The 225,348-nt window shown below is 73.2% G+C and carries 203 protein-coding genes, 4 tRNA genes, 1 other RNA gene and 6 pseudogenes (1 of these 214 only partly in view); 84 read left to right on the top strand and 130 right to left on the bottom strand.

What is annotated here, in order from left to right; translation table 11 throughout:
• Positions 1-118: 118 nt before the first annotated feature.
• The 5 genes and pseudogenes from pyrE to IF27_RS03625 all read right to left on the bottom strand — a co-directional run bounded on the left by pyrE (position 119) and on the right by IF27_RS03625 (position 4,093).
• Entirely contained in the window at positions 119-655 is a 537-nt protein-coding gene (gene pyrE / locus IF27_RS03645; RefSeq protein ID WP_052847770.1) for an orotate phosphoribosyltransferase, read from the bottom strand.
• Between the two features lie 44 nt (positions 656-699).
• Positions 700-1,557 (bottom strand): aldose epimerase family protein, encoded by an 858-nt coding sequence (locus tag IF27_RS03640; protein ID WP_052847768.1) that lies wholly within the window; start codon positions 1,555-1,557, stop codon positions 700-702.
• A gap of 64 nt (positions 1,558-1,621) precedes the next feature.
• Positions 1,622-2,677 (bottom strand): SRPBCC family protein, encoded by a 1,056-nt coding sequence (locus tag IF27_RS03635; protein WP_052847766.1) that lies wholly within the window; start codon positions 2,675-2,677, stop codon positions 1,622-1,624.
• 94 nt (positions 2,678-2,771) lie between these two features.
• Positions 2,772-3,524 (bottom strand): annotated as a pseudogene (locus IF27_RS03630) (spermidine synthase); the annotation flags it as partial.
• Positions 3,521-4,093, bottom strand: a complete 573-nt coding sequence (locus IF27_RS03625; protein ID WP_052847763.1) for a DUF2617 family protein — start codon at positions 4,091-4,093, stop codon at positions 3,521-3,523. The gene IF27_RS03625 and the pseudogene IF27_RS03630, both read right to left, overlap by 4 nt.
• Positions 4,094-4,492: 399 nt before the next feature.
• On the opposite strand from IF27_RS03625, the gene IF27_RS03620 reads away from it, so the two are divergent.
• The 5 genes from IF27_RS03620 to IF27_RS03600 all read left to right on the top strand — a co-directional run bounded on the left by IF27_RS03620 (position 4,493) and on the right by IF27_RS03600 (position 11,164).
• Positions 4,493-6,256 (top strand): ABC transporter family substrate-binding protein, encoded by a 1,764-nt coding sequence (locus tag IF27_RS03620; RefSeq protein WP_052847762.1) that lies wholly within the window; start codon positions 4,493-4,495, stop codon positions 6,254-6,256.
• A 220-nt stretch (positions 6,257-6,476) separates the two neighbouring features.
• Entirely contained in the window at positions 6,477-7,988 is a 1,512-nt protein-coding gene (locus IF27_RS03615) for an ABC transporter permease (protein WP_052847757.1), read from the top strand.
• A gap of 13 nt (positions 7,989-8,001) precedes the next feature.
• Positions 8,002-9,006: an ABC transporter permease gene (locus IF27_RS03610; protein ID WP_052847755.1), complete on the top strand. Its 1,005-nt coding sequence runs from the start codon at positions 8,002-8,004 to the stop codon at positions 9,004-9,006.
• 41 nt (positions 9,007-9,047) lie between these two features.
• Complete coding sequence (locus IF27_RS03605) at positions 9,048-10,148, top strand: ABC transporter ATP-binding protein (RefSeq protein ID WP_223290897.1); 1,101 nt, start codon at positions 9,048-9,050, stop codon at positions 10,146-10,148.
• The gene (locus tag IF27_RS03600) at positions 10,145-11,164 is read left to right on the top strand and encodes an ABC transporter ATP-binding protein (protein ID WP_052847751.1); all 1,020 of its coding nucleotides are present in this window, start codon (positions 10,145-10,147) and stop codon (positions 11,162-11,164) included. Before IF27_RS03605 ends, IF27_RS03600 begins: the two co-directional genes overlap by 4 nt.
• A gap of 76 nt (positions 11,165-11,240) precedes the next feature.
• On the opposite strand, the gene IF27_RS03595 is transcribed toward IF27_RS03600, so the two are convergent.
• The 5 genes from IF27_RS03595 to IF27_RS03575 form a co-directional block, all read right to left on the bottom strand.
• Positions 11,241-12,173, bottom strand: coding sequence for an aminoglycoside phosphotransferase family protein (locus tag IF27_RS03595; protein ID WP_052847748.1), 933 nt, complete (start codon positions 12,171-12,173; stop codon positions 11,241-11,243).
• A gap of 62 nt (positions 12,174-12,235) precedes the next feature.
• A complete protein-coding gene (locus IF27_RS03590) occupies positions 12,236-12,664 on the bottom strand; it encodes a VOC family protein (protein WP_052847745.1) in 429 nt (142 codons plus the stop codon).
• 89 nt (positions 12,665-12,753) lie between these two features.
• Entirely contained in the window at positions 12,754-13,167 is a 414-nt protein-coding gene (locus tag IF27_RS03585) for a nuclear transport factor 2 family protein (protein WP_052847743.1), read from the bottom strand.
• Between the two features lie 85 nt (positions 13,168-13,252).
• A complete protein-coding gene (locus IF27_RS03580) occupies positions 13,253-13,720 on the bottom strand; it encodes a MarR family winged helix-turn-helix transcriptional regulator (RefSeq protein ID WP_052847741.1) in 468 nt (155 codons plus the stop codon).
• Positions 13,721-13,781: 61 nt separating this feature from the next.
• Positions 13,782-14,600: a class I SAM-dependent methyltransferase gene (locus tag IF27_RS03575; RefSeq protein WP_052847738.1), complete on the bottom strand. Its 819-nt coding sequence runs from the start codon at positions 14,598-14,600 to the stop codon at positions 13,782-13,784.
• A gap of 50 nt (positions 14,601-14,650) precedes the next feature.
• On the opposite strand from IF27_RS03575, the gene IF27_RS03570 reads away from it, so the two are divergent.
• Together IF27_RS03570 and IF27_RS29905 are read left to right on the top strand one after the other, a co-directional pair.
• Positions 14,651-15,250: a TetR/AcrR family transcriptional regulator gene (locus IF27_RS03570; protein WP_052847735.1), complete on the top strand. Its 600-nt coding sequence runs from the start codon at positions 14,651-14,653 to the stop codon at positions 15,248-15,250.
• Between the two features lie 105 nt (positions 15,251-15,355).
• Entirely contained in the window at positions 15,356-16,111 is a 756-nt protein-coding gene (locus tag IF27_RS29905) for a globin domain-containing protein (RefSeq protein ID WP_110945524.1), read from the top strand.
• Between the two features lie 7 nt (positions 16,112-16,118).
• On the opposite strand, the gene IF27_RS03560 is transcribed toward IF27_RS29905, so the two are convergent.
• Positions 16,119-16,544 carry an SgcJ/EcaC family oxidoreductase gene (locus IF27_RS03560; RefSeq protein ID WP_052847733.1) on the bottom strand — a complete coding sequence of 142 codons (426 nt, stop codon included), beginning with the start codon at positions 16,542-16,544 and terminating at the stop codon, positions 16,119-16,121.
• Between the two features lie 81 nt (positions 16,545-16,625).
• Between IF27_RS03560 and IF27_RS03555 the strand changes: the two genes are divergently transcribed.
• Entirely contained in the window at positions 16,626-17,066 is a 441-nt protein-coding gene (locus IF27_RS03555) for a MarR family winged helix-turn-helix transcriptional regulator (protein ID WP_052847731.1), read from the top strand.
• 22 nt (positions 17,067-17,088) lie between these two features.
• Here the strand turns inward: IF27_RS03555 and IF27_RS03550 are convergent, their stop codons facing one another.
• Positions 17,089-17,511 (bottom strand): MerR family transcriptional regulator, encoded by a 423-nt coding sequence (locus tag IF27_RS03550; RefSeq protein WP_052847729.1) that lies wholly within the window; start codon positions 17,509-17,511, stop codon positions 17,089-17,091.
• Between the two features lie 55 nt (positions 17,512-17,566).
• On the opposite strand from IF27_RS03550, the gene IF27_RS03545 reads away from it, so the two are divergent.
• The gene (locus tag IF27_RS03545; protein WP_052847727.1) at positions 17,567-18,538 is read left to right on the top strand and encodes an SDR family NAD(P)-dependent oxidoreductase; all 972 of its coding nucleotides are present in this window, start codon (positions 17,567-17,569) and stop codon (positions 18,536-18,538) included.
• Positions 18,539-18,681: 143 nt separating this feature from the next.
• Here the strand turns inward: IF27_RS03545 and IF27_RS29900 are convergent.
• A pseudogene (locus IF27_RS29900) lies at positions 18,682-18,939 on the bottom strand (serine hydrolase); the annotation flags it as partial.
• A 92-nt stretch (positions 18,940-19,031) separates the two neighbouring features.
• Here IF27_RS29900 and IF27_RS31395 point away from each other — a divergent pair.
• From IF27_RS31395 to IF27_RS03530, 5 genes are all read left to right on the top strand, one after another.
• A complete protein-coding gene (locus tag IF27_RS31395; RefSeq protein WP_223290896.1) occupies positions 19,032-19,202 on the top strand; it encodes a hypothetical protein in 171 nt (56 codons plus the stop codon).
• A gap of 365 nt (positions 19,203-19,567) precedes the next feature.
• On the top strand, positions 19,568-20,386 hold the full coding sequence (locus IF27_RS30815) for a hypothetical protein (protein ID WP_190232780.1): 819 nt from the start codon (positions 19,568-19,570) through the stop codon (positions 20,384-20,386).
• Positions 20,387-20,596: 210 nt separating this feature from the next.
• A complete protein-coding gene (locus tag IF27_RS03540; RefSeq protein WP_190232779.1) occupies positions 20,597-20,977 on the top strand; it encodes a hypothetical protein in 381 nt (126 codons plus the stop codon).
• 323 nt (positions 20,978-21,300) lie between these two features.
• Positions 21,301-21,648: a hypothetical protein gene (locus tag IF27_RS03535; protein WP_190232778.1), complete on the top strand. Its 348-nt coding sequence runs from the start codon at positions 21,301-21,303 to the stop codon at positions 21,646-21,648.
• Positions 21,632-22,120 carry a CDI toxin immunity protein gene (locus tag IF27_RS03530; RefSeq protein ID WP_052847717.1) on the top strand — a complete coding sequence of 163 codons (489 nt, stop codon included), beginning with the start codon at positions 21,632-21,634 and terminating at the stop codon, positions 22,118-22,120. Before IF27_RS03535 ends, IF27_RS03530 begins: the two co-directional genes overlap by 17 nt.
• Before the next feature lie 74 nt (positions 22,121-22,194).
• Here IF27_RS03530 and IF27_RS03525 read toward each other — a convergent pair whose 3' ends face one another.
• From IF27_RS03525 to IF27_RS03510, 4 genes are all read right to left on the bottom strand, one after another.
• Positions 22,195-22,485, bottom strand: coding sequence for an MTH1187 family thiamine-binding protein (locus tag IF27_RS03525; protein WP_052847716.1), 291 nt, complete (start codon positions 22,483-22,485; stop codon positions 22,195-22,197).
• The gene (locus tag IF27_RS03520; RefSeq protein ID WP_052847715.1) at positions 22,482-23,069 is read right to left on the bottom strand and encodes a YbjN domain-containing protein; all 588 of its coding nucleotides are present in this window, start codon (positions 23,067-23,069) and stop codon (positions 22,482-22,484) included. The genes IF27_RS03525 and IF27_RS03520 overlap by 4 nt, the downstream gene beginning before the upstream one ends.
• Positions 23,070-23,115: 46 nt before the next feature.
• A complete protein-coding gene (clpB, locus tag IF27_RS03515; RefSeq protein WP_052847714.1) occupies positions 23,116-25,716 on the bottom strand; it encodes an ATP-dependent chaperone ClpB in 2,601 nt (866 codons plus the stop codon).
• A 340-nt stretch (positions 25,717-26,056) separates the two neighbouring features.
• Positions 26,057-26,974 carry a DUF6891 domain-containing protein gene (locus tag IF27_RS03510; protein ID WP_052847713.1) on the bottom strand — a complete coding sequence of 306 codons (918 nt, stop codon included), beginning with the start codon at positions 26,972-26,974 and terminating at the stop codon, positions 26,057-26,059.
• 101 nt (positions 26,975-27,075) lie between these two features.
• On the opposite strand from IF27_RS03510, the gene IF27_RS03505 reads away from it, so the two are divergent.
• Entirely contained in the window at positions 27,076-27,882 is an 807-nt protein-coding gene (locus tag IF27_RS03505) for a nucleotidyltransferase domain-containing protein (protein ID WP_052847712.1), read from the top strand.
• Here IF27_RS03505 and IF27_RS03500 read toward each other — a convergent pair.
• Positions 27,852-28,571, bottom strand: coding sequence for a TetR/AcrR family transcriptional regulator (locus IF27_RS03500; protein WP_052847711.1), 720 nt, complete (start codon positions 28,569-28,571; stop codon positions 27,852-27,854). The two genes, IF27_RS03505 and IF27_RS03500, sit on opposite strands and share 31 nt — an antisense overlap.
• A 103-nt stretch (positions 28,572-28,674) precedes the next feature.
• On the opposite strand from IF27_RS03500, the gene IF27_RS03495 reads away from it, so the two are divergent.
• The gene (locus IF27_RS03495) at positions 28,675-29,637 is read left to right on the top strand and encodes an SDR family oxidoreductase (RefSeq protein WP_052847710.1); all 963 of its coding nucleotides are present in this window, start codon (positions 28,675-28,677) and stop codon (positions 29,635-29,637) included.
• A gap of 10 nt (positions 29,638-29,647) precedes the next feature.
• Here IF27_RS03495 and IF27_RS03490 read toward each other — a convergent pair whose 3' ends face one another.
• A complete protein-coding gene (locus tag IF27_RS03490) occupies positions 29,648-30,442 on the bottom strand; it encodes a trypsin-like serine peptidase (protein WP_052847709.1) in 795 nt (264 codons plus the stop codon).
• A 316-nt stretch (positions 30,443-30,758) separates the two neighbouring features.
• Between IF27_RS03490 and IF27_RS03485 the strand changes: the two genes are divergently transcribed.
• The 5 genes from IF27_RS03485 to IF27_RS03465 all read left to right on the top strand — a co-directional run bounded on the left by IF27_RS03485 (position 30,759) and on the right by IF27_RS03465 (position 36,173).
• Entirely contained in the window at positions 30,759-32,735 is a 1,977-nt protein-coding gene (locus IF27_RS03485; protein WP_223290895.1) for an N-acetylmuramoyl-L-alanine amidase, read from the top strand.
• A 77-nt stretch (positions 32,736-32,812) separates the two neighbouring features.
• Positions 32,813-33,244, top strand: coding sequence for a VOC family protein (locus tag IF27_RS03480; protein ID WP_052847708.1), 432 nt, complete (start codon positions 32,813-32,815; stop codon positions 33,242-33,244).
• Positions 33,241-34,014 (top strand): SDR family NAD(P)-dependent oxidoreductase, encoded by a 774-nt coding sequence (locus IF27_RS03475; protein WP_052847707.1) that lies wholly within the window; start codon positions 33,241-33,243, stop codon positions 34,012-34,014. The genes IF27_RS03480 and IF27_RS03475 overlap by 4 nt, the downstream gene beginning before the upstream one ends.
• A 76-nt stretch (positions 34,015-34,090) precedes the next feature.
• A complete protein-coding gene (locus IF27_RS03470) occupies positions 34,091-34,753 on the top strand; it encodes a phosphatase PAP2 family protein (RefSeq protein ID WP_052847706.1) in 663 nt (220 codons plus the stop codon).
• Positions 34,754-34,964: 211 nt separating this feature from the next.
• Positions 34,965-36,173: a hypothetical protein gene (locus IF27_RS03465; protein WP_052847705.1), complete on the top strand. Its 1,209-nt coding sequence runs from the start codon at positions 34,965-34,967 to the stop codon at positions 36,171-36,173.
• Between the two features lie 44 nt (positions 36,174-36,217).
• On the opposite strand, the gene IF27_RS03460 is transcribed toward IF27_RS03465, so the two are convergent.
• From IF27_RS03460 to IF27_RS03425, 8 genes are all read right to left on the bottom strand, one after another.
• Positions 36,218-36,670, bottom strand: a complete 453-nt coding sequence (locus tag IF27_RS03460) for a heat shock protein transcriptional repressor HspR (RefSeq protein ID WP_052847704.1) — start codon at positions 36,668-36,670, stop codon at positions 36,218-36,220.
• Positions 36,671-36,674: 4 nt separating this feature from the next.
• On the bottom strand, positions 36,675-37,868 hold the full coding sequence (gene dnaJ, locus IF27_RS03455) for a molecular chaperone DnaJ (RefSeq protein WP_052847703.1): 1,194 nt from the start codon (positions 37,866-37,868) through the stop codon (positions 36,675-36,677).
• 42 nt (positions 37,869-37,910) lie between these two features.
• Complete coding sequence (grpE, locus tag IF27_RS03450) at positions 37,911-38,618, bottom strand: nucleotide exchange factor GrpE (RefSeq protein WP_052847702.1); 708 nt, start codon at positions 38,616-38,618, stop codon at positions 37,911-37,913.
• Positions 38,615-40,480, bottom strand: a complete 1,866-nt coding sequence (dnaK, locus tag IF27_RS03445; RefSeq protein ID WP_052847701.1) for a molecular chaperone DnaK — start codon at positions 40,478-40,480, stop codon at positions 38,615-38,617. Before dnaK ends, grpE begins: the two co-directional genes overlap by 4 nt.
• A gap of 114 nt (positions 40,481-40,594) precedes the next feature.
• Entirely contained in the window at positions 40,595-41,758 is a 1,164-nt protein-coding gene (locus tag IF27_RS03440) for a PP2C family protein-serine/threonine phosphatase (protein WP_223290894.1), read from the bottom strand.
• Entirely contained in the window at positions 41,755-42,516 is a 762-nt protein-coding gene (locus IF27_RS03435; RefSeq protein ID WP_052847700.1) for a peptidoglycan recognition protein family protein, read from the bottom strand. Before IF27_RS03435 ends, IF27_RS03440 begins: the two co-directional genes overlap by 4 nt.
• A gap of 24 nt (positions 42,517-42,540) precedes the next feature.
• Positions 42,541-43,185: an NADPH-dependent F420 reductase gene (locus IF27_RS03430; RefSeq protein WP_052847699.1), complete on the bottom strand. Its 645-nt coding sequence runs from the start codon at positions 43,183-43,185 to the stop codon at positions 42,541-42,543.
• A 49-nt stretch (positions 43,186-43,234) separates the two neighbouring features.
• The gene (locus IF27_RS03425; RefSeq protein ID WP_190232777.1) at positions 43,235-44,215 is read right to left on the bottom strand and encodes an LCP family protein; all 981 of its coding nucleotides are present in this window, start codon (positions 44,213-44,215) and stop codon (positions 43,235-43,237) included.
• A 171-nt stretch (positions 44,216-44,386) separates the two neighbouring features.
• Here IF27_RS03425 and IF27_RS03420 point away from each other — a divergent pair, with 171 nt between their 5' ends.
• Genes IF27_RS03420 through dcd form a run of 3 tightly spaced genes read left to right on the top strand, consistent with a single transcriptional unit; the run spans position 44,387 to position 47,864 of the window.
• The gene (locus tag IF27_RS03420; RefSeq protein ID WP_052847697.1) at positions 44,387-46,582 is read left to right on the top strand and encodes a (Fe-S)-binding protein; all 2,196 of its coding nucleotides are present in this window, start codon (positions 44,387-44,389) and stop codon (positions 46,580-46,582) included.
• A 2-nt stretch (positions 46,583-46,584) separates the two neighbouring features.
• The gene (locus IF27_RS03415) at positions 46,585-47,256 is read left to right on the top strand and encodes a Yip1 family protein (protein WP_052847696.1); all 672 of its coding nucleotides are present in this window, start codon (positions 46,585-46,587) and stop codon (positions 47,254-47,256) included.
• A gap of 32 nt (positions 47,257-47,288) precedes the next feature.
• Positions 47,289-47,864, top strand: a complete 576-nt coding sequence (gene dcd, locus IF27_RS03410; protein ID WP_052847695.1) for a dCTP deaminase — start codon at positions 47,289-47,291, stop codon at positions 47,862-47,864.
• On the opposite strand, the gene IF27_RS31390 is transcribed toward dcd, so the two are convergent.
• Entirely contained in the window at positions 47,818-48,015 is a 198-nt protein-coding gene (locus IF27_RS31390) for a hypothetical protein (RefSeq protein ID WP_110945476.1), read from the bottom strand. The genes dcd and IF27_RS31390 overlap by 47 nt on opposite strands.
• Positions 48,016-48,155: 140 nt before the next feature.
• Between IF27_RS31390 and IF27_RS03405 the strand changes: the two genes are divergently transcribed.
• Positions 48,156-48,229, top strand: a tRNA-Gly gene (locus IF27_RS03405).
• An 85-nt stretch (positions 48,230-48,314) separates the two neighbouring features.
• On the opposite strand, the gene IF27_RS03400 is transcribed toward IF27_RS03405, so the two are convergent.
• Both IF27_RS03400 and IF27_RS03395 read right to left on the bottom strand, forming a co-directional pair.
• On the bottom strand, positions 48,315-48,554 hold the full coding sequence (locus IF27_RS03400) for an XRE family transcriptional regulator (RefSeq protein WP_420821972.1): 240 nt from the start codon (positions 48,552-48,554) through the stop codon (positions 48,315-48,317).
• Between the two features lie 95 nt (positions 48,555-48,649).
• Positions 48,650-49,036 (bottom strand): type II toxin-antitoxin system RelE/ParE family toxin, encoded by a 387-nt coding sequence (locus IF27_RS03395; RefSeq protein ID WP_052847693.1) that lies wholly within the window; start codon positions 49,034-49,036, stop codon positions 48,650-48,652.
• A 449-nt stretch (positions 49,037-49,485) separates the two neighbouring features.
• On the opposite strand from IF27_RS03395, the gene IF27_RS03390 reads away from it, so the two are divergent.
• Together IF27_RS03390 and IF27_RS03385 are read left to right on the top strand one after the other, a co-directional pair.
• Positions 49,486-53,898, top strand: coding sequence for a DUF6531 domain-containing protein (locus IF27_RS03390; protein ID WP_223290910.1), 4,413 nt, complete (start codon positions 49,486-49,488; stop codon positions 53,896-53,898).
• On the top strand, positions 53,895-54,266 hold the full coding sequence (locus tag IF27_RS03385; RefSeq protein ID WP_052847691.1) for a hypothetical protein: 372 nt from the start codon (positions 53,895-53,897) through the stop codon (positions 54,264-54,266). The genes IF27_RS03390 and IF27_RS03385 overlap by 4 nt, the downstream gene beginning before the upstream one ends.
• A 569-nt stretch (positions 54,267-54,835) precedes the next feature.
• On the opposite strand, the gene IF27_RS03380 is transcribed toward IF27_RS03385, so the two are convergent.
• Genes IF27_RS03380 through IF27_RS03370 form a run of 3 tightly spaced genes read right to left on the bottom strand, consistent with a single transcriptional unit; the run spans position 54,836 to position 66,702 of the window.
• The gene (locus tag IF27_RS03380; RefSeq protein WP_052847690.1) at positions 54,836-55,741 is read right to left on the bottom strand and encodes an RICIN domain-containing protein; all 906 of its coding nucleotides are present in this window, start codon (positions 55,739-55,741) and stop codon (positions 54,836-54,838) included.
• Between the two features lie 30 nt (positions 55,742-55,771).
• Entirely contained in the window at positions 55,772-57,973 is a 2,202-nt protein-coding gene (locus tag IF27_RS03375; RefSeq protein ID WP_052847689.1) for a right-handed parallel beta-helix repeat-containing protein, read from the bottom strand.
• A complete protein-coding gene (locus IF27_RS03370; protein WP_190232776.1) occupies positions 57,970-66,702 on the bottom strand; it encodes a hypothetical protein in 8,733 nt (2,910 codons plus the stop codon). The genes IF27_RS03375 and IF27_RS03370 overlap by 4 nt, the downstream gene beginning before the upstream one ends.
• A 151-nt stretch (positions 66,703-66,853) precedes the next feature.
• On the opposite strand from IF27_RS03370, the gene IF27_RS03365 reads away from it, so the two are divergent.
• Genes IF27_RS03365 through IF27_RS03355 form a run of 3 tightly spaced genes read left to right on the top strand, consistent with a single transcriptional unit; the run spans position 66,854 to position 68,528 of the window.
• Positions 66,854-67,771 carry a hypothetical protein gene (locus IF27_RS03365; RefSeq protein WP_052847687.1) on the top strand — a complete coding sequence of 306 codons (918 nt, stop codon included), beginning with the start codon at positions 66,854-66,856 and terminating at the stop codon, positions 67,769-67,771.
• Positions 67,772-67,805: 34 nt separating this feature from the next.
• Entirely contained in the window at positions 67,806-68,114 is a 309-nt protein-coding gene (locus IF27_RS03360; RefSeq protein ID WP_052847686.1) for a hypothetical protein, read from the top strand.
• 48 nt (positions 68,115-68,162) lie between these two features.
• A complete protein-coding gene (locus tag IF27_RS03355; protein WP_052847685.1) occupies positions 68,163-68,528 on the top strand; it encodes a hypothetical protein in 366 nt (121 codons plus the stop codon).
• 85 nt (positions 68,529-68,613) lie between these two features.
• On the opposite strand, the gene IF27_RS03350 is transcribed toward IF27_RS03355, so the two are convergent.
• The 3 genes from IF27_RS03350 to IF27_RS03340 are packed head-to-tail and all read right to left on the bottom strand — an operon-like array spanning position 68,614 to position 74,959.
• Complete coding sequence (locus tag IF27_RS03350; protein WP_052847684.1) at positions 68,614-73,227, bottom strand: FtsK/SpoIIIE domain-containing protein; 4,614 nt, start codon at positions 73,225-73,227, stop codon at positions 68,614-68,616.
• Positions 73,224-74,447, bottom strand: coding sequence for a hypothetical protein (locus IF27_RS03345; RefSeq protein ID WP_052847683.1), 1,224 nt, complete (start codon positions 74,445-74,447; stop codon positions 73,224-73,226). The genes IF27_RS03350 and IF27_RS03345 overlap by 4 nt, the downstream gene beginning before the upstream one ends.
• The gene (locus tag IF27_RS03340; RefSeq protein WP_052847682.1) at positions 74,444-74,959 is read right to left on the bottom strand and encodes a sigma-70 family RNA polymerase sigma factor; all 516 of its coding nucleotides are present in this window, start codon (positions 74,957-74,959) and stop codon (positions 74,444-74,446) included. Before IF27_RS03340 ends, IF27_RS03345 begins: the two co-directional genes overlap by 4 nt.
• Positions 74,960-76,045: 1,086 nt before the next feature.
• On the opposite strand from IF27_RS03340, the gene IF27_RS03335 reads away from it, so the two are divergent.
• Both IF27_RS03335 and IF27_RS03330 read left to right on the top strand, forming a co-directional pair.
• Positions 76,046-76,480: a sigma factor-like helix-turn-helix DNA-binding protein gene (locus IF27_RS03335; protein WP_052847681.1), complete on the top strand. Its 435-nt coding sequence runs from the start codon at positions 76,046-76,048 to the stop codon at positions 76,478-76,480.
• Positions 76,481-76,571: 91 nt separating this feature from the next.
• Positions 76,572-77,438, top strand: coding sequence for an SAM-dependent methyltransferase (locus IF27_RS03330; protein ID WP_420821971.1), 867 nt, complete (start codon positions 76,572-76,574; stop codon positions 77,436-77,438).
• Positions 77,439-77,451: 13 nt separating this feature from the next.
• On the opposite strand, the gene IF27_RS03325 is transcribed toward IF27_RS03330, so the two are convergent.
• The 4 genes from IF27_RS03325 to IF27_RS03310 form a co-directional block, all read right to left on the bottom strand.
• A complete protein-coding gene (locus IF27_RS03325; protein ID WP_052847680.1) occupies positions 77,452-78,333 on the bottom strand; it encodes a helix-turn-helix domain-containing protein in 882 nt (293 codons plus the stop codon).
• Positions 78,334-78,477: 144 nt separating this feature from the next.
• Complete coding sequence (locus IF27_RS03320) at positions 78,478-78,708, bottom strand: DUF397 domain-containing protein (protein ID WP_052847679.1); 231 nt, start codon at positions 78,706-78,708, stop codon at positions 78,478-78,480.
• A gap of 264 nt (positions 78,709-78,972) precedes the next feature.
• Positions 78,973-80,016, bottom strand: coding sequence for an aldo/keto reductase (locus tag IF27_RS03315; protein WP_052847678.1), 1,044 nt, complete (start codon positions 80,014-80,016; stop codon positions 78,973-78,975).
• 164 nt (positions 80,017-80,180) lie between these two features.
• A complete protein-coding gene (locus tag IF27_RS03310) occupies positions 80,181-80,627 on the bottom strand; it encodes a pyridoxamine 5'-phosphate oxidase family protein (protein WP_052847677.1) in 447 nt (148 codons plus the stop codon).
• 202 nt (positions 80,628-80,829) lie between these two features.
• Here IF27_RS03310 and pdxR (IF27_RS03305) point away from each other — a divergent pair, with 202 nt between their 5' ends.
• Complete coding sequence (gene pdxR / locus IF27_RS03305) at positions 80,830-82,371, top strand: MocR-like pyridoxine biosynthesis transcription factor PdxR (RefSeq protein WP_052847676.1); 1,542 nt, start codon at positions 80,830-80,832, stop codon at positions 82,369-82,371.
• Here the strand turns inward: pdxR (IF27_RS03305) and IF27_RS03300 are convergent.
• The 13 genes from IF27_RS03300 to IF27_RS03240 all read right to left on the bottom strand — a co-directional run bounded on the left by IF27_RS03300 (position 82,358) and on the right by IF27_RS03240 (position 95,763).
• Positions 82,358-83,782: a UbiD family decarboxylase gene (locus IF27_RS03300; protein ID WP_223290893.1), complete on the bottom strand. Its 1,425-nt coding sequence runs from the start codon at positions 83,780-83,782 to the stop codon at positions 82,358-82,360. The two genes, pdxR (IF27_RS03305) and IF27_RS03300, sit on opposite strands and share 14 nt — an antisense overlap.
• Positions 83,779-84,096: a chorismate mutase gene (locus IF27_RS03295; RefSeq protein ID WP_052847675.1), complete on the bottom strand. Its 318-nt coding sequence runs from the start codon at positions 84,094-84,096 to the stop codon at positions 83,779-83,781. The genes IF27_RS03300 and IF27_RS03295 overlap by 4 nt, the downstream gene beginning before the upstream one ends.
• The gene (locus tag IF27_RS03290; RefSeq protein ID WP_052847674.1) at positions 84,093-84,464 is read right to left on the bottom strand and encodes a cupin domain-containing protein; all 372 of its coding nucleotides are present in this window, start codon (positions 84,462-84,464) and stop codon (positions 84,093-84,095) included. Before IF27_RS03290 ends, IF27_RS03295 begins: the two co-directional genes overlap by 4 nt.
• Before the next feature lie 99 nt (positions 84,465-84,563).
• Positions 84,564-85,235, bottom strand: a complete 672-nt coding sequence (locus IF27_RS03285; RefSeq protein WP_052847673.1) for a flavodoxin family protein — start codon at positions 85,233-85,235, stop codon at positions 84,564-84,566.
• Positions 85,236-85,298: 63 nt separating this feature from the next.
• Positions 85,299-86,603 carry a TrpB-like pyridoxal phosphate-dependent enzyme gene (locus tag IF27_RS03280; protein WP_052847672.1) on the bottom strand — a complete coding sequence of 435 codons (1,305 nt, stop codon included), beginning with the start codon at positions 86,601-86,603 and terminating at the stop codon, positions 85,299-85,301.
• Positions 86,604-86,661: 58 nt separating this feature from the next.
• A complete protein-coding gene (locus IF27_RS03275; RefSeq protein WP_052847671.1) occupies positions 86,662-87,915 on the bottom strand; it encodes an MFS transporter in 1,254 nt (417 codons plus the stop codon).
• Positions 87,916-87,917: 2 nt separating this feature from the next.
• Complete coding sequence (locus IF27_RS03270) at positions 87,918-89,135, bottom strand: ATP-grasp domain-containing protein (protein WP_052847670.1); 1,218 nt, start codon at positions 89,133-89,135, stop codon at positions 87,918-87,920.
• A 41-nt stretch (positions 89,136-89,176) separates the two neighbouring features.
• Positions 89,177-89,935 carry a B3/B4 domain-containing protein gene (locus tag IF27_RS03265; protein WP_052847669.1) on the bottom strand — a complete coding sequence of 253 codons (759 nt, stop codon included), beginning with the start codon at positions 89,933-89,935 and terminating at the stop codon, positions 89,177-89,179.
• A 222-nt stretch (positions 89,936-90,157) separates the two neighbouring features.
• A complete protein-coding gene (locus IF27_RS03260; protein WP_223290892.1) occupies positions 90,158-91,447 on the bottom strand; it encodes an amidohydrolase family protein in 1,290 nt (429 codons plus the stop codon).
• Between the two features lie 99 nt (positions 91,448-91,546).
• Positions 91,547-92,191, bottom strand: coding sequence for a type 2 periplasmic-binding domain-containing protein (locus tag IF27_RS03255; RefSeq protein ID WP_223290891.1), 645 nt, complete (start codon positions 92,189-92,191; stop codon positions 91,547-91,549).
• Positions 92,175-93,599: a phenylacetate--CoA ligase family protein gene (locus tag IF27_RS03250; protein WP_052847667.1), complete on the bottom strand. Its 1,425-nt coding sequence runs from the start codon at positions 93,597-93,599 to the stop codon at positions 92,175-92,177. The genes IF27_RS03255 and IF27_RS03250 overlap by 17 nt, the downstream gene beginning before the upstream one ends.
• 92 nt (positions 93,600-93,691) lie before the next feature.
• A complete protein-coding gene (locus tag IF27_RS03245; protein ID WP_052847666.1) occupies positions 93,692-94,273 on the bottom strand; it encodes an anthranilate synthase component II in 582 nt (193 codons plus the stop codon).
• The gene (locus tag IF27_RS03240) at positions 94,270-95,763 is read right to left on the bottom strand and encodes an anthranilate synthase component I family protein (protein ID WP_223290890.1); all 1,494 of its coding nucleotides are present in this window, start codon (positions 95,761-95,763) and stop codon (positions 94,270-94,272) included. The genes IF27_RS03245 and IF27_RS03240 overlap by 4 nt, the downstream gene beginning before the upstream one ends.
• Before the next feature lie 314 nt (positions 95,764-96,077).
• Between IF27_RS03240 and pdxR (IF27_RS03235) the strand changes: the two genes are divergently transcribed.
• Positions 96,078-97,478: a MocR-like pyridoxine biosynthesis transcription factor PdxR gene (gene pdxR, locus IF27_RS03235; protein WP_052847664.1), complete on the top strand. Its 1,401-nt coding sequence runs from the start codon at positions 96,078-96,080 to the stop codon at positions 97,476-97,478.
• Positions 97,479-97,481: 3 nt separating this feature from the next.
• Here the strand turns inward: pdxR (IF27_RS03235) and IF27_RS03230 are convergent, their stop codons facing one another.
• Positions 97,482-98,093 (bottom strand): uracil-DNA glycosylase, encoded by a 612-nt coding sequence (locus IF27_RS03230; RefSeq protein WP_223290889.1) that lies wholly within the window; start codon positions 98,091-98,093, stop codon positions 97,482-97,484.
• Between the two features lie 237 nt (positions 98,094-98,330).
• On the opposite strand from IF27_RS03230, the pseudogene IF27_RS32000 reads away from it, so the two are divergent.
• Positions 98,331-98,858: pseudogene (locus tag IF27_RS32000) on the top strand (putative T7SS-secreted protein); the annotation flags it as partial.
• 76 nt (positions 98,859-98,934) lie between these two features.
• Positions 98,935-99,492: a HEAT repeat domain-containing protein gene (locus IF27_RS03225; RefSeq protein ID WP_052847662.1), complete on the top strand. Its 558-nt coding sequence runs from the start codon at positions 98,935-98,937 to the stop codon at positions 99,490-99,492.
• Positions 99,493-99,558: 66 nt separating this feature from the next.
• Here the strand turns inward: IF27_RS03225 and IF27_RS03220 are convergent, their stop codons facing one another.
• Complete coding sequence (locus tag IF27_RS03220) at positions 99,559-99,936, bottom strand: DoxX family protein (protein WP_052847661.1); 378 nt, start codon at positions 99,934-99,936, stop codon at positions 99,559-99,561.
• 96 nt (positions 99,937-100,032) lie between these two features.
• Between IF27_RS03220 and IF27_RS03215 the strand changes: the two genes are divergently transcribed.
• Both IF27_RS03215 and IF27_RS03210 read left to right on the top strand, forming a co-directional pair.
• Positions 100,033-100,839, top strand: a complete 807-nt coding sequence (locus IF27_RS03215; RefSeq protein WP_052847660.1) for a GntR family transcriptional regulator — start codon at positions 100,033-100,035, stop codon at positions 100,837-100,839.
• Positions 100,840-101,107: 268 nt separating this feature from the next.
• A complete protein-coding gene (locus IF27_RS03210; protein WP_052847659.1) occupies positions 101,108-102,646 on the top strand; it encodes an alkaline phosphatase family protein in 1,539 nt (512 codons plus the stop codon).
• A 57-nt stretch (positions 102,647-102,703) separates the two neighbouring features.
• Here IF27_RS03210 and IF27_RS03205 read toward each other — a convergent pair.
• From IF27_RS03205 to IF27_RS03155, 11 genes are all read right to left on the bottom strand, one after another.
• Positions 102,704-102,777: transfer RNA gene (locus IF27_RS03205), tRNA-Thr, on the bottom strand.
• Between the two features lie 41 nt (positions 102,778-102,818).
• Complete coding sequence (locus IF27_RS03200) at positions 102,819-103,025, bottom strand: zf-HC2 domain-containing protein (RefSeq protein ID WP_052847658.1); 207 nt, start codon at positions 103,023-103,025, stop codon at positions 102,819-102,821.
• Positions 103,026-103,042: 17 nt separating this feature from the next.
• A complete protein-coding gene (locus IF27_RS03195) occupies positions 103,043-104,659 on the bottom strand; it encodes an alpha/beta hydrolase (protein WP_052847657.1) in 1,617 nt (538 codons plus the stop codon).
• Positions 104,660-104,771: 112 nt separating this feature from the next.
• Positions 104,772-105,974 (bottom strand): DNA polymerase III subunit delta', encoded by a 1,203-nt coding sequence (locus IF27_RS03190; protein WP_052847656.1) that lies wholly within the window; start codon positions 105,972-105,974, stop codon positions 104,772-104,774.
• Positions 105,975-106,224: 250 nt separating this feature from the next.
• Positions 106,225-109,245, bottom strand: a complete 3,021-nt coding sequence (gene tmk / locus IF27_RS03185; protein ID WP_052847655.1) for a dTMP kinase — start codon at positions 109,243-109,245, stop codon at positions 106,225-106,227.
• Between the two features lie 101 nt (positions 109,246-109,346).
• Positions 109,347-112,280, bottom strand: coding sequence for a type I DNA topoisomerase (topA, locus tag IF27_RS03180; RefSeq protein ID WP_052847654.1), 2,934 nt, complete (start codon positions 112,278-112,280; stop codon positions 109,347-109,349).
• Between the two features lie 218 nt (positions 112,281-112,498).
• A complete protein-coding gene (locus IF27_RS03175; RefSeq protein ID WP_052847653.1) occupies positions 112,499-114,025 on the bottom strand; it encodes a DUF7059 domain-containing protein in 1,527 nt (508 codons plus the stop codon).
• Positions 114,026-114,092: 67 nt separating this feature from the next.
• Complete coding sequence (locus IF27_RS03170) at positions 114,093-114,755, bottom strand: small secreted protein (RefSeq protein ID WP_110945470.1); 663 nt, start codon at positions 114,753-114,755, stop codon at positions 114,093-114,095.
• Between the two features lie 281 nt (positions 114,756-115,036).
• A complete protein-coding gene (locus IF27_RS03165; RefSeq protein WP_052847652.1) occupies positions 115,037-116,002 on the bottom strand; it encodes a phosphorothioated DNA-binding restriction endonuclease in 966 nt (321 codons plus the stop codon).
• A gap of 47 nt (positions 116,003-116,049) precedes the next feature.
• Positions 116,050-116,469, bottom strand: coding sequence for an ATP-binding protein (locus IF27_RS03160; protein ID WP_052847651.1), 420 nt, complete (start codon positions 116,467-116,469; stop codon positions 116,050-116,052).
• Positions 116,470-116,550: 81 nt separating this feature from the next.
• The gene (locus IF27_RS03155) at positions 116,551-116,892 is read right to left on the bottom strand and encodes an STAS domain-containing protein (protein ID WP_052847650.1); all 342 of its coding nucleotides are present in this window, start codon (positions 116,890-116,892) and stop codon (positions 116,551-116,553) included.
• A gap of 139 nt (positions 116,893-117,031) precedes the next feature.
• Between IF27_RS03155 and IF27_RS03150 the strand changes: the two genes are divergently transcribed.
• Positions 117,032-119,401 (top strand): DEAD/DEAH box helicase, encoded by a 2,370-nt coding sequence (locus IF27_RS03150; protein ID WP_110945469.1) that lies wholly within the window; start codon positions 117,032-117,034, stop codon positions 119,399-119,401.
• A gap of 39 nt (positions 119,402-119,440) precedes the next feature.
• Here IF27_RS03150 and IF27_RS29880 read toward each other — a convergent pair.
• The 7 genes and pseudogenes from IF27_RS29880 to ssd form a co-directional block, all read right to left on the bottom strand.
• Positions 119,441-119,773, bottom strand: a pseudogene (locus IF27_RS29880) (Rv3654c family TadE-like protein); the annotation flags it as partial.
• Positions 119,757-120,035: a TadE family type IV pilus minor pilin gene (locus tag IF27_RS03145; protein WP_420821970.1), complete on the bottom strand. Its 279-nt coding sequence runs from the start codon at positions 120,033-120,035 to the stop codon at positions 119,757-119,759. The gene IF27_RS03145 and the pseudogene IF27_RS29880, both read right to left, overlap by 17 nt.
• 70 nt (positions 120,036-120,105) lie before the next feature.
• The gene (locus tag IF27_RS31995) at positions 120,106-120,243 is read right to left on the bottom strand and encodes a DUF4244 domain-containing protein (protein WP_420821969.1); all 138 of its coding nucleotides are present in this window, start codon (positions 120,241-120,243) and stop codon (positions 120,106-120,108) included.
• 164 nt (positions 120,244-120,407) lie between these two features.
• Positions 120,408-121,031: a type II secretion system F family protein gene (locus IF27_RS03140; protein WP_052847649.1), complete on the bottom strand. Its 624-nt coding sequence runs from the start codon at positions 121,029-121,031 to the stop codon at positions 120,408-120,410.
• Positions 121,028-121,873 (bottom strand): type II secretion system F family protein, encoded by an 846-nt coding sequence (locus tag IF27_RS03135; protein ID WP_052847648.1) that lies wholly within the window; start codon positions 121,871-121,873, stop codon positions 121,028-121,030. Before IF27_RS03135 ends, IF27_RS03140 begins: the two co-directional genes overlap by 4 nt.
• A complete protein-coding gene (locus IF27_RS03130; RefSeq protein WP_052847647.1) occupies positions 121,870-123,075 on the bottom strand; it encodes a TadA family conjugal transfer-associated ATPase in 1,206 nt (401 codons plus the stop codon). The genes IF27_RS03135 and IF27_RS03130 overlap by 4 nt, the downstream gene beginning before the upstream one ends.
• Positions 123,072-124,142 (bottom strand): septum site-determining protein Ssd, encoded by a 1,071-nt coding sequence (gene ssd / locus IF27_RS03125; protein WP_052847646.1) that lies wholly within the window; start codon positions 124,140-124,142, stop codon positions 123,072-123,074. Before ssd ends, IF27_RS03130 begins: the two co-directional genes overlap by 4 nt.
• A 559-nt stretch (positions 124,143-124,701) precedes the next feature.
• Between ssd and IF27_RS03120 the strand changes: the two genes are divergently transcribed.
• Positions 124,702-125,532 (top strand): HAD family hydrolase, encoded by an 831-nt coding sequence (locus IF27_RS03120; RefSeq protein WP_223290888.1) that lies wholly within the window; start codon positions 124,702-124,704, stop codon positions 125,530-125,532.
• A gap of 63 nt (positions 125,533-125,595) precedes the next feature.
• Here IF27_RS03120 and IF27_RS03115 read toward each other — a convergent pair whose 3' ends face one another.
• Entirely contained in the window at positions 125,596-126,450 is an 855-nt protein-coding gene (locus IF27_RS03115) for a Fic family protein (protein WP_052847644.1), read from the bottom strand.
• Positions 126,451-126,553: 103 nt separating this feature from the next.
• On the opposite strand from IF27_RS03115, the gene IF27_RS03110 reads away from it, so the two are divergent.
• Complete coding sequence (locus IF27_RS03110; RefSeq protein ID WP_052847923.1) at positions 126,554-127,555, top strand: ATP-binding protein; 1,002 nt, start codon at positions 126,554-126,556, stop codon at positions 127,553-127,555.
• Positions 127,556-127,561: 6 nt separating this feature from the next.
• Here the strand turns inward: IF27_RS03110 and IF27_RS03105 are convergent, their stop codons facing one another.
• Entirely contained in the window at positions 127,562-128,803 is a 1,242-nt protein-coding gene (locus IF27_RS03105) for a polysaccharide deacetylase family protein (protein ID WP_052847643.1), read from the bottom strand.
• A 227-nt stretch (positions 128,804-129,030) separates the two neighbouring features.
• Here IF27_RS03105 and IF27_RS03100 point away from each other — a divergent pair, with 227 nt between their 5' ends.
• The 4 genes from IF27_RS03100 to IF27_RS03085 all read left to right on the top strand — a co-directional run bounded on the left by IF27_RS03100 (position 129,031) and on the right by IF27_RS03085 (position 135,085).
• Positions 129,031-131,403: a bifunctional SulP family inorganic anion transporter/carbonic anhydrase gene (locus IF27_RS03100; RefSeq protein ID WP_110945467.1), complete on the top strand. Its 2,373-nt coding sequence runs from the start codon at positions 129,031-129,033 to the stop codon at positions 131,401-131,403.
• A 143-nt stretch (positions 131,404-131,546) separates the two neighbouring features.
• Positions 131,547-133,517 (top strand): acetate--CoA ligase, encoded by a 1,971-nt coding sequence (gene acs, locus IF27_RS03095; RefSeq protein WP_052847641.1) that lies wholly within the window; start codon positions 131,547-131,549, stop codon positions 133,515-133,517.
• 198 nt (positions 133,518-133,715) lie between these two features.
• A complete protein-coding gene (locus tag IF27_RS03090) occupies positions 133,716-134,153 on the top strand; it encodes a phage holin family protein (protein WP_052847640.1) in 438 nt (145 codons plus the stop codon).
• Positions 134,150-135,085, top strand: coding sequence for an alpha/beta fold hydrolase (locus tag IF27_RS03085; protein WP_052847639.1), 936 nt, complete (start codon positions 134,150-134,152; stop codon positions 135,083-135,085). Before IF27_RS03090 ends, IF27_RS03085 begins: the two co-directional genes overlap by 4 nt.
• Positions 135,086-135,565: 480 nt before the next feature.
• Here IF27_RS03085 and IF27_RS03075 read toward each other — a convergent pair whose 3' ends face one another.
• Genes IF27_RS03075 through nth form a run of 3 tightly spaced genes read right to left on the bottom strand, consistent with a single transcriptional unit; the run spans position 135,566 to position 138,315 of the window.
• On the bottom strand, positions 135,566-136,765 hold the full coding sequence (locus IF27_RS03075; RefSeq protein WP_052847637.1) for a MarP family serine protease: 1,200 nt from the start codon (positions 136,763-136,765) through the stop codon (positions 135,566-135,568).
• Positions 136,766-136,778: 13 nt separating this feature from the next.
• Positions 136,779-137,465, bottom strand: coding sequence for an NUDIX hydrolase (locus IF27_RS03070; protein WP_052847636.1), 687 nt, complete (start codon positions 137,463-137,465; stop codon positions 136,779-136,781).
• A gap of 31 nt (positions 137,466-137,496) precedes the next feature.
• Positions 137,497-138,315, bottom strand: a complete 819-nt coding sequence (gene nth, locus IF27_RS03065; RefSeq protein ID WP_052847635.1) for an endonuclease III — start codon at positions 138,313-138,315, stop codon at positions 137,497-137,499.
• A gap of 244 nt (positions 138,316-138,559) precedes the next feature.
• Here nth and IF27_RS03060 point away from each other — a divergent pair, with 244 nt between their 5' ends.
• Positions 138,560-139,234: a Crp/Fnr family transcriptional regulator gene (locus tag IF27_RS03060; protein WP_052847634.1), complete on the top strand. Its 675-nt coding sequence runs from the start codon at positions 138,560-138,562 to the stop codon at positions 139,232-139,234.
• A 15-nt stretch (positions 139,235-139,249) separates the two neighbouring features.
• On the opposite strand, the gene IF27_RS03055 is transcribed toward IF27_RS03060, so the two are convergent.
• Complete coding sequence (locus IF27_RS03055; protein WP_052847633.1) at positions 139,250-140,080, bottom strand: MBL fold metallo-hydrolase; 831 nt, start codon at positions 140,078-140,080, stop codon at positions 139,250-139,252.
• 4 nt (positions 140,081-140,084) lie between these two features.
• Positions 140,085-140,867 (bottom strand): NUDIX hydrolase, encoded by a 783-nt coding sequence (locus IF27_RS03050; RefSeq protein ID WP_052847632.1) that lies wholly within the window; start codon positions 140,865-140,867, stop codon positions 140,085-140,087.
• A 109-nt stretch (positions 140,868-140,976) separates the two neighbouring features.
• Here IF27_RS03050 and IF27_RS03045 point away from each other — a divergent pair, with 109 nt between their 5' ends.
• The 5 genes from IF27_RS03045 (at position 140,977) to IF27_RS03025 (ending at position 145,414) form a co-directional block, all read left to right on the top strand.
• On the top strand, positions 140,977-141,528 hold the full coding sequence (locus IF27_RS03045; protein ID WP_052847631.1) for a hypothetical protein: 552 nt from the start codon (positions 140,977-140,979) through the stop codon (positions 141,526-141,528).
• The gene (locus tag IF27_RS03040; protein ID WP_110945465.1) at positions 141,525-142,100 is read left to right on the top strand and encodes a SigE family RNA polymerase sigma factor; all 576 of its coding nucleotides are present in this window, start codon (positions 141,525-141,527) and stop codon (positions 142,098-142,100) included. Before IF27_RS03045 ends, IF27_RS03040 begins: the two co-directional genes overlap by 4 nt.
• Positions 142,060-142,737, top strand: coding sequence for a hypothetical protein (locus IF27_RS03035; protein ID WP_052847630.1), 678 nt, complete (start codon positions 142,060-142,062; stop codon positions 142,735-142,737). Before IF27_RS03040 ends, IF27_RS03035 begins: the two co-directional genes overlap by 41 nt.
• A 68-nt stretch (positions 142,738-142,805) precedes the next feature.
• Complete coding sequence (locus IF27_RS03030; RefSeq protein ID WP_052847629.1) at positions 142,806-143,243, top strand: nitroreductase family deazaflavin-dependent oxidoreductase; 438 nt, start codon at positions 142,806-142,808, stop codon at positions 143,241-143,243.
• 53 nt (positions 143,244-143,296) lie between these two features.
• Positions 143,297-145,414 (top strand): nuclease-related domain-containing DEAD/DEAH box helicase, encoded by a 2,118-nt coding sequence (locus tag IF27_RS03025; protein WP_110945464.1) that lies wholly within the window; start codon positions 143,297-143,299, stop codon positions 145,412-145,414.
• 147 nt (positions 145,415-145,561) lie between these two features.
• Here IF27_RS03025 and IF27_RS03020 read toward each other — a convergent pair whose 3' ends face one another.
• The 5 genes from IF27_RS03020 to IF27_RS03000 all read right to left on the bottom strand — a co-directional run bounded on the left by IF27_RS03020 (position 145,562) and on the right by IF27_RS03000 (position 149,228).
• Positions 145,562-146,668: a hypothetical protein gene (locus tag IF27_RS03020; protein WP_052847628.1), complete on the bottom strand. Its 1,107-nt coding sequence runs from the start codon at positions 146,666-146,668 to the stop codon at positions 145,562-145,564.
• A gap of 96 nt (positions 146,669-146,764) precedes the next feature.
• The gene (locus tag IF27_RS03015) at positions 146,765-146,959 is read right to left on the bottom strand and encodes a hypothetical protein (RefSeq protein WP_052847627.1); all 195 of its coding nucleotides are present in this window, start codon (positions 146,957-146,959) and stop codon (positions 146,765-146,767) included.
• Positions 146,960-147,270: 311 nt separating this feature from the next.
• Positions 147,271-147,879, bottom strand: coding sequence for a hypothetical protein (locus tag IF27_RS03010; protein WP_110945521.1), 609 nt, complete (start codon positions 147,877-147,879; stop codon positions 147,271-147,273).
• Between the two features lie 290 nt (positions 147,880-148,169).
• Positions 148,170-148,243, bottom strand: a tRNA-Pro gene (locus tag IF27_RS03005).
• Between the two features lie 43 nt (positions 148,244-148,286).
• Positions 148,287-149,228 (bottom strand): metallophosphoesterase, encoded by a 942-nt coding sequence (locus tag IF27_RS03000; RefSeq protein WP_052847626.1) that lies wholly within the window; start codon positions 149,226-149,228, stop codon positions 148,287-148,289.
• Between the two features lie 35 nt (positions 149,229-149,263).
• Between IF27_RS03000 and IF27_RS02995 the strand changes: the two genes are divergently transcribed.
• A complete protein-coding gene (locus tag IF27_RS02995; protein WP_052847921.1) occupies positions 149,264-149,728 on the top strand; it encodes a GatB/YqeY domain-containing protein in 465 nt (154 codons plus the stop codon).
• Between the two features lie 4 nt (positions 149,729-149,732).
• Here the strand turns inward: IF27_RS02995 and IF27_RS02990 are convergent, their stop codons facing one another.
• Positions 149,733-152,006 carry a transglycosylase domain-containing protein gene (locus IF27_RS02990; protein ID WP_110945463.1) on the bottom strand — a complete coding sequence of 758 codons (2,274 nt, stop codon included), beginning with the start codon at positions 152,004-152,006 and terminating at the stop codon, positions 149,733-149,735.
• Between the two features lie 341 nt (positions 152,007-152,347).
• On the opposite strand from IF27_RS02990, the gene IF27_RS02985 reads away from it, so the two are divergent.
• Entirely contained in the window at positions 152,348-152,701 is a 354-nt protein-coding gene (locus IF27_RS02985) for a WhiB family transcriptional regulator (RefSeq protein WP_052847625.1), read from the top strand.
• 27 nt (positions 152,702-152,728) lie between these two features.
• Here IF27_RS02985 and bagB read toward each other — a convergent pair whose 3' ends face one another.
• A complete protein-coding gene (gene bagB, locus IF27_RS02980) occupies positions 152,729-153,961 on the bottom strand; it encodes an ATPase BagB (RefSeq protein ID WP_476713050.1) in 1,233 nt (410 codons plus the stop codon).
• A complete protein-coding gene (gene bagA, locus IF27_RS02975; RefSeq protein ID WP_052847623.1) occupies positions 153,958-154,920 on the bottom strand; it encodes an ATPase BagA in 963 nt (320 codons plus the stop codon). Before bagA ends, bagB begins: the two co-directional genes overlap by 4 nt.
• 165 nt (positions 154,921-155,085) lie before the next feature.
• On the opposite strand from bagA, the gene IF27_RS30810 reads away from it, so the two are divergent.
• The 4 genes from IF27_RS30810 (at position 155,086) to IF27_RS02960 (ending at position 158,988) form a co-directional block, all read left to right on the top strand.
• Positions 155,086-155,250 (top strand): Sp36 family protein, encoded by a 165-nt coding sequence (locus tag IF27_RS30810; RefSeq protein WP_190232774.1) that lies wholly within the window; start codon positions 155,086-155,088, stop codon positions 155,248-155,250.
• Positions 155,247-155,738, top strand: a complete 492-nt coding sequence (locus tag IF27_RS02970) for a RidA family protein (RefSeq protein ID WP_052847622.1) — start codon at positions 155,247-155,249, stop codon at positions 155,736-155,738. The genes IF27_RS30810 and IF27_RS02970 overlap by 4 nt, the downstream gene beginning before the upstream one ends.
• A 213-nt stretch (positions 155,739-155,951) precedes the next feature.
• Positions 155,952-157,106 carry a hypothetical protein gene (locus IF27_RS02965; protein ID WP_052847621.1) on the top strand — a complete coding sequence of 385 codons (1,155 nt, stop codon included), beginning with the start codon at positions 155,952-155,954 and terminating at the stop codon, positions 157,104-157,106.
• Between the two features lie 64 nt (positions 157,107-157,170).
• Complete coding sequence (locus IF27_RS02960; protein WP_052847620.1) at positions 157,171-158,988, top strand: S9 family peptidase; 1,818 nt, start codon at positions 157,171-157,173, stop codon at positions 158,986-158,988.
• Here IF27_RS02960 and IF27_RS02955 read toward each other — a convergent pair.
• The 4 genes from IF27_RS02955 to IF27_RS02940 form a co-directional block, all read right to left on the bottom strand.
• Positions 158,921-159,736 (bottom strand): SURF1 family protein, encoded by an 816-nt coding sequence (locus IF27_RS02955; RefSeq protein WP_052847619.1) that lies wholly within the window; start codon positions 159,734-159,736, stop codon positions 158,921-158,923. The two genes, IF27_RS02960 and IF27_RS02955, sit on opposite strands and share 68 nt — an antisense overlap.
• 29 nt (positions 159,737-159,765) lie before the next feature.
• The gene (locus IF27_RS02950) at positions 159,766-161,103 is read right to left on the bottom strand and encodes a hypothetical protein (protein ID WP_052847618.1); all 1,338 of its coding nucleotides are present in this window, start codon (positions 161,101-161,103) and stop codon (positions 159,766-159,768) included.
• The gene (locus IF27_RS02945) at positions 161,100-161,756 is read right to left on the bottom strand and encodes a SigE family RNA polymerase sigma factor (RefSeq protein ID WP_420821968.1); all 657 of its coding nucleotides are present in this window, start codon (positions 161,754-161,756) and stop codon (positions 161,100-161,102) included. The genes IF27_RS02950 and IF27_RS02945 overlap by 4 nt, the downstream gene beginning before the upstream one ends.
• A 269-nt stretch (positions 161,757-162,025) precedes the next feature.
• Positions 162,026-163,297 carry an aspartate kinase gene (locus IF27_RS02940; protein ID WP_052847616.1) on the bottom strand — a complete coding sequence of 424 codons (1,272 nt, stop codon included), beginning with the start codon at positions 163,295-163,297 and terminating at the stop codon, positions 162,026-162,028.
• A gap of 237 nt (positions 163,298-163,534) precedes the next feature.
• Between IF27_RS02940 and IF27_RS02935 the strand changes: the two genes are divergently transcribed.
• Positions 163,535-165,667, top strand: coding sequence for a SpoIIE family protein phosphatase (locus IF27_RS02935; RefSeq protein ID WP_052847615.1), 2,133 nt, complete (start codon positions 163,535-163,537; stop codon positions 165,665-165,667).
• Here IF27_RS02935 and IF27_RS02930 read toward each other — a convergent pair.
• Positions 165,640-166,047: a winged helix-turn-helix transcriptional regulator gene (locus IF27_RS02930; RefSeq protein ID WP_052847614.1), complete on the bottom strand. Its 408-nt coding sequence runs from the start codon at positions 166,045-166,047 to the stop codon at positions 165,640-165,642. The genes IF27_RS02935 and IF27_RS02930 overlap by 28 nt on opposite strands.
• A gap of 135 nt (positions 166,048-166,182) precedes the next feature.
• On the opposite strand from IF27_RS02930, the gene IF27_RS02925 reads away from it, so the two are divergent.
• Positions 166,183-167,124: an alcohol dehydrogenase catalytic domain-containing protein gene (locus IF27_RS02925; protein ID WP_052847613.1), complete on the top strand. Its 942-nt coding sequence runs from the start codon at positions 166,183-166,185 to the stop codon at positions 167,122-167,124.
• A 42-nt stretch (positions 167,125-167,166) separates the two neighbouring features.
• On the opposite strand, the gene IF27_RS02920 is transcribed toward IF27_RS02925, so the two are convergent.
• The 5 genes from IF27_RS02920 to ffs form a co-directional block, all read right to left on the bottom strand.
• Positions 167,167-167,844: a DUF5063 domain-containing protein gene (locus IF27_RS02920; RefSeq protein ID WP_052847612.1), complete on the bottom strand. Its 678-nt coding sequence runs from the start codon at positions 167,842-167,844 to the stop codon at positions 167,167-167,169.
• Positions 167,845-167,889: 45 nt separating this feature from the next.
• Positions 167,890-168,489 carry a recombination mediator RecR gene (recR, locus tag IF27_RS02915; protein ID WP_052847611.1) on the bottom strand — a complete coding sequence of 200 codons (600 nt, stop codon included), beginning with the start codon at positions 168,487-168,489 and terminating at the stop codon, positions 167,890-167,892.
• A gap of 131 nt (positions 168,490-168,620) precedes the next feature.
• Positions 168,621-168,938: a YbaB/EbfC family nucleoid-associated protein gene (locus IF27_RS02910; RefSeq protein WP_052847919.1), complete on the bottom strand. Its 318-nt coding sequence runs from the start codon at positions 168,936-168,938 to the stop codon at positions 168,621-168,623.
• 102 nt (positions 168,939-169,040) lie between these two features.
• Entirely contained in the window at positions 169,041-171,092 is a 2,052-nt protein-coding gene (locus IF27_RS02905) for a DNA polymerase III subunit gamma and tau (RefSeq protein ID WP_052847918.1), read from the bottom strand.
• A gap of 29 nt (positions 171,093-171,121) precedes the next feature.
• Positions 171,122-171,218, bottom strand: an RNA gene (gene ffs, locus IF27_RS29870) — signal recognition particle sRNA small type.
• Between the two features lie 84 nt (positions 171,219-171,302).
• Between ffs and IF27_RS02900 the strand changes: the two genes are divergently transcribed.
• A tRNA-Ser gene (locus IF27_RS02900) sits at positions 171,303-171,390 on the top strand.
• Between the two features lie 133 nt (positions 171,391-171,523).
• On the opposite strand, the pseudogene IF27_RS02895 reads toward IF27_RS02900, so the two are convergent.
• The 8 genes and pseudogenes from IF27_RS02895 to IF27_RS02865 all read right to left on the bottom strand — a co-directional run bounded on the left by IF27_RS02895 (position 171,524) and on the right by IF27_RS02865 (position 177,862).
• Positions 171,524-173,295 (bottom strand): annotated as a pseudogene (locus IF27_RS02895) (gamma-glutamyltransferase family protein).
• Positions 173,285-174,136 carry an LLM class flavin-dependent oxidoreductase gene (locus IF27_RS02890; protein WP_052847610.1) on the bottom strand — a complete coding sequence of 284 codons (852 nt, stop codon included), beginning with the start codon at positions 174,134-174,136 and terminating at the stop codon, positions 173,285-173,287. Before IF27_RS02890 ends, IF27_RS02895 begins: the two are co-directional and overlap by 11 nt.
• A complete protein-coding gene (locus IF27_RS02885) occupies positions 174,133-175,005 on the bottom strand; it encodes a hypothetical protein (protein WP_052847609.1) in 873 nt (290 codons plus the stop codon). The genes IF27_RS02890 and IF27_RS02885 overlap by 4 nt, the downstream gene beginning before the upstream one ends.
• The gene (locus tag IF27_RS02880) at positions 175,005-175,463 is read right to left on the bottom strand and encodes a VOC family protein (protein WP_052847608.1); all 459 of its coding nucleotides are present in this window, start codon (positions 175,461-175,463) and stop codon (positions 175,005-175,007) included. The genes IF27_RS02885 and IF27_RS02880 overlap by 1 nt, the downstream gene beginning before the upstream one ends.
• Positions 175,464-175,510: 47 nt before the next feature.
• The gene (locus IF27_RS02875) at positions 175,511-176,503 is read right to left on the bottom strand and encodes a phosphotransferase family protein (RefSeq protein ID WP_052847607.1); all 993 of its coding nucleotides are present in this window, start codon (positions 176,501-176,503) and stop codon (positions 175,511-175,513) included.
• Positions 176,504-176,515: 12 nt separating this feature from the next.
• Complete coding sequence (locus tag IF27_RS02870) at positions 176,516-176,959, bottom strand: cytochrome P450 (RefSeq protein ID WP_420821976.1); 444 nt, start codon at positions 176,957-176,959, stop codon at positions 176,516-176,518.
• A gap of 42 nt (positions 176,960-177,001) precedes the next feature.
• Positions 177,002-177,205, bottom strand: a pseudogene (locus IF27_RS31990) (tyrosine-type recombinase/integrase); the annotation flags it as partial.
• Positions 177,206-177,256: 51 nt separating this feature from the next.
• Positions 177,257-177,862: a TetR/AcrR family transcriptional regulator gene (locus tag IF27_RS02865; RefSeq protein ID WP_052847606.1), complete on the bottom strand. Its 606-nt coding sequence runs from the start codon at positions 177,860-177,862 to the stop codon at positions 177,257-177,259.
• Between the two features lie 92 nt (positions 177,863-177,954).
• Here IF27_RS02865 and IF27_RS02860 point away from each other — a divergent pair, with 92 nt between their 5' ends.
• Positions 177,955-179,157: an MFS transporter gene (locus tag IF27_RS02860; RefSeq protein ID WP_052847605.1), complete on the top strand. Its 1,203-nt coding sequence runs from the start codon at positions 177,955-177,957 to the stop codon at positions 179,155-179,157.
• Positions 179,158-179,729: 572 nt separating this feature from the next.
• Here IF27_RS02860 and IF27_RS02855 read toward each other — a convergent pair.
• Positions 179,730-180,554 carry a tyrosine-type recombinase/integrase gene (locus tag IF27_RS02855; RefSeq protein WP_223290887.1) on the bottom strand — a complete coding sequence of 275 codons (825 nt, stop codon included), beginning with the start codon at positions 180,552-180,554 and terminating at the stop codon, positions 179,730-179,732.
• 123 nt (positions 180,555-180,677) lie between these two features.
• Here IF27_RS02855 and IF27_RS02850 point away from each other — a divergent pair, with 123 nt between their 5' ends.
• Positions 180,678-180,962 (top strand): hypothetical protein, encoded by a 285-nt coding sequence (locus tag IF27_RS02850; RefSeq protein ID WP_052847604.1) that lies wholly within the window; start codon positions 180,678-180,680, stop codon positions 180,960-180,962.
• A gap of 294 nt (positions 180,963-181,256) precedes the next feature.
• Here the strand turns inward: IF27_RS02850 and IF27_RS02845 are convergent, their stop codons facing one another.
• Positions 181,257-182,168, bottom strand: a complete 912-nt coding sequence (locus IF27_RS02845) for a helix-turn-helix transcriptional regulator (protein ID WP_052847603.1) — start codon at positions 182,166-182,168, stop codon at positions 181,257-181,259.
• Positions 182,169-182,408: 240 nt separating this feature from the next.
• Here IF27_RS02845 and IF27_RS02840 point away from each other — a divergent pair, with 240 nt between their 5' ends.
• Genes IF27_RS02840 through IF27_RS02830 form a run of 3 tightly spaced genes read left to right on the top strand, consistent with a single transcriptional unit; the run spans position 182,409 to position 185,945 of the window.
• Positions 182,409-183,836, top strand: coding sequence for an MFS transporter (locus tag IF27_RS02840; protein WP_052847602.1), 1,428 nt, complete (start codon positions 182,409-182,411; stop codon positions 183,834-183,836).
• Between the two features lie 57 nt (positions 183,837-183,893).
• Positions 183,894-184,787: an RNA polymerase sigma-70 factor gene (locus IF27_RS02835; protein ID WP_052847601.1), complete on the top strand. Its 894-nt coding sequence runs from the start codon at positions 183,894-183,896 to the stop codon at positions 184,785-184,787.
• Positions 184,788-184,841: 54 nt separating this feature from the next.
• The gene (locus tag IF27_RS02830; protein WP_052847600.1) at positions 184,842-185,945 is read left to right on the top strand and encodes an NAD(P)/FAD-dependent oxidoreductase; all 1,104 of its coding nucleotides are present in this window, start codon (positions 184,842-184,844) and stop codon (positions 185,943-185,945) included.
• Here IF27_RS02830 and IF27_RS02825 read toward each other — a convergent pair.
• The 3 genes from IF27_RS02825 to IF27_RS02815 are packed head-to-tail and all read right to left on the bottom strand — an operon-like array spanning position 185,911 to position 188,575.
• Positions 185,911-186,252, bottom strand: a complete 342-nt coding sequence (locus IF27_RS02825) for a hypothetical protein (RefSeq protein WP_052847599.1) — start codon at positions 186,250-186,252, stop codon at positions 185,911-185,913. The two genes, IF27_RS02830 and IF27_RS02825, sit on opposite strands and share 35 nt — an antisense overlap.
• Before the next feature lie 16 nt (positions 186,253-186,268).
• On the bottom strand, positions 186,269-187,444 hold the full coding sequence (locus tag IF27_RS02820) for a serine hydrolase domain-containing protein (protein WP_052847598.1): 1,176 nt from the start codon (positions 187,442-187,444) through the stop codon (positions 186,269-186,271).
• Positions 187,445-187,462: 18 nt separating this feature from the next.
• Positions 187,463-188,575: a serine hydrolase domain-containing protein gene (locus IF27_RS02815; RefSeq protein ID WP_052847597.1), complete on the bottom strand. Its 1,113-nt coding sequence runs from the start codon at positions 188,573-188,575 to the stop codon at positions 187,463-187,465.
• 86 nt (positions 188,576-188,661) lie between these two features.
• On the opposite strand from IF27_RS02815, the gene IF27_RS02810 reads away from it, so the two are divergent.
• From IF27_RS02810 to IF27_RS02780, 8 genes are all read left to right on the top strand, one after another.
• Complete coding sequence (locus IF27_RS02810) at positions 188,662-189,315, top strand: response regulator transcription factor (protein ID WP_052847596.1); 654 nt, start codon at positions 188,662-188,664, stop codon at positions 189,313-189,315.
• Positions 189,312-190,499 carry a sensor histidine kinase gene (locus tag IF27_RS02805; RefSeq protein ID WP_223290886.1) on the top strand — a complete coding sequence of 396 codons (1,188 nt, stop codon included), beginning with the start codon at positions 189,312-189,314 and terminating at the stop codon, positions 190,497-190,499. Before IF27_RS02810 ends, IF27_RS02805 begins: the two co-directional genes overlap by 4 nt.
• A 547-nt stretch (positions 190,500-191,046) precedes the next feature.
• A complete protein-coding gene (locus IF27_RS02800; protein ID WP_052847595.1) occupies positions 191,047-192,762 on the top strand; it encodes an ABC-ATPase domain-containing protein in 1,716 nt (571 codons plus the stop codon).
• A 124-nt stretch (positions 192,763-192,886) separates the two neighbouring features.
• Positions 192,887-193,030 (top strand): hypothetical protein, encoded by a 144-nt coding sequence (locus IF27_RS30805; RefSeq protein ID WP_190232773.1) that lies wholly within the window; start codon positions 192,887-192,889, stop codon positions 193,028-193,030.
• 63 nt (positions 193,031-193,093) lie between these two features.
• Positions 193,094-193,453: a hypothetical protein gene (locus IF27_RS02795; protein WP_052847594.1), complete on the top strand. Its 360-nt coding sequence runs from the start codon at positions 193,094-193,096 to the stop codon at positions 193,451-193,453.
• A gap of 74 nt (positions 193,454-193,527) precedes the next feature.
• Positions 193,528-194,283 carry an ATP-grasp domain-containing protein gene (locus IF27_RS02790; RefSeq protein ID WP_110945518.1) on the top strand — a complete coding sequence of 252 codons (756 nt, stop codon included), beginning with the start codon at positions 193,528-193,530 and terminating at the stop codon, positions 194,281-194,283.
• 132 nt (positions 194,284-194,415) lie between these two features.
• Positions 194,416-195,597: a sensor histidine kinase gene (locus IF27_RS02785; protein WP_052847592.1), complete on the top strand. Its 1,182-nt coding sequence runs from the start codon at positions 194,416-194,418 to the stop codon at positions 195,595-195,597.
• A 1-nt stretch (position 195,598) separates the two neighbouring features.
• Complete coding sequence (locus IF27_RS02780) at positions 195,599-196,255, top strand: response regulator (RefSeq protein ID WP_052847591.1); 657 nt, start codon at positions 195,599-195,601, stop codon at positions 196,253-196,255.
• Between the two features lie 36 nt (positions 196,256-196,291).
• Here IF27_RS02780 and IF27_RS30800 read toward each other — a convergent pair whose 3' ends face one another.
• Positions 196,292-196,525, bottom strand: a complete 234-nt coding sequence (locus tag IF27_RS30800) for a hypothetical protein (RefSeq protein ID WP_052847590.1) — start codon at positions 196,523-196,525, stop codon at positions 196,292-196,294.
• Positions 196,526-196,647: 122 nt separating this feature from the next.
• On the opposite strand from IF27_RS30800, the gene IF27_RS02770 reads away from it, so the two are divergent.
• Complete coding sequence (locus IF27_RS02770; RefSeq protein WP_052847589.1) at positions 196,648-200,199, top strand: NACHT domain-containing protein; 3,552 nt, start codon at positions 196,648-196,650, stop codon at positions 200,197-200,199.
• A gap of 93 nt (positions 200,200-200,292) precedes the next feature.
• Here the strand turns inward: IF27_RS02770 and IF27_RS02765 are convergent, their stop codons facing one another.
• The 8 genes from IF27_RS02765 to pdhA all read right to left on the bottom strand — a co-directional run bounded on the left by IF27_RS02765 (position 200,293) and on the right by pdhA (position 208,035).
• Positions 200,293-200,610 (bottom strand): TFIIB-type zinc ribbon-containing protein, encoded by a 318-nt coding sequence (locus tag IF27_RS02765; protein ID WP_052847916.1) that lies wholly within the window; start codon positions 200,608-200,610, stop codon positions 200,293-200,295.
• Positions 200,611-200,641: 31 nt separating this feature from the next.
• Positions 200,642-201,457: a phosphotransferase gene (locus IF27_RS02760; protein ID WP_052847588.1), complete on the bottom strand. Its 816-nt coding sequence runs from the start codon at positions 201,455-201,457 to the stop codon at positions 200,642-200,644.
• Positions 201,436-202,593, bottom strand: a complete 1,158-nt coding sequence (locus IF27_RS02755; protein ID WP_052847587.1) for a potassium channel family protein — start codon at positions 202,591-202,593, stop codon at positions 201,436-201,438. Before IF27_RS02755 ends, IF27_RS02760 begins: the two co-directional genes overlap by 22 nt.
• Positions 202,590-203,885, bottom strand: a complete 1,296-nt coding sequence (locus IF27_RS02750) for a molybdopterin molybdotransferase MoeA (protein WP_052847586.1) — start codon at positions 203,883-203,885, stop codon at positions 202,590-202,592. Before IF27_RS02750 ends, IF27_RS02755 begins: the two co-directional genes overlap by 4 nt.
• Positions 203,882-204,745, bottom strand: coding sequence for an NTP transferase domain-containing protein (locus IF27_RS31375; protein ID WP_052847585.1), 864 nt, complete (start codon positions 204,743-204,745; stop codon positions 203,882-203,884). The genes IF27_RS02750 and IF27_RS31375 overlap by 4 nt, the downstream gene beginning before the upstream one ends.
• A gap of 100 nt (positions 204,746-204,845) precedes the next feature.
• Positions 204,846-206,009 (bottom strand): dihydrolipoamide acetyltransferase family protein, encoded by a 1,164-nt coding sequence (locus IF27_RS02740; protein ID WP_052847584.1) that lies wholly within the window; start codon positions 206,007-206,009, stop codon positions 204,846-204,848.
• The gene (locus IF27_RS02735; protein WP_052847915.1) at positions 206,006-206,977 is read right to left on the bottom strand and encodes an alpha-ketoacid dehydrogenase subunit beta; all 972 of its coding nucleotides are present in this window, start codon (positions 206,975-206,977) and stop codon (positions 206,006-206,008) included. The genes IF27_RS02740 and IF27_RS02735 overlap by 4 nt, the downstream gene beginning before the upstream one ends.
• Before the next feature lie 8 nt (positions 206,978-206,985).
• Positions 206,986-208,035 (bottom strand): pyruvate dehydrogenase (acetyl-transferring) E1 component subunit alpha, encoded by a 1,050-nt coding sequence (pdhA, locus tag IF27_RS02730; RefSeq protein WP_052847583.1) that lies wholly within the window; start codon positions 208,033-208,035, stop codon positions 206,986-206,988.
• A 137-nt stretch (positions 208,036-208,172) separates the two neighbouring features.
• Here pdhA and IF27_RS02725 point away from each other — a divergent pair, with 137 nt between their 5' ends.
• Positions 208,173-208,649 (top strand): Lrp/AsnC family transcriptional regulator, encoded by a 477-nt coding sequence (locus IF27_RS02725; RefSeq protein WP_052847582.1) that lies wholly within the window; start codon positions 208,173-208,175, stop codon positions 208,647-208,649.
• A gap of 89 nt (positions 208,650-208,738) precedes the next feature.
• The gene (locus IF27_RS02720) at positions 208,739-209,362 is read left to right on the top strand and encodes a dihydrofolate reductase family protein (RefSeq protein ID WP_052847581.1); all 624 of its coding nucleotides are present in this window, start codon (positions 208,739-208,741) and stop codon (positions 209,360-209,362) included.
• Positions 209,363-209,398: 36 nt separating this feature from the next.
• Here the strand turns inward: IF27_RS02720 and IF27_RS02715 are convergent, their stop codons facing one another.
• Positions 209,399-210,472 (bottom strand): nitric oxide synthase oxygenase, encoded by a 1,074-nt coding sequence (locus IF27_RS02715; RefSeq protein WP_420821975.1) that lies wholly within the window; start codon positions 210,470-210,472, stop codon positions 209,399-209,401.
• 311 nt (positions 210,473-210,783) lie between these two features.
• Between IF27_RS02715 and paaN the strand changes: the two genes are divergently transcribed.
• Positions 210,784-212,412 (top strand): phenylacetic acid degradation protein PaaN, encoded by a 1,629-nt coding sequence (gene paaN / locus IF27_RS02710; protein ID WP_052847579.1) that lies wholly within the window; start codon positions 210,784-210,786, stop codon positions 212,410-212,412.
• Here the strand turns inward: paaN and IF27_RS02705 are convergent.
• Positions 212,369-212,617, bottom strand: coding sequence for a hypothetical protein (locus tag IF27_RS02705; RefSeq protein ID WP_052847578.1), 249 nt, complete (start codon positions 212,615-212,617; stop codon positions 212,369-212,371). The two genes, paaN and IF27_RS02705, sit on opposite strands and share 44 nt — an antisense overlap.
• A 300-nt stretch (positions 212,618-212,917) precedes the next feature.
• Between IF27_RS02705 and IF27_RS02700 the strand changes: the two genes are divergently transcribed.
• A complete protein-coding gene (locus IF27_RS02700) occupies positions 212,918-213,637 on the top strand; it encodes an HAD family hydrolase (protein ID WP_052847577.1) in 720 nt (239 codons plus the stop codon).
• A 22-nt stretch (positions 213,638-213,659) separates the two neighbouring features.
• Here the strand turns inward: IF27_RS02700 and IF27_RS02695 are convergent, their stop codons facing one another.
• The 3 genes from IF27_RS02695 to IF27_RS02685 are packed head-to-tail and all read right to left on the bottom strand — an operon-like array spanning position 213,660 to position 216,453.
• The gene (locus IF27_RS02695; protein ID WP_052847576.1) at positions 213,660-214,388 is read right to left on the bottom strand and encodes a TrmH family RNA methyltransferase; all 729 of its coding nucleotides are present in this window, start codon (positions 214,386-214,388) and stop codon (positions 213,660-213,662) included.
• A complete protein-coding gene (locus IF27_RS02690; RefSeq protein WP_052847575.1) occupies positions 214,385-215,662 on the bottom strand; it encodes an HTTM domain-containing protein in 1,278 nt (425 codons plus the stop codon). The genes IF27_RS02695 and IF27_RS02690 overlap by 4 nt, the downstream gene beginning before the upstream one ends.
• Entirely contained in the window at positions 215,659-216,453 is a 795-nt protein-coding gene (locus IF27_RS02685; RefSeq protein ID WP_110945457.1) for a DUF5819 family protein, read from the bottom strand. The genes IF27_RS02690 and IF27_RS02685 overlap by 4 nt, the downstream gene beginning before the upstream one ends.
• Before the next feature lie 137 nt (positions 216,454-216,590).
• On the opposite strand from IF27_RS02685, the gene paaA reads away from it, so the two are divergent.
• The 6 genes from paaA (at position 216,591) to IF27_RS02655 (ending at position 221,433) form a co-directional block, all read left to right on the top strand.
• Positions 216,591-217,568: a 1,2-phenylacetyl-CoA epoxidase subunit PaaA gene (paaA, locus tag IF27_RS02680; RefSeq protein ID WP_052847574.1), complete on the top strand. Its 978-nt coding sequence runs from the start codon at positions 216,591-216,593 to the stop codon at positions 217,566-217,568.
• 20 nt (positions 217,569-217,588) lie between these two features.
• Positions 217,589-217,909, top strand: coding sequence for a 1,2-phenylacetyl-CoA epoxidase subunit PaaB (gene paaB, locus IF27_RS02675; protein WP_052847913.1), 321 nt, complete (start codon positions 217,589-217,591; stop codon positions 217,907-217,909).
• Positions 217,906-218,607 carry a 1,2-phenylacetyl-CoA epoxidase subunit PaaC gene (gene paaC / locus IF27_RS02670; protein WP_052847573.1) on the top strand — a complete coding sequence of 234 codons (702 nt, stop codon included), beginning with the start codon at positions 217,906-217,908 and terminating at the stop codon, positions 218,605-218,607. The genes paaB and paaC overlap by 4 nt, the downstream gene beginning before the upstream one ends.
• Positions 218,601-219,134, top strand: a complete 534-nt coding sequence (gene paaD / locus IF27_RS02665) for a 1,2-phenylacetyl-CoA epoxidase subunit PaaD (RefSeq protein ID WP_052847572.1) — start codon at positions 218,601-218,603, stop codon at positions 219,132-219,134. The genes paaC and paaD overlap by 7 nt, the downstream gene beginning before the upstream one ends.
• 3 nt (positions 219,135-219,137) lie before the next feature.
• Entirely contained in the window at positions 219,138-220,205 is a 1,068-nt protein-coding gene (locus IF27_RS02660) for a 2Fe-2S iron-sulfur cluster-binding protein (protein WP_052847571.1), read from the top strand.
• Between the two features lie 61 nt (positions 220,206-220,266).
• Entirely contained in the window at positions 220,267-221,433 is a 1,167-nt protein-coding gene (locus tag IF27_RS02655; protein ID WP_052847570.1) for a pyridoxal phosphate-dependent aminotransferase, read from the top strand.
• Between the two features lie 80 nt (positions 221,434-221,513).
• Here IF27_RS02655 and IF27_RS02650 read toward each other — a convergent pair whose 3' ends face one another.
• The 5 genes from IF27_RS02650 to IF27_RS02630 form a co-directional block, all read right to left on the bottom strand.
• The gene (locus IF27_RS02650; RefSeq protein ID WP_052847569.1) at positions 221,514-221,864 is read right to left on the bottom strand and encodes a hypothetical protein; all 351 of its coding nucleotides are present in this window, start codon (positions 221,862-221,864) and stop codon (positions 221,514-221,516) included.
• Positions 221,861-222,337, bottom strand: coding sequence for a prevent-host-death family protein (locus IF27_RS02645; RefSeq protein WP_223290885.1), 477 nt, complete (start codon positions 222,335-222,337; stop codon positions 221,861-221,863). Before IF27_RS02645 ends, IF27_RS02650 begins: the two co-directional genes overlap by 4 nt.
• A gap of 241 nt (positions 222,338-222,578) precedes the next feature.
• Positions 222,579-223,289, bottom strand: coding sequence for an IMP cyclohydrolase (locus tag IF27_RS02640; protein ID WP_223290884.1), 711 nt, complete (start codon positions 223,287-223,289; stop codon positions 222,579-222,581).
• Positions 223,290-223,396: 107 nt separating this feature from the next.
• A complete protein-coding gene (locus IF27_RS02635) occupies positions 223,397-223,936 on the bottom strand; it encodes a hypothetical protein (RefSeq protein ID WP_052847567.1) in 540 nt (179 codons plus the stop codon).
• Positions 223,933-225,348, bottom strand: the 3' portion of a protein-coding gene (locus IF27_RS02630) for a hypothetical protein (protein ID WP_052847566.1). It continues 225 nt past the right edge of the window; 1,416 of the gene's 1,641 nt are visible here — the last part of the coding sequence; its start codon lies off the right edge, out of view — the gene reads right to left on this strand; its stop codon occupies positions 223,933-223,935. The genes IF27_RS02635 and IF27_RS02630 overlap by 4 nt, the downstream gene beginning before the upstream one ends.

The following is a 225,348-nucleotide window of genomic DNA, read 5'->3' as shown; positions in this document are numbered from 1 at the left end:
CGACCCGGGCGCCCCACAGGACGTTTCACGTGAAACAACTACGGTGCGTGATCGCCGCAGGTCGGGCCGGGCGGGGCACGGTCCGGACTGCGCCGGTCGGGCGAAGGGCCCGGCGGGGTCACTCCCGCCCGAGGTCGGCGAGGTCGAAGGCCCGGTGGTAGGACAGCCCGGCGCGCTCGACGGCCGGGGCCGCGCCACGCTCCACGATCACCGCGACGCCGACGACCTCGGCGCCCGCCTCGCGCAGCGCGGTGACGGCGGTGAGCACCGAGCCGCCGGTGGTGGAGGTGTCCTCCACGGCCAGCACCCGGCGGCCCGCGACGTCCGGGCCCTCGACCCGGCGCTGGAGGCCATGGGTCTTCTCCGTCTTGCGCACGACGAACGAGTCGAGCCGCCGCCCCCGGGCCGCCGCCGCGTGCAGCATGGCCGCGGCGACCGGATCGGCGCCCAGGGTCAGCCCGCCGACCGCCGAGTAGTCCAGGTCGGCGGTGAGGTCGAGCATCACCTGACCGACCAGCGGCGCGGCCTCGCCGTCCAGCGTGATCCGGCGCAGATCCACGTACCAGTCGGCCTCCCGGCCCGAGGAGAGCACGACCTTGCCCTCGACGACGGCCTTCTCCTTGATCTGCCGCAGCAGCTCGTCACGCACACTCATGGCACGAGACCCTACGTCAGCCGTTCCGCGCGGCCCGCGCCTGGTCAGGGGGCCAGGGTGCGCCAGGACCAGGACGTCGCGATCTCCAGCGGCTCCAGCTCGGTGACCAGGCGCGGCGCGCTGTTCAGCCCGTCCGGCGGTCCTGACTGCGGCTCGACGCAGACGGCCTCGGCCATCTCGTCGTAGACCACGGCCCAGGGCGCGCGGCTGGTGACCGTCAGCTCCAGCCGCTCCGGCCAGGTCAGGGTGACCGCCACGCCGTCCGGCATCCCGAAGCAGTCGTCCCACGGCCCGGGGCGCGGGGGGAGGCGGCGGCCGGTCGGCAGATGGTCCTCGCCGCGCTCCTCCTGCCAGGCGGGGGTGAACGCCAGCTCGACGTCCCGGCCGCCGTCGCCGAGGTTCCGCAGGAACCAGGGGTGCCAGCCCGCCTGTGCGGGGAACGAGTCGCCCAGCGTCTCCACGCCGAGGGTGAGCGTCAGCCCGCCGCCGTCGGGGGCCAGCTCCACGAGCTGGGTGACGCGGCCGGGCCAGGGCCAGGGGTCGGTCAGCTCGGTCACGAAGGCGGCCGAGGTGGCGTCGGCGGCGACGGTGCGCCAGGCGCGCTTGCGGACCGTGCCGTGGATGGCGTGCGGGCCCGCGTCCTGCGGCAGCTGGTGGACGGTGCCGCCGTTGCTGAACCGGCCGTCCCGCGTCCGGCCGCACCAGGGGGCCATCACGAAGGAGCCGAACCGCTCGCCCTGGCGCAGCACCTCGGTCCCGGCGATCCGCAGGGACGACAACCTGGCCCCCTGGTCGGGACGGACGGTCAGCTCGGTGTCCCCGGCGCGCAGCAGGACGCCGGGCTCCCCGGCGGCGGGGTCCCGGTCGGCGGCGCCGTGGCGCTGGGTCTCATGGGTGGTCACGCCATGACGATAACGAGCGGCAGGCGCCGTTACCCAGACCGGCCGGGGGACGGCCTGATCCCGGTCACTGTCCGGCGAGATAGCGGCGGCGCAGGACCCCGACGAGGACCGCACCCGCCACCGCGACGGCGGCGGCGGGCGCCGCCCAGCGCAGCACGGCCGAGGGTCCCGGCACACGGCCCGGCGCGGGCTCGGGGGCGTACCGGCCGCGCGGCGGCGCGTGGTCCACCTCCTCGGCGCTGCGGCCGATCATCGTGCGGCGCGCGAAGTCCGCCTCGGGCTCGGGGAGGTCGGCGCCGACCGCGGCCAGCTCGTCGTCGTCCTCCAGGGCCAGTTCCTCCGGCGTCAGCTCGTCGTCGGCCAGTTCGCCGCCCAGCTCGTCGTCCAGCGCCCCGCCCAGCAGCTCGCGCTCCAGCGCGTCGCCGCCCAGCACCGCGTCGGTCGGCACGCCGGTCTCGCCGCCGATGCCGCCCGGCGCGTGCAGGTCCTCCTCGGCGGCCTCCTGCGGGGCTGCGGCGCCCGGTTCGACGGCGGAGGGCGGTCCCGGCGCCGGATCGGGCTCCGGCTCGCTCGCGGCCGGGATGCCGGGGATCGCCCGCTCGTTGTCGCCCGGCTCGCCGATGCCCCCGGCGGGCGGGGCCGTGGCCTCGTGCACCAGCTCGTCGGTCAGCGTCTCGGCGAAACGGTCCAGCACGCGGCGGCCGACCGCCTCGACACGCTCCGGCTCCACCTCGGCCAGCCGCCCGGCGGCCTCCACGGTGGCGCCGAACGCCAGGGTCGTCCCCGAGCCGTCCGGCACCGGGCGCGGCACGACGGTCAGCACCAGATGGACGGCGCCGTCGCCCCTGGCCTCCTCGCCCTTGCCCTCGACGGCGATCCCCTCGCCACGCTCCGTGACGCTGAGGGAGCCCCGGTAGGTGATCGTGGAGGACCCGACGCGCAGCCGCAGCCTGCCGCGCAGCACGGCGGGTGTGTCGGGGCCCGGCGCGTCCGGTGGCGCCCCCTCACCCGCCGCCAACTGGAGGCCCGGGACACAGCGGGCGACCCGCACCGGGTCGGCGAACGCGCGGCGCACGACGGTGGCGGACAGGGGGACGTAGACCTCGTGCTCCATGGCCATGGCGCGGAGCCTACCCACACACGGTGATCGGATCACTTATCCGCCGCTCGCACGCCGCGCCCTCGACCACGCCGCCCGTCCCCTGCCGCTCGTCGAGCGCGCGCTCGGCGGCCCGCTCCAGCGGGGCGACGAGGGTGACACCGGCGAGCAGCGCGACGACGACGCCCGCGTTCAGCGCGAGCAGGGTGCGCCGGGCGCGGCGGGACAGGTCGTCCCGGAAGAGCCACAGCACCAGCAGCGCGCCCGCCAGCGCGTTGATCACACCGGTGAACAGGGCGGCGGTCAGGCGGCCGAGAAGAGGGAGGAGAAGAAAGGGGAAGGCCAGCCCGCCCAGCAGCGCCCCGACGTAGTCCGCCGCCGACAGGTCGGCCACCGCGCGCCCCGGGTCCTGGCGGCGGATGCGCTGGATCAGCGTCATCAGCAGCGGCATCTCCGCGCCGATGAGCACGCCCATCGCCAGGCAGAGGCAGAAGAGGACAGGACGCGCCTCGCCGAAGAGCAGGAAGCACAGATAGAGGGTGATCGCGGAGGAGCCGCCGATCAGCGCGAGCCCCACCTCGATCAGGCCGAAACCGGCCGACGCCCGCCTGCGCAGCCGCTTCGCGCCGAGGGAGCCCATCCCCATCGCGAAGACCATCAGGGAGAGCACGACCGAGGTGTGCGTCACCGTGTCGCCGACGAAGTAGTCGGCGAGCGCGATCAGCTCCAGTTCGTAGATCAGGCCGCACGCGGCGCAGACGAAGACGGCCGCCAGGACCACACAGCGCCCCGCCCCCGCCGACACGGGCAGCACGGCCGCTCGGGAGCGGTCCGCGGCGGACCGCTCGGTGTCGTACGTGTCGATCATGAACCGAACGTTACGTCACACCTCGGGTTCGCCTTGTCACCCACAGGAGTGGAATCGGGCTCATCTGTCGCGCCGGTCACGCGAGTTCGGGTCGCGACGAGGCACAGCTCCTGCGGGTACGCGTGCCAGGTCCGCCAGTGCACCTGCGCCCCGCGCCGCTGGGCGAGCAGGGCGGTGAACGCGTTGGGGTCGCCGGGGAACATCGCCGCGAGCCCGTGCGGATGCTCCGCGACGAGCGCGAGCAGCTCCTGCGCCCGCCCGGCGAACGAGCCGGGGCTCAGGCTCTCGACGCGCGCCGCGAACTCGTACTCGAAGTTCCCGAGGCGCCGGGAGACACCGAGCGGCAGCGGGGTGTTGCTGCCCGGCATGCAGGCGACGGTCTCCGAGCAGGTGCCCTCGCCGCTCTCCAGCAGCACCTGGTGGGACGCCCCCAGCACCCGCAGTTCCACGCGGGCGCCCGCGAGCCGCAGGTCGAGGGTCGCCAGCGAAGGGAGCGGCTCCCGCCCGAGCGCCCAGGCCAGGTCGTCGGCCCGTGTGTCGGTGAAGGTCGTGGTGATCGTGGTGAGCATGGGTCGGCCCCCGCATGCGCGCAGTCGAGGGTGTGCGGCGGCGAGGACCGCCCCCCGGAGACATCGACTCCACCGAACCACGGATGCGAGGGGGCCCACAGCGTTTTTGCCCAACTTCACCAGGTTTCCATCCCCTCGGGGGGAGGGTGGCTCACCTGTTCACCCGCTGCCCGCACGCATAGCGAACAGATATGCAAAGTCAACGCGCGGAGACTCTGAGGAGCGGATGCCGAATGTCCGTTTTTTTATCGATATCCGCCATTTTGCAGATAACAGGTCAGCGTGCTTCACATCTCGGCTGCACAACGGTCACCCGGGCGCACTTGTTCGCGCCCACTTCTGTGAGGAAGCTCAGCCCAACTTCACACCAGAAGTCATGACACCGTGGAAGGCCCGAAGATGACCCGATTCGGCAGAACGTCGAAGCTCGTCGCGGCTGCGCTGGGAGGAGTGCTCGTCCTCTCCGCCTGCAGCAGCAGCGACGACGACAGCGGAGACGACGGCGGCGAGAGCCCCGGCGCGTCCGGCCCCAGTGGCACCGTGACCTACGCCATGGCGCAGCCGTGGCAGAGCTGGAACGTCGCGACCGCCGGCGCGAACAGTGCCGCCAACGGCCAGGTCATGGAGCAGGTGATCTCCGGCTTCTGGACGTACGGCAACGAAGACGGTCAGCCGATCCCCAACGAGGACTTCGGCACCTTCGAGAAGGTCTCCGACGACCCGCTGACCGTGAACTACACGATCAACGACGCCGCCGTGTGGTCGGACGGCACCCCGATCGACTGTGACGACATCCTCCTGTGGTGGACCGTCCAGTCCGGCACGTTCGACAGCGTCTTCTCCGCGGTCGGCACGCAGGGCGTCGAGGACACCGCGCGTCCCGAGTGCGCGGCCGGCGACAAGGCGTTCACGCTGGCGTACGACCAGCCGTTCGCCGACTGGGTGACCGCTGGTCCCGGCCACGGCAACAACGCCATGCTGCCCGCGCACGTCGTGTCGCAGCAGGGTGGCTTCGGTTCCGAGGAGGAGTTCATCGCCGCCCTCCAGGGTGACGACCCGGCCCCCCTCGAAGCCGCCGGTGAGTTCTACAACAACGGCTGGCTGATCTCCGGCGCGCTGCCGGACCCGGCCCTCATACCGTCCTCCGGCCCGTACATCGTCTCGGAGTACGTCGCGGACCAGTCGATCACGCTGACCGCGAACCCCGAGTGGTGGGGCGAGCCGCCGGCGTCCGAGACGGTCGTGTTCCGCACGATCGCCGAGGAGGAGCAGGTCCAGGCGCTCCAGAACGGCGAGGTGGACATCATCGAGCCGCAGCCGACGGTGGACATCGCCCAGCAGATCCAGGCGGCCTCCGGCATCGCCAACGAGGTCGGTGACGAGTACACCTACGAGCACCTCGACTTCAACTTCAACCAGGGTGTCTTCGCGGACAACCTCGCGCTGCGCCAGGCGTTCTCGCTCTGCGTGCCGCGTGAGCAGCTGGTGGACAACCTGATCCGTCCGGTCGTCCCGGACAGCACGGTCAAGGAAGTCCGGAACGTCGCCCCCTGGGACTCCGGTTACGAGGAGGCCGTCGCCGCCTCCCAGCCGGTGATCGACGAGTTCGGTGTCCAGGACATCGAGCGCGCCCGCCAGATCCTTGAGGAAGAGGACGCGGTCGGCACGCCGGTCGTGCTCGGCACCCTGGAGAACCAGCGTCGCGTGGACGCCGGTCAGCTGATCCAGGCCGCCTGCAACGAGGCCGGCTTCGAGGTGGACTTCCAGCCCGCCGCCGACTTCTTCGACACCAACGGCGCGCTGGCGCAGAACCGCTTCGACGTCGCCATGTACGCCTGGGCCGGCGCCGCCGACCGCTCCGGCTGGAACTCGACCTACCGCACGGTGACCGAGTGCTCCGCCGAGGGCAAGGGCAACAACAACGGCTGCTACTCCAGCCCCGAGATGGACGAGCTGCTCGACCAGGTCCTGCGCACCTCCGTCGAGGAGGAGGCCATCGAGCTGACCTCCCAGATCGAGCTGCTGCTGTGGGAGGACATGGTCACGATCCCGCTGTACCAGCACCCGGGCATCACCGCCTGGGGCCAGGGCGTCGAGAACGTCATCCCGAACCCGTCCCAGAACGGCATCGCCTGGAACGCGGACCAGTGGAGCAAGTCCTGACCTGCGCCTAGCGCACCGTCCGGTGCGGCCGGCCCGCCGGCCCGCCGCACCGGACACCGCGTGACGCGTACGTCACCAGCACCCGGCACGTGCAGCACCATCCACACGCCGGGCGGGGCCGGGGGGCCTATGTCCTCCGGCCCCGCTCCGCGTCCGGCGGCTCCCTCCACCGCCACGTCCGCCCCCCCGCCTCCCCTGAAACACCTGGAGTCAGCGCACCATGCTCGTCTTCATTGCGCGGCGGCTCTTCGTCTCGATCTGGGTCTTCCTCGCCGCCTCGGTGTTGGTCTTCATCCTTTCGACCAACGTCAGGGACCCTCTAGCCGAAGCACGCCAGCTGCCAGAGACCGCCCGCGAGAGCGCGATCCGCGTCATCACCGAACGGATGCATCTCGAAGATCCTGTCCTCGTGCGGTACTTCCGCTGGCTCAGTGACGCGGTGACCGGGAACCTGGGCGTGAACCGCCAGGGTCTCGACGTCAACGCGAGGCTGGAGACCGCGTTCTCCGCGACGCTCCAGCTGATCACCGGCGCCACCGTCCTCGCGATCATCATCGGCATCACGATCGGTGTCATCTCCGCGCTGCGGCAGTACTCGGCGCTGGACCAGACCGTGACGTTCATCGCGTTCGTCTGCTTCTCGCTGCCCCTGTTCTGGGTCGGCACGCTGCTGAAGCAGTTCCTCGCCCTCGACTTCAACGACTGGCTGGCCGATCCCGTCATATCGCCGCTGTTCATCGGCGGTATCGCGCTGATCACCGGCCTGTTCTGCGGCGGGGTCGTCGTCGGCGACCGCCGCTCCCGCATCACCGCGTTCGTGAGCTCCACCGCCGCGATGGCGATCCTGCTGTCCGTGCTGTCGGCCACCGAGTGGTTCTCCGACCCCAGCCTCGGCCCGATCGTCGTCGCGCTGACCGCCATCGGCGGCGCCATCGGCTTCACGACGCTGGTCAGCGGTCTCGAGTGGAAGCCGCCGCTCCAGGCAGCCCTGATCGCCGCCGCCGTCGGCATCGTCGCGTACTTCGCGCTCGACCCGGTGCTGGACGACCCGCAGCTGCTCACGATCGTGCTGCTGCTCCTGGTCACGGTCGGCATCTGCTTCGCCATCGGCTGGTTCCTCGGTGGCGACCTCTACCGGCGCAACGCCATCCCGGCCGCCGTCCTGACCGGTGTGTTCACCGGCGCCGTGATCTTCGTGGACCGGATGCTCTCGTCGTTCCAGAGCTACAGCGCCTCGGTCAACAACCGGCCGATCTCGACCGTGGGCGCCGAGACGCCGAACTACGAGGGCACGTTCTGGGAGAGCGGCCTCGACTCGTTCGGCCACCTCGCGCTGCCGACCCTGGCCCTGGTCCTCATCTCGCTCGCCACCTACACGCGCTACACGCGGGCGAGCATGCTGGAGGTCATGAACCAGGACTACGTGCGCACCGGCCGGGCCAAGGGCCTGAGCGAGCGCGCCGTGGTCACCCGGCACGTGCTGCGCAACGGCCTGATCCCCATCACCACCCTGATCGCCTACGACATCGGCACGATCGTCGGCGGCGCCGTCGTCACCGAGCAGGTCTTCGGCTGGTCGGCGATGGGCAGCATGCTGTTCGACGGCATCAGGGAGGGCGACCCGATGCCGATCATGGCGTTCTACGTGGTCAGCGGTGGCGCGATCGTCCTGTTCAACATGGTCGCCGACATCGCCTACGCCTTCCTCGACCCCCGTATCCGCCTGTCGTAAAGGAGACTGGCCCATGACGCGTAACGCGCAGCCGGCCGGGGCGGAAACGGCCCCGGCGGCGCCGGGTGCGGCGAATGCCACCGCACACGGACTCACCATCGTCGCCCGATCCCAGGGTCAGCTGATCAGGCGCCGGTTCTTCCGGCACCGCGGCGCCCTGTTCGGGATGTTCCTCTTCCTCGTGGTCGTCGTGCTGTCCATCAGCTCGATCGGCCTGGGACCGATCCCCGGCTGGTGGGACAAGTCGCCCACCGAGACCGGCACCGTCACCGGCGGCGGTCCCACCCTGTCCGTCCTGCCGAGCTTCCTCGGCGGCGGCGGCGTGCACCTCGGCGAGCACCCGTTCGGCCAGGACAACATCGGCCGTGACTACTTCGCGCTCACCATGCGCGGCACGCAGGTGTCGCTGATGATCGCGATCGTCGTCGGCCTGGTCTCCACCCTGGTCGGCACGATCATCGGTGCCGCCGCGGGCTACTTCCGCGGCTGGATCGAGTCGGTCCTGATGCGGGTCACCGACGTCATGATCGCCATCCCGACGCTGCTGATCGCCGGTCTGATCGGCTCCATCGTGGCGGACCGCGGCGTGGTGCTCTTCGCGCTCTTCCTCGGCCTGTGCCTGTGGACGCAGATCGCCCGCCTGGTGCGCGGCGAGGTGCTGTCGCTGCGGGAGAAGGAGTACGTGGAGGCGGCCCGTTCGGTCGGCACCTCGGCCGGTCGGATCATCTTCAAGCACATCCTGCCCAACGCCATGGGCATCATCATCGTGTCGGCCACGCTGGCGATCGCGAGCGCCGTGCTGACCGAGTCGGCGCTGTCGTTCCTCGACCTCGGCGTCCAGCCGCCCGACACCTCGCTCGGCCGCCAGATCAACGACTACCGCACGGCGCTGACCGTCCGCCCCTGGCTGTTCTACTGGCCGGGCGTGTTCATCATCGCCATCGCGCTGTCGGTCAACTTCATCGGCGACGGCCTGCGTGACGCCTTCGATCCGCGACAGACCCGGGTGCGTGACTGATGCCTTCCCAGATCCCCCCTGTGAAAATCCCGGCCCCCGCGGTGAGCGGCGACGCCTCCGTGACCGAGGCCGCGGAAGAGGTGCACAACGCCCTCACGCTGGCGCAGGCCAAGCCGCCGTCGGACGAGGTGATCCTCTCCGTCGAGAACCTGACGGTGGAGTTCCCCACGGACGACGGCCTCGTCCGGGCCGTGCGCGGCATCGACTACACGCTGCACGCCCGTGAGGTGCTGGGCATCGTCGGCGAGTCGGGCTCGGGCAAGTCGGTGTCGTCGATGGCCGTCATGGGCCTGCTGCCGAAGAGCGCCCGCGTGCGCGGCAACATCCGCTACCGCGGCCAGGACCTCCTGGCGCTGCGCCCGAACGAGCAGCGCGCGCTGCGCGGCCGGAAGATCGCCATGATCTTCCAGGACCCGATGACGTCGCTGAACCCGGTGCGGTCCATCGGCGACCAGCTCGCCGAGGCCGTGCTCGCGCACCACCTGGTGCCGCGCAAGCAGGCGCTCGCCCGCGCCAAGGAGATGCTCGACCTCGTCGGCATCCCGCAGGCGGACAAGCGGCTGAAGGCGTACCCGCACGAGTTCTCCGGCGGTATGCGGCAGCGCGTGATGATCGCGATGGCGATCATCAACGACCCGGACGTGATCATCGCCGACGAGCCGACCACGGCCCTCGACGTGACCGTCCAGGCGCAGATCCTGGAGAAGCTCCTTGAGGTCAAGGACGAGGTCAACGCCGCGATCCTCATGATCACGCACGACCTCGGCGTGATCGCGGGCATGGCCCACCGCACGCTGGTCATGTACGCGGGCAAGCCGGTCGAGGTCGGCTCGACGGACCAGGTGTTCTACGAGCCGCGGATGCCGTACACCGCCGGTCTGCTGGGCTCCATCCCGTCGCTGGACGGCGAGCGCGACGGGCGGCTGCGGCCCATCGGCGGCACCCCGCCGTCGCTGATCAGCCTGCCGGTGGGCTGCCCGTTCTCGCCGCGCTGCCCGCTGGCGACCGACGTGTGCCGCGAGCGTGAGCCCGAGCTGACCACCACGGAGGACGGCCACCTGGCCGCCTGCCACCACAGCGACCGTCTGGCCGCCGCGGAGGACGCGACGGCGTTCTTCCGCTCACCCGAGGAGGGCCGATGACCACCATGACGAAGACGAAGGAACTGCTGAACGTCACCGATCTGGTGGTGAACTTCCCCGTGCGCGGCGGCGGCCTGATCCGCCGGGTCGTGGGGCAGGTCCAGGCGGTCAGCGGCGTGTCCTTCGCGGTGAACGAGGGCGAGACGCTGGGCGTCGTCGGCGAGTCGGGCTGCGGCAAGTCCACGACGGGCCGGGCGCTGCTCCAGCTGATCAAGCCGACGTCGGGTTCTGTCACGTTCGACGGCGAGGAGATCACCGGGCTCTCGGCGAGCCAGCTGCGTCCGGTGCAGCGCAAGGCGGGCATGGTCTTCCAGGACCCGTACGCCTCGCTGAACCCGCGGCTGCCGGTGAACGACATCATCGCCGAGCCGCTGAAGGTGCAGGGCCAGTACCGCGACGGCGGCAAGCAGCGGGTGGCCGAGCTGCTGTCGCTCGTCGGCCTGAGCCCCGAGCACGGCAACCGGTACCCGCACGAGTTCTCCGGCGGCCAGCGCCAGCGCATCGGCATCGCCCGCGCGCTCGCGCTGAACCCGAAGCTGCTGGTGCTGGACGAGCCGGTCTCCGCGCTCGACGTGTCGGTGCAGGCGGGTGTGGTGAACCTCCTGGAGGACCTCCAGGACCGCCTGGGCGTGGCGTACGTGTTCATCGCGCACGACCTGTCCGTGGTGCGCCACATCTCGGACCGCGTCGCGGTGATGTACCTCGGCCGGATCGTGGAGACGGGCACGCGGCAGGACGTGTACGAGCGCCCGTCGCACCCGTACACGCAGGCGCTGCTGTCGGCCGCGCCGCTGGCCGACCCGCGCAAGGAGCGGCAGCGCCGCCGTACGGTGCTGACCGGCGACGTGCCCAGCCCGCTCGACCCGCCGAGCGGCTGCCGTTTCCGGACGCGCTGCTGGAAGGCGCGGGACATCTGCGCGACGGAGACGCCTGAGCTGAAGGACCGGGGCCAGGGCCACCCGGTCGCGTGCCACTTCGCGGAGGAGGCGGCGCCGGTCACGGTCGCCGCCGTCTGAGCCCTTCCACGGGGACAGGGCGCCCCCGTACCGGCCACGAGCTGGTACGGGGGCGTTCTGCGTCGGGGCGCGGCGCTCAGCGGTCCGTCAGCGCCTCGGCGAGGGCGACGGCGGGCGGGGCGAGGGCGGTCTCGCCGTCCTCGACGTCCCACAGCGCGTTCTGGAGCAGGCGCCCGAGCGTCCAGCCGGTCGCGCGGTCGCGGTCCAGGCCGAGGGCCTCGGTGAGCTGGTCGAAGCGGCGGCGCACCACGCGGTGGACGCCGCCCGGCACGACGACGTCGTCCCAGCGGCTGTCGAGGGCGGGCCACAGGTCGAAGCCGGGGTCTCCGGCGAGGGGTTCCGGGTCGATGGCGAGCCAGGGCTCGCGGTCCGCGGCGAGGACGTTGCCGTGGTGCAGGTCCCAGTGCAGGAGCCGGTCGCCCGAGGTGCCGTGCAGTTCGGCGACGGCCGCGGCCCAGTCGTGCAGGAGGCGCCGTTCGGCCGGGTCGGCGAGGGCCGTGGCGGCGCGTGGTGTCGCGTCGAGCATCGCGGCGGCGATGTCGTGGAGGGTGCGCAGCCCCGGCGGCGCGGGGAGGGCGACCAGCCGGGCCTGGAGCGCGGCGAGGATGCCCGTCGCGGTGTCGTCGTCCGCGACGGAGGCGAGGGTGCGGGTGTCGTCCAGCCGTTCCAGGAGCATGGTGCTGCTCGCCGGGTCGTGGTCCAGGAGCCGCACGATGCCGTTGCCCCGCCAGGTGCGCAGGCCGAGGAGCGCGGCGGTGGTCTCCTCGCGCGGCGGCTGGGCCTTGAGGACGGCGCGGGTGCCGTCGCGGCGGAGCACGGGCAGGACGAAGGAGGCTTCGCCCGTGGCGGGCGTCCCGTCGGGGCGAAGGTCCCAGCGGTCGATGAGGTCGCCGAGGAGGGCGGGCAGCGTGGCGGCGTGGGCCGTCCCGTCGTCGCCGAGGTGCCGTGTCCAGGAGGCGGCGAGGGCGGGCGGGACCTCGATCGGCCAGGGGTGGCTCGTGCCGGTCATCGGCGTTTCCTCCGGCGGGAGTTCGGGTCGTGTGCCGCAGCCTACCGACCGGGGGGTGGGGGTCAGGCGGGGGCGCCCTCGTCGTCCAGCTCGGTGAACAGGGTCAGTTGGAGGGCGCCGGGCGCCTCCAGCCGGGAGTTGAGCGAGTTCCAGGGCGTGCGCGTCGGTGGGGCGACGACCTCGGCCCCGGCGTCGGCCAGCTTCGCCGTGGTGGCGGTGGAGTCGTCCACCTGGAGGGCGACGCGGATGTGCCCGGCGACGCGGCGTCCGACCTCGACGTCGTCGATGAACGCGGCGTGGTTCGGATCGGTCAGCTCCAGGGTGGCGCGGCCCGCGTCGAGGATGGTGACGCGTCCGTCGGCGGAGGCGAACGCGCCGCGCTCCGGCAGGCCGAGGACGTCCCGGTAGAAGTGCAGCGCCGCGTCGTAGTCGGCGGCGGTGACCACCAGGCGGAGTTCGCGGACCGGGGACTCGTCGGGCTGCTCGGGCATGTCGGCTCCTCGGGAAGGTCGGTTGCTGACGTGTCAACCGGACGGGGCCCAGGACCATTCCCGGTCCTGGGCCCCGCCTGCGCGCCCCGTCAACCCGCCCGCGTCCAGGCGAGGGTGATGCGCCATTCGCTGATCCGCCAGCCCGCCGGTGTCCTCGTGAGGGCGGAGTCGAGCCGCAGGCCGCTCGTCAGGTGGGGCGCCTGCCCGTCACGGTGGAAGAAGACGAGCGAGTTGGCGGCGGCGGAGGCGTGGTCGCCCTGGACCTCCACGAGGAGGTCGGTGGTGACGTGCTGGGTGTGCTCGCCCGCGACCTCGGCCCGCTTCATGAAGGCGACGACCTCGTCCAGGCCGCGGAGTTCGCCCCCGCGCGGCGAGTGGACGGCGATGTCGTCGGCGTAGACGGTGCCCGCGTCGTCCCACCGCTTCTCGTCGATCAGCCGGGCGAGGCGGGTGAGCAGGTCGGCGATCTCGGCGCGGTCGGCGGGCAGGGTGTCCGTGGACATGACGTCCCCCTCATTGGGCGATCCAATATTGGCCTCGCCAACTATACGCCGATTCCATTGGTCACGCCAACGATGAGGAGGGGGCTCAGTCCTGGGCGCCTCCGGTGTTGCGGATCATCCGCTGGAGGACCTTCACGGTCGTCACGTAGTCGGCGTCGTCGATGCCCTCGTGGATGGCGTCGCGGATGCCGGGGGCCTCCTTCTTCAGCCGCAGCCGCGCCTCCTCGCCCGCCTCGGTGATCCACAGCCGCCCGTCGCCGTCCCTCGTGAGCCAGCCGCGCGCCACCAGGACGGCCGACTCGGCCACGAGGTCGTCCTCGGGGCGCAGGTACGACCGCATGGCGGCGCGGAGTTCGGGGACGGTCATCCCCTCGCCGTCGGGCGAGATGTCGTGCCGCGACAGGTTGCGCAGCAGCCAGAACTGGGGCTGCGTGAAGCCGTGCAGTGCCTGCTGGGCGCGGATGAACGCGATGACGGCCTCGTAGGCCACCCCCGTCCAGTAGGCGGCCGGCTGTGCGGCCAGCGCGGCGTCGGCGGCGTCGTGCTGCGTCATCGCTCTTCCTTCCTCACGGTGTGTCGATGGGGCAACCGTAGGAGTTCAAGCGTCCTTGAGGTCAAGCGTCGGTCCTGGTCGCGGCGACGGCCACCGTCTCGTACCGCACGGTGAACACGCCGCCCCGCGCGTCGATCGCGGCCCCGACGCCGTCCAGGACCGCCGCGAGGGCGTCGGGCGGCAGGCGCGTGAACGCGCCCTGGGTCGGCATCTGGTCGAGCCACGCGTCGCGGGTGTACGTCAGCTCCCACGCGTACCGCCAGTGCCGCGGCTCGGCGAACGCGCCGCTCGCGCGTATCCCCTCGACGGCCGCGGCGGTCAGCGCGTCGTGACCGCCGAGGTCGCCCCTGGCCATGGCCGCGACGTCGAACGGCGCGCCTGGCAGGGCGCGTTCGAGGACGGCGGCCACATCGTCCGCCAGCTCGGGCGGGAAGGCGAACGCGTTCCAGAACGGCGCGAGCAGCCCGCCGGGCCGCAGGACGCCCGCCGCCTTGACCGCCCCGGCGGCCGGGGCGATCCAGTGCCACGCCTGACCCGCGACCACCGCGTCGAACACGCGCCCCTCCGGCCGCCAGTCCTCGAACGCCGCCACCTCCACGGCGTCGCCGAGGCGCCGCGCCACCTCGGCCATCCGCGCGTCCGTCTCGACGCCGAGCACCCGGCAGCCCGCCGCCCGCAGCTGCCGGGAGGCGATGCCGGTGCCGCAGCCGACGTCGAGCACGGCGCGGCCGGGCGCCGCGGCCTCCGCGATCCGCTCGATCAGGGCGCGGGGGTAGCGGGGGCGGGCGCGGTCGTAGCGGGCGGCGTCGATGCCGAACGACTCGGCGACGGCGCGCAGTTCGTGCGACCGGCGCGGCCGGTCGGGCGGTAGGGTGGGCATACGCCCACTATGAATGGGCGCTTGCCCACTCGTCAACCGGGAGGACCCGCGTGCCGACAGGAGTCGCCCTGCGCGACGCACGCCAGCAGCTCTTCGACGCGGCGGAGCGCGTCCTGCTCCGCGACGGCCCGCACGCGCTGACCAGCAGGGCCGTCACCGCCGAGGCGGGCTGCGCCAAGGGCGTCCTGCACCGGCACTTCGCCGACTTCGACGCGTTCCTCGCCGCCCTCGTCGCCGACCGCGCCGCCGCCCGCGTCGAGGCCGCGGCCACCGCCCTGCGCGACCGCGCGGGCACCGGCACCGTCGAGGACAACCTCGCCGACGCGCTCGTCGGCTTCTTCGGCCCCGTGACGGTCGCGCTGGTCGCCCTGATCACCTTCCGCGACGACCTGCGCGCCCGGCTACGCGCCGACACGCCCCGGGGCATCCCCGTCCTCACCGAGGCGACGACCGCCCTGGCCGCCTACCTGGCCGCCGAGCGCGCCGGGGGCCGCGTCGTGCCGGGCGCCGCCGTGGACGTCCTCGCCCCGACCCTGATCGGCGCCGCCCACCTCCTCTACGCCGACCGCACCGGCGCCCCGCCGACCCCGGCCGACGTCCACCGCACGGTGACCACCGTCGTGACCGGCGCGCTCCCCGCCGCGCCCTGAGATCCGGAGCCGCCCCCTCCGCTTGGTGAGCCGCGAGGGGAACGCCTCGATTCACGGGCGGGAAGGGTGAAGCATGGGGCGGAAGTGAACGCCGGGAGGATCACCGTGATCGTCGAGTACATCCGCTACCGCATACCGGAACAGGACCGCAGGACCGCGTTCGAGCAGGCGTACGCGACCGCCGCCGCTCAGCTGGACCTGGCGCCGCAGTGCCTGGCGTACGAGCTGTCCCACGGCGTCGAGGAGCCCGAGCGCTACGTCCTGCGCATCGAGTGGACCTCGGTCGCCGACCACGAGCAGGGGTTCCGGGGCGGCCCGTACTTCCCGCCGTTCCTGGCCGCCGTCCGCGGCTGGATCGGGGACATCGAGGAGATGAAGCACTACGCGCACACCGCCGTCGTCTCCCCGGCTCCGCGCCGCGCAACGCTGCACGAGGCGGTGGGCGGCACGGACGCCCTCCGCCGCCTGAGCAACACCTTCTACGACGGCGTGCTCGCCGACCCGCTCCTCGCCCCCGTCTTCGCCGACTTCACGCGCACGCACATCGAGCACGTCGCCGTCTGGCTCGCCGAAGTCTTCGGCGGCCCCGAGGACTTCACCGCCGACCACGGCGGCCACCAGGCCCTCCTGCGCGCCCACCTCGGCCGCTCGATCACCGAGGAACAGCGCGTCAGGTGGATGGAGTTGATGGCCGACGCAGTGGCCGATGAGCTGCCGGACGACGCGGAGCTGCGGCGCCGCGTCCTGGAGTACTTCGACTGGGGCACGCGCATCGCCCGCGACGTCTCGGCCGATCCGGTCGGCACGGACCTCGGCGAGCCGGGGCCCACGCCCCGGTGGGGCTGGAACGGCCTGGCCTGACCGACGTTCAGCGCCGCTCGAACAGCCCGGTGAGGCGCAGCAACAGCCGGTTCTTCCTGGTGTTCTGGAACGCGGCGCAGCGCCAACGCCCGTCCGCGCCCCGCACCATCGCGTACGTCTGCACCTTGTCCAGCCGGACGCGGCCCGGCCGCCCGACGCCGCCCTCGGTCAGGACGACGGCGGCGTCCCGGCCCACCGGCCGTACGTCCACGACGCGGTAGCCCATGCGGCTGCCCTTCTGCCACTTCGCGAAGACGGGCACGTGCGCCCGTTCGATCTCCGCCCGCCCCCGGTACGCCTGGCCGATGTAGATCACATAGCTGGCGTCCTCGGTGAACTCCCGCGCGTACGCGACCGCGTCGCCGGTGCCCCAGGCGGCGGCGATACGGTCCAGCGCGTCCTCGACCGTGTCCTCCCGAGCGACGGAACCCATGACACACCTCTTCTTTCGAGTTACCATATCCGCATTGATGCAATAGTTGCATCGGTGCAGGTATCAGTCAAGGAGCCGGTCATGCCCGCGTCCTCCGACCTGTCGGCGGACTACCGCCGCTACGTCGCGTCGATCGTCCTGTTCCACCTGTCCGCGGCCGACGCGGTGGGCGTCGGCGCCACCGACTACCAGGCGTGGAACGTCCTCGCCCTCGACGGGCCGCTCACCAGCGGCGAGCTGGCCCGGCGCCTCGGCCTGACCACCGGCGCCACCACCCGGCTCGTGGACCGACTGGAGGCCACGGGCGCCGCCCGCCGCGTCCCCGACCCGGCGGACCGGCGCCGGGTCCTGGTCGAGAGCACGGGGGCCGTCCCCGACCGCCTGGCGGAGATCCTGGCGGCGGTCAGGGAGCCGATCGGCCGGGCGCTCGGCGGCCTGGACGCGGCGCAACGCGAGGGCGCGGCGGCCTACTTCCGCGCGGCGGCCGAGACGTACCGTGACGCCTCCAGGTCGCTGCGCTGACCGGAGCGTGCGGTCCCCGCGCTCAGGCCGTCGGGTCCCAGAGCCCGTCCGCCTCGCCGCGGGCGAGGTGCTCGGCGTAGACGCCGACCTTCCAGGCGATGACGGAGCGGCACTCCTCCAGCGCCCGGATCTGCGCCTCGACGCGCCGCCGGTGGGCGTCGAGGAGCCGCAGACGCTCCGCCTCGTTGCCCGGCCCCTGCCGCACCAGCTCGGCGAACCGCTTGAGGTCGGCCAGCGGCATCCCCGACTCCCGCAGCTTGACGCAGATCAGGAGCCACTCGACGTCGGCCGCGGTGTACCGCCGACGACCGCCCGAGGTGCGGCCGACCGGCCCGACCAGCAGGCCCTCGCGCTCGTACAGGCGCAGGGCGTGCACGCTGAGGCCGGTCCGCGCGGCCACCTCGCCGATGGCCAGCGGCTCGGCGGGAGAGCCGGTCGTCGTCATGTGCCGCTCCCCGGGACTTGAGCTAGACCTTGGTCGAGATCGTAGCGTCGGCGGCATGAACAGCATCGACCAGCGCCCGCTCGGCTCGCCCTTCTCCGCCACCAGCACGGCCCGGGACGTCGTCGCAGGGCTCGACCTCTCCGGCGCCTGCGCCGTCGTGACCGGCGGCTACGCGGGGCTCGGCCTGGAGACCACCCGCGCCCTGACGGCGGCGGGGGCCCGCGTCGTCGTCCCGGCACGCCGCCCCGACGTCGCGCGCGCCGCGCTCGCGGACGTGCGGGGCGCCGAGGTCGTCCCGCTGGACCTCGCCGACCTCGGCAGCGTGCGCGCCGCCGCCGCGCGGATCAGCGGCACGCTGCCCCGGCTCGACCTGCTCCTGGCCGTCGCCGGTGTCATGGCCACCCCGGAACGGCGCGTCGGGCCCGGCTGGGAGAGCCAGCTCACCGCCAACCACTTCGGCCACTTCGCCCTCGCCTGCGAGCTGTACCCGCTCCTGGCCGCCGCCGGTGGCGCGCGCGTCGTGGTCAACAGCTCGGCGGGCCACGCGCTGACCGACATCCGCTGGCACGACCCGCACTTCCGCACCGGCTACGACAAGTGGCTCGCCTACGGCCAGGCCAAGACCGCCAACGCCCTCTTCGCCGTGCACCTCGACACCCTCGGACGGGCGGACGGCGTCCGGGCCTTCGCGCTCCACCCGGGCCGGATCATCACCGGCCTCCAGCGCGACATGGCGCTCCAGGAACAGATCGACCGCGGCTGGGTGGACGAGCACGGCACGGTCGTGGGCGAAGGCTTCAAGTCCCCGTCCCAGGGCGCCGCCACCGGCCTGTGGGCCGCGACCTCCCCCCTCCTCGCCGACCGCGGCGGCCTCTACCTGGAGGACTGCGACGTCGCGCCCGTCGCCGACCCCGACGCGCCCATGGACGACGGCGGCGTCCGCGCGTACGCGATCGACCGGGAATCGGCCGCGCGGCTGTGGGACCTGTCCCTGGCCGCCACCGGCGCCACCCCGCTCACCCGCTGACGCCCCCGGCGCCGTCGCCGTCGCCCGGCGGTCCTAGGAGTCGGCCCCGCACAGGTGCTGCTCCACGAGGTCGCGCATGGCCTGCTGCGTGTCGGGCCGCCGTCGCTGGTGGCGTACACCGTGGCGGTCCTGGTGCCGTCCAGGGTGGTGCCGACCCAGGTGCGGAAGCCGAGCAGTTCGCCGGGGTGGCCGAAGTAGCCGCCGCCGCACGGCAGGGGCAGCTCGCCGACGCCGAGGCCGTAGCGCAGGCCCAGTGCGGGCGCCTCGACGGTGGCCGTCATCTCGTCCAGCTGCGCCGGGGGCAGCAGTTCGCCGCCGAACAGCGCGGCGTAGAAGACGTTCAGGTCGTGCGGGGTGCTGATGAGCGAGCCGGCGCCGACCGCCATGCTCGGGTTCAGCACCGTGACGTCGGTGGCGGTGGCCGCGTCTCCTCCCCGGCAGCCTCGTCGCGCGGCTCGCCGCACTCGGCGACGGAGGACCGGAACTGCGCGCCGTGAGCGACCGCCTGTTCCCCGCACTGGCGCGCGCGGCCGACGACCGGGTACCGGTCACCGAACGGGCCGCCTGCCGCACCGAGGCCGATGCCGCCGTGGACGCCCTGTGGGCACTCGTCCGCCGGGCAGACCCGACCGGGCCCGGGGAATCCTCTCCGCTCATGCCGTAATGAACGACCTGTTGTCATCTCTCTACGGACAACGCGCCGTTGCATGACGGCCGAGTCGCCCGACGCACAAGGAGTTCCATGTTCCTCACCCGCCTTCTCGCGACACTGGGCTGCGCCCTGGTCATCGGCGCCCCGCTGGTCGCCGTGGCGAGTTGTGCCGTGTCCCGGTGACCGAAGCACATGGTGGCTCCCGGTACCCGGATCTACCGCTTCAATTACCGCAACCAGAGAACAGGCGTGGGCTTCATCGACCCCACGACCAATCTGATGGTCACGCTCCGCGCCGACGGCAGGTTCTGGTCCGGCTGGCGGCTGGGCGAGAATCAGTTCCGTGGCATCGTCGAGAGGATTCCTCACCTGACACCATGGCCAGTGAATCGACCACTCCCCAACACGTCGAGCAGCCCCCGCTGGAACTCCGCCCCTCCGGGGCGGTCCTGTTCTCCCCGGACTGGGTGGCGCAGTACGGCGCCGCGGTTGCCCCCTTCCTGACGACACGGACGATCCCGACCGATCTGCTCGGACGCCTGATCCGGGGTGCCGGTGCGCTTCGGGCCGACCGCCTGCTCCTCACGAGAACGGACGACCCGGCAAACTGGCCGACACCGTCCTCTGTCGCGCCAACCGGGACGGCACTCGACATCGCCGGAGACAGTGGTCCGTGGCTGTTCGCATCGACACCGGACCGTTCGGGCTGCCTCCTGGCCACGCCGTTCGGCTACGCACTGCTCGGAGGAACGCCGGAGTTCGCGGCTGCCGCCTTTCCGGAGAACGACCGGCTCAGAGCAGCGTTCTGGCACCACGCCAGTTCACGTGTGAACAATGCGGTGATCCTCGCCGACGTGAGTCGGTCCCTACCGCCGGTGCACCGTTCCTGGGCGGCAGCAGACTCGGTCCCACCGCACGCCGCCACGGCCCAGCAGCTGCGGCTGATCCGAGGACTGCTCGCTCAGCAGACAACTCCCGCCGACTTCACCCATGAGTGGCTCGCAGCCCGGCGTGCCGCCCTTGCCGCCGGTGAACGTGTGCGAGGCCCTCTGAACGCGGCACTGGATGAAGTCTTCTACGTGCTGGAGGACTTCGAACCGGACCCGGCACTGCGGGAACCCGAGGAGATCGGCGAGGAGCAGTTCGGGGAACGGGTGAGGCAGGCGGCGGCGCGCCTGTGGCCGGAAGGCGGATAGAGGACCCAGACAGCTTCCCGCACGGCACCCCTGGCACCGCGGCGAGCTGTGCCGTCGCGGTGATCGTCCGCCTCCTCCTCCCCCCCCCCGGGGGGGGCAGCGTCGTCCGAGGTCCGGAACAGGCCGGAATCATGGTCACAGGAGACAGGAACGTGCGGGTGGACGTCACCGCGACCCGAGGCGGTGCTCCGGCGGGAAGGGGTACAGGACGTGCGGCCCACCATCGTGTTGCTGAGCCCGCCGGAAAGCCATCGTGTGCTCGCGGAGCGGCTGCGGGCCGCGGGAAATCGGCAGAACGGGCCGTTCTTCGAGTACGTCGATCGTGGCGGCTGCCGCTTCGGGATCGATGTCTCGGACGATGTGCTCACCGAGTACGACGCCGAGGAGATCGAGCAGGTGAAGGGCATCGTCGGCGAGGTCAAAGCGATCACTGTGGAGTACGCGGGCGTGGCCTGTGTGCGGGCACTGCTGTTCGCCGTGCTCCCGGGGCTCGACGGCGTGCTGGACACGAACGCCGAGGAGTTCGTGCCGTTCCAGGACGTCATCGACAGGTTCTCCCTCGACCCGGAATGGAACTGGCTGGAGGCGTGAACGGCGGAACCGCCACGCCGGGCGACGGCGGGCGGAACGGGCCACGCTCATACAACTTCGGCGGTCAGCACAACAGGTCCCCGACGCAGTACCGCCTGAAGTTCACGCGGGCCGACCTCCGGAACGGCGCCCCCGGCTCGAATCGCGCATCAGACGAAAGCCGGTGAAGTCAGTTCGGACGGAAGTGCGAAGACTGGGCGGAAAACCTCTGCCCTCCGGCCGTCCGCAGAACGCCGAGGACCCCTACGATCCGACTGCGGCACGACACGCCCATCCCCCGGCTGTGCGGATTCGTCGGGCTGTGCCGCCCCGGAGGTGAACGAGTGGCTGTGGGAAGCCCGGCACTGTTGGCACTGGTCCGAGGTCTGACCTCGTCATCGCCCGCCGAACGAAACGAAGCCTGCGAAACCGTGACCGACTGGGTGACGGCCTTCGGTACAGGCGAGTTGCTGACAGTGGCGGGAGTACTGGCCGCAGCGGCGGCGACCGAAAGCGACGACGTATGCAGGGAGAGCGAGCTGCATGCCCTCGGCGAGCTCGATTCGACCGGTGGTTTGCAGGGCGTCATGTTGGAAGCGCTCGCCGCTCTGGACGAAGGGAAGCTGAACGGTTCGCAGGTCGAGTACCTGAGATATCTCAAGCAGGAATACGGGCTTGACACGGCGACATGAAGAAAAGGCCGTCCCGTACGTCTTCCCCGAGGCCCTCGACGACCTCCTGGGGAGCCTGTCCGAGAGGGAGCGGGCGGACTCGTTCGTCCCCACCTGGCCGGAGAGTCAGGCGTTCTACGGGGTGAGCCTGCGCCGGTTTCCCGCCACACGCTGGGGCGCTCTCGACTGGGACAGCTGTCCGAACATCCGACAGGACTTCACGGACGACTGGGACCAAGCCGCGCGAGGCCTCGCCGCGTTCGTCAGGACATACGTCGAGGCGGACTCGCTCGTGGTGATCACGTGGGGCAACCTCGGCGTACCGTCCCTCGCGCTCCCCGCCGAAAGCGTGGCCGCGCACGCCGAGCAGGTGCTCGCCACGAGTGACGACATCTGGCTGTTCGCGCCGGACGACAACGTCCTCATCGAGTACCAGCACGACGGCCGCCTCACCGCCGCGCGCGTCGCGGACGCGACGCCCGCACAGGGCTGACACGCTGCGGCACGCTACGAACCGGCCCGCGTCCCTGTCCGGGGCGCGGGCCGTTCTCACAGGGCGGGCGGGTGTCAGCGCAGCAGGGTCTCGACGCGCTCCACCTTGGCCGTCAGGCCGTCCGTGACGCCCGCGCGGATGTCGGCCTTCAGGACCAGGCTGACGCGCCCGGCACGTGCCTCGACGGCCTCGACGGCGCGCTTCACCACGTCCATCACCTCGTCCCAGTCGCCCTCAAGCGAGGTGAACATCGCGTCCGTACGGTTCGGCAGCCCCGAGGCGCGGACCACCCGGACGGCCTCGGCGACCGCCTCCCCCACGTCCTCGCCGGAGCCGATCGGGGTCACCGAGAAGGCGACGATCACGCCGGGTCCCCCGCGCCGTCCCCGTCACCGTCACCGGTCCCGTCGCCGCCACCGTCGCCGCCGTCCGACTCGATGTCCTTCTCCAGGCCGAGCCGCTCGACGAGCCACTTGTCGAACTCGATCCCGGCCCGGACCCAACTGGCCACGCTGGCGACGAAGTGGTCGAAGCCGACCCCCGCGCCGATGAGCATCGGCACCTCGCCGACCAGCCGGACGGTCCCGTCGTCGTTGGTGTGCGTGGAGACCTTCGGCCACAGCGTCGTGTGGTTCCACTCGTCCACGCTCTCCAGCAGCAGCGGCTTGTCGTCGATGCCGTGTCTGCGGTCGTAGAAGGTCCGCACCGACAGGATCCGCTGCGCCTTCTCGCCGCGGAACATGAAGTAGGTGCGGAAGTCCTTCCACGGCGCGACGACGTCGCCCTGCTTGTCCACGACGTACTTCAGCTTCATGCGCTCCAGGACCTGCTTGACCAGGTCAGGGTTCGGCAGGATCGGCGCGGACGGCTTCCGCTGCTGCGGCTGGTCACCCGGCTTCCGCTCCGGTGGGCCACCGAAATTCGGGATCGCGGACGGATCGACTGACACGGAGGAGGTCCCTTCGTACGGTGGCGCGGGCGTTTTCCATACTCCCTCACGCCTCCCCGGTCGCCGCAAGCAGGACCAGGCCGCCGTCCGGGCTCGCGTCCACCCGTACGGTGTCCCCGTCGCGCGCCTCACCGGCGAGGATCATGCGGGCCAGCGGGTCGCCGATGGCCGTCTGCACCAGGCGGCGCAGCGGCCGGGCGCCGTACGCCGGGTCGAGGCCCTCGTCGGCCAGCCAGCGCAGGGCCAGCTCGGTGACGTCGAGGGTGAGGCGGCGGTCGGCCAGGCGGCGCTGGAGCAGGCCCACCTGGAGGCGGGCGATGCGGCTCAGCTCCTCGCCGGACAGCGGGTCGAAGATGACCAGCTCGTCCAGCCGGTTCAGGAACTCGGGACGGAACGCCGCGCGCACCGCCGCGAGGACCTCCTCGCGCCGCTCCTGCGGCTTGGCCAGCGGGTCGATCAGGTGCTGGGAGCCGAGGTTCGACGTGAGGATCAGCAGCGTGTTGCGGAAGTCCACCGTCCGGCCCTGGCCGTCCGTGAGCCGCCCGTCGTCCAGGACCTGGAGCAGCACGTCGAACACCTCGTGGTGCGCCTTCTCCACCTCGTCCAGCAGGACGACGGAGTACGGGCGCCGCCGCACGGCCTCCGTGAGCTGGCCGCCCTCCTCGTACCCCACGTAGCCGGGGGGCGCGCCGACGAGCCGCGCGACCGAGTGCTTCTCGCCGTACTCGCTCATGTCGATGCGGACGATCGCCCGCTCGTCGTCGAAGAGGAAGTCGGCGAGCGCCTTGGCCAGCTCGGTCTTGCCGACGCCGGTCGGGCCGAGGAAGAGGAACGAGCCGGTGGGCCGGTCGGGGTCGGCGACCCCGGCGCGGCTGCGGCGCACGGCGTCCGACACGGCGCGCACGGCCTCGGGCTGGCCGATCAGGCGGCGGCCCAGCTCGTCCTCCATGCGGAGCAGCTTCTCGGTCTCCCCGGCGAGCAGCCGACCGGCGGGGATGCCGGTCCAGGAGGAGACGACGTCGGCGATGTCGTCGGGGCCGACCTCCTCCTTGACCATGCTGGCGGTGGCGGCCTCCGCCTCGGCCTCGGTGGACGCGGCGGCCAGCTCGCGTTCCAGGGCGGGGATCTCGCCGTAGAGCAGCTTGGAGGCGGCCTCGAAGTCGCCGTCGCGCTGGGCGCGTTCGGCGAGGCCACGCGTCTCGTCCAGGCGCTCCTTCAGCTCGCCGACGCGGTTCAGGCCCTCCTTCTCCTTCTCCCACCGGGCGGTGAGGCCGCGCAACTCCTCCTCGCGGTCGGCCAGTTCGCGGCGCAGCCGCTCCAGGCGCTCGCGGGAGGAGGCGTCCGACTCGCTGGTGAGGGCGAGTTCCTCCATGCGCAACCGGTCCACGGCGCGCTGGAGTTCGTCGATCTCGACGGGCGAGGAGTCGATCTCCATCCGCAGCCGGGACGCGGCCTCGTCCACCAGGTCGATGGCCTTGTCGGGCAGGAAGCGGGAGGTGATGTAGCGGTCGGAGAGGGTCGCGGCGGCGACGAGGGCGGAGTCGGCGATCTGCACCTTGTGGTGCGCCTCGTAGCGTCCCTTGAGGCCGCGGAGGATGGCGATGCTGTCCTCGACGGTCGGCTCGGCCACCAGCACCTGCTGGAAGCGGCGTTCCAGCGCGGCGTCCTTCTCGACGCGTTCGCGGTACTCGTCCAGCGTCGTGGCGCCGACGAGGCGCAGCTCGCCGCGCGCGAGCATCGGCTTCAGCATGTTGCCCGCGTCCATGGCGGAGTCGCCCCCGGCGCCCGCGCCGACGACGGTGTGCAGCTCGTCGATGAACGTGATGACGTGGCCGTCGCTGTCCCTGATCTCGTTGAGGACGGACTTCAGCCGCTCCTCGAACTCGCCCCGGTACTTCGCGCCCGCCAGCATCGCGCCGAGGTCGAGGGAGACGAGGCGCTTGTTCTTCAGCGACTCGGGGACGTCGCCCTTCACGATGCGCTGGGCCAGCCCCTCGACGACGGCGGTCTTGCCGACGCCCGGCTCGCCGATGAGGACCGGGTTGTTCTTGGTGCGCCGGGACAGGACCTGCACGACGCGCCGGATCTCGTGGTCGCGGCCGATGACCGGGTCGAGCCTGCCGTCGCGGGCGGCCTGCGTGAAGTCGGTGCCGAACTTCTCCAGCGCCTTGTACGTGCCCTCCGGGTCGGGGCTGGTGACGCGCTGCCCGCCGCGCCCGGCCTGGAAGGTGTCGAGCAGCTTCCTGCCGGTGGCGCCCTGCTCCGTCATCAGCTCGCCGGTCCTGCCGCCCTTGGCGGCGAGGCCCATGAGCAGGTGCTCGGTGGAGATGTACGCGTCGCCCAGCTCCTGGGCGCGCTGCGCGGCGTCGGCCAGGACGGCGAGCAGTTCGCGGTTCGGCTGCGGCTTGGCGACGGAGGCGCCCTGCACGCTGGGCAGGGCGCCGAGGAGCCGTTCGGCTCCGGAGCGCAGCGCGGCCTGGTCGGCCTCGACACCGGCCAGGAGGTCCTGGATGTTCTCGTTGTCGCGGCCGGTGAGCAGGGCGAGCAGCAGATGGGCCGGGGTGATGTCGGGGTGTCCCTCGGTCAGCGCGCGGTCATTGGCCGCGCTGATCGCTTCCCGGCTCCTGTTGGTCAGCTCGGCGTTCACGAGGCGGTACTCCTCCGTGGAGAGAATCCGTGGGCGGATACGGGGCGGGCCGGACGGCCGGTCCTGGCCTGCCAGATCCAACGTGCGATAAGTTGAGTCTATTCCACTCAACAAGCCGGAGGCCACTTCCCGGCACGCACGACACGCGGGACGGCCGCGCCGCCGGGCGTGACGCTCCGCAGGACGTACGGGCACGCGGGCATGCCGCCGGGCCCGTGGGCGGGTTCAGCGCACGGGAGGTCACCGGTCGGGTACGGACGCGGCGGGCCGCCGTCCCCAGGGCAGGCAGGAACGCCGGGCCGGCCGCGTGGCGGACGCCGGTGAGGCGGGGCGGGGTGGCCTAGCCGATCAGGCGGCGGCGCCAGTCCAGGGGCGTGACGGTGATGGCCTGGTCCGGGTCCCCGCTCCACTCGGCGCACAGCCCGGCCGCCGCGAGCGCGGCCACGACCTCACGGCCGACGGCGGTGGTCGTCGCCGACGAGCCGTCGAAGCCACCGTAGTAGAGCGCCAGCCCGTGCCCGGCCGCGGCCGACTCGGCGGCCTGGGAGGGGAAGTAGACGAAGCCGCGGGCGTCGGGCCTGCCCGCGTCGGCTATCTCCGACCGGCCGCAGGAACGGCAGCAGGTGAAGCTCTCACGGGCCGTGAGACCCGCCGCCTCCAGGGCGGTGAACGCGCGGGTCAGCCGCTCCGGGTCGGTCTCGCCCCGCCACGCCACCTGTTCGCCGACACGCGCAAGCCACATCCGGTCGGCCAGCGCCCACGCCTGCGCCCGCGACACCGGCCGGTGGTCCTCGATGACGAGGTACTCCTCGGCGGTCTCGGCCAGCTCGGCGCGGGTGGCGTACCCGGCGGCCAGCACCTCGCCGAGGTGTTCCTCCAGCGCCGCGCGGTCGGACGGGTCGAGGGCGAGCGGCGGCACCTCGACGGCGGGCCCCGTGTCCACGGGCGACCACGCGTGGCCCGCGTCCCACCCGTCCTCCCGGCGCGCCCAGCCGGTCATCGCCGCGAGCACGTCCTCGGGCCCGGCGGGCGCCGTGCCGAAGTGCCGACCGTGGCCGCCGTCGCGGTGCTCAAGCGTCCAGGCGCCCCCCGCCTCGTGCCAGACCTGGAGGAAGACGTCGGGCAGGTCGGGTATCAGCTGGACGATCAGGAACCGGTCACCGGCGCCGCCGATCCGCCGTATCAGCCCGGCGAGTTCACCGGCGGTCGGACGGACGTGCCGTTCCGCGTTCTCCGTCTCCACCACGATCTCCAGCATGCCCGGACTCTCGCACACGGGTCTGACAACGGCTCCGACGACGCCCGCCGGGCCGGGAATCAGGTGGCGGCGCCGCCGCGCCGCGCAGCAGGGTGGATTCCATGGACGAGCGAGGTCTGCGGCCCGACGGCACGATCGCCCGCGAAGGCTCCCTGCGACAGGTCCCGGCGGCGTTCGCCCAGGTCGTGCGGGCGGCACGCGAGCAGCTCACCAGCACGTTCGGCGCGCGCCTGCACAGCGCGTACCTCTACGGCAGCGTCCCGCGCGGCACGGCCGTCCCCGGCGTCTCCGACCTCGACCTGCTGGCCGTCCTGCGCGAACCGCCGACCGACGCCGACCGCGCCGCCGCCTCGGCGGTCGAGGCCGCCCTCGACGGCGCGCACCCCGAGATCAACGGCGCGGGCCTGCTCACGGTGGACGTGGCCACGGCCCTCAGCGAGCTGGAGCGCCACGACCTCGGCTTCTTCGTCGCCTGCCTGTGCACGCCGCTGCTCGGCCCCGACCTGGCCCGCGACCTGCCCCGCTACCGCCCCACGCCCCTGCTCGCCCGCGAGACGAACGGCGACCTCGCCCTCGCCCTGCCGCGCTGGCGCGCACGCGCCGCCGAGGCCGTGACGGACGCCGACCGGCGTGCCCTGAGCCGGGGCGTCGGGCGCCGCGTCGTCCGCACCGGCTTCACGCTGGTCATGCCCCGCTGGGGCGGCTGGACGAGCGACCTCGCGCTCTCCGCCGAACTCTTCGCCCGCCACCACCCCGACCGCGCCGCGCAGATGCGGGAGGCCGCCGCCGTCGGCCGTACGCCGTCCGCCGACCCGGCGGTCCTGCGCATGCTCATCGACGACCTCGGGCCCTGGCTGGCCGCCGAGTACACCGCCACCTACGGCGAGAAGGCGCCGCGCGAGCCTTGACCGCCGGGCGGGGGCGCCGCCCGCGCCGTGAGCCCGACGAGCTGGTTGACCAGCCCCTCGGCGAGCCCGGCCACGAACGCGTCCCACGCAGGCGGGGCGCCCATCTCGGCGGAGACCCGGGCGATCGCCTCGGTCGGCCTGGCGTAGGGCCACAGCCCCGCGACCACCACGAACACCGCGCCCGCGAAGTGCGCCGCGCCCGCGTCGTCCAGCACGGGCACCTCGCGGCGGACCAGCCGCGCCAGCCGCTCCGTGTGCGCGGCGGCCCGCTGCTTGAAGTGGCGCGCGAAGTCCACGGAGATGTTGCGCTCCAGCACCCCGGCCATGCCGCTGATCAGCTCGCACAGCTCGGGCCGCGCCACGAGCGAGGCGGCGACGCGCCCAGCCGTGCGCGTCTCGGCGGCGAAGCGCCCGTCACGCCCGGCGGCCGGGGCGGCGGCCGTCTCCAGCTCGTCCAGCCACGCGCCCCAGGAGCGGTCGAGCACTTCGAGGAACACGGCCTCGCGGCTGTCGAAGTACCGCAGCACGTTGGACTTGGCGAGCCCCACGCGGGCGCTCAGCTCGTTGAGGCTGATGTCGGCGAGCGGGCGGTCCGCGAGCATGTCGCGCGCCGTGCGGACGATCGCCTCCCGCCGCGCGCGCACCTGCTCCGGGCGCCTGGCGCGCTGGAAGCCGCTGTCCCCTGCCACGTCGCGACACGCTAGCAGACCGGTGGTCCGTTGATAAAAGACCACTGGCCCGTTACCTTGGCCGGGCCGGCTCCCCCGCCCCCGACCACCCCGAGGACCCGCCATGGCACGCACCGCGCTCGACGTCACCGTCCCCGACCTCACCGGAAAGCTCGCCGTCGTCACCGGCGCCAACAGCGGCCTGGGCTACGGCCTGACCGGCCGCCTCCTCGGCGCGGGTGCCGAGGTGATCCTCGCCGTGCGCGACGAGCGCAAGGGCGCCGACGCCATGGCCAGGCTCGCCGCCGAGCACCCGGGCGCCACGCTGTCGCAGCGCCGCCTCGACCTGTCCTCGCTCACGTCCGTCGCCGCGCTGGGCGAGCGGCTGCGCGACGAGGGGCGGCCCGTGCACGTCCTGCTCAACAACGCGGGCGTCATGACGCCGCCCGAGCACCGGACCACCGAGGACGGCTTCGAGCTCCAGTTCGGCAGCAACTACCTGGGCCACTTCGCCCTCACCGCCCACCTGCTGCCGCTGCTGCGGGCCGCGGGCGGCGCCCACGTGACGACCATGTCCAGCCTCACCAGCCGCTGGGGCAGGATCGACTTCGCCAACCTCCAGAGCGAGCGCCGCTACCGCAGCCAGCGGGCGTACGGCACGTCCAAGCTGGCCAACCTGATGTTCGCGCGGGAGCTGGACCACCGCGCCGCCGAGGGCGGCTGGGGCATCCGCAGCAACAGCGCGCACCCGGGCGGCACCGTCACGAATCTCCAGGTCAGCGGCCCGAGCATGGGCGGTGGATGGCGGGCCGGGCTGTCCACCCGGCTCTCCCGGCTGAGCTACCGCGTCCCGTTCATGTGGCAGCAGGTGCCCGCGGGCGTCCTGCCCGCGCTGTACGCCGCGACCAGCCCGGACGCCAAGGGCGGCGCCTACTACGGCCCGTCGGGCTTCGGCGAGCTGACCGGCGGCGCGGCCGAGGTCAGGGCGCCGCGCCGCGCGCTGGACGAGGAGACGCGCGCCCGCCTGTGGGCCGTCTCCGAGGAGCTGACGAACGTCCGCTTCCCGTCCGGGCGGCCCGTGGCCTGACGCGGCGGCGTCACTCCGACGCCGCCGCCAGCAGGTCCGCCGCCTCTGCCGGGAACGGGCGGCCCACCACCTGGCCCTCGCCGCTGCCCACCGACATCACCGCGACGAGCGCGCCGCCGCCCGTCTCCGCGTCGAAGTCCTGGAGCCACGGGCCGCCGCTCGACCCGGCCGTGAGGTCGCAGTCCTCCAGCAGGAGCCCGCCGACGTTGGCCTCGTCCGCCTCCGCCGCGTCGAGCACGTCGGTCGGCCCGGCGCAGTAGTGCAGCGACTCGCCGTCGTACGGCTCGATCGCCGGGTAGCCGAGGACGGCGACGTCGCGGTCCTGCGGCACCGGTTCGACCACGAGGCGGTTGGCGCCGTGCGCCTCCTGCACGGTCACGCCGTCCCGCTCCGCGAGGGTGAGGAAGGCGTAGTCGTGGTGCAGGATCTCGGTCGTGTCCCGGGAGATGTCCCAGCCCTCGGGGGTGTGGAAGCCGGTGACGCGCCAACCGTCCTCGCGGTAGCTGTCCTTCCCGTGGTCGTAGCCCGGCACGAACCACACCTCGGCGGGCGGGTCGGGGGTCTCGCGGGTGCGGACGCAGTGCGCGGCCGTCGCGACGACGCTGCCGTTCGGCGCGTCCACGACCGAGCCGGAGCACATGCCGAGCCGCCCGCCGCCCGCGTCCCAGACGAGCTTGCCGACCGTCCCGACCGGGCCGTCCGCCCAGGGCGCGGCACCGGCGAGCGCGGGCGGCGACGTCAGGCCGAGGACGGCCGAGGTCACTATCAGCAGGAGCGTGGACTTCACCGCGACACCGTGGTTCATACCGACACCCTGTGATCACCCTGCGTCCCTGTCCAGCGACGGTCCGCTGAACGAGTGGTGGGGCCGCACGCGTTGACGGCCGGTCATCCCGGTGCCGCGGGTAAAGATCGGGCAAAGCGCGGCGGGGGGCCACCGGTCCATACCTGTGCCGGGCCGCAGGCGGCGGACACGGCCGCGGGAAACCGTGACGCACCACCCGTGACGTGCAACGCCGGTGTATCACGGGTCCATTGACGTCCCGTCCGTTCACGATCAGCATGCTCATGCCGTCCCGTCGTACCGCACGTATCCGGCGAACCGACCCACGGAGGCCGCCTTGCGAGGACCCGTCCGCCCCTACCGCGTCCTGGGCGCCGCCACCGCGGCGGCCCTGGCCGTCCCCCTGCTGGCCGCGGGACCACCCGCAGGAGCCGCGTCGGACGACACCGCGCTCCAGGCCGCGTTCAGCGCCGCCGCGCACCGCTGGGACGTGCCCGAGAGCGTGCTGCTCGGCGTCTCCTACCTCCAGTCACGCTGGGACGCCCACGGCGGCGCGGCCAGCGTCTCCGGGGGCTACGGGCCCATGCACCTGACCGACGTGCCGACCGCGCTCGCCGAATCCGCCGCCCACACCGGGCACGCCGGGCACCACGCGGACGGCACCGAGGACCCGCGCGGCGACACGTCCAGGCCGCTCACCCCGGCCGCGACCGCCGACGCGGCGCCCACCACCACCGCCGCGCACACCACAGGCGACGGCACCCTGGAGCGCGCCGCCGAACTGACCGGCCTGTCCCCCGACGAGCTGCGCACCAGCGCCGCCGCCAACATCGAGGGCGGCGCCGCCCTCCTCGCCGCCGCGCAGCGCGACCTCGGCGCCGCGCCCGGCGACGACCCCGCCGCCTGGTACGGCGCGGTGGCCGCCTACGCGGGCGCCGACACGCAGGACGCCGCCGAGGTCTTCGCCGACGACGTGTACGACGTCATCGCGACGGGCGAGGAGCGCGTCACGGACAGCGGCCAGCGCGTCGTCCTCACCCCCCAGGACGTCGCCCCCGACACCGCCACCGCCGACGCCCTCGGCCTGCCGCACGCGCCCCGCGACCCGAACGTCGAGTGCCCCCGCACCGTCTCCTGCGCATGGCTGCCCGCGCCCTACGAGGACCTGGGCGGCGGCGACTACGGCAACCACGACCTCGCCGACCGCGAGACGTCCCAGGAGATCGAGTACATCGTCATCCACGACACCGAGGCCACCTGGGAGACGACGCTCGACCTCGTACAGGACCCGACGTACGTCTCCTGGCACTACAGCCTGCGCTCCTCCGACGGCCACATCGCCCAGCACCTCGCCACGAAGGACGTCGGCTGGCACGCGGGCAACTGGTTCGTGAACGCCAAGTCGATCGGCCTGGAGCACGAGGGCTTCCTCACCGACCCCGACGCCTGGTACACGGAGGCGATGTACCGCACGTCCGCCCGCCTCGTGCGGTACCTGGCCCGCACGTACGACATCCCGCTCGACCGGCAGCACATCCTCGGCCACGACAACGTGCAGGGCACCACCACGACCGGCATCCCCGGCATGCACACCGACCCCGGCCCGTACTGGGACTGGTCGCACTACTTCGCGCTGCTCGGCGCCCCCTTCCACCCGACGGCGGGCCCGCGCGGCGGCATCGTCACGATCGCGCCCGACTACGACGAGCACAGCCCCGAGTTCACCGGCTGCACGGGCACCGGCAGCACGTGCGCGCCGCACGGCTCGGCCGCCGTACGGCTGCACACCGAGCCGCGCGCGGACGCCCCGCTCGTCGCCGACCCCGGCACGCACCCGGGCGGCGGCGCGTCGTCCACCGGCGTCAACGACATCGGCGCGCGGGCGACGGCCGGGCAGCAGTTCGCCGTGGCCGAGCGCCGGGGCGACTGGACGGCGATCTGGTACCTCGGCGCCAAGGCGTGGTTCCACGACCCGGCGCGCGAGCGGACGTCGTACGACGCGCAGGGCTGGGTCGTCACCGGCAAGGACGGCGCGACGACGATCCCGGTGTACGGCCGCGCCTACCCGGAGGCCGCCGCCTACCCGCCGGGCGTGCCGGTGCAGGCGGTGAGCCCGCTGTCGTACAGCGTCCCCGCCGACCAGGCGTACGTCGTCGGGCTGCGGACGCCGGGCGAGTACTACCGGGCCGTGACGTTCGACCCGGCCGGGCACCAGGTGGTGCGTGGCGAGGACTACTACCAGATCCAGCTCGGGCACCGGGTCGCGTACGTGCGGGCGGCCGACGTGGAGCTGCGCTGGTCGTCGCGCCGCTGAGGGCGCGTGCCGTCCCCCCGGGCGTGGTGATAGGAACGCCCGGGGGGGCAACGGCACGACCGACGAGAGGCATACGTATGACAAGCGGCACCAGGCCCGGCTTCCATCTCGCGATCCCCGTGGACGACCTCGCGCGGGCGCGGGAGTTCTACGGCGGGGTGCTGGGGCTGCCCGAGGGACGCTCCACCGGCACCTGGGTGGACTGGGACCTGCGCGGCCACCAGGTCGTGACGCACGTGGTGCCGGGCCCGCCGCGCGGCCCGGCGGGGCACGGATCGGTCGGCGAACACCGCGTGCCCGTACCGCACTTCGGGCTGCTGCTCGACGTCGCCGACTTCCACGCGTTCTCGGCGCGGCTGCGCGACGCGGGCACGGCGTTCGTCATCGAGCCGGTGCTGCGCTTCGCCGGGGAACCGGCCGAGCAGTGGACGATGTTCTTCCTCGACCCGGCGGGCAACGCGCTGGAGTTCAAGGCGTTCACGGACGAGGCGCAGGTGTTCGCCCGATGAGCGGCACGGCGGACGGCGGGGGCAGGGGCGTGCTGGTCACCGGCGCCTCCCGGGGCATCGGCCGTGCGATCGCGGCGGCCTTCGCGGCGGACGGCGACCGCGTCGCCGTGCACTGCGGGACGCGCCGCGCCGACGCCGAGGAGACCGCCGCGTCGCTCCCGGGCGCGGGCCACACCGTGCTGGCCGCCGACCTGACGGACCCCGAGGCCGTACGCCGCCTCGTCGCGGACGCGGCCGGGGCGCTCGGCGGCATCGACGTGCTGGTCAACAACGCCGCCGCCATGATCGCGCACCCGCTGCCCGACACCGGCTGGGACGACTGGGTCGCGGCCTGGCGGCGGACGGTGGACGTCAACCTGCTCGGCGCCGCGCACGCCTCCTACTGCGCCGCGCGCGACATGATCGACCGCGGCGTGGGCGGGCGGATCGTGAACGTCGGCTCGCGCGGCGCCTTCCGCGGCGAGCCGGACCACCCGGCGTACGGCGCGAGCAAGGCCGCGCTGCACGCGCTGGGGCAGTCGCTCGCCGTCTCGCTGGCGCCGCACGGGATCGGCGTCGCCTCGGTGGCGCCCGGATTCGTGCGCACGGAACGGGTCGCCGGGCGGCTGAGCGGCGCGGAGGGCGAGGCGATCCGGGCGCAGAGCCCGTTCGGGCGGGTGGCGGCGGCCGAGGAGGTCGCGGCGGCGGTCCGCTACCTGGCGTCGCCGGGGGCGGTCTGGTCGTCCGGCGCGGTGCTTGACGTGAACGGTGCCTCCTACCTGCGGACCTGACCGTTCCTTTACCTTTTTCGACCGGCGTCCTTCCGGCTCTTCCCGCACCCCGATCGCTCGCCTAGGCTTGCCGAGCATGACCCGATCACACCGCGTCACCATCGCCGCCGTGGCCGCCGCGCTGCTGGCCGCCCTGATGTTCGCGGTCGCGCTGCGGGACGGGGCGCCGTTCCCCGTGGACGACACGCTGCACGACGAGGCGCTTGAGCGGCGCACCGGCGGCTGGAACGACGCCTTCCGCTTCATCACCAGCACGGGAAGCGGCGTGCCCCCGCTGGTGATCGCGGCCGTCGTGGGCGCGCTGTACGTGCCGCGCACGTGGTGGCTCGGCGCGGTGGCGGGCGTGGGGGCGCTCGCGGTGGGCCAGCTCGTACGGCTGCTGATCGTCACGACGTTCGACCGCCCGCGCCCGCCGGTCGCCGACTGGCTGATCCATGTCAACAACCCGTCGATGCCCTCGGGGCACGCGGCGACGTCCGGCATGGTCGCCATCGGCGTCGCGGTGCTGCTGGCGCGCCACCTGCCGCGCGCGGTGGCGTACGGCGTCCCGGCGGTGTGGGCGGTGGCGGTCGGCGTCAGCCGCGTCTACCTCGGTGTGCACTGGCCGAGCGACATCCTGGCGGGGTGGCTGTACGCGACGGTCGCCGCGTGCGTCCTGCTCCCGCCGCTCGGCGCGGCGTTGGCGCGGGCCGGGCGGCGGAGCGCCGTACCACCGGTGGACCACGCCGACCGTTTCTGAAGTGTGCTGTGTTCCCGTCCGCGAATCGGCGAACGCGCGACGGGGCGGAGGACGGGCGAGGGCGGCGAGAACAACCCGCCGTCGTCACGCCTGTGGACGCACCGGGCGGTCCGGCACGGGCACCGGGCATGACCGTTCCCGCACGGGAACGCCCGTGGACGCCATGTCATTCTTGTCGCGGTACCGCACCTGCGTTCGTACGATGACCACCATGGACGTGCCCCCGGCAGACGCCACTCCGCCCGACCACGCCGAACGGGAACGGCTGCTCCTCGGAGGGCCGTTGGGACGGCACCTGCTCCTCACCTTCCTGGACAGTCCCGACGAGGACTGGGCCGGTGAGGACTCCGCGGCGGAGACCCTGTTCGCCGCGCTGGGGCTGAGCAGGGCGCCGGGCACCGGGCGGCTGGCGTACGACATGCTCGACAACACGTTCCGGGAGATCATGCCCCTGGAGGGGCGGCGCGCCCGGGACGTACCGGCGGAAGAGGTGCGCGCCGTGCTCCGCGAACGTGTCGCCCGCGGCGCCTGGCACCGGCTGAGTGAACTGGACGAAGAAAACGGTCTGTTGAAACTGGCCGACGTCTCCTTCCTGTTCGGCTTCCGGAGCGGCGATCCCGAGCTGTGGAGCCTGAGCGCGCTGGCCGCCGAGGAGTTGCGGCCCCTCGCCGCCGCGCTGGCCGCGTCGCCCGCCGCCGAGACCTGGTGGTCCCCGGTGGCACGCGGCGACCAGCGGCGCCTCGTCGCCACCGGGTCGGGGCCCGGGTCCGCGCCGCGGGGCGGGATCGGGGCGGCCGTACGGCGTTCCATGGCCGAGGCCCGCGCGCAGCACCTGGCGCGCCTGCCCCACCGCCCGCCCCCCGGCCACCGCATCGGCGCCTTCTGGTGGTCGGCGCCGGATTTCGCGCACGGGACCTGGACGACCGGGGGCCGCGCGGACGTGCCGAGCATCGAGTTCGTCCGCTACGTGGACAGCGGCGTCCCGGCCGCCGGGACGAAGGTGCGGGTGGACCGCCTGGAGATCGACCCCGCCGCGCGGGTCGCCGAGATCCGGGGCCCCGCCGACTGGCAGGCGCTCGTCGCCCGCTTCCCGCGCGACGTCACCGGCACGCACGACGGCGAGTGGCGCGCCTGGACCGGCCGCGAAGGCCCCTGGTACCTGCCGGACTGGGAAGCGCTCGCCGCGCACTACGACGGCGTGCACGTCACCGTCGGCGCGTGCCTCGCCGCCTTCGGCCTGGCGCTGCCCGTCGAGGACGGCTGGACCGTCCTGGCGGGCTGGCTGCCGGACGCGACGGCCTGGGTCCGCGACACGGCCACCGCCGCCCGTACGCTCGGCCACTGGCGCGGCGACCCGGACAGTGTCGAGGACTGGGCCGACGTGCGCGCGCACTGGACGCCGGACGCCTCCGCCCGCTGACGCGCGCGGGCGGACCCGACGCGGTCAGCGGGCGTCGGCGCCGGTCAACGCCCCCTGTCGGGGCGCCAGACGACGATCGCGGCGGACTGGCGCACGTCCTGGTACGGCACGAGGTCGCGCCGGTACGAGGCGTGCACCTGGGCCTCGGCCTGCCGCATGGCGAGCGCCGCGCCCTCCACCGCCTGCTGGAGCTCCACCACCTTCGCCTGGAGCGCGGCGACCTGGTTCTCCAGCTCGATGATCCGTTTGATCCCGGCCAGGTTGATGCCCTCGTCCTGGGACAGCCGCTGCACCTGGCGCAGCAGCTGGATGTCCCGGGCCGAGTAGCGCCGCCCGCGCCCGGCCGCCCGGTCGGGCGAGACCAGGCCGAGCCGGTCGTACTGCCGCAGCGTCTGCGGGTGGAGTCCCGAGAGCTGTGCGGCGACGGAGATGACGTACACCGGGGTGTCTTCGGTCAGTTCGTAGGGATTGCCGCTCTGTCCGTGCCGGCCGTCCATCTCGTCACTCTCCCTTCGCGGCCTCGAACAGCCCTGCCCGAGGGTCCTCCCCCGCCATGGCGGTGCGGTACTCGTCCAGCGCCTTCCTGGCGTCGTCCCCCACCTCGCGCGGCACGGCCACCTCGACGGTGACCAGCAGGTCGCCCCGGGTGCCGTCCTTGCGCACGGCCCCCTTGCCGCGCGCGCGCATCGTGCGGCCCGGGGGTGTGCCGGGCGGCAGCTTCAAGGTGACCGGGGGGCCGCCGAGCGTCGGCACCTTGATCTCACCACCGAGCGCGGCCTCCGGAAAGGTCACCGGCACCGTGATGGTCAGATTGTCGCCACGGCGGCCGAAGACCGGATGCTCGTCCACGTGGACGATCACGTAGAGATCGCCGCCCGGCCCGCCGTGCTCGCCGGGAGCGCCCTTGCCGCGCAGCCGGATGCGCTGCCCGTCGTCCACACCCGGCGGGATGCGCACCTGCATGGTCCGCTGGCTGGTCGCCCGGCCACTGCCCCGGCAGACGGCGCAGGGGTCCTGCGCGATCAGGCCGCGGCCCTTGCAGTCCACGCAGGGGTCGGTGAGCGAGAACCCGCCCCCGCCGCCCCGGCTGACCTGGCCGGTGCCGACACAGGTGGGGCACACCCGTGGCGTGCCGTTGCGGTCTCCGGTGCCCTGGCACGCCTTGCAGGCCGCGCTGGACGACATCCGCAGCGGCACCGTCGCGCCGGAGACGGCCTCGGTGAAGCTGAGCGTCACCTCGGACTCGATGTCCTGACCGCGCCGGGGCGCCGTACGCGTGCCGGTGCCCCGGTTGAACAGGCCGCCGAAGACGTCCCCGATGCCGCCGCCGAAGCCGCCGGCCCCGCCCGTGGTGCCGCCCCCGGGCGGCGGCTGCGCGCCGCCGAACAGGTCGCTCAGGTCGAAGTTGAACTGCCCGCCGGGGCCGCCCCCGGCCCCGCCGGGCCGGAAGCCGCCGCTGCCGAACAGCGCCCGCGCCTCGTCGTACTCCTTGCGGCGCTTGGCGTCCCCGAGGACGTCGTACGCCTCGGAGACGTCCTTGAACCGGTCCTCGGAGGCGGTGTCCCCCCGGTTGGCGTCCGGGTGGTTCTCCCGCGCGAGCTTGCGGTACGCCTTCTTGATCTCCGCCTCGGTCGCGTCCCGGGGGACGCCGAGGACCTTGTAGTAGTCCTTCTCGATGAAGTCCTTGGTGCTCATCCCCGGCGCCCCTCCTTCCGTGCCCGTCCGGGGCCGGTGGCGTCAGCCCTCGTCCGGGGCACCGCCACCGTCCTTCTCCACCGTGCTCTCGTCCTGCGCCTCGGCGGGCTTCCCCGGCTGCGGCTCGGCCACGCCCACGCGGGCCGGCCTGATGGTGCGTTCGCCGATGCGATACCCAGGCTGGAGGACCTGCACGCAGGTCGTCTCCGTGACGTCCGGCGAGTAGCTGTGCATCAGCGCCTCGTGGATCATCGGGTCGAAGGGCTCGCCCTCCTTGCCGAACTGCGCGAGGCCCATTTTGGCCGCGACGACCTCAAGCGACTCGGCGACCTGCTTGAAGCCGCCGACCAGCTCGCCGTGGTCCCGGGCGCGGCCGATGTCGTCGAGCACCGGCAGCAGCTCCGTCAGGAGATTGGCGACCGCCACCTCCTTGACGGCGACCCGGTCCCGCTCGACCCGGCGGCGGTAGTTCTGGAACTCCGCCTGGAGCCGCTGCAGGTCCTGGGTGCGCTCGGCGAGCGCCGTCCGCGCCTGGTCGAGCTGCGCGGTCAGCGCCGCCTCCGCCAGGCCGGGCACGTCCTTCAGCTCCTGGACGCCCGGCTCGGGGGTGGTGGCCTCCGGCTCCCCGGCCGGGGCGGCGGCGTCGCCGCCCTCGGTCCCGGTGGGGTCGGCGGGCAGCCCTTCGGCGCCCGCCTCCGCCTCCTGGACCTCTTCGGGCTCCTTGTCGAAGCCCTGGGGGTCCTGCGTCACGCGCCGGCACCGCCCTTCGGCTTGTCGTCGTCCACGATCTCCGCGTCCACGACGTCGTCGTCGGCCTGGCCGGTCGCGGTGCCGCCCGGCGCGCTCTCGGTGCCGGTGCCACCGGCGGCCTGCGCCGCCTGCGCGTCGGCGTAGAGGGCCTGGCCGAGCTTCTGGCTGGTCGCCGCGACCTTCTCCGACGCCTCGCGGATGGCCGCGGTGTCCTCGCCCTTGAGCTTCTCCTTCAGCTCGCCGACGGCCGCCTCGACCTCTTCCCTGACGTCGGCCGGGACCTTCTCCGAGTTCTCCTTGATGAAGTTCTCGGTGGTGTAGACGAGCTGCTCCGCCTGGTTGCGGGTCTCGGCGGCCTCACGGCGGCGCGAGTCCTCGTCGGCGTACTGCTCGGCGTCGCGCATCATGCGCTCGATGTCGTCCTTCGGCAGCGCGGAGCCGCCGGTGACGGTCATCCGCTGCTCCTTGCCGGTGCCCAGGTCCTTCGCCGAGACGTGCATGATGCCGTTCGCGTCGATGTCGAAGGTGACCTCGATCTGCGGCACGCCGCGCGGCGCCGGGGGCAGGCCGGTCAGCTCGAACATGCCGAGCTTCTTGTTGTAGGCGGCGATCTCGCGCTCGCCCTGGTAGACCTGGATCTGGACCGACGGCTGGTTGTCCTCGGCCGTGGTGAAGATCTCGGAGCGCTTGGTCGGGATCGTGGTGTTGCGCTCGATCAGCTTCGTCATGATGCCGCCCTTGGTCTCGATGCCGAGGGACAGCGGGGTGACGTCGAGGAGCAGGACGTCCTTGACCTCACCCTTCAGGACACCGGCCTGGAGGGTGGCGCCGATGGCGACGACCTCGTCCGGGTTCACGCCCTTGTTGGCGTCCTTGCCGCCGGTCAGCTCACGCACCAGCTCGGCCACGGCGGGCATACGCGTCGAGCCGCCGACGAGGACCACGTGGTCGATCTCGGACAGCTGGATGCGCGCGTCCTTGATGACGTTGTTGAACGGGACCTTGCAGCGTTCGAGCAGGTCGGCGGTCAGCTGCTGGAACTGCGCCCTGGTGAGCTTCTCGTCCATGTGCAGCGGGCCCTCGGCCGACGCCGTGATGTAGGGCAGGTTGATCGTCGTCTCGGTGGACGAGGACAGCTCGATCTTCGCCTTCTCGGCGGACTCGCGGAGCCGCTGGAGGGCCATCTTGTCCTTGGACAGGTCCACGCCGTGGGCGTTCGCGAACTGGCGGACCAGGTGGTCCACGATGCGCTGGTCCCAGTCGTCACCACCGAGGTGGTTGTCGCCGTTGGTCGCCTTGACCTCGACCACGCCGTCGCCGATCTCCAGCAGCGACACGTCGAACGTGCCACCGCCGAGGTCGAAGACCAGGATGGTCTGGTCGTCCTTCTCCAGCCCGTAGGCGAGGGCGGCGGCCGTCGGCTCGTTGACGATGCGCAGGACGTTCAGACCGGCGATCTCACCGGCCTCCTTGGTGGCCTGGCGCTCGTGGTCGTTGAAGTACGCCGGGACGGTGATCACCGCGTCGGTGACCTTCTCGCCCAGGTAGGCCTCCGCGTCGCGCTTCAGCTTCTGGAGGATGAAGGCGCTGATCTGCTGCGGGTTGAAGTCCTTGCCGTCGAGCCCGATCTTCCAGTCGGTGCCGATGTGGCGCTTCACCGAGCGGATGGTCCGGTCCACGTTCGTGACCGCCTGGCGCTTGGCGACCTCGCCGACCAGTACCTCGCCGTTCTTCGCGAAGGCGACGACGGACGGCGTGGTCCTGGCGCCCTCGGCGTTGGTGATGACGGTGGACTCACCGCCTTCGAGCACACTGACGACAGAGTTCGTCGTGCCCAGGTCGATGCCGACCGCACGTGCCATTTCGGTTTCCTCCAGCTGTTAGCTTGAGCGGATCTGACTCAAGACTGCCTCAGCCGGCACCGTCAGTCAAATGACCTGAGCCGCGTCGGCTCAACTCTTATCCGCTTCTTATGCTCAGGTCCGGACGGGCCCCGTCTCGGCGGGCCGCCAGGGGGCCGAGAAACCCAGCGCGAGCATCGCCACGTCGTCCTGGAGCGCGTCCGCGAATCCGGTGAGATCACGCCACACGAGGTCGATCACCCCGCCGGGCGGCGAGGCCCGCCCGCCCAGCAGCCTGCGCAGCCTGTCCTCCAGCGGGTAGAACGTGCCCGCGCCGTTCCGCGCCTCGGTCACGCCGTCCGTGTAGCCGAACAGGACGTCGCCCGCCCGCAAGGATACGGACGCCACCGCGGGACCGGTGGGAACCTCGGAGCCGAGTCCCAGGGGCGGCGCCGACTCGACGTCCACCTCGCACACCTCCCCGTCCCTGACCAGCAGCGGCGGCGGATGCCCGCACTGCACGATCCGCACCTCCCCGCCCTGCGGCGCGTACTCGATCAACAGCGCCGTGGCGAACAGCTCCGTCCCCGCCTCCACCTCGCTCTCCTCGCGCCCCAGGCCGCTCTCCGCGTCCACGCGCAGCCGCCGGTCCAGCCGCGCCGCGACGCCCTGCAGCTCCGGCTCGTCGAGCACCGCCTCACGGAACGCCCCCAGGATGGCCGCCACCGTGCCCACCGCCGCGAGCCCGTGCCCCCGCACGTCCCCCACCAGCGCGCGCACCCCGTACGGCCCCTCCCGTACGTCGAACAGGTCGCCGCCCACCAGCGTCCCCACCTGCGCCGGGCGATACAGGCCACGGCACGTCACGGGCCCCACGTGCTCGGGCAGCGGCGGGAGCACCGCGCGCTGCGCCGCCTCCGCCACGTCACGCACCAGCACCAGGTCCCGTGTGTAGCGCGACCTGATCCACGACACCAGCACGCTGAACAGCACGATCGCCCCCACCGCCACCACGTCACCGTCGCTGATGTGCGGCGGCCTCGTCACGGGCAATGTGATCAGCACGAGCGCCGCCACACCCAGCGCGGCGGTCTGCCACGGGGAGTACACCAGGCCGCTCAGCGGCGGCAGCGCGGCGAAGAGGAAGACCAGCTGCACCCAGTTGGGCGCCAGCGCCTGCCCCACAGCGCCCGCCGCCAGCAGGACGATCGGCAGGTAGCGCAGCCACCGGGGCAGCGGGAGACCGGGCAGCGGGCCGGAAGGGGCGCTGCCCAGGCGGTCGCGGCCCGGGATGTTCACCGTCTCCTGGCGGACGCGACCCGGAGCCCGGCCGCCTCCTCCCGGATCCGGGGCAGCTCCGCGTACAGGGCGTCGCCCGGGCAGTGCGTCTCCACGATGTCGCGGTGTCCCGAGACCACCGCCAGATCGGCCTCCTCCCCCTCGGGCACACGGCTCGCGTCGTTGGTGGACACCATCCGCACATGCCCGCGCGGGTCGGATCCCGGGCGCAGCTTCCACGCGGCCACCTGGGCGATACCGGTGATCAGCGCGTCGGGCACCGTCCCCACGAAGTCGCCGAGCGCGGCGACGCCCACGCTGTCCCCGTTGAAGCCCGTCGTGTGCGCGCCCATCACATAGCGCTGGTAACCCCCGCCGCGCCCCTCGTAGATGGTGCCGCACTTGTCCACCACGAAGTTGTAGCCGACGTCGTCCCACCCCATCCGGGTGACGTGGTCCGCCTGCATGGACTTCAGCATCTCCGGGGCGTCGTCGCAGTCGTAGTCGTCCGGGTGGTTCGTGTGGTGCACGAAGACGGCGCGCGCTGCGCCGGTGTACGTGACCGCCTCCGTGCGCAGCTCCTCGTCCGCGCCCCAGTTGTGCCGCGTGATCACCGCGGGCGCGGGCGCCTGCTGCTGCACGGCGGGCAGCACGCGCTCGGCGGCGCGCGGACGTGACGGTTCCGTGTCGCCCACCGGACGCGGGGCGTCCCACGTCACCAGCAGGGCGAGGGGTATGACGGCTGCCCAGACGAGCGCCCGGCGCGACCACGACCACATGCGAAGCCCTCCCGACCCGGCCCGTCAGGGCAGGATCTTGACGGCGCTCGACCAGTTCAGGCCGAGGCGTTCCTGCGCCGCCATGTGCAGGAACTGGAATGCCTCCAGCTCACGTGCACGCCGCAGCGGACCGACGTCCAGCGGTCGCAGGCCACCCGTGGCGGCCAGCTCCGCGACGGACCGCTTGGCGTCCTCGTCGTCGCCCGCGATCAGCACGTCGAGCGGCTGACCGGCCACCCGGCCCGACCGCAACGTGCTCGCGAAAGTGGTGTTGAACGCCTTCACGACCGGCACGCCCGGCGCCGCCTCCGCGGCGATCTCCTCGGCGGCCGAGGTCCCCGGCGGCACGGCCAGGGCGTCGAAGGTGGCGAAGTCCACCGGATTGCAGATGTCCACCACGACCGAGCCCGCCAGGGCGGTGCCGTACTCGGCGACCACCTCGCGCCCGGCCGGCCAGGGAAGGGCAAGGACGACGATGTCCGCGTCCTCGACCGCTATGGCGTCCGACGGCTGCACCTCGCCCCCGGAGACCTCCTCGCGCAGATCCCCGGCCAGCGCGGCGGCCTTCGCGTGCGAATGGTCCACGAGCCGGACGCCGTGCCCCCCGATGAGCGCCCGGGTGGCTATGCCTCGGGCCATGGAGCCCGCACCGACAATCGTCACGATCATGTCCTCATGCCAGCACGGCCCCGCGTGACCTGCATCTCGGCCGGACGGCTCAGTCCAGCGGCGTGTCCCCGCGCAGCGCCGTGAAGAGGCCGCTCGCGGCGGGCCCGTCGAGCGCCAGCCGGTTCGGCCGGGTGGGGTGCGGCACGGTCGGCACGGTGTGGAACGTGAGCCCGCCGTCCGGCACCGCGCGCACGTCCGTCAGCAGGCCGCGCAGCTCGTTCAGCGAGTCGAGGCCGGGATCGGCGGTGATCGCCGACGTCACGGCCGACAGCACGGGGTAGAGCTTCGCCGGGTTGGTGAGTGTGCCCTGATCCGTGAGCCGGTCGTAGACCAGGCCGAGGAACTCCTGCTGCCGCGCCATCCGGTTCAGGTCGCTGCCGTCGCCCACGTAGACGCGGGCCCTGACGTACGCGAGGGCCTGCTCGCCGTCGAGCAGGTGCCGTCCGGCGGGCAGGTCGTGGCCGACGTTCGGGTCACGTTCGGCCTCCTCAAGCTCGACCTCGACGCCGCCCAGGGTGTCCACGAGGCGGGCGAAGCCGTCGAAGCCGATCACCAGGTGGTGATCGATGCGGATGTCGGTCAGCCGCTCGAACGTGCGGATCGTGCAGGCCGCGCCGCCGAACTGGTACGCCCAGTTGAACTGCGCGCGCTGCGCCCGCGTGGTGCCGCCGTCCTCGTCCTGGCAGGCCGGGATGTCCACGACGATGTCGCGCGGCACCCCGACCAGCTCGGCGCGGCGGCCGTCGCCCGACAGGTGCAGGAGCAGCACGGTGTCCGAGCGCGCGTTGCCGGTGCCCGAGCCCCAGTCGTCGCCGATGACCATGATGTTCCTGGCCTCGCCCTCGGCGGGCCTGGGCCGCTCGGCGGCGTCCTGGTCCAGCGCCTCGGCGGCGGCGTGATCGGTGCGGATGTTGCCTTCCAGGCTCTGGTAGGCCCACAGCGCCAGGCCCGCGCCCGCCGCGAGCAGCACGCCGAACGCCAGCAGGGACCACCAGAGGACTTTCTGACCCCGCGTCATATGGAACGCCATGGGCCCATCGTGCGCGTCCCGCCGGAAGCCTTGTGACATTGGGAATGATCTGTCGATACCTTCGCCCGAAAGGACGTAGACCAAAGTGAGCAGCATGGACGGCGCGCCATGGGATAAGTTACTCCCTGGTACAACCCGCCGGGCCACGCACCCGTCCCGAGGAGCCGTCTCATGCAACTCGCCGCGATCGTCGTCTCACTGGTGCTCACCGCGGTCGCCGTCGCGTTGATCAGCCGGGCCGTCGTGCAACTGGTGCGCGTGATGCGCCTGGGCGCCCCCGTCCCGGCGGGCACCCGGACGGACGCGCCGGGGCGGCGCACGCTGACCCTGGCCAAGGAGTTCCTGGGCCATACGCGGATGAACCGGTGGGGCGTCGTCGGCGTGGCGCACTGGTTCGTCGCCGTCGGCTTCCTGACGCTCGGCCTCACCATCGTCCAGGCGTTCGGCCAGCTGTTCGAGGCGGACTGGACGCTGCCGGTGCTCGGCGGCTTCGTGCCCTACGAGATGTACGTCGAGTTCATCGCGGCCGGTACGACGCTCGGCATCCTCACGCTGATCGTGATCCGCCTGCTCAGCCTCCCGTCCCGGCCCGGCCGGAAGTCCCGCTTCGCGGGCTCCACGGCCTGGCAGGCGTACTTCGTCGAGTACGTCATCCTCGTCATCGGCCTGTGCATCCTGCTGCTGCGCGGCCTGGAGGGGGCGCTGCACCACATCGGCGGGTACGAGGCGTCGTACTTCGTCAGCTACCCGCTCGTCGCCGCCTTCGACGGCCTGTCCACCGGCACGCTCCAGACGCTGGTCTACCTCGTCGCGATGATCAAGCTGGCCACCACCATGACGTGGGCGATCACCGTCGGCCTGCGGATCGACATGAGCGTCGCGTGGCACCGCTTCCTCGCCTTCCCCAACATCTGGTTCAAGCGCAACGCCTCCGGCGCCCCGGCCCTCGGCCCGCTCCAGCCCATGACGTCGGGCGGCAGGCCGATCGACTTCGAGACGGTCTTCGAGGAGGAGGGCGGCGAGGACACCCGGTTCGGGGTCTCGCAGATCGAGCACTTCTCCTGGAAGGGCCTGCTCGACTTCTCCACGTGCACCGAGTGCGGGCGCTGCCAGTCGCAGTGCCCCGCGTGGAACACCGGGAAGCCCCTGTCCCCCAAGCTCCTCGTCATGTCGCTGCGCGACCAGGCGCACGCCAGGGCCCCGTACCTGCTGGCCGCGAACTCCGGCGCCCCCGCCCCCGAGACCGCCGCCGCCACCGCCAGCGCCACGGACCTGCCGCTCGTCGGCACCGCGGAGGCGCAGGGCGTCATCGACCCCGACGTCCTGTGGTCCTGCACCACCTGCGGCGCCTGCGTCGAGCAGTGCCCCGTGGACATCGAGCACATCGACCACATCGTGGACATGCGCCGCTACCAGGTCATGATCGAGTCGGCCTTCCCCAGCGAGGCGGGCACGATGCTGAAGAACCTGGAGCGCAAGGGCAATCCCTGGGGCCTCGCCAAGAAGAAGCGCCTGGAGTGGACCGAGGAGGTCGAGTTCGAGGTCCCCGTCGTCGGCCAGGACGTCGAGTCGCTCGCCGACGTCGAGTACCTCTACTGGGTCGGCTGCGCGGGCGCGCTGGAGGACCGCGCGAAGAAGACGACCAAGGCGTTCGCCGAGCTGCTGCACATCGCGGGCGTGAAGTTCGCCATCATGGGCGGCGACGAGGCGTGCACCGGCGACTCCGCCCGCCGCCTGGGCAACGAGTTCCTGTTCCAGCAGCTCGGCCAGCAGAACGTCGCCGCCCTCGACGAGGCGGGCGCCACCCGGATCGTCACCACCTGCCCGCACTGCTTCAACACCATCGCCAACGAGTACCCGCAGCTCGGCGGCGCGTACGAGGTCATCCACCACACCCAGCTGCTCCAGCACCTGATCGACGCGGGGAAGCTCGTCCCCGTCACGCCGGTCGAGGGCCTGATCACGTACCACGACCCCTGCTACCTCGGCCGTCACAACAAGGTCTACACGCCGCCCCGCGAGATCATCGGCAAGGTCCCCGGGCTGCGGAACGAGGAGATGCACCGGCACAAGGAGCGCGGCTTCTGCTGCGGCGCGGGCGGCGCCCGCATGTGGATGGAGGAGCGCATCGGCAAGCGCATCAACGACGAACGCGTGGACGAGGCGCTGTCCCTCGACCCGGACATCATCTCCACCGCCTGCCCCTTCTGCCTGGTCATGCTCAGCGACTCGGTCAACGGGAAGAAGAGCGCCGAGACCGCCAAGGAGTCCCTGCGCGTGGTGGACGTCGCGCAGCTTCTCCTCGAATCCGTGCGCACCGAGGCACTCCCCGGCGACCAGACCACCGCGGAGGCGGTACGTTCATAGGCGTGGCCGGATACACAGGACAGCCCGACGACCAGTACTCGCCGTACGGCCAGCAGCCGTACCCGACCGCGCCGGACCATGGCTACGCCTATCCGCCGTCGGGGCCGGACCCCGCACCGCAACCGCCGCCGCAGCCGCCCCTGCCGTGGCGGCGGCTGCTGACGGGCATCGTCCTGCGTCCGCAGGAGACGTACATGCGGATGCGCGACTACCCGATGTGGGCGCCCGCGCTGATCGTCACGTTCCTCTACGGCATGCTCGCCGTCCTCGGCCTGGAGGACGCCCGCGACACCGCCCTCGACAGCACGGCCTCCACCGTCGCCCCGGCGCTGATCGGCACCGGCGTGGCCATGGTCGTCGGCGCCCTGGTCCTGAGCACGGTCACCCACAATCTGGCGCGCCAGTTCGGCGGCAACGGGATCTGGGCGCCCACCGCAGGTCTGGCGATGCTGATCATGTGCCTCACCGACATACCGCGTCTGGCCCTGGCCCTGTTCCTCGGGGGCGGCGCGGCCGTGGTCCAGATCGTCGGCTGGGCGACCTGGCTCGGCGCCGGTGTCCTGTTCACGCTGATGGTGAGCGCGTCCCACGAGATCAGCCGCCCCCGGGCGCTCGGCGCCTCGGCCGTCCAGCTGCTCGCCCTGCTGATGCTCGTCAAGCTGGGCACCATCTGACCCGAGGGCGACGCTCCGGTAACCTCGGGTCCGTGCTTCTGTCAGACAAGGACATCCGGACCGAAATCGACCTCGGCCGCGTGCGCATCGACCCCTTCGACGTGTCGATGGTCCAGCCGAGCAGTATCGACGTCCGCCTCGACCGTTACTTCCGGGTGTTCGAGAACCACCGGTATCCGCACATCGACCCCTCGGTCGAACAGCCGGACCTGACACGGAGCATCGAGCCCCCGGGCGAGGAGCCGTTCATCCTGCACCCGGGCGAGTTCGTGCTCGCCTCCACCTACGAGGTGATCACGCTGCCGGAGGACCTCGCGTCCCGCCTGGAGGGGAAGAGTTCCCTGGGGCGCCTCGGCCTGCTCACCCACTCGACGGCCGGGTTCATCGACCCGGGGTTCTCCGGGCACGTCACCCTGGAGCTGTCCAACGTGGCGACGCTGCCGATCAAGCTGTGGCCCGGCATGAAGATCGGCCAGCTCTGCCTCTTCCGGCTGACCTCCCCGGCCGAACGCCCTTACGGCACGGCCGGGGTCGGCTCCCGCTACCAGGGCCAGCGCGGCCCTACACCGTCACGTTCGTACCTGAACTTCCACCGGACACCGATCTGACGGGCACGGCACTCCGCAGCCGCGCACACCGGGGGCACCTCAACAGCCGCCCCGGACCGATCCGTTCACTCCCCAGCTGCTGCATGGGAAACCGAGTGGTACTGAACTCGTGCCCCTCGGCACAGCGCACAACGGTGACAGCGGTCTCCAACGCTTCCCTCTCCCCAGCTCGACGACGACCGCCACCCTAGGGGACCCACGGGACACACCCGCGCCGCCACTCCGCGATACCCCCGCGACCTCCCGATGAGGTAAGGTGAAGCACCGGAACGATGCAGAGCACCGTTCTACGCGGGCGTAGTTTAATGGTAGAACATGAGCTTCCCAAGCTCAGAGCGCGAGTTCGATTCTCGTCGCCCGCTCCAAAGGTAAAGGCCCAGGTCAGGGATGGTTTCCTCAACCTGGGCCGTTGTGTTGTCCAGAGCCTTTGCCGCCCACGTGCCGGAGTGGTCAGGCGACCGTGAACTCGGCGTCCCCGAAGTCCGCGACCACGCGCAGACGCCCGCCGAGGGCCTCGACGTACGACCGGAGCGTCGCCAACTCCGCGCGGTCGATGTCGCCGTGCTCGATGGCCGATACCCGCGGAGCGGAGACGCCCATGGCCTCGGCGACGGCACGCTGGGTCAGCGCCTGCTCCTGTCGGATCTCGGCGAGGCGGTGAGCACGTACCTCGGCGACAAGCCGGTCCATGGCCTCCCGCTTTTCAGCCGACGTCCGCACGGGCAGGCCGGCGGCTTCACGACGCTCCCGAGCCCTGCGCCTTGTCTCCTCCCAGCTGACTGCACTCACTGGTACTCCCTGTCCTCGAGATCTGCTACGTGTTCCCGGTAGCGCTTTTCGGCTTTCGGGACATTGGCTTCGTACCAGCCCCGCCAGTTGCCAGCCTTGTCACCCGCCACCAACAGAACCGCACGGCGCACAGGGTCGAAGGCAAACAGAATGCGGATCTCACTGTCTCCCGACGACCCCGGTCTCAGCTCCTTCAGGTGGTGGTTCTCGGCACCCTTGATCCGGTCCACCAGTGGCCGACCCAACGTCGGACCGGCCTCGGCCAGAAGATCAATGGCATCTTCTACCTGCTCGGCGCTTTTCCAGTCATCGACAGCCAGCGTCTCGAACCACGCCGCGACCTCCGCGACCAGCACCACTTCCCATTGAGCCACGGGCAGCATGTTAACGCAAGCGTTAAGCGCGCCGGGCCCGAGCCGTCACACTGACGGCAGTCACGGTGACGCACTGCAGTGGGTCACGGTCGCCGCCCACCTGTGCCGTGCCAGACGCGTGCCAGAACGGACAGGGAACCAAGGTCAACAGCGGGCCACAACAGAGGGCACCAGACCCCAACAGAGCAGCGTTCACACAGGTCAGAACCCATGCCCGGCCCGTTCCGCACAGTGATTCCCAAGCTCAGAGCGCGAGTTCGATTCTCGTCGCCCGCTCCACGACAAAGCTCCAGGTCAGCGACCTGGAGCTTGTTTGCTGTCCGGGGTCGTCGCCTGGGCCTCTCATGCTGGCGACCCCGTTGCCAGCACGTGTTCCCCCTCGGTAGGGTTTGGTCGTTTTTGAGTCGCGGCCTTGGGGGGGGATCGTGGGACGACCGAGTGACTGGTCACCCGTGGACATGGACTCCGATCCGACGCCGGGGGAGCCGGAGGAGGTCCGGAGTCTTGCGGAGGACCTGCAGGAGTTCGCCGACGATGTGGGCGAGGCGCTGGGAAAGATCCGCGGCATGGCCGGGGACCGCGCCATGCAGGACTGGTCCGGGCTCTCGGCGGACGCGTTCCGCAGCGAGTTCGACGGCGTCCCCGAGAATCTGACCAAGCTCCGGGACTCCTACGACATGGCCGCGGACGCGTTGGCCCGTTACTGGCCGGAGTTGGAACGCGCCCAGGCGCAGGCCGACCGGGCGCTGGACCGTGCCATCAGCGCGCAGGCGGATCTCCAGGCAGCGTGGGCGGAGTTGGGCAGCGCCGAGGACTGGGTCGGGCGGGCCGGGGAGGAAGCCGAGCGCCTTCAGGAGGAGGGCGAGGACCCGGAACCGCCCTCGGAGGCCGATATCCGTGCGGCGATGCGGGACCACGACGCGGCCGAGGCCGCTGCGTCTGCGGCGCAGGGCCGGGTGGATGCCGCACAGGCCAATCTGAATGCCGCGCGTGAACTCGCACAGCAGGCCGAGGAGATGCGCGAGGAGGCCGCCCGCATCTGCGCCCGCGAGATCGAGGCCGCCTCCGACGCGGGTATCCAGAACCGCAGTTGGTGGCAAGACGCCGTCGACTGGGTCGTGGACAACTGGGACACCATCGTCGACATCGCCAAACTCGTCGTCGCCGTCCTCGGCGTCGTCGTCCTGATCATCGGCGGGCCGCTGGCCTGGGTCGTCCTGGCCGCCGCGTTGATCGTCCTCGCGGACACCCTCATCAAATACGCCAGAGGCCAAGCCTCCCTCTTCGACGTCGCCATGGCAGCGTTGGACTGCATCCCCGGCATGAAGGGCCTCACCACCCTCGGTGGACTCGCCGCCGGAGTCAGGGGCCTGGCGCGAACCGGACTGCGCGGCATGGGGCGGGGCGCGTTGGGCCTCGGACGCCGCACCCGGGGCGACGCCATCCCCATGAACGGCCGCAACGCCTGCGGCGACCCCGTGGACGTCGCCACCGGGGAGTTGCTGATGTCGGCTACCGACATCGAGCTGCCTGGCGTGCTCCCCCTCGTCATCGAACGCCACCACATCTCCAGCTACCGCGACGGCCAGTCCTTCGGCCGGTCCTGGGCCTCCACCCTCGACCAGCGCCTCGTGCTGGACGAGTACGGCGCACGCCTCTTCAGCGCCGACGGCATGACCCTGCTCTATCCCCGCCCTCTGCCCGACGAGCCCGTCCTCCCCATCGAAGGCCCCCGCTGGACCCTGGTATGGGACGGTCGGCCCGGGGCGCCCCTGCGCGTTCAGCAGCGGGAGACCGGACGCACCCTCCACTTCGCCGTGACACCGGGCCGCCCCGGCAGCGAGCTCCCCCTCATCGCGATCACCGACAGTAACGACAACCACATCCACATCGCCTACGACGCCAACGGCACCCCCACCGACATCCACCACTCCGGCGGCTACCACATCGGCGTCATCACCGAGAGCGGCCGCGTCACGGAGCTGCGCCTGCTCAACGCCCCCGGCCGGCCCACCCTCCTGACCTACGGCTACGACACGGCCGGGCTGCTGTCCGAGGTCACCAACTCCTCCGGCCGTCCACTGACATTCTGCTACGACGACCACGCCCGGATGACCCGCTGGGAGGACCGCAACGGCTACTGGTACACCTACGACTACGACGAACACGGCCGCTGCGTCTTCACCACCGGCACCGACCGGGCGCTGGAGTACCGCTACGCCTACGCCCCGGAGCACCACCGCACGGTCGTCACCGACTCCCTGGGCCAGGACGCCGTCCACCAGTTCAACGACAGCTTCCAGATGATCGCCCGGACCGACCCCCTCGGTCACACCATCACGCGCACCTGGGACCGTTACGACCGGCCTCTCACCACCACCGACCCGCTGGGCCACACCACGACCCACACCTGGGACGAACACGGCGATCTGATCGAAATCACCTCCCCTGACGGCTCCCGGCAAGCGGCCGAGTACGACGCCGACGGCAGGACGGTGACACTGCGCCAGGCAGACGGCGGACTGTGGCGCCAGACGTATGACGCCAGGGGTAATCGAGAGACGCTTGTCGATCCGGCGGGCAACGTCACACGGTTCGGCGTCAACAGCCATGGCGCCGTGATCAGCATGACGGACGCGCTGGGGCGGTCGAAACGGTTCGTGTGCAACGCCGCTGGGCTTCCCATGTCGATGACGGGCCCCGCGGGGCAGCGAACAGAAGTGGTCCGGGACGGCTTCGGCCGCATCACCGAGCTCGTCGATCCGTTGGGGGCGACAACGCGCTTCACGTACACGGTGGAAGGCCGCCCTCTCGCCGAGATCAGCCCGAGCGGCACGACGCGCGGCTGGGAGTGGGATGCCGAGGGCAACTGCCTGAGCCACCGGGACGAGAACGGGGCGACCACTCGTTACACCTATGGCGTCTTCGATCAGCTCACCGAACAGGTCACCGCGGATGGGGCCCGCCACACGTTCGTCCGGGACACCGAGCTGCGGCTCGTCGCCGTGGTCGCCCCGGACGAGCGCCGTTGGGACTATGCGTGGGACCCGGCGGGCCACCTCATCCGCGAGTCGGATTTCGACGACCGTGAGATCGCCTATCGCTTCGACGCCGCGGGGCGGCTCATCGAGCGGGTCAACGCTCTGGGCCAGAGCGTCGCGTACGTGCGCGACTCGCTCGGACATGTCGTCGCCAAGCAAAGCCAGGAGGGCGTCACCACCTTCCATTACGACCTGCTCGGCCAGTTGCTCCAAGCGGTCAGCCCGGACGCCAGACTGGAGATCCAACGAGACCCACTTGGCCGTCCGCTGACGCAAACGGTCAATGGCCGAGTGCTGGCGTTCACCTACAACGACGTCGGTCAGCCGCTGGCACGAACCACTCCGGCAGGACGCACAAGTCGCTGGATCTACGACGACGACGGGCAGACCGCTCAGATGATCTCCGCGGGGCGCTCTCTTGAATTCGAGCGTGACGCCCTGGGGCGTGAGACGGAACGCCGCTTCGCGGATGTCTTCCAGCTGAGCCAGAGGTGGGACGTCCGCGGTCGGCTGGCGCGGCAGTCGCTGCGTGGACTCGGCCAGGAGCTCGGCGCTCGCGCCTACTCCTACCGTGCCGACCATGCCCTCACCGTGCTGGAGCACTCGCCCGGCGGCGCCACCCACTGGGATCTCGATGTGATCGGACGTCCGCTGACCGCGCGTGGCCCGGCCGGGATGATCCAGGAAGAGTACGCCTATGACCTTCTCGGCAATCAGACCACCGCTATCTGGCCGGGAAACTCCTCCCACCACGGCAGCCGCCAGTACAGCGGAACCAGGCTCACCTCGGCCGGACGCACCCGGTACGCGTACGACGCGGCCGGGCGCGTCGTCACGCGCCGGACGACACGGCTTTCGAAGAAGCCGGACATCTGGCACTACCGTTGGGACGCCGAGGACCGCCTGGTCGAAACGGTCACTCCGCACGGGGACCGGTGGCGATATCAGTACGACCCGATCGGCCGCCGCATGGCCAAGCTCCGGTTAAGGGGCACTGATCTCGTTGAGGAGACCACCTTCACCTGGTCCGACTACACACTCGTCGAGCAGAGCACCGCGGCGGACGGCGCCGCCGGGACAGACACGTTCGCCATCAGTTGGGATTACGACGGGCTGCATCCTCTGACCCAGGTGGACGGATACACACAACGGGAGATCGACACCCGCTTCTTCGGCATCGTCACCGATCTGGTCGGCACTCCCACGGAACTTGTCGACGAGCGCGGAGAAATCGCGTGGCGTGGGCACACCTCGCTCTGGGGTGCGCAGATGAATTCCCAGGGCGACACCCTGGTTGACACACCACTGCGTTTCCCGGGGCAGTACTCCGATCCCGAGACCGGCTGGCACTACAACGTGCACCGGCATTACGACCCCGGCACCGGGCGCTACACGTCGCCCGATCCCCTCGGCCTGCTTCCGGGACCGAACCACTACGGCTATGTGCCCGATCCGAGGATCTGGGCAGACCCGCTGGGACTTTCGGCTCACCCCGCTCGGCCCGATTTCGTGGCGGACCAGCACGGCACGGTCGTCCCGACGGACAGGGCGCGGTTGGAGCAGGGGTTGCAGGACGCGGTCAACTCCGGGGAGCCGGGGTTCAGTACGTTCCCGACGCGTTCCGCGGGACAGGGTTATACGCTGCCGAGCGGCGAGACCGTCCGTATCATGGAGCCTTCGGGCGGTGCGACCCTGCGCGCCAGTTTCGAGAGCGCCAACGGCCAGCCGGTAAGCCCGTTCACCGGGCGGCAGCCCCAGGCGCCCCGGGGCACCCGGGGCGCGGCGGCCCGCCAGTACATCCGTGAGCGCACCCATGTGGAGCTGTCGTGACGAGCATCATCGAGGAGATCACCGGTCGGCTGCCACTCGTGGTGGACAGCGCACGGCAGGAGTCGGAGATCCTCTATCTGAGCGGTCCGGGGTGGCGTCTGCGGGTATCGGGCGCCTGGCGTCTCGTGCGCGGCTCGCATATCGTCACGTCCCGCGACGCCGAGGTCTCCGACCGGACGGCGGGAGTGATCGGGTCACTCGTCGGGGCGCGTGTCATGGACTGCCGACCGCAGTCGGCCGCTCATGACATCGACATCGCCCTCGTCTTGGACGACGGGCAGGTGCTGGAGACGTTCAGCGACTACCTGTACGACACCTGGTTGCTCACCTTGGGCGACCTGGCCATCGAGGGACCCCTGCAAGGGTGACGGGGAACGCGGCGCGTGCGGGGGTCGGGGTCGGGTGGGTCAGGCCCGATTCGTAGACGGCGACCACGAGTTGGGTCCTGTCGCGGGCCGGGAGTTGGCCCATGATGCGGCTCACATGAGTTGTGGCCGTCAGGGGGTGAGAGGCCCCGGTGTGTCGGCTGTCTCGGCGTTGTTCAGGCCGCGGGCGACGAGGCCCGGCCGGACCATCGTGTCCTTCAGCGTGGCTCCGCTCCGCGTGGAAAGGGTATGTCCGGTGTGCCGCAGGTCGCAAAACCCGAATGCGTCGGGCATCCCGACCTTGCCGGATTGAGGGGGACCTGACCTCGCGGGCGGGAGCGGTGGTGGGTATCAGGTTTTTGTTGCGCCGTCGGGCAGGGTGGTGAGGATCGTGTGGCGGGGGGGCCGGGACCAAGAGTTGAGGGGGAGGGTGGCTGCCGCAGGTGATGCGGGGGTGATGGCTTCGTGGCGCAGGCGGTGGTGCCGGGGAGGCAGGGGCGCCGGTGCACGTGGTGTGCTCCGGCGCCCCATGGCGCATTTCCCCTCGGGCCGAGTTCGCCCGCGCTAATGTCTCAGCGGCGTTCGAAGGCCCACATCTGGGCGGCCAGGCCGTTGCAGCGCCACTGGCGTACGTCGGTGCCGAGGTCGGCACGGCCGTTCGCGATGTCCATGCACATCCCGCTGCGCATCTGCTGCAACTGGTAGTAGCCTGCCGCGACTTCGCTGACGCGCCACATCTGCGCGGCCGAGTCGTTGCAGGGCCACATGCGGATGTCGGCGCCCTCGTCCAGCGAGCTGTTCGCCAGATCGACGCACTGGCCGAGCCCGTGCAGCGTGTAGACGCCCTGGCCGCGCGACTGGAGGGTGAACTGCTCGGACGCCTCCTCGTGGCAGTACCAGGTCTGCACGTTGGTGCCGGGCGACGTGCCGAAGCCGTTGATGTCGAGGCACTGCGTCGTGGCGGCCCGCAGGCGGTACGTGGCGCCGTCCTCGATGCCGGGGATGTCGCCCGAGTCGTCGGCGCGCGGGGCGGATTCCTCCTCGGGCTCCTCCTCCGGCTCCGGTTCCTCCTCGGGCTCCTCCTCGGGCTCGGGCTCCTCGGCGGCCGGGGGCGGCGCGACGACGGGCGGCGGCGCGGGCGGCTCGGGCTCCGGCTCCTCCTCCGGCTCCTCGGGCTCCGGCTCCTCGGTCGGCTCCGGTTCCGGCTCGGGCTCGGGCGCCCGGGGCGGGGCGACGACCGGCGGCTCGGTCACGGCCGCCCGTACCTCCTCGGCGTCGCCGACCCCGAGCACCCGCGCGCTGACCCCGGTCGTCAGCGCGAGCAGGGCGACGACGCCCACGCCCCAGACCAGCGACGTGAACACCCGCCGCCCGGGCAGCACCCCGCGCCGTGCCACGGCGGGCCGCCGCGCGAAGGCGTCCTTGAAACGCGCGGACTCCGGGGAACGCCTCGGGTCCGTCGAGCGTTTCCTCACCATCGGTCACTCCTCGTCATGACATGCGCCGTTTCACGCGGCGGGCAGGGGAAGGTCCGTCTCGTCGAGGACCATCAGCTCCCTGGCCGCCGGTTCGGTCAGTTCGGCGATGCGCAGCGCCTGGCGCTCCGTCATCTGCTGGAAGAGCTGGCGCGCCGTGCGGCCGTTGCCGAACCGCTCGCCGCGCGGGACGGCCGCGAGGTGCGTGCCGAGCGCCTTGCGGGCCGCGTCGCTCAGCTCGTACCGGTGGCGCCGCGCGTGGTGTTCGACGATACGGACGAGTTCGTCGTCCGTGTAGTCCGCGAAGCGCAGGCTGCGGGTGAAGCGGGACGCGAGGCCGGGGTTGGAGCCGACGAACCGGTCCATCTCGCCCGGGTACCCGGCCGCGATGACGACGACCTCGTCGCGGTGGTCCTCCATCAGCTTCACGAGCGTCGCGATGGCCTCGCCGCCGAAGTCCTGGGCGACGCCCGGCGGCGTCAGCGCGTACGCCTCGTCGATGAACAGCACGCCGCCGAGGGCCCGTCCGAACGCCTCGGTGGTCTTCGGCCCGGTGTGGCCGATGTACTCGCCGACGAGCGCGCTGCGGTCCACCTCCACGAGGTGGCCGCCGGAGAGCAGCCCGAGGGCGCGCAGCAGCCGCCCGTACAGGCGGGCGACCGTCGTCTTGCCCGTGCCGGGGTTGCCCGCGAAGACGAGGTGGCGGCTGAGCGGCGGGGCGGGGAGCCCGGCCTCCTGCCGCATGCGGACGGTCTGCATGAGCTTGACCATGCCGCCGACGTCCCGCTTGACCCCGTCGAGGCCGACGAGCTGGTCCAGCTCGGCCAGCAGGTCGGGCAGCGGCTCGGGCTCGGGCGCGGGGTCGTCGCGCGACGGGACGACGGCCGGGGCGGGGGCCGCCGGGCCGCGCGACCGGTCGGCGGAGGCCGTACGCCCCGGCGCCGCCGGGCCGCGCGGCGGCTGGGGCGCGCTGCCGGTGAGGCGGGGCGTGGCGACGTTGACGGCGACGCAGTCCTCGACGACCGGCCGCCCGCCCTCGGCGACCACGAGGTCGCGGGACGAGTCGAAGACGCGGCAGCCGCGGAAGCGCGGCGCGGCGTCGCGGCCGACGTGCAGCGCGGGGAAGGCGCTGGCGACGACGTCGCAGTGGTCGAACGTGCCGCGCGCGCCCTCGCCGACGACGACGCCGTGCTTGCCTGGCCCGACGATCCGCACGCCGCGCACGCGCGGGTCGGCGCCGTCCGACAGCTCGACGCCGTTCCCCGTCTGCTTGCTGAAGTCGCAGTGCAGCAGGGTGGATTCCTCGGTGGACCGCAGCCGTGCGCCCGTCTCGCCGCCCGTCACGCGGGTGCCCCGCAGCGTGACGCGGGCCTCGTCGCGCACCTCGACGCCGCACAGCCGCGAGTCGGTGAGCGTGCTCTCGTCGATGTGGGCGCGGGCCGTGTGATCGAGGCGGACGCCGGAGCGTTCGGCGTGCTCCACGCGGCAGTCGGTGAGCAGCACCTCGGCCGCGTCCTGCGCCAGGACGCCGTTGCGCCCGGGGCCGAAGATGCCCGCGGCACGCAGCAGGACGCGGGACGTGTCGCGGGCGCGCAGCGCGGAGCCTGAACCGCCGTGCACGCGCAGCCGGTCGGCGCGCAGGACGGCGGAGCCCGAGACGGCGACGCCGATGCCCTCGACGTCCTCGATGACGGTGTCGTCGAGGCGGGCGAGGGAGTCGCCGGTCAGGTGCAGCGCGGTGTGGCGGGCGGCGTGGAGCCGGGAGCGGCGGATGCGCAGGACGCCGCCGCCTGTCGGGTCGGTGACCTCGGCCGACAGGTCGTTGTCGGGCGGGAGGGCGGTGACGGGGCGTGGCGGGCCGGGGTGGTGGCCGCGGGAGCCGAGGACTTCGGCGCGGCCCTGGCCGAGGACGCAGTCGAGGAGGGTGAGCCCGGCGGCGTCCTCGACGCGCAGGACGGCCTCGGCCGGGTCGGCGCCGCGGATGACGAGGCCCGCGATGACGCAGCCGGGCGCGGCGACGGTGAGCGCGCCGGTGGCGGCGGGGACGGTGACGACGACGGAGCCGTTGCCGTGCTCCGGCCGCAGGGTGACGCGGCGCGTCAGCCGGAACGTCTCGGCGTACGTGCCGGGCGCGACGGTGACGACGGCGCCCGCCGGGGCCGCGGCGAGGGCGTCCGTGATCGTCCGGTGGGCGCCTCGGGTCCTGGGGGCGACGCGGAGGGGTTCCTCGGTCATGGGCGCGTCCCTTCTGACGGCGGGGGCGGGGGCGGCGGGGTGGGCGCGGGCGGGGTGATGTTCAGCCAGTCGCGGACCATGGGCCCGATCCAGAAGGCGGCGGCGGACTTGTCGATCAGCTTGCCGATGCTCGGCATCAGGAGGAAGTCGATCATGCCCTGCCGGTGGTAGAAGCGCCCGGCCGCCGTGTTCTGGAGCATGCCGCGCAGCGCGCCGATGCTCGCGTTGCCGAGGGCGCCGCCCACCGCGCCCGCGAGGCCGTAGAGGGCGGCCTGCCCGCCGGTGACGTCGTGCCGGTTGCCCTCGGAGTCCTTGACGCCGAAGGCGGCGGCGGCCGTGGCCTGCCCGGCGAAGCCGCCGAGCGCGCCGACCACGCCGTCCTTGAAGAAGTCGTACGTGCCGCCGCGCCAGCGCAGGACCTTCTCGTTGCCCGCCCACTCGGAGGCCCAGGAGTCGTCGTTCTGGCGGAAGTTGTAGGCGTAGCCCATGTCGGTGTTGCTGAGGCCGACGCGGAACGCGGTGCGGTGCGCTGCCCACGCGTGGCCGAACGAGGAGACGCTCTTCACGCCGCTGGAGATCGCCGCGCCGACCGCCGCCTGCGCGACGTCTGTGGGCGTGAACGGCGTGCCGGTGGCGGCGGCGACGATGCCGTAGACGGCCATGCTGAGGAGGAAGTCGAGCGTGAACTCCTGGAGGCCCTCGACCGCGACCTGGCCGAGCGCGTTCCCGACGAACGGCGTGTAGGTGGACTCGCCGCCGACCGCGGGGCCCCAGCTCCAGCGCAGCGGTTCGCGCAACTCCCGCGTGTAGCCGCGCAGGTCGTTGCTGATGCTGCTGAAGTGCGTCTCGCGGCCGGTGAGATGGAAGTCGGGCCGGAAGCCGAGGAACGTGTTCTCCCGGCCGGTGAGCGTGAGTTGGCCGAAGGTGCCGCGCTCCCAGACGAAGCCGGGGATGCTGCGTTCGGCGATGACGGTGGGCGCGCCGTCGCCGTCGCCGTACGCGTAGCGCCGCCACTGCTGCTGCCATGTCTCGCGTTCGAGGTACGTGCCGTCGGGCAGGCGGTCCATGCCGCGCACCTTGACGCCCGCGTCGTACTCGGCCCAGGTCCTGTAGAGGTCGGCGCGCACCTGGATGTCGCCGGGCGTCGCGGCGTACTCGCGCACGCGCCACGGGTTCTCGCTCAGCAGGTCGCGCACGGGGCCGCTCTGCGGGCGCGCCGGGATCTCCTGGACGCGGACGGGCTGCGGCCCTGTGTTGTCCAGCTCGTCGGCGAAGCGGGCCCCGGCGCGCCAGTCGTTCTGCAGGGCGCCGGTGGAGGGGTCGTACCAGCGGCGTACGCGGTCGGCCTGCTGGCCGAACTCCCGTATCTCGCCGTCGCGTTCCATCTTGTTCCAGTTCCAGCGCACGCCGCCGCCGTCCGGCAGTTCGGTGCGCCAGGCGGTGACGGTCGTGCCGTCGCCGAGGAGCCGGGAGTCGCGGACGGGGATGCCGCCGGGGCCGATGTCCTGGTAGGAGTGGCGGTCCCAGCCGCGGTGGTGGAGTTCGTTGCGCTCGGCGGTCAGCCGTGTGCCGCGCAGGTCGGTGCCGGGCACGGACCACTCGTTGCCGCGGCCGAGGACGCGGGTGCCGTCCGGCCAGGTGTCCATGCGGGCGAGGACCTTGCCGTGGTAGTCGAAGAGGGTCCAGTCGGCGCCGTCGCCCGCGTGCGGGACGCGGCGGAAGTCGAGCCCGCCGTCCGGGAGCGGGCCGGGGCGGGCGCCGGGCGGCTGGCGGAACTCCAGGACGGAGCCGTCGTCGAGGCCGACGCGTGTGGTGTGCCAGGGCTTGCCCGGCTGCGGCGTGTACCAGTCGCCGTCGGCGAGGTCGGTGGTGTAGCGGTCCTGCCAGACGACGCGGTCCTGCGTGTAGCCGGTGCCGGGCGGCAGGTCGTCGAACTCGCGTGGCCTGAAGGTGCGGTGGCCCTTCAGCCCGTCGGTGCCCTCGCTGAACGGCAGGTGGCGCGGCCCGAGGTCGCGCGTGCCCGGCGGGAGGGCGACGGTGTTGCCGACGGCGAGGTCCTGGCCGCCGTGGAGCTTGCGGGTCGCGCCGACCATGGCGCCGTTGGTGGCGAAGTCGGTGGTGGCCATGGTGTGTTGACTGACGACGCGGATGCCGGACGTGCCGTTGCCCCGGTGCCACTCGAAGAGCTGCATGTCGTTGTGCCGCACCCAGGACGGCCTGGCGACGTCCGCCAGGCCGCCGAGCGCGCCGTCGCCCTGCCGTCCGCCGAACAGCCCCCGCAGACCGCCGCCTTGGCCGAGGTCGGTGTGCCGGTACTCGGCGCTGAGCGCGGAGCGCATGAAGCTGGGCGGACGCTGTTCCGCGACGCGCTCGACCGTGAGCGTGTCGCCGTCCGGCAGGGCGCGGGAGCTGCCGACCTCCTTGCCGGTGGGCGCGATGCCGGTCCACGCGTCGGTCCACGTGCCGTCGGGCGCGAGGCCGTGCGCGCGGTAGTGCCGCAGGTTGTCAAGGTCGGACAGCGTGAACGGGGGGAACTTGCGGTGCACGGTCTGCGTCTGGCCGGTGCGCGGGTCGGGCATGGTGTCGGTCCAGCTGCTGCCGGGGCCCCAGGTGCGCGTGCCGTCCGCGACGTGCCGGAAGTCGCCGTCGTAGCGGTGCCAGACGGACGCGCGGCTGTCCACCGTGCCGACGACGTAGCCGCCGTCCGGGTTCTCGCGGACGTGGCGCACCTCGTTGCTCCAGCGCAGCGGCGTGCCCTCGCGGATGTTGCGGGCCGCGTCGCCGAGGAACGTGTGGTCGCGCACGTCGAACCAGCCGCGCCCGCTGACGTTCCACTGGCGGTAACCGTGCCCGGCGGCGGCGCCGAGGGCGTCGGTCTCGGACCAGAAGTCCTTCTCGCGCAGCCCGTTGGGCATGCCGAAGGTGCGGTTCACGACGTCTCCGGCGTTGCCCGGCGCGTGGTAGTCCACGGTGTGGCCGTCGGGCAGGAGGCGGCGGTCGAGGACCTGGCCGCCGGTGTGCGTGACGAGCGAGACGCGGCCCTGGCCAGCGCCCTTGAGATCGACCGTGCCCGACTCGTGCCAGCCGCGGATGCCCGCGCCGCCCGCCGCCTCCCACGTGCCGCTGCCGTCGGGACCGTAGCGGACGACGAAGTGGCGGCCGTCCAGGGCGACGCCCTTGTACAGGACGTCGATGCGCTGCTCCACGAGGCGGCCCTCGGGCGTGTAGCGGCTGTACTCGCCCGCGCGCAGGCCCTGGCCGCCGATCTCGTGGCCGGGCAGCCCGTCGCCGCGCACGCGGATCGGGCCGTGCGACGCGACGACGTCGAGGTTGCCGTCGAGGAGGCGCAGTTGGTTCGGCGCGGTGGTGTCGAGGTAGCGGGCGCCGAGGCCGTCCGACAGTTCGACGAGCGTGAGGTGCTGACCGTTCCTGACGGCGGGCCGCGCGCCGGTGACGGGGTCGGCGGCGCCGATGCTGCCGGTCAGGGCGCCGTCCGGGCCGTGGAGCCAGACGCGGCCCTCGGGCCCCGTGACGGCGAGCCCGGTGTCGCCCGCGCCGGGCCGTGGCCGGACGACGGTGTCGGGGACGGGCCGCAGGTCGGCGTCCAGCAGGTCGTGGGCGCGGAGGGTGCGGCCGTCCTGGGTGAGGGTGTGGGTGCGCAGGAACTCGTCGCCGTCGAGGCCGCGGCCGGGGAAGCGGGGCGCGTCGAAGAGGAAGGCGCCGCCCGCGTCGTAGGCCGTGACGCTGCCGGGGGCGCGCACGACGAGCCGGTTGTCGTCCAGCCTGGCGAGCGAACCGCCGGGCAGCGGCGTGCCGTCGGCGGCGCGGGGCAGCGGGTCGGGGCGGAAGTGGCTGACGAACGCGTACCCGTCCGTGCCGCCGCCGCGTGTGAGCGGCACGACGTCGTGCCGGTACACGCCGCCCGCGTCGATGACGACGTGGGAGCCCTGGCCGTCCACGCGGAACCCGCCGCCCGCCTGCGGCGTGACGTCCGCGGTGCGCGGCGCGCCCGTGCCGCTGGTGACGTGCGGCGCGCCGCCGCCGTACGGGGTGACGACGCGGCTGCCGTCGAGGGGGCCGCCGGTGAGGGCGAGCCGGGTCTCGGCGAGGGCGCCGTCCGGGGCGTGGACGCGGGTGACGGGGCCCTGCGTGAACGTGAGGCGGGTGCCCTCCGTGCCCCATCCGGCGGCGGCGGGGGCGCCGGTGCCGGTGCGGAAGTCGGTGTGGGCGGGGTTGGCGACGGGGCGCACGGCGTACGTGTCGAGGCCCTGCGCGCCCTCGCGCAGCGGGACGGCGGTGGCCGTCCAGCGGCCCGCGTCGTCCACGAGGGCGTGCGTCGTGCCGGTCGCGACGCGGAAGCCGCCGCCGGTCTGCGGGACGACGTGGCCGTCAGGCAGCCGTGCGCCGCCGGGGGCGAGGGCGAAGGCGGCGGTGGGGTCGTCGGGGACGACGAGCCGGTGGCCGGTGAGCGGGCCCGCGCCGAACGTGAACTCTTCCCGCAGCAGCGCGCCTTGGGCGTCGTAGACGTGCGTGGTGCCGCCGCGTACGACGTGGATCTCGGCGCCCGCGCGCTGTGCCACGGCTGGGGCGCCGAGCGCGTCACGGAACTCCGGGCCTGGCATCCCCGGACGCGCGGCGAAGACGCCGGTGTCGGCGCCCGCGCGCGTGCGCAGCGGCACGACCTCGCCCAACTGCCGCCCTGCGTCGTCCAGTACGGCGTGCGCGCCGTCCACCGCGACGCGGAACGAGCCGTCCGTCTGCGCCACGACGCGGACGGCCAGCGGGTCGCCGCCCGCGCCCGCGAGGTGCGGGGCCGCGCCGTCGTTCGGCACGACGAGCCGCTGCCCGTCGAACGCGCCGCCGCGCACGAGGTGCGCCTCGCGCAGGAGCGCGCCGTCCACGCCGTAGACGTGCGTGGTGTCGCCGCGTACGACGACGATCTCGCCGCCCGCGCGCTGCGCCACCGCTGGCGCGCCGAGCGCGTCGCGGAGTTCCGGCCCCGGCATCCCTGGGCGGCCCAGGAAGACGCCCACCTCGTCGCCGCCACGCGTGCGCAGCGGCACGACCTCGCCCAACTGCCGCCCCGCGTCGTCCAGTACGACATGGGCGCCGTCCACCGCGACGCGGAACGAGCCGTCCGTCTGCGCCACGACGCGGACGCCGCCCGGCGTGTGGTCCGGGTTCAGGAGGCGCGGCTCGGCGCCTGGCACGGCGGTGGTGTTGGGGACCTCAAGGTGGTGCCCGCCCAGGGGGCCGGTGCGTATGTGGTGCGTCTGCGTGAGGAGTTCGCCGGTCGGCCGGTACGCCGAGACGGTGTCGCCGCGCGTGACGGAGAGCGTCCCCGCGTCGAACGTGAGGACGCCGGGGGCCGGTTGGCCGTCAACGCCGCGCAGCGAGACGCCAGTTGCGCCCTCGACAGGCGTGAACGCCCAGTCGCCGCCCGGCCTTCCGTCCATGCCGCGCAGGGGCACGCCGGTGTGCGTCAGCGTCCCGGCGCCGTCCGTCAGGGCGCGGGTGTCGCCGAGGGCGACGTGGAAGCCGCCGCCCGCCGGGGTGACGGCGTCCGGCACGGCGGCGCCGTCGCGCACGAGGCGCGGGCCGTCCTCGGGCAGCGTCTCGTCGAAGCGCAGGCGGGCGCCGCCCCACGCGTCGCCCGGCAGCGTCACCCAGCGCTGGGTGAAGACGAGATGCAGGTCGTTGACGGCCGCCTGGTAGGTGAAGCTGCGGGTGACGCCGCCGCCGAGGTCCTGGTCGATCCTGACCAGGTCGCCGGTGCGCTCGACGGTGAACGCGCCGTTCGCCGGCGGCGCGGCGAAGTCCACCTCGACGAGTTGTCCTGAACCGCCGTCGAACGTGCCGCGCAGCGCCGGGGCGCCGTCCGCCGGGATACCGAACTCGGCCGTGCGAGGCGGCAGTTGAGGCGCGACGGCGGGTGCCGGGGTGTTCGCGGCGGTGGACGCCGTGGGCACGGGCGGCGTCCCGGTGTACTCGACCTGCCGCACCATGAAGACGGTCAACTCCTGCGGCGGCACCGGCGGCAGACCCCCGAGGCCGTCCGTCAGCCACTTCGGCAGCGGCCCGCCGATGTCCGCGGGGCTGACCGAAGCGGACGACGGCACGTGCGGCACCTTCGGCTGCGGCACGGCCTGGGCCACCGACTCCGGCGGGACGGCGAGACCGCGCGACGCCTGGGACGCCGCGGCCGGGGTGACCGTCTGCGGCGGGACGGCCAGGGCCGCCACGTCGATGGGCTGGACGCCCTGCGACGTCACCGCCGCGCCGCCGCTGCCCGCGCCCGAACCGCCCGTCACCGGCGCCACCTCGACGCGCGCCGGGGGCACGGCGACGGCGGGCGGCGGCGCCTGGCCGAGCCCGTTCGCCTGGAGCGCGGCCCCCGGCGGCGGCACGGCGACGGGCGCGGGCGCGTCGAGACCGCCCGTCAGCGTCACGTCCGGATGCCGCGCGCCCGCCGACGGCACGGCCGCGGACGACAGCACGTCCCCCGCGCCGTTCTCGGCGAGCCCGACGCGCAGCGGCGGGATGCCGCCGACCTCGATGGTCAGCGCCTCACGGCTGAGCGTGACCGTGCCGAGGTCGCCGGGCAGCGCGGCGGTGGTCACGGCGGGCGGCGGCAGGACGGCGGCGGGGCTCTCCAGTTGCGGCAGGTCGAGGGCGCTGCCCTGCGGGGCGCCGAGGCCGCCGTTCGGCGTGACCGTGCCGGGGGCGACGCCGCCCGTGCGCGCGAAGTCCACGTGCACGGACGGCATGTCGCCGACGCGCACGTCGAGGCCGTTCGGGAACAGCGACCCGAGGCTGACGTTGCCCGGCACGGTGGCGCCCCCCGGCACGACCCCCGGCATGACGCCCGTGCCCGGTGTGAGGCGCCCGCCCGCCGGGGGCAGCGCGGCCAGGTCGGGCAGCAGCGCGCCGGGCGACGGCGCGGTGACGCCCTGGACGGCGCCGGTGAGGCCGCGCTCGCCGAAGCTGACGCCGATGGGCGGCAGCGAACCGAGCGACACCTCGAAGCCGTTCGCCCCTGCCCCCACCGGCGGCACGGAGACGACCGCGCCGAACTGCGGGATGCCGACGCCCGTCCAGTCCGCGCCCCGCGCGCCGAGGCCGACGCTCAGCGGCGGCAGGTCGGCGAGCTGGAACGCGCCCCGGCCGCCCGGCGGCACGGTCAGGATCTCCCCGCCGCCGAACGACACGGGCGGCGGCAGCGACGACAGCCCGCCGCCCGGCACGACGGGCGCGGCCAGGTTCGGCGTGCTCAGGTCGGGCCGCAGCACGCCGGAGGAGAACGTGGGGATGTCGGGCAGCCCCGACAGGCCCTGCTCGCCGAGGCGTACGCCGATCGGCGGCAGCGTGCTCATGCCGAGGCCCGTCACGGAGGCGGGCGGCAGGGACGCCAGGGCGGGCGGCGGCAGCGGGGGCACCAGCGCGTTGACCGCGCCCGTGAAGCGCGGCACGCCGATGCCGCCGTCGCCGATGCCGGAGCCGAGCCGTATCGCGTCCGCGACACCGCCGAACGTCTGCCCGGCGGCGCCGATCCCACGCCCGCCGACGTTCGCGCCGTACCGGTACAGGCCGAACACGCCGCGGTCGATCAGGCCGATGCGCAGCGCCGTGCCGATCCCGGCGCCCATCTCGGTCGCGGCGACCGGCAGGACCAGCGACAACGGCCCCCAGCCGCGCAGGTTCATGACGACGAAGCCGCCGAAGCCGCGCATCGCGTTCCCGAAGCCGCGCACGGCGCCCACCGCGCCCTGGAGCAGGACGAACGTCCGCGCGCCGATGATGTTGACGGCCCCGAGCGTCGTGACGTTGCGCAGCATGGACGGGTTGACGACGACGGGCGCCATGCGGAACAGGCCGTTGCCCGAGCGCACCCACTGGTAGCCGAAGGTCAGCAGGAAGCGGGAGTTGCCCCCGGCCCTGAAGAGGTCGTCCAGGATGGAGATGCCGCCGCTGCCGAACGTCCTGATGCCGCTGAAGGCGTTCCGCGCGCCGCCCCACAGGGAGGAGCCGAGGCGGCCGACGTTCAGGCCCTTGGTGGTCGGCATGATCACGCCGAGGACGCCGAGGACGAGTTCGGTGACGCCCGCGTCGCCGTTCGCGAAGTCGATGGCGGTCTTGATGAGCAGCGCGACGTTCAGGCCGAGCGCCAGCAGCGCCAGCGGGCCGCCGACGATGATCGCGGGCACGATGAGGATGATCGCGAGGATGGTGAGGAACTTCCAGAACTCCTCGCAGGGGTCGATGGGCGAGGCGATGGACCCGGCGGCGTCGGAGAGGGCGTCGCCCGCCGTCGAGGCGGCGGAGGCCAGCTCACCGCGCGCCGTCTCGGCGGTGCTGCGGTGGGTCTCGCGCTGCGGGTCGTCCTCCTCAAGGCCCTCGGCCGCGCTGAGCGCGCCGTCGGCGACGCGCTGCTGCTCGACCATGACGGACGCGTACGCGCGCAGCGCCGTGTGGGCCTTCTCGTGGGCGTCGCGGAAGGTGCCGATGTAGTTGCGCAGCCGCTTGTCGATCATGTCGCGCAGCGCGTCGGCGGTCTCGCCGATGAACACGCCGTCCGTGGTGCGCTGGAGGGCGGTCAGGCCCTCGTCGATCTCGCGGGCCAGCTCGACCAGGAGCCACTGGTCGTCGAGCATCCGGTCGAGTTGTTCGGGGTCCCCCGGGGTGGGGTCCGCGTCCATCCCGAGGGCGCTCCAGTCCGGCGGTCGGGGCACGGTGGTACTCCCTTCGCTCGACGCTGCCGCGGTGGCGGCTGCCGTACACACCACGCACGGGGGCGCGCGGAGGTTCAGGTGAACCTCCGCGCGCCCCCGTGCGTGGTCCGGGTGACGGCATCGTCAGGAGCGACCGGAGCCGGAGGCGCGCGTGCCCGACCTTTCCATGGACTACTCGCAGTTGTACGCCGTGCAGCAACGGCTGCACGACCTGGCGGAGCGCGCGGGCACCGGCGGCGCGACCGGCCTGTTCGCCGAGATGGGCGCCGCCGGGCAGGCCGACAACCGGGCGATCCTCGGCAACTCGACGCTGGCCGCCCGCTTCGACTACTTCTACCGGGTCTCCAAGCGCCGCACCGACCAGGCGAAGGACGGTCTGGAGTCGCTCGGCGACACGTTCGAGGGCGTGGCGAACCTCTTCTTCCAGAGCGACGCGCAGATCGCCGCGGGGTCCGGCGTGATGGGCGGCTCGATCGGGCTGAACGAGTGGCGGGAGCAACGCGCCGCGTACGACCGGTGGGTGGAGGACTCGGCGGCCTGGGACGCGTACCTGGACGAGATCGGCGCCGCCGACTACTTCGACGCCAACCCGGACGCGCAGATCGGCGAGGTGTGCAGCGCGGCGGACGCGCCCGGCTGGTGCGAGACGTGGTTCGCCGACGAGGAGGCGCCGCCGGAGCCCGGCCCCGCGCCGCCGAAGCCGTCCGACGACCCGCCCACGTCGCTGCACTACGAGGACGGCGGGGGCAGCGTCGATGTGGAGCTGACGCTCGACGAGAACAACGAGGTGCTGAAGGAGACCTCGACCATCACGACGCCGGAGGGCCAGACGTTCACGACGGTCCGCGAGTACAGCGGCCCGCCGGAGATGGTCGATCCGCCGGGCGACGCGGATCCCTACGACGTGCGCGACTGGACGGTCACCACCACGGCGCCCGACGGCAGCACGACGGTCGAGCGCGTCGTCATCGAGCAGGACGGCTCCGGCACGATGACCATCACCTCGGACGACGAGGTCACCGAGTACACCCGCCCGGGACCGGGCGCGGAGTGGGACGAGAAGAAGTGAACCGCCCCGGCGGTACCGCAGCGGAAGGAATCCCATGCCCAACGTCAGCCTGACCTACGCGGACATCGAGGCCGCCGTCACGACGATGAAGACCAGCCTGGAGACGATCATCAGGCCCCGTATCCAGGAGGCGAAGGCCGACGCCGACGACATCCTCCTCAACAGCCTGATCTTCCCCGAGTCCAGCCCGGTGATGATCGACAAGTACGCCGACTTCACGGCCAAGTTGGACGAGGCCGCGGGCGGCATCGAGGGCTTCGCCGAGCAGTTCAGGGCGATCAAGGAGGGCATGGAGGGCATGGACCACGACATCGCCCAGAAGATCCAGAGCAACGGCGAGTGACCACCGCCGCCGTCACCCCGACGACCACCGCCCGACCAGGAGGCACCGATGGCCGATCTGTCCGCTGACTACGCAGGCATCGAGGAGGGCGCCGGGCGGATGAACACCCGCCTCACGCAGCTCGCCGCCGAGCTCACCACCCTCCAGACGCAGGTCAACTCCCTGCTGGGCAACGGCCTCCAGCTCGACCAGGCCAGCCCCGTGCTGCGCGACACGTACGAGGAGTTCAACTCCAACCTGGAGCGGTCGGCGGCCAACATCCTGGAGTACGCCAAGATGTTCCTGGAGATCCGCGACGCCCTCCAGAACAACGACGCCGACATCGTCGCCGCGATCATCTCCGGGCAGGACGGCGAGGGCGGCGTCGAGGTGACGGGCGAGCACGTCGAGACGCCGGTGCCCGGCGCGCGCTGACGCCCCGCCCCCTCGCCCCGCTCACGCCGCGCGGGCACGGTACGGGCGGCCCGTACCGTGCCCGCGTGGCGGACGTCCGCCCGGCTCAGCCGTCCAGGACGGTGAACGGCACCTGCACCGCGACCGGACGGCCCGACGCCCCGGCGGCCCACGCGCGTCCGGGCGCCGCCGGTGCCCGCAGGTGCTCGCCCGACAGCCGCGCCCCGATCAGGTCGCCCTCGCCGAGGTTGCGCGGCCCGAGGAGCAGCCCGCGCCGCGCCCGGCGCGCCACGCCGATCCAGCCCAGGATGCCCAGCGCCTCGGCCGGTCCCGCCAGCAGCAGGCCCTGCCCGTGGTCGCGGCCCTCGCTGGCGATCCGCCGCAGGACGGGGTCGGCCTTGCTCGTCTGCAACAGGTCGGCGTCATCGACCACCACGACGACCGGGCGGCCCTCGACGGCGGCCAGCGCCTCGTTCAGCAGGTCGGGCGTCGGGTCGGGGTGCGCGATGACCTGCGCCAGGCCGTGCGCCGCGAGCCGCCGCAGCTGCGAGTCGCGCGGCGTGAGGACGACGAGGGCCGTGCCGCCCATCAGCAGCGACACGGACATCGACGCGAGCGCCGTCGTCCGGCCGCTGCGCGGCGGGCCCGCGACGACGAACGCGCCCGCGTCGGCGTGGAAGTCGAAGCCGTGGGGCTCCGCGTCGCCGCCGACGCCGTACAGCGCCCACAGGGGCCGCCGCAGCGCGTCGGGCATGCGCTGCGCCGCCTCCTGGAAGCCGACGGCGGTGGGCAGTTCGCCGACGCGGAACGGGCGCGCGGCGGCGGGCACGTCCGCGTCCCGCGCGGTCGTGCGGCGGCCGATGCCGCGCAGCGCGTCGGACTGGTCGCCGCGCCCCGCGCCCTCCTCTGGCAGCAGCGCGATCTGCGCCTCGACGGCGCCCGGCGTGAGGAAGCCGCGCCCGGCGGGCATGTGCGGCGGCACGAGCTTGCGGCTGACGCCCGCGATCGCGTAGTCCGCCGGGTCGGCCTGCCGCAGCATGAGGCGCCGGTCGTTGTGCGCGGCGGTGCGGCTGCCGAGCAGGGCGCGCTCCGAGGTGGCGATCAGGTGGATGCCCACGGCGGCGCCCTCGCGGAGCAGCCGCATCAGCTCCTCGTTGACGCGGGCGCCGTCGTACTTGTCGAGCGCCTCGGTCAGCGCGTCCCAGCCGTCGATCAACAGCAGGATGTGCGCCGGACGTTCCGCGGCGGGCAGCTTGGCGCGCAGCCCGGCGAGGCCGGTGGTGTCGTGCCGCGCGATGAGCTGCTGACGGTGCGTCAGCTCGGTGAGGAGCCGGGCGACGAGCCGGTCGAGCCGTTCCGTGTCGTGCCGGGAGACGATCGAGCCGGTGTGCGGCAGGGCGTCGAGGACGGACAGACCGGCCCCGGCGGCGTCGATGCCGTGGACGTGGAGCTGGTCGGTGGTGAGGTGCAGCGCGGCGGAACCGGCGAGGGTGCGCAGCACCTGCGTGCGGCCGGTGCGCGGCGCGCCGATGACGTAGAGGTGGCCGAACGTCGCGAGGTCGAGCACGCCGACGCGCTGCTCCTGGCTGTGCGGCAGGTCGAGGACGGCGTACGGCACGACCGGCAGGTGTCCCGGCTCCGGTTCGGGGCTCGGCGGCAGGTCGTCGAGCCGCAGCCCGGTGTCCAGCGCGGGCAGCCAGGGGCGGGGCTGGGGCGTGAAGTCGGGCAGCAGCGCGGCGGCCTCGCGGATCGCGTCCACGAGGACCCGCAGGTCGGTGGGGCGTTCCTCGGCCTCGGCGGCGTCCTTCTCGACGGGCGAGGACTCCTCCTCGGCCCGCTCCTGCTCGTCGGGCGCAGGCAGGGGCCTGCCGAGCCGCTGCCACGTCAGCTCGGTGCCGCGGACGACGCGCGCGGCTCCCTCGGTGTCGCGCGCGGCGCCCGGCCGTTCGGCGCCCGCCCAGGCGGACTGGAAGGGGGTGGGCGGCCCGTCGCCGCGCCTGATGAGGGCGCGGCCGGGCGTGCTGGGCGAGATGCCGGTCGCCTCCGAGGAGTTCAGGATGTCCTGGCTCTCGGTGCGGTCGGTGACGCGCAGCGCGACGCGGAGGTTGGTGTTGGCGCGGATCTCGTTGCTGACGGCACCGGCCGGGCGCTGCGTGGCCAGGATCAGGTGCAGGCCGAGTGAACGGCCGCGCTGGGCAAGGCTGATGAGCCCGGGCACGAACTCCGGCAGCTCGCGCACCAGCGTCGCGAACTCGTCGATGACGAGCAGCAGGCGCGGCAGCGGCGGCAGTTCGGGCTCGCGCGCCCGCCTGGCGCGGTACTCGCGGTGGTCCTTCACCTCGACGTCGGCCAACACCTGCTCGCGACGGCGCAGTTCGGCCGCGAGCGACGCGAGGGCGCGCTCCACGAGGTGGCCGTCCAGGTCGGTGATCATCCCGAGCGTGTGCGGGAGGTCGGCGCACTCGCGGAACGCGCTGCCGCCCTTGTAGTCCACGAGGACGAACGTCAGCTCGTCGGGCCGGTTCACGGCGGCGAGCGAGGCGATCATCGTCTGGAGCAGCTCCGACTTGCCGGAGCCCGTCGTGCCGCCGATCAGCCCGTGCGGCCCGTCGCGCACCAGGTCGAGCCGCAGCGGGCCCTCGTAACCGGCGCCCACGGTGAACGTGGTGGACGCGGGGCGGCGCGCCCAGGCCCGTACCAGCGCCTCGGGGTCGGGCGGCTCCTGCCCGAGCAGCGGCAGCAGCCGCACCTCGGCGGGCAGGCCCGACTCGGCGTCCACCGACACGTCGCGCAGCGGCGCGAGGGCGCGGGCGAGCGTGTCGCACCAGGCGGGGTCCACCTGGTCGGCGCGCACACCGGTCACGGCGGGGACGCCGGAGGAGCGGATCGTCAGCGTGTTGCCCACGGCCGTGATGACCGCCGCGCACTCCTCGGGAAGCAGCCGCTCGCGTTCGTCCAGGCAGAGGCTGAAGATCCGCACGGCGGGCCCCTCGGTGAGGACCTGCACGATGCCGGGCACGTCGCGCAGCCTGCGCGCGCCGTCGAGGACGAGGAGGACGTCCGGCTCGGTGTTCAGCGTCCTGCCGAGTGCGGAACCGGTCGCGGCGCCACGGGTGTTGATCTCGGCCAGCAGCTCGCTGACGCGGTGCGCCGTGGACTCGGGGTCGTTGCCCAGCGAGATGACGGGCGCGCCCGCCGCGGCCGAGCGGCCGGGCCGCAGGTGCGGCAGCCAGCGCGTCCAGGACCAGTCGTCGGCGTGCTCCGCGTCCGTCAGGACGACGATCCGCAGGTCACGCGGGCTGTGCAAAACGGCGGCCTGCGCGACGGCCCAGCGGGCGACGGCGCGCGGCACGGGCCCCTGCCCCGTGATGCCGACGACGCCGAGCTCCGGCAGTTCCGCGCCGATCGGCACGTCGGCGAGGCGCCAGTGGACGCTGCGGTGGTTCGCCTCGCGGGCGGCGTCGGTGATCTCCTTCAGCGAGGCGCGGGTGACGGTGCCGAGGCGCAGCGTCAGGTAGTCGGGGTGGTGGCGGCGGCGCTCCCACAGCTGGTGGCCTGGCCCCGTGGCGGTGAGGAGGGCGGCGGCCGGGTCGGGGAACGTCGCGCCGCGCAGGGTGCGTTCCTCGACGCTCGCGCGCCGCATCTCCGCTTCGAGCGCGGAGCGGCGCAGGCGGTAGAGCCTGACCAGTTCCTCCTGCCGCTTGCGGCCGGTGCGGCGGCCGGTGAGCCAGTTGCCCAGCGCCATCAGCGGCGTGAAGAAGATGAAGATCACGAAGTAGAAGGTGCGGAACAGCGACATCATGACGAAGCCCATGATCAGCGGCGCCACCATGAGCAGGAAGGGGAACGGCCGCGCGCCCGCCGGGCTGGGCGGGCCAGGCAGCTGGAGGTCCTCGGCGTCGAGGTGCGGGGTGATGCGCGGGGGCCTGTTGTACTCGATCGCCGGGCCTTCCGCGGCCGGGTTGACGGCGGCGTCCGGCTCGAACGGCGGTGTCACGCGCAGGAGATGGTCGCCGAGGGCGAGGTCGGCCCAGGGCGGCCAGGGCAGCGAGCCGTCGTCGGGCGGCGGCGTCACGCCGGGGGCGGGCAGCGGCGGGCGGGCGGGCAGCCCGTCGGGTCCTGGCGGGGGCGGGTCCGTGCTGTGGCCGCCGGGGCCGCCGTCCTGCCGCCCGGCGGGCTCCTCGTCGGTCAGCGGCGTACCCGTCTCGGGATCGACGGGCGGGGGCGGGGTGAGGGAGCGCAGGCCGCAGCGCGCGGGGTCGGCGTCCTCGGGCAGCCGGAACGTGACGGTGCCGTCCGTGCCGACCGTGACCCAGGTGCCGTGCGGGGGCGTGCCGCCTTCGCCCTCGGGCGCGAGGCGGACGACGCAGCCGCGGTCGGTCCCGACCTCGTGCCGCCCGGGGCCGAGGCGCCAGACGCTGCCCGCGCCAGGACCCGACACGTGCCGTATCTCGACCAGTTCGGGATCGGACGCCGGGGGCCGCCAGGCGCGGTCGGGCGCGGCGCGCGGCGGGGCGGGGGCGCCGAGGCCGAGGAGCGCGCCGTCGCGTACGCCGCCCGCGCCGAGGGGCGCGTCGGAGTCGAGGAGGTCGCCGTCCAGGTAGAGCCGGGGGGTGGTGAGGGCCGTGGACAGGTCGGCGACGGTCGCGTCGTGCGGCAGGTCGAGCAGGTGGTCCCGCAGCCGCCCCTGGGCGTCCGCGGTGGTGACGGTCAGCTTCATCGGCGGTCCAGCGGGGTCAGGCGGGCGTGGCCCTCGGGGGTGGGGCGTGCGGCGGGGGCGGGCTCGGGGGCGTCGTCGGTCTCGGCGACGGGCGGACGGGGGACGGCGGCGGCCGGGGCGTCGAGGCGCGCGTCGAGACCGGCGTCGGCCGTGTCGGCGGCGGCGTCCGCCTCGTCGTCCACCTCGGCGAAGACGCGCGCGGCGCCCGCGCCGGACGGCGGGGCGGGCGGCAGCACGGGCGGCAGCGCGGGGAGGACCCGGGCGACGGCGCGGCTGAGCGCGTTGCCCTCGGTGAGGAGCGGCGTGCCGCTGACGACGACGCGCCCCTGACGGTCCGTCAGCAGGGTGCGGACGTGGCCGCGCCCCGGGCCGCGTACGACGAGGCGCGGGCCGGTGGACTCGCCAGGGGGCGCCACGAGTTCGGGCGGCAGCGGGTCGGGCAGCTCGCTCGTGACGAGCACGGGCGCGATCCCCATGCGCGGCGGGAGGTCGCGGACGGCGCGGTGCGCGGCGCGTACGGGCTGGCCGGGGAACGCCGGGTGCACGCCCTCGGCGACCACGACGAGGCCGTCGGGCAGCCGCGCGTCGAGCTGTGCGGCGACGGCCTGGTGGAGCGCGAGGGCGGAGCGCCGTTCGCCCTCGACCGTGAGCATCGCGGGCCCCGTGGCGGTGTCGAGGAGGACGCACCGGCCGCCGGTCTCGCCGATGGCGACGAGCACGGGCTCCGTGCGGTCGGGGACGGGCACGACGGGCGGCAGGTCGGCGCGTGCGGCGGACCAGTGCCCCGCGGGGTCGTCCTCGTCCTGCCACCAGGGGGCGCGGTCGGGCGGCGATACGTTTCTGCCCGCGAGGAGCACGGTCACCGTCGTCGCGTCAACGAGCACGGCCCAGGGCCGCCCGCGTTCGGGCGCGGCGGCGTCGCGGGCGGCGGCGAGGGCACGTTCTGCGTCCCGCCAGGTCGCGGTGTCGCGCAGGCCGCGCGTCAGCGTGCGCAGCGAGCGGCGGTGGCGCAGCCAGGCGCGCGCGGGGGCGGCGAACGCGTGCGCGGTGACGGCGGTCTCGCGCCGCAGCCTGGCCCGGCCCGCGCGCCAGCCGCCCTGGCGCATGGCGAGGTGGCGCAGCAGGAGGAAGACGATCAGCAGGATGCCGAGGAACCCGAGCCACCGGAAGATGGTGTCCGAGTGCCGGTCGAGGAATTCGAAGGGGTCAACGTTCCTCATGCCGCGGGTATCTCCCGTCGGAGGGCGGAAAGGGCGTAGTGGGTACGGGACTTGACGGTCCCCTTGGGTATCCCGAGGGCCCGCGCGGTGTCGGCGCGCGAGCGGTCGTACAGGTGGACCCGCACCAGGACCTCGCGGTGCTCCGGCGTCAGCCGGGCGAGCGCGCCGGTCAGGACGAGGCGGTCCAGGACGGCGTCCGCCGCGTCCGCGCCACCGTCGGCGGGGCGGGTGAGCAGGGCGGCGGGGACCGCGCCCATGGGCACGGCGCGGTCGCGACGGCGGGCGTCGATCGCGAGGTTGCGGGCGACGGTGTGGAGCCAGGCGGCGAGATGGTCGTCGTCGCGCGGGCGGCGTGGGTGGCCTTCCGCGAGCCAGGCCCGCAGCATCGTCTCCTGGACGATGTCCTCGGCGCGGTGCGGATCCCCGGCGGTGAGCCTGTTCACGTACCGCAGCAAACGGTCTCGGTACCGTTCGGCGGCCGGTGAGCGGGGAGACACGTGAGCGTGCTGCATGGATTCTGCTCCAACGGCGCTCTTCTGGGGGACTGGCCAAGGCTAGAACCGTTTGCGGTGGCTGAGCGTTTCACGTTTGTTGCGCCCGAAAGTATCCCAGTCGCACAGCGGCTTAACCATGGCGGGTGACCAGCCGGTAAGGCGGTGCGGGACGGGTCCGGGGGTACGGCTCCCGGCCGCCGCGAGGAGTGGACCGCGCCCGCGCATCCGCCGTACGCGCCCTACGTCATCCGGGGGAGACGGCGCCGCCCCCGCCGCCGTCCGGACGGCATCCGCCGCACGCCGCGCGGCCCTTGACCGTCCGTGGACGGCCGGGGCGGGCGGACGGACCGACGTACCCCGCATGTTGCATATGCACGTGCACAAGCGGACCGCCGCGTCAGCGCGAAACCGGCCAACTCACTCGATCGGGTGATGTTGCGGAGGGGAAGTCCCGCGCCCGCGCATATGCGCGCCGCCCGTGCCAGGGCGGGATGATGCCGGAATTCCGCCAACAACTCTCCGATTGCTGACGGATTTCGCATGAACGGGTGTGTAAGTCCGCCCATCTGTCAGCCATTCACGCCCAGTTGGGCGCGGACCAGGCATGTTCCGGGCGCACACCGGAGAGCATGGCTGACGAAGCCCTCTTTTGCACGGAATCGATGAACGGCCTGACGCCCGGGGAACGCCCCGAGTAGCTTTTAGGCTGTACGTACATCCGGGCTGCGAGGATTCTGGTGCCGCCGCCCACGCAAAAGGCCCCGGGGGGCCGGCACACAGGCCCGGGGCCTTCGATCGAACCCAGGGGAGAGCGAGTATGTCCGACCGGCGCGGCCGATGGCGCGTTCCCCCGCGCCCGGCATGCCACGTCCTCGTGCCCGGCTCCCCTTTCCCGGGAAACCCTCCGACGCCGCCCGCCACCGCGCCCTGTCCCGGGCGCACGGCGGGCGCGCGCGTGACGGGCCGAGCCGGATGACGGTGCCGCGCACCCCCGTCCCCACGGCGCGGGCCGCTCCCACCGGCCCCCCGCCCCCGCCCTCGCGTCCGCCCGGTGCCCCCGTCCTCGCCCGCCCCGCAGTGATTCTCCCCCACACAGGAGCGATCATGGTCTTCCGACGACGCTCAGGCGGCCCGTTCCCCCAGGTCGGCCCGGCTCGTACCCGCCTGGACTACCAGGCGTTCCGGGAGTTGAGGCACGCCGCGTACCTCCGGTTCGCCCAGGCGCGCACCGGCGACCCGCACGCCGCCTCCTCCCTGGTGGACGCCGCCTTCATCGACCTGGCCGCGATATGGCCGGACGTCCTGCGCAGCGCGCGGCCCGCGGCGATCGCCTGGTCCGTCCTCGGGCGGCACCTCGCCGCGCTGGACGGGGAGAGCCAGGCGCCCGCCGCCGCCTCGTTCGGCGACCCGTTCACCGGCCCGGGGCCGCGCAGGTCGGACGCGATGCTGCTGCACCAGCAGTTGGGCATGTCGGTCAAGGAGGCGGCCGAGGTGATGGGCATCGACGAGACGTCGCTGCGCCTGCTGCTCCGCCCCTGAGCCGGGACGCCCGTGCCGCGCGTGCTCCCGGTACCCCTCCGTGCGCCCCCGCGCGGCCGACCGCGACGGCCGCCCCCTGCCGTACAGTGCGGTGGGCCCCAGGGTGGCCGTACGCGGGGCGGGGCAGGCGCCGGGGGGACACGAGGCAAGGGGGACACCCATTTCGCAGATCGACGTCAACGCGCCCAGCGTCGCCCGGATGTCGGACCACCTGCTCGGCGGCATCGAGAACTACGCCTCCGACCGCGCCGCCTGCGCCCGGCTGCTCGCCCTCGCCCCCGGCACGGCCGCCGTCGTCCGCGACGGCCGGAGCTTCCTGCACCGCGCGGTCCGTGTCCTCGCGCAGGAGCACGGCGTCGAGCAGTTCCTCGACGTCGGCTTCGGGGTGCCGACGCGCGAGAACGTGCACCAGATCGCCCGCCGCGCGCGGCCCGCGGCCCGCGTCGTCTACCTCGACACCGACCCGCTGGCGCTCACCCACGGCCGGACCATCCTGGCGGACGACGACCGCACCGCCGTCCTCGACCGCGACGTGCGGGACACCGACGCGCTGTTCGCGGACGCCGAGTTCACCCGGCTGATCCGCCCCGACCGGCCGACCGCCGCGCTGTTCGCCGCCGTCCTGCACTGCCTGCCCGACACGAGCGACCCCGGCGGCGTCGTGGCGCGCGTCGCGCGGCGGCTGGCGCCCGGCAGCTTCGTCGTCATCTCCCATCTCGTCAGCGAGGACGCCGACTTCCGGGGGCGCGTGACCGGCCTCATGCGCGAGATCACCGGGGGGAACTGGGGTCGCGTGCGCGAACCGGCCGAGATCCGCGCCTACTTCGCCGGGATGCGCCCGCTGCCGCCGGGGCTCGGCGAGATCAGGCACTGGCGTCCCGGCCCGGACGCCAGGCCGGTCGGGGGCGGCGGGCGCGGCGGCGGGTGGACGAGCTGGGGCGGCGTCGCCCGCGTCTGACGGCGGGCCCGCGTCAGCCCGCCCCGCCGCCGCGCGCCCGGTAGCCGTCGATCGCCTCGTCCACCAGCTCACGCGTCCGCCGCCGGTCCGCCGCGACCTGGTTGATCTTGTCCAGCACGACCCGGTACTGCTCCACCTCCGACGCGCGCGTCACGTAGTGCGCGCTCTCGATGTGCTCCACGTAGACGAGCTGCGACGGCCCCCCGTCGCCGAAGTGCAGCCGGGTGATCGGGTAACTGGGCGCGCAGCAGGCCCCCTTGTCGAACTCCACTATCCGGACATGGACGTTCTCCAGCAGCGCGACCTCCCGCAGGTGCTCCAGCTGCGCGCACATCACGGCGGCGCCGCCCACCGGCCGCCGCAGGATGCCCTCGTCCAGCAGCGCGACGACCCGGGGGCGTTGCGGGCTGTGGATCAGCCGCTGCCTGGTCATCCGCAGGGTGACGCGCCGCTCCACGTCCTCGTCCTGCGCGTTGGGCAGCGCCGCGCGGATGACGGCACGGGCGTACTCCGGCGTCTGGAGCAGGCCGGGGACCACATGGTTCTCGTACGTGTAGATCCCGACCGCCGCGCCTTCCAGCCCTATCAGGCGGCGCAGGTACTCGGGCGTGACATCGCTGAACTGCTTCCACCACGGGCTCTCCTGCGCCTGCCGCAGCAGCGCGCGGATCTCCCTGGCGCGCTCGTCGGAGACGCGGAAGAAGCGGATCAGGTCCTCGATGTCCCGCTCCTTGGGCGGGGAGACCCCGCGCTCAAGACGGCTCACCTTGGCGATCGAACCACGGATCGGCCCGGCGACGTCCTTCAGCGCGAAGCCCTGCTCCTTGCGGAGGAGACGCAGGTACTCGCCGAGGACGCGCGCCGCGACCTCGGGTCTGGCCTGCTGCCTGGACATGGGAACCACCGGGTCCGTGAGGGACGGGCGGCCTGGCCCGCTGGCGGACATGTGGACTCCCCCACGGCGACACGGGAACGGGGCCCCAGTATCACCCGGCGGGAAGCACCGCGTCCGCCGGAACGGGCGGCAGGACAGCGGGCGTCAGTCGGTCAGGAAATCGAATTCTCCCGACTTCGCGCCGGTGAGGAAAGCGGCCAGTTCCGCACGCGTGTAGACCAGGGCGGGACCTGCGGGAAAACGGGAGTTGCGCACGGCGATCCCGCCGTCGGGAAGCGCGGCGAGTTCCACGCAGTTCCCCTCACCGACACTCGCGGCGCTCCTGATCCACGCGGCCTCGGCAATACCGTCCGCGGGGGTTCCGTTCTCGTACATCCCGAACTCACGTCCTTTCCCACTCGTGGCGCGGCTCCTCCGGAACACCGCGCGTTTCGGCGCGCGCCGGTCCCGGCGCCGCCCCGCGACCCGAATGCAAGAACATCTGCAATTTCATGGGTCGTTCACCGGAAAACATGTCCCGCTCGGCCCGGTCCAATGTCCCCCGGACGGGTGTCATCCGAGGCACGGAGTTAACGCCGTGCACCACAGCGCGCACCCCGTGCGCCCCGCGCATGCCCTCCCGGTGGGCGCCCCGGGCCGTCAGGACCGCGGCGCAAAGCCCGGCAACTGCGCCTTGATCCGCTCAAGCTCCGCGTCGTCCGAGACGCCCTGGAAGTCGCTGCGCGGCGTGTACGGCCGCTGGAGGCGGGCGATCTCCTCGGCGGTGAGGTCGATGTCGAGCGAGGCCACGGCGTCGTCGATCTGCCCGGTGGTGCTCGCGCCGACGAGCGGGGCGACGACGACCGGGTTCGTCCGCAGCCAGGCCAGCGCGATCTGCGCGCGCGACACCCCGCGCTCCTCGGCGATCCCGCCGACCGCCTCGATGATCTCCCGGTCGCTGTCGGCCGTCGCGGCGGTGTAGAGCATGTCGGCGAAGCTGTCGCTCCCCGACCGCGCGGTGGCCGCGTCCCACGGCCTGGCGAGGCGGCCACGGGCCAGCGGGCTCCAGACGACGGTGCCCACGCCCTCGTCCGCGCACAGCGGCAGCATCTCGCGCTCCTCCTCGCGGGCGAGGAGGTTGTAGTGGTCCTGCATGGACACAAAACGCGCCCAGCCGTGCGCCTTCTGGAGGTGCAGTGCCTTGGCGAACTGCCAGGCGTGCATGGACGACGCCCCGAGGTAGCGGACCTTCCCCGCCTTCACGACGTCGTGCAGCGCCTCAAGGGTCTCCTCAAGCGGTGTCCCGGGGTCGAGGCGGTGGATCTGGTAGAGGTCGATGTGGTCGGTGCCGAGCCGCCGAAGGCTGTGCTCGACCTCGGTCATGACGGCCTTGCGCGACAGCCCGCCGCCGTTCGGTCCTGGCCGCATGGGGTGGCGCAGCTTCGTCGCGACGACGACGTCGTCGCGGTCGGCGTGGTCCCGCAGCGCGCGGCCGAGGATCTCCTCGCTGGAACCGAGCGAGTACATGTTCGCGGTGTCGAAGAAGTTGATCCCGGCCTCCAGGGCGTGCCGGATGAGCGGCCGGCTCTCCTCCTCGCCGAGCGACCACACGGGGTGACCGCGGTCCGGCTCCCCGTAGGTCATGGCGCCGATGGCGACGGGGGACACGTCCAGGCCGGTGCGGCCGAGTTTGACGTAACGCACGGTGTTCTCCCGAATCGAAGGGGTGCAGCGAAACGGAGAGGTCTCCGCATCCCTTCCGACCATACCGGAGATCTCTCCGTTTCATGGAACGGCCCCGCCGGAATCGCCGACCGCTGCCGGAGCGGGCACCGACCGGGGCCCGACCGCCCGGATCGCGGTCCGCGTCACTCGTCCTCGCCCACGGCCGCGTAGCTCAGGTCGTGCGCCGTCAGGGACGAAGGCACCAGCCGCAGCCAGACCGTGCCCCGCTCCTTCGGATCGTCGCGCAGGTAGTGGACGAAGCGCGCGTCCCACCTGGACTCGTCAGGCCCCAGATACCGGACCAGCTTGCGGCGGCCACGGGCGACGTCGAAGGGGACGAGTTCGGCTCGCCCCCGGGCGATGACCTGCCGGACCAGGCCGGTGGCGACGTCGCACACGTCCACCACCAGGGCGATCCGCGGGTCCGCGCCCACCCGGTGGAAGAGCCTGGCCCAGGGCCCGGTCAGTATCCAGAAGGCGCCCTCCTCCCACACGAACCACACGGGCCGCACGGTCGGCCCGTCGGTCGCCACGCGGGCGGTGAGCGGCTGGCCGAGGAACGCGTCGATGTCGAAGGGCGAAGAGGTCACGCCCTCATGGTCGTTCCCCTGGCGGCGGCCTGACACCCCGACCTTCGGCCTACGTCGCCCGGGCCAGGCGGCGCCCGCCCGCCCACCCACCGGAATCCGCGCGCCCCGCGCCCCCCGCGGTCACGCCCCCCACGCCCCTGGCACGCGTCCGACGCCGTGTCAGACTCGACGGGGACGGTGGACAGGGGACCGGGAGCGGGCCATGGGGTCGGTGGAATTGCTCATCGTGCTGGACCGCGACGGCGGCGCACCGCTCCAGCAGCAGGTCTGCGACCAGGTCGTGGCGCTCGTCCGCTCGGGACAGCTGCGACCGGGCGACCCCCTGCCGCCCTCCCGCGAGCTGGCGCATCAGCTCGACGTGTCACGCACCGTCGTCACCCGCGCCTACGAACTCCTGCGCGCCCGCGGCGTTTTGACCGCCAGGCGCGGCTCAGGCACCAGCGTCGCGGGACCGGCCCGGGGCGCGCTCCCCGCGCCCCGCCCCTCGCCCGCCGCCCTCGCCCCCCAGCCGCCCCGGCCCACGGACGGCGCGGGCGGCCTGTGGCAGCCCTGGGAACCCCCGCCCACCCACCGGCCGGGCCCCGGCATCGACTTCCGGCACGGCACCCCTGCCCTCGCCGACTTCCCCGTCGCCCGCTGGCGGCAGTCCCTCCACGCCGCCTACGCCCGCGCCGACGCCGCCGCCCTCGGCTACGGCCCCGCAGAGGGCTCGGCCGCGCTGCGCGCCGAGATCGCCGCCCTCGTCCGCCAGAGCCGCGCCCTCGACGCCTCCCCCGACCGCGTCATGGTGACCGGCGGCGCCACCCAGGCGCTCGACATCCTGACGCGCATCCTCGTGCGGCAGGGCGACGTCGTCGTCATCGAGGACCCCAGCCACACCGTGCTGCGGCAGGTCTTCGGCTGCTCCGAGGGCGCCGTCGTGCCGGTGCCGGTGGACGAGGAGGGGCTGCGCGTCGCCGACATCGACGCCCGCGTCCTGGCGCACGGCCACGACCCGGCCCGCGTACGGCTGGTGTACGTGACGCCCTCGCACCAGTTCCCGACCGGCCTCATCATGTCCGAGGCCAGGCGCCGCCAGCTCCTCACCTGGGCCCACGCACGCGGCGCGACGGTCCTGGAGGACGACTACCACAACGAGTTCACGTTCACCGCCGAACGGCTCCCCGCGCTGGCCGCCGAGCGGCACCACGACACCGTCGTCTACGTCGGCAGCTTCAGCAAGACGCTCTTCCCCGCCCTGCGCATCGGCTACGCGGTGATGCCCCGCCGCCTCGTGCAGCCCTTCCTCGGCATCAAGTGGATCACCGACCGGCTGACGCCGACCGTCGCCCAGGAGGCGCTGGCCGACTTCATCCGCACCGGCGCGTACGCCCGGCACATCAGCCGCATGACGCGCCTGTACCGGCAGCGCAGGAGCCGTCTTCTCGGGGCGCTCTACGAGCACTTCGGCGCCGGGGTGCGCGTCTCGGGCGAGGCGGCGGGCCTGCACGTGCTGGTCACGCTGACCGGCGCCGACGCGCGCCTGGAGGACACGATCGTCCGCCTGGCGGCCGGGCGCGGGGTGCGTGTCTACCCCGCGTCCGGCTACTTCGTCCAGGACCCGCCGGACCACCCGACGTACCTCATGGGCTACGCCGCGCTGCCCGCCCCCCGTATCACCGAGGGCGTCGCCCTGCTGGCCGACGCGGTGCGGGAGGCGACGGGACGGCCCCGCCGCCTCCCGCCCGCCCCTAAGGCGCCGTGAACCGGGGCCGGTGGAAGCGGGCGCGCTGGGCGAAGGGCACCGTGCAGTCGAAGTGCGCCTTCGCCGTGCGGCCGTCGGCCGAGACGGTGTCCGAGTAGGCCGTGGACTGCGTCGGGTCGAGCGGGAAGCCCTCCCGGTCGGGGAGGACCGCGATGTCACGGTCCGCCTGGAGCCGGGTGACGACCGCCCACCACAGGTCGGCGTCCGACTCGACGTCCACGTCCTCGTCCACCGAGACGACCAGCTTGACCATCCTGAACCGCTCCAGGACGGCCTCGCCCGCGGCGCGGACCACGGCGTCCTCCTCGGCGGACCGCTTGGCCCGCCACTGGAGCACGAGCATCAACTGCCCGCCGCCCGCCGTGTGGCAGTGCACCCCGGCCACCGGCACGTCACGCTCGCGCAGCATCCCGAGGACCGCCGCCTCCATGCCGAAGCCGAGCAGCACCGACTGCTCGTGCCCGGGGCCCGAGACGGTCTGGAACATCGCCCCCTCGCGGGCCGTCACGCCCGTGACCCGCACGGTCGGCAGCCCCGGGTGGGCCCGGCCCTGGTACCCCAGGAACTCGGGCGTCGCGGCCGGTCCGCGCGGGTTCTCCGGCACGGGCCCCGGCAGCAGCTCGCCCTCCAGGACGTACTCGGCGTGCGCGACGTACTCGGCGTCCACGGTCCGGCAGGCCGACAGCTCCACCGGCGCGCCGCCCAGCGCGCCCGCGACGGCCAGTTCGTCCACCTTCTCCGGCACGAGCGAGGTCGGGCAGCACGACGACAGCAGTATCGCCGGGGCCAGCCCGATGTGGACGGCGACCGGCAGCGGGCGGCCGAGGCGCTGCGCCGCGAGGTGCGCGGCCTCCAGGTCCCGGCCCGGCACCATCCAGATGGACAGCAGGTCGGGCCCCTGCACGCACATCCGGTGCACGGACAGGTTCCGCACGCCGGTCTCCGGGTTGGTCGCGAGGACCGCCCCGAGCGTCAGGTAAGGGCCCGCGTCCTCCTCGGTCAGCACCGGCACGGGCAGCGCCGTCAGGTCGGGCGGCAACTCCACGCGCTCCGGCAGCCGTTCGTCCCGTATCCGCACCGGCGGCACGGGCGCGGCGACCGCGTCGAGCAGACGGCCGGGCAGCTCGTCCGGCGTCATGCCCAGCAGGGCCGCGGCCCGGCGGCGGGTGCCGTACAGGCCGATGAGGACGGCCCGCGCCTCCGCGTCCGCCGGGCCGGGCGCGACCCGCTCGAACAGCACGGCGGGTCCTGGCCCGGTGGGCGGCGGCGCCGGGGTCCCGGCCCAGCGGGCGTACCGGTGCGAGACGCCGAAACGGGCCGGGACCTCGTCGCGCACCCGCACCAGCTCGCCCGGCATCGGGTCGAGCCCGGCGAGCGCCGTGCGCAGGTCGGCGAGGCGGGGCGGCGTCACGTCGCCCCGTCCCCGACGCCCGCCGCCGCGCGCCGCTCGTGCAGCCGGTCCATCTGGAGCGCGGTCAGCTCGGCGATGAGCGCCCGGTAGGTCGCCTCGGCGATGCCGGGCGGCATGCCGTGCTCCTCGGCCAGCGCCCGCACCCGGGAGACGACCTCCTCGACGCGCGCGGGCGAGCGCACCGTCTGCTCGTCCCGCTTGTGCTCGGTCAACTCCCGCACGACCGCCGTCCGTTCGGCGAGCAGTGCGACGATCCTGCGGTCCAGCGCATCGATGGAGACGCGCAGTTCCGCGATGCGTTCCGTACCGCTCACGGGGCGGGCACCTCGTCGATCACGTACACGACGGTGGGCTCGGCGTCGGAGCCCTGGGAGCGGTGCCGCTCGTCGCCCGGGATGATGAAGCCCATGCCGGGGCGGCAGGGCACCGAGCGGTCGTCGAAGTGGATCGTGAACTCGCCCTGGAGGACGTACCCCTGGTGGCCGCGCTCGCACCACTCCTCCTCGTTGAACCCGGCGGGCAGCTCCATCAGCCGGATGCGCTTGCCGCCCGTGTAGGCGAGCTTCACGCGGCCGTCGGCGCCCTTCTTCGTCCACTTCTCCCAGGGGATGGAGTCGAAGTCGATGCCGACGAGGGTCGGCGCCGGGGCGGGGGTGGTCTCGGACGTGGGGGTGGTGGTCATGGACGAACTCTCCTCGGTGAGGGGGGTGGTGCGTGCGCGCGGCCATGACCGGCCGCGCGCACGCCTGGTGCGGGAGGGGATGGGTGGTGGGTGGTGGGGTCAGGACGCCGAACGCTGGCGCTGGACGCGCTCGTTGCGGTCGTCCAGGGGCAACAGGTCGCCGCCGCCCTCCGCGGAGACGCTGCGCAGCAGCAGCGTCATGTCGATCATGCGGTTGACCATGCGGTCCAGCGCGTCGAGGCCCTCCGTGTCGTACAGGCCAGGCTTGCCCGTCGCGTTCCGCAGGAGGGCCGGGAAGCCGCTGCCCACCAGGATCATCCGGTTGAGCAGGAGGTTGTCCACGAGCTGGTGGTGCACCGAACCGTCGCTGTAGCGGCGTCCGGTGACGATGATGCCGCCGACCTTGTTGGCGAGCGGCCGGTCGAAGCGCAGGAACCCGACGCCCGCCCGCTCGATGAAGATCTGCATCAGATGCGCGAGCCCGAACCCGTGCACCGGCACGGCGTAGACGATCCCGTCCGCCTGCTTCATCTGTTCGACGATGGCGGGCATGTCGTCCTGGACGGCGCAGGGGCTGGTGCGGCTGTTGCAGTCGCCGCACGGGCTGCACGGCGAGATGCGGTGGTCACGCAGGTTGATCCGGCGGAAGACGCCGCCACGCCCCTCGACGAGCGTGGCGGTGTGGTCGAGTGCGAGGTCGGTGTTCCCGCCGGGACGTTCCGACCCCGAGATGCCGAGGATGACTGGCTGTGCTCCGTGTACGACGCGCATGAGGGTCCCCCAAGAGTCATGGGCCGAAAAGCAGCCGAGCGGCTTCGTCGTGCGCTCCCCTGGTCAGTCGGTGAGCTTCCCGGCGAAGTAGTCGATGTACGCCTGCATGTCGAAGTGGCCGTGCCCCGAGAGCGAGAAGAGGATGGTCCGCTCCTCGCCCGACTCCCGGGCGGCCAGCGCCTCGTCGATGGCGACGCGCACGGCGTGGGTGGACTCGGGCGCCGGGATGATGCCCTCGCTCCTCGCGAAGGTGACGCCCGCCTCGAAGCAGGCCGTCTGCGGCACGGCGCGGGCCTCCAGGTAGTCGAGGTCCTTGAGCGCGCTGATGATCGGCGCCATGCCGTGGTAGCGCAGGCCGCCCGCGTGGATGCTCGGCGGCACGAACTCGTGGCCGAGGGTGTGCATCTTGGTCAGCGGCGTCATGCCCGCCGTGTCGCCGAAGTCGTAGGCGTAGGTGCCCTCGGTCAGGGTGGGGCACGACGCGGGCTCGACGGCGACGGCGCGCACCTGGCGTCCGCCGCGCAGCTGCTCGCCGAGGAACGGCAGGGCGAGGCCGCCGAAGTTGGAGCCGCCGCCCGCCGCGCCGATCACGACGTCCGGGTAGTCCTCGGCCATCTCCAGCTGGAGCAGCGCCTCCTGGCCGATGATCGTCTGGTGCATCAGCACGTGGTTCAGGACCGAGCCGAGCGCGTACTTGGCGGTGCCGCCGCTGGCCAGCGCCGCCTCCACGGCCTCGGAGATGGCGAGGCCCAGGCTGCCGGGCGAGTCGGGGTCGGCGGCGAGCGCGGCCCGGCCGGCCTCCGTCAGCTCGCTCGGGCTCGCCGTGACGCTGGCGCCGAACGCCTCCATCAGCCCGCGCCGGTACGGCTTCTGCTGGTAGCTGACCTTCACCATGTAGACCTCGCAGACGAGGCCGAAGTACTGGCAGGCGAGGGACAGGGAGCTGCCCCACTGCCCGGCGCCCGTCTCGGTGGTCAGCCGCTCCACACCGGCCTGCTTGTTGTAGTACGCCTGCGGGATGGCCGTGTTGGGCTTGTGGCTGCCCGCCGGGCTGACGCCCTCGTTCTTGAAGTAGATGCGGGCCGGGGTGTCGAGTGCCTGCTCCAGACGCCGCGCGCGCACCAGCGGGCTGGGCCGCCACTGCCGGTACACGTCGAGCACGGCGCCGGGGATGTCCACCGTGGGCGCGGTGGTGAACTCCTGCTCGATCAGCGCCTCGGGGAAGAGCGGCGCCAGGTCGGCGGCTGTGATCGGCTCCCGGGTGCCCGGGTGGAGCATGGGGTCGAGGGGCTTGGGCAGATCCGCCACCACGTTGTACCAGGTGGTGGGCATACGGTCCTCGGGCAGCAGGAACTTCGTCTGGGACATGGCAACTTCCTGTGGGTCGGTGGAACCGGTGCGGTGGGCGGAGCTGTCCGGGGACGGATCAGCCGCCCGGTCCCCGCGCGTCCGCCTGCCTGGTGCGGCCGGTGGGCGGCGCGGGGGTGTCTTCTGGGGGCGGCGCGGCGGCCGGGGACGGCCTGGTGCGCAAGGCGGCGAACGCCGCCATGCCGACCAGCGGCGCCGCGAGGAGGATGAGGAAGACGGGCCGGTGGCCCTGCGCCGTCCAGACGACGCCGAGGCCGACCGGCACGACGAGCCGGGCGAGCCCGAGCACGAAGCCGTTGAGCGCCATGAAGCTGCCGACGCGGCGCTGATCGACGTGGTCGGCGATGTAGGTCGGCACGACGACGGAGACGATGATCTCGCCGAGCGTCCACACGACCGTGGACAGCAGGATCGCCCACAGGGAGAAGCCGAACGCGATCACGGCCAGGCCCATGCTCCACAGCAGGCCCGCGACCAGCAGCAACGCCTTCGTGCCGTAGCCGCGGATGTGCTTCTCCATGGCGAGGCCGAGGCTCACGACGACGACGCTGTTGATCGTGTAGACCGCGCCGACGAACCCGGCGGACTCGTCGAGCTCCGTCGTGATGGCCAGCGGCAGCGCGTACTCCAGGCCGATCAGCGGCACGACGTAGAAGAACGACACGAGGACGAGCAGCAGCACGTGGTGGTGGCCGAGCGGCCCGGTGCGCCGCCGCTCGCGCGGCCCCTCGCCCCGGGGCGGGCGGTCCCGCGGCACCCAGACGGCGATCATCGCGGCGCACACGAGACCGGCGAGGATGTTCCCCGCGAACATGACCTCGTACGAGTACGCCGCCGCCACGCCGCCCAGCAGCGGGCCGACGCCCATCCCCAGGTTGTTGCCGACGTAGCTGAGCGTGTAGGCGAACGGGCGCTGCTCGGGGGTGGTCAGGTCGGCGACCAGCGTGTTCGACGCCGGGCTGAACGCGCCCATGCCGACCAGCGCGACGAACAGCAGCGCGCCGTACGTCCAGGGCGGGCCGTCCAGCACGGCGAGGCCCAGGTAGCCGCCCGCGTTCAGCAGCAGCGCGGCCAGCAGCGCCGTCCGTCTGCCGCGCAGGTCGCACAGCGGGCCGCTGAGGAGGCTGCCGACGAGCAGGCCCGTGCTGCCGACCGAGATCAGCAGCCCCGCCTCGCCCGCGCTCAGCCCCTCGCCGCGCACCAGGTACACGGCCAGCAGCGGGAAGACGAACATGCCCGCGCGGTTGACGAAGGAGGCGAGGAAGAGCACCCGCAGGGCGAGCGGCAGCGCCTGGAACCGGCTCCACCACATGGTCACACCCGCTCGGTGCGCACGTGGAAGGCGTCGCGGACGGTCTTGAAGCGGGCGCGGACGTCCTCGAAGTCGTCGCCCTCGCAGACGTACCAGCCCAGGACGTCGTTGGAGCGCGTCGGCGGGGCGAGGACGTCGCCGACGCCCTTCCACACGTCGGCGGCCAGGACGGCCTCCAGCGCGGTGAGTTCGTCCGCGCCGGTGATGGCCGTGATGCGGCCGACGGCGGACGAGCCCAGGTACTCGGTGCCGATCTCCGGGCCGAGGCGCGCGGCGGGCCGGTGCGCCGGGTCGAGTTCGAGGCGGCACCACTCCCCGGCGAGGTTGATGCCGCGGCCCGCCTCGATGGCCGGGACGATCGAGCCGCCCCCGGCGCGCGCGCCCGCCTCGCCGAAGACGACGGCACCGTCGTCCTGGAGGAAGAACTCGGCGTGCACGACGCCGGTCCGCAGCCCGAAGCCGCGCAGCACCACGGTGTTCAGCTCCAGGATGCGCCGCTCGCCCGCGGTGAGGCCGTACTTGCGCGAGATCGTGCCGCCCGGCTCGTCGCGGTACTCCAGGACGGAGTAGGTGTACTGCGAGAGCTGTTCGAAGACGGGCCGCCCGTCCTGGAAGAGCGAGTCCACGTGGTACTCGGCGCCGCGCACGAACTCCTCGACGCGGTAGACGTGCCGGTCGTCGCCCATCAGGCCCCAGACGCGGTCGAGTTCGGCGCGGTCGTCCACCCGGTAGGTGTCGCCGCAGGCCCAGCCCGCGTACGGCTTGACGACGACCGGGTAGCCGACCGTCTCCGCGAACTCCGCGACGGCGCCCAGCGTGTCGGGGCGGCAGGAGCGGGCGACACGTACGCCCAGCTCCTCGGCCCTGCGGTGCATCACGTTCTTGTCGCGGAAGTTGAGCGCCTGGTCGGGCACGAGCCCGGGGATGCCGTGGTCGCGGCGGCTGTACGCGACGGGCAGCACGTCGCCCTCGAAGAGCGGGAAGATCCGCTCCACGGCGTGCTCGGCGACGATCCGGTCCACCACCGCGCGGACGGCCGCGGTGTCCTCCAGGTCGGCGTGGTAGCGGGACAGCCCCTCGGTCTCCGGGGCCTCCTCGCCCTCGGGCAGCAGCGCGACCGTGCGGACGCCGAGCGCGGCGGCGGCCTCGACGACGCTGCGGAACTGGGCGGCGTAGCGCCCGGCCGCGGGCCGGTAGACGACCAGGATCGAACGGTCCATGGGGTAACTCCTCGGTGGGGTCGTGGGGGACGGACGGCTGGTCAGCGGCCCGGCGTCGCCGGTACGGCGCCGAACACCTCCCCGGCGGGCACCGACCGGTCGAGCACCAGCGGCGCCCCCGTCCCCACGCCGAGCGCGGCGAGCGCGTCGGTCAGCGCGGCGAGCGCCGCGGTGACGTCGGCACGGCCGCCCTCGTGCGCCGACTCGACGGTGAGCAGCAGCCGGTGGCGCCCCACGTCGGTCCGCACCACGTCGCCCTGCCGCCAGTTCCAGCGCCGCGAGTGGGCGCGGCCCCGGTCGTCGGCGTAGACGACCTCGCCCGGTTCGGGGCTCTCCGGGGCGTCCGGCGCGCCGAGGGGCAGGAAGGTCTCCGTCCCGTCGGCGAGCCGGACGGCCAGTTCGCCGTCGATGTCCCCCACGTCGCAGGAGGCCACCGGGAGGCGGTGGTCGAGCGACGTGGCGTTGCACAGGTCCACCAGCGCGTTGATCCGCGGCAGCCGGTCCCCCTTGGCCACCCGGCGCAGCACCGACTCGGCGGCGCACGGGAAGCGGGACGGGTTGACGCCGACCGTCCGGTACGCCTCGCGCCAGGCGGCGACGGCGGGCAGCGCCGAGACGTCCGCCTTGCCGAGGTGCTCGGCGTGCAGGCGGTCCTCCGCGGCCGTGAGCAGCGCGTCCACCGCAGGGGCGTCCTTCGCGACGTCGGCGGCGGGCACGGGGATCAGCCCGAGCACGTAGCCGGGCACGCGGTCCGTCAGCCGGGCGTCGAGGGTGACGGTCAGGTGGCGGGTGCTGTCCATGGGCGCGGTGGTCCTTCGGTGAGTCGGTACGGGGGCGGGCGTTCCTGAGCGGACGGGGGAACGGGGCGGCGGTGCGGCGTTGACGGGCGCCGGGCCGCGTCACCTGACGACGGTGACGTGACCGACCGTAACGAACCGATGGCACCCGGGGTGTGGCCAATTCCCAGGAATTCCATCAGGCCACTTGTGCGACCCGGCGGAGCGCCGCGACCGCCGCGGCCGTCACACAGCGCCCGTGGCGACCGCCGGGCGGAACGCGGCGGCGTCCCCCGCGACGGGCTCCCCGCCCAGCAGCACCAGTTCGATCGCCCCCGGCCTGCCGAGCACCGCGATGTCCTGCGCCGGGTCGCCGTCCGTCACGACCAGGTCGGCGAGCCGCCCCGCCTCGACGGTCCCCGCGTCGTCGCCGCGCCCCGCGAGGCGGGCGCCGTTGGCCGTGGCCCAGGTGAGGACGGTCGGCGCCGGGATGCCCGCCATCGTCACGTACAGCTCCAGCTCCTTCGCGTACGTGCCGTGCGGCGTCCAGGCGAAGCCGAAGTCGTCGCCCGCCACGACCGGGATGCCCAGCTCGACCATCAGCGGCAGGATGCGCAGCGAGTTGGCGACCTCCGCCTCGAACTCCAGCGTCTCCAGGTACTCGGTGGTCTTGCCGTGCTCGGTGCCCGTCGTCAGCAGCATGTGCGGCTGGTAGAGGCTCGGCACGACGAAGATGCCCTGCTCGGCGATCGCGTCGAGCGCCGCGTCGTCCGCGTACGTCGCGTGGTCGATGACGTCCACCCCGGCGGCGATGGCGTTGCGTATGCCCTGGAGGCCGCGTGAGTGCGCCCTGATGCGGGCGCCGTGCTCGTGCGCCGTGCGCGCCGCGACGACCAGTTCCTCTGCGGTGAACAACAGTTCGTGCGAACGGCCGTTGGGGAATGTGTCGTCGCCCGAGGAGAACACCTTCACGATCTCCGCGCCCTGCGCGATCTCGCCCGCGACGTACTCGGCCATCTCCTCGGGCGTGTCGGCCAGGCGCATCAGGTCGGTCGGGATGCGCTTCTTCACCTCGGGGTTCCGCCGCTCGGGCGGCCCCGACACCATCAGGTCACGGCTGCACGGCGTGATCCGCGGGCCGCGCAGCCGCCCTGAGTCCACGGCGCGGCGCAGCGCCATGTCGATCCCGGAGACGGAACCCGCCCCGACGAACGCCGTGTAGCCGAGGCCGAGCAGCGCGGTCGTGTTCTCGGCGGCCCGCAGGGTCACCTCGGGGACGGAGTACTTGAACAGCATCTCCCGGCCGTCGAGGATGTTGAGGTAGGCGATGTGGGTGTGGCCCAGCGTCATGCCGGGCATGACGGTACGCCCGTCGAGGTCGAGCACGTCGATGCCCGGCGTCTCCAGCGGCGCGAGCGCGTCGGGCAGCACGGCCTCGATGCGGTCGCCGTCGAGCAGCACGCTGTGGTGCGGGAGCGAGGCGCGGCCCAGGCCCTCCTGGACGGTGGCGCGGTGGAGCAGGGTCTTGCGTGGCACGTCGGACATCTCCCCTGTTGGATCGCGGGCCGGTGGGCCCTCAACTGCTCGTCGTGGTGCGTGTGTCGTACGTGGCCGTGTGCCGGGCGCCGGACGCGGTCAGCCGTCCTCCGCTCGGCCGAACAGCGTCCAGATGATGTCGGCGCCAGGACGCCGCGCCAGCCAGCGCAGCCCGTGCGCCCGTACCCCGGGGGCGTTGGTGACGGCCAGCTCGGCGCCGCCCTCGGCGACCACCTGCGCGGCCCGCTGCGTCGAGGCGGCGTCCACCCACTCGACCGGACGGCCCCGCAGCGCCGCGGGCACCACCTCGTCGTAGATGTGGCGGACCTCCCACATCGCGGCGACCACCAGCGGCCCGTCCCCCGCCATGGGCGCGGCGTCGCCCACCGCTATCCCGTACTCGGGCGTGACCTGCGAGAAGAACGCCTGTAACCGCAGCCCGCCGTGCCAGTGGAAGCGCGTGAGGCCCCGGTAGGCGCTCGGCACGAGGGCGAACTCGACCGTGCCGTCCACCAGATGGTCGAGCACGTCGTCGAAGCTCCCGTACAGCTCGACCGCCAGGCCGTGCCCGTCGGCGAGGCGCCGCGCCACGAGGGCGCTCGACGTCCCGGCCGGGCCCAGCGTCGCCAGGGTGTGGCCGGGGCGCGCGGCCCAGCGGCCGACCAGGTCGTCCCACCGCGCGGTGTACTCGGCGGCGAGCGCGCCGGGCGGCGGCAGCTCCGCCGGATCAGTTCTCGTAGCCACGGCGCTCCGCCATCCGCCGTGCCACCCGGGTCTCGTGGTCGGGCTCGGTGCGCCGGTCCACGATGCGTGCCGCCTTCCAGCTGACGAAGGCGCCTGTGCTGACGATCGGGTCGAGCCCGTCCTCGCTCAGCTCCACGGTGACCGGCACGCCCAACGCCTCGGCGGCGCGGGCCCGTACCCCGTCGGCCAGCGCCGCCGGGTCGTCCACCAGACCTGCGAGCAGTTCGAGGCGCACGGTGAGGGCGTCGCGCCCGGCGTCGTCCCGGTCGATCACCACCTGGTATCCGGCCGAGCCGGTGACGCCCGTCATGACCGCCGTCTCGATCTGGCCCGCGGTGAACTGCCGTCCGCCGAGGTCCAGCCGGTCCAGCGTGCGCCCGACGAGGCGGACGACGTCGCCCGGCATCTCGCAGTCGCAGCCCGACTCCTCGACGACCACGACGTCCCCGGTGCGGTAGCGGACGAGCGGCTTCACGCCGTCCATCAGCATCGTCACCGTCAACTCGCCCCCGCCGCGCGGCCCCTTCGACTCCTCCGTCTCCGGATCGACCACCTCCACGAGGTAGTTGGTCTGCGACAGGTGCATCCGCTTGTTGCGGCAGGCCGTCGCGACGACGAACGCCTCCTGCGAGCCGTAGAGGATGTTGTAGACGTCGGCGCCCCAGACCGTCTCCAGGTTGTGGGCGAGCGCCGGGGTGCACATCTCGCCCGTGACGAACAGCAGCTTCACGGAGAAGTCACGCCGCAGGTCGTGGCCGAAGTGCTCGGCGGCCTTGGCCAGCGTCAGCGCCACGCCCGGCGTGCAGCAGATCACCTCAAGCTCCAGGTCCTTCATGAGCTGGAGCGCCTTCTCGAAGCCGATCACCGGCGAGTACGGCCATATCTTGGCGTTGAGCGAGCCGACGTTGCGCGCCACGTCGCCCAGCGTGTCGCCGAACGAGTGGACCTCCGTCGGGCCCATCAGCCCGATGCGCGGGGCGTGTTCGCCGAAGTGGTGCCGGAAGATCGACGCCCACGACTCGGTGACGTGCGCGTTGCTCGCGACGATCTCCCGGGCGTCACGCGGGCAGGGCGTGGCGCGGCCCGTGGTGCCGGTCGTCTCGTAGAAGAACAGGGCGTCGGCGAGCGGGCGGCTCAGCACGTCGAGCATCTGCTCGCGCAGCTGCGCCTTGGTGGTGTACGGCAGCGCCGTCAGGTCGTCCGGCGTGACCGCGTCGAGGTCGATGCCCTTCAGGTGCCGGGCGTAGAACGGCGACCCGGTGCTGACCTGGTCGAGTACGGCGCGCAGTTGGCCCGTCCGCCACGCGGCGAGCGCGTCGTCGGTCAAGCTGCGGTCGTAGAAGGCCCGATGGAGTGCGAGGTACCGCGCGGCGAAGTCGGCCGCGGGGCCGTGCGTGGGCAGCCACATGGATGAGAGGTCCTCTCGTGCACGCGTGTGGAATCCGAGTCCGTGGGGGTGATCGATGGACGGACGCGCCGTCGTCGTGGGGCCGCGCCCGGTCAGCGGGCGGCGGGCGTCCCGGCGTTCGTGAGGAAGTTGGCGAACAGCCGCGCGCCGTCCTCCGTCATGACGCTCTCCGGGTGGAACTGCACGCCCTCGACGGCGAGCGTGCGGTGCCGCAGGCCCATCACGTAGCCGTCGTCCAGGGACGTCGCGGTGACGGCCAGCTCGTCGGGCGCGTCGGTGACGATCAGCGAGTGGTAGCGCGTCACGGTCAACGGCCGCGCGGCGCCCGCGAACACGCCCCGGCCGTCGTGCTCGACCGGGCTCGTCTTGCCGTGCATCAGGTTCCTGGCCACGGCGACGCGCGCCCCGAAGGCCAGCCCGATCGCCTGGTGCCCCAGGCAGACCCCCAGCAGCGGCACGCGCCCGGCGAACGCGTGGACCAGCTCGACATGCCCCGAGTCGGCCGGATGCCCGGGCCCTGGCCCGAGCACCACGGCGTCGGGCGCCGAGTCCACCAGCTCCCGCACCGTACGGGTCCGCGAGCGGACGACCTCCGTCTCGGCGCCGAGCGTGAGCAGGTACTGGTCGATGATGTGGCTGAAGCTGTCGTACGCATCGACGAGCAGGACCCTCACGGCAGCAGCTCCTCACCCGTCAACGCCCAGTAAGTGGCGCCCAGTTTGGCCAACGTCTCCCGCCACTCCGCGGCGGGCTCTGAGTCGGCCACCATCCCTGCCGACGCCTGCGTGCTGTAGCGGACCCCGTCGTGGACGACGGTGCGGATGCAGAGGGCCAGCACGGCGTAGCCGCGCGCGTCGATCAGGCCGAGCGCCCCCGCGTAAAGACCACGTGGCTGGTCCTCGATGTCGTTGATGATCTCCATCGCGCGCAGCTTCGGCGCGCCGGTCATCGTGCCCGCGGGGAACGTCGCGCGGATCGCCGTCCAGACGTCCGTGCCCTCCCTGAGCCGCCCCGAGACCGTCGAGACCAGGTGGTGGACGTACGCGAACGGCTCCACCTCCATCATCGAGTCAACGGAGAGCGTCCCCGGCACGCAGACCCGGCCGATGTCGTTGCGGCACAGATCGACCAGCATCACGTGCTCGGCCCGCTCCTTCGCGCTCGCCCGCAACTGCGCGACGCGGCGCCCGTCCTCGGCCGGGTCGGCGGAGCGCCGCGCGGTACCGGCGATGGGGCGCATGGACAGGGTGTCGCCCTCGACGCGCACGAACAGCTCAGGGCTCGCGCCGATCACCGTCCGCCCGGCCCAGGGGACGACGTACATGTACGGGGACGGGTTGCGGTGCCGCAGCCTCCGGTACACCTCGTTCGGCGTCAGGTCGCTCTCGACGTCGATGCGGTGCCCGATCTGGATCTGGTAGCTGTCGCCGACCCCGATGTGGCCCAGGCACCGCTTGGCGCGGGCGACGAACGTCTCCTCGTCCACGGTGTCGCGGACGGAACGCGGCGCGGGGGCCGCGGGGACGGCCGGGTGGCGTACGACGGCCCCGTCGGCCGCCAGCCGTTCGAGCGTCGCGCGCAGCGTCCCGGCGCCGGGGTCGCCGTCGAACAGCGGCCCGCTCGCCCGCAGATGGAGGACGCCGCCGCGGCGCAGGTCGTACCAGACGGTGTCGCGGAAGAGCGTCAGCGTGCAGCGCGGCGTCTCGGGTCCCGGCGGCGGGGGCGGCAGCTCCTCGGTCGCCCAGGAAGCCTCGTACGACAGCGTCGTCAGGAAGCCGAACGCGAAGGAGTCGGCGGGCAGTTCCGTACGGACGTCGAACACGCCCTGGACGGCGCGGACCACGCGCCACACGTCCTCCGCGCCCGCGAGGGGCCACCGCCCGGCGTGGCCCGGCGCGTCGTCCGGCTCCCCGGTGGCGGCGGACAGGACAGCCTCCAGCGCCCTGCCCAGCGGGCCGTCGGCGCTCAGCTCGACACGGTCGGCGTAGACGCGGAGTTCGGCCAGCCGCCCGTGGCCCACGGCGGTCCAGTGCCGGTCCTGGTCGGGGCCGTCCAGGCTCTCGAAGAGGAAGGCGTCGCCGTGCTCACCCGTGGCCGTCAGGGCTTCGTACAGACACAGCGCGTCGATGTGCGGCACGGGCTCGGCGACCACATGGACGGTCACCGGGGCGGGTCGCGGGGCGGTCGGGGATCGGAGGGCGGAACCACTCGGGGGGTGCGACATCGACTGCAACGACATGACGAAGGGCCTTTCTGATCCTCCGGACCGTCAGGGCTCCGGAGAATGCGACGGCACACCGCGACGCGCGTAGAAACCGCTCGCCACGTGTCCCGCATACCGGAACTGCACCGTCCCGGCTCCCCCGTCCACCCCGACCGCCGGCGTCATCTCCCAGCGGCGTACGTGCGTGCCAGGTGATTTCATCAAATGTGACACTGTACGGGCCATACCACTTCGCTGCTTCTGGAGAAGACCACTTGACGTGGCATCTGGTGCTCACCGTGGACCGCAAGGCACCCCTCCCGCTGACCGTCCAGGTACGCAACTCCCTCCGCGCACTGATCGAGGACAGGACCCTGTGGCCCGGCACACGCCTCCCGTCCACCCGTCAACTCGCCGCGGACTTAGAGGTGTCACGCAGCGTCGTCGTGGACGCGTACGAACAGCTCTCCGCCGAGGGCTACCTGGAGACGCGCCCGGGCTCGGGCACCACCGTCTCCTCCCGCGCCCACGCGGAGGCCGGGGCGTCCACCCTCGTCGCGCGTGACCCGGAGCCCGTGCCCGAGACGATGTGGGACCTGCGCACCGGCACGTCCAACGTCGTTGACTTCCCCCGCCAGGAGTGGGTGCGCTGCGTCGCCGCCGTCATGAACAGCGCGGGCCGCCAAGAGCTGGGCTACTCCGCACCGGCCGGTGTGCCGCTGACCCGGCGCGTGCTGACCGGCTACCTCGGCCGCGTACGCGGCGTGCGCGGGCGGCCGGAAGACCTCATGATCACCGCCGGGTTCGCGCAGGGCCTCGCCCTCATCTGCGCCGTCCTCCTCGGCCGCGGCCACACCGAACTCGGCGTCGAGGACCCGGGCCACCCCGGCGAACGCGAGTTCATCACCAGCGCGGGCCTGCGCCCGGTCGGCATCCCCGTGGACGACGACGGCCTGCGCGTTGACCTCCTGGAGCGCAGCGGCGTACGGGCCGTCCTCGTCACCCCGGGAAACCAGTTCCCCACCGGCGTACGCCTCGCCCAGGCGCGCCGCGAGCGGCTGATCGCGTGGGCCCGCGAGGTCGGCGGCTACGTCATCGAGGACGACTTCGACAGCACGTTCCTGCACCGCGCCGACCGCCTCCCGTCCTTACAGAGCATGGCGCCCGACCACGTGGTGTACGCGGGGAGCGCGAGCAAGGCGCTGGCGCCCGCGCTCCGCCTCGGCTGGCTCGCCGCGCCGTCCGAGCTGATGGCGTCGATCGAAGGGGTGCGCGCGGGCTGGGACATAGGGTGCTCGGGGCTCGAACAGCTCGCCTTCACACGCTTCGTGGACACCGGCGGCTTCGACCGCCACCAGCGCGCGCTGCGCTCCGAGTTCCACCGGCGGCGCCAGGTCCTGCGCCAGCACGCCGAGACGTGCCTGCCGGGCAGCCGCCTCCTGGGGCGCGACAGCGGGCTCCAGGGCTACCTGGAGCTGCCCGCCCACACGGACGAGCACGCCCTCGTACGCGCCGCGCGCCGCCGCCATGTCCTCGTGCGCGGCGGCCACTTCTACACCCTCGGGCCCACCCCACGGCCGCCCGCCCTGGTCATCAGCTACGCGACGGCCAACGCCACCGCCCTCGCCCGCGGCCTCCTCGCGCTCGGCCACGCGTACCAGGAGACGTCGGGCTGACCTTCACGGACGCCCGGCCAGCTCCACGGCCCGCCGGAACACGGCGTCGAGCATGGGCTCGGTGAGCAGACCGGTCGCCGTGTTCTGGCGGCTGGGGTGGTAACAGCCCAGCTGCACGCGCCCGTCAGGCCGTACGGCCTCGGCACCGTGCCCGAAGGCGGGCCGGGGGCGCAGCCCGGCCTGGCGGCTCGCGGCGTCCCACGCGAACGCGCCCAGCGTCACCAGGACCGCCACGTCCGCCAGCGCGTCCAACTCCTCCGTGAGATAGGGGAGGCAGTGGTCACGCTCCTGCGGCGTCGGCCGGTTGCCCGGCGGCGGGCAGCGCACGGCCGACGCGGTCCAGGCGCCGGTCAGCCGCAGCCCGTCGTCGCGCGCGACCGAGGTGGCCTGGTTCGCGAGGCCCGCGCGGTGGAGGGCGGCGGTGAGCCAGTCGGCCGTGGAATTGCCGGTCAGCGCGCGCCCGGTCCTGTTGCCGCCGTGCGCGGCGGTCGCCAGGCCCAGCACGTACACGCGGGCCGCCGGATCGCCGAAGCCCGGCACGGGCCGTGCCCAGTAGCGCTCACCGGCGAACCGCGGCGGCGGCTCCTGCGCGACCTCACGCCGCCACGCGACCAACCGCGGACACCGCGTACACACCACGACACGCCCCCCGACCCGCCCCAACGCTTCCTCACGCGCCCCCACGGACGCACCTCCTCGCACGAATCACCGCTGCCAGCAGGCTGAACACCCGGTCCGACCAGGTCAAGCACATCAGGACCTCCAGGGTCGCCGAGCAACCGTTCGATCGCCCTCCGGTCACCCGTGGGGAGGCAGCTATAGTCACAGATCTCGACACGGGGGGTGATCACGATGTCACGATCTGCTGACTGGAGTCCGGGGGGCATGGACTCCGACCCGACCCCGGGAGATCCCGAGGCGATCAGGGAACTGGCCGACGAGCTGCAAGAGTTCGCGGACGGTGTCGGCGAGGCGCTGGGCAGGGTCCGGGGGATGGCGGGCGACCGTGCGGTGCTCGACTGGGCCGGTCTCTCGGCGGACGCGTTCCGCTCGGAGTTCGACGGAGTGCCGGACAACCTCGCCAGGCTGCGGACGTCCTACGACATGGCCGCGCAGGCACTGGCCGCCTACTGGCCGGAACTCCGCCACGCGCAGGGCATGGCCGACCGCGCCCTTGACCGCGCCACAGCTGCCCAGGCCGATCTGACCGCGGCTCACGCTCAGTTGACGCAGGCACAGGACTGGTTCTCCCGTGTCGGCGACGAGGCACGGCGTCTGGACGAGGACGGTCGGCGCGATGACGTCCTGCCCCCGGACGAGGCGGAGGTCAGAGCAGCGGCCCGCGACCGCACGGCGGCACGGAGCGCAGTCTCCTCGGCCCAGGGCCGGGTGGTCCGCCGATGTCTTCAACTCCCGGATCATCAACCATCGCCTGATCGCGGAAGGACAGGGACGCGTGGACGAGGAAGAGCTGCTGCAGGTCGATCGGGCGCGCGGGCTGCTGGCTCCCGGCTGGATCGGGCCGGACCAGGCAGCGGCGGTCGCCGCCGCCCTCCCGGAACTGCCCGAACGCGTCGTCCCCTGGCTGCGTGAACTGGCGGCGGCCGGGGACTGGTCCCGCTTCGGGCCGTTGGTACTGACGGCCCAGTGGCTGCGTCCGCCCGGTCTCGCCCCCGTCCTGCGCGGTGTCCTCGAACAGGGCGGCCCCCATGGGGGCGTTGCGACCCGTGAGGACCTGGTGTCCGCGCTCGGTGAACTCGGCGATCCCGAGGCCGTGCCGACGCTGGTGCGATTCTTCGAGGAGACCTGGCCGGGCGAACAGCCCTACCACTCGACGTCCGCGAAGGCCCTCGAAGCACTCGGGTTCATCGGCACACCGAAGGCGCTGGCGGCCCTGCGGGAGATCGCGACCGACGCGAGCCGACCGGACCCACTGCGGTGGGAGGCAGCCGTACAGGCCGGGATCGAGGAGGAACTGGGCTTCGACGAGGACGAGATGCTCGGCGTGCCCTGACTTGCCCGTGATCCCCGTTCGGTCGCCGACCGACTGGCCGTCCACCGCGCCCCGACGACAGTTGACTCAGCGCTCGCCCGTGGGCGCGTCCCTGGCGACCTTCAAGGCCCACACGACCAGCGGCACCTGGCCCGGCAGACGGCCGTACGCCACGGCCCTCGGCAGCGGACGGCGGTGCCGCCAGTCGTAGGCCATCTTGACGTTCGCCGGGAAGACCGCCACGAAGAACCCGGCGGTGAGCAGCGCCCCGGTCCGCCGGGTCGCGGGGATCACGAGGGCCGTGGCGAGGGCGAGTTCGACCGCGCCACTGGCCTTCGTCCACGTCCGGGGCCTGCCGGGAAGGCTCTTCGGGACGATCGCGTCGTACGGCTCCGGCGCGGCGAAGTGCGTGACACCGGCGCCCGCGAGCAGCCCGGCGAGCAGATGAGCGGAACGAACGGACACCGCGGGCCTCCATGTGCGACAGATCGGCTACCAGTCGGTAATACCACAGCCGGGCCCGCCGCCCGCTCGGCGGCGACGTCTGGAAACATCCCGTCCGTGGACCACCCGTTCAAGGATCCGACGCCGCCCGACTTCGACCCCGGCGCACCGGTGCGCTCCGGCGTCCCGGAACACGGACGCGTGCCCAAGTACTACGCGGTGAAGGCCCGCGTCGAGGCGCTGGTCGATGACCTGGCGGAGGGCGATCTCCTGCCGACCGAACGGGACCTCGCGCTGCGGTACGCGGTCTCGCGCGAGACCGTGCGCCAGGCGCTGCGTGAGCTGCTGCTGGAGGGACGGCTGCGCCGGAAGGGGCGCGGGACCGTCGTCTCGGGCCCGAAGCTCGAACAGCCGCTCGCGCTGGTGAGCTACACGGAGGGCGTACGCCGCCAGGACCGCAGGCCGGGCCGTAGCCTCATCGGGCTCGACCGCCTCCCCTGCCCCGCGGCACTGACCGCCGATCTGGGGCTGCGGGCCGGTGAACCGGTCTGGCACATGGAGCGTGTGCTCCTCGCCGACGACGAGCGCGTCGGGCTGGAGAGCACGTATGTCGCCGTGTCCCGAGTCCCGCGCCTGGCGGCGGACTTCGAGCCGGACTCGTCCTTCTACACCTACCTGGGCGAGGTCGTCGGCCTGCCGCTCGGCGACGCCGACGAGCGGATCGAGACGGTCCTGGCGACGCCTCGCGAGGCGCTGCTCATCGGCACTCCCCCGGCGCTGCCGATGCTGCTGATCCACCGGCTCTCGCGCGACACCGGGGGGCGCCCCCTGGAACGGGTGCGGACGCTGTACCGCGGGGACCGCTTCAGCTTCACCGCCCACCTGACCCCCGCCACGCACCCCCGCCCCACGCCGGGCGCGTAGCCGCGCAACCCCCCGCCCCCTCCGCGATCACGACAAGATAACGGGTCTGGTCCATAATTGAGTGCCCGTTCACTGCCACGTCGCCGACCCGATCCCGGGGTGCCACGCGCCGCCCGCACCGTGATCACTGTGACGGGCCACGGCCGCCGGATCGTCCGCGCGACCTCGGCCAGGTGAAACCAGCCCGGCGACCGACGCGTCGCGGCGGGTCCCCGCCCCCGCGACCGGAAGCCGAACGACGCCCACCAGCAGCCCACTTGGAGATCAGATGCCCAGCGGAATCCCCAGACGATCCGTGCTCGCCGGTACCGCCGCCCTCACCGCCACCACCGCGCCGCTGCTCACCGCACCGGCGGCACGCGCCGCAGCCCCCGTCCTGCCCGAGGGCACCAGCCTCGACAAGGTGCTCGTGATCGGCATGGACGGCCTGCGCCACGACAGGATCGCCGCCGCGCAGGCGCCGCACCTCAAGTCGCTGATGGCGAACGGCACCTTCGGCACCTCCCTGCTGTACGCCAACCCGATGGCCGCCACCTCGTCAGGCCCCGGCTGGTCCACCGTCTCCACCGGGGTCTGGCCCGACAAGCACGGCGTGAAGGACAACAGCTTCACCGGCAAGAACTACGGCGCCTACCCGGGCTTCCTGGCCCGCCTGGCCCAGGTGCGGCCCCAGCTCTCCACCTACGCCGCCGTCGATTGGAGGCCCCTGCACACCCAGGGCACGGTCACCGCCGGGGCCGACGCGACCCTCGTCCTCGACGGCGACGCCGACGGCTACACCGGCCACGACGCCACGATCGCCACCGAGACCGAGTCGATCCTGCGGCACCAGAACCCCGACGTGCTGTTCGTCTACTTCGGCAACACCGACATCGTCGGCCACAACTCCGGCGCTGCCAGCACGAGTTACCTGAACGCCATCGACGTCCAGGACGGATACGTCGGCCGCCTGCTCGCCGCCGTGCGCGCCCGTCCGACGTACGCCTCCGAGCGCTGGACCGTCCTCGTCACCACCGACCACGGCCACACCGACCCGGGCGGCCACGGCGGCAGCGCCATCGAGGAACGGCGGGCGTTCATCCTGGCCCAGGGGCCCGGCATCGCCGCGGGCGCGCGCCCGATCGACACCCGGCTGGTGGATGTCGCCGCCACCGTGTTCCGGCAGCTCGGCATCGTCCCCGATCCCTCCTGGGGACTCGACGGCAAGCCCGTCCAGGAACGGTCCACCGACCCCTTCGACGCCCTGCACTCCTCCCTCTCAGGGCGCGTGGACGAGACCGGCATCCCGGCCGGTGTCCTCGGCTTCACCCACACCGCGCCCAGCGGCTGGTCCGTCATCAACTCGGCGATGGGCACCGGCGGGATGACCGAATGGCGCGGCTGGTCCTTCGCCACTGACGAGTTCTGGAGCCGCTCCCAGCGCGACCAGTCCAGGGAACTCAACGTCCGCTCCCGCGGCGTCTTCGCCGTGGCCGACTCCGACGAGTGGGCGGACAAGGCTTCCTCCGGCACGTACGACTCCACCCTGGTCACCCCCGCGTACGCGGTCGGCGGACGTTCGTCCGTCCGGCTCGACTTCACCACGTTCTACCGGCAGGAGGGCGGCCAGACCGCACAGATCCTCGCCTCGTGGAACGGCGGTACCCCCGTCGCCGTCAGGTCGTACACGGCGGACGTCATCTCACAGCCCCAGTCCCTGACGCTCCCCGTCCCGTCCGGCGCGAGCAACGTCAGCTTCCGCTTCCGCTACACGGGCGCCAACAACTGGTACTGGGTGATCGACGCCGTACGCGTCACAGCAAGCTGACCGCCTCGGGAAACACGAAGACCCAGGTCAGAGTCTCTCTGTCCTGGGCCTTTCCTGAGCCGCCTAAGGGAATCGAACCCTTGACCTACGCATTACGAGTGCGTCGCTCTGGCCGACTGAGCTAAGGCGGCGGGCGCTGGCTCACCCTGGTGGGTGTGCAGCGCGAGTCAGTCTACACGGGCTTGGAGGGTGCACCTGAACGGCGGCGGCGGAGCAGGTCGTCGGTCGCCTGGCGCAGCGCGCGGACGCGCTTCGACCAGCGGCGGCAGTCCTCACAGGTGGCCAGGTGCAGGTCCAGCTCCTGGTCAGTGACATCGCGGGGGGAGAGGTCACCCTCGGTGCGCGCCGATATGGCGGTGCGGTAGCGGATGCACGGCATGACCCCATCATTCCAGGTCAAGAACAGGTGGTGTTCTCCTCCGGAACGGTGCCTTCCACCAGGTACGTGTTGACGGCCGCGTCCACGCAGCTGCTGTTGCCGCCGTAGGCGCCGTGGCCGTCCCCGTCGTAGGTCAGGAGCGTGGCGGAGTCGAGCTGTTCGGCCAGTCCCTCGGCCCATCCGTACGGGGTGGCGGGGTCGCGCAGGGTGCCGACGACCAGGATGTCGGCGGCTCCCGCGGCGGCGATGCTGACCGGGTGGCCGGACGGCTCCACCGGCCAGGCGGCGCACACCAGGGTCGCCCAGGCGAAGTCGCGCCCGAAGGTCGGGGACGCCTCCTCGTAGGACGTGAGGACGGCGCGCACGTCGTCCTCCGTCGCGTTCCCCGCCGGGCTGTCGAGGCAGCTGATGGCCGGGAAGGCGTAGGAGCTGGTGGCGTACGAGCCGTCAGGGCCGCGCTCGTTGTAGCTGTCGGCGAGGGCGAGGAGGCCGGAGCCGTCGCCGTCCTCCATGGCCGAGCTGAGCGCGCTGCGCAGGTCGCCCCACATGAAGACGGCGTAGAGCGCGCTCGCGACGCCGGTCGTGGCCAGCGATTCGGTGAGGGGCCGCTCGGGGTCGCCGCTGGGCAGGGGCTCGGCGTCCACCGCGGCGAAGAAGTCGAGCAGGGCCTCGGAGGCGGCGTCCGCGTTCTCGTCGCCCAGCGGGCAGTCGTCGTACGTCAGGCAGTCCTCGGCGAACGACCGGAACGCCGTCTCGAATCCGCCCGCCTGTTCGCGGTCGGTGTCCAGGGTGGACAGGCGCGGGTCCACCGCCGCGTCGAGGACGAGGTGCCCGGCGCGCTGCGGGAAGAGACCGGCGTAGACGGCGCCCAGCTTGGTGCCGTACGAGAAGCCGAGGTAGTGCAGTTGCTCGTCACCGAGCGCGCCGCGCAGCACGTCCATGTCGCGCGCCGTCTCGATGGTGGAGATGTGCTCCAGGAGGTCACCCGACCGCTCGGCGCACGCCGCCGTGAACTCCTCCATGGCCGCGACGAGTTGGTCGGCCTCCTCGTCCGAGTCGGGCGTGCGGTCCACGAGGGTGTACGCGTCCATCGCTTCGCCGGTCAGGCACTCCACGGGTTCGCTGCCACCCGTGCCACGCGGGTCGATGGCGCCGAGGTCGTAGCGGTCGAGCGTGTCGGCGGGGAAGGCCGCGTCGCCCCAGGACTGGACGAACTCGACGGCGGAGGCACCGGGGCCGCCCGGGTTCATCAGGAGGGTGCCGATCCGGCCGTCCGGCTCGGACGTCCGCAGGCGCGTCACGCGCAGCTCGATGTCCTGCGCCGGGTCGATGGCCTCGTAGTCGAGCGGGACGGTGAGCATGGCGCACTCGAAGTCGGACCCGCCGCAGGGGCTCCAGGACAGCTCCTGGTCGTAGTACGGCCGCAGGTCGTCCGGGATCGCCTCGGGGAGCGGTTCGAGGGGCGGCGCGTCCGCCGCGGCGTCCTCCCCGCCAGGCTCCTCCGACCCGCCGTCGCTCCCGGCAGGGGTGCGGTCGGGCGCACGCTCGTCCGGACGGTCGTCCGACGAACAACCGGCCGCGAGGAGCGCCGTCGCGGCACCCAGGGCGATCAGGGCCTGGCGGGTTTTGCGCATGAATCCCCCGTAAAGCTGTGTGTGTGCCTGAAGGGGAGCGTAGCCCGTACGCCCTCGCCGGGCACATACCGCCGGGCCCGCGGTGGATCAGGACGGGAGCGGCGGCGGTCGTCTAGCGCAGGGCCATGGTCATCGCCTCCACGGCCAAGAGGGGGGCGACGTTGCGGTCCAGGGCCTCGCGGCAGTCGAGGATGGCCTCCATACGGCGCAGGGTGTGTTCCGGGCTCCCGGCGGCGGCGATCCGTTCGACGGACGCCGCGCTCTCGCCGCCCGCAAGCCCGGCGGCCGAGCCGAACTGGCGCGCCAGCACGTCCCGGTAGAAGGCCGTGAGGTCGGTGAGGGCGAGGTCGAGCGCGTCGCGCTGGGCGCGGGTGGCGCGGCGCTTCTGCCGTTCCTCCAGGTCCTTCATGACTCCGGCCGTGCCGCGCGGCAGCCGCTTGCCGTCGGTGGCGCCGAGGGCGGCGCGCAGCTCCCCGGTCTCCTTCTCGTCCAGTTCCTCCGCGAGCTGCTTGGCGTCCTCGGACGCGGCGTCCACCAGTTCCTGCGCAGCGCGCAGGCAGCCGCCGACGTCGGTGAGGCGCTCGGGGAGCCGCAGGACGGCGAGCCGCCGGTCACGGGCCCGCTGGTCCGTGGCGAGCCGCCTGGCGCGGGCGAGGTGCCCCTGCGTGGCCTGGGCGGCGGCACGGGCGACGTCGGGCTCGATGCCGTCGCGCCGTATCAGCGCGTCGGCGACGGCGGCGATCGGCGGCGTGCGCAGCGACAGCTGGCGGCAGCGGGAGCGGATGGTCGGCAGCACGTCCTCGATGGACGGGGCGCACAGGAGCCAGACGGTGCGGGGCGCGGGCTCCTCGACGGCCTTCAGCAGGACGTTGCCAGCGCCCTCGGTGAGACGGTCGGCGTCCTCCAGGACGATGACCTGCCACCGGCCGCCAGCCGGGGACAGCTGGGCACGGCGGACGAGGTCACGGGTCTCCTTGACGCCGATGGTCAGGAGGTCGGTGCGGATGACCTCGACGTCGGCGTGGGTGCCGATGAGCGCGGTGTGGCAGCCGTCGCAGAAGCCGCAGCCGGGCTGTCCGCCGAGGGCGCGGTCGGGGCTGACGCACTGGAGCGCGGCGGCGAACGCCCGCGCCGCCTCGGCACGGCCCGAGCCCGGCGGGCCGGTGAACAGCCAGGCGTGCGTCATGGCGGAGCCGGACAGCTCGGGCTGCTCGCCACGCTCCGCCGCGGTGACATAGGCGTCGGCGTCCCGGGCGGCGGCGCCCAGTTGTGCCGTCGCCCGGTCCTGGCCGACCAGGTCGTCCCAGACCGTCATCGTTCGCTCCGTCCCGGTGTGCCGACGGGTGTCGGCGGGCGTTGCCCATTGTGCGCCACGGCACTGACAGCGGCGCAGGACACCCGCACGTCCCGGCCGCGGACGGCGCACGGAAGACCGTCACCGGATGCACGTTCGAAGGAGTATCGGGGGCACGCGCGAGGGACGCGGTGCGTGGCCGGACGCGAAAGACCGGCGGCCGGGACGGATGTCGCACCGTCCCGGCCGCCGGTCTCCCGTTCGCAGCGGCTCAGCGCCGCCCGGGTCCGCCCTTGCCGTTCGCCCCGTCGTCCCGGTCGGCGTCCTCCTCGCCGTCGCCGTACCCCCCGTGCGGGCCGAGGAGTTCGTCGGCCAGCGTGGGGACGTCGTCCAGCGGCGTCTCCTCGGCCCACTGCGGACGGCGGCGCGCCACGGCGGCGCCGTCCTCGTCCACCCGCGGCAGCGGCCGGGTCTCCCCCGCCCCGCCGGGCGCGGCGGCGCCGTCGGCACGCGGGAGGATCGCCGTCCCGTCGTCGTCCCGGCGGGCGGGCTCGACGGGGTGGGGGATCTTCTGCGTGTCCGAGGTCGAGCGCGGGATCTGCTGCGTCTCGGCCGACGAGCGCGGGATCTGCTGCGTCTCGGAGGTCGAACGCGGGATCTGCTGCGTCTCGGCGTCGTCCGCCGCAGCCGCTGCCGCGAGCCTGGCCTGCTCGGCACGCAGCAGCGCCTCCTCGGCCTTGCGCTGCTTCTCGCGGCGCCGTTCCTCGGCCTGGGCGCGCAGCCTGGCCTCCTCCTCGGCCTGCGCGCGCAGCCTCGCCTGCTCCTCCTGACGCAGCCGCTCCTCCGCCTCACGGCGGCGGCGCTCCTCCTCGGCCTTGCGGCGGGCCTCCTCGGCCCGCAGCCGTGCCTCCTCGGCGAGCCGCGCCTCCTCCGCGAGGCGGCGCTCCTCCGCCTCGCGGCGCAGGCGCTCCTCCTCGGCGGCGCGCAGGCGGGCCAGTTCCTCCTGGCGCTCGCGCTCCCTGCGTGCCTCCTCCTCGGCCCGCTGACGCTCCTCCTCGGCGCGGCGGCGCGCCTCCTCCTCGGCCTTGCGGCGGGCTTCCTCGCGCGCCCTGATCTCGGCCTCGGACAGCGGCAGCACCTGGTCGAGGCGGTGCCGGGCCGCGGTGGTGACGGACTCGGGGTCCTGCCCCGCGTCCACGACGAGGTAGCGGGCCGGGTCGGAGGCGGCGAGCGCCAGGAATCCGGCACGCACCCGCTGGTGGAACTCGCTGGACTCCGACTCCAGCCGGTCGGGCGCCTCCGTGAACCGCTCGCGCGCCGTCTCGGGCGAGACGTCGAGCAGCACGGTCAGGTGCGGCACCAGACCGCCGGTGGCCCAGCGGGAGATGCGGGCGACCTCGGTCGGCGACAGGTCGCGTCCTGCGCCCTGGTAGGCGACGGACGAGTCCACGTACCGGTCGCTGATGACGACGGCGCCGCGCTCCAGGGCCGGGCGGATGACGGAATCGACGTGCTCGGCGCGGTCGGCGGCGTACAGCAGTGCCTCGGCGCGGTGCGACAGGCCGCTGGAGGAGACGTCGAGCAGGATGGTCCGCAGCCGCTGGCCGATCGGCGTGGCGCCGGGCTCCCGGGTGACGACGACCTCGTGGCCCTTGGCGCGGATCCAGTCCGCCAGCGCCTCGGTCTGCGTGGACTTGCCCGCGCCGTCGCCGCCCTCGACGGCGATGAAGAAGCCGGTGGGCGTCGGGGCGCCGATCGGGTCGGTGCCGCCGGTGGGCGTGCGGACGGCCTCGGCCAGTTCGCGGCGCAGCGACCGGCCGCGCCGGTCGTCGATGCGGCCGAGCACCACGGCGGCGACGGGGAGCAGCAGGACGCCGACGATCATCAGGGTGAACGCGGCGCCGCCGTGCTGGAGCGTGAACCGGCCCTGCTCGACCCGGTGCGGGCCGATCAGCGCGGCGGCCAGCGGCGCGAGGACGGCGCACAGGGCGACGACGACGCGGACGACGGCGTGCAGGTGCTGCGTGAGGCGCGGCCTGCGGAACTCCTCGGTCTCCTGGTCGAGCAGCACGTGCCCGGTGTTCGCCGCGACCCCCGCGGCGAGGCCGGTCACGGTGGCGGTGAACAGGACGGTGGCCGGGTCGGAGATCAGGCCGACGCCGAACACGCCGAGGCCGGTGAGCGCGAGCGCGAGGGCGAACAGCCGCCGCCGCGAGAGCGCCGGGAGCGTCAGCGGCGCGAGCCGGACCCCGGCGGCCACGCCGCCGGTGAGCCCGAGGACGAGCAGGCCGAACGCGACCGGGCCGCCGCCGAGGTCGGCGATGCGCAGGACGCCCACGCCGACGGCCGCGGCGATCGCGCCCGCCACCGCCGCGCAGCCGAGGACGAGGAGGCCGATCGCGCCCGTGCGGCCCTTGTCGGGCAGCGTTCCGGCGGCGGGCCTGCGGAGCCCTTCGAGCGGGGAGACGGGGCGGCGCGGCGCCGTGCCGGGCAGCCGCAGCCCGTACAGGACGGAGATCGACGCGGCGAAGAGCCCGGCCGCGACGTACGAGGCGAGCGCGGCCTGGTGCGTGTCGAACCAGTCGAGCCCGGTGGCCAGCAGGTTGCTGACCAGCGCGGCGCCCACCAGGGCGAGCGCCGCCAGCGGCAGGGCGAGAAATCCGCCCCGCAGCCACAGGCGGCGCAGCGCGTCGTGGTGGTCGGGCAGCGGACGGACGGCGGCGCCCTCGGGCGGCGGCGGGGGCAGGAGGGCCGGGGCTGCGCTGTCGCGCGCGGCGGTCCACACCCGTTCGGCCACGCCGATCACAAAGACGGTGACCAGGAGGTAGATGTACGCGCTGGTGGGGGTCCAGTCGATCCACAGCGGGGCGACGATGAGCAGCGCGGCCCGTACGCCGTCCGCGCCGATCATGGTCCAGCGGCGGTCGAGGGGCCCGTCGGGCGCGAGCAGCTTGGCCACCGGGCCGAGCAGCAGGACGCCCGCCAGCAGCGTGGCCACCAGACGGACGGCGAGGGTGACGGTGACCGCCAGGGCGACGCCGCGGTACTCGCCGCCGAAGAGCGGGTCACCGCCGTCCTCCGGCAGGTACAGCGCGGCCTGCACGGTGAGCAGGAGCAGCACCAGCACCGACAGGGCGTCGCCGATACCGCCGGTGAACTGCGCCTCCCACAGCCGCCGCAGGGCGGGCACCTGCAGGAGGGCCCGCCGCGCGCGCTCACGGGAATCCGCGACGAGCGCCTCGTCCGTGGCGCGCCAGGTGGGGTCAACCTCTGGTTGCTCTGCTCGCGTCATTCGGCCAGCGTAACGTTCGCCACGGACAACGAGCCCACCCGCCCGAACAAGCGCACGGCCCCCGGCGTTCGCGGTGGAGCGGCGGGGCCGTGCGCCGCGCGTCAGGCGGAACCGTTCCGCGGCCCGTCCTCCCGGCTTCCCGAACCGGCCCGCGCGGCCGTCCTCTTGGCGGGCGCCTTCTTCCCCGCGGCCGACGCGTCGGCGGTACCCGCCCCGTCCTGGGCCGCCTTGTCGCCGGTGGCGGTGGTCGTGGCCTTGGCCTTGGCCGCGGTCTTCTTCGCCGCCGCCTTCTTCGCGGGTGCCTTCTTGACCGCCGTCTTCTTCGCGGCGGTCTTCTTCGCGGGTGCCTTCTTGGCCGCCGTCTTCTTCACGGGGCCCTTGGCGCGCTTCTCGGCGAGGAGTTCGTAGCCGCGTTCCGGCGTGAGCGTCTCGACCTCGTCGTCGCGGCGCAGGGTCGCGTTCGTCTCCCCATCGGTCACATACGGTCCGAACCGACCGTCCTTGACCACGACAGGTCGCCCGGTGACCGGATCGTCGCCCAGTTCCTTCAGCGGCGGCTTCGCGGCGGCGCGGCCACGCTGCTTGGGCTGCGCGTAGATCGCCCGCGCCTCCTCCAGCGTGATGGTGAAGAGCTGGTCCTCGGTCTGGAGGGACCGCGAGTCCGTGCCCTTCTTGAGGTACGGGCCGTACCGGCCGTTCTGCGCCGTGATCTCCTGCTCGGACTCGGGATCGACGCCCACCACACGCGGCAGCGACAGCAGCCGCAGCGCGTCGGCGAGGGTCACCGTGTCCAGCGCCATCGACTGGAACAGCGAGGCGGTGCGCGGCTTCACGGCGTTCTTGCCGGTCTTGGGCGTGCCCTCGGGCAGCACCTCGGTGACGTAAGGACCGTAGCGCCCGTCGCGTGCCACGATCGGGTGACCCGTGTCCGGGTCGGTGCCCAGCTCGAAGTCGCCGCTCGGCCTCGCCAGCAGCTCCTTGGCGAGATCGACGCTCAGCTCGTCGGGCGGCAGGTCCTCCGGGACGTCGGCGCGCTTGCCCGGCTCGCCACTGCCCGGCTCCTCCGGCGGCGCCTCGACGTAGGGGCCGTACCGTCCGACGCGCAGCACGATGCCGTCGCCGACCGGGAAGGACGAGATCTCCCGCGCGTCGATCGCGCCGAGGTCCTCGACCAGTTCCTTGAGGCCGCCGAGGTGGTCGCCGTCCCCGTTCCCGGCGTCGGCCGCGACGCCCACACCGGCGCCGTCGCCCTCACCGAAGTAGAAGCGGCGCAGCCACGGCACGGCCTCGGCGTCGCCGGTGGCGATGCGGTCGAGGTCGTCCTCCATCTTCGCCGTGAAGTCGTAGTCCACGAGCCGGCCGAAGTGCCGCTCCAGCAGGTTGACGACCGCGAAGGAGAGGAAGGAGGGGACGAGCGCCGTCCCCTTCTTGAAGACGTAGTGCCGGTCCAGGATGGTGCCGAGGATGGTGGCGTAGGTGGAGGGGCGGCCGATCTCCCGCTCCTCCAGTTCCTTGACCAGCGTCGCCTCGGTGTAGCGGGCCGGGGGCTTGGTGGCGTGGCCGTCGGCCGCGATGCCGTGGGTCGTGAGCGCGTCGCCCTCGGTGACCTGCGGGAGGCGGCGCTCGCGGTCGTCGGAGTCGGCGCCCGGGTCGTCCACGCTCTCGACGTACGCCTTCAGGAAGCCGTGGAAGGTGATGACCTTGCCGGTCGCGCTGAACTCGCAGTCCCGCCCGTCCGCGCTGGTCCCGGCGACGCGGACCGCGACCGACTGGCCGACCGCGTCCTTCATCTGGGAGGCCACGGTGCGCTTCCAGATCAGCTCGTAGAGCCGGTACTGATCGCCCGTCAGGCCGGTCTCGGCCGGGGTGCGGAAGCGGTCGCCCGAGGGGCGGATCGCCTCGTGGGCCTCCTGCGCGTTCTTGACCTTGCTCGCGTAGACGCGCGGCCGGTCCGGCAGGTAGTCCGCGCCGTAGAGCTGCTCGACCTGGGCGCGGGCGGCGGAGACGGCGGTGTCGGACAGCGTCGTCGAGTCCGTCCGCATATAGGTGATGAAGCCGTTCTCGTACAGCCGCTGCGCGACCTGCATGGTGGCCTTCGCCCCCATGCCCAGCTTGCGCGAGCCCTCCTGCTGGAGGGTGGTGGTACGGAACGGCGCGTACGGGGAGCGGCGGTACGGCTTGGACTCGACGGCACGGACGCGGAACGCCGTGTCGGCGAGCGCGACGGCGAGGGCGCGCGCGTTCTCCTCGCTCAGCGCCTCGACCTGGCCCGGGTTGCGCAGCTGCCCGTCGGGGCCGAAGTCACGGCCCTGCGCGACGCGCCGTCCGGCGACCGAGCTGAGACGGGCCTCGAACGTACCCTCGCCGGGGACGGTGGCGAACGTCCCGGTGAGATCCCAGTACTCCGCCGAGCGGAACGCGATCCGCTCCCGCTCCCGCTCGACCACGAGCCGGGTCGCGACGGACTGCACGCGACCGGCCGACAGCCGGGGCATGACCTTCTTCCACAGGACGGGCGAGACCTCGTAGCCGTAGAGGCGGTCGAGGATGCGCCGGGTCTCCTGGGCATCGACGAGGAGCTGGTTGAGCTCGCGCGGGTTGTTCACCGCCTGGCGGATCGCGTCCCGGGTGATCTCGTGGAAGACCATCCTGCGGACCGGCACCTTGGGCTTCAGGACCTCCTTGAGGTGCCAGGCGATCGCCTCGCCCTCGCGGTCCTCGTCCGTCGCGAGGTAGAGCTCGTCGGAGTCGGCCAGCAGCTCCTTCAGCTTCCTGACCTGGTCCCGCTTGTCGCTGTTGACGACGTAGAGGGGCTCGAAGTCGTCGTCCACGTTGACGCCGAGGCGGGCCCAGGGCTCGCCCTTGTACTTGGCCGGCACCTCGGCGGCGCCGCTCGGCAGGTCGCGGATGTGCCCGACGCTGGCCTCGACCACATAGCCGGGGCCGAGGTAGCCCTTGATCGTCTTCGCCTTGGCGGGCGACTCGACGATGACAAGTCGGCGTCCGCCGTTCGCGGTCTCGCTGGTCGGGGACAACTTCTGCTCTTCTCTCCAGCCTCGGGGGCGCTTAGGGACATGCGGAGTGTGACGGTACATCCCCGCTGCGGATCACACGGAAAAACTCCGCAACGCATCTCGAACGGTAACCCGAGATCCGCCGTTCCCGCCGCCCGGCCGCTCCCGGCACCTTGTCCGTGCACTGTCACACCGGGTGCGGGGACGGGGCGGCGGCGGGCCGGGCGCGGGGCCCGCGCTCAGCCGCGCGGCAGGAGAAAGCCCTGCTCGACGAGGGGACGCAGCCACCGCGGGGCCTGGTCGCGCAGCGTGTCGGGCTGCTCGCCGAGCAGGTGTGCGATCGCGTCCAGGATCGCGTCGGCGCGGAGTGTCCCGTCGCACCCACCGGCGAATCCGGCGCCGACGGTGTCCATGGCGGAGGCCCGCAGCATCCCGTGCCGCTGCCGCAGGACGACGTGCTCGGGGTCCTCGGCGCCGGGCTGCCCGAGCTGCTCCTGGACCACGCCGTCCGCCAGCTCGTAGCGGGTGCGCAGCAGGGCGGCGTCGTCGGCGTGCCGGAGGAAGTCCTGGCGCGCGAAGTGGGCGCGGATCGTTTCGCCGAGCGGTTGTTCGACCGTGTGCGGCCAGTCCTCGACGGTGAGGGAGGGGTGGTCGGTGCCGGTCCTGTGCAGCGTGATCCAGCCGAATCCGACGGCACGGGTGCGGCGCGCGGCGAACTCGTCCAGCCACGCCCCGTACGCCGCCTCGTAGGTGGCCGGATCCTGCTGGTGCGTCCCGGCGTCGCGGAGCCACAGCTCGGCGTACGCGGTGACGTCCTGCTCCTCGCGCTGCACGATCCACGCGTCGCAGCCCGCCGGTACCCAGGCGGCGACGCGTTCGCGCCAGTCCTCTCCCTCGACGTGCTGCCAGTTGGCGAGGAGCTGGCACCAGCCGTCGTCCGCGAGGTGGTCGGCCGACCGCTGGACGAGCGTGCGGCACAGCTCGTCGCCGCCGAGGCCGCCCTCGCGGTAGGTCAGGGCCGCGCCTGGCGCGGGGGGCGCGATGACGAACGGGGGGTTCGAGACGATCAGGTCGTACCCGTCCTCGCCGGTGACCGGCTCGAAGAGGGACCCCTCGCGCAGGTCCGCGGCGGGCGCGCCGGAGAGGGCGAGCGTGAGGGCGGCGATGCCGAGGGCGCGGGGGTTCACGTCCGTCGCCGTGACGCTCTCCGCGTGCCCCGAGGCGTGGAGGGCCTGGACGCCGCAGCCGGTGCCGAGGTCGAGGACGCGGCGGGCCGGCCGCCGTACGGTGAGCTGCGCGAGCGTGGTGGACGCCCCGCCGACGCCGAGGACCACGTCCCGCGACCTGCCTCCGGCGCCCGCCGCACGGCCCACGGCGCAGCCCGCGTCGGACACGATCCACCAGTCCTGCCCGCCGTCGCCCGCGTAGGGGCGGACGTCCACGGTCGCCAGGACCTCGCCGCCGTCACCCCCGGTCAGCCAGCCGTCGGCCAGCGCCTCCGCCAAGGGCAGCGCGGCCTTGGCGGCGGCCTCGGGGACCGGCCGCTGGAGGAGGAAGAGACGCGCGAGGGTGGCCGCCGGGTCGGCGACGCCCTCGGTGGCGCGCACGGCGGGGACGGTCTCGCCGCGCGCGAGGGCGGCGTACGCGGGCGCGCCGAGGAGGTCCAGGAGGCCGTCCGGGGTGAACCGGGCGCTCAGCAGGGCGTCGCGCAGCCGGGCGGTCGCGGGGCCGGGTACGGGGAGGCCGGGGGTGACGGGGATACTCACGCCTCCATTGTGGTGACCGCGACGGCCGCCGTGCGCGCGGCGGCCGTCGTGGCGGGCGGCGTACCGGTCACTCGTCGGCGCCGCCGCTGCCGTCCTCGGCCTCCTGCTCTCCGGCGTCCTGCTGCTCCGCGTCCTGCTGTTCTGCGCCGTCGTCCGCCGACGCGCCGTCACCCGCGTCGTCGCCGGTCGGCGTGCGGCGGCAGCCCTCCTGACGGGCCATCGCCTCGCCGAGGTCGCCCGTCTGGAGTTCCTGGAGCGCCTGGTCGCCGCTCTGGCCCAGCAGCTCAAGCTGGTCGGCGAGGTCGCGCAGCCCTTGGGAGAACTCGCCCTGGTCCTCGACGTCGAGGCCGTCCACCGTCTCCTTGAGGTCCGCGTACGAGCCGGACAGGTCGCGCAGCTCGGACACGGCGTCGTCGCGGAGCCGCGTGCCGTCGTCCACCGGCGGGTCGCCCGCGCCGTCCACCGCCTCGGCGAGCGCGGCGTAGGCGTCGGAGATGTCCTGGAAGGCGGCGGAGTCCGCCTCCTGCACCTCGGCGGGCGACCTGTCCCCCTCGGTGGCCTCGGCGATGGCCCCGCTGGCGTCCTGGATCTTCTCGACCTGGGGCCTGATCTGGCCACAGACGTCCTGGGCCCAGGCGTCCAGCTCCTCCCGGTTGTCGTCACCGCCGCAGCCTGACAGCGTGACGACCAGCGCGGCGCATGTCAGTGCTGTCGCGAGCCTCTTGTGCACGGTTCCTCGTCCCTTTCCTGCCGCCGGGGCCCATCTGGCGGAGGCCCGTCCGACGAGCGGCGGTCTGTCTCGGACCGGCCCCAGGGCGGGAACTTACACGCCGGGCATCCCTCGTCCGAGTGACGGTCGGTGCCGTCGTCGCGTGTCGCAGCCATTTGAACCAGCGTGTCCCGGCGGCGTGAACCTGCCGGACGCGCCGGTGACATGCCGTTCCCGCCGAGCCGTACGGGCCGACGCGCCGTCAGCCGTGACCGTGCGCGGGCGCGCCGAGGTGGCGTACGTCACGCCCCGTCACCCGGCGCGGCCGGTCCCGGCACACGGCGTCGGGCCGCGCCCTCCTTGAACACCTGCGCGCCGTGCCAGGCGATGTGCGTGTCCGCGGGCGGCGCGCTCCCGGGGCGCGGCACGGCCAGCGGACGGCCCGCCAGCGCGTCCACGGCACGCCCGGCCGTGCTCCCCGCGACGTAGAGCGCGGACACCCGGACGCGCCGGTCGGGCGTGAGCCCGAGTGCCCCGAGGTCGAACAGCGCGTGGTGGAGCGCGCACAGGGCCAGGGCGTTCGGCAGGTCGTCAGGACCGTCCTGGCTGTGCCAGCGGATGTGCGCGGCCTCCAGGCCCACGGGATGACGCCCGAGGCGGCCGTCGTAGCCGCACATCGCGCAGGTGTAGGCGTACGCGCGCAGGACCTCCTCGGCGAAGTCCGCCCTGCGCTGCCGCCGCCGGACGGCGCGGTCGGCCAGCTGCCGGTGGACGGTCAGCTCCAGCGTGGTCAGGTCGAGACCGGCCGCCTCGCAGAGCGGGCCTTCGAGGGCGGGCGTGAAGTGCTGGTCGAGGAGGAGCCGGGAGGCGGCGACAAGGGTGCCGCGCTCGGCCAGGAGCCGTTCCACCTGTGGGCGCAGCCGACCGTGGGCGCCGTGCTCACGCAGCCAGGCGCCGCGCTCGGGCGTGTCGGGGCCCATCTCCCTGCCGTCGGCGTCCCTGAGGTCCCACAGGTCGCGCTCCAGATGGACGAACGGCATCGCCGCCCGCTGCCGGGCCGCGCCGGGGCTGCGTACCGGCGGCCCGAAGTCGTTGATCAGGCGGCTGACCGGCTCCTCGGCGTCGTCGTAGCCGACGGCCGTGGTCGCGTACGCCTCGAACCGGCCGAGCAGCCAGAGCAGCAGCAGCGGCTTGTGCGGGGCGCGCCGCCCTCGCACCTGTGCCTGGCGCAGCGCGGCCAGCCGCGCCAGCAGTTCCTCGCGTGTCACCCGCCCAGCCTGCCGGACGGCCGTGACGGGGCCGGGACCGGCCCGTGTCAGACGACGGAGGCGGTGGCGATCGGCCAGCTCATCCTGATCCGGCCGCCGTGGGCGTCCGAGACGACCTCGACGTCATCGACCAGTCCGCTGATCACGGCGAGCCCCAGCTCGTCGGTGTCCTCGGCGGCCTCGGCCGCCGACTGGTCGCGGGGCGCGGGCACGGAGCTGGGCGCGTCGTCGCCGACCTCGATGGAGAACGACTTCTCCGCCTCGGTCAGCTCGACGCGGACGGGTGTGGTGAGCCCGTGGACGGCGTGGAGCCCCACCGCCCGGCTGCACGCCTCGCCGACGGCGAGCCGCAGCTCGTCGAGCACCGACTCGTCAACCCCGGCGCGGCGTGCGACGGCCGCGGCGACGAGCCGGGCGGTGCGCACGTGCTCCGGGGACGCGCTGAATCGGAGTTCGACGGTGGCCATGCCATCCCCCTAGATCGTGCGGACACGCCGCCCCGGCATCGGTGCCCGGGGCGGTACACGTGATGTTCCTGCGCCGAGCGCCTAGTCGGTGGCCGCGATGGCCTCGTCCACGGACTCGTGGATCGGGAACACCTTGGTCAGCCCGGTGATGCGGAAGATCTTCAGGATGCGCTCCTGATTGCAGACCAATCGCAGCGAGCCCTCCTGGGCACGGACGCGCTTGAGCCCACCGACCAGGACACCGAGTCCCGTGGAGTCCAGGAAGTCAACCCGCTCCATGTCCACCACCAGATGGTGATTGCCGTCGTTCACGAGCTCCACCAGCTGTTCGCGCAGCTTGGGCGCGGTGTATACGTCGATCTCGCCGCCTACCTCGACGACCGTTCGGTCGCCTACGGTTCGAGTCGAAAGGGACAGGTCCACGGATGATCCTCCAGCACCTTGCTAACGAGCGGTCGCCCCCCATGGATCGGCAGCCGCCAGGGCATTCAACCACTTACCCGGTGTCCGGGACGACGTCTTACGGCCATTGTCCGTCGGACCAGTGACAGACTCACAGCCGATGTCCCCTGAAGCCGACGCCCGAGAGCACCCGTCACCGCGGGTCGTGCTGGAACGCCTGGGCGCCCGGCAGGACCGGGCGGCGCGCCTCACCCACGCCGAGCACGTGCCCGCAAGAACGGGTCTGCATGCCGATTGGCCGGAGAAAATACGGCCGGAGGTGATCGCCGCCATCCGGAGCGCCGGGATCGTCCGTCCGTGGTCGCACCAGGCCCGCGCGATGGGCCACGCGGTGCACGGCGAGTCGGTGATCGTCTCCACCGGCACGGCGTCGGGCAAGTCGCTCGCCTACCAGGCGCCCGTGCTCAGCGCGCTCCTCGACGGGCACGCCGCCCGGGCGCGGCGGGGAGCGACCGCGCTGTACCTGGCGCCGACGAAGGCGCTCGCCGCCGACCAGCTGCGCGCGATACGTGACCTCGCCACGCCGCTGGGGACCGCCGTCCGGCCCGTGGCGTACGACGGCGACACCCCGCCCGAGGTCCGCGCCTGGGCCCGCGAGCACGCGAACCTGCTGCTCACCAACCCGGACATGCTCCACCGCGGGCTGCTCCCCGGTCACCGGCGGTGGGCCCCGTTCTTCCGCGCGCTGCGCTATGTGGTGATCGACGAGTGCCACGTCTACCGGGGGGTCTTCGGATCGCACGTGGCGCAGGTGCTCCGCCGTCTGCGGCGGATCTGTGCCCACTACGGCTCCGAGCCGGTGTTCCTGCTCGCCTCCGCGACCACCGCCGAGCCGGGCGTGTCGGCGACGCGCCTCACCGGGGTCCCGGTCGCCGAGGTGACGGATGACACATCGCCGCGCGGCGAGCTGGTGTTCGCGCTGTGGGAGCCGCCCCTCACCGAGGCCCGCGGCGAGCGCGGCGCGCCCGTCCGCCGTACGGCCACCGCCGAGACGGCCGAGCTGCTCACCGACCTGACCGTCCAGGGGGCGCGGACGCTGGCGTTCGTCAGGTCCCGGCGTGGCGCCGAGCTGGTAGCACTCATCGCGCAGGAACGGCTCGCGGCGATCGACCTGACGCTCGCGGGCCGGGTCGCCGCCTACCGGGGCGGCTATCTCCCCGAGGAACGGCGCGCCCTGGAGCGTGCCGTGCACAGCGGTGAGCTGCTCGGTCTCTCGGCGACCACGGCGCTGGAGCTGGGCGTGGACATCGCCGGGCTGGACGCGGTCCTGCTGGCGGGCTATCCCGGCACGCGCGCGTCCCTGTGGCAGCAGGCGGGGCGGGCGGGACGCCGCGGGCAGGGCGCCTTGGCCGTGCTGGTGGCCCGTGACGATCCGCTGGACACGTATCTGGTGCACCATCCGGAGGCCCTGTTCCGGCGGCCGGTCGAATCGACGGTGCTCGATCCCGCGAACCCGTACGTCCTCGCGCCGCACCTCTGCTCAGCAGCCGCGGAGCTGCCGCTCTCGGCGCACGACTTCGCACAGGACGCGGGCCTGTTCGGCCCGGTGGCCGCGGAGCTGCCGCCCAAGCTCGCCGAGCGCGGCCTGCTGCGCCCGCGGGGCGCCCAGTGGTTCTGGACGCGCCGTGAACGTCCCGCCGATCTCGTGGACATCCGGGGCGGTGGCGGCGAGCCCGTCCGGGTGGTCGAGGCGGACACCGGCAGGCTGCTGGGCACGGTGGACGCCTCCGCCGCGCACGGCACCGTGCACGACGGCGCGGTCCACCTGCACCAGGGCCGCAGCTATGTGGTGCGGGAACTGGATCTCGCCGACGCGGTGGCCCTGGTCGAGGAGGCCAGCCCGCCCTGGAGCACGTCGGCCCGCGAGGTGACCGACCTGTCCGTCCTCGGCACCGACACCGAGACGCCCTGGGGAGACGCCCGGCTCTGCTACGGCTCGGTGGAGGTCACCCACCAGGTCGTGTCCTATCTGCGACGCAAGCTGCTGACCGGCGAGGTCATGGGCGAGACGCGGTTGGACCTCCCGCCGCGCACGCTGCGCACCCGCGCGGTCTGGTGGACGATGACCGAGGACCAGCTCGACGCCGCGCGGATCTCCCCCGAGATCCTTCCCGGCGCGCTGCACGCCGCCGAGCACGCCGCGATCGGCATGCTGCCGCTGTTCGCCACCTGCGACCGGTGGGACATCGGCGGGGTCTCCACCGCCCTGCACCCGGACACCTTGCTGCCGACGGTCTTCGTGCACGACGGCCACCCGGGCGGCGCGGGCTTCGCCGAGCGGGCGTTCCACACGGCCCGCGAATGGCTGACCGCCACCCGTGACGCGATCGCCGCCTGCGAGTGCGAGTCCGGTTGCCCGTCGTGCATCCAGTCCCCGAAGTGCGGCAACGGGAACGATCCGCTCCACAAGGCCGGGGCGCTCCGGCTGCTGACCGAGCTGCTGCGGCACCCGAGCGACGACCACGCTTGACCCGGCCGCCGCGCCGTACCCGCCCGACGGCCCGGCCCTGGCACGCGCCTGGACGCGATAGGGGCCCGCCGTCGCCTCGGCGGTGAGGTCGGCGATCTCACCGGCGACATGGCAGCGCACCAGCCGGGTGTCCTGGGCCTCGGCGACACGCCGGGCCAGGTCGCACGCCGCCGCCCCGCCCGTCAGGGCCAGGTCGGCGGCGGCGAGCGCCGCGAGGTCGGCGGCTCCGGCCGCCCGTTGCCGGGCGGCCGTCACCTTCCCCAGGCCGAGGACGGCGGCGAACACCAGGCAGAGCACCGTGGCACAGGTGACGGCCCACACGCTCGCCGAGCCGCGGTCGGCCGTCCCGCGCCGGTCACTCCGGCTCGGCATGGGCCACCGCCTCACCTGTCAGCTCAAGGGCGAGCGCGTCGGGCCCGACCGTCGCCGCCAGCACGCGGACCCGGTACAGCTCCCCGTCCCGGTGGACCTCGACCCGGGCGCCGCCTGGGGCGGCGGCCTCGGCGACGGCGGTCACGTCCGCCACGGGCTCCCCCCGCGCGGCGGCCCGTGCCCCCGCGCGGGCGGCGTCACCGCACCGCAACTGCACCAGGACGGCACCGAGTCCCCACAGCATCGCCCCGAGCAGCAGCACCAGGGCGGGGACGACGATCGCGCTCTCCGCGGTGACGTACCCTCCGTCGCCTCCGCGGCGAGCGGCCCGGTCACAGCTGTCCGTCGAGCGCCTGCTCGACCAGCCCCAGCAAGGCATCGCTCACCGCCCCCGACGTGAGCACCTGGTAGAGCACGGTCCCGAGCGCCGCCGCGGCGATGGTCCCCACGGCGTACTCGGCTGTGCTCATCCCGTCGTCGCGGCGTGCCCTGGCACACAACCGTCCGGTCGGCGGTGACGGACGTCGCCTCCTGGGGTCCCGCCGAGGATCGCGGGCGGCGGGACCGCCCATCGCCCAGGCGGGGATGCTCCGATTCCGGCGGTTCAGGACCTGGCTCCGTACAGAACGAACGTTCACAGCAACTCCTTTGTCAGCCCGATCACCACGGGCACCACACCGATGAGCAGGAAAGCGGGCAGGAAGCACAGCCCCAGGGGACCGGTCACCGCCACGGCGGCGCGGCGTGCGCTGCCCTGGGCGGCCCTGCGGCGACGGGCCCGGCTCTCGGCGGCCTCGGCGGCCACCGCCGCCGCCACCGGGGCGCCGCTGGTCTCGGCCAGTTCCAGGCGGCGGGCGAGCCCCGCGGCCCCCGGGAAGGTCCCGAAGGCACCCCAGACGACGGCCGGATCACCGCCGAGCCGCAGTTCGGCACCGGCCCGCCGCAGCCGGTCACCGACCGGTCCGCCGAGCGCCGTGCCGACGGCGCCCGCCGCCGCCCCTGGTGCCGCCCCGGCCGCGAGGCAGGCGGCCAGCAGTCCGGCCGCCAACGGCAGCCCCGGGTCGGTCCCCGGCCGTGTCCGGCGGAGCCGCCGCAGGGCCTGGCGCCGGGACGGTCCGCGCCGCTGCCCGGTCAGCGCCGCGAGCCGGAGTCCAACCCTGCGCCGTCGCCGGTCCGAGGTGAGCAGCGCGACCGAGGCGGCGAGGGCGACCGCCGCGCCGAAGGCTGCGAGCAGCCCGTCCGCCTGATGGCCCGTCATGACGCGCTCCTCTCCGCGCGCCGCACGATCGCGGCCACCCAGGCGATTCCGGCCCACTCCAGGGCCGCGCCGAGCACAAGGCAGATCAGTCCAGGGGTGGTGTGCAGCAGGACCTCCAGCGGACGGACGCCCATGGCGGCCCCCAGCAGCACACCGAACAGCGGCAGACCGGCCAACAGGAACGTCGTCGCACGGGGCCCGGCGAGTTGCGCACGCAGTTCCTCACGCTGCGCCTGTTCGGCACGCAGTACCTCGGCCACCCGTTCCAGCCCGGTGGCGAGCGAGGCGCCGCCGTCCACGGCGACCGCCCAGCAGGCGGCCACACCACGCAGTCCCTCGGCGCCCGGCTGCCCGGCGGCCCGGTCGAGCGCGGCGGGGATGTCCCCGCCGTACCGTGCGGCGGCGCCGAGGGCCGCGCCGTGCTCGCCCAGGCCCTCCGGGGGGACGGCGGCCAGTGCCTGGACCGGGGTCCGGCCAGCCCGGACCTCGCCCGCCAGGGAGGCGCAGAACGTCACGACCTCCTTGCGCCGACGCTCGCTCGCGCGGGCCCGCCTGATGGTCCGCCAGCGGCGGACGGCGAGCGGGGCCAGCGCGGCGGCGAAGGCGAGGGGCAGTGGCGACCGGCTCCAGGCGGCGAGCACGAGCCCGAGCGCCAGGGCGCCGAGCGCGACCCGCCGGTCGTGCGCGTCCAGCGGGCCGGGCGACAGACGGCGTGGTGGGGGAGCCGGTGCGCACGTCGGCCGAAGCAGAAGCCGGTTGCGGCGCGGCGTGCCGTCGGTGAGGAACCAGGCCCCCGCCCCCGCGCAGAGGGCGGCGGCGACGTGGGGGAGTTGTCCGGTCACAGGGACTCTCCCGCCTGCGCGCAGAGCCTGGTGAGCCGCGCCCAGCCCGGCTCCTGGAGGAAGCCGTCGGCTCCCCAGCGGGCGGCGGGGACCGTCCGCACGAGCCCGTCACCGTCCTGTTCCAGCACATGGATCTCGGCGATCCTGCGCTGTCCCGAGGCCCTGTCACGGGCAAGATGCAGCACGACGGAGAGCGCGGCTGCCAGTTGGCTGTGCAGGGCGGCTCTGGCCAGCCCGGCCGCGCTGCCGAGGGCCTCCAGCCGGGCGGGCACGTCGGCGGCGGCGTTGGCGTGCAGCGTGCCGCAGCCTCCTTCGTGGCCCGTGTTGAGGGCGCTGAGGAGGTCGAGCACCTCCGGCCCCCGACATTCGCCGACGACCAGCCGGTCGGGGCGCATCCGGAGTGCCTGCCGGACGAGGTCGCGCAGCGTGACGCGGCCCGCGCCCTCCTGGTTGGCGGGGCGGGTCTCCAGCCGCACGACATGCGGGTGATCCGGGCGGAGTTCGGCGGAGTCCTCGACCAGCACGACGCGTTCGCCCGGCCCCGCGAGCCCGAGGAGGGTGGCGAGCAGGGTGCTCTTGCCCGTGCCCGTCCCACCGGTGACGAGGAATGAGAGCCGGGCCGCGAGCAGGGTCCGCAGCAGGTGGTCCCCGCCGGGAGGCACGGTGCCCGCCGTGGTCAGCTCGGCCAGAGTGAAGGCACGGGGTCTGACCACGCGGAGGGACAGGCACGGTGAGCCGAGGACGACGGGTGGCAGCACCGCGTGCAGGCGGGTGCCGTCGGCGAGCCGGATGTCGGCCCAGGGCCTGGCGTCGTCGAGCCGTCGGCCGGAGGCGGCGGCGAGCCGCTGGGCCAGCCGCCGGACGGCCGCCTCGTCCGTGAAGCGGACGGGTGCCCGTTCCAGTCCGTGCCCGCGATCGACCCAGACCTCGTCGGGGCCGTTGACCAGCACGTCGGTGACGTCGGGTTCGGCGAGGAGCGGCTGGAGCGGCCCGGCGCCGACCAGTTCTGAGCGCAGCGCCCGTACGACGGACAGCACGGCCCCGTCCCCGAACAGGCGGCCCTGGGCACGGAGCGCTGCGGCCACCCTTCCCGGCGTCGGCTCGTGTCCGCCGGTGGCGAGCCTCGTCCGGACGCCGTCCAGCAGCTCGCGCAGTTCCGAGGGGTCGAGGGAACCGACGCCGAATCCCGTGGTGGCGCTCATGCGGCCACCTCCGCGTCGATGGCGGCACGGCTCAGCAGTTCCTCGCAGAAGCGGGCCAGGACGCCCCGGGGGTACGAGCCCGGCGGCTCGCCCCGGTCGGCCGCGGCTGTCAGGCCGGGCTCGTCGGGGAGTTCGCCTGCGAGCGGCAGCCCGAGCAACTCCCCCAGCTCGTCGGCGGTCAGCCCCCGGGAGACGGGCGGCCTGGCCACCACTCGCAGGTCACGGACACGAGCGCCCGCCGTGGCCACCACGCGCCGTGCGGCGAGGAGCGCCCGCAGTTCCCCGGGGACCACGAGGAGACCGAGGTCGAGATGCGTCAGCGCCACGTGCGCGGCGTCGTCGGTCGTCCTGGGCAGGTCCAGGACCACCAACCCGCCACCGCGCCGCGCGGCGGCGAGGACGGAACGCATCGCCTCGCCCGGCAGGGGCGTGACGTCCGCCCGGTCCCAGCTCAGCAGGCGCACGCCGTGGGCGCGTGGCAGGGACTCGTCCAGCGCCCTGCCGGGCAGGCGTCCGCTCGCCGAGACGAGCGCGGGCCAGCGGGGCCCCGGCGCTCCTTCGCCGCCGAGCAGGACGTCGAGACCACCGCCCAGCGGATCGCAGTCCAGCAGGGTCGTGCGGGTGCCCTGCCGGGCCGCCGTGACGGCCAGGGCGCAGGCGAGCGTCGATGCTCCGGCGCCGCCCCTGCCCCCGAGCACCCCCACGGTGAGGGCGGGCCGGCCGGGGTCGGCGACCTCGGCCAGCCGGTCGGTGAGCCAGGGCTCGTCGCCCGGCAGGTGGACGACCTGTTCCGCCCCGAGCGTCAGGCCGCGTTCCCAGACGGTGTGGTCGTCGAGGTCACGCCCGACGAGCACCACGCCGGGCCTCCCGCCGGGCCACCCCTCGGGCTCGGGACGGGCCAGCGCCCGGTCGTCGCCGAGCAGGACCAGCGGGGCATGCTGCCAGCGATCCCGCGGCGGCATGGTGCCGCGCACCACCTCCGCCTCGGCACCCACGGCGGCGCACAGCCGCGCCAAGTGGTCCGACAACTCCTCGTCGCCGGTGAAAATCAGAATGGATTCGGCCATGCCGCTTCCCCCTTCAACCCGTTCACGCCGTTCAACACGTGTAAACCGTTCATCCGTCAGCTGCTCCGACTTCGCGCTGCGCATCCGGCCGGTCGCCGAACGCATCGGAAGTCACGGCAATACGGTGCCGTCCCGAACGGCGTTTCAGGGGGCTCGGCCGAAATCTGTGGATACCGCACGGCCTGTGGAAAACTCCGTCACCCGATTCAGTGACATCTGGCCACGAAAAGCCGCGCGCCTGTCACCATTGGCTACGGTGAGTGAGTGTTCAGGGGAAAGACGGACAGCGCCGCAGGGATTCAGGAGGCGGGAAACCGCCGTGACGCCGAAACCGTTCGCGGTCGGCAAGGAGGAGGAAAACGCCCCCGGACATGCGACGACCCCCGCCGGGGGGGAGAGCGGGGGTCGTCTTCCTCGGCCGACTCGGGGGGGGGGAGGAGTCGGACCGGGTTAACACGGTCGCGAACGATCCGTGACTTCCATGGTGTACCCGAGGGGCTTCTCAAGCAAACCCAACACCACCCGCGTACGCCGAATGGCGGCCCTTTATGCTCGGCATGTGGAAATCCTGCCCCGGCCTCGCACCGCAGCGTTCTTCGATCTCGACAAGACCGTCATCGCGAAGTCGAGCACGTTCACCTTCAGCCGACACTTCTACCAGGGCGGCCTCATCAACAGGCGTGCCGTCCTGCGCACCGCCTACGCACAGTTCGTCTACCTGCTCGGCGGCGCCGACCACGACCAGATGGAACGCATGCGGGAGTACCTTTCCGCACTCTGCCGCGGGTGGAACGTGCAGCAGGTCAAGGAGATCGTCGCCGAGACCCTGCACGCGGTCATCGACCCGATCATCTACGACGAGGCCGCCTCCCTCATCGAGCGGCACCACGCCGCGGGCCGGGATGTGGTGATCGTCAGCTCGTCGGGCGCCGAACTGGTCGAGCCCATCGGGGAGCTGCTGGGCGCCGACCGTGTGGTCGCGACCCGCATGGTGGTCGAGGACGGCCGCTACACGGGCGAGGTCGCCTACTACGCGTACGGCCCGACCAAGGCGGAGGCCATCACCGAGCTGGCCGCCTCCGAGGGCTACGACCTCGACCGCTGCTACGCCTACAGCGACTCCATCACCGACATCCCCATGCTGGAGTCCGTGGGCCATCCGCACGCCGTGAATCCCGACCGCGCGCTGCGGCGCGAGGCGCTGTCCCGCGAGTGGCCCGTGCTCACGTTCGAGCGGCCGGTGCGGCTGCGGCAGCGGGTGCCCACGCTGGGACCACGCCCGGCGATCGCGGCGGGCGCGGCCGTGGCCGCCGCCGCCTGCGCCGCGGGCATCGTCTGGTACGCGGGACGGCGCCGGTCGGCCCGCAGGGCAGTGGCCAACGCGTCCTGAGTCAGGGCCGGTCCTCCGCCGGGGACGGTGAAGTCGCGCCACCCGGCTGCCGGCGGCCTCGGCTCAGGCGCCGCGCTGGAGCGCCTCGCACACCGCCACGGTCTCCCGCGCGCCCAGTTCGGCGGCGCGCCCGCAGTGCGTGATCCAGCCCGCGACGCCCTCGGGCGTGCCGGTCGCGTAACCGGCGAGCGCGGCGAGGTACGCGACGCGGCCCGCTTCCGCGTGACCGACCTCGGCGGGCGTCACCGCCTTCGGGTCGAGCCCGGACGACACCAGGACGATCCGCTGCGCCGCGCGCGCGACCAGGCCGTTGTGCGAGGTGAACGGCCGCAGTGCCAGCAGTTCCCCGTGGACCACGGCGGCAAGGACGAGCGCCGGTGCCCGGGTGCCGGAGACCACGAGCCCGCTCAGCGCGTCGAGCCGGGCAGCGACCTCGCCGGGGTCGGGGAGGGGGACGCCGAGGGCCGCGAGCCCGTCAAGCGTCGGCTCGTCCACCGCCTCGCCCGCCAACCGCGGCCTTCCCACGGCGGGCGCCTGCCCGCCGCCGGACGCTCCGCCCGCGGCCAGCAGGTGCAGCCGGGCGAGCACCCGGGACGGCGATGCGCGCCAGACGGACAGCGCCTGCCCCGCCTCGCCCGTCAGCCGGAGGGCGGCCCCCACCGTGGCGGCCTCCGCGTCCGCGCCGAAGTCGCTCCGCCTGCGGATCTCTTCGAGGGCCCAGTCGGCGCCGTCCAGGGCGGCGGAGGCACGGGCGCCGCGCAGCGCCGCCTCGGCGGCCACCTCGGGGCTGCGGCGGCGCATCACCCGGTGACCGTGCACGCCATCGACGGCCGCGCGGACGGCAGCGACCGCGTCGGGGACGCCCGGCAGGGCGCCGAGGGGCGCGAGGGGATCGGTGGTCACGGGGTCGGCGTTCATAGCACCGAGCCTAGGCCCGGTCCAGCCGTCACCCCTCACACGTTCGAGTGCACTCGGCGACCGATGTCCGAGGGAACCGTCCGACACGACTAGGCTAATGAACATGAAGATCGCTTTCGTTGGCAAGGGCGGCAGCGGAAAGACCACGCTGTCCTCGCTGTTCATCCGCTACCTCGCGGCCCGTGGCACGCCGGTGACCGCCGTGGACGCGGACATCAACCAGCACCTCGGCGCGGCGCTCGGCCTGAGCGACGAGGAGGCCGCCTCGGTGCCGCCGCTGGGCGGGCACCTCCCGTTCATCAAGGACTACCTGCGCGGCAGCAACCCGCGCATCCTCTCCGCCGACTCCATGATCAAGACGACGCCGCCGGGCGAGGGCTCCCGCCTGCTGCGGCTGACCGGGGACAATCCCGTCTTCGCCACGTGCGCGCGGCAGGTCCCGCTGGCGGGCACGGGCGGCAGCGCGCGGCTCCTGGCGACGGGCCCGTTCACGGAGGACGACCTCGGCGTGGCCTGCTACCACTCGAAGACGGGCGCGGTGGAGCTGTGCCTGAACCACCTGATCGACGGACGCGACGAGTACGTCGTGGTGGACATGACCGCCGGGAGCGACTCGTTCGCCTCGGGGATGTTCACCCGCTTCGACATGACGTTCCTGGTCGCCGAGCCGACCCGCAAGGGCGTCTCGGTGTACCGCCAGTACCGGGAGTACGCACGGGACTTCGGCGTCGCGCTCCGCGTGGTGGGCAACAAGGTGCAGGGCCCTGACGACCTGGAGTTCCTGCGCGAGCAGGTCGGTGACGACCTGCTGGTCACCTGCGGGCACTCCGACTGGGTGCGCGCCCTGGAGCGCGGGGCGGCGCGGCCGTTCACGGACCTGGAGCCGGAGAACCTGCGGACGCTCGACGCGCTCTTCGAGGCGGCGGACGCCGCCCACGAGCGCCGCGACTGGGGCCGTTACACCCAGCAGATGGTGCACTTCCACCTCAAGAACGCGGCGGGCTGGGGCAATGAGCGCACCGGGGTCGATCTCGCCGCGCAGATCGACCCCGGCTTCGTCCTCAGCGAGTCGGCCGACGTGGGCTGGAGCCCTCAGCCGGCCTGAACGCCGTCAGCCCGCGAGGAACGTCCGCCAGCCGCCGGTCGGCCGCTCGCCGACGCCCAGGGTCCGCAGCTTCTCCAGCACGGCCGGGTCCTGGGCGTCCAGCCAGTCCACGAGCCCGCGGAACGAGACGCAGTGCACGCCCTCGCGCGGACACACGTCCTTGATGACGCTCTCGATCGCGTCCATGTAGACGCCGCCGTTCCAGTTCTCGAAGTGGTTGCCGATGATCAGCGGCGCCCGGTTGCCCTCGTAGGCCCGGTCGAACGCCGCCATCAGGCCGCCGCGCATCTCCTCGCCCCAGGCGGCGTGGCGTGACGGGTCGCCGCTCTGGGCGCCCGACTGGTTGAACATGAAGTTGTAGTCCATCGCCAGGGTCTCGAAGCTGCGCCCCGGCACGGGCACGGCCTGGAGCGGCACGTCCCACAGGCCCTCGCGCCGCTCGGGCCAGACCTGGAGGCCGTTGCCGCTGGAGTCGTAGCGGAACCCGGCGTCGGCCGCGGCCGTCAGCAGGTTCTCCTGGCCTTCGAGGCACGGGGCACGGCCGCCGATCAGCTCCTCCGTGTAGTCGAAGGGCAGCGGGTCGAGGTCGGTACGGCCGGTGGTGGTCCGCCAGTTCTGCACCATCCACTTGGCCTGCTCGATCTCGCTGCTCCAGTCGTCCGCGCTCCACGAGGCGACGCCCTCGGGGCCGCAGAAGTGCCCGTTGAAGTGCGTGCCGATCTCGTTGCCCTCGTGCCAGGCCGCGGCTACCTGCTCGACGGTGTCGGCGACGTGCTGGTCGTTCAGGTAGCCGATGTCCGAGGCCCCGGGGGACCTGCCTGGCGGCTGGTACCTGGCCCGTTCGCCCTCCGGCAGGAGATAGACGCCGGAGAGGAAGAACGTCATGTCGGCGTCGTACTTCTCCCCCAGTTCGCGGAAGCGCGCGAAGAGACCGCTGCCGTCCTCGCCCGCGCCGTCCCAGGAGAAGACGACGAACTGCGGCGGCTCCTCGCCAGGCGCGAGCGGCTCGGCCTCGGCCGCCCCGGGCTGAGGGCCGGTGTCCGCCGTCGAGCCGTCCCCGATGAGACGGGCCTGGGCCCGCGCCGTGTCCGGCTTCTTCCCCGCCCCCTGCCCGCCGGGGGCGTCCTGCCCCTGCCGGGCCGCGTCCGCCGCGTCCTTCCCGTCCTGGCCGCCTCCGCAGCCGACCGCCGCCAGTGCCAGCGCGGCGACCGCCGCGCCGGAAGCCACCAGCCTCCTGTGTGTGACCATCCCAGGTCCTCTCGCCGCCGAAACGGCGCCCGGATCCGGGTGCGCCGCACCGCCAACTTCCCTCGCGAGGCATAAGAGATGTTTGTACGACAAGCGCATTCACTGATTAATTAACTCTTTTAGGTTAATTAAGACCTGAATGGAGACCTCGCAGTAGAGACAGCCTTTACGTGGCATTACTCTTCATTTACCGGCACTTGAGCACACTCATACCATTACTCTCTGTAATGAATTTTGCCCATGACCCCTCACTCCCCCACAGCCCACCCGAGTCCGCCAAACCCCCACCGGACGGAGACGGAAAGATGTCCGCCTGCGCCCCCCGCCGAGCCGATGTGTCCGCATCCGTCTCGGTGTTTCTCATCGCCCTGCCCTTCGCCCTCGGCATCGCCCTGGCGACCGGCGCGCCCCTCCAGGCCGGTCTGGTCGCGGCGGCGGTCGGCGGCCTCGTCGCCGGAAGCCTCGGCGGCTCCCCTCTGCAGGTCAGCGGCCCGGCCGCCGGACTGACCGTCATCACCGCAGAACTAATCCAGCAGTACGGCTGGCGCACCACCTGCGCCATCACGGCCCTCGCCGGACTCACGCAACTCGCGCTGTCCGCCCTGCGCACGGCCCGCTCGGCACTCGCCGTCAGCCCGGCGATCGTCCACGGGATGCTGGCCGGTATCGGCGTCACCATCGCGCTGGCGCAGCTGCACATCGTCCTCGGCGGCAGCCCGGAGAGCTCCGCGGTCGCCAACCTGGAGGCGCTCCCTGCACAGCTCGCCTCGCCGGGAGGCGCCGACCTGATGGTCGGCGCGGTGACCGTCGGCGCGCTGCTGCTGTGGCCCCGCATGCCGGGACGCCTGGGCGGGACGCTGCGCCGCGCGGTGCCCGCCGCGCTGGCGGCCGTCGTCCTCGGCACCCTGCTCGCCAGGGTCGGCGGGCTCCGGCTCGAACAGGCGGACCTGCCGTCCTGGAGCAGCCACACGCTCCCCGAGCTGCCGGACGGGCCGGTGCTCGGACTGCTCGCCGCCGTCCTGACCGTCACGCTCGTCGCCAGCGTGGAGTCGCTGCTCTCGGCCGTGGCGATGGACAAGCTCACCGCCGTGCGGCAGCGCAGCGGCGGCCCGCGGGTCGCGCGCGCCGACCTCGACCGCGAGCTGCGCGGCCAGGGCATGGCGAACGTGGTCTCCGGCCTGCTGGGCGGCCTGCCCGTCGCGGGCGGCGCGGTCCGCAGCTCGGCGAACGTGGCGGCGGGCGCCGTGAGCCGCGCGTCCACCGTCCTGCACGGTTGCTGGATGGTGCTCGCCGCGGGACTGCTGGTCGGCGTGATCGAGCTGATCCCCCTGGCGGCCCTCGCGGCGCTGGTGATGGTGGTCGGGATCCGGATGGTGAACGTCGGTCACATCCGCAGCGTCGCCAGGCACCGGGAGGTCATCGTCTACGCGGCGACAGGCGTCGGCGTCACCCTGCTCGGCGTCCTGGAGGGCGTCGGGATCGGTGTCGCGGTGGCCGTGGGCGTCGCGCTGCACCGCCTCACGCACACGCGCATCGAACTCGAACGGTCGGCGGACGGCACGCACCAGGTCCGCGTCCGGGGCCAGCTCACGTTCCTGGCGGTGCCGCGGCTCAGCCGGGTCCTGGGGCAGATCCCGGAACGCGCGGTGGCGATCGTCGAGCTGGACGGCACGTTCATGGACCACGCCGCGTACGAGGCGCTGCACGACTGGCGCACCGCGCATGTCGCGCAGGGCGGCGAGGGGGAGATCATCGGCCGCTCGGGGCAGCGCATAGGGAAACGGGAGCGCGCGCACGACTGCCATCCCTGGCAGCCGTGGCACAACCACGCGTGCACGGCGGCGGGGCCGCCCGCCGCGTCCGTCCCCGAGGGCACGGACGGTCCCGAGCACGACCAGTTGCTGAGCGGTGTACGGAACTTCCAGCGCACCACGGCGCCCTTCATGCGCCGGGAGCTGGCCCGGCTGGCGGACGAGGGGCAGCGGCCCAGCCAGCTGTTCCTGGCCTGCGCCGACTCGCGTCTGGTCACGAGCATGATCACCTCAAGCGGGCCCGGCGACCTCTTCACGGTGCGCAACGTCGGCAACCTGGTGCCCCTGCCCGGCACCGAGTCGGCCGATCACTCGGTGGCCGCCGCCATCGAGTACGCGGTGGACGTGCTGCGCGTGCGCACCATCACCGTGTGCGGGCACTCCGGCTGCGGGGCGATGTACGCGCTGCACCGGTCGCGGGAGAAGGGGCCCGTGGAGCACCCCAGCTCCCTGGAGCGCTGGCTGAGGCACGGCCGCCCGAGCCTCGACCGGGTGGCGGCGGGCACCGACGTCCCCCGGCTCGACCAGCGGCCGACCGCCGACGTGCAGGAGGCGCTCGCGCTGGCCAACGTGATGCAGCAGCTGGAGCACCTGGCCAGGCACGACTGTGTCGCGCGTCGCGTCGCCGACGGCACGCTCGCCCTGCGCGGGATGTACTTCCACGTCGGCGAGGCCCAGGCGTACGTCCTGGAGTCGGGCGGCGGGACGGCCGAACCCCCCGCCGGTGCGCCCGTGTTCGTCGCGGTCCGTCCGGAGGCGGAGGCGGCCCCGCAGATAATCCCAGGCTGACGGCCCCGTCCCCGCCGTCCGACACGGCGGGGACGGCGATCGGCGACAGGTCTGGACCAATCGCCCGGTCGGCCTTGTCAAAGGGCGGCGTCTCCTGATGAGGTGTGGCGTGGGGACACAGCTGACGCCGCAAGGGAGATGTCGTGAGCAACGAGAGCCTGGCCAATCTCATGACCGAGGACCGTAGGTTCCCGCCCCCCGCCGAGGTGACCGCGGACGCGAACGTGACCGCCGCCGCCTACGAGTCCGCCGCCGCGGACCGGCTGGGGTTCTGGGCAGAACAGGCACGCCGCCTCAGCTGGGCGACCGAGCCGACCGAGACCCTCGACTGGTCGAACCCGCCGTTCGCGAAGTGGTTCGCCGACGGCCGCCTGAACGTCGCGTACAACTGCGTGGACCGGCACGTCGAGGCGGGCAACGGGGACCGGGTCGCCCTCCACTTCGAGGGCGAGCCCGGCGACTCGCGCGCCATCACGTACGCCGAGCTCCAGCAGGAGGTGTCCCGGGCCGCCAACGCGCTGCTCGAACTGGGCGTGGCCACCGGCGACCGGGTCGCCATCTACATGCCGATGATCCCCGAGACGGTCATCGCGATGCTGGCCTGCGCACGCATCGGCGCACCGCACTCGGTCGTCTTCGGCGCGTTCTCCGCCGACGCGCTGGCCACCCGCATCGAGGACGGCGACGCGCGCGTCGTCATCACCTCGGACGGCGGCTACCGGCGGGGCGCCCCCTCCGCGCTCAAGCCGACGGTGGACGAGGCGCTGACCCGTCCCGGCGCGGCGAACGTGCGCAGCGTCCTCGTCGTCCGCAGGACCGGGCAGGACATCGGCTGGACCGAGGGCCGCGACCACTGGTGGCACGAGCTGGTCGCCGGGCAGTCCCCCGAGCACACGCCCGAGGCGTTCGACGCCGAGCACCCGCTGTTCATCCTCTACACGTCGGGCACCACGGGGAAGCCCAAGGGCATCCTGCACACCTCGGGCGGCTACCTCACGCAGGCGGCGTACACCCACCACGCGGTGTTCGACCTGAAGCCGGGCTCGGACGTCTACTGGTGCACGGCCGACGTCGGCTGGGTCACCGGCCACTCGTACATCGTCTACGGCCCGCTGGCCAACGGCGCGACCGAGGTCCTGTACGAGGGCACCCCCAACACGCCGCACAACGGGCGCTGGTGGGAGATCGTCGAGAAGTACGGCGTCACCCTCCTCTACACGGCCCCCACCGCGATCCGCACCTGCATGAAGTGGGGCGACGACATCCCGGCCGGTTTCGACCTGTCCAGCCTGCGCGTCCTGGGCTCGGTCGGCGAACCGATCAACCCCGAGGCGTGGGTCTGGTACCGCAAGCACATCGGCGGCGACCGTACGCCGGTCGTGGACACCTGGTGGCAGACGGAGACCGGCTCGATGATGGTCAGCCCGCTGCCGGGCGTCACCGTCGCCAAGCCCGGCTCGGCCCAGGTGCCGCTGCCCGGCATCAGCGCGACCGTCGTGGACGACGACGGCAACCCCGTCGCCAACGGCTCGGGCGGCTACCTCGTGCTCACCGAGCCGTGGCCCTCCATGCTGCGCACGATCTGGGGCGACGACCAGCGGTTCATCGACACCTACTGGTCGCGCTTCCCCGGGAAGTACTTCGCGGGCGACGGCGCCAAGAAGGACGCGGACGGCGACATCTGGCTGCTGGGCCGGGTGGACGACGTGATGCTCGTGTCCGGGCACAACATCTCGACGACCGAGGTCGAGTCCGCCCTCGTCTCCCACCCGCGGATCGCCGAGGCGGCCGTGGTGGGCGCGACCGACCCGCAGACGACGCAGGCGATCTGCGCGTTCGTCATCCTGCGGGGCGGGGCGCGGCCGGACGAGGACGACGCGGCGCTCGTCGAAGAGCTGCGGGCGCATGTCGCGAAGGAGCTGGGCCCGATCGCGAAGCCCAAGCGCATCCTGCCGGTGGAGGAGCTGCCGAAGACCCGTTCGGGCAAGATCATGCGCCGGCTGCTGCGCGACGTCGCGGAGAACCGTGAGCTGGGCGACGTGACGACGCTGACCGACTCGTCGGTGATGGACCTCATCCAGTCCCAGCTGCCGGGGGCGAAGAGCGAGGACTGACCGTACGGCGGGTCAGGCGGGTCAGGCGGTGCACAGGGGCGTCCGGTATGTCATCGGGCGCCCCTATAACATTCGGATCACTCCCCAGGGCGACCGCGATGTGTCACCAACTGACGCACCCCCAGCACACCATTACTGTCGGACTGCACCGGCAACGCGACCACGACCGCCTCCGGGAGAGGAAAGAGGGAGATTGCGATGAGCGCAGCCGACGAGGGGCGCAGCCTCGGCGAACTGGTCAATTCGGCCATCGGCGAGCTGTCAGGGCTGGTGCACGACGAGATCGCGCTCGCCAAGGCGGAGCTGCGGCAGGACGTACGGAGGGCGGCGCTCGGGAGCGTCGCGGTGCTGATCGGGGCGGCGCTGCTGCTGCTGGCGATGCCGCTGTTCAGCTTCGGTCTGGCCTTCTGGCTGCGGAACTGGTGGGACCTGCCGCTCGCGCTCGCGTGCGTGATCGTGGGCGGTCTCTACCTGCTGCTCGGGGGGCTGCTGTTCGGCTTCGCCAAGGCCAAGTTCGGCCGCCTCTCGCCACCCGAGCGGTCGATCAGGTCGGCCAAGGAGTCAGCCGCCGTACTGTCGGCCGTCAAGCCCCATCCGCGTGGTGTCCCCGCGGACAAGGCAGGCTCCGCCACATGACCTCAGCCGACCAGGCCGGGACGCGCTCCGCCGTCGTCCTGCGCGACGGGCCGTGGACGCACCGCGACGTCGCGGCGAACGGGGCGCGTTTCCACATCGCCGAGATGGGTGACGGCCCGCTCGTCCTGCTGCTGCACGGCTTCCCGCAGTTCTGGTGGACGTGGCGGCATCAGCTGCCGGTGCTCGCCGAGGCGGGCTACCGTGCGGTGGCGATGGACCTGCGGGGCGTCGGCGGCAGCGACCGGACGCCGCGTGGTTACGATCCGGCCAATCTGGCGCTGGACGTGACGGGCGTGATCCGGTCCCTCGGCGAGCCGGACGCCGCCCTGGTCGGGCACGATCTCGGCGGGTACCTGGCCTGGGTCGCCGCGGTGATGCGGCCGAAACTGGTACGGCGGCTGGCCGTCTCCTCGATGCCGCATCCACGCAGCTGGCGCGCGTCGTTGCTGCGCGACCCGAAGCAGACGGCGGCGAGCGCGTACATCTGGGGTTTCCAGCGGCCCTGGCTGCCGGAGCGGCGGCTGGTCGCGGACGACGCGGCGGGCGTGGGCCGGTTGATCGAGGACTGGTCGGGGCCGCGGCACCCGGAGGCGGCCGACGTGGAGGTGTACCGGCGGGCGATGTCCATCCCGTCCACGGCGCACTGCGCGATCGAGCCCTACCGTTGGATGGTCAGGTCGATGGCCCGGCCGGACGGCATCCAGTTCAACCGGCGGATGAAGCGGCCCGTGCTGGTGCCGACGCTGCATCTGCACGGCTCGCTCGACCCCGTGCTGCGCACGCGCAGTTCGGCGGGGTCGGGCGAGTACGTGGAGGCGCCGTACCGGTGGCGCCTGTTCGACGGGCTCGGGCACTTCCCGCACGAGGAGGACCCGGCCGCGTTCAGCACCGAGCTGATCGACTGGCTGCGCGACCCCGAGCCGGACCGCTGAGCCCGCCGTCCGCGGACGTCCGTACGCGCTGACGCCGGGTGGCGGCGACGTCTCCCGCGCGGTGCCGACGGGGCCGCGGTGCACTGCTGTGCCCGGTGCGCAAGAGGCCGCCGACCGGCGCGAACGCCGTCTTCCGCGCCCCCGCGCATGTGCCGGACGCATAGGACGCGTGACTTCGCTTCCGGAAGGTTACTGACCTTGGAGGCAGGGCAGGGAGGTGAGTATGGGCTGGACGCACGACTACCGTGACGTGGCACGTGATCGCAGCGGCGCTGGAGCCGCCGCCCCCGCGCAGAACGGCGCGCGGCGCTTCGAGGGCGCCGTCCTGCACGACTCACCTATCGGATTTCCGGATCTTCTGCGCCGCCGCGCACGCTGGGTCGGCGTGCGTCTGCGGCACCCCCGCGGCTGACGCGGACCCGAAGCACACCCGTCGCGCGCACAAGGACATCGCGATGACGCATCGAAGACCCCGCGCCCTCACATGGCGCAGGCCCCGCTGCCCACCGGCTCGTCGGCGGCGCGGCCCCGTGTGACCATCTCCCGTACCTCGTCGTTGGTGAGCGCGTACCCCGTGCGGGCGTCGTCGAGCGACTTCGCGAAGACGACGCCGAACACCTGCCCGTCCGGGGTGAGCAGCGGGCCGCCGGAGTTGCCGGGCCGGACCGTCGTGTACAGCGAGTACACGTCACGGCTGACCGTGCCGCGCCGGTAGATGTCGGGCCCGGTGGCGGGGAACCGTTCCCGCACCCGGGCCGCCCGCGCGTCGAACGGGCCGCTCTCCGGGAAGCCGACGATCACCGCGCCGTCCCCCGAGACGGCGTCGCCCTCGCTGAACTCCAGCGCGGGCGCGTCGAGGTCCGGCACGTCGAGGACGGCGATGTCGCGCTCCCAGTCGTACAGGACGACGCTCGCCGTGTAGAGCCGTCCCTCGCCGCCGATCTGCACCGTGGGCTCGTCCACCCCGCCGACGACATGGGCGTTGGTCATCACCCGTTCGTGGGAGAAGACGAAGCCGCTGCCCTCCAGGACCTTGCCGCAGCTGACGGCCGTGCCGACGACCTTCACGACCGACCCGCGCGCCTCCTCGACCATCGGGTCGCGGGCCAGCTCCGGGTCGGGCGGCGGGACATGGGTGATCGTCTCGCCGCCGAACGGGGCGAAGACCTGCGGGAAGCCGTGCTGCGCGAGGACCGAGCTGAAGTCGGTGAACCAGCTGTTGGCCCGCTCGGGCACCACCCGGGAGACGCCGAGCAGCACGCGGGAGGACCGCACCTCCCGGCCCACGGTCGGGAGGGTCGTCATCGCGAGCGCGGAGCCCAGCAGCCAGGCGACGAGCAGCATCGCGAGGACGTTCACCAGCGCGCCGCCCGTGGCGTCGAGGGCGCGGGCGGGCGTCCAGGTGATGTGGCGGCGCAGCCGGTTGCCCCAGTGGGTGGTCAGCGCCTGGCCGACGGAGGCGCAGACGATGACGGCCAGCACGGCGGCGACCACGCCCGCGCCGCCCGGCTCCGCGCCGTCGCTCACCTCGCGCCAGACGACCGGCAGCGTGGAGACGGCGAGCAGGCCGCCGCCGATGAAGCCGCTGACCGAGAGCACACCGACGACGAAGCCCTGCCGGTAGCCGATCGCCGCGAACCACACGGCGGCGAGCAGGAGCAGGACGTCGAGCACGTTCATGCCCGCAACGGTCTCACGCCCCGTGGTCGAGTGACAGCTCGCGGTCGCGGTCCCAGGGCAGCTCCCAGCCCGCGTGGTGGAGGATGCGGTCGATCACCCCGGCGGTGAACCCCCAGACGAGGGTGCCCGCGACCTCGAAGCACGGCCCGCGGTAGCCGCTGGGGTGCACGGCGGTGCCGCGGTGGCGCCGGTCGGCCAGCAGGCTGACGGGGACGGTGAACACGCGCGCGGTCTCGTCCTGGTCCATCGCCGCGACCGGCGAGGGATCGCGCCACCAGGCCAGGACGGGCGTGACCACGAAGTCGCTGACCGGGATGTACAGCTTCGGCAGGGTGGCGAAGACGCGCACGCCCGACGGGTCAAGGCCGGTCTCCTCGTGGGCCTCGCGCAGCGCGGCGCGCAGGGGGCCCTCGCCCAGCGGGTCGCCGTCCTCCGGGTCGAGGCTGCCGCCGGGGAACGAGGGCTGGCCCGCGTGGGCGCGCAGGCTCGTCGCCCGTTCGAGGAGGAGCAGTTCCGGGCCGTCGGCGCCCTCGCCGAAGAGCACGAGCACCGCCGACAGCCGCCCGCCGTCCGGGGGCGGCAGCCAGCGGCTGAGCTGGCGGGGCTGGATGGTGAGCGCCGCGTCCGCGAGGGGGCGCAGCCACGGCGGCAGCGCGTCACGGTCCGCTCGGCGGACGTCTGTCCTGTGCGCGCTGGTCATGGGCTCCTCGGCGACGGTGCGGGGGCGGACTTCAGGGCGCGGGCTCGGCGGGCTTGCCCGGGTAGTCGGGCGGCGGCCTGAGGCGCTGCCCCGGCTTGCCGCCCTTCTCGTACTTGAGGAGCTTCTGCGCCTTCTCCGGGTCGGTCTCGCCCTCGCCGAAGGAGGGGCACAGCGGGGCGACGGGGCAGGCGCCGCACGCGGGCCTGCGGCTGTGGCAGATGCGGCGGCCGTGGAAGATGACCCGGTGCGAGAGCATCGTCCAGTCCTTCTTCGGGAAGATCGTGGCCACGGCGTGCTCGATCTTGACCGGATCGGTCTCCTCGGTCCAGTTCCAGCGGCGCACCAGCCGCTGGAAGTGGGTGTCCACGGTGATCCCCGGGTGGCCGAACGCGTTGCCGAGGACGACGTGCGCCGTCTTGCGGCCGACGCCCGGCAGGGAGACCAGGGCGTCGAGGTCGTCGGGCACCTCGCCGTCGAAGCGGTCGCGCAGCGCGGTGGCGATGCCGAGGAGCGCCTTCGCCTTGCTCCGGAAGAAACCGGTCGGGCGGATCAGCTCCTCCAGCTTCGCCGGGTCGGCCACCGCGAGGTCGTCGGGGGTGGGGTAGGCGGCGAAGAGGCGGGGCGTCGTCTGGTTGACCCGCAGGTCGGTGGTCTGGGCGGACAGGACCGTCGCGACGAGCAGCTCGAACGGGTTCTCGAAGTCGAGCTCCGGGTGCGCGTACGGGTAGGTCTCGGCGAGGACCCGGTTGATCTTGCGGGCGCGGCGGACCATCGCGAGCCGACTCTCCGGCCCTCCCGCGGTGCCGCGCGCACCCTGTTCGCTGACAGCGGAATCCTGGCGTGGGTTCACCCGGTCGGTCTCTCCTTCTCAGGTCGCACCTGCAACTGCCACCACACAGGGCCACACGCCCCGTTGGCCACCCGGCCAGCGTAAACGGGCGAGGGGACATTCGCCCGGCTCCCGGCCGAATCGCTGCCCGAACGGGCCCCTGGCGTAGGAGGACCGGCCGTGGTGCGTCAAACTTGTGACTGATAGCACTGCCGAGGCGTCCGGCATGATGAGGACGTCACCCGGCCGACAAGGAGAGGAACTCGTGGACGACGTTCTGCGGCGCGCCCCGCTGTTCGCGGCGCTCGACGACGAGCAGGCCGCTGAGCTGCGCGCTTCCATGACCGAGGTCACCCTGGCCCGCGGCGACACCCTCTTCCACGAGGGCGACCCGGGCGACCGCCTGTATGTCGTGACCGACGGGAAGGTCAAGCTGCACAGGACCTCGCCGGACGGCCGCGAGAACATGCTGGCCGTCCTCGGTCCTGGCGAGCTGATCGGCGAGCTGTCCCTCTTCGACCCGGGCCCGCGCACCGCGACCGCCACCGCGGTCACCGAGGTGCGGCTGCTCGGTCTCGGGCACAGCGACCTCCAGCCGTGGCTCAGCCAGCGCCCCGAGGTCGCCGCCGCCCTGCTGCGCGCCGTCGCGCGCCGTCTGCGGCGGACCAACGACCAGATGTCCGACCTCGTCTTCTCCGACGTGCCCGGCCGCGTCGCCCGCGCGCTGCTCGACCTGTCGCGCCGCTTCGGCGTGCAGTCCGACGAGGGCATCCACGTCGTGCACGACCTCACGCAGGAGGAGCTGGCCCAGCTGGTCGGCGCCTCCCGCGAGACGGTGAACAAGGCGCTCGCCGACTTCGCCGCCCGCGGCTGGCTGCGCCTGGAGGCCCGCGCCGTGATCCTGCTCGACATCGAACGGCTGGCGCGCCGGTCCCGCTGAGCGGCGGGGCGCGGCTCAGATCAGGCCGCGCTCGCGCAGGTAGTCGAGCTGGGCCCGTACGGACAGCTCGGCCGCCGGGAGGACGGCGGGATCGACGTCCGCGTACACCCGTGCCACGACCTGGGCCGGGGTACGCAGGCCGTCCTCCACCGCCGTCTCGACCTGCGCCAGCCGCGTCGCGCGGTGGACGAGGTAGTAGTCGATGACCCCCTGCGCGTCGCGCACCACCGGGCCGTGGCCCGGCAGGACGGTCCGTACGCCGTCGTCCACGGTCAGGGCGCGCAGGCGGCGCAGCGAGTCCAGGTAGTCGCCCAGCCTCCCGTCCGGATGGGACACGACGGTGGTGCCGCGCCCCAGGACCGTGTCCCCGGTGAGCACGGCCGCCTCGGCGGGGAGCAGGAACGACAGCGAGTCCGACGTGTGGCCGGGCGTGGGCACGACCACCAGGTCGAGCCCGTCCACCGTCAGCGACTGCCCCGCCGCCAGCCCCTCGTCCCCCAGGCGCAGCGCCGGGTCGAGGGCGAGGACCGGGCTGCCGGTCAGCTCGGCGAAGCGCGCGGCGCCCGCGGCGTGGTCCGCGTGCCCGTGGGTCAGCAGCGTGTACGCGACGCGCCGCCCGGCCCGTTCCACCACGTCGGCCACCCGCCGCAGATGCCCCTCGTCCAGCGGCCCGGGGTCCACGACGACGGCGCGGCGCGCGCCGGGCTCGGCGAGCACCCAGGTGTTGGTGCCGTCCAGGGTCATCGCGGACGGGTTGGGCGCCAGGACGAGGTGGGCGCGCTCGCCTTCGGGGCCCGGGGTCACGCGCGCCGCCGGACGGCCCGGCGGGATGACGGCGTCGGTCATCGGATCACTCCCTCGTCGTCGGACTGTCCGTCGGCGGGCTGTTCGGCAGCCGGATGTCGAACTCCGCGTGCCCCGGCCAGCGCACGACCAGCGCGTCCCCGTCCGTCCCGACCCGCGCCAGGACCGGCTCGGGCGGGGGCGAGGCGGCGGCGGCGTCCCGTACGTCCACGGCCCGCGCGGCGGCGTCCGCGTACGGGACGAGGCGGCGCAGCGTCGCGACGGTCGGCGGCAGCATGGCGTACGTGCCCCGCGCGTAGTGGGCGAGCGCGTCGGCGGGGCGGAGCCAGGCGGTGCGGTCGGCCTCCGTGGAGGCGTTCCGGCAGCGCTGTCCCTCGGGGAGCACGGCGAGCCAGAACCAGGTGTCGTAGCGGCGCGGCTCAAACTCGGGGGTGATCCAGCGGGCCCACGGCGCCAGCAGGTCCGTGCGCGGGACGAGGCCGCGGCGTGCGAGGAGGGCGGCGAACGGCGCGTCACCCGGCCTCTCGGGCACCGGTCCGTCGGCCGGGCCCGCGAGCAGCACGCCGGTCTCCTCGTACGTCTCGCGGACCGCCGTGTGGGCGGGCGACGCGTCACCCGGCTCGACCGCGCCGCCCGGGTACGCGTACATGCCCGCCGCGAACGCCATCGACGGGCGGCGGCGCAGCAGGAAGACCTCGATCCCGGCGGCGCCGTCCCGCAGCAGCAGGACGGTGGCGGACGGCCGGGGCGTCACCGGAGTCAGCTCGCCGCGCGCCAGCGCCCCGACGCGCCGGGGCCAGTCCGCCGGGAACCACCTGCTTCGTCCCATGCGGCGGATGCTACGCGCCGGGCCGGGCCGCCGACAGAGGGATAGAAACGGGGGGCGCCCCGCGTCTGAGTCGTGTCATCGTCCGGCCGACAACCCGAGGAGTCCCCCCGTGACCGCCACCCGTACGCTGCACCGGGCCCTGCTGGTGGGCGCCAGCGCCACCGCCGCCTTCCTGCTGACCACCACAGGGAGCGCCGTCGCCGGCGACCTCGAACCCCTGGAGGTCCAGCCCTACACGGCCGTGCCCATCGACGACGGGACGGTGATGGGGCTGCTGACGGAGGGCGCGCAGAACTACGTCGTCTCCGACCCGGCGTACTTCGACGAGGCGATCGAGACCGCGCGTGACCTGACGGGCGACAGCCTGCTGCCGGACAGCATCAGCGTCGGGACGTCCGTGGAGGACGGCGAGACCCAACTCGTCACCGGCGCGTGGCGGCTGGCGGAGATACCGGACGCGATCATCATCGTCCCCGAGGGTGCGGACTGGGGCTTCGCCGCCCAGATCGTCCACCTGCCGGGCGCCCCGGGCTGGGGGACGTACTACTTCGACGCCGACACGGAAGGCGGGCACTCGGGGCTGCCGACGGCGTACACCGTCGTCGCCTACGACGCGGACGGCGAGGTCTTCGACGAGGTCGAGGTCACGCCCTTCCCGTGACGACGGATGCGGAGCAGGCGTTCCGTGCGTACGCGGCCGGTCGCTGGCACCGGCTGCTGCGCACGGCGTTCCTGCTCACCGGCCACCACCACGACGCCGAGGACCTGGTCCAGGCGGCGCTGGCGCGGGCGTACGTGAAGTGGGAACGGGTGCGGCGCGCGGACGACTCCGACGCGTACGTGTGGCGGATCATGATCAACCTGCACCGTGACCGCGTCCGGCGGGCGGGCGTGCCCGAGTGGCTGACGACCCGTTTCCCCGAGCGGACCGGCGGTGACGGGGCGGAGCAGATCGCCGTCCGGGACGCACTGGTACGCGCGCTGCTGCGGCTTCCGGCCCGGCAGCGCGCGGCCGTCGTGCTGCGCTACGCCGAGGACCGCAGCGAGAGCGAGGTCGCGGCGCTGCTCGGCGCGCGGCTCGGGACGGTGCGCAGCCAGACGGCGCGGGGGATCGCGCGGTTGCGGGAGGACGGGGCGCTGCGGGAACTGCTCGCGGGTGTCGCGGCGGTTGACAGGAAGGAGACGGTGCCCCGTGGGGGACGAGCACGCGGAACTGCGCCTCGTCGGGCGTGAGTTGCGCCGGGCGGCGGCGGAGGGTGTCGGGGGCGCCGGTCCGGCGCCGGTGGACGCGCTGGTGCGGCGGGGGCGGCAGGCGCGGGCGCGGGGGCGGCGGCGGCTCGCGGTGGGGGCGGCGGCGCTGGCGGCGCTCGTCGTGCCGCTGGGGGTGACGGTCGCGGTGCAGCGCGACGCGCCCGCCGTCCCGGCGCCCGCGGCGGCGGAGGGGCCCCGGGTGGTGCGGCCCGACGTGCCGACGCCGATCGGGGAGAACCTCGTGATGGCGCTGCGGGACGGGGACGGGCCGCGGTACGTCGTCGCGTCGCCCGGGACGTTCGCGTCGCGGATGACGGCGGCGGACTACATCCCGGGGACGGCGCTCGCGCCGGACTCGGTGACGCTGAGCGTGTACCGCACGAAGGCGGGGATCGCCGCCGTCACGGGCACGTGGAGCGCGGCGGCCCCGCCGTCCCGCGTGACGGTGACGGCGGGGGGGCGGACGTACGAGGCGGACCTGCTGCGCCTGCCGGACGGGGGGACGTGGGGCGCGTTCTACGTGACGGACGTCCCGCCCCTGACCGTCGGCACCCTCACGGCCACGGCCTACACCACGGACGACTCCCCGCTCGCCGAGGCGACGGCGGACGCGGGCTGACGTGCGGCGCGGCGGGGGTGTGGGCTAGGGTGCTCCGGCTAGACAAGTTTGATTAGCTCGGAGGAATCATGCAGGACGAGACGCCCACGGACAGCCCCACGGGGTGGGTCGCGGCGCACATCCGCCGCTACGAGCGCAGCGGCGGCAAGGAAGGGCACACCTGGCACGGCCTCGACACCCTGCTCCTGACCACCCGCGGCCGGAAGTCGGGCCTCCTGCGCCGCACCGCCCTCATCTACGGCCGCGTCGGCGTGAACCTGATCGTGGTCGGCTCCAACGGCGGCGAACCCGTGCACCCGCTCTGGTACCTCAACCTGGCCGCCACGCCGGAGGCCCACGTACAGGTCGGCGAGGAGCACGTGGACGTGCGGGCGCGCACGGCGACGGCCGAGGAGAAGCCGGAGCTGTGGAGGCGGATGACCGAGATCTTCCCCCAGTACAAGAGCTACCAGAAGAAGACCACGCGCGAGATCCCCGTGGTGATCCTGGAGCCTCTCGCCGGGTGACCGCCGTCGCCGATCGCCTTATGATCGCTACCCTGCGTACGGGAGGGCAGGGTATGACGGCTGGCGGATCAGCGTCGCGGCGGGCGCAGGAGGCACGGCGGCAGGAGCGGCTGCTACGGGAGCAGTGGCAGAGCGCCCGGCAGGAGGCATACCGCTGGGAGGCTGCCAGCGAGGGCGAACGCCGCGTCGCGGCGCAGCTGTTGGTACTGACCAGTCGTGGGTGGCGGCTCCTGGTGGACCGCAGGTGGCCGGGGACACGGGCGGCCAACGTGGACATGCTGCTGGTCGGCCCCGGTGGGGTGTTCGTCCTGGACGTCAAGAACTGGCGGTCCGTCCCGGAGGCCGTGGGCGGGAAGCTCATGGCCGACGGCGAGAACCGTGACGCGCACGCGGCCAAGCTCCTCGCCGTCACGCGGCTCGCCGAGTCGGCGGTGGCGTCGCTGGGGATGTCGCCGGTCGCGGTCCAGCCGCTCATGGTCTTCGCGGGGCACCGCGTCAACGGGGAGTTGGGGCGGATACGGCTGCTCGGCGAGCACGAGGTCGGGCCGGCCCTGCTCTCGGAGTGCCATCGGCTGCGTGCCGAGTCCGTCCGCGCCATCGCCGACCACCTGGAGCGCGTCTTCCCGGAGTACGCGGGGTCGTCGATCACGCAGGCCCCACCGCCCGCTCGGGCGACACCGTCCGACGACCGGGCGGCGGACGGCCTGTTCGACCTCGCGGGGCTCCGCGAAGCGGCTCTCGCCGACGCGATGCGCGCACCGATCGAGCAGTGGATGACCTTCCTCCACCCCGACCAGGTCGCCCTGGTGCGCCGCAACTGGGCGGGCCCCGCCCGGATCGGCGGCCCGGCGGGCACCGGCAAGACCGTCGTCGGCCTGCACCGTGCGGTCCACATCGCCCAGCGCACCACGGGCAGGGTCCTCTACGTCACGTTCGCCAACAACCTGCCCCGGGTGCAGGCGACGTTCCTCAGAGCCATGTCCCCCGCCGTGGCCGACCGTATCGACTTCCGCAGCCTGCACTCCTGGGCCCAGGAGTTCCTGCACGACCGCGGCATCCCGGTCCGGTTGCACGGCGACAAGGCCCAGACCGCGTTCAGCCTCGCGTGGAAGCACGTCGGCCGCGACAGTTCCCTGGCCGAGATCGACGCGGCTCCCGGGTACTGGAAGGAGGAGATCGACCATGTCATCAAGGGGCGCGGCATCACCTCCTTCGACGAGTACGCCACGGTCCCCCGCCGACGCCGTCGCGCGAGCTTGCGGCGGCCTCATCGCCTCGCCGTCTGGGCGCTGTTCGAGGCGTACGAGTCCCTCCGCGTCCAGCGCGGCGTGCACGACTTCAACGACGTCCTCACCCTCGCCCTCGGGGAGGCGCGCCGTCATGAGGAACGCCGCCCCTACGCCGCGGTGATCGTGGACGAAGTGCAGGACCTGACCCTGGTGGGTGTCCAGCTCCTGCACGCTCTCGTCGGTGACACCCCCAACGGACTGCTGCTCGTCGGCGACGGCCAACAAGCCGTCTATCCCGGCGGGTTCCGCCTCTCCGACGCCGGTATCGACATCCGCGGCGATCGGGGGCAGGTCCTGCGGACCAACTACCGCAACAGCAGGGAAGTGCTCGAGACGGCGCTCGCGGTCGTCGCCGACGACTCCTTCGAGGACATCGACGGACTGCGCACGCCGGGACGCCGGGACGTCGATCTCACCTACCACGACGGCCAGGTGATCCGCGTCTCGAAGCCGACTCGGGCCGAGCACGACCAGGCGCTGCTGAACGCCCTGGCCGCGCTGCCGCCCCCTGCCCGTGCGGACGCCGCGGTGCTGTGCCCGTCCATGCGCGCCATCGGCCACTACCAACGGCTCCTGCAACGGGCGGGCGTGCCCGTGTGCCTGTTGGAGCGCTACGACGGCCATCCGGTCGAAGCGGTCAAGCTGGGGAGTTACCGCCGGGCCAAGGGGCTGGAGTTCAAGCACGTCTACCTCCCCGAGCACGACGCCGCCTTGGCGAACGGACCCCGGCCGCCCGTCACCGAGGCGTCCGAAACGGAACGCGAGCGCGACGAACTCTCCCGCAGCCAGCTCTTCGTGGCCATGACCCGAGCCCGCGACACACTCTGGCTCGGCAGCGTGCCCCGGCAGCAGGAAGGCGACGACGGCCCACGACAGCCGTGAGGGCTCCTCCGCCCACCGAGATCGTCTTCCGAACGAACCCGAGACACGGAAGGGGCCTCATCCGTGATACGGATCAGGCCTAGGCCTGTAGCTCGCCGGAGTGGTCAGGCGACGGACGAATGGCGGGTGGGTGGCCTCCCGCGCCGGTTACTTCGTGGCAGCCCCGGGGCGCGGGGTGGTCGTCAAGCGCAGCACAAGCAGCAGTTCGCGGAGCACGGCTTGCAATTGTGCCCGCGGTGGCACGTCGCCCATGCCGATCAGGCTTCGGTCGTTGTTCATCTGCCGGTGCATCGCGTCGTTGGCGGTGAATCGGTTCTCCGCCAGGAGCTTGGCTCTCGACTTGTCGGCGTCCGTGCTCCAGGAGTGGCTGCTGACCACACCACCGAACGTCTTCTGTCCGAACGCCGGCGGGACGTTGTCCAGGATCGCCCGGATCAGGGCCTGGCACGTGTAGGGGTGGCGCGCGGCCACCGCGGCGTTCAGCTCACGCGTCAGGCCCATCAACTTGTCCAGGTTCCACTGTGTCCCAGCGCCCGCCTCCTCCAGATCCTCCAGCAACCCAGGCTCGATGTACGGCTCAACCGCCAGCTCGGTGTCACGGCGGGGGAACGGCGCCGCCGGGAGGGTTTCGGCGGCCCATTCCGCTGCGAAGGCGCACTGCTTCGTGACGTACTCCTCCACGGTCCCCACGCCACGGAACCGCAGAACGGTCCGCGTCAGCCCGAACGACCAAGTCGTTCCATCCGCGGCAGTGCTGCTGCCGTCGATGTTCAGGCCCGGCTCGCTGTGCGCAAACTTGACGAACTCATCCAGTAGGGCGCCCTTCATCCGGGGGACGGCACGCAGAAGTTCCTCCGACGTCATGGTCGGCTTTGCTGCCCCGTCCGGGTCGGGTCGGGCGGATAGGTACGCGTTGATCAGGTGGGGCATCGCGGCCACGAATGGCTCGCCAACGACCATGGCGAACTCCGGCAGCACGCGCGACGCGGCAATCGTCAGGCGTATCCGGTCCAAGCCGCTCAACCCCAGCGAGAAGGGCTGGACGAACCCGTAGGTACGGTTGTTCGCCCCGACCTTGGGCAGCGCCCGCAGCGTCGTCTCCGCATCCGCATCGCGGCCGTCCAGGAACCGTTGGACGTAGTCCCAGGTGGGCCAGATCCCCCGTTCGAGGAACGGACCGGCGATCGTCCGCAGTAGCAGCAGTTGATCGCCGGTCAGGTCGTGGGGGAGGTCGGTAAGCATGTCATCGGGCACTGCGGTCCTCACAGCGGGCGCAGGCGGGCGGGGAGCGTTGGGACGAAGACCGGCCGCCCGCGGGCGGCCTGCATGACACAGGGGGTCTGTGCGGCGTTACAGGTCCGACTCTGCGGGCGCCAGCTCGGTCTCGCTACCGGTCTGCAGCCAGTTCAGCAGCCGAAAGCCGCGCTTGCTCTGCTCAGGGTTTCCCCACAGCGCGGCTGAGAATGCTGCGACGCCGAGCACCATACAGGTGACGAGCATGAGCGTCTGCGGGCCGGTGAGCTGGGGCTGGCCTGGGGTGTCCATCGTTGTCCTTCGTGTCGGTCGGTGCAGGTGATCCAGCGTAGAACTGCTCGGGGCGCGGCCGTGCAGATATCCAGGGGAATGCCCCTGACCGAGTGGGGTGGTTGCGGATGTCGCACAGTCCACGCGGCCGGGGACTCACGAACCTGCGCGCTGGAGCCGGGCACGCTTCTCGCTCGGACCTCGGCCCTGGCTGCGGCCGGGTTCCGCACGTTCTCCTCCGGTGTGTAGCTCCTGGTTGGGGACGGTGGCGGCCGGAGACGGTGCTGCTCCTGGTGGATGCGCCCGGGCTCCAAGCTCCACTGCAGCTTCCATTAGCTCCGGTTGGGATGGTGGTTGGTGAAGACGGCGAGATAGCGGAACTCGCCCCGGGGGCCGTCTTGCAGTGAGTACGGCTGCCAGTAAAGGGGGTAGGTGTCGCAGAGGGCTCGGGTGTTGTCCGGGTAGTCGCCGCCGCCCCAGAGGAGTTGGCCCGTGAGGGTGCGGCCCTCGTGGAGGCGGAAGTCGCGGTCTCGGGTGTTGCTCTGCTTCGGCGATGTCCACAGGCCGGCCTCGTTGGTGATAAGGAGGGCCAGGCCGTTCTGGTTCGGGTTGCCGAAGCGCTCCAGGCGGGCGATGTCGGAGACGAAGCCCAGGCGGGCCAGGTCGGTGGCGGCGTGGGACTTCAGCGCGTACTCCTCCGGGGAGTGCCCCGCCGTTCCGGTCCACTGCGTCGTGAAGTACTTGAACTCGATGGCCGTGCGGGTTGTGGGGCCGATGCAGAGCAGGTCGAGATACTCGGCGCCTACCGCGTCGGGCGCGTTCTGGCGGACCTCCAGCCTGGACTCGATCTCGGGGGCCAGCTCCCACAGCACGCGCGCGAAGCTGTGCTGGAGGTCGCGCTCTGAGTGGAAGACCGGGCGGTCCTGCTGAAGCCGGGCCATGAGCTTCGCCAGTGAGACTTCGCCGGCGATGAGAGGTCCGGACGTCGTCACGGCCCCGACGCCCTGTTCCGCTGATCTTTCCTGCATGTGGCATCCCCCGGGTCGGTAGTCCGTGGAGGCGACCGTAGCGCCGTCGTGAGGGCCGTCTCAGGTGTTCCGCCGAGCTGGACCGCTCCCGCCTGGGGAGCCGGATGTTGAGGTTCGCACCCAAACGGCTTCCAAGACACCCCGGGAACGACTCAGGGCCCCGTCCTCAGTGAGGATCAGGGCCCTGAACTACTGCTATACCGTCGGGGTGGCGGGATTTGAACCCACGACCTCTTCGTCCCGAACGAAGCGCGCTGCCAAGCTGCGCCACACCCCGTCTTGCGGAAGCCACTCTAGCCGACCCGGCCGTGTGGGGGAAATCAGGTATCGCGGGGGGTCAGCGTCAGCAGCGTGGCCTCCGGCGGGCAGGCGAAGCGGACCGGGGTGTAGCGGTTCGTGCCGCAGCCCGCGGAGACGTGGAGGTACGCGCGGTGGCCGCCGGACTCGTGCGTGGACAGGCCCTTGACCCGGTCGGGGTCCAGGTCGCAGTTGGTGACGAGGGCGCCGTAGAACGGTATGCACAGCTGCCCGCCGTGGGTGTGGCCGGCCAGGATCAGGGGGTAGCCGTCGGCGGCGAAGGCGTCGAGGACGCGCAGGTACGGCGCGTGGACGACGGCGAGGGAGAGGTCGGCGTCCGTCGCGGGCCCGCCGGACACCTCCTCGTAGCGGTCACGGCGGATGTGGGGGTCGTCGAGGCCGGTGAGGGCGATGTCGAGACCGGCGGCCGTGAGGCGCCCGCGGGTGTTCGTGAGGTTGAGCCAGCCCGCGGCGTCGAAGGCGTCGCGCAGTTCCCACCACGGGTTGCGGGGGACGTTGCGCGCGGGCGAGTTGCCGTTGAGGCCGTGGCGCCCCGAGGCGCGCTCGGCGAGGTAGCGGGCCGGGTTGCGCAGCGCGGGGGCGTAGTAGTCGTTGGAGCCGAAGACGTAGGCGCCGGGGAATTCCATCAGCGGCCCGAGGGCGTCGAGGGCCTCAGGGACGCCGCCGGGGTCGGAGAGGTTGTCCCCTGTGTTGATGACGAGGTCGGGGCGCAGGCCCGCGAGCGCGCGCAGCCAGCGCTGTTTCTTGCGCTGGCCGGAGACCATGTGGATGTCCGAGACCTGGAGGACCCGCAGCGGCGGGGCGCCGGGGGGCAGGACGGGGACGGTCACCCGCCGCAGGCGGAAGGAGCGGACCTCGAAGCCCGCCGCGTAGCCGACCACGGCGGCGCCGAGACCGGCCACGGCGAGGCCGGTGGTGAGGGGGATGCGGTATCGCGCGCGCATGGGGACATCGTGTCACGGCTGTCACAATGGTGGGCATGACCTCCCTCAAGTCCCGTCTCCGCAACGACCTGACCGCCGCGATCAAGGAGCGTGACGAGCTGCGCTCCGCGACCCTGCGGATGACGCTGGCCGCGATCACGAACGAGGAGGTCGCGGGTAAGCAGGCGCGGGAACTCTCGGACGACGAGGTGCAGAAGGTCATCACGCGCGAGGCGAAGAAGCGGCGCGAGGCCGCGGAGGCGTTCACGCAGGGGGACCGGCCCGAGCAGGCCGAGCGGGAGCGGGCCGAGGGCGCGGTGCTGGCCGACTACCTCCCGGCGCAGCTGGCCGACGAGGAGCTGGACGCGCTGGTCGCGGACGCCGTCGCGCAGGCGCGGGAGGGCGGGGCCGAGGGGCCGCGGGCGATGGGCGCGGTGATGAAGATCGTGAACCCGAAGGTCGCCGGCCGGGCCGACGGCGGCCGGGTGGCCGCCGCCGTGAAGCGCGCCCTGGCCGGCTGACCGGTCAGTCCCGGGCGCCGGGCGGGAACTCGAAGTCGGGCAGGTCGATGTCCGGGAAGCCCGTGTCGTCGCCGCCGTCACCGGGACGGCCGCCGCCGTTGCCGTTGTCGCCGCCACCGTTGCCACCGCCGCCCGGCCGGTTGTCCCCGTTGCCGGGCCGGTCGTCATCGTCGTCGTCGCCGCGCTCGTTGCCACGCGGAACGTTGACGTCGGTGAACTGCGAGGGCGACGTCCCTTCGAGGGCGCCGATCATGGCCTGCCGCCAGATGGGTCCCGCGACCCCGGCGCCGCTGGCGCGGTCGTAGAAGGTGCCGCCGATGGTGACGTTCTCCATCGTGAACAGCTCGTTGTCGCCGCCGACGCGGACCGCGGTGGCCAGCTCCGGGGTGTAGCCGACGAACCAGACGTTCTTGCGCTCGTCGGTCGTACCGGTCTTGCCCGCGTTGTCCCGGTCGTCGAGGCCGACCCGGGCGCCGGTGCCGTCCTCGACGACGCCCGCCAGCATCTGGGTCACCGTGTCCGCGGTGTGGGCGGACATCACCTGGCTGCACTCGCTCTCGGGGACGGGGATCTCCTCGCCGTCCGCGTTGGTCACCGAGGTGATGACGACCGGGGTGCAGTACGTGCCGTGGTTGGCGAAGGTCGCGTAGGCGTTGGCCATCGCCAGGGGGGCGACGTCCTCGCTGCCCAGGGTGAAGGCGGGGACGACGCCGAGCGGCTGGTTGTCGCCGCGCTCGATGCCCATCTCACGGGCGAGCGTGACCGTCTCGCACAGGCCGGCGTCGCGTTCGAGCTGGGCGAAGTAGGTGTTGATCGACTCGCCGAGGGCGCTGGTCATGTCCCAGGTGCCGACCTCGTCCTCGCGCTCGTTGTTGACCTCCCAGGTCCGCTCGTCGGCGGAGCCCAGGGGGTTGTTGTCGCAGTCGCGGAAGTCGGACATGTCCAGGTCGATCCGCGCCTCGGTCTCGAAGGTCGTCGAGGGGCTGATCCCGGACTCGATGGCCGCGGCGGCGGTGATCGGCTTGATCGTCGAACCGGACTGGAAGCCGTAGGTCGAGCCGCCCATGGCCTGGGAGACGTTGAGGTTCAGCTGCGTCTGGTTCTGCTCCGGGTCGAGGCCGTACGGGCGGCTCTGCGCCATGGAGAGGACGTGGCCGGTGCCCGGCTCGACCTGGACGACGGACGCGACCGCGTCGTCGTCCTCGTTCGCGCCGTCGGCGGCGGCCTGGGCGGCGGCGTCCTGGGCCTGCGGGTCGAGCGTCGTGGTGATCGTCATACCGCCGAGTGCCCACAGGGCCTGGCGGTCCTCCTCGGTCTCGCCGAAGACCGGGTCGCTGAGGAACACCTCGCGGACGTAGTCGCAGAAGAACCCCGCGTCGTTGACCGCGGTGATGCAGCCGGTGCGGGGTTCGCTGACGTTGAGTCCGAGGTCGGACGCCTGTGCCTCGTCGGCCTCGGCCCGCGTGATGTCGCCCGACTCGACCATCTTGTCGAGGACGATGTTGCGGCGGGCGATGGCGCCGTCGGGGTTGCCGATCGGGTCGTACGCGGTCGGGGACTGGACGAGACCGGCCAGCAGCGCGGACTCGCGCAGGTCCAGCTCGGACGCGTGCTTGGAGAAGTAGAGCTGCGAGGCGGCCTCGATGCCGTACGCCTGGCGGCCGAAGTACGTGATGTTGAGGTAGTTCTCCAGGATCTGGTCCTTGGACAGTTCCTGTTCCAGCTGTATCGCGTACTTCATCTCGCGGACCTTGCGGCCCAGTCCCTCGGGGCCGCTCTGCGACATCGCCTCGGCGACGGCCTCCTGGTCGTCGCCCGCGGCCTCGACGAACACGTTCTTCACGTACTGCTGCGTGAGGGTGGAGGCGCCCTCCTCGACGCTTCCCGACTCGACGTTCCGGGTGAGCGCGCGGATGATGCCGCGCAGATCGACGGCGCCGTGCTCGTAGAAGCGGGCGTCCTCGACGGCGACGAGCGCCTGCCGGACCGTCTCGGCCATCTCGTCGAGCGGGACGACCGTGCGGTTGCGGTTGAAGACGTCCGCGATCTTGTTGCCCTCGGCATCGAGAATCGTCGTCTTCTGACTGAGCGGTGGCCGCTCCATCATCTCCGGAATGTCGTCGAAGCCCTCCATGGTTCCGGCGGCGGCGAGTCCGATGACTCCCGCGGCCGGCAACGCTAGACCTGCGAGTACCGCGCCGGACACGACGCTGACCCCGAGAAACTTGGCGATGTGCTGCGTCGCGCTCAGCCCGCCACCCGGACGCTTCCTACCCATGGCGGCAAGCCTACGTTCTCAAACGCCGGACAGGGGTCCAACTGTTCGCCTAGGCTGCTCACGGTTCAGACAAAATGACGGCAGTCAAGTGAAGGATCACCCATTGGGGTGAGTTTGTCGCGACGCCGTGCGCCCCGGATGCTTCCCTTCCGCCCGCCGCGCTCCCCGTTCACCCGTATGAGGGATCTCATACACGGCATAGTCCGAATGGGCCATGGGAGATTAGGCCCCATGGGGGTGTTGTGCTCTGGCTCCCGCCCGTAACGTCCTCAACCGGCGAGGCGAATATGCCGATCGCCGCCGTGGGGGAGCCTGTGTTTCGGGGAAGGACGGCACCGGCAATGAGCTGGCTTACGGACTGGACCGCGAAGGCGGCCTGTCGCACCACCGATCCGGACGATCTGTTCGTGCAGGGAGCGGCGCAGAATCACGCGAAGGCGGTCTGCACCGGCTGCCCGGTCAGGACGGAATGCCTGGCCGACGCGCTCGACAACCGCGTGGAGTTCGGCGTCTGGGGAGGGATGACGGAACGGGAACGGCGCGCGCTGCTGCGCAGACGTCCGACCGTGACGTCGTGGCGACGGCTGCTGGAGACGGCGCGTTCCGAGTACGAGCGGGGGGCGCGGCCGGTCGGCGGCGCGGAGGGGGCCGGGTTCGAGGGCCCGGAATTCGAGGAGTGGGCGAACGTGGGGTGAGCGCGGGGGCGCCGCCGGATCCGTCCGTCAGCCGGCGAGCAGGTCACCGACCGCGCGCAGGCCGGTCAGGTCGTGCACGTCGCCCGGCAGGGCGGCCACCTCCGCCACCGGCACCTCGGGGTGCACGGCGGTGAAACGGGCGCGCATGCGCTGTTCGCGCGCCAACTGCCGCATGCCTTCCGCGTGGACGCGCAGGAGACCGGCGGCGAGGGCGTCCGGTGGGGGAATGTCCGGATCGGGGGTCCGGCGGCCGTCCTCTGGGTCAGCATCCCCGGTGCGATGATCGTCCATGCCGGGCGGCGCAACTTTTTTTGCGTCCAGCGTCTCGGCCGCCGCCAGCGCACGCTCCGCGCTCAGTTCGGGCACGGCCGCGCCGTGGACGCGGTTGAGGACGAGCCCGGCGAGCGGCATGCGGTCGGCGGCGAGCCGTTCCACGAAGTACGCGGCCTCCCGCAGCGCGTCGCGCTCGGGCGCGGCGACGACGAGGAAGGCCGTGCCCGGAGCCTGGAGCAGCCGGTAGGTGGCGTCCGCGCGCGCCCTGAAGCCGCCGAACATGGTGTCCATCGCCGCGACGAACGTCTGCACGTCCCGCAGCAACCCGGCCCCCAGGACCTTGCCGAGGGTGCCGGTGACCATCCCGAGCCCGGCGACGCCCAGGCTCATCACCTTCCGCCCGGCCCGGCCGCCCGCCTTGGCCGGTGCCATCAGCAGGCGGAGGAAGCGGCCGTCGAGGAACGAGCCCATCCGCTGCGGCGCGTCGAGGAAGTCCAGGGCCGAGCGGCTCGGCGGCGTGTCCACGACGATGAGGTCCCACGCGTCGCGCGCGGCGAGCTGCCCCAGCTTCTCCATCGCCATGTACTCCTGCGTGCCCGCGAATCCGGCGGAGAGCGACTGGTAGAAGGGGTTGGCCAGGATCGCCTCGGCGCGGGCGCGGTCGGCGTGCGCCTCGACGATCTCGTCGAACGTCCGCTTCATGTCCAGCATCATGGCGAACAGTTCGCCGCCCGCCGCCGTGGCGGTCCCCGGCACGGGGCGCGGCACGTTGTCCAGCTCCGTGAGCCCCATCGACTGCGCCAGGCGGCGGGCAGGGTCGATCGTGAGGACGACGACGCGGCGTCCGCGTTCGGCGGCGCGCAGGGCGAGGGCGGCGGCGGTGGTCGTCTTGCCGACGCCGCCCGAGCCGCAGCAGACGATGATCCGGGTCCCTGGGTCGTCCAGCAGCGGATCGACGGCGAGGGCGGGCACGGCGTCCATGGTCACCACTCCTGGTCGCGCAGCAGGCGGGCCAGCCGGTAGAGGCCCGCGATGTCGATGCCGTCCGCGAGCAGCGGCAGCTCGTGGAGGGGGATGCCGTGGCGGGCGAGTTCGGCGCGGCGCTCGGCCTCCAGGACGAGCCGGTGCGCGTACGCGCGGCCCTGGGCGAGCAGGGGCGCGGCCGTGCGGGCGGCGTCGGGCAGACCGGCGTCGGCGAGCGTGGCGGCCAGGGCGTGGAGGCGGGCGGGGTCGTCGCCGTAGGCGTCGGGGACGGCGGCGAGCACCGGGGGCCTGACCATGTTGACGACGGTGGCGCCGACCGGCAGCTCGGCGGCCCGCAGCTCGGCGATGCCGTCCGCCGTCTCCTGGACCGGCATCTCCTCCAGCAGGGTGACCAGGTGGACGGCGGTCTCGGGCGACCTGAGCACGCGCATCACGGCCTGCGCCTGGTGGTGGATGGGCCCGACCCTGGCGAGGCCCGCCACCTCGCTGTTGACGCCGAGGAAGCGGGTGACGCGGCCGGTGGGCGGCGCGTCCATGACGACCGCGTCGTAGACGAAGCGGCCGTCGGCGCCGCGCCGTCTGACGGCCTCGCACGCCTTGCCCGTCAGCAGGACGTCGCGCAGTCCCGGCGCGATGGTGGTGGCGAAGTCCACGGCGCCCAGGCGTCGCAGGGCACGGCCCGCGCTGCCGAGGCGGTAGAACATCTGGAGGTAGTCGAGCAGGGCGCGCTCGGCGTCGATGGCGAGGGCGAAGACCTCGCCGCCGCCTGGACCGATGGCGATGCGGCGTTCCTCGTACGGAAGGGCCTCGGTCTCGAAGAGCTGGGCGATGCCCTGGCGGCCCTCGACCTCGATCAGCAGCGTCCGGCGGCCCTGCTCGGCGAGGGCGAGGGCCAGCGCGGCGGCGACGGTCGTCTTGCCCGTGCCGCCCTTTCCGCTGACCACATGGAGTCTGCGCGCCACGCCATGCCTCCCGGATGCTCCCGACCGGCCCACGGGCCCCGGCCAGTCCGCCGGGACGGCCGCGTTCCGGCCCCACAGCGGCGAGCCTACGGGGCGCCGCCGGAGCGCGGACGGGGGGATCGGGCTCTGCGGGGCGGGGGGCGGCCAGGGCCTAGAGTGAGGCCCATGACCAAGTGGGAGTACGTGACCGTTCCGCTGCTGGTGCACACGACCAAGCAGATCCTGGACAACTGGGGCGAGGACGGCTGGGAGTTGGTGCAGGTCGTTCCGGGGCCGAACCCGGAGCAGCTGGTGGCGTACTTCAAGCGCCCCAAGGGCGGCCAGGGGTGAGCGCGGTCGAGGACCGGCTCGCGGAGCTGGGGCTGACGCTCCCGCCCGTCGTGCCGCCGGTGGCCGCGTACGTACCGGCCGTGCTGAGCGGCTCGTACGTGTACACGTCGGGGCAGGTGCCGCTGGTGGACGGCGCGCTGCCGTACGCCGGGAAGGTCGGCGCCGAGGTGACGCCGGAGCAGGCGCAGGAGTCGGCGCGGCTGTGCGCGCTGAACGCGCTGGCGGCCGTCAAGTCGGTCGTGGGCGACCTGGACCGGGTCGTGCGGGTCGTGAAGGTGCTGGGGTTCGTCGCGTCGGCGCCCGGCTTCACCGGGCAGCCGCTGGTGGTGAACGGCGCGAGCGAGCTGCTCGGCGCGGTCCTGGGCGAGGCGGGACGGCACGCGCGGAGCGCGGTCGGTGTGGCGGTGCTGCCGCTGGACGCGCCCGTGGAGGTGGAGATCCAGGTCGAGGTCCAGGTGGACGGCGGCGAGGGTCCGGCCGTCTCCTGACGCTTCACGCGGGGTCGTGCGAGACCCCGTGCGGCGCCCAAGCTCCGTGCCACAATGGCGCGTTGGTCCGAGGGGGCCGGTGCGGCCCGGGTGTGCGGAGGGTGGCGTGGGGAGAGACGATCCGCGGCGCGTCGGCCCGTTCCGGCCTGGAGGGGCGGACATCCGTGCCCCATTCGCAAGGGTGTTCTGGCCTGACGCGCCGGGCGGCGCGCGGTGAGCGCGCCGTTCGCGTACGAGCGGCATCTCACCGCCCGGCCCGAGCAGGCGGACGCGCTGGTCGATCTGTCCGACGTGGTGCGCGACGCCCGTCTCGGGCCGCCGGGGGCGCGGTCCCTGGACCGGCTGCGGCTGGTCATCCAGGCGCTGGGCGACCGGCTGCGGGACCGGTGGGTCCTGGTGCACGCCGTCGCCGATCAGCGGCTGCGGACGGCACGCACCGAATACCGCGACCGGCTGGACATCGACCAGCTGGAGCGGCTGGCCAAGTCCGGCCTCGTCACCGAACTGCCCGACGCGGACGGGCCGCTGCTGGACGTCGCCGGGATGACGGGTCTGCCGGTCATCAGCCACGACCGCTACGACGCCTTCCGCGCGCGTCACCCGTGGCTCCAGGGCAACACGACGCAGTTCCTCGCGCCCCGCGCGGCGCCCGGCCGTACCGTCCGGCTGGTGGAGCGTGACATGGGGGTGCGGCGGGTGGGGGCCGCCGCGCCGGGGCGGGGGCGTCCGGCGCTGCCCGAGGTGGTGGCCCGGCACTGGCGCTGTCCGGAGCGGGCGTGCTCCCTCTACGACCGCAGGCGCGGGGAGGCGGTGCTGCTGCCGCGCCTGCTCGACGGGGTGCCGTCGTGCGAATGGCACGAGGTCCCGCTGGCCGACGACGGGCCGCGGGCCGCGGTCGTCCAGCTGAAGTTGCTGTGCGGGCACGAGACGGTGCACCGGTTCACGCTCGACGCCGGGACCACGGCGGTCCTGGGCCGCGGGGGCGACGACCGGGAGGAGGACGGGGACGGGGACGGGGACGGCACGGTGCGCATGCTGGCCGTCGAGGGTCTGCTTCCGGCGGCCGAGGCGGGACGGATCGGCGGCCGTCAGCTGTGGATCCGGGTGGAGCCGGACGCGGTCCGGCTGCTCGACCTGAGCGGCGGACGTACCCGGCTGTGGCGTGCGGGGCCGGGGGGCGGCGGCTGGTCCGCGCTGAGCGGGGAGCGGCCCGTCGAGATGCGGGAGACCGATGTCGTCGAGGCGGCTCCCGGCGTCACCCTGGCGCGAGCCGGACGCCGCCTGCCCGCCGAGATCGCCGAGAGCTGGCGGCGGGCAGCCGCCGAGGCGGAACGGCGCGGTGGCGGCGATCCCGGCAGCGCTGGGTGAGCGGTCGATCACACGATGTTTCACGTGGAACATCGACACGCCGGGCATCAGGTAGAACGGACGAATGACTGACGCCAAGCCCGACGACCCTTCGCAGCGGCCCGACTGGGAGAAGCGCTTCCGCGCGCCGCGCGTGAGCCTCCCCCGCTGGGCCGAGGACGCACCCGACCGTTCACTGTTCGTCTCGAACGCCAGCGGCACGTTCGAGCTGTACGCCTGGGATCGCGCCACCGGCGACCAGCGCCGCGCCACCGACCGGCCGAACGGCACGGTGCACGGCACCCTCAGCCCGGACGGCGCCTGGATCTGGTGGTTCCGGGACACCGACGGCGACGAGTTCGGCAGCTGGGTGCGTCAGCCGTTCCACGGCGGCACGGACGAACCCGCCACGTCGGGGCTCGACCCCGCGTACTCCGCCGGGCTGGCGCTCGGCCGCGACGGCACCGTGGTGGTGGGCCGGATGACCGAGGAGGAGGGCACCACCGTCCATGTCCTGCCCGCGGGCGGCGGCGCGCCGGTGGAGATCTACCGGCACCGGCAGTCCGGCGGTGTGGGCGACCTCAGCCACGACGGCAGCCTGCTGGCGATCGAACACACCGAGCACGGCGACGCCATGCACTCCGCGATCCGCGTGGTGCGGCCGGACGGAACGCCCGTCGCCGAACTGGACGACACCGCCGGGGGCACGGTGGAACTGGGCCTGTCCGTCCTCGGGTTCGCCCCGGTGGACGGCGATCCCCGGCTGCTCGTCGGCCACCAGCGGCGTGGCCGGTGGGAGCCGATGATCTGGAATCCGCTGACCGGCGAGGAGACCGCGCTGGACCTCGGCCTGCCGGGCGACGTCGAGGCCGAGTGGTACCCGGACGGCAGCGGCCTGCTCGTGTCGCACAGCTACCGCGCCCGCGACGAGCTGTGGCGGCACGACGGCGGCACGGGCCGACCGGAGCGGATCGAGACGCCGCCCGGCACGATCCTGGGCGCGTCGCCCCGGCCGGACGGGTCGGTGGAGTTCCTGTGGTCGTCGGCCGCGGAACCGCCGGTCGTACGGTCCACGTCCGGCCGTACGGTGCTGGAGCCGCCGGGGCCGCGCGCGCCGCGGTCGGTGCCGGTGACGGACGCCTGGGTCGAGGGGCCGGGCGGCACGGTGCACGCGCTGGTGCAGCGTCCGGAGGGCGAGGGGCCGTTCCCGACCGTCTTCGACATCCACGGCGGCCCCACCGCGCACGACAGCGACGAGTTCGCCGCCGGGCCCGCCGCCTGGGTGGACCACGGCTTCGCCGTCGTCCGCGTCAACTACCGGGGCTCGACGGGCTACGGCCGCGCCTGGACCGACGCGCTGAAGCACCGCGTCGGGCTGATCGAGCTGGAGGACATCGCGGCGGTCCGCGACTGGGCGGTGGCCGAGGGGCTGGCCGATCCGGAGCGGCTGGTCCTCACCGGCGGCTCGTGGGGCGGCTATCTGACGCTGCTCGGCGTCGGCAGCAGGCCGGACGCCTGGACGGTGGGCGTGGCGGCGGTGCCCGTCGCCGACTACGTCGCGGCGTACGACGACGAGATGGAGGCGCTCAAGGCGCTGGACCGCACGCTCTTCGGCGGCACGCCGGACGAGGTACCGGACCGGTGGGAGGCGTCGTCACCGCTGACGTACGTGGACGACGTCCGCGCGCCCGTGTACATCTCGGCCGGGCTCAACGACCCGCGCTGCCCGATCCGGCAGATCGAGAACTACGTGGACCGGCTCGCGGCCCGTGGCGCGACGCACGAGGTCTACCGCTACGACGCGGGCCACGGCTCGCTCGTCGTGGAGGAGCGGATCAAGCAGGTGGCGCAGGAGATCCGCTTCGCGCAAGCGCATCTTCCCGGGACTGCTGCGGCGGGATGAGCCCCAGCTCCGCGTCACGGCGCAGCTCCACCTCGCGCCGCACGAGGCGGAACCACATGAAGACCGTGAAGGCCGCGAAGACGAACCACTCGGCCGTGTAGCCCAGGTTCTGGAACGCGTCCATGTCGAGGCCGGTGCCGGACGGCGCCGTGACGGGCACCGCCCGCATCGGCCCCTCGGCGTCCCGCACGGTCAGCCAGGCGTCGGTGACGGGGTAGGGCAGCACGTTGATCAGCGACGCGGCGCCGATCACGCCGAGCTGCCCGGACGGCAGCCCGCCGGTCGGCCCGTCCACCTCGGCGGGCGACTCGGGCGCCTGCACCGCGCCGGTGACGGTGACCTCCCCGGCGGGCGGCGGCGGGACGAGCGCGGCGTCGGCGGCGCCGGGGAGCCAGCCGCGCACGACGGGCAGCGCGGGCGTGCCGTCCGCCGGGTGCAGCATGGTGAGGACGTAGAAGCCGGACGTGTCGTCCAGCCGACGGCCAGGGACGAGCAGTTGGTGGTCCGCGTCGAAACTGCCGGTGACCTCGGCCTGCTCACCGGCGGTCTCGGTGGTCAGCGGCAGGAGGTCGGCCAGCGGGCGCGGCTCACCGGCGGACTCGGCCTGCTTCTGCTGGTGCCGGTGGACGTCCACCTGGTGTTCGAACCGCCCCAGCTGCCACATCCCGGCGATCAGACAGACCGGGATCGCGAGGATCACGAAGACATTGATCGCCCACCAGCGCGGTGTGAGCAGGAACCGGTACACGGACCCCACGGTACTGGGGCGCGCCGGGCTCAGACCGCCGGGGCCTCCAGAACGCCCGTGCGGTAGATGGTCCCGGAGCAGCTGCCCTGGAGGCGGATCTGCGCCGCCTCGGGCTCACCGGCCGCCGGGGTGTAGCGCAGGAGCACTCCTTCGGACGAGTCGCCGCCGCCGCCGGAACCGCCGGGGGTCGGGTCGCCGCCGCCACTGCCGCCGCCGTCCACCGGGGGCTCGGTGCCGCCGGTGTCCCCGGAACCGCCGCCCGCGCCGCCGCTGTCGCCCTCGCCGCCACCGCCGGTCGCCGGGTCGGTCGGCTGCGTGCTGCCGGTGTCGCCCGAGCCGCCGCCCGCCGCGGGCTCGCCCGAGCCACCACCGGCGGCCGGACCGCCCGTGTCGCCGCCGGTGTCGCCGCCGTCGGGGTCGTTCCCGGTCGGGTCGCCCGTGGGCGTGGAGCCGGGCTCGGAGCCGCCGCCCAGGTCCGTGCTGAGCCCGCCGTCGGCGGTGGGTTCCGCGGCGACCTCGCAGGAGCGGGCCGCGCCGGTGCTCGGCACCCACGCGAACCGGACCTCGTACGCCTCGCCCGGCGGGAGGACGAGCTCCTCCCGCGTCTCGTCGGGCGCGGGCAGGCCGGGGGCGCGGTCGCCCTCCGTCCGGTCGAGGACCTGGACGCGCGCGGCGGCCAGGCCGCTGTCGCCGAGCGGCAGGGCGAACAGATCGCCGCCGGTGACGCGGCAGGCGTCCGGGGAGACGTTCACCATGCGGATGGAGCCGTACACCCGGCCCTGCGCGTCGGGGGTGCCGGTGTCCGTGGTGACGCGGCCGAGCTGCCCCCGGTCGCACGTCGGCGAGGCGACGCCGAGGTCCCACGGGTCCTCGCCGTCCGCCTCCTGGCCGCCGCCGCCCTGCGGGGAGTCGGGGCCCGAGTCGTCGGGGCGGGGCTCGGACGACGAGGAGGACAGGCCGTCGGGCGGATAGGGGCCCGGCCCGTCGAGGTCGCCGCCCTGCTCGTGCGTGCCGTCCACGACGGCGCCCTCGTCGGTGCCGAGGGCCGTGCCGCGCGGGTTCGGGCCACCGGCGCCGCCGGTCGCCGACAGGACGAGGGGGGTGCCGATGCCGAGGAGCGCGACGGAGGCCGCCGCGCCGAAGAGCAGCTGCCGACGGCGGCGGCGACGCGTCACCACCGCGTGCCGCAGCTGGTCGAGCGTGCCCGCGGACGGATCGTGCGCGATGCCCTCCATCGTCTGGCGCAGCAGGCGGCGCAGGGCCTCCTCACCGGCGCCGTCCGGCGGCTCGGGGCCGTCCGGGACCCCCGCCACCGGGTCCGTCCGCCGCGGCTCGCGCGGCGGACGACCGGAGTCGCGGTCGGTCATCTGGCGTCCTCCATGGCGACGCGCAGCGCGGCGATGCCACGGGAGCCGTACGCCTTCACCGAACCGGCCGAGATGCCCAGGGTCCTGGCGACCTCGGCCTCGGTCATGTCGGCGAAGTAGCGCAGGACGAGCACCTCGCGCTGGCGGCGCTGGAGTCCGCGCATGGCCTTGATGAGGTCGGCGCGCTCCAACTGCTCGTACGCGCCCTCCTCGGCGCTGGCCATGTCGGGCAGCGGCTTGGAGAGGAGCTTGAGGCCGAGTATGCGGCGACGGAGGGTCGAACGGGACAGGTTCACCACGGTCTGGCGCAGGTAGGCGAGCGTCTTCTCCGGGTCGCGGACGCGGCTGCGCGCGGAGTGGACGCGGATGAACGCCTCCTGCACGACGTCCTCGCACGAGGCGGTGTCGTCCAGCAGCAGGGCGGCGAGACCGAGCAGCGAGCGGTAGTGCGCCCGGTAGGTCTCGGTGAGGAAGTCGATGGTGGTGCCTTCAGCCATCGTGCCGTCCGCGGCCTCGCCCCTGGCGTGTCGGCCTGCCGCCGAGGTCGCGGGGGCGGGCAGGGGCGCGATCACCGGCATGCCCCGCAGGCGTGGTGCTGCCGAACGCGGTAGGCGACGCGGGGGCGTTGTCGTGATGTCGAGTACCTCTGCCACGCCTGTTGGACACGCTCTCCCCCGCAAAGGTTGTACGGCGCGGGCGGGATGACGGCCGGCGGGTCCATCGTCGTCACTTCCACCACCTGCCCGTAGTCCTGTCCGATGGGCGTCCCGACGGCCCGCGAGAGCCCCTAAAGACGCTCCCCGCACCGCGGTTGGTTCCAGGCGGTGCGGGGAGAGGAAATCGTCCCCCGGGCCATCGGCCCGGAGCAAGGCATACGGCCCTACGACTTGGTCACGGGAGCTTCACAACCGGTACGTCCCGGTCAGCGGCCGGTGCCCCCGTACACGACGGCCTCGTCCGAGTCGCTGTCCAGACCGAACGCGCTGTGGACGGCGCGGACGGCGGAACTCACGTCGTCCGAGCGCGTGACGACCGAGATGCGGATCTCGGAGGTGGAGATCAGCTCGATGTTCACCCCGGCGTTGGACAGGGCCTCGAAGAAGGTGGCGGTGACGCCGGGGTTGGTCTTCATGCCCGCGCCGACGAGGGAGATCTTGGCGATCTGGTCGTCGTAGCGCAGGGCGTCGAAGCCGATCAGCGGGCGGCGCTTCTCCAGCGCGTCGATCGCCTTGCGGCCCTCGTCCTTCGGCAGCGTGAACGAGATGTCCGTCAGCCCGGTGGCGGCGGCCGAGACGTTCTGGACGACCATGTCGATGTTGACCTCGGCGTCCGCGATGGTGCGGAAGATGGTCGCGGCGACACCCGGCTTGTCGGAGACGCCGACGACCGTGATCTTCGCCTCGGAGGTGTCGTGGGCGACCCCCGAGATGATTGCCTGCTCCATCGGCTGACCTCCGAGCGGTTGATTGCTGACCCAGGTGCCCTTCAGGCCGGAGAACGACGACCGGACATGGATGGGAATGGAGTAGCGGCGCGCGTACTCGACGCACCGGTGCAGCAGCACCTTGGAGCCGGAGCTGGCCAGCTCCAGCATGTCCTCCGACGAGATCCACTCGATCTTCCGCGCCTTGGGCACGACGCGCGGGTCGGCCGTGAACACGCCGTCCACGTCGGTGTAGATCTCGCAGACCTCGGCGCCCAGCGCGGCGGCGAGCGCGACGGCCGTGGTGTCCGAGCCGCCGCGGCCGAGGGTGGTGATGTCCTTGCCGTTCTGCGACACGCCCTGGAAGCCCGCGACGATGGCGATGTTGCCCTGATCGACGGAGCTGCGGATACGGCCGGGCGTCACGTCGATGATGCGCGCCTTGTTGTGGACGGAATCGGTGATGACGCCCGCCTGGCTGCCGGTGAACGACTGCGCCTCGTGGCCCAGCGCGCCGATCGCCATCGCCAGCAGCGCCATGGAGATCCGCTCACCCGAGGTGAGCAGCATGTCCAGCTCGCGCCCTGAGGCGACCGGGGACACCTGTCCCGCGAGATCGATCAGCTCGTCCGTCGTGTCACCCATCGCCGACACGACGACGACGACCTGGTTGCCGTTCTTCTTGGCCTCGACGACCCGCTTGGCGACCCGCTTGATGCCCTCGGCGTCGGCAACGGAGGAGCCGCCGTACTTCTGCACGACAAGGCCCACGTGTGTCGCTCCTCGTTCTCTCACTCTCCGTGACCGCTGGGCGGCCACGGACGGATGCGGATGAAGTGTAACGAGCGGGCACCCCCGGGCCGCCCGTCCAGCGACGACCCCTGCCCGCGCGGCCCGGCGGACACACCGAAACGCGGGGGAAACGTAACCGACCTCACACACCGGCGCGCCGCCTGTCCAGCACGCGGACCGGATGTGCGGGGCCCGCCCTCGTCGTAATGTGCCGGTATGGGGCATTCATCCGGCGTCGAGTCGCTGGACCGCTTTCTGATCGACGCGGTCCGCTCGACGGGAGGGCACAGCGGCGTGATCTACCTGCTCGCCCCGGGTGAGCCGGTGCTGCGGCTGACGTCCCTGCTCGGCCTGCCCGCCGCCCAGGCCGTCTCCTGGGCGCGGATCAGCCTCGACGCGCCCATGCTGCTGACCGAGGCCGTCCGCGAGCGGCGGCTGCGCTGGGACAACAGCCAGGAGAACCAGCAGCCCGGGCTCAGCCCCTCGATGCCCTACCCGTTCGCCATAGCGCAGATGCCGCTGCTCAGCGCCGACGGCGTCTGCTGGGGATCGCTCGGCGTCGTCTGGCCGCCGTCCCATCCGGCCGAGCTGTCCGAGACCGAGCGGGAGACGCTGAAGAAGGCGGCGGACGGCATGGCCGCGCTGCTGCGCCGCGCCGCCGACTCCGGCACGCCGATCACGGCCGCCCCGCAGCCCCGCGAGGTCTGGGCCCCGCGCACCCACACGCCGGGACCCGACGAGGCGCTCGCCGCCGCCGACTTCGCCGAGCGCCTGCCGGAAGGCTGCTGCTCGCTGCGCCTGGACGGCAGCGTCGTCTACGCCAACAGCGCCGCCGCGCAGCTGCTGGGCGCCGACGGCCCCGACGACCTGCTCGGCGCACCGCTGTGGGACCGGCTGCCCTGGCTGAACGACCCGGTCCACACCGACCGCTACCGCGCGGCGTTGATAAGCCGCGAGCCGAAGACGTTCCTCGCGCTGCGCCCGCCCGACCAGCCGCTGCGCTTCCGGCTCTACCCCGGCGCCCGCGGCATCAGCGTGCGCATCACCCCCAGCGACGAGCGGGCCACCGCGCCCGTCAGAGGGGACACGCCGACGCAGGACAGCGTGCTCCAGCGCGTCACCCAGCTCGCCTCCGCCCTCACCCAGGCCGTCGGCGTGCAGGACGTGGTGCGGCTGGTCGCCGACCAGGTGCTGCCCGCGTTCGACGCGCAGGGCCTCGTCCTGTACGTGACGGAGGGCGGACGGCTGCGCGTCGCCGGGTACCGGGGCTACACCACCCAGGCCATCGAGCACTTCGACGGCACGCCGCTGGAGTCACCGCCCAACGCGGCGGCCCAGGTGGTGCACGACCGCCGCCCGCAGTTCATGGACTCGGCCGACGAGATGCTCGAACGCTACCCGGAGGTGCCCGACCTCACGGGCAAGTCCGCCTGGGCGTTCCTGCCCCTGGTCAGCACGGGCCACGCGGTCGGCTGCTTCGTGCTGTCGTACGTGGACCCGCACACGTTCACGCGCGACGAGCGCACCGTCCTCACCTCGCTCGCCGGACTGATCGCCCAGGCCCTCGACCGCGCCCGCCTCTTCGACGCCAAGCAGCAGCTCGCCCGTCAGCTCCAGTCCGGGCTGCTGCCCCACGAACTGCCCGCGCTCCCCGGCCTCGACGTCGCCGTCCGCTACCTCCCCGCCACGCGCGGCATGGACATCGGCGGCGACTTCTACGACGTGATCCCCCTCGACAGCGGGGACGTCGCGGTCGTCATCGGCGACGTGCAGGGCCACAACGTGACGGCCGCCGCCCTCATGGGCCAGGTCCGCACCGCCGTGCACGCCAGCGCGGGCGAGCCGCCGCAGGAGGTGCTCGGGCGGACCAACCGGCTGCTGACCGACCTGGACCCGGGGCTGTTCACCAGTTGCCTGTACATCCAGCTCGACGTCACGCGCTGCCGCGCCGTCGTCGCCACCGCCGGGCACCCGCCGCCCCTGCTGCGCCACCCGGACGGCCGGATCACCGTGCCCGACGTACCTCCGGGCCCGCTGCTCGGCATCGACGAGAGCGCGGCGTACCCGGCGGTCGAGCTGCCGCTGTCCCCCGGCTCGGTCCTCCTGCTGTACACGGACGGCCTCGTGGAGCGCCCCGGCCTCGACCCCGACGTCGCCACGGGGCAGCTCGCCCGTGACCTCGCCGACGCGGTGGAGCACTCGCTCGACCTCGGCGGCACGATGGACGACCTCGCCGACCACCTCCTGCGCACACGTCACACCGAGAACCGCGACGACGACATCGCGCTGCTCCTGCTCAGCCCCCAGGAGCCGGACGCCGCTCAGGAGGCCGCCGCGCGCCGGTCGTAGGCCGCACGGGCGGCGACGACCTCGTCCATGTTCGCCTCGGCCCAGCCCTTGATGGCCTGCATGATCGGCCGCAGCCCCTGCCCCAGCGGCGTCAGGGCGTACTCGACGCGCACCGGGACGGCCGGGGTGACCGTACGGACGACGAGGCCGTCACGCTCCAGTCGGCGCAGCGTCTGCGTCAGCATCTTCTGGCTGACGCTCGCCAGCCGCCTGGCCAGCTCGCTGTAGCGGCAGGGGCCGTCGGCCAGGGCGACGAGCAGCAGGCCGACCCACTTGTCGGCGATGCGGTCCAGCAGCTGACGGGTCGGGCAGGCGGCGAGGAACGCGTCGTAGGCGGCGGCCGTCTCGGCGCGCCGCTCGGCCGCCGTGCGCGTGGCCATGGCTCTCCTTCGGGTTGCTTGGGCACCTTCAGGTGCCTACTTCCCGGCGGAGAGTAGCACTCCCTACGTTGGGTGCCGAGAGCGCGGCCCGGCATCGGCGGGCCGCGCGCCACCAGGGGTGAGGAGCTGATCGTCATGCGCGCAGTCGTGTCGAAGGGGTACGGGGGCACGGAGGCCGTCGAGGTCGTGGAGGTCCCGGTGCCTGAGCCGGGGCCGGGGCAGGTCCTGATCCGCGTCGAGGCCGCGGCCGTCCACCCGGTGGACCTCGCCACCCGGGCCGGGGCCCTCGTCCAGGGCGGTCTGATGGGCGCACGCGCGGTCACCGGCCTCGGCTGGGACGTCGCCGGTGTCGTGGAGGCGGCCGGGCCGGGCGCGGGCCTCGCGCCGGGAGACCCGGTGCTCGGGCTGCACGACCTGCTGGACGTGCCGCTCGGGACGCACGCCGAGTTCGTCGTCCTGGACTCCGCCGCCGTCGCGCGCCGCCCCGACGGCCTGTCCCCCGTCGCGGCTGCGGCCCTCCCGCTCGGCGCCCTGACCGCGCTCCAGGCCCTCGACGCGCTCGGCCTCGCGACGGGCGAGACCCTGCTCGTCACGGGCGCGGCGGGGGCGGTCGGCGGGTTCGCCGTCGAACTGGCGGCGGCGCGCGGGCTGCGCGTCGTGGCCCTGGCGGGCGCGGCGGACGAGAAGCGGGCGCGCGCGTCCGGCGCCGAGTGGTTCGTGGACCGGGCGGCGGTGGAGGGCGGCGACCTCGGCGCGGCCGTGCGCGCGCTCGTGCCAGGCGGGACGGACGGCGCGCTGGACGCGGCGGTGCTCGGCGTGCCCGCGCAGGCGGCCGTACGGTCGCGGGGCGCGTTCGCCGCCGTGCTGGGCGGTCAGCCCCTGCCGCTGCGCGGCATACGGGTGCGGAACGTCTGGGTCACGGCGGACGGCACGGCGCTCGCGGGGCTGGCCGGGCTCGCGGCCCGGGGCGTGCTGACGCCCCGGGTCGCCGACACCCTGCCGCTGGCGGACGCGGCGCGCGCCCACGAACGGCTCGCCGCCGGGGGCCTGCGCGGGCGGCTCGTCCTCACCCCGTGACGGCGTGAGGCGGCGGCCGGTCGCGGGCCTGGCGGCGCCTGATCAGCGCTCGCGGCCGGCTGCCTTCAACCCGAGCGGCGTGGCGATCTCCGCCTCCATGACGCGCCCCGCCTGCCGCTCCAGGTCGCCGTCCTCGGCGTCGCTGTCGATGTCGAGGCCGTCCAGTTCGGCCAGCGGCGTGTCCAGCCGGACGTGCGCCACCAGCGACTGGAGCGCGCGCAGCGCGCCGCTGGCCGTCGGACCCCAGTTCGACAGGTACGAGAACTGCCACCACCACAGGCCCTCGCTCACGCGCCCCGCCCGGTAGTGGGCGAGGCCGTGCCGCAGGTCGGAGATGATGTCGGCCAGGTCGTCCGAGATGCGGGAGGCGACCGGCGTGCTGCGCGGCACGTACGGGTCGAAGACCTCCGAGTAGACGTCCACGGGTTCGAGCAGCGTGGCCAGCCGCTCCCGCAGCTCGTCCATGTCGGGCTCGGGACCGGTGTCCGGCTCGTACCGCTCGTCCGGGACGATGTCCTCGTGCGCCCCCAGCCGTCCACCGGCCAGGAGGAGCTGGGAGACCTGGAGGAGGAGGTACGGCACCGCGCTGTCGGGGTCGTCGCCCTTCGCGACCTCCCCGACCGCCACGATGAAGCTCTCCACCTGGTCGGCGATCTGAACGGCGAAACTGTCCGGCCCGGTGGCCGGGTCCTGCGTCTGCTGCTCCGGCGTACTCGACATCACGCGGTCGCCTCCCCTGCGGTCCCTGCGTCTGCTCCGGCTGTCCTACACATCAAGCAGCCGCCTTCCCTCGAACGCGCGTCCCAAGGTGACCTCGTCGGCATACTCCAAGTCTCCCCCGACCGGCAGCCCGCTGGCCAGCCGGGTGACACGCAGTCCGAGGGAACCGACCATCCGCGCCAGGTAGGTGGCGGTGGCCTCGCCCTCCAGGTTGGGGTCGGTCGCGAGGATCAGCTCGGTGACCGCTCCGTCCGCGAGGCGCGCGAGGAGCTCCCTGATCCGCAGGTCACCGGGGCCGACGCCGTCGATCGGGCTGATCGCGCCGCCCAGCACGTGGTACTTGCCGCGGAACTCGCGGGTGCGCTCGATCGCCACCACGTCCTTGGGCTCCTCGACCACGCAGATCACCGTCAGGTCGCGGCGCGGGTCGAGGCAGACGCGGCAGCGTTCCTCCTGCGCGACGTTGCCGCACTCGGCGCAGAACCTGACCTTCGCCTTCACCTCGGTCAGCGCGTGCGCGAGGCGCTTCACGTCGGCCGGTTCCGACTGGAGGATGTGGAAGGCGATCCGCTGGGCGCTCTTCGGGCCGACGCCCGGCAGTCGGCCCAGCTCGTCGATGAGGTCCTGGACCACGCCTTCGTACACGGCTTGCCTCGTCTCTGTGTCGGCCGGGCGTCGGCCGCGCCGCCAGGACCGGGGCCGGGGCGCGGGAGGCCGGGGAAGTCAGGAAGGGTTCGCGGATTCGCGGGGGTGTCTGAGGGGCGAGGGGCGAGGGGTCAGAAGGGGAGGCCGGGCAGGCCGCCACCGCCGCCGAGACCCTGCGCGAGCGGGCCGAGCTTCTCGGAGGCCAGTTCCTGCGCGGCGGTGTTCGCGTCCCGCACGGCGGCGACGACGAGGTCCGCGAGCGTCTCGGTGTCCTCGGGGTCCACCGCCCTGGGGTCGATCACCAGGCCCTTCAGCTCGCCCGAGCCGGTCACCGTCGCCTTGACGAGCCCGCCGCCCGCGCTGCCCTCGACGGGTGTCTCGGCCAGCTCCTGCTGGGCCGCCGCGAGGTCCTGCTGCATCTTCTGGGCCTGTTGCAGCAACTGCTGCATGTCGATCCCGCCGCCACCACCACTGGGGAACACTGCCTCACTCCTGACCCGGTCGTCGTCTCGTGTGCTTTCCCGAGCCTACGGGTTGGGGGCGGCGCGGTCTCACTCGTGGTGGAACTCCTCGATAACAGTCGCTCCCAGTTCGCGCACGAACAGCTCGTGGCCGCTGAGCGCGGTGTCGTCGAGGTCCGGGTCGTCGTCGGCGGCGACGTCGTCCTCGGCCGCGACGGGGGGCGGCGCGGACGGCCGGGGCCGTTCCGGCGCGGGGGGCGGGGGCGGGGCGGCGGCCTGGACCGGCTGCGGCGCGGGCGCGGACGGTGCCTGCGGCGGCGGGGACGGTTGCGCGGGCGCGGCGGGCCTGGTCGGCGCGAACCCGCCGCCACCTGCGCCACCGTCGCCGCCGACCACCGCGTCGATCTTGCACCGGAGGCCCAGGAGGTCGCCGAGCACCTGCCGCAGGACCTCCTCGCTGCCGCTGTTCGCGAAGCTGTCCCGGGCGCCCGCGGTGGCGAAACCGAGTTGCAGCGTCGCGCCGTCGAAGCCGGTGACCTGCGCGTTCTGGCTCAGGAGGATCCAGCTGAAGCGGCGGCGCTTCTTGACGGCCTCAAGGATCTCCGGCCACATCTGGCGGACGCGCGTGGGGTCGCCGCCGCCCCCGCCAGGCGCGGCCGTCGGGGGCGGCGGCGGGGCGGCGGCGGGGGTCACGGGGGCGGGCGTCGGGGCGGCGGGAGCCGCGGGCTGGGCGGCGCCCCGGGTGGGCCACGCGCCGGGCCGTGCGGCGGGCGCGGGCGCGGGGGAGGCAGCGGGAGCGGCGGACGGTACGGACTGGGCTGGCGGTGGCGCGGCAGGCGAGGGCTGGGGCGGCTGCGCGACCGGGGCCTCGGCCCTGACCGGCGGGGGTGCCACCGGCGGGGGCGGTTGCGGCGCCTGCTGGACGGGCGCGGACGCGGGCTGCGGCGCGGGCGGCGCGGCCACCGCCCCGGCGACCACTCCCCCGCCGCCCCGCTCCAGACGGTCGAGACGCGCCTGGAGCGACCGCTCGTCCCCGTACGCCGCGGGCAGGAGCACCCGCGCGCAGATCAGCTCAAGTTGCAGGCGCGGCGAGGTCGCGCCCCGCATCTCGGTGAGCCCGGTGTTGACCAGGTCGGCGGCACGGCTCAGCTCGGCGGGCCCGAGCGCGGCGGCCTGGGCCTGCATCCGCTCCCGTACGTCGGCCGGTACGTCGATGAGCCCCTTGTCCGCCGCGTCCGGCACGGCGGCGAGGATCAGCAGGTCACGCAGCCGCTCCAGCAGGTCGGCGGCGAAGCGCCGCGGGTCGTGCCCGCCCTCGATCACGCGGTCCACGACGTCGAAGACCGCGGCGCCGTCCCCCGTGCCGAACGCCTCGACGACGGAGTCGAGCAGCGCCGAGTCGGTGTAGCCGAGGAGGGCGGTGGCCATCCCGTAGGTGACGCCCTCCTCGGCCGCGCCCGCGAGGAGCTGGTCCATCACGGACATGGAGTCACGGACGGAGCCCGCCCCGGCCCGTACGACCAGCGGCAGCACGGCGCCATCGACCGGGATCGCCTCGTGCGTGCAGACCTCGGCCAGGTAGTCCCGCAGGGTGCCGGGCGGCACGAGGCGGAAGGGGTAGTGGTGCGTGCGCGACCTGATCGTCCCGATGACCTTCTCGGGCTCGGTGGTCGCGAAGATGAACTTCAGGTGCTCGGGCGGCTCCTCGACCACCTTCAGCAGGGCGTTGAAGCCCGCCGGGGTGACCATGTGCGCCTCGTCGATGATGTAGATCTTGTACCGGCTCGACGCTGGCCCGAAGAACGCCTTCTCGCGCAGGTCACGCGCGTCGTCCACGCCACCGTGCGAGGCGGCGTCGATCTCGATCACGTCGATCGACCCGGGCCCGTTCCTGGCCAGGTCACGGCAGGACTGGCACTCACCGCACGGGGTGGGCGTGGGGCCCTGCTCGCAGTTGAGACAGCGCGCGAGGATGCGCGCACTGGTCGTCTTGCCGCACCCGCGCGGGCCGCTGAAGAGGTAGGCGTGATTGACCCTGTTGTTGCGCAGGGCCTGCTGCAACGGGACGGTCACGTGCTCCTGCCCGATGACCTCGGCGAAGGTCTCGGGTCGGTAGCGGCGGTACAGCGCGAGGGAAGACACGTCACCGACGATATAGGGCCGCACTGACACACAAGGGCCCCTCACGCACCCGCCAGAGCCCACCTACCCTTGCTGCCTTCCGGCCCTGGGGGAGTTCAGCGAGATAGCGCCACGTGAGGGGCTGCCCCCCACACTACCGGATCACGGGCACCGGCCGCCCCCGCACGGGCGGTTCGCGAGCATGCGCCGTCGTCTTGTATCGTTTGCGGCGGAGGATTCGCCTAGTGGCCTAGGGCGCACGCTTGGAAAGCGTGTTGGGTTCACACCCTCACGAGTTCGAATCTCGTATCCTCCGCCAGCTCTCACCGGGCTGTTTCGAAGGGCCCCACCGTTCGCGGTGGGGCCCTTCGACGTGCGTGGTCTCAGTTCTGGTCTCAGTTACGCCGTCTGTCTACGGCCAGTTCTGTACCCGCGACAACCGGCCGTACCAATCACGAGGCGGCAGCGCGGGCCTGGTGGCCGCGGGAGCTCGCCGCGGCGGTGACCAGGCCGTCGGAGGTGAAGGCCGTCGCGCAGACCTTGCCCAGTGAATTGGCCGGGGCAGTGGTGATCATGTGGCCACGGCGGCGGAGTTCGGCGAGCGCCTCGGGGGTCAGACCCGGCTCGGCGATCACGGTGAGCGGATGGCTCCGGCGGGGCGTGAACGAGGACGGGACGTGGTCGGTGTGGAACGTGGGCACCTCGATCGCCTCGGCGAGCGGGACTCCGAAGTGGACGTGGTTGAGGAAGAAGTTCAGCGTCCACTGGTCCTGCTGGTCGCCTCCCGGGGTGCCGAACGCCATGTGGGGGCAGCCGTCACGGAGGACGAGGGTGGGGCTCAGGGTGGTCCTGGGACGCTTGCCGGGCGCCAGGGAGTTGGGGTGGTCCTCGACGAGCCAGGCCATCTGACCGCGAGTGCCGAGGGGGAAGCCGAGACCGGGGATGACCGGCGAGCTCTTCAGCCAGCCGCCGCTGGGTGTGGCCACCACCAGGTTGCCCACCGCGTCGGCGGCGGTGACGCAGCAGGTGTCGCCACCGGCCTGGGTCAGCCGGACCACCGCCGGGATGCCATCGTCGAGCTGGGTCAGCCAGGCCGGGTCGCGGTGCGACAACGGGGCGCCGGTGGCGTCGGGGATCCGCGGGACGCGGCCGTCCGGGGCACCCGGACGCAGGGACGGTGACGCCGTGTCGCCCAGCAACGCGCGGCGCCGGTCGGTATAGGACCCCGACAGAAGGGTGTCCAGCGGAACGTCGGCGTGCCGGGGGTCGCCGTACCAGGCTTCGCGGTCGGCGAAGGCGAGTTTGGCCGCCTCGACGATGGTGTGCACGTGCTCGGCGCTCCCCCGGCCCATCGCCGCCAAGTCGAGCGGGGCGAGCAGGCCAGTTGCTGGAGGAACACCGGGCCCTGGGACCACGGGCCGGGCTTGTGCACGAGCAGGCCGTGGTGCTCCAACGTCACCGGTTCCTCGGTCTGCGGGCGCCAGGACGCCAGGTCGTCGCCGGTGAGCAGGCCGGGGTTACGGTGGCCGGTCGCGTCGGCTACCTCGGCGGTGGCCAGGTACTTGTCGATCGCCTCCGCGACGAAGCCCGTGTGGAACGCCTCCTCCGCGCGAGCGACGCGAGTTGCGCGGGTGCCGGTGGTACCCGCTTCAGCGACTAGGCGGCGATATGTCGAAGCGAGCGCCGGGTTGTGGAACCGGGCCCCTGCGGCCGGTGGCTTGCCGCCGGGGAGGTAGGTGCGGCCGGATTCGGGCCACTCGGTTGCGAAGAGCGGCGCGAGCACCTCGATCATCTCGGCGGCCTTGGGGAGCAAGGGAAAGCCGTGCTCAGCGTAGTGGATCGCCGGGGCGAGGACGTCGGCCAGGTGAAGGGTCCCGTACTCGCGCAGGAGTTTCAGCCACGCGCTCGTCGCACCTGGCACGCAGGCGGCGAGCAGCCCGGAGCCGGGCACCTCGGCCAGGCCGAGGTCGCGGAAGCGCGCCGGAGTGGCCGCCAACGGCATCGGGCCTTGGCCGCAGATCACCCGAACCGGCTCGCCCTGGCGGTGCAGGAGGATGGGGACGTCGCCGCCCGGCCCGTTGAGGTGGGGTTCGACCACCTGCTGGACGAAGGCGGCGGCGGCGAAGGCGTTGCCGCCTTCGTCCAGCATCGCCATTCCAGCCTGGGTGGCGAGCCAGTGGGTCGACGCGACGGCGCCGCGCGGGCCGGTCGTCTCAGGTAGCATCGGCACAGGCTCTCCCGGAGATCTCTTCGAGGGTTTTGACGGTTCCCTGGAACGGGAATTCGGGGCGCGGCCAGTGCACGACGACGTCGGTGAAGCCCAGTTCGGTGAACATTCCCTCGGCGTCGAGGAAGGCTTCGGCGGAGTCGAGCACCCCGCCTACCGAGGCGCCAGTGAGCAGCAGGCGGCCGAGGCTCCGCGGATCGCGGCCAACCTCGTCGCACGCCCGTTCCAGCGCACGGACCTGTTCGCGGAGAACGGGAATCGTCTCGGGGTAGGGCGCCGGATCGAATCCGTTGGGCTTCCCGGAGGTTACCCAGGTGTCGGCGTGGAGGGCGGCGAGACGCATCCCGCGCGGGCCCGCTGCGGCAACCGCGACCGGGACGGCGGACGCGGGCACGAGCGTCAAGTCGTTCACCGTGCCGCCGCGAAGCAACGTCGTGGTGACTTCGACGAATTCGGTGAACCGCTCGGCGCGTTCGGCCGGGCTCAACGGCCGGGCGCGCAACAGGTCCGCGCCGTAACCACCAGCGCCGAGGCCGCACAGCGCGCGGCCGCCGGAGATGTCGTCGAGGGTCGTGATCTCCTTGGCGAAGGTCACCGGGCCGCGCAGTCCGGGACTGGCGACCAGGGTTCCCAGGCGGATCGACGACGTCGCCGCGGCTGCCGCGGTCAGCGTCGGAATCGCGCCGTACCAAGGTTTTTCGCGCAGCCAGCGCCACACCACGTGGTCGTAGGTCCACGCGTGGTCGAAGCCCAGTTCCTCCGCGAGCCGCCAGATGTGCCGCGCGGCCTCCCAGCGGTGTTCGGGGAGGATGACGACACCGCGGCGTACCCCGGTCATCTGAGCACGACCGGCTGGTCGCGCGCCAGGCCCGCCACTGCTTCGCGCGCAAGGCCCGCGATGGCCTCGAGAAGTTCAGTGCCACCGCCGGGCGGGTGCGCGGCCAGGTCCTGCACGAGCGCCAGCAGCCGCCGCAGCAACTGGGCGACGACGTGACCGCGGTCGATGGGCGCGCGCAACGTCATGAAGTAGTTGTCGTACAGCACCGCAGGCAGCGGCTGGGGCGGCCTGGGGTGTTGCGCCGCGACGGAATCGCGCAGCAGGGAGTGCCCGCCAGGCACCAGCCGCGCCGCGATGTGCGCGTGGTCGACCTGGTAATCGGCGACGGCGGCGAGCACGTCCGCTCGGCCCGGACCGTCCAACCAGGACGGTGGACGGCCGCGGAAGAGCCCGCGCACCAACGGGTAGTCCGGCGCCCAGCCGCCGCTGAACGCGGGGTGCTGGCGGTACATGGTCGGCCGGATCAGGTCGCGGTAAACCGACTGTGGGCAGGAACTGCTGTAACGCAGCATCGCGCTGTAGCCGCGCACGTAGCGCACCAGCGCAGCCGGCGCGTCCCGCCGGTCGGCCAGGCCCGCCTCCACGTCGTGGATCAGCCAGGCCATCAGCCGCCACACCGTGAAACTCACCTGGTGACCGGTGATCCATCGGAACCACAGCACGGTGTCGGGCTCGACGTCCTCGCCGCCCGCCCCGCCCGCGCGCTCGACCAGCTCGCGGGCGTTCTCGAACGGGACGAGGTCCGGCTTGCCACTAGGCGACGGCTCGTCCGGCGCGGGCAGGGTGAGCGGTTCGAGCCCGTACGGGAACCCGCCGTAGACCCACTTCGGACACTGTGGCAGCTCGGCCGGTACGGTCCCGGCAGCCATCACTCAGCCTCCGGCACGCAGGTGAACTCGAACTCCAGGCCGTTGACGTCGTACGCGTAGAAGCTCTGCGTGCCGTCGGGATCGGTCACCACGTCGGTGGGACCCTCCGGCACCGCGAACCGGTACCGGCCGCTGTCGTTCAGTTCCAGCCACCGGGCGCGCCAGTGGTGCAGTTCCGCCTCGGACGAGACCGCGAAACACGCATGCTGGAACCGGGGGCAGCTCTCCCCCGGCGCGGGCGCCGACTCGCCCGGCTGCTGGAACAGGTGGATGCGCAGCGCGCCGACAGCAACCTCCACCAGCTTCTCGATGCCGGGCAGGCGGCTACGGGTCAGCTCGGAGAAGGTGTCCAACGACCAGGTCACCTCGCCGTCGAGGAAGTCCCGGTACCAGGCGATACTGTTGTCCAGGTCGTTGGTCTGCACGCCGAAGTGGTGGAAGACGGGCTGTCCGGACATGGCTTACCCTTTCTCTCTTCGCGGGGACGGGCTTTGGGGATCGTTCGCTAGCAGGTGGCCAATCGGGTGGTGAGATCGCGGATCTCGCTATAGGTCTTGGCCAGCTCGCCGTCCATGCCAAAGCGGTGGAATTCGAGCAGCAGCGCAGTGACGTGCTTCGCCTCGTAGACCAGCGCGCGCCACCGGGCGCTTTCGGTCCGGCCCACCTGGCCATAGCCTTCCCAGAAGGCGTCGCGTTCGCTGCCCGGCTTGCGCAGCGCCAGGTAGATCGGCCAGTCCGCTTCCGGATCGCCCCACCAGGTCCGGTCGCAGTCGAACACACCGGTGATCAACGGCTCCGGCGCGCCTTCGGCCAGCATCGCGTTGCCGACCCAAAGATCCCCATGCAGCAAGCGGGATTCGGCGATCTCGTCGAGTACGGCGCGGTTACGATCGGCCACTTCGACCAGCTTCGTGACGTCACTCGCGTCGAGCCCGGCGTCGGTGAGGTCCGCCGCTGCGCGGTCGAACCAGGTGAACAACGCGTCGCTCCAACGCGCGTGCACCGGGCCGGCAACTCGGCCGAAACCCGATCCGCGCACGCTGTGTACGGTGCGCGTGATTTCGCCCAGCTGACGGAAGAACGCGCCGCGCACGGGCTCCGGGTACGTCGTGAGCACCTCTTCGGCGGGCACGCCGATCAAGAAGGTCTGGAACAGGTAGTCGCGGCCGATCACCTGGTGGGTGAAATCGATCGCGAGGGTGCGCGGCAGCAGGTTCGCCACCGGCGCCAGGTGCGGGACGCTGGCGTGCTCGTTGCGCATCATCTCCGGATCGGCTTTGGCCTGGCGGACCGGTTCTGGCGCGACGCGCAGCACCACCGGCCGGTCACCGCCCAGGTCAATCCTGTAGGTGTTGTTGTAGTAACCACCCGCGAGTTCGGCCGCCGAGCACACGGCCGTGCCCTCCCCGAAGGCCGCGCGGGTGACGGCCGTGATTTCGGCCGCGGTCAGCGGCTGCTGGAATTCGCCGGGTTTCCGGTCGATCGGTTCGTAGTCCATGGTTCCCCTCCCCTATCCGTCGAACGAAACCGGCAATTCGGCGATACTGCGCACGGTGGCGGTGTGCCTGCGCACCGGTTCGCCTGCGAGTCGCAACGGCGGCGCCGCAGCCAAAGCGGCGACCACCTCCTGGATGGCCAGCTGGCCGAACGCCGAACCGACGCAGGCGTGCACGCCCCAGCCGAAACCGAGGTGACGGTTGGGGTTGCGGTCGAGTAGAAGCCGATCCGGCTCGGGGAACTCGTCAGGGTCGCGGTTGGCCGCGGCGAGTGCGGTCATCACCACCTGCCCCGGTTCGACGGTCACGCCGTGCAGCTCGGTCGGCCAGACCGCGACGCGACTGGTGCCCTGCGCGGGCCCGTCGAATCGGATCAGCTCGTCGACACCGCTGATGAGCAGCCGTTCGTCGGCCAGCGTGGCGAGCGCCTCCGGGTGCCGCAGCAGGGTCAGCAGCACATTGCCCGCGGTGGCGTAGACCGTGCCGAAACTGGCGTTGAACACGTGCAGGGCCGCGATGTTCTCGACCCAGTGGGTCAGCCAGGACTCGGCCGTCCAGGTCTGACCGGCTTTGCGGACGCGGCCCGCGTCGCGCTCCTTCTCCATTTCGCGAACTGCCTTGGTGGTCTCCGCACGGGTTTTCCGCTTGACGTGGCGGCGGTCGGGTTTGCCGTTGTCCTTGACGCCGACGGTGACGTGGCCGTGCCGGTACGCCGTGCGTCTGTCGGCGCAACGGGCTCTCCACCCGCTCTTCCGTCAGGCGGGTTGCGCGGGTGCGGCTCCCAAGGCCCGGATCGCGAAATCGATCGTGGTGGTCAGGCGCTCCAGGCCGTGGCCGGCGCGCTCCCGCACCCGCAGACCGAGCACCGTCGTGAACAGCAATTCCACGGCTCCGCCGATGTCGAGATCGGTGGACAGCTCGCCTCGCTCCCGCCCCTCGGCCAGCACCGCACGGAGGGCCTGCCGGGTGACCGCGAACGCGGCCTCGGTCCGCTCCTGGACCTGGGTGTCCGTGGTGCCGAGTTCGGTGGCGGTGTTGACCACGAAGCAGCCGCGACCGGATTCGCCGTCGGCTGGGCAGGTCACCAGCCACAGCATCCACTCCCGCAGCACCTCACGAACCGGTCGGTCACTCGCATCCAGACGCCGGTAGGCCTGCGTCGACTCGGTGGCCCGATAGTGGTCGAGGGCGCGCAGGAAGAGCGTGTGCTTGTCCGTGAACGTCCGGTACAGGCTGCTGGGCGTGAGCTTCAGCTCGTCGCCCAGGTCGCGCACTGAAGTGGCGTGGTAACCGCGCCGCCAGAACAACTCGGTCGCCGAGGCGACCGCGTCGTGCTCGTCGAACTGTCGAGGGCGTGCCATGGGTCCACCCTACCCACCTTGCGGAGCGTTCGCTCCCATACTAGGGTCCCGATTCGGGAGCGATCACTCCCGAACCATTGGAGGAGGATCCGTTGACGACCGCAGAGCAGACCCCCGCCCAGACGCAGGAGGCAGGAACCCCGGACCGGAGTCGCTGGCCGGCGGTCTGCGCGGTGACACTGGGCACCTTCGCGTTGGTGACCGCCGAGCAACTGCCGATCGGTCTGCTCACCTCCGTGGGGACCGGGCTGTCGGTCTCCGAGGGGACGGCGGGACTGACGGTGACGGTGCCCAGCATCGTCGCCGGGTTCGCGGCACCGCTGGTCCCGGTGGTCGTCGGGTCACTGGACCGCCGCGTGCTGCTGCTCGGGCTGATGGCACTGATGACCGTCGCGAACCTGGGCTCCGCCCTGGCGCCGGACTTCGCCCTGCTGGTGGGCTTCCGGGTGCTGGTCGGTATAGCCGTCGGCGGCTTCTGGGCGGTCGCCGCCGGCCTGGCAGTCCGGCTCGTCACGCCCGCAGACGTGCCTCGCGCCACCACGGTCGTCTTCGGCGGCGTCGGAGCCGCGAACGTGTTCGGGGTCCCGCTCGGCACCCTGGTCGGCGACCTGGCCGGCTGGCGCATCGCCTTCTCCGCGCTCAGCGCCCTGGCGCTCGTGACCCTGATCGCCCTGCTGGCGGTACTGCCAAGGATGGTCGCTTCCCAGGCCGTCCGGCCCAGGCTGCTGACGGAGCAGTTCCGGAACCCGGGCGTGCGCGCCGGCATCATCGCGACGGTGCTCCTCGTGTTCGGTCACTTCGCCGCCTACACGTTCGTGAGCCCGGCACTGCAGAAGCTGTCGGGAATCGACGAGCACTATGTCGGTCCGCTGCTGTTCGGATTCGGTGCGGCCGGCATGATCGGCAACTTCGTCGCAGGCGCGACGCTCTCCCGCCGCGTGCACCGCAGCGTACTGACCATCGCCGTAGCCATGACGGCCGCGATGCCGCTCTTCCTGCTACTGGGCCGGACCGCGACCGGCGGCGCCATCCTGCTGATCGTCTGGGGTCTGGCCTTCGGCGGTGTGTCAGTGGGCCTCCAGACCTGGATGATCAAAGCCGCTCCGCAGGCCGTGGAAGCGGCCTCCTCGCTGTGGGTGGCGGTGTTCAACCTGTCCATCGGTTTCGGCGCGCTGGCCGGCAGCATCATCGTCGACACGCTCACGCTTCAAGGCCCGCTCTGGCTCGGCGGCGCGTGCGCCCTGCTCGCCGCGCTGGTGATCTGGACCGCCCGTACCAACGAAGCCTTGCGCTGACCGCACCCCAACGCCGAAGGCCAGGCCAACACGGCCGCCCTGGTCGAACGGGCCATCCGCATCGCACTTCTCGAAAGCTGACCCACCTGCCCGAACCACCGATGGCGCGGCCTACTTCGCCGCTCCCTTCCTCATGAGCGCCACTACGCCGCGCGTCGTCGAACTCACCGTCGGCTCCAGACCTGTCGCCCAAGCCGTCGCCAGGCAAGCCGCACGGGCACAGCCCGTGCACGCATCGAACGCCCAGTTGCAGTCGCAGTTGCATTCGCTGCCGTTCAGCGCGGTCGAGCACATCTCTGCCCGCCCCCTTCACCCCAGGTCAGGACGCTGGCGAACACAGCTGAACCCCCGGACGACCAGTTGGAAAGCGTGTTGGGGGCAACCCCTCACGAGTTCACATCTCGTATCCTCCGCACCCGCCCACCTGGGCAACGACGAGGGCCCCGACCAGATCCTGGCCGGGGCCCTCGTCGTTGCCCAGGTGCAGTTTCAGTTGCGGTTGTCGTGATCAGGAGCCTGCGGATCCTCGGGCGTCGGCCAGAGCAGGCCGCCGATCTTGTCGGCGGTGTCGGTCAGGACCCGGTTGGTGAGGTGCTGGTAGCGGCCGCGCATCCGTGCGGACTTGCCGGGCTCCCAGCCCATGACCGCGCGACGATCGCGTCCGGGACGCCGAGGATCAGCAGGACGGTCGCTGCCGCGTGGCGGGCGTCCTGGAGTCGGCTGGCGCGCAGGCCCGCGGCCTCCAGGAGGTCCTTCCACTCGTGGTGGTCGGTGTTCGGGTTCAGCGGTTCGCCGGTCGGCGAGGTGAAGACGTAGTACTTCTCCGTCCAGAGGCCCCCGGCCCGGCGGCGCTGGTGTTCCTGCTGCTCGCGGTGGTGGAGCAGGAGGGCGAGCAGCGAGTCGGGGATGCCGATGGGGCGGCGGCCGACGCAGGACTTGGTGTCCTTGGTCTCGCGGCGGATGTTGACCTTCCGCGGGCAGTGGCCGGGCTTCCGGCCGCAGGGGTCTCCGGCGCAGCCGTGCCGGTACCGGGGTCGCAGCCGGTTCCGGCGGACTGTCAGGACCCGCAGATCGAAGTCGATGTCCGTCCACTTGAGGCCGAGGGCCTCGCCTTGGCGCAGGCCGAGTGCGAGCGCGATGACCCAGCGCGCGGGGCGGAGTGTCTTGTCGGCCTGGTCGAGGAGCCGCTGCACCTCTTCGACGGTGCGGGGCTCGACCTCTTCCTCTTCGAGGCGCGGGGCCTTGGCGATCGACGCCGGGTTGACCGCGAGGTGGCCCCGGCGCACCGCTTCGTTCAGCGCGCCGCGGACCGTGCGGTGGACCTGGTGCGCGGTACCGGCGGCGCTGCCGGCCGTCAGCATCTTCCGGTAGAAACGCTCCAGGTGCTCCGGCTCCAACTTGACGAGCCGATGGCAGTCGGCTCACAGCCAAGGAGACCCCGCGGACCTGCCCATGCCGTTCGGGACATACGAGGTCATTTGCCGCAATTCCGCTGTTGTGGTGGCTGTCATCATGACCGGGTGGCAGACGGGAAACTACCGGCAGGCTGGACCCTGGAGGAGATCCGTGATGTCTCCGGCGATCGGGAGGCCAAAGCTCTCAGCGCTGATCGCGCCGTGACGTGGCTGGGCCACCCGGCCGGGAGCGAACGGATCGATGCCGAGATCATTTTGGGGTTTCATGATCTGTGTCTGGTGAAGGCAACGGACGACGACGACTGGTACATGGGCGGCCTGAACGACGATGGCAGTGTCAACTGCTGGAGTGCCTACAGCCATTTCCACGAGGCCCTTCGTGGTCTGTAACCCCTGAGTCCTCCGCTTGTGGACACCGCCCCGTCTCGGTCTCCTTCAGCTCCGTCCACGACTGTTCGGACGAGCCCCGGAGCCGGTTGCGCTCCACGGGCCGACCGCCCGCGAACGCAGGTGGACGCTCCTGGCAGAGCCGAAGACTGGAAAGCGTGTGGGGTTCACACCCTCACGAGTTCGCATCTCGTATCCTCCGCCGGCTCTCACCGGGCTGTTCCGAAGGGCCCCACCGGCGGGCGGTCGGGGCCGGGGACGTGCCTCGATCGTGTCCGCGGTGTTCCGGAGGGGCGGTCACGAGCTGCGAGGCTTCGCCGCCTGTCGGTGCCGTGCCGCCGTCGGGTCGTCCGCCACCGGGGCCGTCACGCTGCCGAGGAGCCGCAGCGCCGCCTCCGACGGCGAGCCGGGCTCGGCCGTGTAGGCGATGAGGCGCTGACCTGAAGTGCCGGGGATGACGAGGTTCTCGAAGCTGAGGTCCATCGCGCCGACCAGCGGATGACGCAGGTGTTTCACCCCTGACGTGCAGGTGCGTACCGGGTGCCGGGCCCAGCGGGAGGCGAACTCGTCGCTGTTCATGACGAGTTGGCCGATCAGCTCCGCGAGGGGCCGGTCGTTGAGGTGGCGGCCGGCGATCAGGCGCAGGGACGCCACGCCGAGTTGGGCCTCCTCGTTCCAGTTCGCGAACAACTCCCGGTACTGCTCGTCAAGGAAGAGCATCCGGGTCAGGTTCGGGCGGTTCGCCGGGGTGTCGGGGCTCTCGGGCGCCAGGTGTCCGGCGAGGAGGGCGTGGCCCATCCGGTTCCAGGCGAGGACGTCGTTGCGCCGGTCGAGGACGAGCGCGGGCACGTCGCTCATCGCGGCCAGCAGTTGCCGGGCCGATGCGCTCGCGTGCTCCACCCGTGGCGGCGCCGGACGGGACGAGGCGACCGCGGGGCGGGCGAGGGCCTTCAGGTGGGCCGTCTCGTCCGGGGAGAGGCGCAGGGCACGTGCGATCGCCTCCAGCACACCGTCGGAGGCGCCGAGGGCACGGCCCTGTTCGAGCCGGGTGTAGTGGGTGATGCTGACCCCGGCGAGCATCGCCAACTCCTCGCGGCGCAGGCCGGTGACGCGGCGGCGGTTCGGGTACGGGGTGATGCCGACGTCCTCGGGATGCAGCCCGGCGCGGCGCGACTTGAGGAAGTCCCCCAGCTCGGACAAGGCGTCCATGCGTGTCTCCAGGTCGGCGAGGTGCGACAGGCCGCGGCCACTGACCTCCCATGATGCCCGCCCGCCCCGAAGACCGCGGCCCCTGAGGGTGGTCCTTCGATGACCACCCTCCCGCTGGCTCTGCAAGGCGGGGTTCTGGCTGGCGGTTCCGGCGTCAATGAGCCTCTTCTCCGTGACCGGGCGTGCCACGACCGAGTGTGCGCGGGTGCCGGAGACACACGAGGAAGGAACTCGACAGCCATGTCCGTCATCGATCCGAAGGCAGCCGTCGGCACCGCGCCGACCGCGCTCACCCCACGGCTCCGGCTGGTGCTCCTGCTGCTGCTCGCCTCCCAGTTCATGCTGGCCGTGGACTTCTCCATCCTGAACGTGGCCCTGCCGGTGATCGGTGAGGGCCTGGGCTTCTCGCTCGGGAGCCTCCAGTGGATCGCCACCTCGTTCGCCCTGTGCGCCGCGGGCTTCACGTTGCTCTTCGGCCGGGTCGCAGACCTGTTCGGCCGTCGTCGGCTGTTCCTCGGCGGCCTCGTCCTCCTCGGCGTGGCCTCGCTCGTGGGCGGCCTGGCCCAGAGCCCCGAGGTGCTGATCGCGGCCCGCGTCGGCCAGGGTCTTGCCACCGCGGCCGTCACCCCGGCCGGGCTGTCGCTGCTGACGACGTCGTTCCCCGAGGGGCCGCTGCGGCAGAAGGCGCTCGGTCTCAACGGGGCGCTGATGTCCGCCGGGTTCACCGCCGGGGCGATCCTCGGCGGTCTGCTGACCGACCTGCTGTCGTGGCGCTGGGCGTTCTTCCTCAACGTGCCCGTCGTCCTCGCCGTGCTGATCGTCGCCCCGACGGTCATCCGGGAGTCACGGCCCGCCGCCCGGCCGAAGCTGGACCTGCCGGGCGCCGTCAGCGTCACGCTCGGCCTGCTGGCCGTCGTCCTCGGTCTCACCCGGGCCGGCGAAACGGGCTGGGGCTCGGCGGACGCGCTGCTGCCGCTGGCGGCGGGCGTGGCGCTGCTCCTCGTCTTCTCCGTTGTCGAGCGCAGGACGGCCGCGCCGCTGGTCCCGCTCGACGTGCTCGGCAGACGCTCCGTGGCCTGGGGCAACGTCGCCGGGCTGATCGCCTTTCTCACCGAGACGTCCCTGGTCTTCCTGCTGACCCTCTACCTCCAGGAAGTGCTGGGCTTCTCCCCGCTGGCCGCCGGTCTGTCCTTCGGCGTGCTGGGCATCGGCACGGTCGTGGGCGGCTCCACCGCCTCACGGGTCATCGGGCGGTTCGGCAGCAGGCGGACGCTGATCGCGGGCGGCATCCTCCAGACGCTCTCCACGGTGGCCCTGCTCGGCCTCGGTGACGACCGCGCCTGGATGGGGCTGCTGTTGGTGGCCACGTTCGCCGGTGGTGTCGGGAACATGCTCGTCATCGTGGGCTTCATGGTCACCGCCACCTCGGGGCTCGCCGACCACGAACAGGGCCTGGCCACCGGCCTCGCCACCATGACCCAGCAGGTCGGCATCACCATGGGGACGCCGATCATGAGCACCGTCGCCACCGCGGGCATGACCGGCGGCGGAGCCGCGGCCGTCCTCGGTGGTCTGAAGGTCGCGATCGCGGTGAACGCCGCCGTCGTGCTCCTCGGCACCCTCACCAGCGCCGTGTTCCTGCGCGACGAGCGGTCGCGTGCGAGCTGACGGCGGGCGGGCTCAGGCAGGCCGCTCCTCCCCCGCCCGGCCTGGGATGCTTCCGACATGACCCACGAGGCCACCGACGAGTTCGAGGCGCACCGGCCACGGCTCTTCTCGCTCGCGTACCGGATGCTCGGTTCGGCGAGCGACGCCGAGGACGTCGTGCAGGACACGTACCTGCGCTGGAGCGCGGCCGATCCCGCCGCCGTCCGCACGCCGGTCGCCTGGCTGACCAAGGTCATGACGAACCTCTGCCTCAACCGGCTCACCTCGGCCCGCGCCCGGCGCGAGCTGTACGTCGGGCCCTGGCTCCCCGAGCCGGTGTTAACGCACGCCGCAGCCGCCGACCCGCTCGGTCCGCTGGAGACCGCGGAGCAGCGCGAGTCCGTCTCGTTCGCGCTGCTCACGCTGCTGGAACGGCTCACCCCCGCCGAGCGCGCGGTGTTCGTGCTGCGGGAGGCGTTCGGGCACAGCCACCGGGAGATCGCGGAGGCCGTCGGCGTGGAGCAGGCCCACTCACGGCAGCTGCTCCGCCGCGCGCACGAACAACTCGGCCGCCCGCGACGGCGCTTCGACGTCGATGAGCGGCGGCACAGGGAGATCATCGAGCGGTTCTTCGCCGCCACGTTCGACGGCGACGTCGCCGGGCTTGAGCGGCTGCTCGCCGACGACGTGGTGGCCTGGACGGACGGCGGTGGCCGGGTGACGGCCGCACGCAGGCCGATCGCCGGGCGCGAGAAGGTGCTCCGTTACCTGCTGGGCCTGGGCGCCCGGCCGGAGGCGGCGCAGGTCCGCGTCGGGTTCACCGAGGCGAACGGCGCCCCCGCGGCGGTCATCTCCGCGGGTGGGACGCTGCTCGCCGTCGTGGTCCCGGAGATCAGCGCGGGCCGGGTCGGCGCGATCCGTACGGTGATCAACCCCGGCAAGCTCGCCTTCGCCGCCCGGCAGCTGGCGTGAGCCACGTCACACGTGGGGTCGTCACGGATCGGCGCCGTCGCCGGTTCAGGTGCCATGACACATCACATCGTCGTACTGGGAGCCGGGTACGCGGGGCTGGCCGCCGCGAAGGGCGCGGCCCGCAGACTGCGCCGCAACGACGTGCGCGTCACCCTGGTGAACGCGGCCGACCGGTTCGTGGAGCGCGTACGGCTGCACCAACTCGCGGCCGGACAGAAGCTGAAGGATCTGCCCCTGAGCAGGCTGCTCGCCGGTACGGGCGTCGAGCTGGTCGTCGGCAGGGTGGGCGCGATCGACGCCGAGGCGCGTACGGTCCTGGTCGATTCCGCGCCTGACCCGCTCCGCTACGACACCCTCGTCTACGCGCTGGGCAGCGGGGCCGACACCGCGGCCGTGCCCGGGGCCGCCGCGCACACGTCGGCGGTCGCCACGCACCGGGACGCGGTCCGTCTCCACGAGCGTGCGCGCGGCGCCCGGGGCCCGCTGGCCGTCGTCGGGGCGGGGCTGACCGGCATCGAGACGGCCGCCGAGCTGGCCGAGACCTACCCGGCGCTCGACGTGCGCCTCGTCACGGCGGGCGAGCTGGGCGCCGGGCTCTCGCCGCGCGGCCGACGCTATCTCCGGGCGGCCCTGGAGCGGCACGGCGTCGCGCTCAGGGAGCACGCCCGCGTCGCGGAGGTCGCGGAGCACGGCCTGGTCCTGGCCGACGGCGGCGAGGTCCCGGCCGAACTCGTCGTCTGGACGGCCGGGTTCCGCGTGTCGGAGCTGGCGCGCGAGGCCGGGCTCGCCGTCGATGCGCGCGGCCTGATCACGGTGGACCCGACGCTGCGCTCCGTCTCCCACCCGGAGGTCTTCGCGGCGGGCGACGCGGCAGCGGCCCACGGCCCCGGCGGCGCCGCGTCGCGCATGTCGTGCCAGACGGGGCTGCCGATGGGCGCGTACGTCGCGGGCAGCGTCGCCGCCTCGCTCACCGGCCGCACGCCCGAGCCGCTGCGGCTGCGGTATGTCTGGCAGAACATCAGCCTGGGGCGGCGCGACGGCCTCACCCAGTTCACGCGCGCCGACGACAGCCCGGTCCGCGCCGTCCTCACCGGCCGCGCGTCGGCCCGTTTCAAGGAGGCGATCACGAGGAGCACGGTGCTGGCCCTGCGCCGTTGAGCCGCACGTCGAGGCGGAACGGCGGTCCTGGCGCGGTCGGTTCCCAGCCGCGCGCGACGGCCAGCTCCACGGCCCGGGCCACGTCGGACGGCAGCACCGGCACGGCCGCGCGTCCGAGCCAGTTCCCCGCGTGCGGCAGGCCGGTGGTGACCACGAGCGTCGCCCCGGGGGTTTCCGCGTGGACGACGGCGAAGGTGCAGGGCGACCAGCACATCGCCTGGGCGTACGTCGGCCGTCGGCGGAGCAGCCAGCGGTAGGCCGTCCCGCCGACGACGATGCGCCGTGATCCCCTGCGGGCCAGTGCCACGGGTCCTCCTCGGCGGTCAGGCGTACCGGGTGATTGTCGCGCGCGCCTCGGCGACGATGTCACGCACGCCCGTGTCGTAGTTGCCGAGGACGATCGCCACCCAGTCCGTGTCGGCGTGGACGTCGAGGCACGTCGCGGTGCCAGGGCCGCTGCCCGGGTGCCCGTGCAGGGACCGTCCCCCGGACAGGAACTCGTGGAAGCCGTACGCGGCGAACTCCCGCTCGCCGGACGGGGTTCCCGGGCGGGGCGGCACGGGCACCTTGGCCGACGTGATCAGGCCGACGTACGCGGGGTCGAGCAGCGTGCCGTCGTGCAGCGCGCCCGCGAAGCGCAGCAGGTCGGGGGCCGTGGAGTAGGCGCCCGCGTCGGGTCCGCCGATGTGGCCGAGGAGGGGGGTCGTGGTGAAGTCGATGCGCTCGCCGGAGGGTTGCGTCCAGTACGGGCGGGCGACGTCGGTCCGGCCGAGGACCTGCGGCTTGGTGAGGAAGTCGGTGTGGGTCATGCCCGCGGGGGCGAAGACGTGGCGGCGTACGTAGTCGTAGTAGGACTGCCCGGAGACCTGCGTCACGAGCGCGCCGAGGAGCCAGTAGCCGTCGTTGCTGTAGCCGAAGCGGGTGCCAGGCGTGAACTGGGGCGGCGTGGCGCGGATGATGTCGAGGGTTCCCCTGACCGTCTCCTCGACGCCGTCCCAGGTCGGGGGCCTGCCGCCGCCGAGCGCCGGTCGGCCGACGCCGGAGGTGTGGGTGAGCAGGTGGTGGATGGTGACGGCGGCGATCGCGTCGGGGAGGCCGCCGACGTACGTGCCCAGCCTGTCGCGGAAGGCGAGCGCGCCGCGGGCGGCGAGTTGGGCGACGGCCAGTCCGGTGAAGCACTTGGTCACCGAGGCGAGGGAGAAGACGGTGCCGGGCCGGTTCGGCAGCCCGGCGCCCTTCTCGGCCATGCCGTACGCCCGGCTGAGCACGGGGCGGCCCCGGTGCGCGAGCAGGACGGTGCCGGAGAACGCGTCGGCGGCGGCCTGTTCGGCGACGAACCGGTCGAAGGCGCCGCCGGGCCGCAGCTCTCCGGGGACGCGTCGCGACGCCGCGGACGCGACGGACGGAGCGGCCCAGGCGAGCCCCGCGGCGGCGCTCGCCGCGCCGACGGTCCGCAGGACGGCGCGCCGGGGAAAGTGTGCTGACGTGGATCGGGTCATGGCAGGGAACTCCGGTCGTTACGCGGACTGGTGGGCGGTGAGGATGCGGCGGACCGTCGTGGTGACGGGGACGACCGCCTGGACGTCGTAGTTGGAGAGGACCACCGTCACCCAGCCGCTGCCTGGATGCAGTTCGACGTACGCCCCCTCACCGGCGGAGCCGCCGTTGTGGAGGGCCACCCACTGCCGGTCGAGCAGCAGGCCGAGGGGCCCATAGCCCTGGAACGCGGCCTCGGGCGGGGCGGTGTCCGGCGCGTCGCGCCAGGGGCCGAGGGGGAGCTTCCCGCTGAGGAACATCCGGGTGTGGGCGGCGCCGAGGAGCGTCCCGTCGAGGACGGCGTGGCAGAAGCGGCTCATGTCGGAGGCGGTGGAGAAGGCGTCACCGGCGGCCGTGCCGATGAAGGGTTTGTCGGCGAGCACGTCCACGCGTGCGCCGCCGTCGTCGCCGTCGCCGGGCGGGGCGAGGGCGTACGGGTGGGCGATGCGCCGGTCGTCGGCCCACTGCGTCCTGGTGTGCCACGCGGTGTCGCGCATGCCCGCCGGGCCGAGGACGTGCTCGTGGACGAAGGAGAGGTACGGCTGCCCTGCGGCCTTCGCGACGACCGCGCCGAGGAGTTCGTAGCCCGAGTTGCTGTAGCGGAAGCCGGTGCCTGGCGGCAGTTCGGGCGGCGAGCTGCGGATGATCGCCATGATGCCGTCGTTGACGGCCGCCGCGTCCGCCCAGGTGGGGGCCTGTTCGCGGAAGGCGGGCGTGGCGCGGTAGTCGCCCAGGCCGGAGGTGTGGGTGAGGAGCTGGTCCAGGGTGAGGGCGGCCAGTTCCGGCGGGAGGCCGGGCAGGTGCGTGGCGAGCGGGTCGAGGTAAGTGAGCGCGCCACGCCGCGCGAGGCGGTGGACGGCGGCGGCGGTGAGGAGCTTGGTGACGGACGCCAGCGCGAACCGCGTGCGGGGGCCGTTGGGCACGCGGCGCCGTTTGTCCGCGAGGCCGAAGGACCGGGCGAGCACCGTGCGCCGCCGGTGCGTCAGCAGGACGGTCCCGGAGAACGCGTCCGCCGCCGCCCGTTCGGCGAGGAACCGGTCGAACGTGCCGCCGGGGCGCAGTTCCTGGGGGACGGGGTGGGTGGTTCGGGTCATGCGGTCACTTCTACGGGCCCGCGTGTATGGCGGGCCGATCGGCGGACCATACGCCGTCCATAGGTGCGGGTGGTGATACTCGGCGGATGCGGATTCTGCTGGTGGAGGACGAGCAGCCGTTGGCCCGGTACATAGCCGTCGGGCTGCGGAAGCACGGGTACGCGGTCGATGTCGCGCCGGACGGCCGCACGGCGTTGGACAAGGTCGCGCTCGCGCCCTACGACGTGGTGATCCTCGACCGTGATCTGCCGGGGGTGCCGGGTGACGTGGTGTGCAGGCACCTGGCGCAGACGGGGACGGCGCGCGTCGTGATGCTGACGGCGTCCGATGCCGTCGAGGACCGCGTCGAGGGGCTCACCATGGGCGCGGACGACTACCTGGGCAAGCCGTTCGCGTTCTCAGAACTCGTCGCCAGGGTGGGGGCGTTGGCGCGGCGCAGTGCGCAGGCCCGCCCGCCGGTGCTGCGGTCGGGGGACGTCGTGCTCGACCCGGCGCGCCGTACGGCGGAGCGGGGCGGGCGGGCGCTCGGCCTGACGCCCAAGGAGTTCGGGCTGCTCGAACAGTTGCTGACGGCGGACGGCGCGGTGGTGAGCGCGGAGACGCTGCTCGACAAGGTGTGGGACGAGCACGCCGATCCGTTCACCAACGCGGTCAGGATCACGGTCGGGACGCTGCGCAGGAAGCTCGGGAGCCCCTCCCTGATCGAGACGGTGACCGGCGCGGGGTACCGCGTCCCGTGAGGCGGGCGGTCGCGCTGTCCGCGCGGGCGCGGCTCGCGCTGCTCCTCACCGGGCTGGTGCTCGGCGCGGGTGTGCTGCTGGGCGGGCTGACGTACGTGCTGGTGCGGCGTGGTCTGGAGAGCCGTTTCGTGGTGGGGGTCAGCCTCACCGGGGGCTCCCTGCCGCCGGACGGGCCGCCGGGCGGGCCGCCGGGCGCCGACGAACTCGCCGCGACGGGCCGCCGGTTGCGGGACGACGCGCTGGCCGAACTGCTCACCCAGACGGCGACGGCGCTCGTGGTCGTCACGGTGCTGGCGGCCGTCCTCGCCCGGTTCGCGGCCGGACGCGTGCTCCGCCCGATCCGCACGGTCGTGGCCACCACGGAGCGGCTCTCCGCCGAGAACCTGTCGGAACGCGTGCCGGTCAGCACACCGGCCGACGAACTCGCCGCCCTGGCCACGACGGTCAACCAGATGCTCGACCGCGTGCAGGCCGGAGTCGCCGAGCGCGAGCGGCTGTTGCAGGGCCAGCGGATGTTCGCCGCCAACGCGGCGCATGAACTGCGCACGCCCCTCACGACGATGCGCACCGCCATCGACGTGACCCTCGACGGCGACCCCACCAAGGACGAACTCCTCGCCATGGCGCACGACGTGGCGACCGCCGTCACGCACAGCCAGCGGACGCTGGACGGCCTGCTGGCCCTGGCGCGCGGCCAGGCCCACGCCGTCGCCAGGCACCGTCTCAACCTGGCCGACCTCACGGACGGCTGCCTCGACGCCGCCCGCCCCGAGGCGACCCGCCGCGGCATCGCCCTCCGGCACGCCCTCCTGCCCGCGCCGGTCGGCGGGGAGCCCGCTCTGCTGGAACGGATGGTGGGCAACCTGCTGGAGAACGCGGTGCGTTACAACCGTCCCGGGGGCGAGGTCGTGGTGAGCACCGGTGTCGCCGAGGGGGGCGTGCGGCTGCGCGTCTCCAACACCGGGCCGCCGGTCGCCCCCGAGGAGGTGGACGGGCTGCTGGAGCCGTTCACCCGGGGCGGCGGCGTCCGCACCCGGCAGGACGCGGGGGCGGGGGCGGGTCTCGGCCTGTCCATCGTCCGTGCCGTCGCGGTCGCCCACGGTGGGGAGTTGACCGCTGCGGCGCGGGCGGCGGGCGGGCTGGAGGTGACCGTCAGGTTCCCGACGTACGGGGCGGCTGTCTGAGGCGGCGGGTTCACGGCCGACGGTCACTGTCAGTGGCGGGATGTAGCGTCTTGTGTATGGGAAATCACTGTCAGTTCCTGGCCGATACCGACGTCCCGGTGGCGGACCCGCCCGTTCTCGCCGACCTTGTGCCCGGCGGGGGCGGGCGTCCGCCGGGACCGCGGTGGGCCGATGCCGTCACCGAGCCCGGCCCGGATCCGGGTGGAGGGCTCGCGATCCGGGCGGGCCGGAGCGTCTTCCCCGGCGGCCAGCGCCCCGCCTCGTCCGCCACCTGCCCGTGGCGGACGGCCGAAGATGCGGGGGAGCCCTTGGGCAAGGACGTCGGGAGGCGGCTCGGCACGGGTCGGACGGCCGTCACCTGTCGGCGGTGCGGCCCGGCCGGTGAGCTGGGACGACGTCCCGGACCGCTGCGCGCGGGCCCTGGCAGGTCAACGCACCGTCCTGGTCTGGGGCAAGCTGGGAGCGCCCTCGCGGGCCGCCTCGGGACGGCGTCCGGCACGGTCCGCGGCGGTCCGTCCGTACGCGCACGCCGGAAGTGGGAAGTCATATGGACCGCAGGACCGAGGCGGACGAGGGCGGGTCCGCCCGCGCGGGTCTCGATCGGGAGCTGCAACGGCTCGACGGCGCGCCGTACGGGCGCTATCGCGGGCTCACCGGCGCGTGGGCGCTGCCAGGGGGCTGCGTGCTGCGGCTCGTCAGGGCCCAGGCGGACCCGTTCGCGCCTCCGGCGCGGTTCGCCGTGCGCGTGCCAGGCGAACTGGCCGCATTCCCGCGCGAGTTGTGGGACTCACCGGTACGGCGCCGCGCGCTCGCCGGGTACCTCGTACGCCGCGCCGCGCGGGAGGCCGCCGCCGAGTCCGCGTACCACCTGGACGCGGGGGGCCAGGAGGTGCTCGACCGCAGCTCGTGCACGGTCGCCGCCGACGGCTCCGTCACGCTGCGCCTCGGCGTGGCGCTGCCGGGACCACGCCGCAGGATCGACGGCCGCGCGGCCCGGCAGCTGCTGTGGGAGGGGCTGCCCGAGCTGGTCGGACGCGCCCTGCGTCACGCCGCGTCGGACCCTGCCGAGGTCGCGGAGTTCGTCGCGACGGTGGAGGACTCGGCCGCGCTGCGCGAGCAGTTGCCGACACTCGGCCTCGTCGCGTTCGTCGCCGACGGCGCGCTGCTGCCGCGCCGTACCGGAGCGGACGACCGGCCCGCCAGGGGCACGGGCCTCGTGCCGTTCCGCACGCCGGACGCCCTGCGCGTCACGGTGCGGCTGCCGAACGCGGGCACCGTCACCGGCATGGGCGTCCCCGAGGGGGTGACGCTGATCGTCGGCGGCGGCTTCCACGGCAAGTCAACGCTGCTGCGCGCGCTGGAGACGGGGATCTGGGACCACGTGCCGGGGGACGGGCGCGAGCGCGCCGTCGCGCACGGGGACACCGTCAAGATCCGCGCGGAGGACGGCCGTCCGGTGACGCGCGTGGACGTCCACGCCTTCGTGGACCACCTGCCGAGCGGCGCGGACACGGCCGACTTCTCGACCGCCGACGCCTCCGGCTCCACCTCCCAGGCGGCGTCGCTGTGCGAGGCCGTGGAGGCGGGCGCGCGCGTGCTGCTGATCGACGAGGACACGGCCGCGAGCAACCTCATGATCCGCGACGCCAGGATGCAGGCGCTGGTCGCGAAGGAACGGGAGCCGCTGACGCCGCTCGTGGACACGGTGCGCTCGCTGCACCGCGACCACGGGGTCTCGACGGTGCTGGTCATGGGCGGTTCAGGCGACTACCTGGACGTCGCGGACCGGGTCGTGATGATGGACGGGTACCGGCCGTACGACGTCACCGCGCGCGCCCGCGAGGTCGCCGCGGTGCCGACCGGCCGCCGCGCCGAGGCGGTGTCGTTCCCCGGCGTCGTCGCCCGCCGCCCCGACCCGTCGAGCCTGGACGCCACCGCCCGGGGCCGTACGCGCGTCCGCGCCCACGGCACGGACCGGCTGGCGCTGGGCGAGCACGAGGTGGACCTGCGCGCCGTCGAGCAGTTGGCGGACGGCCCGCACGTCACCGGCGTCGGGCTGGCGGTCGAACTCGCGGTGCGGCGCGGCCACCTCGACGGCAGGCGCACCCTGGCCGAGGCCCTGGACCTCCTCGACCACGACCTCGCGGGGCCCGAGGGCGTCGCGGCGCTGGTCGGCGTGCACGACGACGACTACGCCGTGCCGCGCCGTCACGAGGTCGCCGCCGCGATCAACCGCGTCCGCGCGCTACGGGTCCGCCGCTGACCGCGCGGAACCGGCCGCCCGAGCGCACCGAACCGGCCGGAGTGCCGCGTTCCGCCGACAGGGCGCGCGGAGGCCCGTGACGATGGGGCCAGGCCCGCGCCCGTGGACGGATGGGGAGGAACGGATGGCCAGGCAGCTCAAGTGCGGCTCGACCAGGACGGAGACGGGGAAGCCGTGCGGCAACCCGAGGATGATCGGCTACTCACGCTGCCAGAAGCACCGCGGCGAATGGCGGCTCCCGCAGCGGAAGAAGACCAAGAAGCGCTGACCCGACGGCCGGGCACGGCGTAATCCGCCGCGCCCCGGAACCACCGCTCGGTACGGTCGTGGCATGAACAGGCCGACGACGACCCTCTGGCGCCCGACCGGGCCCGCGGAACTGGCGCTGGTCGAGGCGTCCGGGTGGACCGCCTGGCCGCCCCGGCTCCCGGAACAGCCGATCTTCTACCCGGTGCTGGACGAGGACTACGCGATCCGGATCGCCCGCGACTGGAACGTGCCCGCCTCCGGCGCCGGGTACGTGACGCGCTTCGCCGTCGAGACGGCGTTCGTCGCCCGCTACCCGGTGCGCCGGGCGGGCGGCCGGACCATCCTGGAGCTGTGGGTACCGGCCGCCGAACTGGCCGAGTTCAACCGGCACCTCGTCGGCCCGATCGAGGTCACGCACACGTTCACGGCCGACGCCGCGTGACCCCCGTACTCCTCACCTCCCCGCAGCGGACCAGCACGACCGCGCTCCTCGCCGAGGCCGCCGCCCGGCGGGGCATGAAGGTGCGCGCCGTCCCCGGCCCGGCCCTGCCTGAAGGGCTGGCCGGGCGGTCCGTGCACTGGTACGGCGGCCCGTACGCCGCCGACCGCGTCGCCGACCGGCTCGGGCTCGCGCTGCTCGAACCGCCGGACGACTGGCTGACGCGGCTGCCCCACGAGTTCACCGGGCGGCGGATCGAGCGGATGACGCTGGCCGGGGCGCGGACGGCGCGGGGGCCCGTCTTCGTCAAGCCGCCGAGCGACAAGTCGTTCCCGGCCGCCGTGTACGCCGACGGGTCGCGGCTGCCGCAGGGCACGGACGCCACAACGGTGCTGGTCTCCGACGTCGTCGCGTTCGCCGCCGAGTACCGCCTGTTCCTGTTGGACGGACGGATCGCCGCCGCGAGCAGGTACGCCGTCCACGGCAGGCTGGACGCCGCGCCGCTCGCCGATGATCCGTGCGAGGGCGACGTCCGCCGGTTCGCCCGCCGCCTCCTCGACGTGGCGGGGGCCGCGCTGCCCAGCGCGGTGACCGTCGATGTCGGCCTCCTCGCGGACGACACGGGTGGCACCGGCGGCGGGACACGGTGGGCGGCCGTCGAGGCGAACATGGCCTGGTTCTCGCACAGTTACGCCTGCGAGCCGGACGCGGTGCTGGACGTCGTCCTGCGGGCCACGGGGCCACGGGCGCGCGTGACTCCCCGGGACCGCCCGTTCCTGCGCGCCCCGGCCGGGCCGTCCACCGATCGGTGGACGGCAGGTTCCACCGGCTGAGGCTGTCGGGCGACCGGCCCGCCGCGGGAGGATGGCGGCCATGAACCAACTCCCCGCCGACGCCCACCGCCCGCCCCTCGGACCGGCAACCGCGCAGGTCAGGCGGCACGGCCCGGACGTAGGCTGACCGGCATGCCGCCCGCAGAACAGCCCCGCGCCCCCTGGCCCCTGCACCGCTGGTACGTGCTGTCCTGGGTGCTGCTGGGCCTCGCGCCGATGGCCGTGGCCGGGCAGGACGACCCGGGCGCCACCCGGTACTGGTCCGTGGGCGTCCCCGTGGCCGTCGGCCTCTTCTACGCGGCGGGCCGCGCGTTCCCCGACCGCGCGTTCGCGCGGCCGAGGGTCGTCACATGGGGTCTGATCGTGGGGCTGGCGGCCATGTCCTTCCTGCGGGACGGCGGCGCGACCGCGTACATCGCGACGCTGCCGCACTTCTGGTCCCTCGCGAAGGAGCCCCGGTCGGCGATATCCGCAGGGGGTGTCGCCGCGCTGGCGACCGTGCTCGGCGGCGTGGCGCCGCAGGGCTGGAGCCCGCGCCTCACGGACGGGAACGTGGCCGCGACCCTGCTGGCGTTCCTGGCGAGCGTGCTGATCGGGCTGGCCGTGCACCGCTACCTGGAGCAGCAGCGGGAGCAGGTGGCCGAGCTGGGCGCCGAGTTGGAGACCGCGCAGGCCCGGCTGGCCGCCGCCCATCAGCGGCAGGGCGCGGCCGAGGAGCGGGAACGGCTCGCGCGGGAGATCCACGACACGCTCGCGCAGGGGTTCGCGTCGATCATCGTGCTCGCCGAGGCGGCACGTTCCGGCATCGGCGCCGACCCGGCGCGCAGTGGGCGGCAGCTCCTGTCGATCGAGCAGACCGCGCGCGAGAACCTGACCGAGGCGCGCGCGCTCGTCGGCTCGGCACCGCCGGGCGGCATCGTGCCGGGGTCGGTGGCGCGGACGCTGCGGCGCACCCTCGACCGGTTCACGGAGGACACGGGGCTGGTCGTCGAGGCGGAGCTGCCCGACGTCGAGTGCGACCAGCGGACGCGAATAGCGCTGCTGCGCTGCACGCAGGAGTCGCTGGCCAACATACGCAAGCACGCGGCGGCGACGACCGTCGGCGTCGTGCTCACCCGCCATCCGGACGGCGTCGAGCTGGAGATCACGGACGACGGGCGCGGCTTCGTCGTCGGCGCGTCCCAGGGGTTCGGCCTGGACGGCATGCGCAAGCGGATGGCGGAGCTGGGCGGCGGGCTGACGGTGACCAGCTCGGTGGGTGACGGGACGCGTGTCCTGGCGACGATCCCGACGAGCGACGAAGGACAGGGGTGACATGACGGCGGACGGACTGCGCGTCGTGGTGGCCGACGACCACGCGGTGATGCGCGCCGGGGTGGTCGCGCTGATGGCGGCCGGGACGGGGATCGAGATCGTCGGCGAGGCGGGCGACGGCCGTGCGGCGGTCGAGCTGGTGGAACGGCTCGACCCCGACGTGGCGCTGCTCGACCTGCGGATGCCGGTGCTGGACGGGGTGGCGGCCACGGCGGAGATCGTGGCGCGCGGGCGGCGTACCCGGGTGCTGATCCTGACGACGTTCGACACCGACACGGAGATCGAGCGCGCGGTGGAGGCGGGAGCGATCGGCTACCTGCTGAAGGACACGACGCGCGAGCAGCTCGTCGCCGCGATCCACTCGGCGGCGCGCGGGGAGACGGTGCTGGCCCCGCGCGTCGCGGCGAGGCTGGTGTCCCGGATGCGGCGGCCCGCGCCCGTGGCGCTGACCACGCGGGAGACACAGGTGCTGGGCGCGGTGGCCGACGGGCTGTCCAACGCGGACATCGGCAGGCGGCTCGTCATCGGGGAGGCGACCGTGAAGACGCACTTGCTCCGGATCTTCGCCAAGCTGGACGTCAGCGACCGCACGCACGCAGTGGTGACCGCGATGGACCTCGGCCTCCTCCCCCGCCGCGGCGACGACACGACGGGGTGAGGGGCAGCGGCCCGCCGGGCCAGGGCACGGCGGGCGTCATCCGACACGGCCACGGGGTGCGGATGGTGCCAGCTGGGCCGAGGCCCGGACGACCGCGGCGCGGTCGGGACCGGCCGTGTCACTCACGGCCAGTTCGACGCGCCGCGTGTGCTCCTCCTCGCGCCGCACGGCTGTCCGGTGGGCGAGCCAGGCGCGCAGCGCACCGGTCGCCGCGCCGACGAAGGCCACGGCGGCCCAGAGCGCGGGGTGGGCGGTCAGCAAGGCGTCCACGAATCCTCCCGACGGGGTGTTCTCGACTCCCCCTCAGACTCTGCCCACAGCAGAATTTCCCGCTAGCGTGGGGAAATCCCCGGAAACCCCCGGGGCGGCACACGCGGGGAGCGGGGGGCAGGATGCGAGCGGGACGACCGCCGTCGGCCGAGAGCAAGCGGCTGCCGGAACTGGAGGCGATCGCCGACTGGTTCGTGAGCGCCATCGACGGGACGGGCCACGGTTCGATCCGGCGGACCGCCGAGATGACGGGCCTGAACCCGCGCGCGCTCTACGACGTCGTCAACGCCGGGCGGATGCTCCCGCTCCCTGTCGTCCGCTCCCTCGCCGAGGGGCTCGGCCGCGACGCCGACGCCGTCACCCCGTTATGGGCCCAGGCCAAGCGGGAACGCGACCGGATCGAGGAGGACGCCCGCCGCGACGCGCATCCGGGCACCGCGAACTGGTCGGAGATCCCGCTCCCTTCCCCCGCGCTGCGGGACATCCTGGAGGCACAGGACGGCATCCTCGACTGCCTGCCCTACTCGGTGCTCGGCCTGATGGAGCCGCCGCTGTCCGCGGTCTACGTACGGCAGCGCGTACGCCACTCCGTGGCGACCCCGCGGTCGGGAGGACCCGCGACGGACGACCCGCCGGACGTCCCCGGGAGCACGCAGGCCGACGAGGCAACGCCTCCCCGTGACGGTCACGCCGCGCCCGGGGCCCGGCCCGGCGCGGACGGCGAGGCGGGTTCCCCGACGGCGGAGCGGGTGATGTCGCTCCCCGACGCGCTGGCGCGGTACGAGCACCTTCTGATCACCGGCGAGGCCGGTGCGGGCAAATCGACGCTGGCCGGGCATCTGGTGCGGTCGCTGTGCGGCGTGTGGCTGCGACGTTCCTCGTTCCAGGACGCGCCGGTGACGGAACCGTTGGTGCCGCTGCGGCTGTCCGCGTCGCTGCTGGCGGGGGCCCAGGGCTCGTGGAGCGAACGGCTGCGCAGCGCGGCGCTCGCGACGCTGGGCGGCAGCCTGGTCGCCGATCCGCCCGCCGCGCTGTTCGCGGGCCGCGCGCAGGGTGCCCGCTGGCTCGTCTTCGTGGACGGTCTCGACGAGATAGCCGACCGGCGGGAGCGGGGCGAGCTGATCCGTACGCTGGCCAGGCACAGTCGCCGCGACTCGGCCTTCCGGCTGGTCGTGACGACCCGTCCGCTGCCGCCCGCCGAGCTGGCGCCGCTGCGCGAGGCGCTCCCTGGCGGGTTCGAGATCCAGCCGTTCGGTGAGCCGGAGCTGCGTGACTACGCCCGGAAGTGGTTCGACCAACAGCGCGCGCAGGTGCCGCATCCGGCCGCGGCGGCGGACCGGTTCGTCGCCGAGGTCGTCGAGGAGGGCGAGCTGACGGAGCTGGTGCGCAATCCGCTGCTCGCCACGCTCGCGCTGGTCAACGCGACGCTGGAACCGTCACTGCCGCCGGCTTCCGGCCGCCTGGCGCTCTACGAGAGCTTCCTCGACCGCTTGCGGGACCGGGCGGGCGGGGCGGGCGGGGCGGCGCCGTTCCCCGGCAGGCTCGCGGGCTCGGCCGACGCGCTGCTGCGGCACGTGGCCCGGCTGCGTACCGAAGGGGACGAGGATCTGGCCGCGGCGGCCCGGGAGTGGGTGCGCCGCCACGCGGTCGCCGACCTGCCCGCGGGCTGGGAGGCGGAGCTGCCTGCCGCGCTGGCGGGGACGGGCCTGCTGGTCGTGGCAGGCGAGCAGGTGCGCTTCCTGCACCAGAGCTTCGCCGAGTTCCTGGCCGCCGTGTCGTACGCGGAGGAGATCCCGGCGGACGGGGAGGGTCTGGAGAGGTGGATCCGGCGCGCGTGCGACGAGGCCCAGCGGTCGCTGGCGCTCTTCGTGCTGTGTCGATGGGCCACCTCGCCCGGCGGTTCGGCGGACGTGGTGATCGAGCGGGCCCTCGCCCGGCCGGACTCCGACCGGACCCTGGCCGCCGCCGCGCTGCTGTCCGAGGGGGCCGAGGCGGGAGCCGACCAGGTGACACGCGTCGTGGAACGCCTCGCCGCACACGTCAGGGGCGGCACGACGAGCGCCCGCCGTGCGGCCGTGGCCCTGGGCGCCCTCGGCGTCCGGCACGACACCGCACCGGTGCTCCGGCTGCTCGCCGCGGCCCCCGACGTGACGGCCGGGTACAGGTTCCGCGCGCTGTCCGCCCTCAGTCGCCTGATCCCGCCGACCGAGACCACGGCCCTGTTTCGCCCACTGCTCCTGCTGATCCGCGGCTTCCTGCCACTCGCCGCGCGGCTCGCCGAACAGCTGGGGGAACCCTCCGTACGGGCCGTGCGGGAGCGGATCGGCGAGTTCCTCGAAGAGCCGGGGGCGGGCGTGTGGCAGAGGCGGATCGCCGCCGAGGCGTACCGCGTGCTCGGTGCGGCCGACGAGGCCGAACGGCTCGCGCGGCGTGTCGTGGCGGATCCCTTGGCGGGCCACGACAACGTCAAGCGGGCGGCGGAGGCATGGCTCGGCAGCGATCCGGCGCCGACGGTGTGCGCGCAGCTGGCCGAGGCCGGGGCCGCCAGGCCCGCCGCGGACCACGCGGGCCGGATGGCCGTCGCGCAGGTCCTGGAGGAGGCGGGCGCGACGAGCGAGGCGGCCGAGCTGGCCCGGTCGGTGCTCGACGACCGGCGGGTGCTCACCTGGGATCAGCAGGAGGCGGCACGGCTGTGGCTCGCCGTCCGGGGGGCGGACGACGCCGGACCGGTGCGAGAGCTGGCCGCCTTCGCGGAGGAGACCGGCTGGGAGACCTGGCGCGTGGCCCGGTTGCTGCGGCTGATGACCGACGCAGGCGTGGACTGCGAGGCACTCGCGTGGACACGGCAGCGGCTCGGGGGCACGGGGGAGCTGCCGCTGGGGCGGATCGAGGTCGTCCGGCTGTGGTGCGCCGCACGCGGGCCGTCCGACGGTCCTGAGCTGACGGCGCTCGTGGGCGACGGGCGACGCCTGCACCCGCTGGATCGGGCCGACTACGCGGAGGCGCTGCTCGACGAAGGTCTGCATGAAGATGCCTGGCGGACGGCTGAACTGGCGCTGCGGTCCCCTTCCGTCCTCGACAGCGACTGTTGCATGGCGGCGGCGGTCCTTCTGCGCGTCGATCGGGGTCGCGCGGTGAAGTCGCTGGCGGAACAGGCGGACGGGTGCCACGGCACAGGGGCATGGGGCGCCGGGGTGCTTGAGGCCCTGGAGGAGGACGGCGCGGAGGATCTGGACGCGCTGCGCCTGCGGATCGCCACGTACGTCCTGGGGCTGGCCGGGGTGAAGGGCGCACACGTCGAGGCGGCGCTCGACGCGCTGCTCTCCTGCGGCGACCCGCGCAGTACCGAGGAAGCGGTCGCCCTGGTGTGCACCCATCCGGCGCTCACCCTCCGGCAACGCAGCGTAGGAGCACAGGTGTTCGCCGAGCATGGACAGGTGGCGGCGGCCCTGGAGATCTGGCGGCACGTGCTGCGACTGGTGGTGACGGAGACCACGTCCGAGGCATTCGGCATGCAGGTGCTCGAAGACATCGCCGAGCTGCTGACGTTCGTGACGGCGGAGCGGCTGGTGCGTGAGGTGTCGGAGGAGGTGGGGTCGTCGCTGTCCACGTTCCACCGGCGGCGGTTCACGGCGATGCTCGGCTGGCTGGCGGGCGGCCCGTCCCTGGCCTGACGGACGGGCGGCGCGCCGGGCGTGCCCGCGGAACGGCGAACGCCCCGGCGCCGGGGGCGCGGGGCGTTCGGGTGTGCTGGGGCGTGCGGTGCGTCAGGACGAGAAGAAGAGGCCGGAGATGCCGCCCCGGCGGTGGCCGTGGTGACCGCCGTGGCCGCCGTGGTGACCGCCGTGACCGCCGTGGTGCTGCGGCGCGCCCCAGGCCGGGCCGGGGGGCTGCTGCTGGTAGTGGGGGGCGTTCGGCGCGGCGGGCGGCGGCGGGGCCTGCGGTGCCCACTGGGATTCGAGCTTCGTCAGGTGCTCAAGCTCGCCGTAGTCGAGGAAGATCCCGCGGCAGTTGCTGCACTGCTCGATCTGGACCCCGCTCCGGTTGAACGTGTGCAACTGCGCACCGCACTTGGGACACTGCATCATCGGCTCCATGGTCGATTTGCTGACAGCCTCAGCTTAGTCGGCTTATCCGGAAAGATGCGTCGGCAAGGGCCAATTCCTCCTCGGTGAGCGGACGTTGGGCCTCCTCCGCGTGCGTCAGCGCGCGGGCGACGGTGTGGGCCGTCATCAGGCGGGCCGGGACGTCCACCGAGGGCCAGGGGTCCCAGCCGGGCCGGTAGGCGTGGAGGAAGGCGGACCAGTCCTCCGGCGGCAGCAGCCCGGCCGCGTACCAGGCGGCGGGGCGGGCGAGGTCCCACGCCGGGTCGCCCGCCCCGAGGTCGTCCACGTCGATCAGGTGCCAGGCGCCGCCGGTGCGGACCAGCTGGCCCAGGTGGAAGTCCCCGTGGCACAGCGCCCGGCCGGTCGCGGCGACGGTGGCCGTGGCGGCGAGGACGCGTTCCAGCGCGGCGGTCAGGGGCGTACGGGGCAGGGCGCGCAGCGTCCCCGGCAGTGTCGCCAGGATGCGGGCCGGTGCGCCGCTCGGCGGGAGGGGGGCGCCGGACAGCGCGGCGAGGGGCGTCGTGTGCAGCCGCGCGAGCAGCGCGCCCGCCTCGGCCCACGGCACGGCACCGGCCGCCGGGTCGATCGGCGTGCCGTACGGCCAGCGCGTCGCCGCCCTGCCGTCGTGCCACGTGGTGACCTCGGCCGGGGGCAGCGGGGGCAGCAGGACGTCGGCGAGCGCCGGGTGCGCGGCGAGGCGTATGCGCGCGGTCAGCGCGGCGGTGTCGGTGCCCGCCGCGTGGGCCTTGGTCACGGTGTCGCCGCTGCGGGTGATGGTGACGCCCGACCGCTCCGCCAGGACGCTCACCGGCGCGGGATGCGCCACGATCCTGGTCCACGGTCGGCGCCGCGCCGCTCGGCGAGGGCGCGGTTCTTGGCGGCGATCTCCTCGGGCGTCACACGGTGGATGACGACGAGACGGTCGGTCAGCTTCAGCGTGGCCACCTCCGGGTCGTCGTACGGCAGCAGCTGGTGACCCCTTATGACCGAGACGACCAGGTCGTCGCAGTCCCGGGGCGAACGGCCCGCCTCGGCCTTGGTGACCGGCCGCTCGCGCAGGCTGAGGCCCTGGCTGTGCTGGATCAGGTCCTCCATGACGGCGCCGGAGCTGGGGCTGATCATCGACAGGCCGAGGAGGCGTCCGACGGCGCTCGACGACGTGATCACGGAGTCGGCGCCCGACTGCCGCAGCAGCGGGACGTTCTCCTCCTCCCGCACGGAGACGACGATGCGCACGTTCTTGCTGAGCTGCCGCACGGTCAGCGCGACGAGGACGGCGGTGTCGTCGCGCTGGGCCGAGATGATGACCTGCCGCGCCCGGTCGGCCCGCGCGCGCATGAGGACGCTGCTGCGGGTGGCGTCGCCGACGACGCCCGCGTACCCGTCGGCCCCGGCCAGCTCCACGACCGCCGGGCTGGCATCGACCACCACGATGCGGTCCAGCGCCAGCCCCGCGCCGATCAGGGTCTCCGCGGCGGACCGGCCCTTGGTGCCGAAGCCGACGATGACGGTGTGGTCGCGCAAGGTGCTCCTCCAGTGGGCCAGGCGCCACTGATCACGGGTGCGCTCGGTCAGGACTTCCAGTGTGGTGCCGACCAGGATGATCAGGAACAGCACCCGCAGCGGTGTGATGAGAAACGTGGTGAGCAGCCGCGCCTTGTCCGTGACGGGCACGATGTCGCCGTAGCCGGTGGTCGAGAGCGACACCGTCACGTAGTAGAGGGTGTCGGCGAAGTTGACCGGGCCGCCCGCGACGTTGTCCTTGTAGCCGTCGCGGTCGAGGTAGACGATCACGACGGCGGCGGCCAGGACGGCGGTCGCCATGGCGATGCGCCGCATCACCTGGACGAGGGGGCCCGCGGCCTGGCGGGGGAGGCGGACGTCGTGCGAGCGCTGGCCGCGCAGGCTGTCGGGGATGTCCTCGTCCGCGTCGTCGGGCTCGGGACTGCCGGGAAGTCTCATGCCTGCGGGAGGTCGAGGAGGCGGACCCGGGCGTGCTCCTGGGCCCCGCCCGGAGGGATGACGGCCAGGGCTGACGCGGCGGCGATGCCGCGCAGCATGGCGGGGCCCGTGTAGTTCAGCGGCCTGGCCAGGCCTGGTTCCTGGCACACCACGGGCACGAGCCGGGTGTCGCGCGGGTGGCCCCGTACGACGCCGGTGAGGGTGGCGGTGCGGTCGGTGGGGGCGGGCCGGTCGGCGAGGCCGCACAGCAGCGGCGCGGCCAGCGTCATCAGGCCGGAGACGGCGGCCAGCGGGTTGCCCGGCAGGCCGATCAGGGGCGGCCCCGAGGGCAGTTCGGCCAGCAGCATGGGGTGTCCTGGACGGACGGCGACGCCGCTGATCAGCAGGTGGGCGCCGAGCCGGTCGAGGGTGGCGCGCAGGTGATCGACGGGGCCGTGCGCGGTGGAGCCCGTGGTGACGACGAGGTCGGCGCGGCTGGTGCTGATGGCCTCGTGGAGCGCCTCGGCGTCGTCGCCGAGGCGGCGCGTGACGAGGGTCTGGGCGCCGAGGGCGGTGAGCCAGGGGCCGGTCATGGGGCCGAGCGCGTCACGGATACGGCCGTCGTACGGCAGCCCGCGGAACAGCAGCTCGTCCCCCAGCACCAGCACCTCGACGCGCGGGCGCGGGCGGACGGCGAGCTGGTCGTAGCCCGCCGCCGCGGCGAGGCCGAGCGCGGCGGGGGTGAGGACCGTGCGGGCGGGGAGCAGTTCGGCGCCGGTGCGGCACTCCTGGCCGCGCGGCCTGATGTCGGCGCCGTGCCCCGGCACGGTGCCCGTGAGACGGCGGCCGGTGACGGCGCCGTGTTCTGCGCGCAGGACGGCCGTCGCGCCGTCGGGGAGCCGGGCGCCGGTCGCGATGACGACGGCCTGCCCGTCGGCGATGCGCGGGCCGGTGGCGCCGCCCGCGAGGAGGCCGCGGGCGTCGGGGGCTTCGGTGAGCCGCCAGGGCCCGGGACCGGCGACGGCCCAGCCGTCCATCGCGGACGTGTCGAACGCGGGGAGGTCGGTGAGGGCCGTCAGCGGGGCGGCCAGGGTGTGGCCGAGCGCGAGGTCGAGCGGCAGGCGGCGGGGCGGCAGAGGGCGGGCGGCGCGGTGGGCGGTGGCGCGGGCGGCGTCCCAGGAGGGTTCGTCGGGGTGCCGGGCGGCGGCGCGTGGCGGCGCGGGCCCGGCGGCGGGGGCACGGGGGGCGGCGACGGTCGCGGCGGCGGCCGGGCCGTTCGCGAGGGCGAGGGCGTCGTCGAAGTCGTCGCTCACGGACGTGCGCCCTCGGCAGCCCCGGCCCCCGGGGACGCCGACTCCTCGTCCCAGCGGCGCGCCAGGTCCGAGACCTTGCAGGCGGCCTCGGCGGGGGACATCCCGTGCAGGGCCGCCGCGTAGCCGATGAGGAAGGTGCTCAGCGGCGCGGCGGGCCGTGCCACCGAGTGCGCGGCGTCCCTGGCGGTGTCGAGCAGCGCCTTGGTGTCCACGTCGGGGTCGATGCCGAGTTCGGTCTTGACCGCTGCGATCCATTCGTCCAACACCTGTCCATGGTCCCTGATGCGGGCGCGGGCGGCGGCGATGTCGGCCCAGGTGTCGCAGTCGAGAGTGTCGTCGCAGTCGAGGCGGCGCAGCCGCAGGCCGGAGAGCACGATGTGGAGGGGAAGGCCGGTGAGCGTGCCGTACTCGGCGGTGGCCAGGGCCAGTTCGCGGCGGAGGGACTCGGTGCGGTAGACGGCGGTGAGGGGCTGGTCGCGTCCGGTGTGGTCGCGCAGCAGCACGCCGTCGGCTTCGGCGGCGTCGTCGGGCAGGGCGGCGCGCAGGACGCCGAGGCGCGCCGGGGTGAGGAACGGCTGGTCGGCGGCGAGCACGGCGACGAGCGGGCCCTCGGTGGCGCGCAGTCCGGCGTCGAGGGCGGGGAGGGGGCCGCCGCCCGGCGGGTGTTCGCGGGTCCAGACGACGGTACGTCCCGGTGTCGGGCGGCGGGGGCCGACGACGACGGTGCGGGCCGCGTCGGCGCACGCGGCCAGGACGCGGTCGAGGAGCGTGCGTCCGCCGACCGGGACGGCTGGTTTGTCGGCGCCACCGAGCCTGCGGGCGGCGCCTCCGGCGAGGACCAGGGCCTCGTAAGGGCTCATGCGGTCACGGTAGTCGGGTGGTACGGGTGTGTACCCACGGGTAGCCGCCGGAAGCGGTTACGGACCGGAACGGGATGTGGAGGGTTCCCGTCCGGCCGGGTCAGAGGTCGGCGAGCAGCAGCACGGGCCGCTCCACGCGTTCGGCGACATGGCGCAGGAACGCGGCGGCGATCGCGCCGTCGCACACGCGGTGGTCGAAGGTGAGGGACAGCTGCACGACGTGCCGCAGGGCGAGCGTGCCCTCGTGCGCCCACGGTTTCTCGGCGATGCGGCCGACGCCGAGCATCCCGGCCTCCGGGTGGTTGAGCAGCGGGGTGGAGCCGTCCACGCCGAGGACGCCGTAGTTGTTGAGGGTGAAGGTGGCGCCGGTGAGTTCCGCCGGGGAGAGGACGCCCGCGTGCGCCGTGCCGGTGAGGCGGGTCAGTTCGTCGGCGAGGCGGCGTGCCGGGAGGAGGTGGGCGTCGCGGACGACGGGGACGAGCAGGCCGCGTTCCGTGTCGGTGGCGATGCCGAGGTGCACGGGGCCGTGGCGGACGATCTCGCGGGCCTCGGTGTCCACGGTCGCGTTGAGCTGCGGGTGGCGGACGAGCGCGGAGACGCAGACGCGGGCGAGGAGCGCGAGGAGGGGCAGGCCGGTGTGGCGGCGGGCGGCGAGGAGTTCGGTCGCGTCCACGTCCAGCCAGCAGGTGGCGGCGGGGATTTCGGTGTGGCTGCGGGTGAGCTTCTCGGCCATGGCGGCGGCGGTGCCGCGCAGGGGTACGCGGGTGGTCGCGGTGGCGGCCTCGACGTCGGAGCGCAGGACGAGCCCGCCGGGGCCCGTGCCGCTGACGGTACGCAGGTCGATGCCGCGTTCGCGGGCGATGCGGCGGACCAGGGGGGAGACGACGGGGACGGTCCTGCCGTTCTGCGCGCCCGCGGGCGCAGGCGCGGGTGCAGGCCGGGGCGGCGCCGGGACGGGGGCGGCGACCGGCGGGCTCGTGCCGTACCCGACGAGGACGGGCCCGCTGGCGCCCGCGGGCGCGTCCGACGGCGTGACGCGCAGGAGCGGCGCGCCGACCGGGATCTCCTCGCCCGGCGCGCCGAACCGTTCGCCGACGGTGCCGGCGTACGGCACGGGCACCTCGACGACCGCCTTGGCGGTCTCCACCTCCACCACGGGCTGATCGACGGCTACGGTGTCGCCGACCTCCACCAGCCAGCGGACGATCTCGGCGCCGGTCAGGCCCTCGCCGAGGTCGGGCAGCCTGAACTCCTGTGCGCTCATACCTGGTCCTCCCATTGCAGCCGGGCGACGGCGCTCAGCACGCGGTCCACGTCGGGCAGATGGTGGCGTTCGAGCATCGGCGGCGGGTACGGGATGTCGTGCCCGGTGACGCGCAGGACGGGCGCGGCGAGGTGGTGGAAGCAGCGTTCTGTCACCCGGGCGGCGATCTCGGCGCCGGGACCGGCGAAGCCCGACGCCTCGTGGACGACGACGGCGCGGCCCGTGCGGCGTACCTCGGCGCAGACCGTGGCGTCGTCGAACGGGACGAGCGTGCGCAGGTCGAGGACGCCGAGGTCCCAGCCCGCCTCGCGGGCGGCGTCGGCGGCGGCCAGGCAGACGGGGACGGCCGGGCCGTACGTGACGAGGGTCGCGTCGGCGCCCTCGCGGCGCAGCACGGCGCGGCCGAAGGGCTCGACGGTGGCGGGCAGTTCGACGGTGTCGTCGCGTGACCAGTAGAGGCGCTTGGGTTCGAGGAAGACGACCGGGTCGTCGGTCGCGATGGCCTGGCGCAGGAGGCCGTACGCGTCGGCGACGGTCGCGGGGGTGACGACGTGCAGCCCCGGCGTGGCCATGTAGTACGCCTCGGACGAGTCGCCGTGGTGCTCGACGCCGCCGATGCCGCCGCCGTACGGGACGCGCACGGTCAGCGGCAGCGGGAGCGCGCCGCGCGTGCGGTTGCGCATCTTGGCGACGTGGCTGACCAGTTGCTCGAACGCCGGGTAGCCGAACGCGTCGAACTGCATCTCGACCACCGGCCGCAGCCCGTACATCGCCATGCCGGTCGCCGCGCCGAGGATGCCCGCCTCGGCGAGCGGCGTGTCGGCGCAGCGCTCGGGGCCGAACTCGGCGGCGAGGCCGTCGGTGACGCGGAAGACGCCGCCGAGGGTGCCGATGTCCTCGCCGAGGAGGTGGACGTCGGGGTCGGCGGCCAGGGCGTCGCGCAGGGCGCGGTTGAGTGCCTGCGCCATGGTGGCGCTCACCGGGCGTCCCGCTGTTCGCGCAGCTGGGGGGTGGGGGTGGCGTAGACGTGGGCGAAGAGGTCGAGCGGGTCGAGCGCCGGGTCGGTGTTCAGGGCGGCACGCAGGGCGGCGGCGAGGGTGTCGGCGTCGGCGCGGGCGGCGCGTTCGGTCTCGTCGGTGAGGAGGCCGTGGGCGCGCAGGTCGCGGGCGAGGAGGGTGAGCGGGTCGCGCTCGCGCCAGGCGGCGACCTCCTCGGGCGGCCGGTAGCGGGTCGCGTCGTCGGCGTTGGTGTGGGCGTCGATGCGGTACGTCAGGGCCTCGACGAGGGTGGGGCCGCCGCCGGAGCGGGCGTGCGCCACGGCCTCGCGCAGCACCGTCAGGACGGCCGGGGCGTCGTTGCCGTCCACGAGGCGTCCCGGCATTCCGTAGCCGACGGCCTTGTGCGCGAGCGAGGGGGCGGCGGTCTGGGCGGCGAGGGGGACGGAGATGGCGTACCGGTTGTTCTGCACGAGGAAGACGACGGGGGCGCGCCAGACCGCCGCGAAGTTCAGCGCCTCGTGGAAGTCGCCCTCGGAGGTGCCGCCGTCGCCGACGAGGGCGAGGGCGACGACGTCGTCGCCGCGCAGCCGGGCCGCGTGGGCGAGGCCGGTGGCGTGCGGGAGCTGGGTGGCGAGCGGCGTGCACAGGGGGGCGACGCGGTGTTCGCGCGGGTCGTAGCCGGTGTGCCAGTCGCCGCGCAGCAGGCCGAGGGCGGCGGCCGGGGGCACGCCCCGGGTGATGACGGCGAGGGTGTCGCGGTAGCTGGGGAAGAGCCAGTCGCGGGGTTCGAGGGCGAGGGCGGCGGCGATCTGGCACGCCTCCTGGCCGGTGGAGGAGGGGTAGACGGCGAGGCGGCCCTGCCGCGTGAGGGCGGTGGCCTGCTCGTTGAGGCGCCGACCGCGCACGAGCAGGCGGTACAGCTCGGGCCACAGCCGGGCGTCGGGGGCGGCGCCGGTGCCGAGGACGCGGTGGGGTTCCGGCTCGGGCAGCAGTGCGCGGGTGGCGGCGGGCTGCTCCACGATCGTCATGGCGGCACCTCCTGCTCTCCCTCCCGATTGTTGGGGCAGCGGAACGGATTGGCTACGTGGCGCGAAGTCCTGTGGACAGTCGGCAACTCCTGGCCTGTGATGGGGGCAGGATGTCCAAGGCGGGGAGGGATTACCGCATGGTGGAAGGCCAGTTGCCCAGGGCCGGTGAACGGCTGCTGGACGAGGTGGACGAGGCGATCCTGCGCCTGCTGCGGCTGGACGGGCGCGCGTCCATCCGTTCCATCGCGGAGCGGGTGCACATCTCGCGGGCGAACGCGTACGCGCGGGTGGGGCGGCTCCTGGACGAGGGGGTGATCCGGGGCTTCACGGCGCGGGTGGACCACGAGCGGGCGGGGCAGGGCGCGTCCGCGTACATCACGCTGAAGATCCGGCAGGACAGCTGGCGGACGCTGCGCGAGAAGCTGGTGCGGCTGCCGGGGGCCGTGCACATCGCGCTGGTCAGCGGCGATTTCGACGTGCTGCTGCTGGTGCACGCGCCGGACAACCGGGCGCTGCGCGAGCTGGTGCTCACGCGGTTGCAGAGCATCCCCGAGGTGCTGAGCACGCGGACGCTGCTGGTCTTCGAGGAGACGGATCTGCTGCCCGGGGGATGAGCGATGAGTTCCCCGGGGGCCGGTGGTCTGGAGGATGACCGGTCGGGTGTCGGCCGGTGCCACGGAAGCACAGGAGAGGTGCGGTCACCATGCGGCTGACGCTCACGCAGTTCACGACCCTGGACGGGGTCGTGCAGGGTCCCGGCGGGCGGGACGAGGACCCGAGCGAGGGGTTCACGCAGGGCGGCTGGTCCATGCGGTACGCGCAGGCGGACTTCGGGCGGCTGATCGGCGGCTGGTTCGAGCGGGCCGACGCGTTCCTGCTGGGGCGGCGGACGTACGACATCTTCGCCGGGTACTGGCCGAAGGTGACCGACCCGGCCGACCCGGTGGCGTCCCGGCTGAACGGGCTGCCCAAGTACGTCGTCTCGCAGACGCTGGAGCACCCCGCCTGGCAGGGGACCTCCGTGCTCGGCGGGAACGCGGCGGAGCAGGTCGCCGAGCTGAAGCGGCAGGGCGACGGCGAGCTCCAGATCCACGGCAGCGGGACGCTGGCGCGGTACCTGCTGGCGCACGGCCTGATCGACGAGCTGCGGCTGCTGGTCCATCCGGTCGTGCTGGGCAACGGGCGGCGGCTGTTCGCCGCGGGCAGCCCGCCCGCGGCGCTGCGGCTGACCGGCGTCGAGAGCACGGAGTCCGGCATCGTCGTCCAGACGTACGAGCCGGCGGGCGAGCCCGAGTACCGGACGGTGCCGCCGCCCGACGGGGTCTGAGCGGCGGGGCCTCCCAGCGGCCGGGCGGCCGGGCGGTCAGTGCTCGACGGGGCAGCCCTGGCTGCGGGCGCGGGCCGCGTCGTCGAGGAAGAAGTTGGGCAGCAGGTCCGCCTCGTCGTAGTACCGGTGGTAGACCGGGGTCAGGCCGCCCGAGACGGGGGGCACGATCCAGCTCCAGTCCGCCGGGACGACGCGGCCCTGCGCCTCCTCCCGCTCGATGTGGGTGAGGAAGCGGCGCGACTCGGTGTGGTGGTCGCTGATCTTCACCCCGGCCCGGGTGAACGAGTGGAGGACGGCGACGTTCAGCTCGACCAGGGCGCGGTCCCGCCAGAGCGTCGTCTCGTCCGAGGTGTCGAGGCCGAGGAGACCGGCCATGACGGGCAGCAGGTCGTACCGGTCGGCGTCCACCAGATTGCGGGCGCCTATCTCGGTGCCCATGTACCAGCCGTTGAACGGGGCCAGCGGGTAGTCGATGCCGCCGATGGACAGCCGCATGTTGGAGATCGCGGGGACGGCGTGCCAGCGCAGGCCCAGCTCGTCGAACGCGGGCAGCGTCGGGTGCGTCAGCGGCACTTCGAGGATCAGCTCGGGCGGCACGTCGTACAGCTGCGGCTTGTCGCCGTGCGTCTGGATCACGAGGGGCAGCACGTCGAACCAGCCGCCGGGGGCCTGCCAGCCGAGCTGCCGGACGAGGTCGGTGAACGCGGTGTGGGCGCCGTCGCCGATGGTGCCGCCCGACGCGTCGCGGTAGCCGGCGTAGCGGATGAGCTGGCTGTTCCAGACGCGGGGGGCCTCGCGGTACGGGGTGGCGGGGGCGAAGACCGAGATCACCGGGCGGATACGGCCCTCGTTGGTCGCCAGCCGCAGATGCTCGCGCATCCCGTCGAATATCTCGTCCGCCGTGACGGCGGTACGCCGGTCAAGGACGCGCAGGCTCTTCCAGTAGAGACGGCCGATGCAGCGGCTGGCGTTGCGCCAGGCGACACGGGCGCCGAACTGAAGCTCCGCGCCGGTATGGCGATAGGTACCGGTATGTTCCAGATGCTCCCGTATCTGCCGCAGACGCATCGTCAACGGCACCGGCTGATCGGGATGTTCCACGTGAAACATCCGGATGAAGTCCTCGGCCTCACCCCAGTCCGGGACCTGCCACTCCGACGGGACACGGTGCTGACTGCCGTGGGGTGTAAGGCGGTCGGTGGTCATGGATTCTCCCGGATCGGCAGGCGACGCGTGTGTCAGCCCCGAACAGACAGGCCAGTTGGCGCCCCGGCCCGGCGTGGTTGCGGCGGGACGGGGGCCGAACGTCCGGACGCTACCACTCCATATACGCGTCGCTCATCCCCGCACCACGGGCCCGCCGACTGCCGGACGGCCCGCGGCTCTTGCCCCACGGGGACGTCTCGACGCAGCATCAGGTCATGGACCCCGCACACCGTGTCACCCTGGAAGCCGCCGCCGAGACCATCCGTCACCGGACCTACTGGTCGCCCTTCCCCGAGCATCCCCGCGCCTACGGCGGGGACGGAGGCGCCGCGTTCGACGCGCTGCGCGACCGGCGGTTCGAGCTGGGCCAGCCGGGCGCGGACGGCTGGACCGGCGGCGAGATCTCGCCCTACGGCTTCCCGCTCGGCATCGAGTACGCGCACCACGACCCGGACGTCCTGCTGCCCGCCATGCGCGCCGCGCTCCCCGCCTGGCGCGCCGCGGGACCGCTGACGCGCGCGCTGACCTGCGTGGAGATCCTGGCGCGGATCAACGGACGGACCGCCCAGTTCGCGCACGCGGTGATGCACACGACCGGGCAGGCGTACCCGATGGCGCTCCAGGCGGGTGGTTCCCACGCGCAGGACCGCGCGCTCGAAGCCCTCGCGTACGCCTACGCCGAGCAGACGCGCGTACCGGGCGCCGCCACCTGGGAGAAGCCGCAGGGGCGGCGCGGAACGGCCCGGCTCGACCTGGAGTTCACCCCGGTGCCGCGCGGCATCGCGCTCCTGATCGGCTGCCACACGTTCCCCACCTGGAACGGCTACCCCGGCCTGTTCGCCTCGCTGGCCACCGGCAACCCCGTGCTGGTCAAGCCGCATCCGGGCGCCGTGCTGCCGCTCGCCCTCACCGTGCGGGTCGCCCGCGAGACGCTGGCCGAGGCCGGGTTCGACCCGAACCTCGTCTGCCTGGCGCCCGAGTACCCGGGCGAGGGCAGCGCCCGTGACCTCGCCGTACGGCCCGAGGTGCGGATCATCGACTACACCGGGTCGAGCGCGTTCGGCGACTGGCTGGAGACCACCGCGCGGCAGGCGGCCGTCTTCACCGAGAAGGCGGGCGTCAACACGGTGCTCATCGACTCGACGGCCGCCTACCGGGGCATGCTCACGAACCTCGCCTTCTCCCTCACGCTCTACAGCGGCCAGATGTGCACCACCCCGCAGAACCTGCTGATCCCGCGCGACGGCATCGCCACCGACGAGGGCCACAAGACGCACGAGCAGGTGGTGGGCGACCTCGCGGCGGCCGTCACCGCGCTGCTGTCGGACGAGAAGCGGGCGGCCGGACTGCTCGGCGCGCTCGTGGACGACCGGGTGGCCGACCGTCTCGCCGCCGCTGCGGAGGCCGGAGACGTCCTGCTCGCCTCCCGCGCGCTGACGCACCCGGAGTACCCGGCCGCGACGGTACGGACGCCGCTGATCGTGGCCGCGCGGGACCGTGCCGCCGCGCTGCGCGAATGGTTCGGCCCGATCAGCTTCGTGGTGCCGGTGGACTCCGCGGAGGACGCGCTCACGCTGCTGCGCCGGACGATCCGCGACCACGGCGCGATGACGGTCCTCGGCCACACGACGTCACCCGAGGTGGAGGCCGGGCTGGTGGCGGCCTGCCTGGACGAGTGCGCGCAGCTCTCGCTCAACCTGACGGGCCCCGTACACGTCAATCAGACGGCCGCGTTCGCCGATCTGCACGGCTCGGGCGGCAATCCGGCCGCCAACGCGGCGCTGGTGGACGGCGCGTACATCACCCCACGTTTCCGTACGGTGGAAGTCCGCCGTGGCGCCTAGGGCGCCAGAAACGCCAGGTGGCGTCCAGGACATCGGCGTTGCGCTGCTCCCACTCGGTGGCCTCGCGGACCGCGTCCACCGGGCAGTCCCAGACACGGCCGCTGCTGAGCGGGGTGAGGCGGAAGCGCTCGTCCGTCCGCGCGGTGATCCGCCCGATCCTGCCGGTCCGCGTGTCCACCACGCACGCGCCGTACGTCCAGGCCATCGCAGGCCCCCTCCGTCCGTCCGTCACCGTCAGGACCACTCTGCGCGCTCTCCGTGGCGGCGGTGCGCCGATTTCCGCCGCATTGCGCAACAGAAGACCCCATCGGGGGACGCGGCGGGGGTGAAACGGGACCGCGCGTTCGAATCGCCCGGCCTGGCGGGGGTGTCGGGGGGCGGCGCCGGGGCGCGTGCGGGCAATATGCCGGACGCGAGGGGTGCTTGTCCCGGGTTCGCGCGCAGTCCGCCCGTATCGGCGACGTGTTCCTGTGCGGCGCGGACCGCCGTCTATACGCTGCGGCCCATGATTCGTGCCGTGTTGTTCGACGCCGGTGAGTGCCTGGTGGACGAGAGCCGCGAGTGGGACGGCTGGGCCGCCTGGCTCGGCGTCCCGCGCCACACGTTCTCCACCCAGTTCGGCGCCACGATCGCGCAGGGGCGCGACCACCTCGACACGTTCCAGATCTTCCGGCCCGGCTTCGACATGGCGCGGGAGCGGGAGAAGCGGGACGCGGTGGGCCAGCCCGAGTGGTTCGGCGAGAACGACCTCTACCCGGACGTCCGGATCACGCTGCGGCTGCTGCGGGAGGCCGGGCTGCTGGTGGGCGTCGCCGCGAACCAGTCGTACACCACGACGATGATCCTGCGGCGGCTGTTCGAGAGCAGCGTGGACCTCATCGCCACCTCCTGGGACACCGGCGGCATCGCCAAGCCCGACCCGCGTTTCTTCCTGATCATGGCCGAGGCGCTGCGGCTCGCGCCGCACGAGGTGCTCTACGTCGGCGACCGGCTCGACGAGGACATCGCGCCCGCGCGGGAGGCGGGCCTGCCCACCGCGCTCGTCAGGCGCGGCCCGTGGGGGCTCGCCCGCCGTCACGACCCGGACGCCGACCGGCTGCCGACGATGCGGATCAGCGCGCTGCGTGAACTGACGGACCGCATCGCGACGTACAACGCCGAGGCGGCCGAGGCGGAGGCGGAGGCGGAGGAGGCCGAGGCGGAAGCGGCGGACGCCGCGGGGTGACGGGCCGCGCGTGGGGCCGGGCTCAGCCCGCCGGGCGCCGCGCCATCCAGTGGTAGAGCGTCATGCCGACGCTGGTGGCGAGGTTGTAGCTCGACACCCCCGGGCGCATGGGCAGCGCGAGCAGCCCCGTCGCCCGCGCGCGCATCTCCGCGGAGAGACCGGCCCGTTCCGAGCCGAACGCCAGCAGCGCGCCGTCCTCGAACGTGACGGACCGCAGGTCGTCACCGTCCGGGTCGAGCGCGTACAGCGGTCCTGGCGGGAGCGTGTCCACCGTGCGCCGTTCGACGGCCGTGGCCCAGTGCAGCCCGGCGGCGGCGCGCAGGACCGCCGGGTGCCACGGATCGACCGTGCCGGTGGTGACGACGCCGCCCGCGCCCGCCCCGGCGGCCAGGCGGACGACGGCGCCGATGTTGCCGAGGTGCCGCGGGTTGTCGAGGACGACGACCGGCGCCGTACGGGCCGGGGCACGCGGCGCGGGGACGGCGAGCGCGGCGACGCCGGTCGGATGCGGGCGCGGCACGAGCCCGGCCAGCGTCGCGGGCGGCACGGGCGTCAGCAGCGCGTCCAGGGCGGGGACCGTGTCGGGGGCCAGGTCGCGGGCGAGAGCCAGCGTCGCGGGCTTGTCGGTGGTGACGGCCAGCGGCAGCCGGGCGCCGAAGCGGACGGCGTGCTTGACGGCGTGGAAGCCGTCGAGCAGCACCGTCCCCTCGGCGGCGAGGGCGTGCCAGCGGTCGGCGGGGGCGGACGTCACCTGTGTGCGGCCGTTTCCCGCTCGGTCGCGCGCTGCCCCGGCAGGGACGCGGCGGCGGCCGGGGCGGGCGGCGGCGCGGCGAACCGGTGGCGTACGGACGCGGGCAGCAGCCGTTCCGCCCCCAGCCGCAGGCGCGAGCCGCCCCACAGCAGGAAGGCCGTCGGCAGGAACACGGCGTCCATCGCGATCATGGCGAGGGAGAAGAACGGCAGCCCCATCAGCACGGCGATGCCGAGGTGCTCGCCGACCATGACGAACAACAGGATGTTCTTGGCCCGCCGGTTGAGCAGCGCGAAGACGAACCCGACCTGGACGAACACCGTGCCGTAGCTCATCGCGAGGACCAGGTAGCCGTTGGCCGCCAGGAAGTCGGTCAGCCAGGGCCAGGGCGTGAAGTAGTCCAGGTTCATCGGGTAGTAGACGGCCGTGCCGTCCTGCCAGCGGGAGCCCTGGATCTTGTACCACCCGGCGGTGGCGTAGATCAGGCAGACCTCGCACATGATCACCAGCAGCGCGGCGTTGTGCACCAGGTTGGCGATCATGTCGGCGACGATCCGCGGCTCCCCCGGCGCGTGACGGCGCAGCAACCACCAGACGGCGTGCGCGGCCCACATGCCGCAGAAGAACATGCTCCAGATCGGGCTGTCGAGTTCGCCGGAGAGCAGGGCCGCGAGCAGCGCGGCACCGGAGAGGGCCCACAGCGCGATCCCCGCCGGGTCCGTGGCGTCGCGCGGGGTACGGGCGGCGCGGCGGGCGTCCAGCGACCAGACGCGCGCGCAGCGGGTCAGCGTCAGGTACATCGCCATGAGGTGGATGACGTTGTCGCCGCCGTCGCCCATGAAGATGCTGCGGTTCTGGAGCGACAGCACGCCGATCATGAACAGCAGGGAGCTGAGCCGGGTCCGCCAGCCGACCAGCATGGCGACGCTGGCGAGGATCGTCAGGTGGTAGACCAGTTCGAACCACAGGTGCGAGTCGTTCCACAGCAGGAGGCTGAACGCCTGGTTGTTGGCGGTGAAGCGGGCGGCGAGGTCGAACCCCCACGGGCTGTCGGGGCCGTACAGCTCGCCGCGGTGCGGCCACTCGCGCAGCAGGAACGTCAGCATCGTCACGGCGAAGCCGATGCGGACGATCGCCGTCTGGTGCGGGCCGAGGGTGCGCCGCGTCACATGGCCGATGCCGCGGGCGAGGGCGGAGTCGAAGCCCTTGCTGAGCCCCTTGAACGGGGACGGGGGCAGGGCGCCGGGGGCAGGCGCCGTGGGGGTGTCGCTCATGAGGCGTCCTCCGCCGCGTCGTCCCGCACGTCGGCGGGCAGGTCCTCCGGCTCCACCGTCCACCAGTCCATGGGGAGGTAGGTGGTGCTCGTGTCGAAGTCCTCGGACCGCCAGTCGGGGGCGGGCACGCGGGTGCGCGCCTCGCGGAACTGGACGCGCTCGACCGTCGTCACGTCCATCGTGTCGCTCAGCCGCAGCAGCGCGATGCGCCGCAGGTACGCCTCCGACAACTCGCCGCGCAGGCCGATGGGCTCGCCCTCGTCGGTGTGGGCGCCGGTCAGGAAGTCCCAGCCGCGCCGCAGGATGTTCTGGTCGGCGTGGCTGGGGAGCAGGCTGCCCTCGATGTTCTCGATGTCCATGGCGGTGAGGCTGATCCAGTCGGAGACGCGGACGCCTCCGACCGGCTCGGACGTCTCGACGCGTACCTCGACGGCCACGTTGCGCTGGAGCGGGTTGGGCGCGAACAGCTTCCAGTTCTGCTCGAACTCGGGCAGGACGTAGTCGCGCGCCCCCTCCGCCTGCTCGCGCACCGTGTTGGACGGCGCGACGTAGAGGAAGATCATCGCGAGGTGCACCGTCGCGTAGACGGCGAGGCCACCGATGGCGAGGGCGACGACGAGCCGGGACGGCCAGGACAGCGTGCGCAGCCGGACGGTCTCGGTCGCGGCGTCCCGCAGGGCGGCGTCGGACGCCTCGGGTCTCCCCCGCGCGGTCCCGTCCTCGCCCGCGGCTTCGTACCCGGACGCGCCGGGGGTACCGGACTCGGCCGGTCCCGGCTCGGATGGCAGCATCTTCGGCCCGCTCCCCCGCGACTGCTCTCTCGCTGACCCGTGCACCGTACCCGCCCGCGGGCGGCCTTGACACGCCGGTACGGCCCGCCCACCATCGGAAGGGACGCACGGTCGCCTGATGAAGGGGGGCCGGAGGCATGCCGGTCACCGATGACCCGGCCACGACGGCGGCGCTCGCCCGCTTCGAGCGCGCCGTGGCCGCCGAGACCCGTATCGAGCCGCGTGACGAGATGCCCGACGCGTACCGGGCCACGCTGGTGCGGCAGATCGCGCAGCACGCCCACTCCGAGATCATCGGCATGCAGCCGGAGGCGAACTGGATCACGCGCGCCCCCTCGCTGCGCCGCAAGGCGATCCTCATCGCCAAGGTGCAGGACGAGGCGGGCCACGGGCTGTACCTGTACGGGGCGGCCGAGACGCTGGGCGTCGGGCGCGCCGAGCTGCTCGACAAGCTGCACACCGGCCGCCAGAAGTACTCGTCGATCTTCAACTACCCGACGCTGACCTGGGCGGACGTCGGCGCCATCGGCTGGCTGGTGGACGGCGCGGCGATCACCAACCAGGTGCCGCTGTGCCGGTGTTCCTACGGGCCGTACGCGCGCGCGATGGTCCGTATCTGCAAGGAGGAGTCGTTCCACCAGCGTCAGGGCTACGAGTTGCTGCACACGCTCGCCCGGGGGACGGCGGAGCAGCGCGCGATGGCGCAGGACGCGGTGGACCGCTGGTGGTGGCCGTCGCTGATGATGTTCGGCCCGCCGGACGGGGATTCCCCGCGCACCGAGCGGTCGGTGGCCTGGCGGATCAAGCGGCACACGAACGACGAGTTGCGGCAGCGGTTCGTGGACATCTGCGTGCCGCAGGCCGCTTCGCTCGGGCTGACGCTGCCCGACCCGGCGCTGCGCTTTGACGAGGCGCGTGGGCACTGGGAGTTCGGGGCGATCGACTGGGACGAGTTCCGTGCCGTGCTGCGCGGTGAGGGGCCGTGCAACGAGGAGCGGCTCGCGCAGCGGCGGCGGGCGCACGAGGAGGGCGCCTGGGTGCGGGAGGCCGCCGCGGCGTACGCGGCGAAGCGCGGTGGGCGCGGCGGCGGGGAAGGCGAGGAGGTGGCGGCGTGAGCGGCACGACGGGTGGCGCGGTGGGCGCGGGGAGCGCGTCCGGCACGTCCGGTGCGTCCGGTGCGGACTGGCCGCTGTGGGAGGTGTTCGTCCGGCCGCGGCGCGGCCTGGCGCACACGCACGCGGGCAGTCTGCACGCGCCGGACGCCGAACTGGCCCTGCGCAACGCGCGGGATCTCTTCACGCGGCGCGGCGAGGGCGTGTCCCTGTGGGTCGTCCCGGCCGCGGCGATCGCCGCGTCGTCCCCTGACGAGCGGGACCCGTTCTTCGCCCCGGCCGCCGACAAGCCGTACCGGCACCCGACGTTCTACGAGGTGCCGGACGGGGTGCGCCACCTGTGACGGCGCCCGGCGTGGCGCTGCCGCTCGCGGACGACGCGCTGATCCTCTCGCACCGCCTCGCCGAATGGGCCGGGCACGCGCCGGTCCTTGAGGAGGAGGTCGCCCTGGCGAACCTCGCGCTCGATCTGCTCGGGCAGGCGCGGGCGTTGTACGCGATGGTGGGGGACGAGGACGCGCTCGCCTTCCTGCGAAACGAACGTTCGTTTTACAACGCGCAGCTCACCGAGCAGCCGAACGGCGACTTCGCGCACACCATCGCCCGCCAGCTCTACTTCTCCACCTACCAAGAGCTGTTGTACGGACGCCTCGCCACCGGCACGGACGACGTGGCCGCGCTCGCCGCGAAGGCCGTGTCCGAGACGGCGTACCACCGCGACCACGCCGTCACCTGGACGCTGCGCCTCGGCGACGGGACGGCCGTCAGCCACACGCGGATGCAGCGCGCCGCCGACGCGCTCTGGCGCTACACGGGCGAGCTGTTCCACCCCGTCGTGCCCGGCATCGACTACGCGGCGCTGCACGCCGACTGGACCGCCCGCGTCACCGCCGTGCTGACCGAGGCGACCCTGACCGTGCCGCCCTTCGCCCCCCGACGCGCGGGCGGCCTCGGCCGCGAGGGCGTGCACACCGAGCCGTTCGGCCGCCTCCTCGCCGAGATGCAGCACCTGCACCGCAGCCACCCGGGCGCGTCCTGGTGACGGCGGCCAAGGCCTTCCGCGCCGTCGCCGGAGCCGTGCCCGACCCGGAGCTGCCGGTGATCACGCTCGACGAGCTGGGCGTGCTGCGGGACGTACGCGTGGAGCCGCCCACCTGGCCGGACGAAGGGCCGCGCGTCACGGTCGAGCTGACGCCGACGTACACCGGCTGCCCCGCCGTCGAGGCGATGGCGGACGACATCCGCCGCGCGCTCACCGCCCACGGCGCCGCCGCCGTGACGGTCCTCACGGTCTACGCGCCGCCCTGGTCCACCGACGACATCAGCCCGCGCGGGCGCGCCAAGCTCGCCGCCGCCGGGATCGCCCCGCCCCGGCCGCGCGGCGGCGGCCCGGTCCTCGTGCCACTGACCCCGATGCGACTGGCCCCGGCGCCGCTGCCCCCGCCGCGCTGCCCGCAGTGCGGCAGCGCGGACACGGAGCTGCTGAGCCGTTTCTCCTCCACCGCCTGCACCGCGCTGCGGCGGTGCGCGACATGCCGTGAACCGTTCGACCACATGAAGGAGCACTGACCGGTGCCGTTCCATCCCCTCACGGTGGCGCGTCTCGACCGGTCGGCCGACGACGCGGTCGCCATCACACTCGCCGTCCCGCCCGCGCTGCGCGGCGTGTTCCGGCACGTCCCCGGCCAGCACCTGACGGTGCGCCACGCGGGTCTGCGCCGCACGTACTCGCTGTGCAGCCCGGCGGGGCCGGAGCGCGGCGAGGTGACGATCGGGGTGCGCCTGATCCCGGGCGGCGCGTTCTCGACGCACGCGGTGACGGCGCTGGCGGCGGGCGACCGGCTGGACGTGATGCCGCCGCGCGGACGGTTCACGCTGCGCCCGGCGCCCGGGCACTACGCAGCGGTGGCGGGCGGGAGCGGGATCACGCCGGTGCTGTCGATGGCGGCCTCGCTGCTCGCCGCGCGGACGGACGCACGCTTCACGCTGCTGCGCAGCGACCGGACGGCGGGCAGCGCGATGTTCCTCGACGAGGTGGCCGACCTGAAGGACCGCCACCCGGGCCGCTTCCAGCTCGCGCACGCGCTGACGCGCGAGGAGCGGCAGGCCGGTCCCGCCAGCGGGCGGCTGGACGCGGCACGGCTGCGCGACCTGCTGGCGGCACTCGTGCCGCCTGACGCCGTGACGGGCTGGTACCTGTGCGGGCCGCCGGGACTGATCGACGCGTCACGATCCGCGCTGCGGGCACTCGGCGTGCCGCCGGAACGGGTGCGCAGCGAACTGTTCCTGACGACGCCCGACCCGCCGGCCACCTTGGAAAACGAACGTTCGTTTTCCGACTCACCCCCGCACCCCGCCCCGCACACCACCACCCTCACCGCCCTGCTCGACGGGCGCGGGACCACCTGCGCCGCCACCCCGGGCGAACCCCTCCTCTCCGCGCTCCTGCGCGCCCGCCCCGACGCCCCGTACGCCTGCCGGGGCGGCGTCTGCGGCACCTGCCGCGCACGCCTCACCGAGGGCCGCGTGCACCTGGCGCGCAACGACGCGCTGGAGGACGACGAACTCGCCGCGGGCTACGTCCTCGCCTGCCAGGCCCAGCCGCTCACCGACCACGTCGCCCTCGACTTCGACGCCTGACAGGATGGCTCCACCGGCCCGCCGCACGGCGAGCACCACACGGACCGAGGAGCGGTGGGACATGACGGCCAGGCCCCTGCTGAACCGCAGGCTCGACGGATTCGGCACGACCGTCTTCGCGGAGATGTCGGCGCTCGCGGTCAGGACCGGCGCGATCAACCTGGGTCAGGGCTTCCCCGACACCGACGGCCCCGAGTCCGTACGGGAGGCCGCCGTCCGCGCGCTGCGTGACGGCCGCGGCAACCAGTACCCGCCGGGCCCCGGCGTGCCCGCGCTGCGCACCGCCATCGCGGGCCATCAACAGCGTTTCTACGGGATGGACTTCGACCCCGACACGGAGATCCTGGTCACGGCGGGTGCCACCGAGGCCATCGCCGCCGCGATGCTGGCCCTGCTCGAACCGGGCGACGAGGTCATCGCGTTCGAGCCGTTCTACGACTCCTACGCCGCCAGCATCGCGATGGCCGGCGGCGTGCGCGTGCCGCTGACCCTGCGCGCCCCCGACTTCCGCCCCGATCTCGACGCGCTACGCGACGCGATCACCCCCCGCACCCGCCTCCTGCTCCTGAACAGCCCGCACAACCCGACAGGCATGGTGCTCACCCACGACGAGCTGACGGCCATCGCCGCACTGGCCGTCGAGCACGACCTCCTCGTGGTCACCGACGAGGTCTACGAACACCTGGTCTTCGACGGCGAGCACGTCCCACTCATCTCCCTCCCCGGCATGCGCGACCGCACGGTCTCCATCTCCTCGGCGGGGAAAACCTTTTCCTTCACGGGGTGGAAGGTCGGCTGGGTCACCGCCTCCGCGTCGTTGGTCGCGGCCGTCAGGACCGCCAAGCAGTTCCTGACGTACGTCGCCTCGGGCCCGTTCCAGTACGCCGTCGCCGAGGCCCTCCAGCTACCCGACAGCTACTTCACCGACTTCCGCGACGACCTGCGCTCGAAGCGCGACCTGCTCGCCACCGGACTGGCGGAAGCGGGATTCGAGGTGTTCGCCCCGCAGGGCACCTACTTCATCACGACCGACATCGCGGGCCTCGGCGAGAAGGACGCCCTCGCCTTCTGCCGCACGCTCCCGGAACGCTGCGGCGTCGTCGCCGTCCCCAACTCCGTCTTCTACGACGACCTCGACGCAGGCCGCACCCAGGTCCGCTTCGCCTTCTGCAAGCGGAAGGGAGTGTTGGAAGAAGCGGTGACCCGCCTCAAGCGGTTGGCGGTCTGAGGAAGCACGTGGAATCGGTACCGCCGGGTGGCGGGGCCAGGGCCTGCACGCCGATCCCGACCCGGAAATTGCCCCACGGCTCACTCGGTGTCTTTCGGATGCCGCGGAGAGGCATACACGAGGATCACCGTGGAAGTCTCCGCACTGACCAGATAGCGCACTCGGCCACCGCTGGTGACCTCGTACTCCCACTGCTCAAGGTCCGATCCTTTCCACATCTTGGTCGCGTGCCTGCCGCGTAGCTGATGCTGGCGACCCCAATGGGACCGGGACAGGGGATCACTTCGCAGGGCGTCCAGGCAGCGATGCGCGCTCGACAAGGCGACGCGGCACAGTTCCTCCCAGCCGATCACCGCGTCAGTCGTCCCGAAGACGACGTTCCATCCGTCGAGGGGCGGAACGCTGACCCGATCCCCTTTCTTCGGGCTCACCCGAGCACCTCGACCGGGCCGAGGTCATCCCCGTCGAGCGGACGCGCCGATTCCCTGAGCTGGTCGGGATCAGCGTTGATACGAGCCGTGGCGCGCCACGAGACGATCGCGCGATGCACGGCCCCTCCCACCCCCAACTCGGCGGCGTCCGAAAGCGCTTCAAGCAACTCAACAGTGAAGTCCCGGACTTCTTCCGCGTCTAGGTGCCGCACCCAAGGGAACACCTCGGGCAGCGCAAGAAGGAGCGACTTGACGCCGTCGTCCTGCTTCATCAGCGCCAGGAAAAGCCGTGAGGCGGTGGTCAGGTTCTCCTCGGCGTTCTCCGCCCGCACAGCCGTGGTCAGCACCATGTCCGGCGCGTCCCGGTGGGTGACACGGAGACGTCCCAGGGCTGCCGCTCTGGCCGCGACGCCCTTGGGATTGCGGGAGAGGTCGGTGAAGGAGACGGATTCCGTTTCTGCTTCCAGACGCACGGTAGACATAGTCAGAGTCTACTCAGATCTTGCTCTGATTTCCATCGCAACTCGCCCCTCGGTGCGCGCACCTCTGTCTTCCGCAAGACCGACGCCGTCCAAGAGGCCGCCAGACGGGACGGAGGCCGTGACGCTGTTCCCGTGCTCACAGGTCACCTCGGCACGACGGGCCTGCGCCGACCGGTTCCGCAGCCTGTCGCGGAGGTGAACCCGGCGGGGCCTGGCCCGGGTCCGGCCGATGTCAGCCCCGGGCCGGTGCCACCTGCCGGACGTCGGCCTCCGCGAGGCCGCCCGGCGAGAAGACCGCAGCGGCGATCCGGAGCCGAGGCGGCAGGGAGGCCCACAACTCGTCCAGAAGCCCGCCGCGGTCCCCCGCGGCGACGCGGACCTCGGTGAACGGGTCGCCGGTCGCGATCGCGTGCCCGTCCGGGCGGTACGTCGTCATGAGCACCCCCTCACCCGGTTCGAGGCCGCCGACCTCCACCGTCAACCGGTTGGAGGCCGTACGCCCCCCGCCGCTGTGCCGTGCGGCGCCGAACCAGGCCCGCCCGCCGGGCCCGCCGTCGGCGACGACGGTCAGCCGGGGCGTGAAGATCGGCGGGTCAGGTTCGTAGTCCAGTCCGTCCAGGGCCACGACAGGAGGCTCTCCGGAGTTGAGCCGGTCGGCGACGGTGGCGACCTGCTCGCCGTTGCCGAAGACCAGCCACCGACCGCTCTGCCGGGCGGCGACGTAGTGACGCAGGTGGTCGTGTGCGCCTGGCTCCGACGGGGCGACGAGCAGCGTTCCCTCCGAAGTGCGATGCAGCGCACGGGCCTTGGAAGCAGGGCTTCGCCCCGTGAGGAAGTACCCGCCAAGCGTGTCGCCGTCGCCGGTCCGGCACCACAGCACCCCGCGTCCGGGGTAGCCGTTGTCCGCCAGCACGTTGTTCAACCCGTTCACCGAACGCAGCACCCCGTCCGTTCCATGGCGTCCCCGCATCGCGCAGGCCGTCAACGACATCGAAGCGAATCCCGAACCGACGGCCATCGCCGGGGGACGAGCTTCGGCGGTCGCGGCCCTCAGCCCGGGTCCCCGGCCGCCACGTCGGGCTCCTCCGCAGTGCCGGACCGTTCGATTCCGGCACTGACGGCCTGCTGGTCGCCGGTCCCGACATGGTGGATGTACGCCCACGTGTCGAGCTGGCGGCAGGCGAACGCGGGGTCGTACGCCGCCGCGGGGAGTTCCGGTATGCGCTTACGGCCGGACGCGTCCAGTCGGTACGGCACCTGGAAAGCGGCGTTCCACCGGCGGAGAGCGGGGGAGAACCGTTCTTCCGCCTCCCCGGCGCTGATCCCGAGGTGCTCGGCGACCTGTTCCCAGGAGCTACCCCGTTCGATCTCGTAGACGACCGCCGAGGCCAAGGCCCGCTCGGCCCGTTCGACGAGTTGCCTGGCCTGGCCGACTCGCCCGCCGAGGCCGGTGTCGGCGTCGTTGCGCGTCCCCACCAGGCCGGCGGCACCGGAGGCCACGTCCTTGGCCTCGTCGCAGAGCACGAGCCGGGCGAGTCCGTGGCGGGAGTACTCGGCGCGGTCGTCGTCGTAAGGAGTCGGCTGGCTCACACGGCCCCCTCGGCGACGCTCCCGGCTCCCGCGCCCACCTCCGGCGGCGGACCGAGCGGCCGTCGGAGCCGCGCCCGTTCGTCGTCCGGGATGTTCATCGACTCGGCCAGCACGGCGGCGAGCGCGGCCACCTCACCGTCGTCGGTGTCGGAGTCGAAGTGCCACCTGAGGGTGTCCTCGGACGTGATGAGGTCGATCACCGCGCGTCCGTTGCCGTCCCGCGCGGCCGGTGCCCGGACGTAGCGGACCCGGTCGATGGGGATGTCCCGAGCGATCTCCCCCTGCCCGAGGAACGTGTTCGTCCTGGCCGTGAGGATGCGGCGATCCGTGACGGCGACCAGGTTCCTCGCCGCCGCCATGTCCCTCGTCGGCGCGACCTTCTCCTTCGCCCCGTCGAGGAGCGCGCCGATCCGGGCGGGGGCGTCGATGCCGAGGACCCGCAGCGTCTCGCCATCCTCCAGGAGCCAGCGCAGGATGCGCAGATACCGGCCCGTATCCAGTGACGTGGGCGCGCAGACGACACCGGGAGCTTCGAGCGGCGGGACCGGCGGCCGGAGGGCGTCGGCAAGGGGCTGGATCGCCTCCAGGAGCTGGACGCTCGTGAGGCGGGCCTTCCTCGTGTCCTTCCGTTTCGTCATCAACGGCAGCGTCGTGCGCCCGGGAAGCTCGGCGATGATCCGCAGCTCCCTGGTCAGCGAGCTGACGAGGGTCGTCGTGTCGGCCAGGGCGGAGTCGAGTTCCTCACCGGTCTCGCGCTCGATGATCCCGACGAGCCGGGCCTCGTCGGCGTCCTCCCGCCCGGCGGCTCTCGCCCGCAGCGCGTGGAGCGACTGGTAGCCGGTCCACGCCTTGAGCGAGGACAGGAGGGCGTGCGCGTCGAAGATGATCGCCTTGGCGTTCGTCTCCAGGTACCGGCGCCGCTCGCCCGTGTCGAGCCGACCGAGCTGCCGGACGTGTTCGCCGACGTTCAGCCGGTACGTCTCGCGCTGCTTGCGCAGGACGTCCTCCTTGGCCGCGATCTTCTCCCACTCGGTCGTCGTGACCGACGCGAGTTCGCGGGCGCGGCCGACCGCGCGATCGACGGTGTCCACGAGCGCGGTCAGCTCGGCCCACTGACCGTGGCGCATCGTCGTGAGGACCTCGCCGGTCAACGCGATGCCGGTTCTCGCGAGGCGCGCGACCTGGCCCAGCATCATCTGCAGGGCGACCATGCCCAGGGCAGGTCCGAGCGCGGCGGCGACCTGCGCCGCGCTCGCCGTGGTCATGGGGATCAGACGCGCCTGATGGACGATCCGGCCGCCCGAGAACACCGCTCCGAGACGCGCGCCGTCCTTCGCGGCGAGCGCCCCACCGGCGCTCAGATACGCCCGCGTGGCGTCGCTGAGCCGGTACATCCCCTGCGCTCCGGCGAA

Origin of the sequence: Streptomyces avicenniae, from assembly GCF_000719135.1 — a bacterium.
Lineage (GTDB): Bacteria > Actinomycetota > Actinomycetes > Streptomycetales > Streptomycetaceae > Streptomyces > Streptomyces avicenniae.
Note: the sequence above shows the minus strand (reverse complement) of the source record. Positions and strands in the feature narration are given on the sequence as shown.

What these genes read in the sequence shown, in the direction of transcription:
- pyrE (WP_052847770.1), bottom strand. Translation starts at nt 655, where the DNA reads ATGAGTGTGCGTGACGAGCTGCTGCGGCAGATCAAGGAGAAGGCCGTC.
- IF27_RS03635 (WP_052847766.1), bottom strand. Translation starts at nt 2,677, where the DNA reads ATGGCCATGGAGCACGAGGTCTACGTCCCCCTGTCCGCCACCGTCGTG.
- IF27_RS03625 (WP_052847763.1), bottom strand. Translation starts at nt 4,093, where the DNA reads ATGCTCACCACGATCACCACGACCTTCACCGACACACGGGCCGACGAC.
- IF27_RS03620 (WP_052847762.1), top strand. Translation starts at nt 4,493, where the DNA reads ATGACCCGATTCGGCAGAACGTCGAAGCTCGTCGCGGCTGCGCTGGGA.
- IF27_RS03615 (WP_052847757.1), top strand. Translation starts at nt 6,477, where the DNA reads ATGCTCGTCTTCATTGCGCGGCGGCTCTTCGTCTCGATCTGGGTCTTC.
- IF27_RS03610 (WP_052847755.1), top strand. Translation starts at nt 8,002, where the DNA reads ATGACGCGTAACGCGCAGCCGGCCGGGGCGGAAACGGCCCCGGCGGCG.
- IF27_RS03600 (WP_052847751.1), top strand. Translation starts at nt 10,145, where the DNA reads ATGACCACCATGACGAAGACGAAGGAACTGCTGAACGTCACCGATCTG.
- IF27_RS03595 (WP_052847748.1), bottom strand. Translation starts at nt 12,173, where the DNA reads ATGACCGGCACGAGCCACCCCTGGCCGATCGAGGTCCCGCCCGCCCTC.
- IF27_RS03590 (WP_052847745.1), bottom strand. Translation starts at nt 12,664, where the DNA reads ATGCCCGAGCAGCCCGACGAGTCCCCGGTCCGCGAACTCCGCCTGGTG.
- IF27_RS03585 (WP_052847743.1), bottom strand. Translation starts at nt 13,167, where the DNA reads ATGTCCACGGACACCCTGCCCGCCGACCGCGCCGAGATCGCCGACCTG.
- IF27_RS03580 (WP_052847741.1), bottom strand. Translation starts at nt 13,720, where the DNA reads ATGACGCAGCACGACGCCGCCGACGCCGCGCTGGCCGCACAGCCGGCC.
- IF27_RS03575 (WP_052847738.1), bottom strand. Translation starts at nt 14,600, where the DNA reads ATGCCCACCCTACCGCCCGACCGGCCGCGCCGGTCGCACGAACTGCGC.
- IF27_RS03560 (WP_052847733.1), bottom strand. Translation starts at nt 16,544, where the DNA reads ATGGGTTCCGTCGCTCGGGAGGACACGGTCGAGGACGCGCTGGACCGT.
- IF27_RS03555 (WP_052847731.1), top strand. Translation starts at nt 16,626, where the DNA reads ATGCCCGCGTCCTCCGACCTGTCGGCGGACTACCGCCGCTACGTCGCG.
- IF27_RS03550 (WP_052847729.1), bottom strand. Translation starts at nt 17,511, where the DNA reads ATGACGACGACCGGCTCTCCCGCCGAGCCGCTGGCCATCGGCGAGGTG.
- IF27_RS03545 (WP_052847727.1), top strand. Translation starts at nt 17,567, where the DNA reads ATGAACAGCATCGACCAGCGCCCGCTCGGCTCGCCCTTCTCCGCCACC.
- IF27_RS30815 (WP_190232780.1), top strand. Translation starts at nt 19,568, where the DNA reads ATGGCCAGTGAATCGACCACTCCCCAACACGTCGAGCAGCCCCCGCTG.
- IF27_RS03510 (WP_052847713.1), bottom strand. Translation starts at nt 26,974, where the DNA reads ATGCTGGAGATCGTGGTGGAGACGGAGAACGCGGAACGGCACGTCCGT.
- IF27_RS03505 (WP_052847712.1), top strand. Translation starts at nt 27,076, where the DNA reads ATGGACGAGCGAGGTCTGCGGCCCGACGGCACGATCGCCCGCGAAGGC.
- IF27_RS03495 (WP_052847710.1), top strand. Translation starts at nt 28,675, where the DNA reads ATGGCACGCACCGCGCTCGACGTCACCGTCCCCGACCTCACCGGAAAG.
- IF27_RS03490 (WP_052847709.1), bottom strand. Translation starts at nt 30,442, where the DNA reads ATGAACCACGGTGTCGCGGTGAAGTCCACGCTCCTGCTGATAGTGACC.
- IF27_RS03480 (WP_052847708.1), top strand. Translation starts at nt 32,813, where the DNA reads ATGACAAGCGGCACCAGGCCCGGCTTCCATCTCGCGATCCCCGTGGAC.
- IF27_RS03475 (WP_052847707.1), top strand. Translation starts at nt 33,241, where the DNA reads ATGAGCGGCACGGCGGACGGCGGGGGCAGGGGCGTGCTGGTCACCGGC.
- IF27_RS03470 (WP_052847706.1), top strand. Translation starts at nt 34,091, where the DNA reads ATGACCCGATCACACCGCGTCACCATCGCCGCCGTGGCCGCCGCGCTG.
- IF27_RS03465 (WP_052847705.1), top strand. Translation starts at nt 34,965, where the DNA reads ATGGACGTGCCCCCGGCAGACGCCACTCCGCCCGACCACGCCGAACGG.
- IF27_RS03460 (WP_052847704.1), bottom strand. Translation starts at nt 36,670, where the DNA reads ATGGACGGCCGGCACGGACAGAGCGGCAATCCCTACGAACTGACCGAA.
- dnaJ (WP_052847703.1), bottom strand. Translation starts at nt 37,868, where the DNA reads ATGAGCACCAAGGACTTCATCGAGAAGGACTACTACAAGGTCCTCGGC.
- dnaK (WP_052847701.1), bottom strand. Translation starts at nt 40,480, where the DNA reads ATGGCACGTGCGGTCGGCATCGACCTGGGCACGACGAACTCTGTCGTC.
- IF27_RS03435 (WP_052847700.1), bottom strand. Translation starts at nt 42,516, where the DNA reads ATGTGGTCGTGGTCGCGCCGGGCGCTCGTCTGGGCAGCCGTCATACCC.
- IF27_RS03430 (WP_052847699.1), bottom strand. Translation starts at nt 43,185, where the DNA reads ATGATCGTGACGATTGTCGGTGCGGGCTCCATGGCCCGAGGCATAGCC.
- IF27_RS03425 (WP_190232777.1), bottom strand. Translation starts at nt 44,215, where the DNA reads ATGGCGTTCCATATGACGCGGGGTCAGAAAGTCCTCTGGTGGTCCCTG.
- IF27_RS03420 (WP_052847697.1), top strand. Translation starts at nt 44,387, where the DNA reads ATGCAACTCGCCGCGATCGTCGTCTCACTGGTGCTCACCGCGGTCGCC.
- IF27_RS03400 (WP_420821972.1), bottom strand. Translation starts at nt 48,554, where the DNA reads ATGGACCGGCTTGTCGCCGAGGTACGTGCTCACCGCCTCGCCGAGATC.
- IF27_RS03395 (WP_052847693.1), bottom strand. Translation starts at nt 49,036, where the DNA reads ATGCTGCCCGTGGCTCAATGGGAAGTGGTGCTGGTCGCGGAGGTCGCG.
- IF27_RS03390 (WP_223290910.1), top strand. Translation starts at nt 49,486, where the DNA reads ATGGACTCCGATCCGACGCCGGGGGAGCCGGAGGAGGTCCGGAGTCTT.
- IF27_RS03380 (WP_052847690.1), bottom strand. Translation starts at nt 55,741, where the DNA reads ATGGTGAGGAAACGCTCGACGGACCCGAGGCGTTCCCCGGAGTCCGCG.
- IF27_RS03375 (WP_052847689.1), bottom strand. Translation starts at nt 57,973, where the DNA reads ATGACCGAGGAACCCCTCCGCGTCGCCCCCAGGACCCGAGGCGCCCAC.
- IF27_RS03360 (WP_052847686.1), top strand. Translation starts at nt 67,806, where the DNA reads ATGCCCAACGTCAGCCTGACCTACGCGGACATCGAGGCCGCCGTCACG.
- IF27_RS03355 (WP_052847685.1), top strand. Translation starts at nt 68,163, where the DNA reads ATGGCCGATCTGTCCGCTGACTACGCAGGCATCGAGGAGGGCGCCGGG.
- IF27_RS03350 (WP_052847684.1), bottom strand. Translation starts at nt 73,227, where the DNA reads ATGAAGCTGACCGTCACCACCGCGGACGCCCAGGGGCGGCTGCGGGAC.
- IF27_RS03345 (WP_052847683.1), bottom strand. Translation starts at nt 74,447, where the DNA reads ATGAGGAACGTTGACCCCTTCGAATTCCTCGACCGGCACTCGGACACC.
- IF27_RS03340 (WP_052847682.1), bottom strand. Translation starts at nt 74,959, where the DNA reads ATGCAGCACGCTCACGTGTCTCCCCGCTCACCGGCCGCCGAACGGTAC.
- IF27_RS03335 (WP_052847681.1), top strand. Translation starts at nt 76,046, where the DNA reads ATGGTCTTCCGACGACGCTCAGGCGGCCCGTTCCCCCAGGTCGGCCCG.
- IF27_RS03325 (WP_052847680.1), bottom strand. Translation starts at nt 78,333, where the DNA reads ATGTCCAGGCAGCAGGCCAGACCCGAGGTCGCGGCGCGCGTCCTCGGC.
- IF27_RS03320 (WP_052847679.1), bottom strand. Translation starts at nt 78,708, where the DNA reads ATGTACGAGAACGGAACCCCCGCGGACGGTATTGCCGAGGCCGCGTGG.
- pdxR (WP_052847676.1), top strand. Translation starts at nt 80,830, where the DNA reads ATGGGGTCGGTGGAATTGCTCATCGTGCTGGACCGCGACGGCGGCGCA.
- IF27_RS03290 (WP_052847674.1), bottom strand. Translation starts at nt 84,464, where the DNA reads ATGACCACCACCCCCACGTCCGAGACCACCCCCGCCCCGGCGCCGACC.
- IF27_RS03285 (WP_052847673.1), bottom strand. Translation starts at nt 85,235, where the DNA reads ATGCGCGTCGTACACGGAGCACAGCCAGTCATCCTCGGCATCTCGGGG.
- IF27_RS03280 (WP_052847672.1), bottom strand. Translation starts at nt 86,603, where the DNA reads ATGTCCCAGACGAAGTTCCTGCTGCCCGAGGACCGTATGCCCACCACC.
- IF27_RS03275 (WP_052847671.1), bottom strand. Translation starts at nt 87,915, where the DNA reads ATGTGGTGGAGCCGGTTCCAGGCGCTGCCGCTCGCCCTGCGGGTGCTC.
- IF27_RS03270 (WP_052847670.1), bottom strand. Translation starts at nt 89,135, where the DNA reads ATGGACCGTTCGATCCTGGTCGTCTACCGGCCCGCGGCCGGGCGCTAC.
- IF27_RS03265 (WP_052847669.1), bottom strand. Translation starts at nt 89,935, where the DNA reads ATGGACAGCACCCGCCACCTGACCGTCACCCTCGACGCCCGGCTGACG.
- IF27_RS03250 (WP_052847667.1), bottom strand. Translation starts at nt 93,599, where the DNA reads ATGTGGCTGCCCACGCACGGCCCCGCGGCCGACTTCGCCGCGCGGTAC.
- IF27_RS03210 (WP_052847659.1), top strand. Translation starts at nt 101,108, where the DNA reads ATGCCCAGCGGAATCCCCAGACGATCCGTGCTCGCCGGTACCGCCGCC.
- IF27_RS03200 (WP_052847658.1), bottom strand. Translation starts at nt 103,025, where the DNA reads ATGCCGTGCATCCGCTACCGCACCGCCATATCGGCGCGCACCGAGGGT.
- IF27_RS03195 (WP_052847657.1), bottom strand. Translation starts at nt 104,659, where the DNA reads ATGCGCAAAACCCGCCAGGCCCTGATCGCCCTGGGTGCCGCGACGGCG.
- IF27_RS03190 (WP_052847656.1), bottom strand. Translation starts at nt 105,974, where the DNA reads ATGACGGTCTGGGACGACCTGGTCGGCCAGGACCGGGCGACGGCACAA.
- tmk (WP_052847655.1), bottom strand. Translation starts at nt 109,245, where the DNA reads ATGACGCGAGCAGAGCAACCAGAGGTTGACCCCACCTGGCGCGCCACG.
- IF27_RS03160 (WP_052847651.1), bottom strand. Translation starts at nt 116,469, where the DNA reads ATGGCCACCGTCGAACTCCGATTCAGCGCGTCCCCGGAGCACGTGCGC.
- IF27_RS03150 (WP_110945469.1), top strand. Translation starts at nt 117,032, where the DNA reads ATGTCCCCTGAAGCCGACGCCCGAGAGCACCCGTCACCGCGGGTCGTG.
- IF27_RS31995 (WP_420821969.1), bottom strand. Translation starts at nt 120,243, where the DNA reads ATGAGCACAGCCGAGTACGCCGTGGGGACCATCGCCGCGGCGGCGCTC.
- IF27_RS03140 (WP_052847649.1), bottom strand. Translation starts at nt 121,031, where the DNA reads ATGACGGGCCATCAGGCGGACGGGCTGCTCGCAGCCTTCGGCGCGGCG.
- IF27_RS03130 (WP_052847647.1), bottom strand. Translation starts at nt 123,075, where the DNA reads ATGAGCGCCACCACGGGATTCGGCGTCGGTTCCCTCGACCCCTCGGAA.
- ssd (WP_052847646.1), bottom strand. Translation starts at nt 124,142, where the DNA reads ATGGCCGAATCCATTCTGATTTTCACCGGCGACGAGGAGTTGTCGGAC.
- IF27_RS03115 (WP_052847644.1), bottom strand. Translation starts at nt 126,450, where the DNA reads ATGAACGCCGACCCCGTGACCACCGATCCCCTCGCGCCCCTCGGCGCC.
- IF27_RS03110 (WP_052847923.1), top strand. Translation starts at nt 126,554, where the DNA reads ATGAAGATCGCTTTCGTTGGCAAGGGCGGCAGCGGAAAGACCACGCTG.
- IF27_RS03105 (WP_052847643.1), bottom strand. Translation starts at nt 128,803, where the DNA reads ATGGTCACACACAGGAGGCTGGTGGCTTCCGGCGCGGCGGTCGCCGCG.
- IF27_RS03100 (WP_110945467.1), top strand. Translation starts at nt 129,031, where the DNA reads ATGAATTTTGCCCATGACCCCTCACTCCCCCACAGCCCACCCGAGTCC.
- IF27_RS03090 (WP_052847640.1), top strand. Translation starts at nt 133,716, where the DNA reads ATGAGCGCAGCCGACGAGGGGCGCAGCCTCGGCGAACTGGTCAATTCG.
- IF27_RS03085 (WP_052847639.1), top strand. Translation starts at nt 134,150, where the DNA reads ATGACCTCAGCCGACCAGGCCGGGACGCGCTCCGCCGTCGTCCTGCGC.
- IF27_RS03075 (WP_052847637.1), bottom strand. Translation starts at nt 136,765, where the DNA reads ATGAACGTGCTCGACGTCCTGCTCCTGCTCGCCGCCGTGTGGTTCGCG.
- IF27_RS03070 (WP_052847636.1), bottom strand. Translation starts at nt 137,465, where the DNA reads ATGACCAGCGCGCACAGGACAGACGTCCGCCGAGCGGACCGTGACGCG.
- IF27_RS03055 (WP_052847633.1), bottom strand. Translation starts at nt 140,080, where the DNA reads ATGACCGACGCCGTCATCCCGCCGGGCCGTCCGGCGGCGCGCGTGACC.
- IF27_RS03050 (WP_052847632.1), bottom strand. Translation starts at nt 140,867, where the DNA reads ATGGGACGAAGCAGGTGGTTCCCGGCGGACTGGCCCCGGCGCGTCGGG.
- IF27_RS03030 (WP_052847629.1), top strand. Translation starts at nt 142,806, where the DNA reads ATGCAGGACGAGACGCCCACGGACAGCCCCACGGGGTGGGTCGCGGCG.
- IF27_RS03025 (WP_110945464.1), top strand. Translation starts at nt 143,297, where the DNA reads ATGACGGCTGGCGGATCAGCGTCGCGGCGGGCGCAGGAGGCACGGCGG.
- IF27_RS03015 (WP_052847627.1), bottom strand. Translation starts at nt 146,959, where the DNA reads ATGGACACCCCAGGCCAGCCCCAGCTCACCGGCCCGCAGACGCTCATG.
- IF27_RS03010 (WP_110945521.1), bottom strand. Translation starts at nt 147,879, where the DNA reads ATGGCCCGGCTTCAGCAGGACCGCCCGGTCTTCCACTCAGAGCGCGAC.
- IF27_RS03000 (WP_052847626.1), bottom strand. Translation starts at nt 149,228, where the DNA reads ATGCGCGCGCGATACCGCATCCCCCTCACCACCGGCCTCGCCGTGGCC.
- IF27_RS02995 (WP_052847921.1), top strand. Translation starts at nt 149,264, where the DNA reads ATGACCTCCCTCAAGTCCCGTCTCCGCAACGACCTGACCGCCGCGATC.
- IF27_RS02990 (WP_110945463.1), bottom strand. Translation starts at nt 152,006, where the DNA reads ATGGGTAGGAAGCGTCCGGGTGGCGGGCTGAGCGCGACGCAGCACATC.
- IF27_RS02985 (WP_052847625.1), top strand. Translation starts at nt 152,348, where the DNA reads ATGAGCTGGCTTACGGACTGGACCGCGAAGGCGGCCTGTCGCACCACC.
- IF27_RS30810 (WP_190232774.1), top strand. Translation starts at nt 155,086, where the DNA reads ATGACCAAGTGGGAGTACGTGACCGTTCCGCTGCTGGTGCACACGACC.
- IF27_RS02960 (WP_052847620.1), top strand. Translation starts at nt 157,171, where the DNA reads ATGACTGACGCCAAGCCCGACGACCCTTCGCAGCGGCCCGACTGGGAG.
- IF27_RS02950 (WP_052847618.1), bottom strand. Translation starts at nt 161,103, where the DNA reads ATGACCGACCGCGACTCCGGTCGTCCGCCGCGCGAGCCGCGGCGGACG.
- IF27_RS02935 (WP_052847615.1), top strand. Translation starts at nt 163,535, where the DNA reads ATGGGGCATTCATCCGGCGTCGAGTCGCTGGACCGCTTTCTGATCGAC.
- IF27_RS02930 (WP_052847614.1), bottom strand. Translation starts at nt 166,047, where the DNA reads ATGGCCACGCGCACGGCGGCCGAGCGGCGCGCCGAGACGGCCGCCGCC.
- IF27_RS02925 (WP_052847613.1), top strand. Translation starts at nt 166,183, where the DNA reads ATGCGCGCAGTCGTGTCGAAGGGGTACGGGGGCACGGAGGCCGTCGAG.
- IF27_RS02920 (WP_052847612.1), bottom strand. Translation starts at nt 167,844, where the DNA reads ATGTCGAGTACGCCGGAGCAGCAGACGCAGGACCCGGCCACCGGGCCG.
- IF27_RS02910 (WP_052847919.1), bottom strand. Translation starts at nt 168,938, where the DNA reads ATGCAGCAGTTGCTGCAACAGGCCCAGAAGATGCAGCAGGACCTCGCG.
- IF27_RS02890 (WP_052847610.1), bottom strand. Translation starts at nt 174,136, where the DNA reads ATGACCGGGGTACGCCGCGGTGTCGTCATCCTCCCCGAACACCGCTGG.
- IF27_RS02885 (WP_052847609.1), bottom strand. Translation starts at nt 175,005, where the DNA reads ATGGCTGCCGGGACCGTACCGGCCGAGCTGCCACAGTGTCCGAAGTGG.
- IF27_RS02880 (WP_052847608.1), bottom strand. Translation starts at nt 175,463, where the DNA reads ATGTCCGGACAGCCCGTCTTCCACCACTTCGGCGTGCAGACCAACGAC.
- IF27_RS02875 (WP_052847607.1), bottom strand. Translation starts at nt 176,503, where the DNA reads ATGGACTACGAACCGATCGACCGGAAACCCGGCGAATTCCAGCAGCCG.
- IF27_RS02865 (WP_052847606.1), bottom strand. Translation starts at nt 177,862, where the DNA reads ATGGCACGCCCTCGACAGTTCGACGAGCACGACGCGGTCGCCTCGGCG.
- IF27_RS02845 (WP_052847603.1), bottom strand. Translation starts at nt 182,168, where the DNA reads ATGGACGCCTTGTCCGAGCTGGGGGACTTCCTCAAGTCGCGCCGCGCC.
- IF27_RS02840 (WP_052847602.1), top strand. Translation starts at nt 182,409, where the DNA reads ATGTCCGTCATCGATCCGAAGGCAGCCGTCGGCACCGCGCCGACCGCG.
- IF27_RS02835 (WP_052847601.1), top strand. Translation starts at nt 183,894, where the DNA reads ATGACCCACGAGGCCACCGACGAGTTCGAGGCGCACCGGCCACGGCTC.
- IF27_RS02830 (WP_052847600.1), top strand. Translation starts at nt 184,842, where the DNA reads ATGACACATCACATCGTCGTACTGGGAGCCGGGTACGCGGGGCTGGCC.
- IF27_RS02820 (WP_052847598.1), bottom strand. Translation starts at nt 187,444, where the DNA reads ATGACCCGATCCACGTCAGCACACTTTCCCCGGCGCGCCGTCCTGCGG.
- IF27_RS02815 (WP_052847597.1), bottom strand. Translation starts at nt 188,575, where the DNA reads ATGACCCGAACCACCCACCCCGTCCCCCAGGAACTGCGCCCCGGCGGC.
- IF27_RS02810 (WP_052847596.1), top strand. Translation starts at nt 188,662, where the DNA reads ATGCGGATTCTGCTGGTGGAGGACGAGCAGCCGTTGGCCCGGTACATA.
- IF27_RS02800 (WP_052847595.1), top strand. Translation starts at nt 191,047, where the DNA reads ATGGACCGCAGGACCGAGGCGGACGAGGGCGGGTCCGCCCGCGCGGGT.
- IF27_RS30805 (WP_190232773.1), top strand. Translation starts at nt 192,887, where the DNA reads ATGGCCAGGCAGCTCAAGTGCGGCTCGACCAGGACGGAGACGGGGAAG.
- IF27_RS02795 (WP_052847594.1), top strand. Translation starts at nt 193,094, where the DNA reads ATGAACAGGCCGACGACGACCCTCTGGCGCCCGACCGGGCCCGCGGAA.
- IF27_RS02790 (WP_110945518.1), top strand. Translation starts at nt 193,528, where the DNA reads ATGAAGGTGCGCGCCGTCCCCGGCCCGGCCCTGCCTGAAGGGCTGGCC.
- IF27_RS02785 (WP_052847592.1), top strand. Translation starts at nt 194,416, where the DNA reads ATGCCGCCCGCAGAACAGCCCCGCGCCCCCTGGCCCCTGCACCGCTGG.
- IF27_RS02780 (WP_052847591.1), top strand. Translation starts at nt 195,599, where the DNA reads ATGACGGCGGACGGACTGCGCGTCGTGGTGGCCGACGACCACGCGGTG.
- IF27_RS02770 (WP_052847589.1), top strand. Translation starts at nt 196,648, where the DNA reads ATGCGAGCGGGACGACCGCCGTCGGCCGAGAGCAAGCGGCTGCCGGAA.
- IF27_RS02765 (WP_052847916.1), bottom strand. Translation starts at nt 200,610, where the DNA reads ATGCAGTGTCCCAAGTGCGGTGCGCAGTTGCACACGTTCAACCGGAGC.
- IF27_RS02755 (WP_052847587.1), bottom strand. Translation starts at nt 202,593, where the DNA reads ATGAGACTTCCCGGCAGTCCCGAGCCCGACGACGCGGACGAGGACATC.
- IF27_RS31375 (WP_052847585.1), bottom strand. Translation starts at nt 204,745, where the DNA reads ATGAGCCCTTACGAGGCCCTGGTCCTCGCCGGAGGCGCCGCCCGCAGG.
- IF27_RS02740 (WP_052847584.1), bottom strand. Translation starts at nt 206,009, where the DNA reads ATGAGCGCACAGGAGTTCAGGCTGCCCGACCTCGGCGAGGGCCTGACC.
- IF27_RS02735 (WP_052847915.1), bottom strand. Translation starts at nt 206,977, where the DNA reads ATGGCGCAGGCACTCAACCGCGCCCTGCGCGACGCCCTGGCCGCCGAC.
- pdhA (WP_052847583.1), bottom strand. Translation starts at nt 208,035, where the DNA reads ATGACGATCGTGGAGCAGCCCGCCGCCACCCGCGCACTGCTGCCCGAG.
- IF27_RS02725 (WP_052847582.1), top strand. Translation starts at nt 208,173, where the DNA reads ATGGTGGAAGGCCAGTTGCCCAGGGCCGGTGAACGGCTGCTGGACGAG.
- IF27_RS02720 (WP_052847581.1), top strand. Translation starts at nt 208,739, where the DNA reads ATGCGGCTGACGCTCACGCAGTTCACGACCCTGGACGGGGTCGTGCAG.
- IF27_RS02715 (WP_420821975.1), bottom strand. Translation starts at nt 210,472, where the DNA reads ATGTTTCACGTGGAACATCCCGATCAGCCGGTGCCGTTGACGATGCGT.
- paaN (WP_052847579.1), top strand. Translation starts at nt 210,784, where the DNA reads ATGGACCCCGCACACCGTGTCACCCTGGAAGCCGCCGCCGAGACCATC.
- IF27_RS02705 (WP_052847578.1), bottom strand. Translation starts at nt 212,617, where the DNA reads ATGGCCTGGACGTACGGCGCGTGCGTGGTGGACACGCGGACCGGCAGG.
- IF27_RS02700 (WP_052847577.1), top strand. Translation starts at nt 212,918, where the DNA reads ATGATTCGTGCCGTGTTGTTCGACGCCGGTGAGTGCCTGGTGGACGAG.
- IF27_RS02690 (WP_052847575.1), bottom strand. Translation starts at nt 215,662, where the DNA reads ATGAGCGACACCCCCACGGCGCCTGCCCCCGGCGCCCTGCCCCCGTCC.
- IF27_RS02685 (WP_110945457.1), bottom strand. Translation starts at nt 216,453, where the DNA reads ATGCTGCCATCCGAGCCGGGACCGGCCGAGTCCGGTACCCCCGGCGCG.
- paaA (WP_052847574.1), top strand. Translation starts at nt 216,591, where the DNA reads ATGCCGGTCACCGATGACCCGGCCACGACGGCGGCGCTCGCCCGCTTC.
- IF27_RS02655 (WP_052847570.1), top strand. Translation starts at nt 220,267, where the DNA reads ATGACGGCCAGGCCCCTGCTGAACCGCAGGCTCGACGGATTCGGCACG.